The organism is Amycolatopsis sp. cmx-4-54 (assembly GCF_046548895.1).
Taxonomy (GTDB): Bacteria; Actinomycetota; Actinomycetes; order Mycobacteriales; family Pseudonocardiaceae; genus Amycolatopsis.
Genome location: NZ_JAEBEJ010000001.1, coordinates 732,017 through 954,805 on the forward strand (window position 1 = coordinate 732,017; position 222,789 = coordinate 954,805).

The following is a 222,789-nucleotide window of genomic DNA, read 5'->3' on the forward strand; positions in this document are numbered from 1 at the left end:
TCCGGATCGTCGAGCATCCGGCCCACGCTCCCGGTCACGCGGCGCTGCTGATCGAAGAACGCGGGGTGCTCGTCGCCGGTGACATGCTTTCCGACGTCCTGGTCCCGATGTTCGACACCGACGGGGAGCCGATCGACGACTACCTGACGGGACTCCAGGTGCTCGAAGACGTAGCGGGGGACATCGACGTCGTCGTACCCGGCCATGGGGCCGTCGGCGGAGCCGGGGAAGCGCGGGCACGGATAGACCTGGATCGGGCGTACGTACACGCCTTGCGCGACGGCCGGGCGCCGGACGACCCGCGAATCGGCCCGTCGGCGAAACCCGGATGGGAATGGGTGGGCGATCTGCATGCCGGGCAAGCCCAGAGCCTCACCCGGAGACAGCCATCAGCCTCTCGGCATGACACAGAGCTCCCGTGACGCCCCGGAGTTGAAGTCGTAGACGACGGGGTTGCCGTACTCGTAGCCGGGCACGGAGTTGCAGTCCGAGCCGGCCCCGGACGCGAGCTGGGCGATCACCGAGTAGTTGGCGGAGCCGTCCGAGCAGTGGACTCGGACGGCGCTGGCGCTGAACGCGCCGTTGCTGCCGGCGTCCTCGTCCGCCGAGATGCAATCGCCGGCCTGTGCGGAGAACGGGTCGGGGTCGACCTGGGGGACGCTGCCGGCGGACGAGCCGCCACCCGTGGTGATCGCCACGGTCACCGCGATCGCTCCGCCGGTGACGACGACCGCCGCGGCGGCGATCCCGACGATCAGTCCGGTCTTCGGGGTCTTCTTCGGCGTCGCGACGGGGTACTGCTGCCAGATCGGCTGCTGCTGCGGAGGGTGGGTCACGCAACCAGGATCGGCCACGCCGATGAAATTCCGATGACACGGTTCACTTGCGGGCGATGAGCCGTTCCACCAGCCCGAGTTTGAATCGCTCCCGGTGCTCCACGGCCAAACCGAGACCGTCGATCTTGTCGAGCGGGCGGCGGAGGAAGTGCTCGCCCGCCATCGGCACGGTGATCTTCTCGACGATCCATTGCAGACCGCGGACGGCGCGCGACGAGCTCGCTATGTGGTCGAGCAGGATGAGCCTGCCCCCTGGCCGGAGCACCCTGGCCATCTCCCGCAGCGCCTTGCCGTCGTCGGGGATGGCGCAGAGTCCGAGAGTGCAGACCACGGTGTCGAACGAATCGGCGTCGAAAGGCAGGTCATGGGCATCGGCCCGCCGTAACGTCACCGGGTGGCCGAGGCGTTCGGCGCGAGAGCGGGCGATGGCGAGCATGCCGTCACTGAGGTCGATGCCGGTGAGCGTCACACCTGCGGAATAGAGCGGCAGGTTCAGGCCGGTCCCGACGGCGACTTCGAGGACTTCGCCGGTGGCCTGGCCGCAGGCCCACGCACGGGAATCGCCGAAGAGCTTCCGGTCCAGGAACTGCATTTCCCGGTCGTAGTTCTGGGATTTGCCGTCCCAGTACCGGTTCCATCGGGCGGGCCGGGTCATGGCGCTCCTTTCAGCAGCAGTGTTCACCGCGCCAGGCCTCGCGGCCCTCCTTGATCGCGACGGCGGCGATGACGAGCGCGACCAGCGGGTCGGCCCAGTACCAGCCGAACAGGCTGTTGAGCAGCAGCCCGACGAGCAGCACACCGGAAAGATAGGTGCAGAGCAAGGTCTGCTTCGAGTCGGCGACGGCGCTCGCGGAGCCGAGTTCGCGCCCGGTGCGGCGCTGGGCATGGGACAGGAACGGCATCACGAGCAGCGAGACCGCCGCCAGCACGATGCCGACGGGGGAGTGCTCGGCGGGGTCGGTGCCGAACAGGGTGCGGACCGATTCGACGGTGACGTACGCGGCCAGCGCGAAGAAGGACACCGCGATGACCTTGAGCGCGACGCGTTCGCGGGCTTCGGGGTCCTTGCCGGAGAACTGCCAGGCGACCGCCGTGGCCGAGGCGACCTCGATGACCGAGTCCAGGCCGAAGCCGATCAGGGCCGTCGAGGAGGCGATGGTGCCGGCCGAGATGGCGACGACCGCCTCGACGACGTTGTACGTGATCGTCGCGGCGACCAAGAGCCGGACCCGCCGGGAAAGGACGGCACGGCGATCCGGGGCCACGGTGGGCTTCGCGGCGCAGCAGCCGTCCGCGCAGGAATCGCTCTCCAGGCTCACCGGAGCACCTCGTCCACGCAGGGCTCGGCGGTGTCGACGGCCAGGACGACCTGGACGAGTTCCCGCAGGGCGCGGGCGAGATGCGCGTCCGCCAGCGAGTAACGGACCTGCCGGCCTTCGTAGGTGGCCACGACGAGTCCGCAACCTCGCAGGCAGGCGAGATGGTTCGACACGTTCGACCGGCTCAGCCCGAGTTGCCCGGCCAGCAGCCCGGGATAGTTCACGCCATCGAGCAGCGCGACCAGGATCCGGCACCGGTTCGGGTCGGCGAGGGCGCGACCGAGCCGGGCGAGGGCGGCCACTTGGGTCTCACATGTCAGCACAGACAGGACAGTACAGTCGACGCTGACATATCAGCAAGGGCTGAACCATTGACCCGACGGAGTGTCCGGACGCGACCCTCTGTTTCGTCGCGGTCTGTTAAGCCATCGCCGAACGCGGACGCCGGACCGACCCGAAAGAGTCCGTTGTGGCCACTCCATCGGCGGCATCGCGAGTACCAGGGGGAGTCTCGGCACGGCTTCGCGTGACACCTCAGCACAATCGTCTGCCCGATTGCGTGGCCGCATAAAACGTCGAGTGACATTTCCAAAAGGTTTCCGGCGCAGGACAGAATTCGGCATTCGGGTGGCCTTGTCGTATTACCTGAAAGTGCGCTTGTGTGGGAAAAACCCCTTGCTATGTTGATCCTGCGGGCCGCACTTCGAGGCATGACCGGCGCGCCGCGAATGGTGGATCTTGTTTGTTCACATGACTATCGAAGGGTGGACCTTGCTGTGACCGTGACCGAATCGGACACTTCCGCCGAAGGTGTCCAGGGGCCGGAAAATCCGCAGCTGAGCTTGGGCAGGGCCGCCGCGCGCAACCTGGCGACGACCACCAAAACCGTTCCGCAGATGCAGGGAATCTCGTCCCGCTGGCTGCTGAAGTCGCTCGAATGGGTTCAGGTGAACGGTGGTGCCTACCGGGTCAACCGGAGGCTCAATTACGCGGTCGGCGACGGGCGGGTGACGTTCTCGAAGGCAGGCGCCGAAGTGACCGTGATCCCGGCGGAACTCGGCGAACTGAAGCCGCTCAAGGGATATGACGACGAAGAGGTGCTCGACGAACTCGCCCGCCGATTCGAACAGCAGGAAGTGGCGGCGGGCGACGTGCTCGTCGAATTCGGCCACCGGGCCGACCGGGTCTACCTCATCGCACACGGCAAGATCACCAAGACCGGCCCCGGTCATTACGGTGACGAGACCGCGCTCGGCGTGGTCAAGGACGGTGACTACTTCGGCGCGCAGACCCTCGTCACCGACGACGGCATCTGGGAGTTCACCGCCAAGGCGGCCACCGCCTGCACCGTGCTCACCCTGACCCGCCAGGACTTCGAGCGAGTACTGGAACAGTCCGAATCGCTGCAGGCACAGATCGAGCGGGCCGCACAGGACTCCGGGCGCGCCAACGACTTCGGCGAGGCCGAGATCGACATCTCCTCCGGGCACGACGGCGAGCCGCTGCTGCCGGGCACCTTCGTCGACTACGAGACCTCGCCGCGCGAGTACGAACTGAGCGTCGCCCAGACGGTGCTCCGGGTCCACAGCCGGGTGTCCGATCTCTACAACCAGCCGATGGACCAGACCGAGCAGCAGTTGCGGCTGACCATCGAGGCGCTGCGTGAGCGGCAAGAACACGAAATGATCAACAACACAGACTTCGGCCTGCTCCACAACGCCGACTTCACCCAGCGCATCCCGACCCGCACCGGCCCGCCCACCCCGGACGACTTCGACGACCTGCTCGCGCTGGTGTGGAAGGAACCCGGCTTCTTCCTCGCGCATCCGCGCACGATCGCCGCGTTCAGCCGCGAGTGCAGCAAACGCGGGATCTACCCGACCGGCGTCGATCTCGGCGGCCACAAGGTGCCGTCCTGGCGCGGGGTGCCGATCCTGCCCTGCAACAAGATCCCGGTGAGCCAGACCGGCACCAGCTCCGTACTGCTGATGCGCACCGGCGAGAAGAACCAGGGCGTCGTCGGCCTGCGCCAGATCGGCCTGCCGGACGAATACGAGCCCGGTCTGAACGTCCGGTTCATGGGGATCTCGGAGCAGGCGATCATTTCCTACCTCGTCAGCACCTACTACTCCGCGGCCGTACTCGTGCCGGACGCGCTCGCCGTCCTCGAAGCCGCCGAACTCGGCCGCGAAGGATGACCGCCACGACGCCGGAGGCCGACCGGCGGCTCAGTCTCGGCCCCGCCGCCGCGCGCAACCTGGCGACGACCACCAAGACGCGGCCGCAGATGCAGAGCATCACGCCGCGGTGGCTGCTGAAGATGCTGCCCTGGGTCGAGGCGTCGGGCGGTACCTTCCGGGTCAACCGGCGGCTGACCTACGCCATCGGTGACGGGCGGGTGAGCTTCACCAACGTCGGCACCGAGGTCAGGGTCGTCCCGCAGGAACTCGCGGAGTTGGCCCTGCTGCGGGGTTTCGACGACGAGGACACGCTCACCGCGCTCGCCGACCGGTTCGTGCAGCACGAGTACCAGCCCGGCGAGACCATCGTCGGACACGGGACTCCGCTCGACGAGGTCGTGCTGGTCGCACACGGCAAGATCGCCAAGGTGGTGCCGGGCGAGTACGGCGCCGAAGCCTCTGTCGGCAGCATGGCCGACGGAGACCACTTCGGTGACGAAATGCTCGCCGGCATCGACCGGAACTGGCCGTTCACCGCCAAGGCCGTCACCCCGGTGATCGTGCTGACCCTGCGCGCCGAAGACTTCGCCGACCTCAACGGCCGGTCCGAGGCGATGCGCCGCCACGTCCAGGACATGCTGGCGCACAAGGGAAAACCGCAGAACGCCAAGGGCGAGGCCGAGATCGGGATGTCGTCGGGGCACGACGGCGAACCGCCGCTTCCCGGCACGTTCGTCGACTACGAGATCTCGCCGCGCGAGTACGACCTCGCCGTCGCGCAGACGGCGCTGCGGGTGCACACACGGGTGACCGATCTCTACAACGGGCCGATGGACCAGTTCGACGAGCAACTCCGGCTGACCGTGGCGGCGCTGCGGGAGCGGCAGGAGTACGACCTGATCAACAACCGCGAGTTCGGGCTGTTGCACAACGCCGACCTCAAGTCGCGGTTCCAGACCCGGTCAGGGCCGCCGACACCCGACGACATGGACGAACTCGTCAGCCGACGCCGCAAGACGAAGTTCTTCCTCGCCCATCCGAAGGCGATCGCCGCGTTCGGCAGGGAATGCACACGGCGCGGCCTGTATCCGGAGGGCACCACGGTCGACGGCAAGGTGGTCTCCGCGTGGCGTGGCGTGCCACTGCTGCCCTGCGACAAGATCCCGATCACCGACAGCGGCACGTCCGCGATCCTCGCCATGCGGACCGGTGTCGAGGACAACGGCGTGATCGGGCTGCACCAGACCGGCTTGCCCGACGAGTACGAGCCGGGCCTGAACGTGCGCTTCGACGGCATCACCGACCAGGCCGTCGCCACCTACCTGGTCAGCACCTACTACTCGGCCGCCGTGCTCGTTCCGGACGCGCTCGGTGTCCTGGAGAACGTCGAGGTCGCACGGTGACCACAACGAACAACAACGCTCCAGAAAGGACCACCCACGTGACCATCGCCCGTACTCCCGCTCCTGCCAAGGTGTTGCGCACCGAGTACCAGAAGTCGGTGGCGTCGTACTGGAACAAGGAGAAGGATCCGGTCAACCTGCGTCTGGGCGATGTGGACGGGCTCTACCACCACCACTACGGGATCGGCGAGGTCGACTGGTCGGTGCTGGAAGGCCCCGAGAACACTCGCGACGAGCGGATCATCGCCGAGATGCACCGGCTGGAGACCGCTCAGGCGGACGTCCTGCTCGATCACCTCGGTGACGTCAAACCGGACGACCGGCTGCTCGACGCCGGCTGCGGACGCGGCGGATCCAGCATCATGGCCAACGCGCGCTTCGGCTGTCACGTCGACGGGATCTCGATCTCGGAGAAGCAGGTCGAGTTCGCGAATCACCAGGCGGAGATCAGGGGCGTCGCCGACCGGGTGCGCTACCACTTCCGCAACATGCTCGACACCGGCTTCGAAACCGGGTCACGCAAGGCGATCTGGAACAACGAAAGCACGATGTACGTCGACCTCCACGAACTCTTCGCCGAGCACGCGCGGCAGCTGGAGTTCGGCGGGCGGTACGTCACCATCACCGGGTGCTACAACGACGTGACCGGTGGCCGGTCCAAGGCTGTCGCGCAGATCGACCAGCACTACACCTGCAACATCCACCCGCGCAGTGAGTACTTCAAGGCCATGACGGCGAACGGCCTGGTGCCGATCTCGGTGGTGGATCTGACGGCGGACACGATCCCGTACTGGGAGCTGCGGGCGAAATCGTCGGTGGCGACCGGGATCGAAGGACCGTTCCTGGACGCCTATCGCGAGGGCAGCTTCCACTACCTGCTGATCGCCGCCGACCGCGTCTGATCCCGCGAGACCATCGGAGCAAGCGATGACCGAACAGGGTGCGCTCGCCACACTGCTGGCCGGTCCGGGCGGGCTGGGCACGTCAGCCGCCCGGCTGGCGGCCCGGCTGACCGCTGTTCCCGCGGTGGTGGAGGAGGTGCCACCGCCGCAGGAACCCAGCCTCGACCCGGCGTACGCCTACCGGCCGTGGGGCGACGGATCGGCGCCGCCGCTGTATTGCCCCGTCACCGAACGGATCAACGATCCGCTCGCCCAGGAGGTCGACCGGCGGCTCGTCCTGTGGGCGGGGGAGTGCGGGTTCGACGAGGAGGAGTGCGAGCAGATCGGGAAGGCGGGATTCGGCAGGCTCGTCATGCTCGCCCACCCGGACTGCGAGGATCCCGACCGGCTGCTGATCTCCGCGCGGCTCAACGCCGCGTGGTGGGCGGCCGACGACCTCTACGCCGACGACACCTCCCTCGGCGCCGTGCCTGCCGAGCTGCCGCCGAAGCTCGCGCTGGCGATGGCCGCGATGGACCCCGTGCCGTCGTTGGGCGAATTCAGCCGCGATCTTGACGAGACACTGCGGAACGACCGGGTGCTGGTGGCGCTGGGCTCGGCGACGGACTTCCTGCGGCGATCCGGGACCGCCGCGCAGGTCCAGCGGGTCTGCTACTCGACCTTCGCCATGTTCGTGAGCTGGACCGCCTACGCCGCGTGGCGCCACAGCGGGAAATACCCGCCGGCGTGGGAGTATCTCGCGGCACGGCAGCACGACAGCTTCTACACCTCGATGACGTTGATCGACGTCCTTGGTGGCTACGAACTGACTTCGAACCTCTACTACGACCCGCGGGTCCGCGAGGCGGCGATCCAAGCGGGGACGGCGTCCGTGCTCGTCAACGACGTGCACTCGGTCACCAAGGATCTGGAGGACGAGTCGCCGCCCTGCAACGCGGTCCTGCTGATCGCCGATGACCGGAAATGCTCGATCGAAGAGGCCACGGCGATCACCGTCGAACTGCACAACGACGTCGTGCGGGACTTCCAGTCGGCGCACGAAAAGCTGAGCGCGGTCCCTTCCGTCGAGCTGCAGCGGTTCTTGCGCGGATTGCGGGGATGGATGGGCGGCGGTTTCGAATGGCACTCGACGAGCCCTCGGTACCGGACGAGGCCCAGCGTTTAGTCCTCTGAATGCGGAAAGGAGGTCAGACGACACCGGCTCCGATCAACTGCTGCCAGATCACGCCCTGGTCCACGACCTCGACTTCGAGTTTCTCGGCCTTGGTGAGTTTGCTCGCTCCGACGTCGGCACCGGTGATCAGCATGTCCGTGTTCGCCGAGACCGAAGACGCGATGGTCGCGCCCGCCCTTTCGCACAGCCGCTGGAAGGTCGGGCGCGGCACCTTCTCACCGGAGCGGGGGTCGCTGATGGAGCCGGTGACCACGACCGTCTTGCCTTCCAGCGGCGCACCGGCCGCGACGACCGGCGGGAGGTCTTCTTCGCGCACGTCCAGCGAGACTCCGGCTTCCCGAAGCCGCTCGAGTTCGGGACGCAGCCGGGTGAGGTGCTCGATCAGGGACGCGGCGACCTTCGGGCCGATGTCCTCCACGGCGACGAGACCCTCCTCGCCGGCGTCCACGACGGCTTCCAGTGACCCGAACCCTGCCCGGCACAGCTGCGCGGCGGTGCCCTCGGAGGCCATCGGGATCGCGAGCCCGATCAGCGCCCGGCGCAGGCCGACGGCCCGGCTCGCGTCGATCGACTCGATCATGCGGGTGGCGGAGACTTCGCCGATGCGGTCGAACTCCAGCAACTTCTCCTTGGTGAGCCGGTAGAAGTCCGACGGGTGCTCGAGAATCCCGGCCTCGGCGAGCCGCTCGATCCAGACCCCGCCGATCGCGTCGATGTCCGCGGCCGCGCGCGACGCCCAGTGGATCAGCCGCCGGACGGTCTGGGCGGGGCAGGCGACGTTGGTGCAGAACAGTTCCCGGCTGTTGCCCTGTTCGGTCAACGGTTCTTCGCACGACGGGCACACCGAGGGCGGCACGATCTCCCGTTCCTCGCCGGTGCGCTTGGCGGCGTCGAGGACGCCCGCCACGAAGGGGATCACGTCGCCCGCGCGGCGCACCAGCACGGTGTCGCCGATCTTGATACCGCGGGCCTTGATGACCTCCTGGTTGGCCAGCGTCGCCCTGGTGACGGTGGTCCCGCCGACGAACACCGGCTCAAGCCACGCGACGGGCGCGATCTTGCCGGTCTTGCCGACGTCCCAGACTACATCGGCGAGCACGGTGGTCTTCTCCTCGGCGGCGAACTTGAACGCCAGCGCGCCGCGCGGTGAGCTGGACCTGGTTCCGGCGGCGGCGTAGGCGTCGCGATCCGCCAGGCGCAACACGGCGCCGTCGAGGTCGTAGTCGAGTTCGTTGCGCTGCTGCTCGATGGTCGTGATGACCGCCTGGGCCGCCTCGGCGTCCTCGCAGTGGCGCATGTCGGCGGCGGCGAACCCGAGCGTCCGGAGCGCGCCGTCGAGATCGGTTTCCGCGCTTTCGGGCTCGGTGGAGAGATCGAAGGCGAAGAACTGGAGACGCCGTTCGGCGACGGTGGCGGGATCCTTGGCGCGCAGGGTGCCCGCGGCGGCGTTACGCGGGTTGATCAGCGGCTTGTCCGGGTGGACCTTGTTGTAGGCGGCGAAGGTGGAGCGCAACATGACCGCCTCACCGCGGACCTCGACCCGGCCGGGCGCGTCGACCTTGTCCGGGACGCCGTCGGTCAGCGCCCGGACGAGCATGGTCACGTCGTCGCCCGTCGTCCCGTCGCCGCGGGTGACCGCCCTGGCGAGCCGACCGTTCTCGTAGACCAGCGCCAGCGACAGGCCGTCGAGCTTCGGCATCACGACCACCGGCTGCCCAGGGAACCGGGTGAAGAACGCCGCGACCTGCTCGGGCTTGGTCGCCTTCTCCAGCGACAACATCGGGCGCGAGTGCCGGATGGGCGCGTGCAGGATCGCGGGTGCGCCGACCTGGTCGAGCGGGTTCGGATCCGGGGCCAGCTCGGGGTTCGCCTCGATGAGCCCGCGCAATTCGTCTTCGATCGCGTCGTAGTCGGCGTCGGCGACCTTCGGCGAGCCCCGGTAGTAGGCGTCGCGAAGGACGACGATCTGATCGGCGAGTTCTTGGATGCGGTCCCGAGCGTTCACGGGGCAGAGATTACCCGGGACCACCGACAGAACACCGTCCGAAGAGGACTTGTGTCACGGGCTGACGGCCAGCACCAGGAACGCGGCCAGCAGGACGAGGTGCACCCCGCCCTGCAGCCGGGTCGCCCGGCCCGGAACGACGGTGAGCACGCTGACCGCGATCGTCAGCGCCAGCAGCACGATATGCGTGGCACCGAGACCCAGCATCAACGGCCCGTCCAGCCAGATCGACGCGAGCGCGATGGTCGGGATGGTGAGCCCGATGCTCGCGATCGCCGAACCGTAGGCGAGGTTCAGGCTGGTCTGCATCCGGTCGCGCCGCGCGGCCCGGGTCGCGGCCAGGGTCTCCGGCAGCAGCACCAGCATGGCGATCACGACGCCGACGAACGACTGCGGGAAGCCCGCCGCGCGGACGCCCGCTTCGATCGCGGGCGACTCGACCTTCGCCAGGCCGACGACGGCGACCAGTGCGACCACCAGCAGCCCCAGACTGGTCAGCGCGGCCTTGCTGGTCGGCGGTTCGGCGTGGTCCTCCTCCTTGACGGAGCCCTCGCTGTCGACCGGCAGGAAGAAGTCGCGGTGGCGCACGGTCTGCGTGAGCACGAAAAGCCCGTAGAGCAGCAGCGACGCGACCGCGGCGAAGGTGAGCTGTGTGCCGTTGAAGGCCGGGCCGGGGGTGCTCGTGGTGAACGTCGGCAGCACGAGGGTGACGGAAGCGAGTGTCGCCACGGTGGCGAGCGCGCCGCCGCTGCCCTCGGGGTTGAAATGCGTTTCGCCGTAGCGGCGGGCGCCGACGAAGAGCGAGATGCCGGCGATGCCGTTCATCGTGATCATCACCGCGGCGAACACGGTGTCGCGGGCGAGGGTCCCGGCCTCGGGGCCGCCGGACGACATCATCGTCACGATCAGCGCGACTTCGATGACCGTGACCGCGATCGCCAGCACCAGCGAGCCGAAGGGTTCCCCGACGCGGTGCGCGACCACCTCGGCGTGGTGAACCGCGGCCAGCACCGTCCCGCCGAGCGCGAGCGCGACGATGACCACGGGCACCGGGCCCAGGTCGCGCCCCCAGCTCAGCGCCAGCACGACTATGGCGAGGACCGGCATGACGGTGGTCCAGGACACGGGGAATCGTCTGCGCGAAGCGGCCATGCCGTCACCTTCGCACACTCTGCGTGACGTCGCCGGGCTCCGGGGGTCCTGGATGGGAGGGTTCGGCGCCCAGTACGTGGAGCTGAAGACCGTCACGAAAGACGAGCGCCGGGGATTCTGACGGTGATCCGCTCGTCCGAGGCCACGATCCGCTGAAGGCGGAACCGGCAGAGGGTGTAGAACATCTCGCCCAGCTCTTCGGGGTCGATGCGGCCTTCGAGGTCGCGCTTGCTCGCGTTGAGCACCCGGCTGATCACGGCCGAGGGCACTCGGCCCCCGAACTCGCCCATCAGCCAGACACCGATTTCGCCGATCTCGTCCGTGCTCGTGCGCTGCGCGGTCATCGGCCGTACCTCTTCGCGTCGGAGTGTCACGACACTCCGACGGGTGACCGAAACACCCATGACGGGATACCCGCGAGATTGCTCTGGTCGGTCTAACCGCCCGAGCCGGTTGCACCGAACCGTGCAGCGGGCCGGGCCGATCTCCGGGAGAACCCCGATGTGATCGACAGCGGGGGTGTGTCAGCCTCGATGATGACCATTGTGGACAGTCAGGAAGGAGGGCACACGCGTAGTGGCCCCAGCAAGTGATGAAGAGACCACACGATGGATAGCGGAGTTGACGGCGCTCTGCGAGCTTTACCGGTCCGCGGAGATCGCGGGATCGACGGAGGCGGTGTCACACGCGGGGTGGCACACCGGGGCCCGGATCGGGACGAGTACCGCGGACGGGCGGATGTTGGCCTACCACGATTCGGGTGTCGAGGCGGAGTGCGTCTTCCGGGAGGGAGAGCGCACGCTGTTCAACATCATGAGCACCGGGTACGGGAGCGACACCGGCGAGCGCGGATTCGCGGTGTGGAGCAGGCGACCGGGCGTGCTCGGAGCGATCGGCACCGGGGTGACGCGCCTGGAGGTGACCGACGCGGACGGTGACGTCGTCCGGGCCGCGATCGTGGCGCATACCTTCGCGGTGGACGTGGACCTGGGTCCGGTGCCCCAGACGGTCGACGAAGTCTTCGCTCCGTGGAAGCCGCCGGAGCTGACGGTCCGGGTCTACGGCGAGGGCGACTCGCTGCGGTACGAAGGTCCTCTGCTGACCGCGTGAGAGTAGGTGAAGGCCCCTTCATCGCGATAAAGGGGCCTTCACCTACTTGTGAGGTCAGCCGTTCGGAGTCGTGATCACCGCGAACGTGGATCCCTGACTCGCGATCCGCTCGCTGAGATCGGTGGTGATCGTCTCGATCGGCGCGTAGTTGTTCAGTTCACCGGCCTGGCAGGGGCCCGACCGGGACTGCTGGTTGCCGACCAGGATGCCCAGCGCCGCGTGATCGGCTTGGCTGAACAGCGGTCCGCCGCTGTCGCCCGGACGGGCGCAAAGGTCGGTGTTGATGCCGACGTCCGTGGAGAGGACACGTCCGCACCGGGTCCCGACGAGGTAACCGGCGCCCGCGCCGCTGTCGACGGAATCGGGGTAGTTCACCGCGCTCGACGCCGTCCCGGAGGCACAGACGACATACCCGGCCTTGATGTCGGCGAGCTTGCGGGCACTGGTGATGTACTCGTCGACCGAGGTGGCCTGCGCGCCGCACGGGGTGTCGCCGTTGCTGTCCATCCCGCCGTTGCGGCAGTACTTCAGCACGCGGTTACGCCCGGTCTGGCTTTCGAGCCACCGCGTCGACGCCGCGTCGTTCACATACGGCAGGGCCGCGTAGTCGTACGGGTACGAGCTCTTCTCGATGCCGTGCTGCTGCAGGACGTCGTTGCCGTTGTGCTGGGTCGGGGTGTTGTTGGTCTTGGTCCGCATGCAGTGTCCCGCGGTGAGCACCCAGCCCTTGCCGGGGAAACCGCCACCGGTGGACCGCAGGTTGAAGCCGCTGGTGCAGCCGCCCCAGGTGCCGTTGTCGCGCTTCATGTCCAGCCGGATTCCGCCGCGCATCGGCCCGTAGTTCGTGCAGTAGAGCGGATGACAGAACCCCAGATCCACGTTCGCCGTGGACAGCGCGTTCGGGTTCTTCAGCACCCGGGAGACGACCATGCCGGATTCCGCCGCGGCGGCCTGGCCGGCGGCGTTCGTCTCGGCGGCCGCGGCGCGCACGGCCGCCTTCTCCTGTGCCACCCATCCGCGTTCCCAAAGCACGACCCGGTTTTCGGACTCGCTCACCGAAGGCAGGTAGACGGCTTCCGGTCCGGCGCCGACCTTGGCCGCGACGCGTTCTTTCGCGGCCGTGAGCTGCCGCAACGAGTGCTGGACCTGTTGTGTGCGAACAGCGGAACGGACAGGCATCGCCCTCAGGTACGGCTCGGCCGCCGAGGGTTTGGTCATCGCCACGACCAGCTGCCCCTTGTCCTGGTCGAGCCACATGCCGCCGTACTCGGCGCCACGGTCGCGGCGCAGCAGCTCGTCCAGCTTGAGGCTGTCGGTCTGCAGTTCCAGGCGCCGCAACGCCTCCTGCTCGCTCACTCCGTAGTTCTCGACCAGATAGCGCATCGACTCCCGCACCGAAGCGGGGTCGAGCGAGGTGTGGAACGACTGCACGGTGTCGGCCGACGCCGGGCTGCCCAGTGCCGTGGCCGCTGCCAGCACCGAAACGGCCAAGGCCCCCAGTCTTCTAGCTCTCCGCACGAGATCTCCTCACATGTCGGGACTTCGCGATCATTCAACCGGAAGCCACCGCATGGGCGGGGAGATTTTCCGACATTGCCGGGCGCCCCGTGCCCGCGGGTGACGGGCACGGGGCGCGATCGGCTACAGGCTCGGCTCTCGCCGCTGTTTTTCTTGGCGGGACTTGACGATCCAAGCGCCGAAGAGGGTCAGGAGACCGACGGTGGTCCCTGCCGACAGCCCGATCTGCGGAGTGCTGATCCGGACGACGCCGACGATGATTCCGCCACCGATCGTCAGCAGGAGGCACATCCGCAGGGTCGGGGCCCAGCCGGCTAGGACCGCCATCGCCAGGCAGAGCCAGCTGTCGCGCGTGTGCTCTTTGCGGTGGCGTCCCGGTGTCCTCAGGAGCGGCCGTGCCGTGCGGATCATTTCCGCGGGCGTCGCGACTCGCCGAGGCGCCTTTTCGGCGTGTTCGATGACGACTTTGACCCGTTGGGGCGGCTCGTTGTCTGGTGTCTTCGTGTTGTCAGGCTGTAGGGTCACGAGCGTCCTGTCCTTGTTCTAGCGAGCGGGCGAATGGACATCCGCGTGGCCTCCTGTTACAGCAGGGGGCCACGCGTGCGTTACCGGTTCTCGACCGGTGCGGCTGAGGACATCTTGGCGAAAGCAGACTGTGACCGTTCAGTAGTACAGCGTGTGTCGCGCTGAACGGTATGCACGCGTCGCTCAACGGTCTGGGTGACTCCGGAAACTACTGAAAGTAGTGGGTGGGGCCGAATGGACCAGCGCCGCCGAGAGGTCTCCGGGGCCCGGAATCTTGCCCTTCCCGTGTCGAGCCAGGCCATCTTCGGATGTGCGGTGGCGGCGAAGTCCGCAGGTGGGGGCTGATGTCGACGAGTTTGGTCAAACTGTTCTCGTATTGTGCGAAATGCCGATCGCAACTGTCGAGTACGGGCGAACTTCGTCCAAGTCCGACGAGATTCGAGCAGCCGTGCTCACGGTGGGTTCACCCGTTCAGGCGGCCATTCACCCGTAGTCGCCTCGCTCGGCTCACCAACAGCGAGTGACTGCGCTGAACGAGTGGCGCACTCCGAACAATCTCGGCGGTTCAGCCGAGCAGGAGGAGCGCGTAGTAAGCAAGGAAGTGTTCGACCATGTAGGCGCCGCCCGTGGTCTGTGCGAGTGAAGCGTGGGTATGAGCGTGCGTGGCTTCGAGCATCGCGGGGATCCGGTCGTCATCGCCGGGGAGGGCGTCCGCGATGCGATGCCAGCACCACGCCCGATGCAGGTTGAGACCGTGCAGGTGGGCGAGTTGCCCGTCGGAGGTGTCGGTCTCGAGCACCGGGGTGAAAAGGGTCGCGGGTTTCCGTTCCGCGATACCTGGCAGGAAACCGTCCAGCCACCCGGCGAACTCGGCCGCGGGCATCAGGCGGGACATGAGCTCGGCTTCGGCGAGCGCGGGGGACAGGAAATCGGCTCCGGACGGTTCCCAGGACGCCGGGTAGTCGCGGTCCGAGCCGAACCAGCGCCACGCGGTCTCGGTAATGAGACCGCGCAGCCGCGGATCGCCGTGATCGGCGAGGTATCCCGCGTACGGCAGAGCGCGGGACAACCCGAACGCGCCGTTGTCGTGCACCCCGTACCGGATCGGGTAGCCGGCCCGCGGCAGCCAGTCGAGGTAGCGGTTCACGAAGACCGAGCTCAACTCCTGCAGCCCCGCTGACCACCGCGCGGCGTCCGGGTCCACCCAGGTGACGGTTTCGAAGGTGAGTTCCAGCAACGCCGACCAGCCGTACGGACGCTGGGTGGTGCGGTGTTCCTCGGGGGCGAAGTAGGCGGCTTCGCCCGCTAGCGCCTCGACGGTCAGGTGCTCACCGAGGACGTCGCGGATCTCCTCGGCGGGCACCAGTTCGGCGTGATGGCGCAGCAAACGCACGAGCACCCAGAACATCTCGACACAGGAATGCCAATCGAAACTGCCGTAGAAGCACGGGTGCGAGAGCCGAGGGGACAGGATGGGCACGCCGTCGAGCTGCCAGTGACTCTCGTGGTGCGGATATTCGCGCACGACGTTCGCAAGCGCCGTCCTGGCCAGCGTGCCGGCGTTCGACTTCACCAGCGGATCGCGTTCGAAATCCCATTCGGTCATCGCGCCGCCCTCCGTCACTCACGAGGTTACGATGCCGGAGTGGACGAACGACCGATGACCACGGCGCAGCGCAACTTCCGGCGGGTCGCCGAAGAGCTGGAAAGCATGGGGACCCAGGATCGTTTCACCTACATCTTCCGTTCCCGGTTGTGGAGTTCCTCCTCGGTCTCCGGGCCTGGCTCGGAGTCGGTCCAGACACGGGAATTGAGCGACCGGTTGCCCGCTCTCCTCGATCGGTTCGGGGTGCGCACCCTGCTCGACCTGCCGTGCGGTGACTACGGCTGGCTCAGTGAGGTGGACCTCGATCTCGACCGGTACATCGGTGCCGACATCGTTCCCGACCTGATCGAGACGAACGCGGAACGGTTCCGGGACGATCCGGTCCACGAGTTCCGGGTGCTCGATCTGACCAGTGATCCACTGCCGTCGGCCGATCTCGTGCTGTGCCGGGATTGTCTGGTCCATCTGAGTTTCGCCGATATCGGGCGCGCCTTGCGCAACCTGCGGCGGAGCGGTTCCCGGTATCTGCTGACCACGACTTTCACCGAACTGCGGACCAACACCGACATCGTGACCGGTGACTGGCGTCCGGTGAATCTGTGCCGGGAGCCGTTCGGTTTCCCGGAGCCGCTGGCCGTGCTGGTCGAAGGGTGCACCGAGGAAGACGGCGCTTACGCCGACAAGTCCTTGGGCTTGTGGGAGATCTCCGCGATCGTGGACTGATCGCGCCGTCTTCACCGAAGCGGGAAGTCGGCTAGGTGCTCCTCCTTCGGGCGCGGGCCGTGGATGCGCCGCTCGGTCTCGGAAATGGCGACGTCGTTGATGCTCGCCTCGCGGCGGCTCATGAGGCCGTGTTCATCGAACTCCCAGAGTTCGTTGCCATAACTGCGCCACGACTGTCCGGCCGCGTCGTGCCATTCGTACTGGAACCGGACGGCGATCCGGTTCCCGGTGAACGTCCAAAGGTTCTTGCGCAGCGCGTAATCGAGTTCCCGTTCCCACTTCCCGGTCAGGAACGTGACGATCTCCTCGCGGCCCCGGACGAAGGTCTCCCGGTTCCGCCACACCGAGTCCGGCGTGTACGCGGACGCCACCTTGCGGGGATCCCGGGTGTTCCAAGCATTCTCCGCCGCTTGGACTTTCCGCAGTGCCGTCTCGCGGGTGAATGGCGGGCAGGGCGGGCGATCTTCCGTCATCGTCGAACCTCCTCAAGTGGAGAACGTGCGTTCTCTACGTCCGCCGCCTACGATAGGGAACGATCGTTCTCAACGTCAAGGGAGACCCGATGCCGTCCGCCGTCACCGAGGAGCAGAACCGCGTCGATCGCGAGGTCCTGCTCGACGCCGCTGAGAAACTGTTCTACGAGAACGGCATCCAGGCGGTCGGCATGGACAAGGTCCGAACGGCGTCCGGCCTCTCGCTCAAGCGGATCTACCGGTTCTTCGAAGCCAAGGAAGACCTCGTGGTGGCGATGCTCAGACGTCGTGACCAGCGCTGGCGCGGCAGCCTGGCCGCGCACGTCGGCCGGGTCGCGGATCCCCGTGAGCGGGTGCTCGCCGTTTTCGACTGGCTCGCGGAGTGGTTCGCCGAACCGGGTTTCCGCGGCTGCGCCTGGATCAACGCCCACGGTGAACTCGGCGCGTCGTCCGAGGCGGTACTGACCGAGGTGCGAGCACACAAACAGGCGTTCCGCGAGCAGATCGACACCTGGGTGCGGGCCACCGGCTCGCCGGTGACCGAAGCGGTCTACCTGCTCGCCGAAGGGGCAATCGTGACCGCGGGAATCAGCGGTGATCCGGAGCCCGCCGGTCAGGCGCGCGAGGCGGTCGCGGCGTTGCTCGGCGGGCCGAACGCGATCGAGTCGTCCAGGCGTGCCTCGGCTTCGTAGAGCAGGTCCTTCTTGCCGGCGGGAGGGCCCACCGTGCCTGGGCCCTCCCGCCGGTCGATCACGAGCAGAACACGTCGCGCCTTGGCAGTTTCCCCGACAGCAGGAAGTTCGTCGTGGTGTTCAGCGCGCAGGCGTTGTCGCCGAGGACGTACACGCCGTGGCCGCTGCCCTCGACGGTCACCAGCCGCGACCGGTCCCCGAACTTCTCGTCGAGCAGCCGGCCACCCCGCAAAGGCGTCACCGGGTCGCGCCGGTTCTGGACGACCAGCACGTTCTCCGGTCCCTTGTCCTCGACCGCCACCGGTGGTTCGGCCGGCGCGTAAGGCCAGAACGCGCACGGCAGGATGTTCGCTCCGGCGGCGCCGTAGAGCGGGTAGCGCTCACGGTCCTCGGCCACGCCACGCTGGTACGTGCGGATGTCCGAGGGCCACGCGACGTCGTTGCAGGTCACCGCGAGGAACACCGACCACGCGTTGTCCGTCGGCGACGGCGTGGCCGCCAGGGCCAGGCGCTTCGCTTCGGCGGCGACGCGTTCCGCCGCGGCCTTGTCGCCGTCACGGACCGACTGCCACCACTGCGCAGTCTGCCCGTACCTCGTCTTCCCGTAGAGGCCCGCGAACGTGGCCAGCCGGAACAAGCGCCCGTCGAGGCCGTTCACCGCGGTCTTGTCGAGCTTCTCCGCGAGCGCGAAGTACGTCCTGCGCACTTCGGTGACCGTACGGCCGAGGCCGTAGGACTCGTGCCGTGCCGCCACCCACTTCGCGAAATCCGGAAAGGTCTGCTCGGCGCCGAGCCCGAACCTGCGCAGCCCGTCGCGGTCGAGGTGGGTGTCACCGACGTTGCTGTCGAGTACCACCCGGTCGGACTTCTCGGGGAACATCGATGCGTACGCCGCACCGAGCGCGGAACCGTACGAGTAACCCAGAAAACTGGCCTTCTCTTCGCCGAGCGCGGCCCGGATCCGGTCGAGATCCCTCGCCATGTTCGCCGTGGATAGGTGCCGCAGCCTGCCGTCCTTGTCGTTCGCGGCACACTGCGCGGCCACCGTTTTCGCGATCTTCGCCTGCTCGGCGACCGCCGCTTCGTCCACCGCGTACGGCGGGATGTTGCCCAGGTACTCCTGCTCGGCCGTGAATCCGCAGCTCACCGGCGTCGAGTGGCCGATGCCCCTGGTGTCCATGCCGATCACGTCATAGCCGTCCAGGACACTCGCGGGCATGCCGTGCGAGGCCAGATCAGCGGGGAACGACAACCCAGGCCCACCCGGACCTCCCGGGTTCAGCATGAGCACACCTCGCCGCACCGCCGGTTTCGTGCTGGCCAGCCGGGAGATCATGAGCTCGATCTGCTCGCCCGCCGGCGTCCGGTAGTCCAGTGGCACCGGCACGGTGGCGCACTGCAGCACGATGCCCGCGGGCACCTCCACGTCCTCGGGACACGCGGCCCACGCCAGGCCCGGCGCTGGTTCGGCCGCCCCGGCGGGTGCGGTGAACAGCGGCGCCACGAAGCCGAGGAGCACCGCCAGACCCACGACTCGTTTCCGTCTCATCATCTCTCCCCGATCTTGGTGTGATCACCGATGGGCGTATTCGAGACCGTGCCCTCGGGGCATGGTCAAGCCGCTTGACCATGCCCCGAGGGCACGGTGTCCAATGCGGGGGATGTCCTGGAGCACACGGGAGCTGGCGGAACTGGCCGGCACGACGCTGAAGACCGTCCGCTACTACCACCGGATCGGGTTGCTCGACGAGCCGGAACGAGCTCACAACGGATACAAGCGATACCGCGTCGAGCATTTGATCCGGTTGCTGCGGATCCGGCGGCTGGTGGACCTGGGGGTGCCGCTGTCGGAAATCCCGGCGATGGCGGGCTCGGACGAGCACACGGAGCAGACGCTGCGCGCGCTGGACGAGGAACTGCGGGCGAGTATCGAGCGGCAGCAGCGGATGCGCGACGAGCTGGCCCTGATCCTGCGCCGTCGAAGCCTGGTGGACCTGCCACCCGGCTACGACGGCAACGTCGAGGGAATGCCGGAGGAGGAACGCTCGTTGATGATGATCTTTTCGACCGTGCTGGACCCGGCCACGATGGCTTCGCTGCACGCGCTCCAACCGGCGTCCCGGCCTGCCGTCCAGACTGAGTTCGACGAACTGCCCGCGGACGCCGACGACGCGACGCGGCAGCGCGTCGCCGAGGCCCTCGCGCCGATCGCCCGCGACCAGTACGAAGCCCAGCCCGGATTGCTGGACGCGAAGACGTGGAAAGCCCTCACCAAACCGGTCGTCCTCCACGGCGTGGTGGATCTGTACAACCCGGCCCAGCTGGACGTCCTGCAGCGCGTGAACGCCCTCCTCGGCCTCAACCCACCGGAAGAGACGTCCTGACCATGGTCAAGAAGCTCAAACGGCGGTGGCAGCTCTCCAGGGTCAGGTCCGGGGACGGATCCGCGCTGGCCGAGTACCGCCGGTGGCAGCTGTTCTCCCGTTCGCTGTTCTTCCTCGATCTCGAAGCACACGTCTACGCGGTCGACGTCCGGTACCTCGCCGACGCCAAAACCCGGAAGCAGCACGAAGACGCGGCCGGGAGAAGCCCCGCGGCGCTGTACCGGGACGGCGTCCAGCTCTTCCGGTCCAACCTGCCCGCGGCGTTCCCCGTGCCGGGAGGTGTCATCGAGGTCGCGACCAGCGCGGTCGGGCTGAAACGCATGCATTTCGTCCTCGACCACGGCGGCGAGCGCACACTGCGTCCTCACCCGCGTTCGCAGGAAGGGCTGCGGGCGACGTTCGGACGGCGGTTTCCCCGTACCAGTGCCGCGATCGGCGCGGTCTCCCTCGTGATCCTGCTGATCGCGCTCGTCGTGGGCCTGCTCCAGGGCGCGGAGGCCGTCACCAAGATCCCGGCCGTCGCCGAACACGTCGGCACGTTCACGTCGCCGGTATCGCTGCCGCAGTGGGCGAAGATCGCTCTTGGGGTGGCAGGATTCTTCTCCGCTCTCGAACGCGCGCTGAGGCTCCGGTACAACCGGTTGATCGACTCCGTCACCTCTTGAGGTGGAAACGGGATTCGGCGCTTCGGCACGTGGGTACTCGCTGAGATCCACAAGGCACCGAGCGCGAGGAGGATTCCGCATGCGGCGGACGGACCTGGAGACCGTGGACGTGCTGGGTGTCGCCTTCCCCAAACCGTCGCGGACGCTGGGGCGGGTCGCGCGGGGGCTGGGCGGTCTGGCCCTCCTGCCGCTGGAAGGGATCCCGGGACGCGGACCGCGTCGGGCGGTCTGGTCGTGTCCCGGCAGGCTCTACATCGAGACCCACGGCGTGAAAGGACCCGACGGCGCCCGCGTCGCCCGCCGGGTGGAACGAGCCCTTGCGGAGATCGCCGGCGTGCGATGGGCGCAGGTGAACGCGCCGACATCCCGGGTGGTCGTCGCGGTCGAAGAGCCGGGGCCCCGGCGCCTGGAGCTGATCCGCGCGGTCGAACGAGCCGAGGCGGAGCCCGCTTCCGAAGCCGAGCGGGTCGAGGAAGACGAACTGCACCATCCGGCGGACGGCACCACCGCGACCCGGCTGCCGTCCACGCTCGCCGCGGACGCCGCGGGACTGATGTTGTCGGTGGCTTCGAAGATCATGCCGTGGGCTCCGTTGCCGACGGAGGCCGCGGCGCTGGCGTCACTCGTGGACCTGCACCCGCGGTTGCGTGACCTGGCGGACCGGAAACTGCGCGGACGGGAAAGGGCCGATTCGGCCACCTCCATCGGTGCGGCGCTGGTCCACGGCCTCGCGGCCCGCAGCGAGGGAACGCTGCTGGACATCATGGTCCGCGGCACGCAATGGCGGGAAGCCAAGGCCCACCAGCGGGCCTGGTGCGAGGCCGAGTCCAAGCTGGTCGGGCAGCGCGAACACGCCGGCGCCGACTCGGTGGTGAGCGAACGGCCGTGGCCGCTTCCGGAAAGTGCCGCCGATCGTCACGCGCGCCGGTCCATCACCGCCGGGGCCGCGGCCGCCGCGGCGACTCTGCCGTTCGTCGGACCGAGGCGCGCCGCCGCGGTCGCGATCTCGGCGTTGCCTAAGGCGCCGTCCAACGGCGCGGCCGCCTTTTCCGCCCAGCTTGGCCAGGTCCTCGCCAGGCGTGGCGCGCTGGTGATGGACCGGTCGGTGCTGCGCGGGCTCGACCTGCTCGACACGGTCGTCATCGACACCACGGCGCTCGGTGCGGGGGCGAACGTACTCAGTGATCTGGTCCCCTTGCCCGGTGGCGACCCGGTGGACCTGACGACCGCCGCGTTCGCCCTGTTCGACCCGGAGAAACCCGAGGTGGTCCGGCGGGACGGCGAGTGGACGCTCGGCCCGGTCGAAGAACTGGACGGTGGCGAGGGATTCCCCGACCGGCAGCGGATGCTGGACCAGGGTGCCCACCTGGTGCTGGGGCTGGCCCGTGACGGACGACCGGCGGGGTTGCTCGCCGTTTCGCAGGAGGGCTCACCCGACGTGGACGCGTTGGTTTCGGCGGCCGAGGCCGCCGATGCGCGGGTGGTCCAGACCGACGGAGGGGCGGTGCGCGACGCCGTCCGCGAACTTCAGGCCTGCGGACGCGTGGTCATGCTGGTCTCCGACGATCGCCGGGCGCTGGGGGCGTCCGACTGCGGAATCGGCGTGCACGAGGACGGGACCCCGCCACCGTGGGGCGCACATGTACTGATCGGCCGCGACGTGGGCACGGCCGTCCTGCTCGTCGAGGCGATCACCGCCGCCAGGGCGGTCGTCCGTGATTCGACGATGTTCGCGACCGCGGCCAGTGGAATCGGTGGTGTGACGGCGCTCAGCGCCCGGCGCAGGCCCGCCGCGAGCGGCCTTCGCGCGGTGAACGCCGGGGCGCTCATGGCCTTCAGTGACGGGATCTGGCGTGCCCGCACACTCACCGGCGAACGGAAGACCCCGTCCTCGGGCCGCGTCGTGTCGCCGTGGCACCTGATGCCGCCGGACCTCGTGCTCGACCGCCTCGGCTCGGGCGCGCGTGGGCTGGACGAGCGCGAGGTCCGGCGGCGGGCGCCCGCCGGTCGAGCGGGCGGCGAAGGCAACGCCGGCAGGAGTATCGCGAAGGCGTTCATGGCCGAGCTCGCCAACCCGCTGACCCCGGTACTCGCCGGTGGTGCGGCGGTTTCGGCCGCGGTGGGTTCACCGGTCGACGCCGCGCTGGTCGCCGGGATCGTCGGGGTGTCCGCGCTGATCGGCAGCGTGCAGCAGGTGCACACCGACCGCGCGCTGGCCGGGCTGTTCGAACGCTCCGCGACGGTGACCACCGTCCTGCGCGACGGTGCCGAGCGGCAGATCGTCGCCGACGCGCTGGTGCGGGGTGACGTCGTGTCGCTGCGGTCCGGCGACGTCGTACCCGCGGACTGCCGGGTGCTCGAAGCGACCGGTGCGGAACTCGACGAATCCTCGCTGACCGGGGAGTCGTTGCCGGTGCCGAAGGCCGTGGCGCCGGTGGTGGCCGCGGAAATCGCCGAGCGGGCGTCGATGCTGTACGAGGGCACCACGGTCGCCGCGGGCAAGGTGTCCGCCGTCGTCGTGGCGACCGGAGACGAGACGGAGGTCGGCCGAGGATTGGCCGCCGCACGAGGCGCCGCTCCGGAGACCGGCGTGGAAGCACGGCTCGCGTCGCTCACCAAACAGGCCTTGCCGGTTGCGGTCGGCTCGGCCGCCGCCGTCGCGGGCGCCGGGCTCATCCGTGGGGTACCGCTGCGGCAGAGTGTCGGCGCGGCGGTGAACCTCGCGGTCGCGTCGGTACCGGAAGGCCTGCCGTTCCTGGTGAACGCGGCCCAGCTGGCCGCCGCCCGCCGGCTCGCCGAACACGGCGCGCTCGTCCGTAATCCGCGCACCATCGAAGCGCTCGGGCGGGTCGACGTCCTCTGTTTCGACAAGACCGGCACTCTCACCGAGGGCAGGCTCACCGTCAGCCGGATCGACGACGGCCGGACCACCGCCTCGGTGAGCAAGCTGCGGAAGAGCCACGAGGCGGTGCTGGCGGCGGCCGTCCGCGCGACGCCTCGGGCGGAGAACCCCGAAGAACTGCCGCATCACACGGATCAAGCCGTGCTCGAAGGCGGTATCACCGCCGGTGTGGACGCCGGCGGCTGGGAGAAGACGGGCGCCGTCCCGTTCGAGCCGTCACGGGGATTCCACGCCACCAACGGGAAACTCGGCAAGCGGTACCTGATGTGCGTCAAGGGAGCGCCGGAGACCGTCCTTCCCCGGTGCGCCCGGCACGGCGACCGGCCGTTGGGTGCGGGAGCCCGGAGCAGGCTGGAGAAGCGGGTCGGACGACTGGCCGCCGCCGGGCACCGCGTCCTCGCCGTCGCCGAGAAGTCCGTGTCCACAAAGGACCTTTCCGAGGACGACGTCGACGATCTCCGGTTGCTCGGCTTCGTCGCCTTGGCGGATCCGGTGCGGGACAGCGCCGCGCCGGCGGCGGATCGGTTGCGCGAGGCCGGAGTGCGCACGGTGATGATCACCGGCGATCATCCGGCCACCGGCGAGGCCGTCTCCGAGGAGATCACCGGCCGCAACGGCGACACCAAGGTGCTCACCGGCGCGAGGATCGAGGAACTCGACGACGAGAAGCTCGATCGGGAACTCGCCGACGTCGACGTGATCGCCCGGTGCAGCCCGGCGCAGAAGGTCCGGATCATCCAGGCCTACCAGCGTGGCGGCCGGGTCGTCGCGATGACCGGCGACGGTGCCAACGACGCGCCCGCCATCCGGCTCGCGGACGTCGGGATCGCGCTCGGACAGCGGGGCACCGCCGCGGCGAGGGCGGCCGCGGACCTCGTCGTGACCGACGACCGGCTGGAGACGATCGTCGCGGCGTTGGTGGAGGGCCGGGCGATGTGGGCGTCGGTCCGCGAGGCGCTCGGCATCCTGCTCGGCGGGAATCTCGGCGAGATCGCCTTCACCGTGCTCGGCTCGGTTGTCACCGGACGCTCGCCGCTCACCGCCCGCCAACTGCTGCTGATGAACCTTCTCACCGACCTGGCGCCCGCCCTGGCGATCGCGTTGAGCAGGCCGGACGCCGAGTCCGTGCCGGAGTTGCTGCGCGAGGGGCCCAGCGTGTCACTCGGGGACGCCCTCCGGCGCGACATCACCACGCGCGCGGTGACCACGACACTGGGGGCGTCCACCGCGTGGACCCTCGCGAGGCTGACCGGCAGGCAACGGCGCGCGAGCACGATCGCGCTCGTCTCCTTGATCGGTACCCAGCTCGGGCAGACGCTCGCCATCGGCGGCCGGGACGGCACCGTCCTCGCCGCGGGCCTGGGCTCCGCCGCCCTGCTGGCGATCCTGGTCCAGACTCCCGGGGTCAGCCAGTTCTTCGGCTGCACGCCGCTCGGGCCGGTCGGGTGGGGGATCGCGCTCGGCAGCGCCGGAGCGGCGACCGTCGGCGGCCTGCTGCTCGGCGGTCGAGGGGTCGAGGGCCAGCCGTAACTCGCGTGATTGAAGGCGTAACTCGCGTGATTGGAGCCGTAACTCGCTGATCCGGCCCGAGACACGCGAGTTACGGCTCTGCACACGCGTGATCCGCCTTCCGGCACACCTACCGACAAGGCCTGGGCGCAACCTGCCTCGAGTCGTGCGTGTCGTCGTCAAGGCTGTCGTGTTGCCGAGGCTCAAGGTGACGACCGCGTGCCGCGACCACCCTTGACAGCCCTCGACGTCGTTCATACATTCATACAGGCGTTGTCAAACTGTATGAATGACGCTGGGAGTTGGTCGTATGCGACTCGGCAAGACCGCCGTCGTCCTCGGTGGCAGCGCCGCCGGACTCTGCACCGCGGGCGCGCTCGCCCCGTATTTCGACCGCGTGCTGGTGCTCGAACGCGACGAGCTGCCGGCCGAGGCCGAACACCGGCGCGGGGTGCCGCAGAGCAAACATCCGCATTTCCTCCTGAACTCGGGCCGCCGCGCGATCGGGGCGCTGTTTCCTGGATTCGAGGACGACCTCATCGCCGCCGGCGGACTGCATCTCATGCCGTCCATGGACGCCGCCTACCTCGACGGGAAGGGTTGGTCGGCGCGGAAACGCAGCGCGATGACGATGATCTACAGCTCTCGGATCCTCATCGAGCGCGTGCTGCGGGACAAGGTCCGCGGCCTGTCCAACGTCGTGATCCGCGAGGGCGTCGCGGTCAGCGGGCTGACGACCCGGGACGGCGCCGTCACGGGCGTTGGCTTCTCCACCCGCGACGGCGAGGAGCACCTCGACGCCGACTTCGTGGTGGACGCGATGGGCCGCGGTTCCTCGGTCGGCGCCTGGCTGGTGGCGGCAGGCTGGCCGGAACCCGAAGTCCGGACCCTCGACGCCAAGGTCACCTACACCTCACGCTGGTACGACCTGCCCTCGCCCGAGGAACGGCCGCCGTCCTGGTGGTGGCGACATCTGGTGATCATGCCGACGCCCGACAAGGGGCCGCATCCGGACGAGCACGAGTTCCTGGTGAACTTCTTCCCGATCGAAGGCAACCGGGTCATCGCGTGCATGGGCTCGTGGGGTATCGAGATGCCACGCACCACCGAGGCGTTCGTCGAGTCGGCCCGCCGGGTTCGGGCGCCGCTGTTCGCGGCCGCGATGGACCGGTCCACCCCGACCTCCGAGGTGTACCTCACCCGGTCGACCGGCAACAAATGGCGGCGCTACGACCGGCTCCGCACCCCGCCGAAACGGCTGGCGTTCGTCGGCGACTCGATCTGCGCGTTCAACCCGTTCTACGCGCAGGGCATCAGTTCCGCCGCCGGTTCGGCCCTGCTGCTGCGAGAACACCTCGGCCGTGCCGAGCGTCTCGACACCGACTTCTCCGCGCGATTCCTTACGGCCCAGCGAAAGCTGCTCGACGTGCCGTGGAGCCTGGCGATGGCGAGGGACCAGGGCTACGCCTGCGCGGTGGGCACCGAGAAGGCGGGGGAGTGGAAGCGACGCCTGCTCTCGGCGGTGTCAGGACCGGCGTTCAGGCTCATCGTCGGCGCCGCTCGTGAAGACGACGTGGTCGACGAGCATTTCGCGAAGGTGTTCAACCTCGACGAATCGCTGCGCGACATGATGACGAACCCGAGGGTGATCGCGGGCCTCATGCGCTACCGGATCCGGGCGGCGCGGGGGCGGCACCGGATCCCGTTCGACTTCGACGCCCGCGCCGAGCCACCGGTCACGGACTATTCGCCGGAAGGAAGCGCCGCCGAACCCGCGGTCGCCCGATGAGCGCCGTATGCGGGGCGGACGCGGAAGCCGTCACGCGGGATCTCGGTTTCGACTGCCACGACGTGTCCGCCTGGCTCTCGATCCGTCCACCGTGGACGGCGGGACATTGGACGATGCCGTTGCTGGAACTACTTGTCCTCGGCGGTGCCGTGTTCGCGCTGGTGCACGCCGTCCGCCGGTACCGCCAGGGCGACTCGGCCAATTTGGCGCTGTGGTGCGCTTCGCTGGTGTACCTCTTCGTCATCGAACCGCCCCTGTATTTCCCGGAATGGTTCGGCCTCGAGCGGCAGTACGGATTCATCTTCGCCCACAACCGGTTCACCGTGCAGTTCATGTGGGATCGGCTGCCGCTCTACATCGTCGCGTTCTATCCGATGATCAGCCAGCTCGCCTACGAACTCGTCCGGTCGCTGGGGATCTTCCGCGCGCGGGGCGCGTTGGCCGGGTCGGTGGCGGTCGCCTTCGCCTGCCAGGCGTTCTACGAGGTCTTCGACCACCTGGGTCCCCCGCTGAAGTGGTGGGCCTGGAACGGGAACAACCGGATCGTCAATCATCCGGCGCTGGATTCCGTGCCCATGACCAGCATGCTGCTCTTCGCCTCCGTTTCGATGGGCGCCATGACCTATCTCGTGGTGCGGCTCGCCGGCGGTTCGAGACGCGGATGGTCGCTGGTGGCGCGCATCGTGGTGGCCGGAGTCCTCACGCCGTTGAGCATGGCGATCGCCGGGCTCCCGTCGAGCCTCTTCGACGGCAACGTGACCGCGCAAGCTTGGATCCTCGCCGTCGAACTGGCGCTGCTGTGGGTGGCGGGAATCTGGATCTTCGTCCGGTACCGGGCCACCGATGAGCCGCTGGGACCTTTCGCCCGGTCCTACCCCGCCGTCTATCTCGGTGTGATGGCGGTGTTCTGGCTGGGCGCCGTCATCGAAAACCGCATCACGCTGGGGAGTGGTCTGTACGTACTGGCCTGTTTCGTGGCCGCCGGCCTGATGCTCGCCGCACTCCACCGCGTGCGCCGCGCGGCACCTGCCACCGTCTGACATTCTCCGTTCGGGGAAGATGAGGCGTATGGGGCACCACGGATGGCGGGGCAATCCGCCCGGGACCGAGCGCGAGGCACGCCGCCGGATCGTCGAGGCGGCGACCGCCTGCATCGACCGGGTGGGTCTCGCCAAGACCAGCCTCTCCGACGTCGCCGCGGAAGCCGGCGTCACCCGGCAGACCGTCTACCGCTACTTCCCGAGCCTCGCCGACATCCTCGGCGCGGTCGCGCTGGACCGGGTCGAGGAGTTCGCCGGGCGAATGGAGCGGCATCTGGCCACGTTCGGCGACCCCGCCGAGGTCGCGGTGGAATCCGTGGTGTTCGGCATCCGTGCGGTCCCCGACGAGCCGTACCTGGGGCTGCTCCTCAAAGCGGGCGAGGCCGACGTCTTCACCGTGGCGGTCACTTCTTCGCAGTCGTTCGCGCTCGGCGCGCGGATCCTCCGGAACGTGCCGGTCGACTGGGCCGCGGTGGGTGTGACGACCGACGAGGACTTCGAGGGCCTCGCAGAAATGCTGATGCGGCTGTTCCTGTCGTTCCTGCAGTACCCCTCGACCCCGGCGCACACCGACGAGCAGCTGAGGTCTTTGGTCCGCCGGTGGATCGGGCCGGCACTCGGCGGCTGACCGCACGGCCGTGACAATCGAACCCCGTGAAGTATCAACGCGGATGGTAGTTATTCACCGACAATGGCCGGGGTTCTTGTCCGGTCTTCACGATGCTGCCACCCTCGCCGAAGACGATCATCGGCGAAAGGGGAGTGCATGGGCTGGTGGTGGCAGGCATTCCTCGACGCCGCGCCGTGGTCGCTGCTCGCCGCCGCGGCCGGTGCCGTCGTCGCCGAGTTCGTCGCGCGCCTCCGGGGAAACCGACGCCGCCGATCCGCGATCGCGCTGGATTTCGCTTTGCTGGCATCGTTTTTCGCCGTACTTCCGGTCGTGTTCGTACCGGCGCCGATGCCGGGCCGCGATTCGTCGGTGAGTCTGCACCTGCTGGGCGATGTCCTGCCCGTGTTCGACGATCGCCCGTACGTCGCCTTGTTCCAGTTGGCGGGCAACGTTCTGCTGCTGGCGCCGGTCGCCGTGCTGGCGTCGATGCGCTTCGGCTGGGCGAAACCGGTGCCGCGGATCGCCCTGGTGGCGTTCGCGGTGTCGGTGTCGATCGAATGCCTTCAGGTTTGGCTGGGTGCCGGACGGGTGGGTTCGCTCGACGACGTGTTGTGCAACACGTCGGGTGCCGCGCTCGCGGCCTGGTGCGGAAGCCGGTGGCGAGGCCGGGCGACGGGCAGCATTCGTGTGGCACCGCTCGGGAATCGAGGTCCGGCGGTCCGGCGCGGCGAACGCCCGCCGTGGGCAACGGCTGATCGGCCGCGTGACCCTGAGCGATCTCCCGCCGCTGGCGGAAGGGGCGACCCTCGAGATCACCCTGTCCGAATCGGACGGTGGAGCGCTGCTCGTTTCCGCGCAGGCATCGGTGGCGGCATGAACCGCGTGCGTTACCTCGGCCGGACGCTCGCGAGGACGGCGTCCAGGCTGGGAAGCCACCGCTGCCGGGGATCCGGTGCCGAGAGCCATTCCGCGTGGGCCTCGGATCGGCCGGAGTCGGTGGGAAGGGGGAGCAACGTGCCCCAGGCGAGGACTTCGACGTGCTGCGGAAGGGATTCTCGAGAGGGAAGCAGCCCGTCGGTTTCCGCGAGAATGGCCACCCGCGGACCCTGCTGCGTCAGTACCGCCATGGCGGGGCCTCCGCATCCGGTGTCGGCGAGCCTGCCGAGGACCTCGGCGCCGTTGATCTTCGGCAAGGTCACCGCGCAGATCCCGCCTTCCAGCACGAGGAACGGCTGGGGGCCTCGCCATTTGAGCGACCAGCCGAACAGGCGGCCGTAGAAGGCGTCGCCCCGGGGACGGATCGAACGTGACTCGACCGGGAGCACTTGGTGGTCCAGCGACATCGTCGGCGCCTTCCGAACGGGAGATGGGGACTCGGTGCCCCGGGGACTTCATCCAGCCTAACGGCACTCAGTGCCACTAGCAAGTGGCTGCTACCGTCCCGCTATGACCGATTCGCCGCGCCGTGCGCCGGTGACCAGGGCAGGCGCCACCCCCGACGGGAGGCGCCGTCTGCGTCGTGCGCTCGCCGCGGCGGCGGTGGACCTGTTCGTGGCCAAGGGATACGAGGCCACGACGGTGGACGAGATCGCGGCCGCGGCCGGGGTGGGGCGCCGGACGTTCTTCCGGTACTTCGACGCCAAGGACGACGTGCTCTTCGCCAACCACGACGAGATCGTGGCGGAGATGGAGGAGACGTTCGCCGCCGCGGATCCGGAGCGTGACCCCATCGAGGTGGCCTGCGACGCCGTCGGCCTTGTCCTCGACTCCTACGCCGCGGAACTCGACGTGTCGCTCAAACGGTTCACCCTGACGCGGACAGTGCCCTCCTTGCGGGACAAGGAAGTCGCGACCGTCGACCGCTATCAGCGCGTACTCGCCCGCTACCTGCGCGCGCGGTTCACCGAACAGGGTGACGAGACGGCGAGCCTGCGGGCGGCGGTGGCCGCCGCGGCGATCGCGGCCGCCAACAACCACGTGCTCCGGCGCTGGCTGCGCAGTGGCGGGCAGGACGACATCGCCGCCAGCGCGGCGGAGGCCTTCGCGCTGGTGATCGACGCGTTCAAGGTCCAGGACGCCGCGGCCGAAACGACCATGGTGGCGGTGATGACCACGTCGACGCCGCTGCACACCGTCATCGCCAAGGTCAACGCCGCCTTGAGCGAACCCTGACCGTGGCACTGAGTGCCATTTCGTGGGTCCATCCGCAGGTAAGGTGATGCCTGATGATCGACCGACGACGCCTGCGGGTGTGGTGGAATGCCCTGCGCTTCACGGCGTTCGCCGGAACCGACGCCCCGCCGAAGCGCTCGGCGGGGTTGAGTTGGCTGCGCGCGCTCGCGATCATCGGATGTGGACTCTGGGCGGCTTTCGTCACGTTCTCGACCGTTTCGGTGTTGCCGCCCGCGAAGACGTTCAACGTGCTTATCACCGTGCTGCCCTGCCTGCTCGCGGTGCGTTCGCCGCTGTGGGGCTGGCGCACCCTGATCGTCGGCATCGTGACCACCCCGCTGACCCTGCCCGGCATCGCCGATTCCTGGGGCTGGCCATGGGCGCCGGGCTTCGCGTTCACCGCGGCGCTCGTCTTCTATCTGGTGGGGGAGAGCAACGATCAGCCGGAGCTCGCCTGGGCGGGCCTGATCTCGTTCTGCGCCGCCACGCCTTTCCTCGGTGACTGGCGTGATGCGGCGCTGCTCGTGTTGCTGGGCGGAATCGTGTTCTTCCTCGGCAACACCGTGCGCCAGCGCAGGCTCGCCGAGGAGGAACGTGCGGCGCACCAGGAACGCAGGCTCGCCGAAGAGACTCGGGCGGCTCTGCTGGAGGAACGTGCGGGCATCGCCAGGGAACTGCACGACGTGGTCGCGCACCATATGTCCGTGCTCGCGCTGCGCGCCGACTCGGCGCGGTTCCGGTTCGCCGATCAGGACAAGGCCGATCGCGAAGCCGAGATCTGGCGGGAGTTCGCCGACCTCGCCGGAACCGCCCGTGAGGGCCTGACCGAGCTGCGCAGGCTGCTCGGAGTACTTCGGTCGGAAGAGCGTGCTCTGGCGACGGCGCCACAGCCAGGGCTGGGCAAGGTCGTCGAACTCGTCGAAGGGGTCAAGGCCGCCGGCACCACGTGCGAACTCGAGGTGCGCGGCGGCTTCGACCACGTCCCGGTCGGCGTCGCGCTGTCGGTGTTCCGGATCGTGCAGGAAGCGCTCAGCAACGCGATCCAGCACGCTCCCGGATCGGCGGTCTCCGTCGAACTCGAGAGCGGGCCCGATTCGGTCCGGCTGCTCATCGAAAACGGGCCGTCGGCCGGTCCGAAGAGGACGGACCAGGCAGGCGGCGGACACGGCTTGGTGGGGATGCGGGAGCGGGCCGCTATGCTCGCGGCCGATCTCGAGGCAGGGGAGCGGCCGGACGGCGGCTTCCGTGTCGCCCTGACCGTTCCGCTCGATCGTGAGGGGTGTCCGGAACCATGATCTCGGTGGTCATCGCCGACGACCAGACCATGGTCAGGCAGAGCTTCCGTGCCGTGCTCGACGCACAGCACGACATCCAAGTGGTCGGAGAGGCCGCGGACGGGAACGCCGCCGTCGTACTGTGCGCCGAACTCGAACCGGACGTCGTGCTGATGGACGTCCGCATGCCCGAACTCGACGGCCTCGAGGCGACCCGGCGGATTCTGGCGGGTCACCGGGAAGTCCGCGTGCTGATCCTCACCACCTTCGACATCGACGAGTACGTGTTCGGTGGTCTGCGGGCGGGTGCCAGTGGCTTCCTCCTGAAGGACTCGCCGCTGGACGACCTGGTGACCGCCGTCAGGGTGGTGTCCGCGGGTAACGCGTTGTTCGCACCGACGATCACGAGACGGTTGATCGGCGAGTTCACCCGGACACACGCGTCGGTGCACGCGGGCCGAGCCCTCGTCGCCGAACTGACCGCGCGGGAGACCGAAGTGCTCCGGTTGGTCGCGCGCGGCCTCTCGAACGCGGAGATCGCGGAGGCGCTGGTGATTGTGGAGCAGACGGCGAAATCCCATGTCAGCAGGGTTTTCGCCAAGCTCGGCGTGCGTGATCGCGCGCAGGCGGTCATGGTCGCGTACGAGGCGGGTCTCGTCGTGCCGGGGACCACGCCCTGATACCGGGGTAGGGGTACCGGTGGAGGCGCATACCGGGGTAGCGCCGCCAAGACGGCCCTCCGGGGTGACGTCTTCCGGCTGCGTTCCGGAGATCGTTTCCCCATGGATGGGTCAGAAGGGCGGCGCGTCGACCCGGCGCTGATCATCGTCGGCGGAGCGATGACCGTATTCGCTTTGGTGGCGATCGTCTGGTGGCTCTCGGATACGCCGCTCGGGGTGGATTCGGCGGTCTACCGGGCAGGCGGATTCGCCGTCATACACGGGGAAAGCCTGTACTCACCACTGCTCGCGCTCCCCGGATGGGCGCCGGAGCTGCCCTTCACGTATCCGCCGTTCGCCGCGCTGCTGTTCACTTCGCTGACCGTGCTGCCCTCCCAATTGTCGTGGGGACTTCTCGCGCTGGCCGCCGCGCCGTCCCTCTACTGCGCACTCCGGCCGTTCGCCGACCGGGCCCACCTCCCGCTGCTGCTGATCGGCGCGTTCGCCCTGCAACCGGTATGGCAGACGATCGGCCTCGGACAGGTGAATCTCGTTCTCATGGCCGCCGTGGTCGCGGACATCTTCCTCCTGCGTGGCTCGCGCTGGAGCGGGATCACCATCGGCATCGTCGCGGCCGTCAAACTGATCCCGCTGATCTTCATCGCCCACCTCCTGGTGATCAGGCGGACCGCGGACGCCGCCCGGGCGCTCGGTGCCTTTCTCTGCGCTTCGGCGTTCGCTGTGGCCGTCCTGCCGTCGGACTCGGTCCGATACTGGACCTCGGCGATCTTCAACGATCACTTCGCCGAGATGAAAAGCTGGGTGGGAAACCAGTCCTGGCAAGGTTTCGTCGCGCGCACGGTGCCGGAAGGCCGCCCGGCGACGGTGGCGATCGTGGTGTTCGGTGTGGTGTGCTCGGCGCTGGCGATGTGGCTGGTACACCGTCTGCACCGAGCGGGTGACGATCGCGCCGCGCTGCTGGCCACCGCAGGATGCTCCCTGCTGATCAGCCCGATTTCGTGGACCCACCACTGGGTATGGGTGGTGCCCGCGCTCGGCGTCCTCGCGGCCAGGGGACGGCGTGGGGTAGTGGTGGCGGTGGCCGTCCTGTTCACGGGATGGACGGTCGCCGTGGTCCGGGGCGGCAGGGGAGTGGAGCGCAACTGGAACCTCACGGAGGCCATCGTCGGCAACGCCTACCTGATTGTGGCCTTCACCGGAGGTCTCGCCTGCCTTTCCTGGTCGAGATGTATAACGACCTATACGCCCGGGGTTGAGTTCAAAATCCGCGTCCCATGAAGAAAAAACCAACTCAGAGTCGGCTGACGGCTAGACCGAAGAAGAAATCGCGGATGTCTTCGGCGAGCAGGTCCGGCACCTCCATAGCGGCGAAGTGGCCGCCACGTTCGAACTCCGACCAGTGCCTGACGTTGTACAGCCGCTCGGCCAGTGGTCGCACCGACTGGGTGATGTCCCGCGGAAGTACCGCGACGCCGAGCGGTACCCGGCAAGGAGTGTTCCCCCTTCCGGCGTCGTGGTGGAGGCGCGCGGAGGAAGCCGCGGTCGCCGTCAGCCAGTACAGCGAGATGTCGGTGAGCATCCGGTCGTCACTGACCGGCGTGCGCGGGTCCGTCCACTGCGCGAAGCGCTCGGCGATCCAGGCGAGCTGGCCGACCGGCGAGTCGGTCAGCGCATAGCCGATGGTCTGCGGGGTCGCCGCCTGAAGCGCCTGATACGGCGGGCGATTCGCCATCAGCCGCTTGACCTTCTCCAGGCGGGCTTCGTCCTCTTCGGACAGTACGAGGCAGGCGTCCGGATCCGGCCGGGTCGGCAGGTAGTTCACGTGCACCCCGACGACGTGCTCCGGTGCCGCGGCGCCGAGTGCCGTCGAAATCCCCGAGCCGAAGTCGCCGCCCTGCGCGCCGTAGCGCTCGTACCCGAGGCGGCGCATCAGTTCGGCCCAGGCTCGGGCGATCCGGTCGGCGCTCCAGCCTCTTTCGTGGGTCGGTCCGGAGAACCCGTAGCCGGGAATCGAAGGGATCACCAGGTGGAAGTCCTGCGATAGCGGCTCGATCAGGTCGAGGAACTCGAGGAACGATCCGGGCCAGCCGTGGGTGAGGACCAGTGCGAGCGCGTCCGGTTTCGCCGACCGGAAGTGGACGAAGTGGATGTTCTGGCCGTCGATCTTGGTGGTGAAGTGCGGGAGCTTGTTGAGTTCGGTTTCGTGGGCGCGCCAGTCGTACCCGGTTCGCCAGTATTCGGCGAGTTCTTGGAGGCGGGCGAGCGGGAATCCGTAGTCCACGCCCGCGTCGGCGACCTCGTTGGGCCAGCGGGTGCGGGCCAGCCGGTCGGCGAGGTCGTCGAGGTCGGCCTGGGGGATGTCGATGCGGAAGGGCTTGATCGTCATGCGGTCTCCCAAATTGTTGGGTCGCTAAACGTTTGGCGGCTCAACGATACCGGCATCGTTCGGGCGGCCAACGATTCGTTAGACTCGTCACATGGAGAACCTTTCGGAGCAGGCGCGCGGCGGCTGGCGGAAGCTGCCCAGCTGGTTGCTCACGCAGACCGCCAACCACGCGCATCGCCTGGTGACCGACGGGTTCTCCGCCATCGACGCGCGCGGCTACCACTACCGCGTGCTGGCGACGCTGGACGAGTTCGGGCCCGCCAGCCAGGCGATGCTGGGCCGTCGGAGCGGTATCCACGTGAGCGAGATGGTCGCGACGATCAACGAACTCGCCGAGCGTGAGCTGGTCGAGCGTGCCCCGGATCCGGCCGATCGGCGGCGTAACGTCATCTCACTGACCACAGCGGGCGGGCGGCAGCTGCGACGGCTGGAGAAACAGCTGGCCGAACGGCAGGACGAGCTGCTGGCGCCGCTTTCGGCCGACGAGCGGAAGCGGTTCGCCGAGTTACTGTCGAAGCTGCTGGAGCACCACGACCGGGGCGGCGCCTAGAAACCTTGGGCGGACGCGAGAAACGCTTGACGCGCGTCGGAAGTGCTGTGCTGCGGCCAAAGTGCTTGCAGTGGGACGTGTACGGCGGGCCGCAGTTCCCTGACGTGGACGGCGCCGCCTGCCGCCGGCCCGGGTGGCGCGGTCACGAACGCGACCCCTTCGGTGTCGAGGACCGCGGTGACCGGTGGCGTTCCCTGGATGGGGTTGCGGCGGACATGGGGTTCGAATCCCGCGTCGCGGCAGAGGTTGACGAGCAGGTCGGTGTAGCCGGACCGGCCGGGGTGTCCCCAGACGGTGATCTCCTCGCCGTCGAGGTCGGTCAACGCGAGGTACTCGCGGTCGGCGAGCGGGTGTCCGGTGGCGACCGCGACGTTCAGCCGCTGCCGGATCAGGGTGGTCCCGACCAGGCCGTGTGCGAGGCTCAGCGCGCGGCCGAGGCCGAGGTCCAGTTGGCCGCCGAGCAGTTGTGCGACGAGTTCGTCGGGGTAGCGCTGGTTGACGTCGATGATCAGGTCGGGGTCGGTCTGGTGTCTGCGCAGGAGGGCGGTGACCTCGTCGCCGGTGACGGCGGGGGTGTGGCCGACGCGGAGTCGTTCCGGTTCGCTGCGGCCGATGCGCCTGGCGCGCCGGACGGCTGAGTCGGCGATGCCGTGCAGGAGGTGCGCGTCGGCGATCAGCGCCTGTCCGGCGGGGAGCACCGTGACGCCGGTGGCGCTCCGCTCGAGCAGGGGGACGCCCACTTCCCGCTCGAGCGTGCGCACCGAGGTCGACAGCGCCTGCTGGCTCAGGTGCAGCCGGGCCGCCGCGCGGGTGAAGCTGCCTTCTTCGGCGACGGCGATGAGGTGGTTCAGCTTGTACAGGTCGAGGCCCACCCCGGGGCTTCCCTTCGTGTCCGTCTACGGCGTCTCGGCCAGCGTAAGGGTCAGCGGGTGGTGTAGCCGCCGTTGGGGAACATCGTCTGGCCGGTGAACCAGGCGCCGTCGGTGGCCAGGAACCGGATGATCGGCACGATGTCCTCGATCTTCGTGAGTCGTCCGCCCATGGCCTGGGATTTGTGGAATTCGACCCGTTCGGGGGTTTCCTGCGGGTAGAAGAACGGGGTGTCCATGGGGCCGGGTGCGACGACGTTGACCGAGATGCCGCGGTCGGCGAACTCCTTGGCAGCGGCCCTGGTGAAGTGTTCCAGTGGGGCTTTGCCGCCGGCGTAGGTGGAGTAGCCGTCGGTGAAGGCCGCGAGCAGGGAGGTGCCGAGGCTGATGATCTTGCCGTTGTCGGAGAGGCGTCGTCCGGCTTCCTGGATGAAGAAGTAGGCGGCTTTGGCGTTGACCGCGAACATGCGGTCGTAGTCCTCCTCGGTGGTTTCGAGGATCGGCTTGCGCAGCACCATGCCGGTGGTGTTGATCGCGATGTCGGCGCGGCCGAAGGTGTCGACGGCGGTGTCGAAGAGGCGGCGGACGTCGGCGACCTCGGTGAGGTCGCCTTGGACGGCGATGGCTTCGGAGCCGGCTCCGCGGACGGCTTCGACGGTCTTGTCGGCGTCGGCCGCGGAGGCGTCGCCGTGGTAGTGGACGACGATCTTGGCGCCGGCTTCGCCGAGGGTGGCGGAGAGGAGTCCGCCGAGGTTCTTCGCGCCGCCGGCGATGACCGCGACGGTGTCCTTGAGGTTCTGTTCGCTCATGACTTCGAACGTAGGAGCCGGGGGCGTTCGCTGGGAAACACAAGATCGAGGTGGGGCCACAAGCCGGGTTTGTGGCCTTTCCCACCTGCGCGGAGCCGGGAATCTCCGGGATCGAACGGTGAGCTGACTTCGCATTGTGGACACTCTGAGCGTGCTCCGAGAAGTCGACGACCTTGATCAGCCCGCCACCCCCGAGAAGGCGCCCCGGCAGGGGCGTCCGGCGCGTGTGTTCGAGAGAGTCCTCGACAGACTGGCCTGGTCGCCTTATCCGAGGGCGATCCTGTGGTATCTCGTGATCCGGACGGCGAGTGTCCAGTTGCTCGATCTGCTGGCCGCCCGGCGTGGTGCCACGTTGACCGATCGGCTGACGGCGTGGGACGGGCAGTGGTATCTGCGGCTGGCGGTGCACGGGTACGCGGATCTGCCGGGGACGCTGGACGCGGCGCGGCAGCCGTATTCCGACGCTCCGATGGCGTTCTTTCCGTTGTATCCGAAGCTCGTCGCCGCGGTGATGTGGCTCGGGCCGGATGTGGTGACGGCGGCGTTGACGGTGTCGGTGCTGGCCGGTCTGGTGCTGGCGTGCGGGTTGATCCGGATCGGGCGGGCGGTTGCGCCGGAGCGGGGTGACCGGACCGGGTTGTTGCTGGTGGCGTTGTGGGCCGGGGCGCCGATGGCGATCGTGTTCTCGATGGCTTACACGGAAGCGGTGTTCTGCGCGTTCGCGGTGTGGTCGCTGGTGGGTGTGCTGGAGCGGCGCTGGATGCTGGCGGGTCTGTGCGCTTTCGCGGCCGGGTTGTCGAGGTCGACGGCGGTGGTGCTGGTCGCGGTGGTCGTGGTGGCGGCGTTGATCGCGGTCTTCCGGCGTGCCGAGAAGCGCTGGTGGGCATTGGCGGGCGCGGTGGTGGCTCCGCTGGGGGTCTTGGGGTATCTGGGTTTCGTCGCGTACCGGACGGGCAGCTGGACCGGCTGGCAGGACATCGAGTTGCGGGGCTGGAACACCGAGTTCGACTTCGGTGCGGAGACCGCGGCGTCGGTGCTGGCGCGGTTGACCGGGGACGAGTCGGTGTTCAGCACGCTGACGGTGTTGCTGCTTCTGGGTGCGGTCGTGCTGGTGCTGGTGGCGGCGTTGATCCGGGTGCCGTGGCCGTTGACGCTGTACGGGGCCGGGGTGCTGGCGCTGGCGATCGGCACGCGGGGGTTGCCGGATGCGAAGATCCGGTTCATCCTGCCCGCCTTCCCGGTGCTGGTGCCGATCGCGATCGGCTTGTCGAAGCGGCGGACGGTCACGGCGGTGGCGGCCGCGGTGGCGTGGGTGGTGCTGGGTGCGTGGTTCTCGGCGCACGCTCTGACGGCGTGGCGGTACGCGATCTAGTGGCTCTCGGCTTCGGTCGCCGCCCATGACGCCAGGAGCGCCAAATTGTCAGCGGTCGGTGTGCCCGCGGGTGCGGTGTAGACGTTCAGGTGCAGGCTGGGTTCGGCGGCGAGTTCCAAGGGTTCGACGTCCAGGTCGAGGCGGCCCACGATCGGATGTCGCACCCGCTTGCGGCCGGACCGGTGCAGCCGCACGTCCTGAGATGCCCACCGCTGCCGGAATGGCTCGCTGCACGTCGACAGTTCGCCGACCAGGGCGATCAGCTCCTCATCGTGTGGGTCGCGGCCCGCTTCCATGCGCAGCTTCGTGGCCACGGCACTGGCGACCTGGTCGTAGTCGACGAAGAATTCTCGGGCCGCCTCGGGGTTCAGGTAGACGAACCGCGCTGTGTTCGCGGGCCGTCGCGGGTCGGCCAACACCGGTGCATACAGCGCGCGGGCGAGTTGATTCGTGGCGAGCACGTCATAACGGCCGTTACCGATCCAGGCCGGCGCATCGGAGATGGCGTCGAGCACCTGCTGCAGCGTCGAGCGCACCGTCACGGTGGACCTACGCCGGCGTGGGCTGGACCGGCGCGCGAGGTGGAACAGATGCTGGCGCTCCGCCTCGTCGAGTTGCAAGGCGGAGGCCAACGCCTCGAGCACGCCGTCGGAGGCACCGGCGAGGCCGCCGCGCTCCATGCGGACGTAGTAGTCGACCGATACCCCGGCCAGTAGCGCTACTTCTTCGCGGCGCAGGCCTTTGACTCGGCGGTTGGCGCCGTAGGCAGTCAGGCCTGCCTGCTCAGGTGTGATGCGGGCGCGACGCGAGCTGAGGAACTCCCGGATATCGGTGCGTGGATCCATCGTGGCCATTCCCTCACCGTAAGCCCGCCCCCGCAGTGGGAGGGAGGCACTGTGGGTACCCCGGCGCCTAGGTTCCCGATGCGGTCGTCGCGATGCCGCCGTCCACCGGGATGACGGAGCCCGTGAGGTAGGACCCCGCCCGGCTGGCGAGGAACACGGCGACACCCGCCATGTCGTCGTCGCGGCCGAGCCGGCGCAGAGGGGCCTTCGCCGCGATCGTGTCACCGACGGCCTCGAGCGTGGCCGCCATCATGTGGGAAGGGAACGGTCCTGGGGCTACCGCGTTCACTGTGACGTGGTGTGGGCCCAGTTCCCTTGCCAGCACCCTGGTGAGTTGATGGAGTGCCGCTTTGCTGCCGGCGTACGAGTAGTTGGGCGATTCGGCGACGTGGATGGCGGCGATACTGCCGATGTTGATGATCCGTGCGGGATCATCGGCGGTGCCCGCCCGGCGGAGTGCGGGGAGCAGCGCCTGCACCAGCCAGAACGGTGACTTGAGGTTGAGGTCGAGCACCGAGTCCCAGGCCTCGTCCGGGAACGTATCCAGCGGCTCGCGCCACATCGCTCCCGCGTTGTTGACAAGGATGTCGAGGTGGTCCGATTCGGCCTTGACGAGATCAGCGAGGCGCCGGCATTCGTCGTGCCTGGACAGGTCGGCGGGAATCGCTTGAACGTCGCCGAATTCGGCCAGTAGTTGCTGCGCCTCCGCGCACGTGTCCGCCTTGCGTGAGCTGATGACGACGCGGGCGCCCGCCTGGAGAAGACCGCGCGCGATCATCATCCCGATGCCCCTGGTGCCGCCAGTGACAAGGGCGTACTTTCCGCGCAGATCGAATAGTTCTGTGTGAGCGGTGAATTGTTCGTCCGCCATGGGTCTCCGTACCTCTTTTCCTGATTCCGGTCTGAATCAGGTTGACAGGCGTTTTGGGCGTCGGGGAGACCCTGGTGATGCAGGTACTGCGAGGGCCCCTCTAGCTCGCTTGCCGGTTCCGGTGGTCGGCGACGTGGACCCTGGTCGCGCAGCGGGTCGAGCAGAATCGGCGGCGGCCGTTGCGGGAGACGTCGACGTAGACCGTTTCGCAGCCTTCGCGTGAGCAGACGCCGAAGCGGTCGGGGGCGTCGCAGACGAGGTGTGCGAGCCCGCCCGCGGTGTAGGCCCGGACTCGGGATGCGGTGCCTGCTTGTGCGTCGACGTAGTGCAGGTGGGGTGCCTTGCCGTCGTGGGTGGAGATGTAGGGCTTGGACGCGGAATCGTGGAGGAGTGCGTTGACCAGGTCGACGCGGGTGGCCGGGTCGGCTTCGAAGACGTCACGGAGTCTGTTGGTCCAGGCGATGATCTCGGTCGCTTCGTGGTCCTTCACGGCGGCGACGGTCATGCGGTCGCGGAAGATCGCGGTCAGCGTGGCCGGGTTGGCGGAGTCGCCGAGGTTGACCAGGTCGGCGGCGATCTGCGCCGCCGCTCCGCCGTAAGGGTTGAAGTGCATTGACTCATTACAGCACTATCGGGGCATGGAAGCGAACAAGTGCCCGCGGTGTGGGTGGCCGCTGGCCGAACTGCCTGGAAGCGCGACGAGGTCCCAGCGGGTCTCCCAGGGAAGGCTGGAGTACGTCCGGTGTCTGTGCGGGAGCTGGCTCGCACGTGTCGACGGTGTGGTGATCGGGGCGACGAAGTCCCAGTTGGGACAGGCTCAGCTCTGACGGTGCCGCGCGTCGGCGAGCAGTTGCGCGAGCGCGTGCACGGGAGAGGTCTCCAGCTTGTGGCGATGCGCGTCGTAGCGGTCGCGGGTGGTGCGGATGTCGGCGTGCCCCAGGAGGTCCTGGACCTTCTGCACCGGGACGTCGTTGGCCAGCAGGAGGGTGCCGGTGGTGCGCCGCGCGGTGTGCGGGGAGATGGTGTTCGCTTCGGCGAGTCCGGCGGCGCGGGCCTGTGCCCGCAGGAGGAACCAGACATCCCGTTGCGCCAGTGGTTTCCCGCCGGATTTGGTGCTGTCGTAGCGGTGGGGCATGGTCGCGAGCAGCGGGCCGGTCAGCTCGTCGGGGCGGACGCCGGTGCGCGCGGCGCGTAGTTCGAGGTAGCGGCGCAACGGGTGCTGGGCGGCGGGGACGAGCGGGACGAAGTCGCGGTGACCGCCTTTGGCGATGTAGCGCAGGATCGTGTGCCCGGAGTCGGTGTCGAGGTCCTGCACGGTGGCGGTGGTGAGGCCGGAGACGCGCAGGCCGGTGTAGAACAGGATCGCGACGACGGCGGCGTCGCGCCAGGACGGTTCGGTGGCGTTCGCGCGGGCCCGCTTTTCCATGTGGTTCAGCAGTTTCGCCGTCGACTCGCCGCCGAGCGCGGGCAGCGGCGGGGTTTTGCCGGTCTTGGGCCGGTTGACCGCGGAGACCGGGTTGCGGTCGGCGATGTCGTTGGACTGCAGGTACCGGTACCAGCTGGAGATGCCGGCGAGGGTGCGCGCGACGGTGGAGTCCGCGGCGGGCCGGGGCAGGCCGTCCTTGCCGGTGACGGTGAGGGTGTTCTTCCAGGCGTCGACGTCGGCGCGGCGGGCCATGAGCGGGTCGAGCCCGGTGCGGGCGCACCAGCCGAGCCAGGCCGAGAGGTCGGCGTAGTAGGCGCGGCGGGTGTGATCGGTCTTGTCGGTCTCGAGCCAGAGCGTGGTGATGTGCCGGATCGCGTACCGGTCGAGCGGGTCCGCCGGAGGAAGCGCGGGCAGGAGGGCGACGGCTTCGGCGAGGATCTTCCGCCGGTTCTCGGGCCTGGTCTCGGGAAGCCGGGACGGCGGCTCCGGCGCGGTGGGCACGAGTTCGGCGGACATCGTGATCATCCTAGCGACGATGGGCTGCGGTTGATCCCGACCTGTCCGTGGAGGCCTCCTTGAGGGACTCTGGGTCCTCAAGGAGGCATTCACGCGCAGCCAAGTACCTGCCCCAAGTTGGAACCGAGCCCGCCAATTTTCGTGAGGTCGGAGCCGTCAACCGCTCACGAGGTGTAGTAGCCCTCGACGGGCACGCGGGCCTCGTCGTACAGCGCCGGCCCCTCCAACCGAACGGGCGGTGCGGTGGCGGGCGGCTTGAGCGCGGTGACCTGCTCGCCGGAGAGAGCGAACACGACCCGGCCGAGGCCGGAGCGTTCGATGGCGCCCTGGCACATACCGCACGGCTGGCAGCTGGTGTACATGGTGGTCTTCGCGGCGACGGCGGATTCGAGTTCGCGGGCGGCCCACACGGCGAGTTTCAGTTCCGGGTGCAGGCTGATGTCCGATTGCGACACCGTGGTGTTGTGCTCCTCGGCCAGCACCGTGCCGTCGGGGCCGACGAGCAGCGAGCCGAAGGGCGGGTCGCCGTCCGTGCGGGCCTTCGCGGCCAGTTCGATGGCGCGGCGCAGGAATTTCTCGTCTTCTTCGGTCATCGTCGGTCCTGTTCGGTTCGGTAGTGGCCCAGTTCCCAGTGTGCGGCCACGGTCGCCAGTGCCTGCCAGGCGGCTTCCGGGCGGAGGGTCTCGTCAGGGTCGCCGGAGAACGGGTCGAGCACGACCGTCTCGGCGCCGAGGTGCCGGAGGCGGTCGAGGTCGTCGACGATCTGCTCGATCGTGCCTTCCCCGGCGGGGCGATCGGGTCCGGTGACCGGGCGTTCGGTGAGGTTGAGCAGGATCCTCGGGGCGAACGCGGGAGCCGGCCGCTCCTGCGCGTCGGCGATGGTCTTGACCCTGGTGAGCGCTTCGGTGAGCCAAGGGATGGTGGCCCGCAGCGGGTGCCAGGCGTCCCCGATCCGGACGGCGCGGCGGATCCCGGCGTCGCTGTTGCCGCCGACCCAGATCGGGATGTCGCCGGCGCGGTAGTCGGCGTCGTCGGCCCACGCCTTCCGGACGGCGTCGAGGTGGGAGTCGGTCAGCCGTCCTCGTTGCCCGAACGGGACGTCGAGGGCTTCGAACTCCTGCCGGGCCCAGCCTGAGGCGACGCCGAGCACGAGCCGTCCGCCGCTGAGCTGGTTCAGGTTCGCGGCCATGCGGGCGATGAGCAGCGGATGCCGGTACGGGACGATGAGCACGGTGGTGCCCAGCCGGATCCGGTCCGTCACGCCGGCGAGCCACGACAGCGTCGTGAACGGTTCGTAGAACGGCGCCGGGTACTGCTCGGCGACGTCTGGGGTGATGACGACGTGGTCGGACACCATCAGCAGGTCGTAGCCGAGGCCTTCGACCGTGGTGGCCCAGCCGCGGAGGATCCCGGGGTCGGTCCCCGGTCCGAAATTCGGGACATTGACACCTATTCGCACAGGTCAAGGCTATCGGCGAGGCCCGAATCCCGGAAAGGGATCTTTCCCGGCGTATGACCGTTTCCGCCGTGGATCTGCCGGTATTCTCCCGGGATGGCCGAGACTCTCGACGCGACGGACTGGGCGATCCTGGTCGAGCTCCAGAAGGACGGGCGCCTTCCGCTCACCGAGCTGGGGAAGCGGGTCAGCTTGAGCGCGTCGGCGACGACGGACCGGGTCAAGCGGCTGGAGTCGGCCGGGGTGATCACCGGCTATCGCGCCGAGGTGGATCTGGAGAAGGCCGGGTACGTGGTGCTCGCGGTGGTGCGGTTGAAGTACCCGGGCAGCAAGCACGCGCCGTTGCACAAGCTCCTCGCCGAGCGGACCGAGATCCTCGAATGCCTCCGCACGACCGGGGACGACTGCTATTCGCTGAAGATCGCGGCCCCGTCGATGGGACGGCTGGAGGAGATCGTCAACGAGCTCGCGCTATTCGGGAGCACGAACACCAACATCGTCTACAACCAGACGTTGCCGTACCGGGGGCCGCAGGGCCCGTGACCTCACCGGCCACGGGCCCCGGGGTCACGCGGTCTCCCAGACGACGAGGGTCGCGCCGCCCTGCTTCTCGATGACCGCGAGCGTGCCGTCGACGTTGAGCACGATCACCGGGTCCGACGCGGGGCTGAGTCCCTTCGCCGGCATCCCGCCGTTGATGAATCCCGGCTCCGCGGGCATTCCGGTCTCGGCGGTCGGCCCCGAAGCGACGATCGCGTAGTCCATCCCCCGGCATCACGTCGGCCATGGTCATCAACTCCTGTCGTGGCAGCGGATTCGGAACGCCCTCAGCCAATGACCGCCGTCCCCGGCTCGCTAGAAGACTTCGCCCTCTCCGAACCACCGGCGCAAGGCACCGACGAGCTCTTGCCGGTCTTCGCCCGCCCACGCCACGTGACCGTCCGGCCGCAGCAGGACGGCCGGTACGTCCAGGTCCTCGCTGACGTCGACGACGTGATCGACCCGGTCCGACCAGCCCTGAACCGACAGCGCACCGGTCTGGTCGAGCAGCAGACCCCGACCACCGCGGGTCAGTCCGTAGAGGTGTCCCTGTCCGAGATCCAGGTCCCGCATCCGGCGGCCGAGTAGTTCGTGGCCTTCGCCGAAGTCGTAACGGATCGCGGTCGCGGTGATCTTCTCGGTCAGGAACCGGCTCACGTTCTCGAACTCCATGAGTTCCGCCAGTAGCCGCCGGACCGCCTGGGAGCCCGGATCGAGTGACATCAGCTGCATCTGCGCCCGGGTGTTGTCCAGCACCGCGGCGGCCACGGGATGCCGTTCGGTGTGGTAGGTGTCCAGCAGGTCCTCCGGCGCCCAGCCGTCGACCGCGGCGGCGAGTTTCCAGCCGAGGTTGAAGGAGTCCTGGACGCCGAGGTTGAGTCCCTGCCCGCCGACCGGCGGATGGATGTGCGCCGCGTCGCCCGCCAGGAACACGCGTCCGGCCCGGTACCGCTCGGCCAGGCGGGTGGCGTCGCCGAAGCGGGAGAGCCAGCGAGGTGAGTGCACGCCGAAATCGCTGCCCGCGACGGCTTTGAGCCGGCGTTTGACCTCGGAGAAGGTCGGCGGGATCCTTGGGTCGTCGGCCAGGCCTTCGGCGGGCACGCCGACCCGGTAGACCCCGTCGCCGAGGGGGGAGAGGCCGAAGCGCAGCTGGGTCTTGCGGACTTCGGTCATCACGGCGAGCACGGTTTCCCAGTCCTCGGTCAATTCCATCTCGCCCAGCAGGGTTTCGGCGGTGGCGGGTTCTCCGGGGAAGCCGATCCCGAGGAGTTTGCGCACCGTGCTGCGCCCGCCGTCGCAGCCGACGAGGTATCGCGAGCGCAGCTTCGTGCCGTCGGCCAGTTCGACGTCCACCCCGTCGTCGTCCTGGCTCAGTCCCACCAGTTCGTGGCCACGCCGGATCTCGACGCCCACCTCGGCGGCGTGGTCGATCAGCAACCGGTCGGTGACGGTCTGCGGGATGCCCAGGATGTAGGCGTGCGCGCTGTCCAGCGGCGGCGCCGGTTTGACGATACCGGCGAACGAGCCGCCGACCGGGTACTTCGTTCCGTTCTCGAGGAATCGCTCCAGCAGGCCACGCTGGTCCATCACCTCGATGCTGCGCGCGTGCAGGCCCATGGAGCGGACGACCTTGGATTGCTCCAGGTCCTTCTCCACGACGACCACGCGGACGCCGTGCAGCCGCAGTTCGGCGCCCAGCATCATGCCGGTCGGGCCGCCGCCCGCGATGATCACGTCGATCAAGTGTTCCCCCGTTTGTCGAGCCAGTGCCGGTACGGCGGAGGATTCTGCGGCACCACCGGGGTCTTGCCGCAAGCCCCCGGGTGCGCTATATGTTGGAAGTGGCAGGAAGAGTCGATCTTCCTGCCATTGTCATTTTCACGCCTGCCGAACATGTTCGTAACGAACATGTTCGGTACTATGGTCGTATGGCACCTGAGAAGAGCCGCCGGGAACGACCGGCCAAACCCGCGCTGACCCGCGACGGCATCGTCGCCACGGCGGTCGCGATCCTGCGCGAGGAAGGCCTCCGGAAGGTCACGATGCGCCGTCTGGCGCAGGAACTCGACACCGGCGCGGCCTCGCTCTACGTCTACGTCCGCAACACCGCCGAGCTGCACGCGGCGATCCTCGACGAACTCCTCGGCACGATCCCTTCCCCGCCCTCTGACGGCGACTGGCGTGATCGGCTCGAACGGCTGCTCACGGCCTACACCGCGACACTGCTCGAATACCCCGGCCTCGCCCTGTCCGCGCTGGTGGCCCGCCCGAGCGGCGAGAACTATCTCGCGCTGTGCGAAAACCTGCTCGCCCTCCTCGCCGAGGGTGACGTGGCGCCCGAGCGGCGCGCGTGGGGGATCGACATCCTCCTGCAGCACGCGACGGCGACCGCGGCCGAGCATGCCGAGGAGGAGTCGCCGGAGGAGTGGGACGCGCTGGCCCGCGCCGTGCGCGACGCCGACGAAACGACCCACCCCCAGGTCGCCGCCCACGCGGCCGACCTGCTCACCGGAGCACCGGAGCAACGGATGTCGTGGGGACTGCGGGTGCTGATCACCGGAATCACCCACACCGGTCTCCCCGCCGAAAGGAACCTGGCATGACCACACACCACCCCATCGCGATCGTCGGTGCGGGTCTCGGTGGCCTCACGTTGGCCCGAGTCCTGCACGTCAACGGCATCGAGGCCGCGGTCTTCGATCTCGACGCCTCGCCGTCCGCACGCACGCAGGGCGGGATGCTCGACATCCACGTGGACTCCGGACAGGCCGCACTGCGGGCCGCCGGCCTCCACGACGAATTCCGGGCGATCGTGCATCCCGGAGGCGAGGCCCTGCGCATCCTCGACCGGCACGCGGTCGTGCATCACGAGGAGACCGACGAAGGCGACGGCGGACGCCCGGAGGTGGCCCGGGGCGATCTGCGTGACCTGCTGCTCGGTTCCCTGCCCGAAGGCACGGTGCGCTGGGGCGCCAAGGTCACCGGCGCCCACCCGCTCGGCGGCGACAGGCACGAAGTCGTCCTGGCCGACGGCACGAAGTTCACCACGGACCTGCTCATCGGCGCCGACGGTGCGTGGTCCAAGGTCCGGCCTCTGGTGTCCGCCGCCACACCGGCCTACGAGGGCGTCTCCTTCGTCGAAGTGCATCTGCACGACGCCGAGACCCGCCATCCCGCGAGCGCGGCACTCGTCGGCGGCGGCATGCTCTTCGCACTCGGTGCGGGCAAAGGGTTTCTGGCGCATCACGACACCGACGGCAGCCTTCACGTCTACGTCGCGCTGAAGACAGACGAAAACTGGATCGCCACCGTCGACTTCACCGACACCGCCGCCGCGAAAGCGGCCGTCCTGGACCACTTCGACGGGTGGGACGCGGGGCTACGAGCGCTGATCACCGACGCCGACGGCGAGCTGATCCCGCGGCCGATCCACGCGCTGTCGATCGGTCACCGCTGGGACCGTGTCCCCGGTGTCACCCTGCTCGGGGACGCCGCCCACCTGATGTCGCCGTTCGCCGGCGAGGGCGCCAACCTCGCGATGCTCGACGGCGCGGAACTCGGCCTCGCGCTCGCCGCGAACGCCGGCGACGCCGAAACCGCCCTCGGCACTTACGAGGCGGCACTGTTCCCGCGCAGTGAGGCGTCGGCCACCGAATCCGCCCAAAGCCTCATCCTCTGCTTCGCCGAGGACTCCCCGAAACCGTTGCTGGACCTGTTCGCGTCCTACCGCTGACCGACCGGCTGCGCGCGCCTGGCATAGGCGCGGGCGGCACGAGCCCGGTCGCCGCAACGCACGGAACACCACTGGCGCCGCCCATTGCGCAGGAAGAACCTCGTACACGGTGGCGACCCGCAGGCCGCGATCCGCTCCGCGTCCGGCCCGGTCAGCAGGTCCGCGGCGTTGGCGGCGAGCGTCGCCAACGCGTGCTCGACGATCTGGGTGATCGGATGGGACGCGGTGCGGTACAGCCCGCGGGCCGGGTCCCAGCGCAGGAGTTCCGCGGTGGGCGCCTTGCTCAGCGCTTCGTTGACGGCGTCGAGGGCGCTCTGCGGAGCCGGATCCGAGCACGACCTCGACGCGAGCAGCACCCGCACCTGCTCGCGCAACGACCGGACCAGGCCCGCGCACATTTCCCGCAGACCGGCGTCGACCGGGGCGAGCCCCTGTTCGGCGAGCCATTTCGTCGCGGCGGCCGGAGTGCCGAGCAAATCGGTGAACTGGCCGCCGGGCAACGCGATCGTGGTGTTGGCGAGGGCCAGCGCGACGTGCTGCTCGGTGCCCGGGGCCGGGGGAAGGGCAGCGGTGTCGTCCACGTTCACATCGTAGATCCTCACGGAAGTCGTTGCACTCTTCCGTGAGGATTGGCTAGTGTTCTCACGGAAGCAGAAACACCTATCCGTGAGGGAGAACGATGCATCAGCTCGGCGAACAGCTCTCGATCCAGGTCTCCGGCGGCCCGACCGCGGTGATCGACTACGGCGGCCTGCGGTTCGTGACCGACCCGACCTTCGACGAGCCCGGCCACTACGGGCGGCCGGACGGAAGACCCGGCCTCACCAAGACCGCGGCGGCCTCGCTCGACCCCGCGGACCTCGGCCGCATCGACGCCGTCCTGCTCTCCCACGACGAGCACCCCGACAACCTCGACCACTCCGGCCGGAAGCTGCTGGCGGACGTGCCATTGACGCTCACCACGCCCAGCGGCGCAGGCAGGCTGGGCGGCACCGCGAAAGGGCTGGCGACCTGGGAGACGGTCGAGCTCGAACGACCAGGCGGGGGAGTCGTGACCGTGACCGCCGCACCCGCGCTGCACGGGCCGGAAGGCTCGGAGAAGATCACCGGCGAGGTCGTCGGTTTCGTGCTCACGGGTCAGGGTCTGCCGACGGTCTACGTCAGCGGCGACAACGCCTCGCTCGACGTCGTCCGGCAGGTCGCCGACCGGTTCGGCCCGGTCGACACCGCTGTGCTCTTCGCCGGGGCCCCGAGGCTGAAGCCGGTCTTCGACGGCGCCCTGCTCGTCCTCGACAGCGCGCTGGCCGCCGAGGCGACGCGGATTCTCGGCGCCCGCACGGTCGTCCCCGTGCACATCGACAGCTGGGAGCATTTCACCGAAGGCCGCGACGACCTGGTGGCCGCGTTCACCGCGGCCGGACTGGCCGATCGGCTGCGGCTGAGCTGAACGCACGGAGCTTGATCGTCTACGTTCGGAGTCACACCGACGAGACAAGGGAGCATCACCATTCCTGGTACCACGCTGAGCATCCCCACCCCGGACGGCTCGTCCGACGCCTTCGCCGCCTTCCCCGACGGCGGCGGAACGCATCCGGGTGTCCTCCTGTACCCGGACGCGTTCGGGCCCCGCCCCGTCCTCTGGAACATGGCCCGGCAGTTGGCGGGGCACGGCTACTACGTGCTCGTCCCGAACGTCTTCTACCGGCACCGTCCGGCGCCCGTGTTCGACCTGCCCGAACACGTCACCGCCGAAAACCGTCCCGCGCTCTTCGGTCAGATCATGCCGCTCATCGAAGCGCACACCGCCGAACGCGCACTGAGCGACGCCGCCGCGTACCTCGACTTCCTCACCGCCCAGCGCGAGGTCGGCGACGGACCGGTCGCCACCATCGGCTACTGCATGGGCGCGGTCCTCGCGATGCGCACCGCGACCGCCCATCCAGACCGGGTCGCCGCGGTCGCGGGATTCCATCCCGGCGCCCTGGTCACCGACGGGCCCGACAGCCCGCACCGGCAGATCCCGGACCTCACCGCGAAAGTCCACCTCGGACTCGCCGAGAACGACATGACACCCGAGGCGATCACCGAGATCAGCCAGGCGTTCGACGCCGCCGGTGTCGGCTACAGCTGCGAGATCTACCCCGGCACCGTCCACGGCTTCACCATGTCCGACACCGACGCCTTCGACGAGGCCGGATCGCGGCGCCACTGGGAACGACTGCTCGCTCTTCTCGGGAGCACGCTGCGATGACCTGGCCCGAGAAGGGCACCCGCCGAGTCTCGCTTCGGAACGGGCAGTCTTTCCTGTGGCACCTCGATGCCGACTGGGAAACGACGACGCGTGATCCGCGTCAAGGAGGACGGCACCGACGGACAGATTCTCGTCCTCGACCCCTATCACCACGCGTTCCTGCCTACGCAGACGCAGGTCCGCCGTGCCATTCGTGACGCCTTCCGCGCCGGCTGGCAGCCCGCCACGAGACGACCGCCGCTCGAGATGAGCTTCGACGGCGAGCGCTTCGTTCCCTGAGAACCTCAGCGCCCCCCCCCGCGGCCAGCACCGCCGCGAGGCCTTCCCGCAGGTCCTCGACGAAATACCCGGGAACCTCCAGCGACGGGAAGTGACCCCCGGACTCGGGAGATCGCCACCGGACGATCCGCCGGTACCGCTCCCGCGCCCAAGGACGCGGGCATTTCTCGATGTCGCGCGGGTACATGGTGATCGCCGACGGGACGTCGACCCGGAGTCCGGGATCCAGCGAGTCGTGGCTTTCGTAGTAGATGCGGGCCGCCGACGCGCCGGTCCGCGTCAGCCAGTACAGGGTCACGTCGTCGAGAACGCGGTCTCGGGAGATCGTCTCGAACGGACTGTCTTCGGTGTCCGACCACTCGGCGAACTTGTCGAGGATCCAGGCGAGCAGCCCGACCGGTGAGTCGACGAGGGAGTAGCCGATGGTCTGCGGCCGGGTCGCCTGCTGTTTCGCGTACGCCGCGCGACGGCCCCAGAAATCACGGGTCTGCTCGGCCCACTCGCGCTCGGTCGCCGTCAGCCCGTCTGTGGACAACCCGGGCGGGCCCTGCGCGAACGTCGAGTGGATCCCCAGTACGTGCTCCGGGAACCGGCCGCCGAGCACCGTGGTGATATTGCCTCCCCAGTCGCCACCGTGGGCCACGAACTCGCCGTAGCCGAGCCGTCCCATCAGCTCCACCCAGGCGGCCGCGATCTTTTCGGTCCCCCACCCGGTGGTGGCAGGTTTGTCGCTGTAGCCGAATCCCGGCAACGACGGAGCCACGACGTGGAACGCCGGCGCGTCCACGTCCTCCGGATCCGCGAGCACTTCGATCACGTCGACGAACTCGGCGACACTGCCCGGCCAGCCGTGCGTCAAGAGCAGGGGAATGGCATCCGCACGCGCGGACCGGCGATGCAGGAAGTGGATCCCCAGACCGTCGATGATCGTGCGGAACTGGCCGATCCGGTCCAGACGCTCTTCGAACGACCGCCAGTCGTAGCCCGTGCGCCAGTAGTCCACGACCTCGACGAGGTCGGCGAGCGGAACGCCCTGCCCCCAGCGGGGGACCGTCTCGGCTTCCGGTAGCCGCGCCGCGGCCAATCGTGCCCGCAGCTCGTCGAGTTCGGCCTCCGTCGCGCGGCTTTCGAATGCTTGCACCTCGTCGGTCATGGGACCTCCTGACATTGTGGAACCGGCTAAGACGGTTCTAACAGCTCCGGCCGATGGCGCGCAACCGGCTAAGCTGGTTCCATGTCTCCTGAGTTTCCCGACTTCCGCCTCGGTAGCGTGCTGGCGACCAGCTTCACGGCGACTCTGACGGAACGTCATGGCGACGCCGTGGAGCGCATCCCCACGCCGCAACGGCTCGTGGACTGGCTGACCGTGAACGGTCTCGACGTGGACTCCTGTACCACCGCCGAGCTGGACCTCGCCCGTGAGCTGCGGGAAGCGATTCATGCCGCCGCGACAGCGACCGCGCTCCAGGAAGTCCTCCCGGCGCCTGCCGTCCGGGTCATCAACGAGCACAGCACCCGGGGACGGGCTTCGGCCGTCCTGACGCCCGAACGTGAGCGGCGATGGCGGGTTTCCGGCGTGGAAGACGCCCTCGGCGTGATCGCCGCCGACACGATCAGCCTCATCGCGGGCGAACGTGACGGGAGATTCGCCTTGTGCGCGTCACCGACTTGCCGGGCCGCCTTCTTCGACGCCAGCCAAAGCCGCACCCGCAGATGGTGCGACATGAACACGTGCGGGAACCGGCAGAAGAAAGCGCGGTTCAACGCCAGCCACCGCAAGAACCCCGGGTCGGCCCCGTGATGGAGAACGACTACGACGATTTCGCCGAGGCATACGCGGCCGAGAACGAGAACAGCCTGATCAACGCCTACTACACGCGGCCCGCGATTCTGGACCTCGCCGGGGAAGTGACCGGCAGGCGGATCCTCGACGCCGGCTGCGGCGCCGGACCCCTGTTCGAGGCACTGCGGGAGCGGGGCGCCGTCATGACCGGCTTCGACGCCAGCGCCAAGATGCTGGAGCTCGCCCGGAAACGGCTCGGAGACGACGCAGACCTCCAGGTCGCCGACATCGGTGCCCCGCTGCCCTATCCCGACAGCGCCTTCGATGACGTCATCGCCGCTCTCGTCCTGCACTACCTCGAAGACTGGGCCGCGCCGCTGGCCGAGATCCGGCGCGTACTGAAACCCGGCGGCAGGCTGATCATTGCCGTCAATCATCCGCTCCTCTTCAAGCTGGTCCATCCCGGCTCCGACTACTTCAAGACCGCCAAGTGGTCCGACGAGAACACGTTCAACGGCCAGCAGGCCCTGCTGACGTACTGGCATCGGCCGCTGCATGCGATGACCGACGCGTTCACCGCGGCGGGCTTCCGGACCGCCATCATCAGCGAGCCCCCTCCGGCGCCGGGCGCGCACGAGCGCTTCCCCGAGGAACTCGCGGGCAAGACCGCCTTCTTGAGCTTCCTGTTCTTCGTCCTCGGGGCCGTCTAAGGCTGGATGTTCTGACGCCCTCAAGAGCGTCAGTCGGCGTCCTCGCCGTCAAGCGGGGATACGCGGCAGGGTCCGAAGGCGACCGCGTTCCCGAGGACGACTTCGCCACCTACCTGCTCAAGGCACTCGAAGAACTGGGCGCCGCGAGCGCGTCCCTGAGAAGCGACCGGCGGTACCTGCCGGGCGGGGTCTCGTACTGGCGTTTGAACGCCACGGCGAAAGCGAATTCCGACTGGTAGCCGACGGCATCGGCGATGGAGCTGAGCGGCGCGCCGGACTCGCGCAGCAGCCGGGCCGCCGTGGTCATCCGCCACCAGGTCAGGTAGCGCATCGGTGGCCGGCCGACCAATTCGGTGAACCTCTTGGCGAACGGGGCCCTGGACAGACCGGCGAGCGTGGCGAGCGACGCGACCGTCCACGGATGGGCCGGTTTCCGGTGGATGGCGTGCAGCGCGGCCGCGACGCCCGTATCCCGCAACGCCGTCGCCCAACCGGTGCCAGGCCCGGTCCGGGCGCCGTCGAACCAGGCCCGCAGGGCGTAGAGCAGCAGCATGTCCAGGAGCGCGGGAATGGCGGCGTCGCTGGGGGACGCGCTCGACGGTCAAGTCGATGTCGTCCTGAACCTCGTCGGTCTCGACGAGCCGCGGAGCACGGCGTTGGCCGCGCTCGTCCGGCCAGGTGGCCGCATCGTCTCGGTCACCAACGAATTCGAGACGCCGATCGCCGAGCGTGTCGTCGCCCGTAACGACTCCGCTCATCTCGTCGAACTGGTGGCCCTGGTCGACAGCGGCACGATCACCGTCGAGGTCACCGAACGGCACGGGTTCAGCGCGCTCACCTCCCTGCACCGCAGAAGCGAGGCGGGTGGCATCCGCGGCAAGATCATCGTCCAGCCAACGGCCTGACCAGGTAAAACGCTTTCAGATCGCCGCTGAGCGCCTAATCGGGGTCGCCTGGTGCCTTCGCCCCGGGCTTCTCCGGTCTCTCGACGGCACCTTTCGCGCTCTTCTCAGGGGTACTCAGTCATAAGGGGTATTATCACGGTGCACCTCTACCACTTTGGTTTCGCGCTCGAAACGCGCGAAACAAGTTACGCGTATCGCGTTAACGGGCAAAACGGACAGCTTTCTAGAGGTGAGTGAGAAGGTGTGGCCGCGGAGCGTCGATGGGCGCTGGTTCAGGGGAGGACGTCGCCGAGATTCTCCAGCCCCTCGCGGATCCCGTCCTCGATGCGCCGGTACGTGTCCGCGCCCGTGACCAGGCTGTCGGCGATGCCACCGACCGTGTCCACGCTCGCCGTGAGCCGATCGGCGGTGGCGCTGAGGTGCTTAGTCAACGCGTCGCTGAAGGTGGCGGCGGCCGGAACCTCGCCGAGCAGGTGCGACGCCAGTTGCAGCCGCGACGTCGCAGTCGCCGCGGCGCTCAACGTCGACGTCGCGCCGTCCAGGACGCCCGCGGCACCGACCAGCGAATCGGGATCGGTTTCGTACCCGGCCTCGACGGGAGAGAGCGCGCCGTCCGGGTCGAGCCCCAGTTCCTCCAAGGAGATCCTGGTCAGCTCGTGGACCACGGCCCTCTCGCGAGGTGCTCGCCGGGCTGACCAGGGCCCTGCGGTTGCCGGATGTGGAGCGTGATCACCTGCACCACCTCGCCGGCGCGCCGCCGGGACCACCGCCAGGTCCGTCCCAAGAGGTCCGGCCGAGCATTCTCGCGCTGTTGCACCGTCTTCCGCAGGCGGCGGCGATCGTGCTGTCGGCGACCTACGACGTGCTCGCCTGGAACGACCTCGCCGCCGCGTTGATGGAGGACTTCTCCGCCCTGCCCCGGCGGGACCGCAACCTCGTGCGCCGGGCGTTCCTCGGGCCGCGGCCGGACGGGCGGCGGCTCTACGGGGTGTCCGATGTGGACGAGTTCTCCGCGAGCGCGGTCCGCAATCTCCGGGCCACCGCGGGCCGGTATCCCGACGATCCCGAGGTCACCGGGCTGATCCGGGAACTCCTCGACGGCAGCGAGGACTTCGCCCGCTGTGGGCCGCGCACGACGTGTGCGCGGCGCCCACCCTGTGCAAGACATTCCGGCATCCGGTGGTCGGCCCGATCAGCGTGAACTGCGACGTCCTGGACATCTCCGATCGCGACCAGCAGGTCGTGATCTACACCGCCGACCCCGGAACGCCGTCGGAGAACGCGTTACGCCTGCTGTCCGTCGTCGGGACGCAGCGGATGGACGCCCCGCGCTGAGTGTTTTGTAGGTTCCCTCGATACCAGCGGATCGATCCTCAGCGCGATCGCCAGCGCGAATCGCCCTGCCGGATCGTCGATCGTGCCGCCGAAGAGCGTCCGCAGCTGCCGGATCCGGTACCGGACGGTCTGGACGTGGACGTGCAGTTCGACGCCGATCGCCTGCGGCTGGTCCGGCCGGGCGAGCCATGCGGCGAGGGTCGCGGTGAGCCGTCGCCTCGCCGGTTCCGGCAGACCGGCCAACGGCGCGAGGACGTCTTTCGCGAACTCGGCGGCGAGTTCGGGATCGGCGGTCACCAGCAGATCGATGCGGTGGTCGACGGTGTGCACCAGCGGGCTGTCGCCGAGCGCGCCGGTGCGCGTCAGCCGCCACAGCGCGCTCGCCCGGCGGGCGCTGAGCGCGGCCGAGCGAAGCGGCACGACCGGGCCGACTCCGGCCTGGTCTTCGCCGAGCAGGTCCCGCAAGCGGCCGAGGTACCACTCGAGCCGGTCGGCGGGCATGACCACCGCGGTCAGGTCGTGGTGACGGCCGATCAGCACCCGGCCCGGCATCCGGTCGAGCAGCTGTGGTGCGACATCGGCTCTGGTGACGGCGATGACAAGCCTGCCAGGCAGCACCCACGCGGCTTGGCTCGCGGCGTCGTCGAGCTGGTCGCGGGTGGCGGCCGGTTCGCCGAGCAGGAGACCGAGGAGCCGGTCGCGGCGCGCTTGTCCGGCCCGCGCCGCTTGTGATCGCGCTTCGGCGTACCCGTCGGCGGCCGCCGCGGAGAGTTCCGCGATGAAGGCGAACAGCGCTTCACCGAGTTCGACGATCGCCTGGGTCGGCAGATCCACGGCAGGCGCCGCCGAGGTGAGCTGCCGCCAGACACCCAGCGCCGCCGATTGGTAGAAGCCGAGCATCTCCTCGAGGCTGCGGCCGGCGGTGTGCTGGGCCCGGCCCTGCGCCCGGTAGACCTCCCGGTCGGTGGTGATGTCGGGATGACCGATCTCGCTGAAGAACGCGTGCAAGGCGACGTCGAGGGTGACCTGGAGGTTCGCGGCCGTGCGGTCGTCCAGCGGGGTCCGCAGCCCGGCGCGGACCTGGTCCATCGCGGCGGACGCGATCGCGGTGGTGTCCGGCTCCAGCCGGGTCAGCACTGAAGCGTCCAGCCTTCGCCAGGGCTGTGCCGACGCCTTCGTCATAGAGGGAACCTACAAAACCTCGATCAAGAACGCGCGCCTCCGTTCTAGTGGTTTTCCGCTGCTCAGCGGACGCTGATCGCGGCATTCGACGACGCATGCAGGAGGCGGCAGTGACACGTACGCGCTGGGGAAGACTCGCCCGGATCGCCGCGGTGGCGGGCACCGCACTGACCCTCGTCGGAATCGGGACACCGGCCCTCGCGACGGCGGAACGGCAGGTGTACGTCGCGATGGGTGACTCGTTCTCGGCGGGCTCGGTGGTGCTGCCGCAGTCCGATCTGCTCACCTGCGCGCGGTCGGCGATCAACTACGCCGGACTGTTGGCGAAGCAGATCGACGTCGACGAACTGCGCGACGTCACCTGCGGCGCGGCGACCACGTCCCATTTCACCAACCCGCAGAAGGGCATCGTCTCCGGCACCAACCCGCCGCAGTACGACGCGCTCTCGGCCGACACGACACTGGTGACCGTCGGGATCGGCGGTAACGACGTCGGCCTGGTCGGGCTCGCCACGTCGTGCGTGAACCTGCTGCCGGTGGGCGCCTCCTGCAAGGCGGCCAACACCACGGGCGGGGTGGACGAGTACGCTACCAGGATCGACGCCTTCGCCGCGACTTACGGCACGGTCATCGAGCAGATCCGCCAGCGCGCCCCGCGGGCCGAGATCGTCATGGTGGGCTACCCGACCGGCATCAAACCGGGCGGATGCTGGCCACTCGTCCCGGTCCTGCCGCAGGACGCCGACTACATCCAGGCCAACATCGACCGGCTCAACGCGCGGATGGCCGAGCAGTCCGCCGCGCACGGCGCGAAGTACGTCGACATCCGGACGCCGAGCATCGGTCACGACGCCTGCCAGCCGATCGGCGTCAAATGGATCGAGGGACTGATCCCGTCGGTGGTCAACAACAGCTTCGCCCCGCTGCACCCGAACGCCGCCGGGCTCGCGGCCGTGGTGCCGAGCATCCGGAAGGTGCTGTAGCGCACCACCCTTCACGGCGGCTGCGCGGGAAGGGCCCCCTTCCCAGTACATGAAGGCCCCCTTCCTTGCGCCAGGCGCAAGGAAGGGGGCCTTCATGTACTGGGAGACAACTGGTCCGTGAAGGCCTCCTTGAGGGACCCAGAGTCCCTCAAGGAGGCCTTCACGGACCGGACCTGGGCGAGCCGTCAGGCGGTCGGCGCCCAGTACAGGAGCCGGTTCGGCGAGCCGGAGCCCGGGTTGGTCACCTTGCCGGGGGTGGCCGCGTTGATCAGCGCGGTGGCCACCTGCGCGGGCGTGGCGCTCTTGTTGTTCTGCAGGAACCGGGCGGCGACGCCGACCACGTGCGGGGTCGCCATCGACGTGCCGCTGATGGTGTTCGTCGCGGTGTCGCTGGTGTGCCACGACGACGTGATGTTCGTGCCCGGCGCGAAGATGTCCACGACGCTGCCGTAGTTGGAGAAGCTGGAGCGCGCGTCGGTGTTGGTGGACGAGCCGACGGTGATGGCCTGGGTCACGCGGGCGGGGGAGAAGCCCGAGGCGTTCGAGTTGGAATTCCCGGCGGCCACGCCGTAGGTGACGCCCGCGGCGATCGACCGGCGGACGGCGTCGTCGAGCGTGGTGGAGGCGCCGCCGCCGAGGCTCATGTTGGCCGCGGCCGGTTTGACGTGGTTCTTGGTGACCCAGTCGATGCCCGCGATCACGCCGGCGGTGGTGCCGCTGCCGGAGTTGTTGAGCACACGGACGCCGTAGACCGTCGCGCCCTTGGCGATGCCGTATTGCGACCCGGCGATGGTGCCCGCGACATGGGTGCCGTGGCCGTTGCCGTCCTGGGCGACGGCGTCGTTGTCAACGAAGTCGTGGCCGTTACGGGCGCGGCCGCCGAAGGTCTGGTGGCTGATCCGCAAGCCGGTGTCGATCACGTAGACGTTCACGCCCGCGCCAGTGCTGGTGTAACTGTATTTCTGGTCGAGCGGGAGGTTACGCTGGTCGACGCGGTCAAGGCCCCAGGACGGCGGGTTGACCTGCGTCGCGTCGGCGCGCACGACCTGGTTCTGCTCGACCGACGCCACCGACGGGTCGGCGGCGAGCCGCTTGGCCTGCCGTTCCGACAGCGTCGCGGAGAAGCCCTTGAGCGAGCTGCTGTAGACCTGCTCCACCTTCGCGCCGAAGCGGTTCGCCAGCGCGTCGACGACACCGCCGTCCTTCAGGGTGACGATGTAGCTGTTCGGGATCGCTTCGGCGGATCCCGCGGCGAGGATCCGTCCTTCGGCGGCTTGGGCCGGAGCGGCGGTCACGCTGATCGCCACCGCGACCGCGCTCACCATTCCGGCACGCGACAGCCAACGTGCTTGTCTCGTCTCTCGCATGTGTTCGTCCTGTCGTTCGCAGAGGACCGGCCGGTCAAGACCACAGCGGCGGAAAGCGGTCCGGCACGACCGCATGGGACGGCACCTGCCGAATCCCACGAAAATCGAGGCTATTGAGCGGCCGAGATGTCCGATATCGACTGAACGGGGCAGCATCCGACCTTCGTCTGGCGGCCATTGGCGGCGGGTGCCCTGCACGGAAAGTGCTCTCCGTACCCTGGGCTGGAACACCTTGCCGAACATCTGGAGCCCGAACCACCGTGCCAGCCCTTTCCAGCCTGCGAGCCGACTGCGAGAACTGCTTCGGCCTCTGCTGTGTCGTCCCGGCCTTCGCGGCGTCGGCCGATTTCGCGATCACCAAACCGGCCGGTCAGGCGTGCCCGAACCTGCGGGAGGACTCCCGGTGCGGCATCCACGACAAGCTCCGCAAGAAGGGCTTCACCGGCTGCACGGTCTATGACTGCTTCGGCGCGGGCCAGAAGGTTTCCCAGGTCACCTTCGACGGCGAGGACTGGCGGAAGGCACCGAAGACGGCGAAGTCGATGTTCGCCGTCTTCCCGGTCATGCGAGACCTGCAGGAACTGCTCTACTACCTCACCGAGGCGGCCGCGCTGCCGACGTCCGCGCCCATCCGCGACGACCTGGCCGAGATGATCGACCGGACCGAGCGGATGACGCTGGACACGCCCGGCGTGCTGAGGAAGCTGGACGTCCCCACGCATCGGGCGGCGGTGAACGGGCTGCTGGTGCGCGCCAGCGAGTTCGCCCGCGCCGCCGTGCCGGGCAAGAAGAAGGACCGGCGCGGCGCCGACCTCATCGGCGCGAAACTGAAGGGCGCGAATCTGCGCGGTGCGCTGTTGCGCGGGGCGTACCTGATCGGGGCGGACCTGCGGGGAGCCGATCTCCGGCAGGCCGACGTCACCGGGGCGGACCTGCGTGACGCCGACATCCGCGGCGCGGACTTCCGTGACGCGCTCTTCCTCATCCAGTCCCAGCTGGACGCGGCGAAGGGCGACGCGACGACGAAGCTGCCGGAGTCGCTCACCCACCCGGCGCACTGGTAGCCGTTCTATCCGTTGTGGACTATCTCCTGCTGCCAGGCGTCTCGTGGCTCGGTGTGCAGCCGCCAGTAGTGCTCGGCGATGTCGTCGGGGTCGAACGGCGTGCCTTTCGCGACCGGGCCGGCGACGGTCACCGTCGCGACGTGCACTCCCGACGGACCGAACTGCGTGTCCAGCAGGGAAACCAGTGCCCGCACGCCGGCCTTGCCGAGAGAGAGGCTTGTGTACGCGGGCACGGCTTCGGGCATCCCGCCGGTCACGATGATGGTGCCCGAGCCGCGTTCGGCCATCCCCGGCGCGACATGGGCCGCGGTGGTGATCGCTCCGACGACGTTGACCGACCACGCCGCGAGGTGCCGTTCGACGGAAAGCTCTCCGGGGGCGTCGGCCTGGATGATCGCCGCGTTGTAGACCACGACGTCGGGTTCGCCGTGCTCGCGCGCGGCGGTGTCGAGGGCGGCTTTGAGGGACTTCTCGTCGGTGACGTCGGCGGTGAGTGCCAGCGCGGTCCCGAGCTCGGCGGCCAGCGGCTCCAGGGTCGCCGCGCCGCGGGCCATCACGGTGATCGGCAGCCCTTCCCGGGCGAACCGGTGCGCGACCGAGCGGCCGATACCCGGTCCCGCACCGATGATCACTACGCCTGCCATGGGCTTCTCCTTCCGGGTGGGGTGCGGTGACCGTAGGGCCTGACATCGATGTGAAGGTCAAGTCCGCGCCGCAAAGTGTTCACCGGGTGAGCGGTTTGCCTGCGAGACTGGGCGTATGCGTGCCGATCGCCTCGTGGCCACCCTCCTGCTGATGCAGGCCCGTGGCCGCGTCACGGCCGCCGAACTGGCCGGGGAACTCGAGATCTCGGTCGCCACCGCCCGGCGTGACCTGGAGGCGTTGTCCGCCGCGGGGGTGCCGGTGTACCCGCAGGCCGGCCGTGGCGGCGGCTGGTCGCTGGTCGGCGGCGCGCGGACCGACCTCAGTGGACTGTCGGCGTCGGAGGCTCAGGCGTTGTTCCTGCTCGCGGGCCCGGCCGCGTCGATCTCGCCCGAAGTCAAATCCGCGCTGCGGAAGCTGGTCCGGGCCCTGCCCGACACCTTCCGCGCCGACGCGCAGGCCGCCGCGGACGCCGTCGTCATCGACCCGTCGCGGTGGGGCGAGCGGGAGAAGGAACGCCCCGAACTGCTCGCCGTGCTGCAGGCCGGGATCGTCCAGCGCCGCAAAGTCCGCTTCGGCTACGCGAAGAAGGGCGCGGAACCGGTCGAGCGGGTCGTGGATCCGTGGGGACTCGTGGACAAGGACGACATCTGGTACCTCATCGCCGGCACCGAGAAAGGGCAGCGCACCTTCCGGGTCGACCGCATGTCCGACGCCGAGGTCAGCGACCTTCCCGCCGGTCGGCCGGATGACTTCGAGCTTGCGCGGGCCTGGGAGCAGGTCGTCGACCGGGTCGAGGAACGTCGTGCGGGGCTGGACGCGACCGTGCTCATCGCCGAGCGGCATCTGCCGATCCTTCAGGACCATTTCGGACGGCAGGCGCGCGTCGAGGAGACGCTCGACGACGGACGCGTGCGGGTGACGGTGTCCGCGCCGGTGGCGTGGATGATCGCCCAGCAGCTCGCGGGCTGGGGCTCGATGATCGAAGTGCTGGGGCCGCCGTCGGTACAGGCGGAACTCGCGCGGATCGGCGCGGAACTGGTCGAGCGTTACGCGACGCCGGCGCGGTAACGCTGAGGGCTGACGCCGTGTTCGCGTTTGAACGCGGTGCTGAGCGCGAACGAACTGCCGTAGCCGACCTGGCGGGCGACCGCGCCGATCGTGACGTCGGGATGCTGGCGCAGGAGATCCGCGGCGAGCGCGATACGCCAGCTCGCGAGGTACGCCATCGGCGGTTCGCCCACCGCGGTGGTGAACCGGCGGGCGAACGCGGCACGGGAAACTCCGGTGTCGGCCGCGAGGCTGGCCACGGTCCACGGTTCGGAAGGCTTGTGCTGCAACAGTTTCAGCGCTCGCCCGACGATCGGGTCGCTGTGCGCGCGATACCAGGCCGGCGCTTCGGCGCCGGGCCGGTCGAACCAGGTCCGCAGCGCGGCGACCAGAAGCAGGTCGAGCACCCGGTCCAGGACGGCTTCCTGGCCGGGCGTGTCCTTGACGATCTCCCCGGCGAGCAGTGGCACGAGCGGGTTGTCCCACTCCTCGTCCCGCACGACGAGCAGTGACGGCAACGCGTTGAGGAGCCGTTTGCTGATCTCCCCTTCCAGCGGATAGGTGCCGGTGAGCAGGACGACGGGGCCGTCCGGATCGCCGCCCCAGGTGCGGACGCCGAGATCGGACAGCTCGGTGAGGTGCCGTCCGTCCGGGGTCAAACATTCCTGTCCCGGCAGGATCATCGCCTGCGGTGGCGTTGCCGGGTCGTCCGCGACGAGGTACGGGTCCGGACCGCGCGCGATGGCGATGTCGCCGGTGCCGAGGCGGACCGCGTCCCCGTGATCGGGCACGACCCAGGACTCCCCGCGAACCTGCGCCATCACCGTGAGCGGTGCCTCGTCCTCGACGCGCAGCGACCACGGCGGGGTCATGACCGACTTCAGCAGGAACGCGCCGCGGGCGCGAGGTCCGTCGAGCAGACCGGCGAGGGGATCCATATCGGGCAGTGTAGACGATGAAACATGGAAGAGAGCCTTTGAACTATGTTCCGTCTCATTCGGAGACGCTTGACTAAGGACATGACAGAGACGAAGAACAACGAGACGGTCCTGGTCCTCGGCGCTACCGGCAAGACGGGGAGCCGGGTGGCGCAGCGCCTGAGCGAGCAGGGCGTCGAGGTCCGTAAGGCGTCGCGCCCCGGGTTCGACTGGAACGACCGCTCGACCTGGACGGCGGCGGTGACCGGAGTCAGCGCGGCTTACGTGACCTACTACCCCGACCTCGCCTTCCCCGGTGCCGCCGAAGCGATCCGCGACTTCTCGAAGCTGGCCGTCGAACACGGCGTCCGGCGGCTGGTCCTGCTGTCCGGCCGCGGCGAGGAGGAGGCCGTGATCAGCGAACAGGGGGTGCGGGACTCCGGTGCCGAGTGGACGGTCGTGCGGGCCAGTTGGTTCGCGCAGAACTTCAGCGAGCACTTCCTGCTGGAACCGGTGCTCGCCGGGGAGATCGTGCTGCCCGCCGGGCAGGTGACCGAACCGTTCATCGACGTCGAGGACATCGTCGACGTCGTGGTGACCGCGCTGACCACCGACGGGCACGACGGCGAGGTGTACGAACTGACCGGGCCCCGGTTGCTGGGTTTCGCGGACGCGGCGGCCGAAATCGGCAAGGCTTCGGGGCGGGAGATCCAGTACATTCCGGTTTCCGCCGCGGAGTTCGCCGCGGGAGCGGCCGAACAGGGCGTGCCGGAGGAAGAGATCGAGGGCCTGACCGACCTGTTCACCCGAGTCCTCGACGGCCGGAACGAATCCCTCACCGGTGACGTCGAGAAGGTGCTGGGCAGGCCCGCGAGGGACTTCTCCGAGTACGCCGCGAAAGCCGCGGCCACCGGGGTCTGGAATCGATGAAACGAACGGGAATCGGAAGGGAGGCGACAGGAATGGCGACGCTGAGCGAGATCGTCCTGATCGCGGCCGTCATCACGGCGGGGTTGATCGCGGGCTTGTTCTACGCCTACACGTGCTCGGTCATGCCTGGGCTGGGCCGGGCCGACGCCCGGACCTATGTGACCGGGATGCGGGAGATCAACATCGCCATCCTCAACGGCTGGTTCGCGATCAGCTTCGGCGGCGCGCCGTTGCTCGCCGCGGCGGCCGCGGCACTGCACTTCCGGTCGGAACTGCGGCCCGCGCTGCCGTGGATCATCGCGGGGTTCATCCTGCTGCTGGTGATGCTGATCGTGACGATGGCGATCAACGTGCCGTTGAACAACGCGCTCGAAGCCGGTTTCGACGGCGACAAAACCGACTTCGAGGCGCTGCGGGCGAAGTTCGAGGGTGTCTGGGAGCGGTGGAACCTGGTCCGGACCTTGGCCGCGATCGGCGGCTTCGGCGCGCTGGTGGGCGGGCTGATCGTGCACGTCCGCGCCTGACGCGTGTCAGGCGTCGAGAATCTCCCGGATCAGCGGAGCGAACGCGGCGGCCTCGGCGGCGAAACCGCCGTGGTCACCGGGGAAGTAGGTCGGATCCAGCCCGAGGCGGCCGGCGGCGAGCACCGCGGCCTCATGTGCGGGCTGCCCGGCCGATTCCTTGCCCACACCGACGACGATCCGGGTCCCCGACGCCTTCAAGGCCGCGTAGTCCGGGGTGTAGTTCCCGATCATCGCCATCAGGTGGACGATGAAGAACTCGAAGTTCCTCCGCATCTCCGGTGGGAGATCGCCTTCGCCCGCCTCGAAACCGGCGTCGGCCATGAACTTCGCCATCGCCGCCTCGATGCCATGCTCACGGTGGATGCGCAGCAGCTCGTCGGGATCGATGTCGGGCTGCTCGTCCAGCAGGCTCGTCAGCGGCGGTTCGTGCGCGACGAGCGTCTTCACCCGCCCGGGACGGCGGGCAACGAGCTCGAAAGCCTGCATGCAACCACCGCTGGACGCGAAGATCGCCGCGGGTTCCTCGCTCACGCTGTCGAGCAGGCGGAGCGCGTCGTCGGCGTGGGCCTCGATCCGCTGCTGCTCGCCGGGATCATCGAGGGTGCTGCGGGAGATTCCGCGCGGGTCGTAGGTGATCACCGTGTAGTGCTGCGCGAGCAGGCCCGCGATCGGCGCGAACATGCCGGAATCGGCCGCGCCACCGGGGATGCACAGTAGCGCCGGACCGCTGCCGGTGACGGTGTGGTGGAGCCGGGCGCCGGAAACGTCGAGAACGGCCATCGGATGACCCCTTCCTCTTCGGGACTTGTCGTCCCTCCGACGAACGGGGTCACCGGGGACAGACACCCGCGTCAGGAGATTTCGGCGAGTTTCCCCGACAGGTAGGCGCGCTCGGCATCCGTACCGGCGAGCGCGAGCGCCTCGCGGTAGGCGCCGGCGGCCTCATCGAGCCGGCCGAGACGCCGCAGCAGGTCCGCGCGGGTCGCCGGAAGCAGGTGGTAGCCCGGAAGACTGCCGGCGAGCTTGTCGACCAGCACGAGCCCGGCTTCGGGACCCTCGGCCATGGCGACGGCGACGGCGCGGTTCAGCTCGACGACCGGCGAGGGCACGAAACGCAGCAGTTCCCCGTAGAGGGCGGCGATCTGTGCCCAATCGGTCTCGGACGCGTGCGCCGCCGTCGCGTGGCAGGCGGCGATGGCGGCCTGGATCTGGTACTGCCCGGGGACGCCGCGGCGGAGCGCGGACTCCAGCAGCTCGGTGCCTTCGGCGATCTCGGCGGCGTTCCAGCGGCCGCGGTCCTGGTCTTCGAGTGAGACGAGGGTGCCGTCACCGTCGATCCGCGTGGAACGCCGGGCGTCGTGCAGGAGCACCAGGGCCAGCAGCCCGAGGACCTCCGGTTCACCGGGCATCAGGTCCGCGAGGACCCGGGCCAGCCGGATGGCTTCCGCGGACAGGTCGGGCCGGAGCAGATCGGTGCCGGCGCTGGCCGAGTAGCCCTCGTTGAACAACAGGTACAACATTCCCAGCACCGCGGCCGTGCGTTCGGGCAGCAGCTCCGCGGGCGGGACCCGGTACGGGATTCCCGCGGCGCGGATCTTGCGTTTCACCCGGACCAGACGCTGCGACATCGTCGCCTCGGAGACGAGGAAGGCGCGAGCGATCTCGGCGGTGGTGAGCCCGGCCAAGGTCCGCAGCGCGAGCGCGACCTGGCCCTCCAGCGGCAATGCGGGATGGCAGCAGGTGAAGATCAGCCGGAGCCTGTCGTCGTGGACGCCGCTCTCGTCCCCCTCCGGCTCGGCGGGAACGTCCAATCCGGCGGCTTCCCGCAGTTTCGCCGCGCCGACGGCCTCGCGCCGGATCCGGTCGGTGGCCCGGTTGCGTGCCGCCGTGGTCAGCCAGGCGCCGGGTTTCGCCGGGACACCGTCGCGGGGCCAGGTGCGCAACGCGAGCGCGAACGCCTCCTGGACGCATTCCTCGGCGAGATCCCAGTCTCCGGTGACCCGGATCAGCGTGGCGATCACCTGTCCCGACTCCTCACGGAACGCCCGGGTGATCACGGCGTCGAGGTCGGTACTCACCGGAGCAGACCTTCCAGAAGCGGGACGATCTTCTCCGGCGGCGGGTACGCGGTGACCTCGTCGCGCAACCGCGCGGCCGCCTCCAGGTAGGACGGTTCCCGCAGCACTGTGGCCACGGCGTCGCGGATGTCTTCCGGTGTGGCTTCGAGGACGTCGAGGACGATGCCGAGCCCGAGTTCGGTGACCCGGTCGCCGTTGTGGGGCTGGTCGGCGCCCATCGGGAGCAGCACCATCGGCAGCCCGTGGGCGATCGCGCCCAGCAGGCTGCCCGAACCACCGTGGGTGAGGGCCGCGTCGCAGTACGGGAGGACGTCGTCCTGCGGCAGGTACCTCGTGAGATGGACGTGCTCCGGTTGAGGGCCGAACTCGGCGGGGTCGATGAGGTTCCCGACGGTCACCACACACGTCGCGTCGACGTCCTTCAGCCCGGCCAGCGCCCGCGCGAACAGGTCACCGGATTCGGTGTTGAAGATCGTGCCGAGGGTGAAGTAGACCGTCGGGCGGCCCTCGACGTGCCAGTCCGGCGCCGGTCCACGACCGGGAACGGGATCGTGGAACGGCTGTGCTGTCGGCGGCAACGGAAACCGCGGATCGCGGAGACTCATGGGGAACGGCGAGAGCACGAGATGGCGATAGGCCATGTCGAGGTTCCGCTGCGGCGGAAGCCCGTGGGAGGCACGGACCTCGTTGAGCGCGTCGTCCACCAGTCCGGGACGGATGAGGACACCCGCCGCCATGACCAGGACGGTCGCGTGAGGGAGATCGAGCTTTTCGGCCGCGATCATCGCGCCGTGATCGGCTTCGTCGCAGACGAGCAGATCGGGTGTCCAGTCTTCGCAGAGCGCCAAGACGTCTTTCGCGCGCAGGGGTGCGGTGCGGCGGACGAACCCGTCGCGGAGGTCGGCGTCCTCGCGGTCCCTGTCGACAGGCAGCAACGGGCGACGGCGGCCGTCACCGCCGAGGTTGGGCCCCGAGGGGAACGCGGCGAATCCCGTCGCCTCGACGATCGGGACCATGAACGGCTCGCCGGTGAACGCGATCGTGTGGCCCGCGTCGGCGAGCGCGCGGGCGAGGGGGAGCAGGGGCCGGAAGTGACCGTTGCCGCCGGCGAAGGTGAACAGGACACGCATGCGATCGACCCTATCGGCGGTCTTCCCGGCGTTGCCCCGCTTTTCGCACGGGCGGGCAGCGCTACCCTGCTGCGGTGATCGATACGGACGCCGACGAGGTCCGGCTGTGTGCGCTGGAGGGCTGCGAGAATCCCTTGCCCCCGCCGGCGGTGGACGCCGACGGGAAACGCAAGGGCGGCAGGCCTTCGGCTTACTGCGGCAAGACCCACGCCGACGCCGCGTCGCGCGCCCGGCGGGCGGCCGCCGTGGCGAGCGTGGCCGATCCGCTGCTGGAGGTCCGCCGGATCGCCGACGAGTTCACCCCGGCCGCGGCGTCGCTCGTGGAACTGCTGGACGCCATGCGCTCGCGATTCGACAACGCCGCCGAGGCGGCTCTCGGCCGGGTTACCGAAGCCGAAACCGACGCGGCCGCGGCCCGGCGCGAGGCCGAGGACGCGCAGCAGGCGGCGGCGAAGGCCGACACCGCTCGCGCGACCGCGCTGGCGGCGTCCCGCGACGACAAGATGGCCAAGGCCAAAGCGGAACGCGTCGCCGAAGAGGCGCTGAAGGACGCCGAGGAGACCCGCCGGCGTTCGTGGGCCGAAGTCGCCGCGCACGAACGTGGCCGGGGCGCCGCCGAAGCCGCGACCGTGGCGGCCGAACGCGCCCGCGACGCGCTGGTGTCCGACCTCCGGACGCTGCGCGAGGACTTCGCGGCCGTCCGGGAGGAGAAGACCCGGCTTTCGGCGGAACTCGGCGAGCGGGACACGGCTCTGGCCAGGGCGGTCGCGGAACTCGAAGCGCTGCTGGACCGGCTCGACGAGGCGAAGGCCAGGGCGACGGTGTCCGAAAAGGACTGTGCCGCCGCGCGGGCGGAATCGGCCGCGCTGCGTGGAGATCTGGACCGTGTCCGAGCCGAACTCGCTCAGGAGCACACGGCCAGGAGTCTCGCCGAAGCCCGGGCGACGGCCCTGGCCGAAGAACTGGAGCGCGCACAGGCCCGTGCCGTCGCGGATCAGGCGCGATACGACGACGTCGTCCGGCAACTGGCCGAACTCGCCCGTCCTCCGGTCGTCGAAGAATCGCCCAAATCGCCTGTGGAGGCCTCCGAGCTCAAGTAGAGTCCACCGGCTGTGAGCGGGTACGAGGTCCAGATCGGTCAGCTGCGGAACGCGGCCAAGGCGGCGGGATCCGCCGCGGACCAGGCCAGAGCCGTGGAACCGGGCACCGGCGTGGAGGCGATCGCGACGGCGCTGCCCGGTGGTGAGGCCGCGAAGAGCGCGCCGACGCTGGCGTCGACGTTCACCGAGCGGGCGAAGGGGTGGGCCGGCGAGATCGACGGCTGGAGCGACTCGATCACGAAGGCCGCGAACACCTACTCCGAAAACGAGAACTCCGCGAAGGAGGCATTCGGAGGATGACGATCGGCTACGACGACGTCCGCAAATGGGACGCCGAGGCGCTCGACACGACGGCCACCAACCTGAGTGGGCGGCGGGACAAGCTCGTCGGGTTGCAGGACGAACTCGACGACGCCCGGAAACTGCCCGATTGGCGCGGCGCGGCCGGTGAGCGCGCCCGCGGTTCGCTGGGCGACACGCGGAACAAGGCCGAGGTCCTGGTCGCGGAACTGTCCGCCGTCGAAACCGCCCTGCAGAACGCGTCGGACGAGGTGACCGCCCTCAAGAGCAGGGTCGCCAACAACGACTCCCTCGCCCATACCTACCAGTTCCGCATCGCCGCCGACGGCGCGCTCGTGGACGACAAACCCGCCGACCCGCCGCCGAAATCGCGGTTCGAGGCCGAAGAGTACGCCGAGTCCCGACGGCACCGCGAAACCATCAGGACGCAGCTGAAGCAGGAAACCAAGGCGATCCTCACGGCGGCGAACAACATCGACGCCGCCCTCGCCCGGGTGATGCGACTCGCGCAGGACGGCGAGATCAGCGACGACGGAGCGACCACCCTCGCAGGAGCGAAGAAGAGCGGGGAGATCGACGCCAAGGTGATCGAGATGGAGCAGTCCCTGCGCGAGGCGGGGCTGCTGACCGGGCCACCCGCGTCCGGGCACTACCGGCAGTGGCTCGAGAACGCCGTACGCCGGGGCGTGTCGATCGACACCATCAAGAAGATCGCCGACGAACACGACATCACGCCCGAGGACTTCAAGGTCCTCGACGGTATGGAAGAGATCCGCGAGGACGAGGACGGCGACGGGACGTTCAAGTCGTACTTCCTGATGCCGACCGGCATCAGCGGGGACGACGCCGCCAAGGCGGTCCGGATGACCTACATCCTGAACGCGGGCACCGACTACGGCACCGAAGGCGAGAAGACCGACTTCGCGCCGACCCCGTACGGATCCGAGGAGCTGCGGCGGATCACCGACCGGCAACGGGAGAACTCCTGGAGCTACGACGACGACGTGGGCTTCGTGCACGGCAACGGCGGGCGGCTGGTGACCACCCCGAACGGCATGATGATGGGCCTTGGCGGGAACCTCGTCCAGGACCAGTTCAGCCAGCAAGGTGGAACCGCCTGGGGTGACACGTTCATGCTGAACATCGACGACGCGAAGGATCCGGCGCAGCAACTCCGAGAGGTCGTGAAGTCGGGCAACGCCTGGTACGAGGGCGACAACGGCGCGTCCGAGGGTTCGCTCGACTTGGACCGGTTGCTGCACCACGAGGAGCGCCACTCCCAGCAATGGGCGCGCGAAGGCTATGCCGGCTTCCTCGCCTCCTACGCGTGGGAGCAGGTCACCGGCGGCAACGAAACCGAGGAAGACGCGGGACTGACCGATGGCGGATATCACTAGGGGTTCGCGCGTCGCCTGCGCCGCCTTGCTCGTGGTGGCGGTGACCGCGGCGTGCGACACCAGGGCGCAGTTCGCGCCGTCGCTGCCACCGGAGGCCGGATTCCGGGTCGAGGACGGTGTGCTGAAACTGTGGACGGGAACTCCGTGCGAGGGCGTCACCGGTCTGAGGCTGACGTTCGACTCCGGCACCCAGGCGAGCACCGAACAGGTGTGGACCGCGCCGCGGCCGGGGGTACGGGTCGAGCACCTGGACCTGCTCGGGGTGTCCTTTCCGGATACCGGTGGCCCGCTCCAGATACGGACACCGCTGCCCGCGGGGTACGACTGGACCAAGGCAGGGTCGGTCAGTGTCGCCGTCGACGGCCCGAAGGCGAACGGCGCCAAGGCCGACGTCGCCCAGGTGCTGCGTGAGTCGGCCCAGCATCCGTCCGGCAGGTACCTGTTCGGCCGGAGCGGCTGGCTGGACGCGGCGGCCGTGCAGCGCGAGAACCGGAAGTCGTTCCTGACCATCTGCACTCCCGACCCGGAGTGACGGCTCATGGATAGTGCCTCGCGAACGGTGCTGCGGCGCGTCGTGCTGGGCGCGTTCGTCTGCGTCGCCGCGGTGATCGTGCTGCTCATCGGCCGCGCGGTGCTCGGCGCGACCGGCTTGGCCTTCGATCCGCACGGCTATGGGATGTTCGCGGGAATCCTGGTCACTGCGGTCCTGACCCCGGTCGCGCTGGCGCTGTGGCTGCTCTACCGCTCACTGCGACGACGCGGCAAGTGATCTGAGCGGCTCAGTGGCCGACCGTATGCCAGTGTCCACAAGGGACACTTTCACGTTTCGAAATGCCTGGTTGATGCCCATGTGCGCGGTCTTGTGCGGGGGTCGTGAGTGGTAATGGTTGTTCTAACGACCCAAAACACTCACGAGACTGGAGCGACCCCGTACCGCCGCCCTTGCTGTGACTGAAAGGGGCTGGTGGTGTTGCTGCGCCCCGGGTGGCGATCGCGCAGGTCCACTGCCGCCACAATCAGCAGGTATCTGAGACACCCCTGACTCCAACGCCCCTTACCACTTGGTTCTAACTCACCCCCCGAGGAACCGCACAAATCGCTCAACTCGGGCACTGACACCTCGGAAAATATCCCTTATGGACGGCCGAGAAGCTGCCAGGACCCGGCCGACGAAGGCACCTCCACGTGCTCACGAAGGCAGTTCGGCGCCCGAAGTGCCGGAACCACCGTTCACCAGTTGCTCGACCCCGTCCAGAATCCGCGCCAGCCCGAACCGGAAGGTGTGCAGCGGCGCGCTCGCCGCACCGTGTGTCTCCCCGGCGGCCTGCCCGATCCGCGCCGCGAGCGGGAACAGCCCGGCGTCGGCTTCGGGGATCTCCGCGAGCACGGGCGCGCTGGCCGTCCACCACTCCATGTCCGTCAGCCCGGATCGCCGGACGAGACTCGCCGATTCGACCGAACCGCGCGCGATGCCCTGGACGAATCCGTTGACCATCGCGACCACCGCGTCCATTTCCAGGTCGGTAAGCCCGATCGCGTCGACGGCCCTCAGTTCGCGTTCGTGTTTGGCGAAGGTGTGCGGGCCGAGGGGGAGACGTCCGGTGGTGAGCTGGAGCATCCACGGGTGCCGGTGGTACATCTCCCAGGCGTCCTCGGCGAGAATCGTCATCGTGACCCGCCAGTCGTGACTCTCCGGCGGATCGGTCAGTTCGCCGTGGACCCGGTCGATCATCAGGTCGAGCAGTTCGGCGCGGCCGGGGATGTAGGTGTAGATCGTCATGGGGGAGACGCCGAGCTTCTCCGCGCCCCGGCGCACCGACAGCGCGGTGATGCCCTCGGTGTCGGCCAGTTCGATCGAGGCGGTGACGATCTCCTCGACGGTGAGCTTCGGTTTGGGGCCACGGCGGGGTTTCTCGCGCACACCCCAGAGCAGTTCGATGGTCCGCCGTGGATCGCCCGTGCCGGTGTGGTCCGCGTCTGTCATCACGTTCTCTCTACAGTGTACAGAGTTGTGTTATCCTGAACTGTACACCGTACAGAGATTGGGGTTGAGTGGCGTCTCACGACGGTTTCGGCAGTGTCGTTTTCGAACCGAAGAATCCCCCGCGGACCAGCGGATTCGTCTTCTGGAACGCCGGGGGGAACACGCCGGGGACCGGGGAGGTGACAGTCGCTCTCCCCGAGGTCGCCACGGTGCCGTGCGTACGGCTACCGATGGCCGAGGCGCTCCCCGCGCTGCTGCGGCTTCGTGAGAGCGACGATCCCTCCGCGCGTTTCTGGAGCACCGCGGCCGCGGCGGCGTTGAAGCTCGCCGAGGCCGGCAGGCTGCTGCCCGGGCTCACGGAGTCCGATGTGGACGCCTGGCGCGCGGGCCCGCTGGAACCCGCCGACGCCGCGTGGCTGCGCGAGTTGTCCGAAGCGATGCCGGCGCGGGCACGAGCGATTCCGGGCGAGGGAAACCTGCTCCCCGCGCGGTATCCGTTGCTGCGCGCGTTCCTCGACGCCGTGGCCGACACACTTCCCCGCACGCCCGCGGCCGCGCAGGCGGCGGGCGTCAAAGCGTTCGCCGCCGCACCCGCGCATCACCTACCGCAGTTGCGGGACTGGGCGGCCGAGGTTGCGGCAGGGCTGGACTCCGGTGTCCGGGTCTCGGTGCGCGTCGAGGCACCGGGCGACGACTTCACCACCGGGCGCTTCAGCGGGGTCGTCCAGGTGCACAGCCTCGCCGACCCCGGCGTCCTGATCGACGCCGCCGCGCTCTGGGCAGGTGACGACCGGTTCGGCCCGCGAGCGCGGATCGACGTGATGCTGGCCCTTCGCCGGGCCGCGCAACTGTGGCCACCGCTGGAGCCTCTGCTGAGCGCCGCGGTGCCCGATGAGGTCGGGCTCCGCGACACCGACATCACCGAGCTGCTCACCACGGCCGCGCCGCTGCTGGCCACGGCGGGGATCGACGTGCACTGGCCCGCCGATCTCGTCCGCGATCTGAGCGCGAAGGCCGTCGTCGGCGGCGGTGCCGCGCCGCCTGCCGACCTCCCGTCGTTCTTCGCCGGCGGCACGCTGCTGCAGTTCGACTGGCAGCTGGCGCTCGGCGGCGCACCGCTCACCGCGGCCGAGATGGACGCACTGGCCGAGGCGCACCGTCCGGTCGTGCGGTTGCGCGACCAGTGGGTGCTCGTCGATCCGGCGCTGGCGGCGAAGGCGCGGGATCGCGCGCTGAAGCCGCTCACGCCGATCGACGCGCTCGGCGCCGCCCTGAGCGGGACGGCCGAGGTCGACGGTGAACGCGTCGACGTCCTCACCGACGGTTGGCTCGCCGCGTTGCGGGAACGGCTGCTCGCGCCGCCCGAACCGCAGGCACCGCCACGAGGTCTGGCCGCGACCCTGCGCGACTATCAGATGCGCGGCCTGCAGTGGCTCACCGCCATGACGTCGATCGGGCTCGGCGGTTGTCTCGCCGACGACATGGGGCTCGGCAAGACGATCACGCTGATCTCGCTGCACCTGCATCGTGCCGACGGGCCCACGCTGGTCGTCTGCCCGGCATCTTTGCTGGGGAACTGGGAACGCGAGATCACCCGGTTCGCCCCCGGTGTCCCGGTGCGCCGGTTCCACGGTGCCGAACGCTCGCTCGAGGATCTCGACGGCGGCTTCGTGCTGACGACCTACGGCACCCTGCGCGCCGACCCGGAACCGCCGGCGAGTGTCCACTGGGGATTGCTGGTCGCCGATGAGGCGCAGCACGTCAAGAATTACCGCTCCGGCACGGCGAAGGCGTTGCGGACGCTGAAGTCGTCGGCACGGGTGGCACTGACGGGCACCCCGGTGGAGAACAACCTCGCCGAGTTGTGGGCGATCCTGGACTGGACGACACCGGGACTGCTCGGCACCATGGCCGATTTCCGCCGGGTGTGGGCGAAACCGGTCGAGTCCGGAAAGGACCCCGAGGCCGCGGAACGGCTGTCCCGGCTCGTCCGCCCGTTCCTGTTGCGCCGTCGCAAATCGGATCCGGGGATCGCGCCGGAGCTGCCGCCCAAGACGGAGACCGACCGGCCGGTGACGCTCACCGCCGAGCAGGCGGCCCTGTACGAGGCGACAGTGCGCGAGCTGATGGCCGAGATCGCCGGCAGCGAGGGCATCGCGCGCCGGGGCCGGATCGTCAAGCTGCTCACCGGGCTCAAACAGATCTGCAACCATCCCGCGCAGTACCTCAAGGAGCCGTCGGAAGCGGTGCTGGACGGGCGGTCGGGCAAGCTCGAACTGCTCGACGAGCTCCTGGGCACGATCCTCGCCGAGGACGGGTCGGTGCTGGTGTTCACCCAGTACGTCGTCATGGCGCGGCTGCTGGAACGGCACCTCGCGCAGCGCGGGATCGGCACGCAGTTGCTGCACGGCGGAACGCCGGTGCCCAAACGCGAGGAACTCGTGCGCCGGTTCCAGGCCGGTGAGGTGCCGGTGTTCCTGTTGTCGCTCAAGGCGGCGGGGACCGGGCTTAACCTGACCCGCGCCGATCACGTCGTGCACTACGACCGCTGGTGGAACCCCGCGGTGGAGGACCAGGCGACCGACCGCGCGTACCGGATCGGGCAGACCAGGCCGGTGCAGGTGCACCGGCTCATCGCCGAGGGCACGGTCGAGGACCGGATCGCGGCGATGCTGCGGGAGAAGCGTGCCCTCGCCGACGCGGTACTCGCCGGTGGCGAGGCCGCACTGACCGAACTGACCGACGCCGAGCTGGCCGACCTGGTCGAGTTGAGGAGCCGCCGATGAGCACGCCAGACGACCGCGTCCGCGGTTTCCCCGCCTTCGGCGCCCAAGGCGGGCGTGGCCAGTTCGCCCGCTCGTGGTGGGGCCGCGCGTGGATCAGCGCGATGGAGGACACCGCGCTGGATCTGCGCCAGCTCAAACAGGGCCGCAAGTACGCCGCGGCGGGCCGGGTCGGTCCGATCACGGTCAGCCCGGGGCGGATCGCCGCCGTGGTCGACGACCAGGAGGGCCAGTACCGCACCGAGGTCCGTCTCGCGGAGCTGACCGGCGACGAGTGGGACCGGTTCCTGGACCGGGTCGCCTCGAGGGCCGGGCATCTCGCCGCCTTGCTGGACCGGGACATGCCGCACGATCTCGTCGAGGCCGCCGACGACGCCGGGGTGCATCTGCTGCCCGGGATCGGCGACCTCGACCCGGACTGCGACTGCCCAGGCTGGGAGTTGCCGTGCCGTCACGCCGCGGCGCTGTCGTTCCAGGCTTCGTGGCTGCTGGACGCGGATCCCTTCGTGCTGCTGCTGATGCGAGGCAAGGGGGAGCGGGAACTGCTCGACGAACTGCAGCGACGCAACGCGCCTCGGTTCGTGCGCACCGGGGACGACGAAGTCCCGGCCGAGCGCGCGTACGCCGACGAGCCGGGTCCGTTGCCGGATCTCGCCGGATTCGCTCCCACCGGGGGCCCGACCGTGCCCGGGGCGCCCGGCATTCCGGCCGAGACCTTCGCCCTGCTGGTCGCGAACGCCGGACAGATGGCCGGTGCGCTGCTGTCGTCGCAGCCGAAGCCCACCCGCAAACAAGATGCCGTCCGCCTAGCCGCGACTCGTCCGGAGACCGCCGACAGGCTGCGCCCGGCCGAGAGCGGCGACGACTTCGACCGCGCGGTGCTCGCCTGGCGGCACGGCGGCCGGGCCGGTCTCGACGTCCTGGAGACCGCGTGGACCCCGCCGCCGCAGGCGATGGGCCGGGCACGTGCCGCGTTCGCCGAGGTCGTGGACGATCCCGGTCAGGGGCTGGACGTCGAACGCAACCACTGCACCGTCCACGGAACGGGCGTGCAGGTGCGGCTGGGCAAGGACGGGCTCTGGTATCCGTACCGGGATCAGTGGCCCGCGGGGCCGCCCGAAACCGATCCCGGCGCGCTGTTCGCCGCATTACTCGGCTGATCCCACTGCCGTCCTCGCCGCAGCTGATCCAGGTGCGGCGAGGACAGGTGGAGGATCCGGTACCGGGTCTCGTCCGTCTCCGGCGCCTCAGTGGTCCACAGGCTGTAGCGGATGACCTGCCAGGTCCGCGGGTCGACGGCGAGCGCGCCCGAATGCGCGCCGTCCTGGCGGAGGTGCTCGCGAAGTCCGTCGAGAGCTTCGCCGAGGAAAGCGACCGGGTCGGTCTCGTCGGGGATTCGCACGACGTGTTTTCCCGCCGCGGCCGGGGGAGTGCCGAACGCGGGTCCTTCCTCGAAGCCGAGCACGGTCCAGTGCTGCACGGCGGGACGACCGAAGGATTCGACGATGCCGCTGAACGGGCCGCCGAACAGGAACGCGTTCATCCCGGCCTCGTCGTGCCACAGGTAGAAGGGCGAGTACTGGTTCAGCGTCGAGCCGTCGACGCCGCGCTCACGGATCCCGTAGACCTTCAGCCCCAGGCCGCCGAAGTCGTCGAGCAGATGCCCGCGCGTGGCGACGCGTTCGCGGATGATGCCCATGTCGTAGTCGGCGGGCAGGGTGATCTCGTACTGCATCGCATGCATGCCGTACATACTAGTAGGTACAGGGATCACCTTCGACCCAGTCCGGCCTGGTACCGCCCGGGCGTCTCACCGACGACGGCGACGAACGCCTTGATGAAACTGGTGGGATTCGCCCACCCCAGCCGGGCCGAGACGGTGGTCACCGCGTGGCCGTCGCCGAGCAGGACGAGGGAATGCTGCACGCGGAGCATGCTCCGCCACCGCCGGAAGCTCACCCCGAGTTCTCCCTGGAACAGCCGGCTCAACACACGCTCGCTGGCGCCGGTGGCCCGGCCGAGTTCACGCAACGTCGCCGAATTCGCCGGATCGGCATGCAGCAGCGAAGTCACCGCGCGCAGCCTGTCATCGACGGGTTCGGGCAGGTACAGCTCCTGCGGCGGGGCGTCGGTGAGTTCGTCGATGATCAGCCCGCGGAGCCGGTGCCGGGGTCCTGGGCCGCGAGTGCGTCCGTTGCTGAGCGCCAGCAGCGCCTCACGCAGCAACGGTGTCACGGCGAAGACCGACGGCACGGCGGGAAGGAACCGGCAGAGCCGGACGGGCAGTTCGATCCGCCGGATCTCGGTCTCGCCGTAGGCGCGGTGGGAATGCTCGAAGCCCGGCGGCGTCCAGGTGATCCGGTTCGCCGGGGCGAGCCAGGTGCCCCGTTCCGTCGTGGTCGCGAGCGCGCCCGCCGAGGGATAAAGCAGTTGCCCTTGGGTATGGGAGTGCGAGCCCACCACCTGCCCGTGGGCCATGGAGCCCCAGCCGGTGTCGCCCAGCGGTTGGCGGGATTCCAGCATAAGAAGTCACGATACCGGTAGTGCGACACCGTCGCCCCGGGCAAGACTCGAAGCATGCTTACAGGGAAAGAGAACAAACCAGTCCTCATCGTCGGAGCAGGCGTGTCCGGACTCGCGCTCGGCAACTTCCTGCTACGCGAGGGAATCGGCTGCGTCATCTTCGAACGGCGCAGCCGCGAGCACGTCGAGCAACGACAGCGCGCCGGAGTCATCGACACCAGAGCGACCCGCGTCTTCCGGAAACGAGGACTCGAAGACCGCGTCGTCGGCGGGACGCCCGTCGAACCCAGTCTCGGCTTCCGCGTCGACGGACAGCCGAGGCCACTGACGCTCGCCGTGGAAGAACACCGGGAAGGCCGGTTCTGCCCCCAGCAGGTCCTGGTCCGGAACCTCATCGCCGTATTCGAACAGGACGGAGGCGACCTGCGGTTCGACACCGAGGTGTCCGTGGAGGACATCGACGGAGAACGCCCGCGCGTCCGGCTCGGCGACGGATCGATCGTCGAAGGCGACTTCATCGCCGGATGCGACGGCAACCGCGGCGCGTCCCGGGCCGCCCTCGCCGAAGACAGGATCACCCGCCACACCCACGAATACGGCTACGCGTGGCTGGTGGTCCTCGCCGAGGCGGCCGCCACCCAGCAGGCGGTGATGGCGATCCACCGGCGCGGATTCGCCGCCCAGTTCGGCAGAGGACCGCGGGCGAGCAGGTTCTATCTCCAGTGCCCGCTCGACGACACCGCCGAGGATTGGCCGGACGAGCGGATCTGGAGTGAACTCGAGACGCGGTTCGGTGAACCACTCGCCGCAAGGGGCGCGATCGTCGAGAAACAACTGCTGCCGCTGCGCGGCGAGGTGATCAGCCCGATGAGCCACGGCAGGCTCCACCTGCTCGGCGACGCCGCGCACATCGTCCCCCCGATGAGCGCGAAGGGCATGAACCTCGCGCTGCACGACGCCGACGTCTTCGCCGACGCCCTGATCCACTTCTACGAGAACGGTGATCCGGGCCCGCTCGATTCCTGTTCCGAGACGCGCCTGCGCGAGGTGTGGAACTACCAGGCGTTCGCGACGTGGTTCACCGACACCGTGCACGACGCCGGTGACCCGTCCTACCGGGGAGAATTCCGGCGCAAGGTGGCACGCGCCGACTTCGACCGCCTGTACCTCCGCGACGGCGAACCGGCTGCTCAGCGAATTCGTCGCCGGCCTGAACTGATCCGCTATTTCCGGCTGAGCCGGACGATCCCCTCGTCACCCTGTACCGCGACGACGGCGATCACCTGCCGGTTGATCTGGTGGACGGCCCCCGCCGGACCGGACATCGCCCCGCCCATCCCGCCGGAAGCCGGGGCGAGGCCCACCTTCCCCGCCTGGACAGCGACCGCGAGCGGACCGGCGCCGCCGTCGTTGGGGATCTGGTCTCCGGTCCGGACCAGCACCTCGCACTCCCCATCGGCGCAGGCCCTCAGGTTCCGTCCGTCCGCCGACACGAACGGCGCGCCGGACGGGACCGCCGCCTCCATCAACGGCACGCTCTCCGCCGACGGTCTCGAACTCGCCGCGGCGAAGATCGGCGTCGGCTCGGCCGCCGCGCAACCGGCGGCGAACAGCGCCAGGGGAACCAGGACCAGGCATCTTCGGCGATCGACCATGACCGACGAACGTAGCCGACACGCGGGCTCCTGGATGCACCCGAATTCCGCAATCCTGCGGCCGTTCGCAGTGCGCGGCGCCGGTCCGGCCGGGGGAACCGGCCGGACCGGCGCACGACGTGGTCATACGGGCACAGAGCGTTCGGTGACAGGAGATTCCTCGCGTGTCGCATAGCTGCCGGTCTGGGGCTCAGCCAAGAGACCTGGATCTCGACTGTCCAGCAGGACTCGAATGGACGCCGGGTGCCCGATTCAGGCGATTTGTGAGTCTTTGCGCGGGATCGTGAGTGTTTTGGGTCGTTCTAACGCCCTTTGCCACTCACGACCCCGCGCGGAACCGTACATGCATCAATTGGACATCCAGCCGCCAGGAGCGCTCCACCGCCTAAAACTCAGACCTCCGCACGGGCGATGATCGCCCGAGTGTCCACACCGGACGGAAGCGTCCCGAACGCGACACCCCAGTCGCCGCCGAGGCGCGACGCGCAGAACGCGTCGGCCACCGCCGGCGTCCCGTGTCGCACCAGCAGCGAACCCTGCAGCACCAACGCCATCGACTCGACCAGCCGCCGCGCCCGGTACTCGATGTCCGAGAGATCCGACAGCTCCTTGCGTAGCCGTCCCACCGCGTCGTCCAGCCGCGTGTCGGCGCCGGACGCCTGCTCGACCTCCGCGAAATACGCCGCCACCGACTCCGGCTGCTTTGCCATCGCCCGCAACGCGTCCAGGGCCGCGACGTTGCCCGAACCCTCCCAGATCGACATCAGCGGAGCCTCACGATAGAGCCGCGGCATCCCCGACTCCTCGACGTACCCGTTCCCGCCGAGGCATTCCAGCGCTTCCACCGCATGCGACGGACCGCGTTTGCACACCCAGTACTTCGTCACCGCCAGCCCCAGCCGCCGGAACGCCTGCTCCTGCTCGTCCTCCGGCCGGTCGGTGGCCGACGCGAGCCGCATCCCGACCGTCGTCGCCGCCTCGGACTCCACGACGAGGTCCGCCAGCACGTTGCCCATCAGCGGCTGATCCACCAGGTTCGCTCCGAACGCGCGACGATGCCGCGCGTGGTGCACCGCCCGCACGGCGCCGTACCGCATCCCCGACGCGCTCCCGACCGCGCAGTCCAGCCGGGTGTTGTTCACCATCTCGATGATGGTGCGCACCCCGCGGCCTTCCTCGCCGACCAGCCAGCCGATCGCGTCGTCGTACTCGACCTCCGACGACGCGTTGGACCGGTTGCCCAGCTTGTCCTTCAGCCGCTGCAACCGGATCCCGTTGCGGGAACCGTCCGGCAGGACCCGGGGGAGCAGGAAACACGACAGCCCGCCCGGTGCCTGCGCCAGCGTCAGGAACATGTCCGACATCGGCGCCGAGGTGAACCACTTGTGCCCGACGATCACATAACCGCCGTCGCCGACCGGACGCGCCGTGGTGGTGTTCGCCCGGACGTCGGACCCGCCCTGTTTCTCCGTCATCGACATCCCGGCGATGAGCCCGCGCTTCGTACTCGGCTCACGCAACCCGAAGTCGTACTCCGTCGCCGCCAGCAACGGCTCGTACCGCGCGGACAGCTCCGGATTGAACCGCAACGCCGGAATCGCCGCGTACGTCATCGAAATCGGGCACGTGTGTCCCGCGTCGACCTGGCCCCAGACATACATCTTCGCCGCCCGCGCCGCGTGCGCGCCCGGCCGCGAATCCCGCCACGGCGCCGCGTGCAGCCCATACGACACCGCGACATCCATGAGATCGTGCCAATGCGGGTGGAACTCGACCTCGTCGATCCGGTTCCCGACCCGGTCGTGCGTCCGCAGTACCGGCTCGTTCTCGTTGACCAGCCTGCCCCACTCCTGAACGTGCTCACTGCCGGCGAGCCTGCCGAGGGAGTGCACCTCGGCCACCGCCCACCCGGCGCCCGCCCGTTCCAGCCCCTCCAGCAAGGCCGGATCGGCGGCGACGTCGTGCTCCGCCAGCGGCGGAACCTGATTGGTGACCTCATGAGTGCTCGGCATCGGAACCTCCCAAGGAACGCAGGACGAAAGTGCGCAGTCCGGACACCTCGTCCGCACTGCCGGTGGTCAACGGACCGATCAGCACCTCGGCGGCCGCCCCGACGAGCGCCGCCGCGGTGACGTCCGCGTCCTGGGCGGGCAGCGCCCCGGACCGGACGCCGTCGGCCACGTGCTGGGCCACGACGTCACGGAAGGCACGCCGGAACACCAGCCGCTCGGCCTCGATCGGCGCGTCGACGGGCTCGGCCAGCAGCGCGTACGCCATCCGCGGCGTCTTCAGCGCCCGGCTCGCGAAGGTGTCGAAGACCGCCACGACCCGCTCGGCAGGCGTGCCGGGCCGTTCCGACACCTCGCGCACAGCCTCGACCTCACGCGTGACGACCTTGCGGAACAACTCCACGACCAGCGCGGCCTTGGTGGGATAGTGGCGGTACACGCTCCCGACCGCCACGCCCGCCCGCTCGGCGACCGCCGACACCGAACAACCCGCGTACCCGCGCTCGGCCAATTGCTCCATGGCGGCGGCGAGAACGGCGTCACGCTGAGCGTCCAGGCGCTCCTGGACCTTCGGTGTACGGCGATACGGCACCCAAGAAGTGAAGCACTGATTCACACCTTCAGTCAACGCACCCTGGCGAGCCCTTCCACCGCCCTGGCGATGCCCTTCTTGTCATAAGCACTGGTCGGGATGGTCGCCGCATGGGCATGCCGGACCACCCCTTCCCGGTCGATCAGCACACTGCCCGACTGCTGCAGCATCTTCTTCACCAAACCGAACGCCTCATGCGGCGTGCCGTCCCGGCCCGAGACCACCCGAAGCGACAACCCGCGCTTCGCTCGCCACACCTTCGCCTCAGCCCGGCCCTCGGGAACCGCCACCAGCACCCGCACACCAACGGCCGCGAACTCCTCCGACCGCGCCGCGAGGTCCTTCACATGGCCGGTGCACACCGGACACGTGGTCGAGCGCATGAAATAGATCAGCACGCTTGCCGTACCGCGGAACTCCGAAAGCCGCACAACCTGCCCTGTCGTGTCCTCCAGCGCGACGTCAGGGACCGTGGAACCGATTTCGAGCATGAAAACTCCTCAACCGAAGGTCAGGAAGCGGGGCTGTCGAGAAGGGCACGAACCGTCGCCCGCGCGCGATGCAGCCGGGACTTCATCGCGGCCGTGCTCAGCCCGAGCGCGTCCGCGACCACCCGACCCGAACGGCCCTGGATGTCACGCATGATCAAGACGCGACGCTGGTCAGCGGGCAACTCGGCGATCGCCGCGGCCACCCGTCGCGCCTCCAGCCGATCCAACGCGTCTTCCTCGGCCGACACCATCGCGACGGAATCCGCCGGATCCGCACCACGCACCGCCCGGCGCGCCCTGCGAAGGCATTCGTTGCGCACGATCCGGAACATCCACGACGCGAGCGCACCCGTGGCACGCAGCGTGCCGATCTTCCGGTACAGGATGATCAGCGCCTCCTGCGCCGAATCCTCCGCGTCCTCCGGCGAAGCACACAACGACCGCGCGAACCGCTGCACATGCGGATGGGAACCCGAGACCAGGGCGGCGATGGCGGACGTATCCCCACCCTGCGCCGCCACGATCAACGACTCCCTCGGCCACTCGGCCTCCACGACAACCTCCTCCTGCGCCGAGCTTGTCCCGGCCCCTACAAGAGCCGCGACCCTCGCCAAAGGATTCAGCAGCCATCACGTGACCCCGCTCACCCCAGCGGGCACACCACGAACCCCACGTCACCCGATGGCATGATCGCCGCTATGACATGGACCGCCCCGGAGGTGACCCGGCCATCCGGCGACACCGCCGCCGACGAGCCGACCCTCCTGCCCTCCCTGCTGGCCTGGCACCGCGGCACCTTCCTCCACAAACTCGCCGGCCTCACCGGAGAACAACTCGCCACGGCGTCGGTCCCGCCGTCGAACATGACCCTCCTCGGCCTCGTCCGGCACCTCGCCAAGGTCGAACGCTTCTGGTTCCGCCTGCGCTACGCCGCACAGGACATCGACCCCCTCTACAACCCCGCCCTCGGCAAGGACCACGACTTCGAAGTCCTCGACGCAACCAAAGCCGAAGAGGCGTACGACATCCTCCTCGAAGAGATCCGCCTCGCCGACGAAGCCACCGCCGAAGGATCCCTCGACGACACCTTCGACCTCGGCGGAAACCCGTTCTCACTGCGCATGCTCTACCTCCACATGATCGGCGAATACGCCCGCCACAACGGCCACGCCGACCTCATCCGCGAACGCGTCGACGGCCACACGGGAGCCTGACCATGGAATACGGATTCGTCGGCGCGGGCGAGATCACCGCCGCCATCGTCGAAGGCCTCAGCAAGGACATCACCGACCCGCCCTCGATCTTCCTCTCACCCCGCAGCCGCAGCGTCGGCCAAGAACTCTCGGCACGCTTCGCCAACGTCGAAGTCCGCGACAGCAACCAAGCCGTCCTCGACAGCGCCACGACCATCGTGCTCGCCGTCCGCCCGCCGATCGCCGAAGAAGTCCTCCGAGACCTCACCTTCCGACCCGAACACGTCCTGATCAGCGCCCTCGCCGGCGTCCCCCTCGACCGGCTGCGTGACTGGGCCGCCCCCGCCGGCGAAGTCGTCAGAAGCATTCCGCTGCCCCCGGCCGCCCGCCGCCAAAGCCTCACCGCGATGTACCCCGACAACCCCGAAGCCCGAACCCTCTTCGACAGCATCGGCGGCAGCGTCGTCCCCGCCGCGGAGAAGGACCTCGACGTCTTCAGCGGCGCCACGGCCACCTTCGCCGCCCACCTCGACTACCTCGGCACCATCGCCGCCTGGATGACCGACCAAGGCATCGACGACACCACGGCGACCGCCTTCACCAGCCACATCTTCGGCCAGCTCGGACACTCACTCGTCCAGCGAAGCGGCTCCCTCGAAACCCTCACCGGCAAACACATGACCCCCGGCGGGCTCAACGAACAATTCCTCACCGACCTGCGCACCAACGGCGTCCCCGACACCGTCCGCGAGGCCCTCGACGGAATCCTCACCAGACTGCGAGACCAGTGACCGTCATCGACAGGCTCCGGGCAGCCGGATGCGTCTTCGCCGAAGACGAGGCCCGCCTGATCACCGCCGAAGCCCGAACCCCCGACGAACTCGACACCATGATCCAACGCCGCGTCGACGGCGAACCGCTCGAAGTCATCCTCGGCTGGGCGGAATTCCACGGACTGCGCATCACCGTCGAACCCGGCGTCTTCGTGCCACGGCAACGATCCGAACTCCTGGTCCGCCACGCCGCCACCCTCGCGGGACCAGGAGCGGTCGTCCTCGACCTCTGCTGCGGAACCGGCGCACTCGGCGCCGCCATCGCCGCCGAACTCGGCGACATCCGGCTCTACGCGGCCGACATCGAGCCCGCCGCGGTCCGCTGCGCCCGCATCAACGTCGCTCAAGCCGGGGGAGAGGTCTTCGAAGGCGACCTCTACACCCCACTACCCGCGACGCTACGAGGCCGCGTCGACATCCTGGTCGTCAACGCCCCCTACGTCCCCACCGACGCCATCGCGATGATGCCGCCCGAAGCCCGCGACCACGAACCCCGCGTCGCCCTCGACGGCGGACACGACGGAGTCGACGTCCACCGCCGCGTCGCCGCCGAAGCCCCACAATGGCTCGCACCGGGCGGGCACCTGCTGATCGAAACCGGTGAAAGTCAAGCCGCCTGGACCGCGGAAGCCATGGCACACAACGGATTGGCCCCCGAAGTGAGAGCCGACGACGACCTGTACGCGACGATTGTTGTCGGGGCGAGGGGATAGGGTCGCCGCCGTGACCGACTACCTCCAAACGACCCGCACCGCCTACGACACGGTCGCGGCCGACTACGCCGAACTCCTCCGCGGCCACCTCGCCGGATCCACCTGGGACCGCGCCATACTCGGCGCCTACGCCGAGCTCGTCCAGGCCGACGGCGGCGGCCGCGTCGCCGAAATCGGCTGCGGACCCGGCCGCATCACCGAACACCTCCACCGGCTGGGGCTCGACATCCACGGCGTCGACCTCTCGCCGGAAATGGTCGCCGTCGCCCGCAAGTCGTACCCTCACCTCGACTTCCAGGTCGGGGAGATGCCCGGATTGTCCATTGAGGACGGCGCATTGGCCGGCGTCGTCGCGTGGTACTCGATCATCCACACCCCACGCGAGCGGCTGCCGGAGATCTTCGCCGACTTCCACCGCATCCTCGCCCCAGGCGGCCACCTGCTCGTGGCCTTCCAGGTCGGCGACGAAGTACGCCACATCGAGCACGCGTACGGGCACGACATCACCTGCGACGCCTACCGCCTGCCACCCGAGAAGATCACCGAGCAGCTGGGGGAGGCGAAGTTCAGCATGCTCTCCACTCTCGTCCGAGAACCGTCGGAGGAGTTCGAAAACACGCAACAGGCCTACCTGATCGCCCGCAAGCAGTAGCTCAAGGACGCCGGGCCTCGACGAGCCAGGCCGCCGAGCCGTAGAAAACACCTCGGTCGGTCTGGTGCTCGGCGAGATCAGCCCGCAAGGCGTCCACAGCCGCGGCGCGTGTGGCCTCATCCAGGTCGCTCAACCGGCCACCGTGCTGCTCGACGATGAACCCGGCCGCGTCATCCACGTCCTGGCCGAAGTACATCGGCTCGTTCACCGCGGTGCACCGCACGCCGGAGTACCCGGCCGAGACCAGCAACCTCTCGATCTCGGCCGGGTCGCTCAGCGCGAGATCCGACGACGGCACCTCACGACCCGCCGCGAAGACCGTCCGAAACGTGGTGATCCATTCGTTGAGCCGGAACGGTTGCCACGTCAGCAGCACCAGACGGCCACCGGGCCGGGTCGCCCTGGCCAAGTTGGCGAACGCGGCCAGGGGAGTACCGAAGAACATCGACCCGTGCCTGCTGATCACCACGTCGAACCGCGCCTCGGCGAACGGATGGATCTGCGCGTCCACCTGTTCGAAGGAGACGTTGGGAACGTCTTCCTCCGCGGCGAGCCGACGAGCGAGAACCAGCATCTCACCGGAGAGGTCGACACCCAACGCGGAACCGCCGCCGGCGAACCGCGCCGCATCCCGCGTCGTCTGCCCAGCACCGCACCCGACATCGAGGATGTTGTCGGCCGGTCGGATACCGGCCGCGGCGAAGAACGCGTCGCGATAAGCGGCGACACCGTCGTTGAAACGCTGCGCGCGCTTCGCCCAAAGAGCGCCGTCGTCACCGTCCCACGCCTTCAACATCCGCTCGTTCGACGGATCGACACGCACAGCGGCGCTCTCGGACATTTCGGCAACCCCCAGGTTCGCTTCCGGAGGACGACCATAGCGCGAACCCCTCAGCGGAACGCGGCGACGTTCCTCGCTGCCCAATCGGCGAACGACCGCGGCGCACGGCCGAGAACCCGATGCACATCTGGGCTCACACGCACTTCCGCCGGCGTCGGAGAACTGAGAATGTCCAACGTGTCGTCCGCGAGCTCCGCCGGCATGCTCCGGGCCATACCCGCCTTCGCCTCGGCACGGGTGAGCTCGTGAAACCGCACCGGCGAACCGAGCGCGGCAGCCAGGACCTCAGCCTGCTCGCGCGGCGTGATCACCTCCGGACCGGTCAGCTCGTAGACCTCACCAAGGTGTCGCTCGTCCAGCAGACACGCGGCCGCGACCTCCGCGATATCCGCCGGATCGACGATCGGCACCCCGGTGTCACCGAACGGCGCCGCGACCACCTGCCGCGAACGGACCGACTCCGCCCACCACAAGGCATTGGAGGCGAAACCACCCGGCCGCAGGATGGCCCAGTCCAAACCGGACTCCCGCACCACGTCCTCCAGCGCGCGCATCGCGACCCGCGTCGTACCGAACGGTCGCGTCGCCACACCCAACGAGGAGAGCAGCACCACCCGGCCAACCCCGGCGGCCGCAGCCCGGCCGATGATGTCGGCAGGGTTCGCCCCGACAGCATGCAGATCGCCGGAAAGCAGCAGGAACAGCGCCTTCGCTCCCACCAACGCCTGATCCAGCCCGCCGGGCTCGGCCAGATCGGCCACCACATGCCGACCACCGGCCGGTGCCGTCGCGACATGCCGCGACACCGCCGTCACCTGTTCTCCCGCCTCGGCCAGCGCCTCGGTCAACGGCCTGCCGATGTTCCCGGTAGCCCCGGTCACCACGATCATGAACAGCTCCTTCGTTCGATCTTGACGTGGCGACGACGCTAGGGACAGCGGCTAACTTTTCGTAAGTTCATACCCCGAGGTAAGCTCTTCCCATGGCAGGAGGCTCGCAGTTCAAACCGGCCGACGTAGAGCCGCGGTATGAGGTGTTTCACACCGACTGCGCTGCCAGTGACGTGGTCGATCACGTCACCAGTCGATGGGGGATCTGGGTGCTGATCTCGTTGCAGCACAACGATCTCCGCTTCTACGAGCTACGCGAGAGCATCCGGGGGATCAGCGAGAAGATGCTCGCCCAGTCCCTGCGCGCCCTCGTCCAGGACGGCCTGATCTGGCGGCAGGTCGAGCCCACGACACCCCCACAGGTCACCTACGGGCTGACGGAGTTCGGCCGGGACGTGAGCGAGCCACTGGTGGAACTGTTCGACCGGATCACCCGACGCCTGGTTCCTCCGGACGCGAAGTAGCGTTGGTGATGTTGACCATCCAGGTGATCCCGAACCTGTCCACGAGCGCACCGGCCTCGTCGCCCCACACCTGCTTCTCCAGAGGCATGGTCACGGTGCCGCCGACGGACAACTTCTCGAAGTGGCCTCGGAGTTCGCCGTCGCCACCGAGGTAGACCGCGACGTTGTTGCCAGGGGAGTGCGGCACGTCCTCGATCTGGCCGACGACGTCGCAGGCCATCAGCGTGTATCCGTGCGGGGTGTCGAGCTGGGCGTGCATGACCTTGTCGGCGTCGGGGGAGTTCGGCGAACCGAAGTCCGAGATCGTGCCGATCTCCAGCTTGCCGCCGAGCACCCGGTGGTAAAACTCCATCGCCTGTCGTGTGGTGCCGTTGAACCTGATGTACGGATTGAGTCGAGACCCCATGAGATTCGCTTGCCCTTCGTGTATTCGGTGAAGCGCGAGCATTCCACCGAATACCCGACATCCTGTGTCGCGTATTCGCCGCAGGATTCCGCCCAGGAGTCAGTCAAGCGTCCAGCTTCGCCGACACCGAACAGCCCTTCATCAACCAGCGCGCGCAGCCGAACTCGAATTGGGCTATTCCTCGCAACGGTCAACGCGTCAGCAGTTCACCTTCGGTAGGAACCACCAGGGCATGGAACCACGACCCACTTTAGACCGAGGGAGAGCATGCACAGATCTTACTTGACATAATGTACATTATCGGCACTTGGCTGACCTGGTTATCAGGAGGCAAGAGGGGTCCTTGACGCAGCCGCGATGGGGATTTTCGTCGCATGTCACGCAGTGAAAGCGCCCCTCGCCGCAGCGGATGCGGGCACGACGCCCTTCAGCCCGCCCCAGATCTCCCGTGACGCCTCGGGGCGCCCCCGGAGATCTGGGGCGGATGTCCGATCACCCGGCCTCAATACGTCACTGTGACGAATCGATGTGGATCTCGCGGGGTGGTTGATGATCAATGGCGCCGATGGATCTCGTCCAGTCGGCCAGCCTGAGCCCAGCGTCGACCAGGTGGCTCAAGTGTCATGAGCGGGTTTTCGAGAACGAAAACCGTCAGGAACGACCTGTCGCGCAACCTCGGGGGGCGGCGAGCGAAACGAGATCCCCCGCAAGGGGTTTCCGGACCCATCACTCCGTTTCATGCATAATCACTATTATGCATGAAACGGAATATAACCCAGTGTAAGAATGTCGGTGCCATGCGGTACAAGATGTTCATGAGGGTTTCCGAGGCACAGCAAGCCTTTTTCGCCGCACGTCGTCCCCGTAAGGATTCTCCTCACACCACCGACGCCTACCGCCGCGACCTCGCCGGCATCACTGCTCTTCTGCTTCGCGAGTTGGACCGCTCCCCTGACGACCTCACCGTCGAGATGCTCACCGCCCAGGCGCTCCGCAACGCCTTCGGTGCCTTCGCGGACACTCATGCGAAGAGTTCGGTACTCCGCGCGTGGTCGACCTGGAACCAGTTCCTTACTTTCTGCGTGTCCGACGGGTTGCTCGCGGGCAATCCGATGGGCGCGGTCGCGCGGCCGAAGGCGCCTCCGCTGACGCCGAAACCGTTGCGGGGTGAGGAAACTCCGGAGCAGTTGCTCGCGGCCGCCGCCGACGGTTCGCGCCGGACGCGGGATCCGTGGCCCGAGCGGGACGTCCTGGTGATCGCGCTGGGGCTGGTCGCCGGGTTGCGCGCCGCGGAGATGCGGGCGCTGACGTCGCGGTCGCTGGTCGGCCGTCAGGGTGAGATGCGGTTGCACGTCCATGGCAAGGGAAGCCGCGACCGGTCGATCCCGGTACAGCCGATCATGGAGAAGATCATCGAGGGGTATCTGGCCTCCTGCCGTCGTCGGTTCCCCCAGCAGCGGTTCGGTCCCTCCACTCCCCTCCTCCGGGATCGCGCGGGCGAGCCGATCGGCCGCGGCGCGCTGGAGTACCTCGTCAAATCCTGCTACCGGTGGGCCGGGCTGCACGACCGCGTGCCGGTCGGGGCGAACCTCCACGCGTTGCGCCACACGTTTGCGACACGGCTGGCGGAGGACGGCGCGACCGCGTCCGAGATCATGGCTTTGCTGGGGCACGCGAGCCTTGCGACCAGTCAGAACTACATCGAGGCGACCGGGCGTGAGCAGCGTGCGGCGGCCGCGAGCAACCGGACGTACCGGGCCCTGGACGGGATCGTGTAGCTCAGCGGAGTTGTTCGAGGTCCTTGGCGGCTTGGGCGATTTCGCCGGCGAGGCCGCGGAGTTCGGCGGCGGAAGCGCCGTCGTCGGCCGCGGTGACGACGTCTTCGGCGGCGCAGCGGAGTTGGAAGAGCCTGTCCTGCAGGGTGGCGATCTCGGTGTCGGAGAGGACGACGGCGTCGTCGGGGAGGCCGCTGCGCTGGAGGGCGGTGCGGCGTTCGTAGGCGCGCTGGCGGCACGATTGCCCGCAGTAGCGGCGGCGCCTGCCGACGTTGCCGCCTTGTTCGAGCCGTCGGCCGCACCATCCGCAGTGTTTGGGTGCCCCCGCGCGGCGTAGCTCGGACACCTCTTCGGCGGACGTCTTCGGGTGTTCGGCTACTTCCCTCACGGTTCAGACCCTAGCTGGCCACCCGACGATCATGCCGGGGCCACGGCCGAAGTGCACACTAGTGGGGTGTCGACACTGTTTCCGTACCTCGCCGATCCGCTACCGCGTGCCTTCGCCCATCGGGGTTGGCACCTCGGTGACCTGGAAGGGTTGGAGAACTCGTTGCCCGCCTTCCAGCAGGCGGTGACCGAGGGTTATCGCTATCTGGAGACGGATGTGCACGCGACGTCGGATGGTGTGGTGGTCGTTCATCACGACGCGTCGTTGGACCGGACGACGGACGGTGCGGGGTTGATCTCCCGGCAGACGTGGGCTCAGTTGCGGACGGTCAAGGTCGGCGGTCGTGCGCCGTTGTCGCGGCTGGAGGACGTGCTCGAGGAGCTGCCGGAGGCGCGGTTCAACATCGATGTGAAGTCGAACGAGGCGGTGGCGCCGTTCGTACGGGCGATCGAGCGGACCGGCGCGTATGACCGGGTCGCGGCGGCGTCGTTCTCCGACGCGCGGCTGGCGCGGATCCGGAAGCTGGCGGGTCCGAAGCTGGTGACCGCGATGGGGCCGCGTGCGGTGGCGGTGATGTGGGCGAACGGGTTCTTGCCGCTGGTGTCGTTGCGGGCGTTGTCGCGGGGTGCGATGGCGCAGGTGCCGGTGCGGCAGGGGCGGTTGAAGGTGGTGGACCGGGCGTTCCTGCGGCAGGCGACGCGCGGGGGTTTCGAGGTGCACACGTGGACGGTGGATGATCCGGCGGAGATGCGGTTGTTGCTGGATCTTGGGGTGCACGGGATCGTGACGGACCGGCCGGATCTGCTGCGTGAGGTGCTCCGGGAACGCGGCGCTTGGCCTTCCTGATGCTCCGCGTTTCGTCCTCTAAATGCGCTTACACCGCATTTAGAGGACTGAATGCGGGGGTTATCGGGGTGCTTTGCCGTTCCAGGCGGCGTCCCAGGTCTTGGGGCCGAGCCGTCCTGAGTCGTTGATGCCGTTGGCTCGCTGGAGAGCGAGGACGGCTTCGCGGGTTTTGTCGTAGTAGCAGCCTGTGCCGGTGAAGCCGTAGCCGAAGGCGTTCATCCGGAGCTGGAACTGCTTCAGTGGTGCGGCGCAGTCGCCGTAGGCGTAGACGACGCCGGGCCAGGCGGGTTTGGGTCCGCCGGGCGGTGCGGGCGGTGCGGGTTTCGGCTTGGGCGGAGGCGGCGGGGCGGGTTGTCCTCCCCCGCCGATGTAGGCGGAGTCGGCGTAGGACGGGACGCGTTTGCTGCGGCCGTCGCTGTCGTTGCGGAAGCCGAGTTTGCCGGCGCATTCCCAGGGTTGCCAGCCGCGCATGCGGTAGAGGTAGAGGGCCCGGTAGTCCTGCTCGCGGGGGGTGGCCTGGTCGGGTCGTCCCTGGCCGCCGACGCTGCGCCAGGTGGGCAGGTCGAACTGGTAGGCGCCGTAGTAGCCGTTGCCGGTGTTGATGTTGTAGCGCCCGCTCGATTCACACATGCGGAGCTTGGCCCAGTGAGAGCCGTGGGGATCCGCGGCGGCGGATCCGGTGGTGGCGATCTGCAGGCCCGTCACGGCGAGGGCGAGCAGGAGCGTTCTCGCCACTACGCGGTGTGCTGTGCGAAGGCGATGGGTCCTCATGAGCGGAACAGTAAGTACCGGTCCCGTGCTTCACAAGAGTCACACCTCGCACAGCAGCCTCACACGAAACACACGCGGATGGTGGCAGCGACACACCGCCGATGGTCGGGAAGGTGTCGGGGAAGGGTTCGTCCCGCGTCGAAACGAACACGGTCCGGACTCGTGCCGGACAGGTGGGTGTGATCGCCAGTAGTCTCCCGCTGACCTCGACGTTCTCGACTTCAGGAGCAGTGCATGACGGTGGCCGTGACCCGTGAACGCAAGCGGGTGTGGCGGGCTTGGTACCTCTACGACTGGGCCAATTCGCCGTTCTATTCGTCGGTGATCACCGTCTTCGGAGCGCTCTATTTGAGCGAGATCGCGTCGGCGGACGCGAAGGCGAATTTCACCCTTAACGGGGACAGGGCGTGCACCGATTCGAGTGGAGCTTCGAACACCCTTCAGAACTGTGACGTCTCTTTGTTCGGGCTCCAGTTCCCCGCGGGTTCGCTGTGGGGGTATCTGCTGTCGATCGCGACGGTGACGCAGGTGCTGGTGCTGCCGATCGCCGGCGCGATCGCGGACCGGAGCAGGCACAAGCGGCGGATCCTCGGCGGGTTCGCGTTCCTGGGCGCGGTGGCGTCGGCGGCGATGTTCTTCATCGCGGGGACGAACTGGGAGGTCGGGGTCTGGACGTTCATCCTGGCCAACATCGGTTATGGCGGTGCCCTGGTCGTCTACTACTCGTTCCTGGTGGACATCGCGGAGCCCGATGAGCGGGACGCGGTGTCGTCGAAGGGCTGGGCTTTCGGGTATCTCGGTGGCGGTCTGGCGCTGGCGCTGCAGCTCGGGTTCTTCATGGGGCACGACTTCTTCGGGGTGAGCGAAGGTCTGGCGATCCAGATCTGTTTCCTGACTTCGGGGATCTGGTGGGCGGTGTTCACGATCCCGGCGGTGCGTGCGCTCCCCCGGACTCATGTGCCGAAGTCGAGCGCGCGGGGCCTGACGGTGTTGACGGCCGGGTTCAAGGAGCTGAAGCAGACGATCAAGGAGGCGAGGGCCTATCCCCTGACGCTGGCGTTCCTCGGGAGCTATCTGGTCTTCACCGACGGGATCACGACGGTGGTGGCGGTGTCGGCGCAGTACGGCAAGGACGAGCTGAAGTACAGCACCCAGGTGCTCATCGTCACGATCCTGGTGATCCAGTTCCTGGCGTACGCCGGGGCGATGATCCACGGTGCGATCGCGGCGCGGATCGGGGCGAAGAAGACGATTCTGGGCAGTCTGGTGGCCTGGGTGGTCGTGTTGTGTTTCGCGTTCTTCATCGAGGCCGGTCAGCCGTTGCAGTTCTACGCGGTGGCGGTCGGGATCGGGCTGGTGCTGGGCGGAACGAACGCGTTGTCGCGGTCGTTGTTCGGGCAGATGATCCCGGAGGGGAAGGACGCGCAGTACTTCTCGCTGTACGTGGTCGGTGAGCGGGGGACGTCGTGGCTCGGTCCGTTGTTGTTCGCGGCGGTCGGGCAGATCACCGGTTCGTTCCGGTACGCGATCATCGCCCTGGTGATCTTCTTCGTGCTCGGTTTCGTGTTCGTGTGGCTGGTGCCGGTGCGCCGGGCGATCGAGGCGGCGGGCAACCGACCACCGGCGGTGCTGTGAGGGCGGAGGGTGCCGATAGGGTCGGGCGTCGTGACCGTACTGAAGGAGAGTGGCCCGGATCCCACGGACGCGTTGTCGTCGGTGCCGGTGGCGGGTTCACGGCGGGGTGTGCCGGTCGTCGGGAAGCTGAAGTTCTGTTACGGGCCGATGGACTGCGGGAAGTCGACGCTGGCGTTGCAGATCGACCACAACCACGCGCGGCAGGGTCGTCGCGGGATGGTGCTGGTGCGGCACGACCGGTCCGGGGAGCCGCAGATCACGAGCCGCATCGGGTTGACGCGCAAGGCGATCGAGGTGGGGAACGAGACCGATCTGCGGTTGCTGGTGCGTGAGCAGTGGGCGGCCGGGCGGCATGTGGATTACCTGATCGTCGACGAGGCGCAGTTCTTGTCGCCCGATCAGGTGGATCAGCTGGCCGAACTGGCCGATGACGTCCAGATCGACGTGTACTGCTTCGGGATCGCGACGGATTTCCGGAGTGTGCTGTTCCCGGGTGCGGCGCGGTTGTTCGAGCTGGCGGACGAGTTGCAGCCGGTTCAGGTCGAGGTGCTGTGCTGGTGCGGGCAGACGGGGCGGTTCAACGCGCGGGTGTCCGACGGCGAGGTGCTGCGTGCCGGGGACACCGTGGTGGTGGCGGATACCGAGCAGATGGTCGTTGAATCTTCATCGGCATCACGTTCTGAGGGCGAACCGAACACGGTCCGTTATCAGGTATTGTGCCGTCGCCACTTTCGACTGGGCGACCTGGGCCCCACCTCGGCCCAACACGGTCAGTTACGGTTGACGTGACAGGCGTACTACTAGCCCATCTGGGGGATATCCGCACCAAGATGGCCGTATTGACGTCACGCCAGAGCGCGAAACCACTCCTACTAGGAGAAGCTGTTGCCACCGGGTGACACAGCTCATCGTGAGCAAGGACATGCTGTCCAGGGAATCCTCTGGCCCTCATCGTCGTTGCATAGGGTGAGCATCACCCTGGCTCCACCCGGAGCTGACTGAAAGGACCCCCATCATGGCCGACCGTGTTCTCCGTGGAAGCCGGCTGGGAGCGGTCAGCTACGAGACCGACCGCAACCACGACCTCGCTCCTCGGCGCACCGTGCGCTACGCCTGCCCCAAGAACCACGAGTTCGAGGTGCCCTTCTCCGACGACGCCGAGATCCCTTCGGTGTGGGAGTGCAGGCTGCACGGCAGCGAGTCCGAGATCGTGGACGGCGGGCAGCCGGAGCAGAAGAAGGTCAAGCCCCCGAGGACGCACTGGGACATGCTCCTGGAGCGTCGCTCGATCCCGGAGCTCGAGGATCTGCTCAACGAACGTCTCGCCGAGCTGAAGGGACGCAGGACCACCCGGTCCGCCTGACGCACGGCACAAGTAGCTAGCCCCACCACGAATCGGCGAAGCCCCCGCGACCTCCCTCCGCGGGGGCTTCGCCGATTCGCGAGGACTTGACCGCTTCATGTACTCGGCAAGGGGTGAAGGTCGGGTTTCCTCGGCTGAGCCGAGGCAAGGAGGCCTTCACGCGCAACTGGTGCATAGGTGGCGCACACCTCGCGGAGCCGTCGCAGGTGCTCGGGCGGTGATTCGAGCAGCGGGAGCCGGACCGCGGCGTGCGGGATGACGCCGAGATCGGCCAGTGCGACCTTGGCCATGATCGCTCCTTGCGAGGTACGCATGACAGCGTCGGCCAGGGGAAGCAACGCGGCGTTGAGGGTCCGTGCGGTGTCGAGGTCTCCCCCGCGTACGGCGGCGATGAGTTCGGCGTTCCGGTCGGCGAAGGCGTTGCCCACGACGCTGACCAGTCCGGTGGCGCCCGCGGCGAGGTACGGCAGGTTGAGTTCGTCGATGCCGCAGTAGTAGGCCAGCGGGGCGCGTGCCATGACGGACATCGCTTCGAACAAGTCGCCCTTGGCGTCCTTCACGGCTCGGATCCTGGGGTGACGGGCGAGTTCGATCAGGGTCGCCGCCTCCAGAGCCGTTCCGGTGCGGGCCGGGACGTCGTAGAGCATCACGGGCAGTTCGGTGGCATCGGCCACCGCCTGGCAGTGCGCCACGATCCCGGCCTGTGTCGGCCTGGAGTAGTAGGGGCAGACGAGCAGGAGGGCGCCGGCGCCGGCCGCCTCGGCTTCCTTCGCGCGCCGGATGCAGGTGACGGTGTCGTAGGTGCCGACGCCGGCGATCACGCGTGCCCGGTCCCCGGCGCGGGTCGCCACGGTGTGGACGAGCCGGGTGGCTTCGGCGTCGGTCAGGGTGGGGGCTTCGCCGGTGGTCCCGCCGACGACGATGCCGTCGCAGCCGGTGTTCAGCAAGTGGTCGACCAGGCCGATGAGGCCGGGTTCGCTGAGTGCGCCGCCGGGTTCCATCGGGGTGACCATGGCGACGAGGTTGGAGCCGAAGAGGGTCTCGGTCATGCTGTCGATCCTGTCGGCGGCGATACCTGCGGTCCAGCGATGCTTTTTGTTTGGTATTGCGTAGCGTGGCTTCATGATCGAGGTTGGAGCCCTGCGGGCACTGCGGTCGGTGGCCGCTCTGGGAACGTTGGCGCGGGCGGCGGAGGAACTGGGGTTCACGACGTCGGCGGTGTCGCAGCAGATCAAGCGGCTGGAGCGGCAGATCGGGATGCCCGTGCTCGCTCCGGCGGGACGCGGAGTCGTGCTCACTCCGGCAGGTCAGGCCGTGGTCGACTCCTCTCTGGAGGTGTTCCAGGCGCTCGAGCGCTGCGCGGAGGCCGCCCAGTCGGTGGCGGAGGGCGCGCCTCGCGGCGTCCTGCGGGTGGCCGCGTTCTCGACGGGTATCCGCGGACTCCTCGCCCCCGTCCATCCGCGGCTGCTGGAGCGCTACCCCGATCTTCGGCTGCACATCACCGAGCAGGATCCCGACCAGGCGTTGCACAGCGTCGACGCCGGAACCGCGGATCTCGCGCTCCTGCACGACGCCGACGGCCTGCCCGTCCCGCTCTCCCCCGCGCTGTCCCGGCGCCTGGTGCACATCGACCTCGGCGACGTCGTCATGGCCGGGACCCATCCACTGGCGCGAGCCGAGCCGCCGCTGGACGGTGCGGATCTGGCCGGGCACGCGTGGGTCACCAGTCCACCGGGCACGGTCTGCCACCAGTGGTTCCGGCGCCTGTTCGCCGGCTTGCCCGACGAGCCCGACGTCCGGCATCTGGTCGACGACTTCTCCACGCAGTTGTCACTGGTCGCCTCGGGTGAGGTTCTCGCGTTGATCCCGCGGCTGGCGCGCCCACCGTTGGCCGAAGGGCTCGTCGTCCGTCCGCTGCGGCGCCCACCGACGCGCGAAGTGCACGCGGCGTGGCGCCGCAGCGCCGAGGCGAGCCCGGCGATCCGCGCCGTCCTCGCGGAACTCCAGGCGGACGACCTCGGCGAGACGCGGTGACCGTTCGGTCATCCGGGTTGTCCGGGACGCTCACCGCCTCCCCGAAAACGTCACGTCCGCTTGGTACCCCGGGATGTCCTCGACTCGGTGATAGACCACCAGCCCACGAGAGAGCGCGATGGCGACGTCCTGGTCGGCGCCGATGGACTCCCCAGGCAGCCGTAGGACGGCGTCGCAGTGGTGCAGCAGCCGGTCGGCCGTCGGATACATGACCTCCTTGGCGATCGGGTCGGCGACGGTCTTCCCGCCGGCGCCGCGCAGCACCGGGAGCGCGACCCACTCGCCGATCATCGGCACGTGCCCGCTGCGGAAGATCGGCCAGGCCGCCTCTTCGAGCCGGGCGAGATTGCGGGCGAGGAGTTCGGGGTCGTCGCCGGTTCCGGAGCGGAACGGCCCGGCGATGAGGATCATCAGAGGTTTGCTCATGCACCGGAGCATAATGTGCAACAATCGGCAGGAACAAGGAGGAACGTGCACATGTTGGCTGCGCAACGGCGAGACCTGCTGATGGAACGACTCAAGATCGAAGGCCGCATCGTGGCCAAGGACCTCGCCGCCGAGCTCGGCATATCGGAAGACAGTATCCGGCGTGACCTGCGAGAACTCGCGGACGCCGGGCTCTGTCAGCGGGTCTACGGCGGAGCCCTGCCGGTCTCCCCGGCCACGGCGGACTACGCGACGCGCATGGCGGTCAGCGTCGCGGGCAAGGAACGGATCGCGAAACGTGCAGCAGCGTTGATCCGGCTGGGATCGACGGTCATCCTCGACGGCGGCACGACCGCGCTCGCGCTGACGAAGGCGCTCCCCGTCGACCTCGAAGCGACGATCGTCACGCACAGCCCCACGGTCGCGGCCGCACTCGTCACGCATCCGAAGGTCGAGGTGTTCCTCATCGGCGGGCGGCTCTTCAAGCACTCCGCCGTCACCTGCGGGGCAGCCGCGGCCGAGGCGGCCGAGGGCATCAACGCCGACCTGTTCTTCCTCGGCGTCACCGGCGTGCATCCCGAGACCGGGCTCACCACCGGCGACTCCGACGAGGCCGCGATGAAACGCACCCTCGCCAAACGGGCCGCCGACACCTACGTGCTGGCCAGTTCGGAGAAGATCGGCGCGGCCTCGCCGTTCACCGTGCTCCCCCTGTCCGACGTCGCGGGCGTGATCACCGACGCGGCGCCGGACGAGCCGACGGTGCAGGAACTGGGAAAGCTCGGCGTGAGCGTGCTGGGGGTCAGCCCTTCTTGGCCAGCCCGCGCAGCTGCTGCCAGCGACGCTTGAGCCCCCACAGGCCGACCAGGACGATCGCCTCGCGTACGACCGAACCGCTCATCTTCGACTGACCGACCTCGCGTTCGGTGAAGGTGATCGGCACCTCGACCACCTCGAAGCCGGCGAGCGCCGTGCGGAACGCCAGGTCGATCTGGAAGCAGTAGCCGCGCGAGGCGATCTCGTCGAGCGGGAGCTTCTCCAGCACCGTGCGGCGGTACGCGCGGAAACCCGCGGTGATGTCCTTGATCTTCGTGCCGAGCGCGATCCTCGCGTAGAAGTTCGCCACCCAGGACAGCGCCTTGCGCTGGAACGGCCAGTTCACCGTGCTGCCACCGGGAACGTACCGGGAGCCGATGGACAGATCCGCGTCTTCCAGGGCCGCCAGCACCCGCGGCAGATCCTCGGGGGCGTGCGAGCCGTCGGCGTCCATCTCGACGATGGTGGCGTAGTCACGAGCGAGACCCCAGCGGAAACCCGCGACGTACGCGGCGCCCAAACCGGCCTTCTCGGTCCGGTGCATGACGTGGATCCGCTCGTCGGCCTTCGCGAGCTCGTCGGCGACGTCGCCGGTCCCGTCCGGGCTGCCGTCGTCCACGACGAGGGCGTTGACCTCCGGGAGTGCTTCGAGCAGGCGTTCCAGGATCGGGCCGATGTTCTCCCGCTCGTTGTACGTCGGGACCACCACCAGCACCGGGTCGATTCCCTGGGCCCCCCGTGGCGCCTGCGCCATCCGCTTTTCCTCCGTGTTCCGGCGGGTCAGCCCGCCGCTTCCCTCGTTGCCTTGGCGGCGCTCGCGCGCCGGGTGCGGAAACGCAGCACGTACCCGCCGGTAACCCCGGCGATCGCCAGGGCGAGCAGCCCGTACTCCGTCGTTACACCGAGTAGATCCGACAGCGTAGTCTGCTGCCTCAGCGGTACGCGCCCCACCAGGGAGTCTGCGGTGAACAGGCTGGTAGAGGCCGTGATCGAACCGTCCGGCGCGACGATCGCGCTGACTCCGCTGGTGGCGGAAACGATCACCGAACGCCCATGCTCGACCGCCCGCAACCGCGACATCGCCAGCTGCTGATAGCTCATCTCCCCCGGTCCGTACCAGGCGTTGTTGGTGGGTACGACGAGCAGTTCCGCGCCATCGGCGACCGACTCGCGCGCCGGGTAGTCGAAGGCCGTTTCGTAACAGATGAAGACGCCGACCTTGGTGCCCGCGACCGACAGGGCGGCGTTGGCGCCGTCACCCGGTGTCATGTTCGCCACGCTGTCGACGAACGGTGTCACCAGCTTCGCGAGCTCACGGGCCGGGACGTACTCGCCGAACGGGACGAGCTGCTGTTTGGCGTAGCGCTGGCCAGGGCCGGTGACCGGATCCCAGACGAGCGCGGAATTCTGCGCGCTTCCGTCGGGCAGCCGGACCAGCGCGCCGATGATCGCCTGTGCGCCGTAGTCGCGGACCATCTGGTCGACGCCGGCGTCGCCGGTGCGCATGGCCATCGCGGTCTCGGGCCACACGAGCAGATCGACCTTGGTGTTGCTCGCCTTGAGCTTCTCCAGCAGGCGAGCGCTCTCGGCGAGGTGGTTGCTCCGGAGTTCGTCGCGGCGGCCTTCCAGCGCGAGGCCGATGTCCGGCGCATTGCCCTGCACGGTCGCGACGGTGAGTTCGCCGTCCTGCGCCTCCGTGCCGATCGTCGGCCACACCGCGAGCCCCGCCACCACCGGCGCCAAAGTCAGTGCCGCCGTGGCCACCAGGGAACGGCGCGGATCCGCGTCCCTCAGCCGCAGGCACAGTGCCGCGAGCCCGAAACCGGTCAGCACAACGGCGAGACCGACCAGCGGAGCGCCGCCGATCGAGGCCAGCGAGACGAAGGCGCCCTCAGGCTGGCTGAACGCGACGCGACCCCACGGGAAGCCGCCGAAGGGGAACCAGGTGCGCGGTGTCTCCAGCGCGATGATCACCAGCGCCGCCCACAGCGGCCCGAGCGGCAGCCTCCACACCACGGTGGCGAAAGCCCCGCCGAACCCGAGATACACCGACAGCGCCATCGCCAGTCCGAGCCACGGCCACGGCCCGAAGCCCGGGCCGAGGAAATCCAGCAGCCACGTCAGCAGCGGGAGGAAGAACCCCATCCCGAACACGAACGCGTAACCGAACGCGCCCCGGAACCTTCGGCCGTGCACCACGAGGGCGAAGCCGGTGAACGCCAGCGGCGCGAGCCACCACAGCGGACGCGGAGCGAAACTGAGGTACAACGTGAATCCCGACGCCGCGGCGACGAGGAAACGCACGAGCCAGGCACGGGAGAATCGCTTCCCGCGCGCCGCTTCGGGGGCCGGATCGGTCACGGTCGTGGACACTCCTGAACCCTAGGCCGTCCGGGTGAACAGATCGTGGATGACCTGTCCGCCGCGGACCGTGCGCAGACAGCGGGGCAGTGTCGCGCCCTCCGCGAGGTTCGGCAACGGGGGCACACCCGCGCGCGGGTCGGTCGACCAGCGCTGCACGCGCGAGTCCGGTGTCGCGACGACGAGGTCTTCGGCGTCCCAGATCGCGTAGTGCGCGGGCGCACCCGGGACCAGGGTGCCGGTGACGCCGTCGTTGACGCCGGCGGCGCGGTGTCCCGCGCGGGTGTGGGCGGTGAAGGACGCGCGGGCGGACAAGCCCGAGCCCGGCGTGCGGTGGTAGGTCCCGGCACGGACGGTCGCCCACGGGTCGACCGGTGTGACAGGCGCGTCGGAGCCGAAGGCGAGCAAGAGCCCTTCGGCGGCCATGGCGGCGAAGGGATTGAGCTTCGCCGCCCGTTCCGAGCCGAGACGGTCGGTGTACATGCCGTGCGCGCCGCCCCATTCCGCGTCGAACTGAGGCTGGACCGACGCGACCACACCCCAGCCCGCGAGCGCCTTCGCCTGGCCGACGTCGATCATCTCGACGTGTTCGAGCCGGTGGTGGCGGGCGGCCAGCGCTCGGCGGCCGACGGTCTTCTCCGCGAGCCGGAAACCTTCGACGACCTCGGCGACGGCGGCGTCGCCGATGACGTGGAAGCCGGCCTGGAGTTCGGCCTCGGTGCAGGCGCTGATGTGTTCGGCGATGGCGGGGGCGTCGAGGTAGAGCGTCCCGGAGGTGCCGTGTGCGTCGGCGTACGGCTCGTGCAGGGCAGCGGTGCGGGAGCCGAGCGCGCCGTCGACGAACAGATCGCCCGCGACTCCCCTGGCGCCGAGCGGGCGGGCGGTGTCGACACCGCCGCGTTCGCCCCAGTAGCCGACGACCTCAGGCAGTCCCGGTTCGGAGGCGAGCGCGAGCAGATCGGTGAGGTCGTCGGCGCCGGAGATGTCCGGGCCCGCGCATTCGTGGACGCTCACGACTCCGCGCGCGGCGGCTTCGGCGAGGAAAGCGCGCTGGGCTTCGCGGCGCTGCTGCGGCGTGATCGCCTCGCGCATCGCGGCACGCACGAGGTGGTGGGCGTCGCGGGTCAGCGGTCCGTCGGCCGACCAGCCGGGAGCCTCGTGCACGCCGGCGGCGAGCGCGACGAGCGCGCTGGACACGAGCGCCGAGTGGACGTCGACCCGGCTCAGGTACACCGGGGCGCCGTTCGAGGCCTCGTCGATCTCCGCGCGGCTGGGCAGCCTGCCGTCGGCCCAGCGGGATTCGTCCCACCCATGCGCGACGAGCACCTGGCCGGGGCGGACGGCATCGCGGACCGCGGCGAGGAGCTCGCCGGCGCTGCGGATGTTCGCGAGGTTCAGCCCGGTGAGATGCAGGCCGGTCGCGGTGGCGTGGACATGCGCGTCGACGAACGCCGGGGCGACGAAGGCGCCGTCGAGGTCGACCAGCTCGGCGTCGGGATGCAGGGCCCCGGCGGGGCCGTCTTGCCCCACCCAGACGACGGTGCCGTCGGTGATCGCCATGGCGGTGGCGTCGGGAGCCGAGGGGCTGTAGATCCGCCCGCCGAGCAGGAGCGTGGTTCGCGCGTTCGTCACGCTTCCGAGTTTGCAGCGTGCGGACGACCACGTGTCCGGCGGGTCGGTGAGATTTCGACACACCACGCAAGACAGGAATATTTACGTCGTCCGAACGATGTGACAGGATATTTTCACGCGTTTCCGACGACGAGGAGTACAAGTGACTGCGATCCAGGAACCGACCTCGCCGGTGGCCGCCTACGATCAGCCCTACGACTACACCCGAGTCGAGCTGATCGAACCCGACTGGCGCCGCTTCCCCGGCTGGCACGACGTGACCGAGGCAGAGTGGCGTGACGCGCAGTGGCAGCGAGTGCACTGCATCCGCAACGCCAAGCAACTGCGCGCCCTCATGGGCGACCTGCTCGAGGAGCGCTTCTACGAGGACATGCTCGCCGACCAGCGCGAGATGGCCACGATGTCGATGCTGCTGCCCCCGCAGATGATCAACACCATGGCGCCCAACGCCGGCACAGACCCGGCGAAGGTGACCGAGGCCTGGTATGCCGACCCGATCCGCCGCTACATGCTCCCGGTGCGCAGCGACCGCGACACCGAATGGCCGAGCCACCCGCACTCCGAACGGGACTCACTGCACGAGGCCGAGATGTGGGTCGTGGAGGGGCTGACGCACCGCTACCCCACCAAGGTCCTCGCCGAGATGATCTCCACGTGCCCCCAGTACTGCGGGCACTGCACCCGGATGGACCTGGTCGGCAACTCCACCGAACAGATCGAGAAGCACAAGCTCTCGCTCAAACCGGTCGACCGCCAAGACGCGATGATCGAATACCTGAAGAAGACCCCCGGCGTGCGTGACGTCGTGGTCTCCGGCGGCGACGTCGCCAACGTGCCGTGGCCGCAGCTGGAATCGTTCCTCATGCGGCTGATGGACATCGACACCGTCCGCGACATCCGGCTCGCCACCAAGGCGCTCGCCGCGCTGCCGCAGCACTGGATCCAGCCGAAGGTCGTCGAAGGTCTCGAGCGCGTCGCCGGCACCGCGCAGCGCCGCGGCGTCAACCTCGCGATCCACACCCACGTCAACCACGCCCAGTCGGTGACCCCGCTGGTCGCCGAAGCCGCCAGGACCGCGCTCGACGTCGGCGTCCGCGACGTGCGCAACCAGGGCGTGCTGATGAAGGGCGTCAACGCGACCCCGGCCGACCTGCTGGACCTGTGCTTCGCGCTGCAGGGCGAGGCGAATATCCTGCCGTACTACTTCTATATGTGCGACAGCATTCCGAATGCCGAACACTGGCGCGTGGCTGTCTGGGAAGCGCAGGAGCTACAGCACGCGATCATGGGGTATTTGCCGGGCTACGCCACCCCGCGGATCGTCTGCGATGTCCCGTACGTAGGCAAGCGCTGGGTCCATCAGCTCGCCGAATATGACCGTGAGCTGGGGATTTCCTACTGGACGAAGAACTACCGCACCGGGATCGAACACGAGGACCCCGAGGCCTTGCAGCGTCGCTACCCCTACTACGACCCGATCTCCACACTGCCCGAAGCCGGCCAGAAATGGTGGACCAACCAGCACAGCTGACTTCTACATGTGGCTAGATGAAACCGGTGGCCCCGAACGTCGTTTGGGGCCACCGGTAACGGCAGGCCGCAGACGAATCGGACAGCGCCTCGCACGGTGAAACACCGACCGGCTCTTAACCGGAGAAGCCTGGTCTGCAGGTTGGCTGAGTACAACTTGAGACGCATCTCAGGCTAGGCTAAAAGCCACCTGACCAGCGCTGACGTCGCCAGTCTGGGTCGACATTGACCTCCAGCCTGACCCAGAGATCCTGCCTGGCCATGCGCCGGTAGAGCCACCGAGAGACAACGGGCACCTGCGCCCAACTCAGAGCATCCAGCGGGTCGGATCTTCAGTAGCGACCACCCAGGGGCGGACAGGCGCCAGTGCTACCGATCGTGAAACGGCTCAGGAACGGACGAGAAGATCCAGAGTGGACACTCCAAGCCGAACGACGAAAAACTGGGTTGCAGCGCGAATCGACACACTGAAAGCCGTCCAACATTCAAGGTCTTCCACCGCTTAAACGACACATCCTAAACAAAGTCGTCGCGCAGAAGTATTCAGCCTTTGTGGATCTTTTCCCGGCGACTTCATACTTCGTTTCATGAACAGGCAGTACCCTGCTTCTGGTGACTGAGAGCAGTTACTTATAAGGGGTCGTAACAGAATGATCTGGGGTGTGGTTTGATGTCGTGTCTCGGTGATCGTTGTGTGAGGGGTGGGCTGGGTGGGGCAGCGGCGTCCGTGGGAGGTCGATGACGGTCTGTGGGAACGGATTGAGCCGTTGTTGCCGCGGGTGGAGCGTCGGTTTCGGCATCCGGGACGTAAGCGGCTGGATGACCGTAAGGCGTTGTGCGGGATCATGTTCGTGCTCTATACCGCGATCCCCTGGGAGTTCCTGCCGCAAGAGCTGGGGTATGGCTCGGGCATGACGTGCTGGCGCCGGCTGCGGGACTGGACCGAAGCCGGGGTGTGGCAGCAGCTGCACGAGCTACTGCTGGCGGAGCTGCACGCGGCGAATCAGCTGGATTGGTCGCGGGCGGCGGTCGACGGATCGCATGTGCGGGCGTTAAAAGGGGGCCGAAAACCGGCCCCAGCCCGGTAGATCGAGCCCGTACCGGGTCGAAACACCACGTCATCACTGACGGCACCGGCATCCCGCTCGCGGCTACTGTGACCGGCGGGAACCGGCACGATGTCACCCAGCTGATGCCGTTGATCCACGCGATTCCGCCGGTCCGGGGCCGTCGTGGACGGCCCCGCCGTCGACCACAACGGCTCTACGCCGATCGCGCCTACGACCACGACAAGTACCGCAAGCTTGTCCGCGCCGCCGGAATCACGCCTCTCATCGCCCGCCGAGGCCAGGTACACGGCTCCGGTCTCGGCGTTCACCGCTGGGTCGTCGAGGGCGCCTTCGCCTTGCTGCACTGGTTCCGGCGTCTACGCATCCGATGGGAGGTCCGTGACGACATCCACGAAGGCTTCCTCACCCTCGGCTGCGCCATCATCTGCTGGCGCAGACTCAAAGCCCACTCAATCTGTTAGGACCCCTAAGTGGGGCTCTGCTCGGCCACGCTGCGTCCTCATCTCGCCGCTGCGCGCGAGCACCACTGCAACGGTCGCCCCCTTGATTATCAGTGCGGTCGCCTGGCTGGCCTTGAGCCTGAGGCCGCTCCACTACGGGGAACACGCTGTACATGCCTGTCAGCACTAGGAGATCCGCACGGCCTACCCTTCCTCAGCAAGCAAACCCAGACTGGCTTACCCGCCCGATTCGGACCCCTCGTCGTCGTCGGCGGTCTCCCCGCACGAGCAGGTTCGTCATTGCCTTTTTCGAGCTCATCGAACCGGCAGCGTGGGTTCGTACCCCCGACGAGGTACGAGCAGCTTCCACCCAGGCTGACATAGCCCCTGAGCTGCGACTTTCCGCCACCGTCGAGGTGTCACGCCGCGGCCGACGCCGTTCGGGAGGCGCCGCATGAGTGCCGCCTCCCTCCGGATTCAGTGCGCCTGCACCGCTCTGGTCGCCCTCGGCGCCGCCTACGCCTCCTACATCCACGGACGCCAGTTCGCCCTCCGCTTCGGCACCGACACCACGACCGCCTCCATCTGGCCCCTCATCGTCGACGGCCTTCTCACCACGGCGACCGTCGAACTGTGGAAACCGAACCGCGACGGCTCCAGCCGGTGGGCGCCCTGGACCGCTTTCCTCTTCGGTATCTCGCTGTCGCTCTGCGCGAACATCGGCTCGGCACCCGTGTCCAGCATGTTCGGCGTCGCCGTCGCCGCTTGCCCACCCCTTGCCCTGCTACTGGCCGTCGAACTCCTGAACCGCGCCCTCAAAGGTCGCCGCACCGAACTCGCCGAGCAGAGGCCCACTCCCGACAGCGCGCCGGACGAAACAGAGGAACCCGAGAGGTCCGTACATCTCGAGCACCCGGCCAAGCCGGACCAGCAATCCGAGCCGACCGCCGAGCAGCTGATGTGGACCCACTACCTGAACGAGCACGCCCACGGGAGGACACCGTCGGGCGCAGACCTGGACCGCATCGCTGGAACACACAATTACGGCCGACGCATCCTCAGGAAATGGCGCCGAGAGGGAGCCCTCCCCCACGAGTCCTCGGCTGCACCCGATGCAGGCTAGTCAGCCGAAGCACCACGACCCCACCCGACACCTCCACAAGACCAGTGAACTGGCATCGATCTCGCAGAAAAACTCGCCGGATCGACACCGTGAAGCAAATCTGTCGTCACTAAGCGAACGGCACAAGCTGCCTCGCGTACTCTTGATCCGCTTCCACCGGATCCGTTACGACGGTTCCTTCGTAGTCACGGAACGGTTTCCCCGCGCCTCGAAACGACAACCACGGAAAATCAGAGACGGCCCAGACTCCGTCATAGATCAAGGTGTTTTCGCTCAGTTCCTCAGGCCGATGCACTCGCAGCCACTTCCGGTACCGTCCGATCAGCCGTTCCAGTTCCGCATCAATTCCTCTGCCTGTCGCCGCGAGAACAAAGTCGACACGCACTCGCGCTCGCAGTCGCTGTTCCAGCCTGGCGAAGAATTCCGAGTCCACCACCGAAGGCACGGCGAGATCGGTCGCGATGAGGAGCCGGTCTTTCGCCTTTTCCAGAGCAGTCATCAACACGATCTGGTGATCGAAAAGTTGGATGCCACGCACGCCGGGAGAACCGACCTCCAGGGGAGATCCCAAAGCACGGGGCACTTTCTCCTGTTCGAGGTGTGGGGGGAGCGCGATGGCAGGCTCGGCCGATTCGATGCGGAAATCCAAGCTCTCCGCCCCGCCGAGCTTGGCCAGCGCCACGTCGTGGTCTTCGCTGGCATCACCGTCGACGATGACGGCCGTCTCCACGTCACCTCGATTCGGGTCACCGTAGACCAGGACGTCAACGGGCATGTACCGATGCGTGGAAGGCGCGACGTCGATGACGTCCAAGACGTCGATCGACGCGTGACGTCCGGGCGGCCGCAAGATCGAGTTGACCGCAGCGGACGTGATGTCCGCCGTCTTGATCCGTGTGGTGCGCTGCGCCGGCAGGAGCAAGCACCCCTCGGCGAGGGCTGCGCGTTTGTTGAGGAGGTCACGGCTTTCGTAGTCGGCGACCGACCAGGTGAGTCGATCGAAGGCCACCTTGAAACTCCGCTGGATCGGCCTGATCGACTCGAGTTCGTCGGCCAGGCGGCGTCCGCGGGCAGTCAGCGCCAGCTGCCCCGGCCCCGGGCCGAAACTCAGCACGCCTTCGCGGTAGTGGTCGGCAACGGCCGCGTCAACGAGCTTCGGGTCAAGGCCGAGGAAAGCCGCGATCTCGCCCGCCCCGCCGACATCGGCCTTCACCAGCCGGAGGACGAACTCGTCCAGCAACGGTAGCGGTTTGACCTCCTGCGCGAGGACATCGGCGGTGACGACGGTGACGGGCACGGCGGCCTTCTCGATCCCGAGCAGGTCCAAACCCGGGCGCACGCCGCCGAACCTCTTGGCGATGAGCAGGTTCAGGCTAGTCATTGTCGACCCCTTGGATCGCGCAGTCGTCGGGATGATCCGCGATGTAGCGGACGATATCTTGCAGGGCGCCGGTGGCCGTCCGGCAGAACTCCGCGTCCCCCACGATCGTCAAGCCGAATCGAGCACGGGACACCGCGACGTTGATCCGCCGCCAGTGCGCCGGCCCGAGGAAGCCCAGATTCATCTTGGCGTTGCTTCGGGTCACCGAGAACATCGCCACGTCACACTGCCTACCTTGCACGGCATCGACCGAGAGAACGTCGACTTTCAGCCGACTGAAGGGAACAGCGGGAAGCCGACGCTTCAGCTCCGCGACCTGGAGGCGATACGGGGCGATGAGCAGGACTTCGAGTTTGTCACCCGGGACCGGGGTGTCGATCACGCCTCTTTCGATGGCGGCGTTCAGTGTCGTGAGCCGATTGAAGATGAGCCGTGCCTCGGCTCGGTTGGCGTAGCTGATGCCGCCCGGTCCCCGATCTTCCCTTCGCTCGTCGCCGAGCGGGGAGGTATCCAGCCAGAGAACGGGTTTGCCGAGCAACTCGTAGCCGGAGAGCCCGTCGGTCCTCGGCGAGTTGAGCTCCCCGCCGTAGAAGCAGGTTGACACCATGTCACCGATCGGGCGGACCATGCGGTACTGATCGCGGAGGCGAAACTTCGAGTGCGCGGGAAGCCGGTCCGCGAACCACTTGAACAACGTCTCCTGGACCAGTTCCTTGTCGATTCCGTGCTCGGCGAGGATCTCGGTAGACCTGAGCAGTTCCTCCTCCTGCGGCGGGAGCTGGTTGGTGTCCCCGACCAGGATCGCCCGGCGCGAGCGGGAAAGCGGTACCAGCGCCTCGGTCGCGGTGGCCTTGGACGCCTCGTCCAAGATGCAGAGATCGATCTGCAGGTCACGGACCGCAGCCTGGCCGACGAAACCGACACAGGTACCGGCGATCACCTGAGCCGTTCCGAGAAACGCCTCGGCAAGGCGATGGTCAGTGCTCGTCCGCTGGAGCCATTCCGCCTGCAGCCCGACCAGGTCCAGCAGTCTCGTCGCCGACGGCGAGGCCCCGAGCAGCGCGTCCGCCGCGGCCCGCGCGTCGTCCGCGGCCAGGCGCGGTCCGAGGGTGAGATCTCCTGCGAGGTACTCGGCTGCCTCGCGATGAAGCTGATCATAACGAGTCGAGAGTTCGTCCATACGTTCTTGCAGACCGCTGTCGTCCTCGACGGCCCCCAGGGAAGTCGCCAGCATCGAGGTCGCCCCGTTGTCGCGGGCCCGGCGGTCGATCTCCTTCTCGACCGCGTCACAGTCGGCGACCACCTTCGCCAGTTCCTTCAGTGCCAGCGCGGCGCGGAGATGACTCAGGTCGATCCCGTGCCTGTCCGCCACCCTTTCAAGATGGCGCTGCGCGTTGCGCCGGATCCCCTCGGCCCACTTCGCCATCTTCTGGTTGAGCAACATATGATGCACGGACTTGTCCACCCTCGGATCGTCCGGGTTTCCCAACCGGACGATCCGGGAGATCCCGGCACCTTCCAGCCGCGTCAGCGCGTTGTCCACCGCGACATGCGTTTGGCTGACGATAAGGATCCGCGCGTTCGGCCGCTCTTTCAGGGACTGGACGACGATCTCCGCGATCAGATCGGTTTTCCCCGTGCCGGGCGGGCCTTCGACCAGAAGGATGTCCGACAGCCCGAGCGCGGACTCGACGGCGGACTTCTTACCGTCGTCAAGGTTGCCGGTCCAGTCTTCGATCTTGCGGGGAACCGGTACCTCGACCTTCGCCGGATCTTCGATCTTGACCCGCAGGTCGGGCTGCGCGGCCGTGCCGTCCTGAAAGGCCCTGACTGCGTCGCGCTGGCGTTGCAAGGCCTTCTTGCTCGGCCCGAGGAAGGGCCGGATATTGCCGCTCCGCTCCAGCCCGGGCACCCTCGCCTTGCTGCGCAGGGTGACGGCGTCGCCCTCTTGGCCGATAATCTCGCCGTATGCGAGCACTCGCCGAGCGTCCTTGGCAACGATTTCCCAGTCTGTGCCGATGAGGTCTTCCTCGATCGAGTCCCGCAGATCCAGGTCGACCTCTCGGCCGCGGACGACCCGATTCGTGTAGTGGATTGTCCGGTGGGAGCCTCGCGCAAGGTCTTCACGCGCCTGCAAGACCTTGTTCCACTCGAAAAGGATGTCGAGTCCGTCGTAGCCAGTGACGAGGTCTCCGCTGCGTTGAAGATCCTTCTCCTCGTCGAAATCATCGAGCGTGCGAAGCAGGTCGTGCCGCCCGTTTTCCGCCTGGACGCGGTTACGCGGCTCCGAGCAGATCCACGTCGCGAAGGCGGCGACGTTGGTCGCGTCCTTGCGGAAGCGTTCGAGTTCCTCGTAATCCGGCAATCGCGCACCTACCACGACCAACGCCGGCGGGGCGTCCAGCTTGAGCGTGAACTTCCACCGATTTCCCGCTATGTAGATCGTCGAACGATCACTGACGCGCTTTGCGCGGTCGTACCGATAGGCGACATACACATCGTCATTGAGGTCGTCCAGAACCTCCGCTTCCGCGGTCGCGTCCGTCTCGCGTGCCTGTTCCAAAAGAGACTTGCGGGCCGCGTTGGTGAGGCTGAGCCACAAGGTGCTCCGGTGGGACGCGGGAAGGACGGCGCGGCCACTCAACACGTTCTTCAGCTCGTCCGCCAGCACCGCTCCGTTGACGGGCCGCTGCGTGTGATCGGGTTGCACGCACCTTTCGAGCAGCTTCCGGACGTCGGGAGGAACGTTGATCGACTGCAGGGCGGGATCGATGTCCGCGAAGTTTCGCAAGGTGTCCTGGTGCAGGGCCTGGATAAGGAGCACGCCCAGGGAGTACACGTCGCGTACGTTCTTGACGTCCCCATCCTCCTCCGGGGGCGTGTAGGGCCCGGAACGGAAACCGATGACCGTGTGCTCGCTGGGGGCTGCCTGCTTGACCTTCGCGAGCCCGAAGTCCGCCAGCAACGGCTTCCCGGAATCGGCCACGAGAACGTTGCTGGGTTTGATGTCGCGATGTTCAACGCCTTTGAGATGTGCGTACGAGAGCGCCTCGGCCAGCGGTGTGGCCACCTGTTCGGCCAGATCGTCCCAGCTGTAGGGGCCCTGCGCCCTCAGCACCTCAGTGAGCGAGGCCTCGATCCACTCGAGCACGAGATAGTGCGCGTCGCGGTCCTCATCGAGCCCGGAGTCTCGCAACCTGATGATGTTCGGATGGCTGAGCGCACGAAGGCTTTCCAGCTCTCGGGCGACGGCAAGCTCACGATGAGGATTGTCGGAGCGACCCACCAGCTTCACCGCGACCATCTTCTGCGCGGTGGCGTCGAACGCCTTGTGGACACTGGCGAATCCGCCGGTCCGGGGCGGTTCGTTGACCAGCGCATACCTTCCCGCGATGACGTCCACTCCGCTCACGCTCCCCTCAGAAGTTCGCGGAATTCATCGGTGTTCTGTGGACGTGAGGCGGGATCGTTCCGCGTCGCTGCGGCGACGGCCGACCGCCACGGCTCGTCATCGGGCAGAAGCGGAACACCGTTTCTCGGCATCGCTCCCGTTCTCGCCCAGCCGATGACCTGTCCCAAACTATAGAAATCTGCACTGGCTGTGACTTCGTGTGCGTTGATCGCCTGCTCTGGGGCCGCAAAACCCACAGTTCCGTAGAATTCATCGGCGGTGGTCCGCCCGGTGAATGTGGTGTCACCTCGTGGTCGACGGCCGAGACCCCAATCGGCAACCAGCCATTGCCCACCGAGCAACAGAAGGTTGGCCGGCTTCAGATCGCGATGGAGCCAGCCGACCGAATGTGCCGCCTCCAGCGCATCGCACACGGCGAGCACCAGAGCCTTGAGAGCTTCATCGTCTACCAGCGACAAACGGGCTTCCTCCGCATTGAGCTCAGCCAAGGGCATCACGAACCAGTCATGTGCGAGGCCGTGGTCAAGCACCGGCATGATGTGGTCGTTTTCCGGAAGTAGCCCACCGAATTCGATCTCTCGCTTCATCCTGGCAACGGCTTCAACACGCCAGGACGACCTCCGTTTGAGGGCGACTTTCACGCCGGTCGCCTTGTGCTCGCCAGGGAACACTTCGGCTTGCCCGCCCCGGCCCAGCGGCCGAGGCCCCAGGCTATAAGCCCTCCGGTCGTGCCGCGCCTCCCCCAAAAGGTGAGTCAAGCTCACGTAGCCCTCCCCTGCCGAACATCGAGCACGAGCGAAAGACATTACCCAGTGCCTCCGAACCAGCGACAACCACGCCAGGATCAGCTGAAAACCGCCGGTACCGAACACTTTTCTCTTCAAAGAACCAATCGGAGTCGACGCGTGCGCTCACCGTCGCACCACAAATCGCCCTAGTTACGCGGAACCAGCAGCGCTCTACTCATCGCGGTGCCGCCAACTCGGCACGTTCAGGTGACGATCCCGTCAAGCCTGTAACCCCGGCGTCGCCGCTCTCGATCACTCAGCGAAGCACGACGAGATGTCGCCGAACGGCGATGCGACCTGGGAGGTTTCTTGGCAGGGCTCATCGCGGTTCTGGTGATCGCGTTCCTGGGTGTCCTGGCGATCATCGTCTTCCTGACCTGGAAGGCTCTCCAGCCATCGTCCGCCAAAACTGCCCACACCCCATCGGTACCTCCACGACCGGTGCCTCCTGCGCCGATGCCGGGGAATCGGCCGCCTCACAACCACGTCGTACAGTCGCCACTTATCCGCTCGCAGCCTCTGGCACGCCCCCGGTCCGCGCAGCGACCGGTGACCGCACCGTCAGGCGGGAGCCGGTCGATCTCCGCCCCGCAAGCACCGCAACGACAGCTGCCTGGTGGCCATGGCTGGGTCCCGCCTGGTCAAGACGTCACTATCGCGGGCGTGACCGCGCGAGGCGGAATGCTCTATGTGGGTACCGGAATGCCGGACGCGGCCGGTATCGGTACCGAGCCTGCTCTGATCGATCCGACCTTGCCGGTCGACACGCGTGATCCGGACTGGCAGGGCCAGTCGATGGGCTACTGGCCCTGTTACAACGACATCTCGCCGAACGCTCGCGGCGCTTATCTGTCCTGGCTGGCCGGTGGCCGCGCGAATCCGAACGCCTACATCGGCTATGTCTTCCTGTATTTCTACGGGCTGGAGCGTCGGCTCCTCACCGAGATCCCCGAACTCAAGAACAGCGACGCCGAACGTGCGGCGCTGGTTACCGAGGTCCGGCGGTTACTGCAGGTCTACAGCGGAAACCGGTCCTTCAAAGGATATGCCGAAGGGCTGCTCGAAGCAGTCACTCTTCTCAATCCGGCGGTACGCTACGACCGCGCGGCGCCGCCGGTCACCGAGTGGAGCCATGAACTGCCGATCGATCTGAAGATCGGGCTGGCGCAGCTAGCGGTCGAAGGGCGCGCGGTTCCCGCGGATTGGGCATTGTCGTGGTACGCGCACCATCCCGACAACTACCTGCGCACACCTGCCGTTCGATGCCCGAACGAGTTCCTCGAGCTTTTCACGAAACGGTATCGCGCGAAGTTCGGCGACGGCTTGGTCGTGAAACCGAACAAGCCGCGCCTCTCGGTGAGCTACTACGCCGCCAGCATCGGCTTCCACGGACATGTCGACCTGGAGAACACGGCGCTCCCGGACATCAGCCGACTGACCGGCCCGATCACCAACCTCCGCGACATCGTCGAAGCCGTGACCAGCGATCTGGAGGCATACAGCCGCTATCTCGGCCGCCATCCGGATGGCGCGGGATCACCGGCGGCGATCGCTTTGCTTCCCGACGGAGTCACACACAAGCCCAGTCCTGAGACCGATGCGCTGTGGTCATGGGCGGCCCAGTGCATCGGCAGCGATGGCCGAGGCGCCATCTCGGCGCAGGAGCTGATCTCCCGGTGGCCGACGAAGGCCGGAAAACTGACCAAAGCCGATTCCGTCGCCATCGCCCAACTGCTCGAGCATCGCGGTCTCGGCATCGAACCCGACGTCCGGTTCGGAGGAAGCACGCCGACTCCGACCTCGTCGATCGTTCTCTTCCGCCGCGCGGAGCGGCCGGTCAGCGCACCTGGCATCGAGTACGCGGCCGCACTCGCGATCATCAACCTCGGCATGCTCGTCGCCACGGCGGACGGGACGGTCAGCGAGCCCGAGCGTCGCGCTCTGCGCGAGCTGGCGATCGACGAACTCGATCTCAGCGAAGACGAACAACTCCGGCTCGACGCACACGCGGCCCTGGTTCTGACGAGGCCACCTACACCGGCTGTCTTGCGGCGCCGCCTGGAATCCCTGTCGACCTCCCGGAGGGCCACGGTGGGCCGATTGCTCACCACCGTCGCGGCCGCCGACGGCCAGGTCACCCCAGGCGAGATCCGCACGCTCGAGCGCCTCTTCACCACCCTCGGTCTCGATCCAGGCGACGTGTACGGATCACTCCATACGGCCGCGACCACGACAGAAGACCTGGCCCGGGCCGAAATCCCCGGTAGGAAAAAGGCCGGCTTACGCATTCCGCCGTCTCCGGCGAGCCGAAACGACTCGACGACGCTGACTCTGGATCCAGCGCGATTGGCACGTACGCGGGCCGAGTCGGTGCTGGTCGCGGCAGAACTGGCCGAGATCTTCGCCGACGACGAGCCTGTCGCGCCTCCGCCGCTCACCCCTGCCGGCGAAGCCGAGGTCGACGGCCTCGATGACGCGCACACGCGGTTGTTCCACCTCCTCGTCAAACGAGACGCGTGGAGCCGCGCCGAACTCGACGAGATCGCCGCAGAGGTCGGTCTCATGCCCGACGGCGCGTTGGAAGTCCTCAACGACGCGGCGTACGACCGCACCGGAGAGCCTTTGTGTGAAGGCTCCGATCCCCTCGACATCAACCAGGAAATCGTGAAGGACATGCTCGGATGACGACGCCCGCACAAAAACCCGTTCGCCTGCGCCCCCGTGATCGGGACGCGATCATCTCCTCCCTGCGGTCGGGGGTCGTGCCTCGTGCAGGGTTCCAGCACGTCCAGGTAGGACGAGCGGCCGAAGTCTCGGCGATGAGCCAGGCAATCACGCGGATCGCCGACGGTGGCTCCGCGGTCCGGTTCGTGATCGGCGAGTACGGCGCCGGCAAGACGTTCTTTCTCAACTTGGTCCGTTCCATCGCCGCCGAACGCAAGCTCGTCACGACCTCCGCCGATCTCAGTCCCGATCGGCGCCTGCACGCCAGCGGCGGTCAGGCCCGCTCGCTGTACGCCGAGCTGATGCGCAACATCGCCACCCGTTCGACTCCGGACGGCAACGCTCTTCCCAGCATCGTGGAGCGGTTCGTGACCTCGGCGATCCAGGAGGCCGCCAGTGCCGGCGTATCGCCTGCCACCTGCATTGCCGACCGTCTCGAGAAGCTGTCCGAAAGTGTTGGTGGCTACGACTTCGCGCAGGTGATCGGTGCCTATTGGAAAGGCCACGACACCGGCAACGAACAGTTGAAGGCCGACGCGGTCCGCTGGCTACGCGGCGAATTCACCACACGCACGGACGCGCGCGCCGCCCTCGGAGTACGCGGCATCATCGACGACACCAACTTCTACGACAGCCTGAAACTCGTCGCCAGGTTCGTCCGGCTGGCCGGTTTCTCCGGGCTGCTCGTCTGTCTCGACGAGATGGTCAATCTTTACAAGCTCGCGCACACAGGCGCCCGCAAGTCGAACTACGAGCAGGTCCTGCGCATCGTCAACGACTGCCTCCAAGGCAACGTCGAGGGGCTCGGCTTCTGTTTTGGCGGCACACCGGAGATGCTGATGGACACCCGGCGAGGGCTCTACAGCTACGAGGCCCTCCGCAGCCGCCTCGCTGAGAACAACTTCGCCGTCGGCGGACTGGTCGACTACTCCGGTCCGGTCCTTCGGCTGGCGAACCTGACCCCGGAAGACATGCACGTCCTGCTGGAACGTCTGCGCCACGTCTACGCCGCCGGGGATCCCGCCGCGTACCTCGTCCCCGACGAAGCGCTGGGAGCGTTCATGCAACACTGCGCCGCAAGGATCGGCGACGCCTATTTCCGGACTCCCCGGAACACCATCAAGGAGTTCGTGAACCTCCTGGCCGTGCTCGACCAGAACCCGGGCGCTGACTGGCGGCAACTCCTCGGCAATGTCTCGATCGACACCGAGACCAACCCCGATCTGGAGCCGCTCCCCGACGAGCACGGCGCGCAGACTGTGGACGGTACGGATGAACTCACCAGCCTCCGCATCTGAGGCGGTCAACTTCGGTCTGCTGCATCGGAAGGTGCAACGCTGGGTCTGGCAGCAGGGATGGGACGAGCTTCGCGATGTCCAGGACGCCGCCATCCCCGCGATCCTGGCCGGTGACACCGACGTCCTGATCGGAGCCGCGACCGCGGCGGGCAAGACCGAGGCGGCGTTCCTGCCCATCTGCTCGAAACTCGCCGAGTTTGACGGCCCAGGTATCCAAGCGCTGTACGTCGGTCCGCTCAAAGCTCTGATCAATGACCAGTTCCGGCGCACGGAAGAGCTGTGCGAAGCGCTGGAGATCCCGACCCACCGCTGGCACGGCGACGTCGCCGGAACACGCAAGAAAGCATTGCTGGACGCTCCATCCGGAATCCTGCTCATCACTCCGGAATCCCTCGAAGCAATGTTCGTTCTTCGCGGCACACAGGTCCCACGGCTTTTCGCGTCGTTGCAGTACGTCGTAGTCGACGAGTTGCACTCGTTCCTCGGCACCGAACGCGGGGCGCAGCTGCTCTCCCAGCTGAACCGCCTCGAACTCGCCGTCAAGCGACGAATCCCGCGGATCGGACTCTCGGCGACCTTGGGAGACATGTCGCTGGCCGCCGACCAGCTTCGCCCCGATCACGGAGACCAGGTCAAGATCCTCGAATCGGCGATGAGCGGCCAAGAACTACGCCTTCAGTTGCGCAGCTACCTCGACGAGCGGCTGGACACCGAGGAGTCGGATGGCGCGGGCACCGCGGTCCGCGAGATCGCGGACCACCTGTTCACCAACCTGCGTGGCAAGACCAATCTGGTGTTCGCCAACGCACGCTCACGCGTCGAGCTCTACGCGGCCGAACTCGCCGACCGCAGTGCCCGTGCCCGAGTGTCCAACGAGTTTTACGCCCACCACGGAAATCTCTCCAAGGAACTCCGTGAAGACGTCGAAGCGATGCTCAAGGACCCGACAAAGCCGACCACGGCCGTCTGTACGACGACGCTGGAGATGGGGATCGACATCGGCGCCATCGCCCAGGTCGCGCAGATCGGCCCGCCCCCGTCGGTCGCCTCCTTGCGGCAACGACTCGGCCGCTCCGGCCGACGCGACGAAGCCGCGATCCTGCGGGCGTACTGCGCCACTGTGGCCATAGACGCCAACACACCTCTCCTCGACCGTCTCCAGTTGCCGTTGGTGCAGACGATCGCGTCGATCGACCTGCTGCTCGACCGCTGGTGCGAACCACCGGAGGCGTCCCGCCTTCATCTGTCGACCTTGATCCAGCAGCTGTTGTCCTTGATCGCCCAGCACGGTGGCGCACGGCCCGCCGAGGCTTACAAAGTGCTCTGCGGCCGCGGCACCCCGTTCTCGACGGTCACCACGGAACAGTTCGCCGACCTTCTCCGCACCTTGGGTGCCAAAGACGTCCTCATCCAGGCCGGCGATGGCACTCTGTTGCTCGGCGGGCTCGGAGAAGCAGCCGTCAATCATTACACGTTCTACGCCGCTTTCCAGACTCCCGAGGAATACAGGCTCGTCCACAGTGGCCATCAACTCGGCACCATGCCGATCGACTTCCCACTTTATGAAGGCCTGCTGCTCGTCTTCGCCGGCCGACGTTGGCGAGTCAGCGCAGTCCATGAGGACGACAAGGTCGTCCAGCTGGTTCCGGCGGCGGGAGGCAAGCCGCCGCACCTCGGCGATTCCAGCGGCCAGGTGCACCTTGTCGTCCGTGCCAGGATGCGAGACCTCCTGGAAGGCGATCACACTCCCCCGTACCTGGACCGCCGGTCCGGAGAATTGCTGGCGCAAGCTCGCCGGGCTTACGCCTCTCTCGGGCTTGACCGAGTCCCCGTCATCACTGACGGCCAGGACACGCTCGTGCTCCCCTGGGGAGGCGACCGCGAACTGCACACGCTCGCCGCGATCCTCAATGCCACCAGAATGGAGGCAGCTGTCGACAGCGCCGCGCTGCGGCTCGTCGGCACACCTTCCGCCGCTGCCTTGTCCGCGCTGAACAAGATAGCCGCGGGCCAGATACCGGACCCGGAACAGCTGGCCCGCAAAGTCAAAGGAAAGGTGACCGAAAAGTTCGATGGATGGCTGAGCGAAGAACTCCTCTGTGCTCAATTCGCGTCCGCTTCACTGGACTGCGCGGGCGCCGTGGCGATGGCTCGGCGCTTGACCCAAACCGCGGCATCGGCCGACGCGCGGATCACCTGGCATCCGTAGTGGAATAGCGGGATGAATCGTACCTGGGTTCGGTATCCGATCGCCTGCGGCACCGTGATCGCATCGGCCTGCTGCGGTTCCTGCTCGAACCACTCGCGACCTGGATCGGCGGCAGCGATCTCGCCCGGCTGACCCCGAATGAACGCTACCGCGCTCAGCGGGATCAGGACTTTGCTCGGGTCGGTGCTCAGCGCGCTGACGGTCGGAGGCGGCCTCTACTACACCGGCCGCAAGTTCTTCCTCGACCGCGACAAACAGTTCACCGACCGCTTCAACTCCGCGATCGATCACCTCGGCTCGCCGGAGGCGACCGTCCGCGCGGGCGGAGTCCGTACGCTGGACCGCATCCAGCATTACTCCCCCACCGACAGGAATCGCGTGCTGGAGAGCATCAACGGGTTCCTGCGTCACCAGACCTCGCGACCGGTTCAGCGGTCAAGGACACGTCGCCGCGGCACTGGTCCTCCTGCACAACCGCGGGACCGCGAAAAGCGCGCCGTCGCGGACAACCCGTTGGACCTGCGGAAGATCCGGGTCGGCGAAGCCGATCTACGAGGTCTGGTGTCGACCGAGGCCGACCTCAGCGGCGCCGAACTGACCGGAGCCCACTTCGCCGACGCGAGCTTCGATCCCCATTGACTCCTCCAAACTCGCCGAGCGACCCCGAGTGAGGACAGTACATCGCGGGTATGACGATTTTCACGGCCCTCGAGCGGTACAGACGTACCGTTGCTTACGGCGATTTCCAGGTATCGAAGCGTGGCCATCGAGCCAGTTGGTTTTCGACAGGTCCGACCCGATCATCGCGGTGCGACCTATGATCCGATGATCAGGTGCCCTGGATATCACATCACCGGATATCGCATCACTCGGACTGGACGCCGCCGACTCGGCCATGGAGCGCGAACAACCTAAGGATCCAGCATTTTCGGGCATCATATTTTGAAATAATTTTCCACACCCCAGAAAGCCGACAAAAGTTAACCGAAGGCAAATTGTCCTCGCGTTACAGAATTAAGCCAGGTTCACTCGATCCGGCGATTTCTCCCCACATCGTTGGCCAGCGCGAGTCCTTTACCTCAAACTGACACGCCCATCCGACCGAGGCAGATCAAATATTTCGCGCTTTTTTACAGCCCGCACCAACAGTTCGCCTCCGCGGAACGTTGTACCGGTGAGAGCAGGACGAACGACGGAGTCAGAAGTTGACCGATGACAGACCCGATGATGCGGAAGAGGACACTGACCGGGTAGCGCCACCCGAACCGGAACTGGCGCGATGGCTCGTCCGGTTCATGCGGGAGGACCAACGCCGGATGGTCGGTCTCATCTACTACCTTGTCGGCGACAGGAGCGTCGCGGAAGACGTGCTACAAGACAGTATTGAACGGGTTCTCCGCTGGGGCGCGGCCAACCCGGCTCAGGAACCCACTCTCGCGTTGCTTTATCAGATCGCGAAGAATAAGGCGAAAGACCACATGCGCAAGGCGGGCCGCGACTCCAGACTGCTGCACGATCTTTCTCAGGGACGTCCGGACGCGCCGGTCTCGGCGGATCCGGCGACGGGCTATCCTCCCAAAGACGCCTTGTCCAAACTACCTCCTGCTGACGCCGAAGCCTTTCGGCTTTGCGGCATCGCGAAGTACTCGTCACGCGAAGCGGGTGCCCTGCTGCGCCTTCCCGACTCCACGGTGCGATACCTGAAGGCCAAAGCGGTCACTTTCCTTCGCTCGGAGCTGACCGAGAATGACGAACCGGGGCGGGCAGATGGACCTCGATGACTTCTTCTCCATCGAGATCGCCGAGATGTCGACGGAGAACGACGAAGTGACAGCACGACGTCTCGCCGCGCAAGCCCTTGCGAGATACGAGAGCCTTCTACGGGACCCTGGAAGGCTTGCCGAAGTCGACATCGAACTGGAGTCATTGGAAGCCGCCGAAGAAGCCTTCCGGGCAGGGGTCGAAGCCGAACGGCTGGGCGACTACACGACCGCAGCGGACGTTTACACCGTGGCCGCCGAAGCGTCCCTGGGCGACGCCCCGTTGCGGCTCGCCAGATGCCTGGTCGAACTGGGTCGTCATGCGGACGCACTGCCTTGGTGTTCAGTTGCCGAAGAGGAAGGACTCGACGAGGCAGCTGATCTCGCCGTTCGCTGCCACTCCGCTTTGGGTCAAGAACCACCGGTTCGACAGACGGAAGCGAAGAAGTCGCATCCATTCAAAGAGGGATCCGAACCCGCCAGTGGGCCCCCTCGCTCGACGGCCGACAGCGCCGACCCGGGGTTGACGCGCCGGTTGAAAGCCTTGGCCTGCACCGCGCCGCTACACGACCTCGACAATCGCAAGGTCATGTTCGACTGGCTCGACCCCGCCGCCTACCAGATGGCCGAGATCGCCTTGCACGTCATCGATCTGGTGACCATCTCAATGGATTTCGACAAAGGTGCGGGACACGATGAAATCATCGGGCGCGTCGTCCCGTTCGTCGCGAACCAAGCGCCACAACGCAACACGAAGGAGCACGAACGGGTTGCCCGCTGGGTGCTGGAGCGCCTGATCAACGTCGGCACCGTCGACCGCACCTTCTACCAGGTCTACGGCGAGATCGACATCGAAGGACGCTACCGTCGCCAGCCCTTCTATTACAAGATCGTGCAAGAGGTGCCCGGCCCACGTGGATCGCTTTCACTGCGTACCAGCAACGAGGCCATCACAGTACTGATCGGCGCGCTCGACACGGACGTGGAGTCCGCCCAGATCGCCGCCGAGGTCAAGCTCCAGAACCTGATCGAGCGAGGCAAACTCGCCGACGCACGGTCCGCTGCGGAACAGGCGCGGTACCGGACGGTCCAGTACGGCGAAGACCTCCGTAAGCGCTTGGAAGCGACACGCAGGGACCTGCGGCTCGTCGATTGGCAAGAAGAATTGCCCGCCATGCTCGACGGCGCCCTCGGGCACATCGAGGAGCGGATTCGGGTCGAACAGACCATCCACGCGAGCATCACCGAAGCCCGCGATACTACCGATGAACCGGTCCGCAAGTTCCACGCCGCCGAACTGGTCATAGTGGTCGAGGACTGCCTGCACCGGCACGTCCAGTTGCAGGCCCGTCTCCAGGGGGCGCGTTCGGTGTTTCGCCAGGAACAAGACCGGCAGCAGTTCTCGGGCCCGCCCAGGCGCTCCGCGATCAATCTCCACGGACAGTTGCTCGAACCTGTACTGAATCTGTCGGTGAAAGCCGCCGGAGGACCACTGACGGCCTTCTTCCGATGCGCGGTCGGACCCACCGTTCCGGAAGTCACCACCCTTTCCGACCTGATCTCGGCTCTCCTGCGCCCTAGCATCGAACCGCAGCGCACGGCGGGCCCTGTCGTACATCCGGCACCGGCCGATCCGATCGACGACTCCAGGTTCACCGAAGAACATTGGCGCCTCGCCGATGCTTTGCTCGACCTACCCGGGCAGGTGCGGCGGCTGAGCGAACTCGTCGACGACGCCGCGGAACACGACGACGACCTTCCCGTGCTGGTCGCGCTCCGGGCAGGAAATGCCCTCGCGCCGGCCGTCGAAACAGCCCGGACGAAAAGGAAGCACCGAATCCTCATGAGCGTGCCAGCCGACATGACGTTCTCCGGCCCGCGAGCCACGGCCAGCGGCGACGACCTCTTGGTGACTAGCGCTGATCTGAAGGACCCCGCCACGGCAGAGCCCGTTTCCACCGGAGAACCGGCATGAGCGTCACCGACGCCGAACAGGCGGGCAGGTTGCTCGCCTTCGGTCTTCGCCCGCGGCAGGCCGGTGACCGAGACTCGCACCACGAACTCATCCGCCGGTTCACTCATGACGACGTGTTCGCGGACCTCGTCCGGACCTTCGCCTCGGGAATGGGCCTGACCATCCTCGATGTCGGATGGCCTAGTGGAGTCGTGCTCATCGCCGAGCCGGACTCGATCTTCGAGACCAAGCTTGACGACTACGCCAAGTATCTCTCAGCCAGAGAACGCCGCGACACGCAGAAGATGCTGCATGGCATCGCTCACCTCGCCATCGCTGCCCTCGGCTTTCCCCGTGCGGACGACCTGGCCGACGACGGTTACCGCGGCCGGGTGTCGGTGGACCAGGTCGATTCAGTCGTCCGTGAGACGTGCCGTCTGCTCGACGAACGAGCCGCCCGCGCCGAACACGACGACACACCGCTCGCAGAGGACGGCGAGCTCGAACGGGCATGGCGCGCCTACCTGCGTCGACCCGCGATCGCTTCGACCAAGGACCAGCGGGCGAACGCGGCGACCACCCGTCAGATCATCCGACGCGCGCTGAAGTACCTGACCGAACGCGGACTGATGCAGCAGGTGGGCGAAGAGATCGACGAGGTCTATCGCATCAACCACCGGTACCAGATCCAGATCCGCGAAATGGCCTCGCATGCCGCATTCCGCGAACTGCTCGAACTCGGCGTCGTCCCCGACATGACCACCGCGACCTTGACCGGCCCAGGGCCCGGTACGGAAACCGACTGAAGGGCCTCCGGCTTTGTACGAACTGTCTCGAGTCAGGCTCTATTCCGTCGGCCCGCCCGGCGCGCGGTACGAAGACGTCACGATCGACCTGTCATCGGTGGGCAAGCCTGTCCAGCGCTCCCAACCGTCGCTTCTCGACAGGGACGAACCCCGCAGACCATCCCCGGCGACGGTGCTCTTTCTGGAGAACGGCGGCGGAAAGTCCGTCCTGATCAAACTCATCTTTTCGGTCATGTTGCCCGGTAAGCGCCAGATCGTCGGCACCTCGAACACCAGGGTCTTGGAGAAGTTCGTCGGTGACCGCGAAGTGGCCCACGTCGTGCTGGAATGGATGCACACAGAGACCGGGCGACTCCTGGTGACAGGGAAGCTTTCGGAATGGCGGCAGCGCAAGAACTCGACCGACGACGCTCTTTCCGAGACCTGGTACTCTCTTCGGCCCGGCCGGTCCGTGGGGATCATGTCGCTTCCCTTCGCGGAGGGGGACGACAATCTCGCCGCCAAGCCGTTTCGTGACCGACTGGCCGAACTGGACCACGACGACCCGACACTCGAACTGTTCTGGGCCGATAAGCATGCCAGGTGGGCTCAACGGCTCACCTCCCTCGGTATCGATCCCGAACTGTTCGAGTTTCAGCGGCGAATGAATGCGGGTGAGGGTGAGGCCGCTGACGCGTTCACTTTCGGTACGGACGAAGCCCTTGTCGATTTTCTCCTGAAGGCGGTCCTGCCGGACGCGGACACGGACAGCCTCGGCGAGGCTCTCGGAAGGTACTCCGCGACGCTCTCCGAGCGGGATAAGCTGGAACTCGAGCGCGATTTCGTCGCGGCGACCTTGGAACAGCTCGATCCCCTCGCGCAGCAGCACGGAATGGTCGAGGCCGAACGTCAACTCGTGTCGGCTCAGGAAGCCGAACGTAACCGCTTCGCGGCATCCGTGCTCGGACGGATCGAGCAAGAACGGCAACGCGCGTCGACAGCCTCGGAACAGCTGCTGGAGGCGCAGGCAGTCTTCACGGCTGCTGAGCAAGCGGTACTCGCCGCGAGCGACGTCCGCGCCGAACTCATCCGGCGCGCCGCACTGTTCCGAGTGGAAGAGGCGACAGGAGACCTAGGTACCGCCGAGAAACGTCTGTCCGACGCGTCTGTCCTGGTGGACAGTTGGAAGGCCACTGATCCGCTCGCGGACTGGGCCACGAAGACGGCCAGAGTCGACCAGCTGAACGAGGTCCTTCAGGAACTCGAAGACAAGGCTGCGGCGGCCAAGCGTGTCCGTGACGATCGAGCCGGCCATCTTGTCCAACTCCTGCTCGAGGCCGTGGCAGAGGCGGAACGAGACACGAGCGCCAAGGACAGCGAGGCCACTGAACTCGCCAAAAGAGCGGCGGCCGCGCAGACCGCGCACGACGAGGCCGTGGCCGAACAAGCGACTGCCCGCACGAAGGCCGAAAGTCTCGAAGAGGCGGTCGCCCAAGTAGCGGCCGAGGTGGACGAAGCGGTCTCGGACGGTCTCGTCGCAGATCCGCGATCGGTGACCGCTGCCGCGGATAGCCTGGCCACCGCCGCACGCGACGCCGCTGCCGTCGTCACGTCGCAGCAAGAGAAGATCGCCGAACTCGAAGCCAGGTCCGATCACTCCCAGGCCGCGCTGGCCGACGCTCGCCGAGACGAGGGCACGGCGCAAGTCGAACACGATAAGGCCGTAGCCGCCGTCACGGCTGCGAAATCCGCGATGACCGCGCTGGCCGGCAAGGAGCGGCTGATCGAAATGGTCGAGGGCACCGAGCCTGTCCTCGAAACCGACGCGGAGCCGCTCATCGGCAGGCTCACCGAAGCACTGAGTGCCACGGAGCGCCAACGAACGAATCTTCGTGTGGAGGGCGCCGCGGACGACCGCGCCCGGCTCGTCTTGGACAGCGGCGAGGACGCGCTCTACCCGCCCCCGCCGGAGATCGAGCAACTGGTCCGCCTGCTCAGGAACGAGCAAGTGCCGTGTTACGCGGGCTGGGACGTTCTAGCCGACCTGCCCGACGACGAGGTGCGCCGCGAACTGGTCCTCCGGTACCCACACCTCGCCTCCGGAGTCCTGCTCAACAACCCCGGTGACCTCGACCGCGCTCGACAGCTCGTCCAGGCCCGCGGGTACGAGCCCACGTACCTGGTCGCGGTGGCCAGCACCCAGTCGTTCGACCTCGATCCGGAGCAGCGGTTCGATCTAACACCTCAGGGCGACGCAGGCTTCATGGTTCCGCCACTCGCGGCGCTCTACGACCACGACGCGGCGCGTGCCGAGAGCTCGCGGATCAACCGACGGCACGCGGACCGGCACGAACGACTCGCCGAACTGGACAAGCGCCACGCCGACGATCTGGAACTCAGGACTCTCTTGGCGCAATGGCGAATGGAGTACCCTCCCGGCCGATTCGCGGAGCTGTTCGGCAGGCAGACCGCGACAGGAAATACTCTCTCCACAGCACAGACCGTGGTCAGCAGCTGCGTGGAAAACGTCGGCAAGATCAAGGTACTCCGTGACAGTGCGCGGCTGGCTTTGGCCGGGCTGATGGAGACGGCCAGAGTCGCCGGCGAACAGGCCGTCCGGATAGAACGATTGCGCGATCGGGTCATGCTGGCCAGTGGCTGGAATCGGGAAGCCGAGGAGCGCCGCACCTCCGAACGCACCGCCGGTCTCCGTGTGCTGGAGCAGCGCTCCCGACGGGACGAGTTCGCAGTCCAAGCAGTCGAACGGCGACGACTGGCGGATACTCACCGCGCGACCGCGGTGCGCCTCAACGAGGAAATTTCCAGGGTCGGCGGCGCGGAGAAGGCGGATCCTGGCACACCTCGCCCGGGGCACTCGGTCGAGGTCCTCCGCAAAATCTTTCAGGAAGCCGAAGTCACCTACATCAAGGCTCAAGTCGGCTCGAACTTCCTGGCTGATGTGGCCAACGCGGAGCAGGCGGCGAATGATGCCCGAGTCATCCTCGACAAGGTTCCCGAAGCGATTCGCGAGCGCGCCGCGAAGCTGCTGGAGACATCCGAAGGAGCGGATGCCGCAGGCCGGGCAGCGGCTTCGGCGACAGCGGACGCCAAGCGTGCCAAAGCAGCCGGTCTTCGTGATTCCGCCCTGCGGGTGCAAAGCGAATGTCAAACGCGATACAACGCGCTCCCAGCCCCCCGCACTGAAGTCGTGCTACCCGAGCAGCCAGCGGATGTGCGGCACGCGGAGCAGCTCCTTGCCGACGCCGAGAACGCCTGGAAGACCGCCGAAGCGGTCGCGCGAGACAAACAGGCGGAACAGCACACTCTCGAGAAATCCCTCCAGCGGGTCCAAGAAGCCATCGCCGGGTTCGTCAGGGTAACGGACGCGCTGACGATGACCGACGATCTCGCACCAAGCTCCCGGCCCGAGATCACGGCCTCCTTTGCAGGGACACCGGAAGCCGCTTGGGTGCGGAACCTCGAAATGAGAAAGGTCCTTAAAGAGTCCCGCACCCGCCTCCGGGATGCCCGAGCCGGCGTGAGTCGGGCGATCGATGCCCTGCTCACTAAGGTGGCCGAAGCGAAGTACCACCATCTCGTGTCTCATGTCCGGACTCAGATCACCACCGTCCCGCGCGCCGAACTGCCCGCGCACGCCGCGGCTTGGGCCGTCGCGCTGCGGCCGCGGCTGCGATCGCTCATCGACGACCTGGCGCAACTGGAGCGGTTTCGGGCGGTGACCGTCACCCGGCTCCAGGGCATGGTCGAACACGCTCTCGGCACCCTGCGCCACGCGCAGCGGCTCTCGCGGCTACCGCCGGGCCTCGGGGATTGGTCGGGCGAAGAGTTCCTCCGATTCGCTTTCAAACCGGTCGAAGGCGAGGTGCTCACCCAGCATTTGTCCGACGTCGTCGACTCCACCGCACGCGAATCGGTCAAGAGAGACGGCACCAGCATCCTCCTCAGAGGGGTCCGGGCGGCAGCACCCCGCGGTTTCAAGGTGACCATGCTGAAACCTGATGCCGTTCTCCGCACCGAACGAGTCCGAGTCTCCGAGGTTCGCGACGTGTTCTCCGGCGGCCAGCACCTGACGGCCGCCATCATGCTTTACTGCACTCTCGCCGCCCTCCGGTCGAACAACCAGGGCCGGGCGGGACGACGACACTCCGGTGTGCTGTTCCTCGACAACCCGATCGGCAGGGCCTCGGCCGGCTATCTCCTCGACCTCCAGCGTGCCGTCGCGGCGGCGCTCGGGGTCCAACTCGTCTACACCACCGGCCTCTTCGACGCCGAAGCGCTCAGCACGTTCCCCCTGCTCGTGCGGTTGCGCAACGACGCAGACCTCCGGGCAGGGCGCAAATACCTCTCCGTCGACCAGCACATCGACTCAGTGCTAGACACCATTCTCAGGCCGGAGGACGAACCTCGTCTGGCGGCCACCCGTGTCGTGCTGAAAGAGCGAGAACGTGACAATGACTGACCGGGTCTCCAATGACACCTACGAGTTGCTGGTCCGGTATGCCAAGGAGAACGGGTGGCGCGGTACCCGCGCCACCCGTCTCGGCGTTGACGACGTGAGACGGGCTTTTCACGAGGCCACGCGAGGCCGACTCCGTGAAGACCACCCTGAAGAAGCCCTGGCCGCCTGCATCGACGTGCTCTGCTCCCGAGGCGTGCTCCGGCCCATGGCCACGACGAACCGTGAGAAGGTGCCGTTGGCCCGCGGTTTCCACCTTCAGCCGATCGTTCGGAAGCTGAAGCCCGTTGTCACTCCCGCGCCGATCTGGCATCGGGAACTCTTCGACCTCGAGAACCACTGGCAGGACGCGAATCCACTTCGCCGGGCTCGCTATGCGGCCGTCAACAAGTGGCTCAAAAGCGGTGACGACCGTACACCGGTACCGATCCGGGAACGATGCCTCGATGTGTTCGCGACCTATGGCTCACCTGAATGTCACCTCGACGCCGAGAAAACCCTTGACAGCAGGCCAACGGCCGCCTTGTTCGGGGATGAGGAGCGGCTCATGAGAGTGTTGCGCAGCTTTCGCGTCCCACCTCCGCTTCTCAGCGAGAACGTCCTGGAGGAGACCGAGGGCGGTTACCGCAGAGTCGGTTCAGGGGACGTGCTCCTCGTCCTGGAGAACAGCACGACGTGGTGGTCGATAGTCGAAGTGCTGCCCGAAATCACTTCGCATCGTGTGGGACACGTCGCCTGGGGGCTGGGCACGAGCTTCGTACGCTCGGTGCAGTCGATCGCGGAACGGCATCGTATCGCCGAGGTCCGCTACTTCGGCGACTTGGACCTGAGCGGATTGCGGATCCCCTCCCAGGCCGCGAAGACCGCTCGTATCCGCGGGCTGCCACCGGTTGTGCCCGCCGTTCGTCTCTACGACGCTCTCCTACGACTGGGTCGCCCCGCCCCCTCTCGCGAGGTGGCCGCGGCAGAACGGGCCCAGCCTCATTTGGCCTGGTTGGACACTGGTCACCGGACCGCGGTCACTGATGTGCTCTCGTCCGGCAATCGCCTGGCCCAGGAGTGGGTAGGGCTCCGCTACCTGAAGAACGCCGTCGAGTGGCGGAACGACCTGCGCTGAGGTGCCGCTCAGGTGGCGGGGTGGGTCCGGGACGGGACGAAGGTACTGACCAGGTCGTAGGCGTTGAATCGCCGTTCGAACGTCCGGAGGCTGGCAGGCCACGGGTTTCATGACCGGGCCGTCGGCGTGCCGCAAACATGCGACTTCAGCCGCCGACAGGACACGAAACCACGTTCTCATCTGGTTGCGAGCGTGATGGCGGTGACGATCGCCGCAGACACTGGCGGCTCTGTCATGATTTCCGTGTAAGCCACGGAAATCATGACAGAGCCCGGGCGGTTCCTGCACTGGTGTTTCCACGCCGGACTGGTCCGGCAGGCAGGCATCGGCTACCAGTTCCGCCACCGCGAACTCCAGGAGCACCTGGCCCGCCACCCCTAACTGGCACAAGTAAGTGAATAGCGATCGACCCGCGATTTCGCGACGTAGATACCGGACCATCGCCCAGGCGGCCCTGTCTGGCGGCCGAGTCGGGAAACGCCCTACCTCGCCGCTGTGGCACCCACCGAATCCGCAAACTAGGCCCGAACACGAGCACGCCGTCACCCCGCGCACATCCCCGGCCCTGATGGAACACGTCAACCCCTACGGCACCTACGAGTTACCCGGCGAACAGGAGTACGCCCGCCAGGGCCACCGGCCCCTGCCCCACCCGGCGGCACTCCCGGCGAGCCCATCAGGTGACCCACGACCGCCACGGACAGCGGGACCGTAGCGGCGGCATGTCCACCGGTCGGGTGGACTCGTACGGCTGAACGAGCGACCGGTGCGCCACATGACGCGGAACACGGCCGCAGCGGTTGGTAGAACGTGGTTCATCGGCGCACCACGCGCGGTTCTGCCCTTGGAGGGTCGGTATGGCGGGTTCGGGTCGGCACGCGGTCCACCGCACGATGGTCCTGGTCGACGTCGAGCGCTTCAGCGCCCCCGGCCGGACCCTGCACCACCAACTCGACACCCGTGCGGGCCTGTACGCGGTCGTCGCTGAGGCGTTGGCGGCGGCCGGGGTGTCGTGGGAGGACTGCCATCATGAGGACCGTGGCGACGGCCTGTTCCTGCTCGTCCCGCCCGAGTACCCGAAGGCGCCGCTGGTGGAGGTGCTTCCCGAGGCGTTGGTGCGGGCGGTGCGCGGGCACAACAACACCAGCCACGACTCGGCCCGCGTTCGGTTGCGCCTGGCCGTACACGCAGGCGAGGTCGCCCTCGACCGACGGGGCGCCACCCCCACCGCCCTCACCGACGCGTTCCGGCTGTTGGACACCGCCCCGCTCAAGGACGCGCTGGCGAGCTCACCCGGTGTGCTGGCCATGATCGTGTCCCGGCTGGTCTTCGACGATGTCGTGCGGCACTGCGTCACCCTCGATCCGGCCACCTTCCGACCTGTTCAGGCAGCGGTGAAGGAGTTCCAGGACCTGGCCTGGATCGCCTTGCCCGATCACCCCTACCCTGCCGACTCCACCGTCCTCACCCCACGTCCGCCGGACACCCCTGCACCGCAGACCGCGTCGGCCGGCCCTGTGGCGACCGGCCCTGCCGCCAGCCCCGTAACAGACGCTGGGTACGACGGTCCCGGACCGCGCGGGGTACACATCGCCGGCGACGTGCACGGCTCCGGATCCGGCATCACCATCGGCGCGGCCACCGGCGACCACCTCACCATCGGCACACCACCGCCTTCCGCGCAGCAGCCGCACAACCCCCGCTAGCCGACGCGGACCACGGGCACACCGCGTCGGCGCCCGATCCGCCCCACCCCGGCACCACCCCGGACGCCGGCACCGCGGTGACCACGAGCATCCACGGGTGACGTCGTCGCCACCGATCACGGTGCCGCCGTCGGTGTGGTGCACGGCAACCTGAACCTGCACCCGCCACCACCGCGGCCCGCGCCGATCACCCCGCGGCAGCTGCCCGCCGCACCGGGACTGTTCACCGGCCGGACCGCGGAACTGGCCCGCCTGGACCGCGCCCTGACCCACGCCGCCACACCGCAGGGGCAGGGCGCGACGGTGCTGGTCTCGGCGATCGGCGGTGCCGGGGGCATCGGCAAGACCTGGCTCGCTCTGGCCTGGGCATACCGGCATCTGGAGCGGTTTCCCGACGGTCAGCTGTTCGTCGACCTGCACGGCTTCAGCCTCACCGGCGAACCGGTGCAGCCGGCGACGGCGGTGCGCGGGTTCCTCGACGCCCTCGAAGTCGACCCGAACCGCATCCCCGCCGACCTCGACGCCCAGGCCACGCTCTACCGCAGCCTGGTGGCCGGGCGGCGGATGCTCATCGTTGGGCGGTGAGCCGGACTTCGCGTTCCTCGATCCGCGTGCTGTGCTGTTCGAAGTGTTCGGCGTCAGCATCGTCGATCGGGCGCGTGGGTGGCTGGTAGGGCATGCGGAGGTAGGCGCAGAAGACGTTGACGATGGTCTGCCGCTGGGACTCGTTGTCCTGGGCGAGGCGCTCGAGTGCGTAGAGGCCGCTGAGGCGTACGGGGCTTTGTCGGAGCCGAGCAGCTCAGCGGCCTTGAGGTAGAGATCGGTGATCCGGCGTGCGGCGGCGTCGGCGCGGGCGTCCGCAGCTACCTGTTCTGGTGAACTTGGGTGATGGCGGCGACGTCCTGCTGGTGGGCGAGGACTTCGTACTGGTGGACGAGGGCGCGTTCGCGGTTGTCGAGGTCGGCCTCGGTGGAATGCTGTCGGCGCCAGGCAAGGTAGAGCGCGACCACTCCCCCGCTACCGATACCGATACTCAGCCCGACCTTCAACGCGTCCAGCCGGGCTTTGACCAGGTCGGCCCCGATGAGTCCGGCGGTCGCCGGCCACCACAACGCCACCACCGCCGCCGCGGTCAGCACAGCGATCACCAGCGCGGTGATCCACATCGTGGCCCGGGTCAGCTCCGGCAACCGCCGCACCGACGACGCCGTCGTCAGGTTCGGCCGCGGGCTGGGGGCGGCCGTGGGCCGCAGGTCGTCGGTCATAACCTTCAACGTCGCGAACGATCGAAGGAACGTTTCGGACGCCTGTCCGAATGGCACAGGTGAGTGATCAGCGCCCCGCTAGTACGGTCCATCGATCGAGTACCTGATCCGGCCGGGGTAGCTGTCGATGACCAGGTACCAGTACTCGTCGTGAGGGATTTCCAGGGTGAGAGGGCTTGATTCCCAGAAGCCGCCGTACATCATGTACTCGTCGCCGTCGAGGTAGGCCTGATAGTTGTCGGCGTCCATCAGGCAGACCCTGGCGGCTGAGCCACGCAGCTCCAACTCGAACTGAGCACCGCCCGCACACGACCCGATCTCGTACCAGAGGTGTTCCACACCTCTGGTGTAGCGGAGATCGACCAGCTACGGAACACCGACGTAGCAGCTGGGCTGATTTCTCTGGCCACTCTGCGGGCCCGAGGTCCTTGATACCCGTCACCGAGAGCCAGGCGGTCGCAGTCGACTGGGTTGTTGCGAAGTAATCGAAGCTGCCAGCGCGTGGTCTCGGTTCGGTGTCTCCGTATCAGTCCCAAGGGCCTGCTGAGATTCACGCAGGCTCGACATGAGCAATCGGCAGATCAGTCTGCAGAAGCGGATCGCCAGCGGTCACCAGGTGCGGCATGTAACAACTTCGATCTTGTACTCGTCTGTCACGACATGACTGTTCGCGACGCGTCGCCGATGAAGTACTCGGTGATCAACCGTGGTCTGCGACCCGCCCGGGTAGCGATCGTGTTCGACGGGGGCGACAACTGGTCCTACTGGGCCCGTCGCGCCCTCTTCCTCGCCGGAAAGATCTGGGGCGGAGCTGGTTTCGCCCTTGTTCCACACCGAGCCGGCTTTGTCGACCCGATCTTGCTGCGAGCGTGCCGCGCCTACGACCCGGACTACATCGTCGCCTTCAGTCACACCGTCGGCGAATATTGTCACTTCGCGTCAGGGAGCTTCATTGTCAACGACGACTCCGGAAACCCACTAACCGGCGAAGCACGCGCCGCGAAGGTCGCTGAACACTTCGACGAAGAGCTTGAGCCTGGTCCCGGCGCTATGGAAGCGCGGGAGGCCGTCGCACGAGCTTGCTCGCCGTACCGGTTGACGGGTGGGGATGAGTCACCAGAAGTAAGCCACTTTCTGGAAGCCTCATCGGCGGAGTTCCCGGCGGCCGAGGCGATACCAGGCGCGTATGCCGGTCACGTGCTGCATTGTCCTCCCTCGTGGGGTGACCTGGCGGGAGCGGCGGTCGCCTCACACGCGGGCGTCGCATCACCACCCGACTTGACGGCTGTCGAACCAGAGCTTGACAAGGCCACGCTGTGGCACCTGCTCTACTGGCTGTTCGATCGACGTGAGCCGAGCCTTCCTCGAGACCTGTTGTGGTTCCCGAACGGAGTGGCCACCGGCGTCCTCACCGAGCAGAGTCCGCTCGCCCACGACCGCACGACCACCGGTCTCGTGGCCGTCCAGTCATCAGCCCTCGATGCATGGCCTGCTGTCGCGGTCCTTGGCGATTCCGCTGAGGACTTCGCGCTCGCGAGGCTGATACGCCTCACCTACGGTCGGTGCGTGTGGCTGCCCACCGTGTTCGGGATCGACGAGGAGAAACTCAGCCATCCGCTGAGCAGTGGGCTGTTCGATCTCGCCACGAAGGCCGCTGCAGGCCAGCCTCGGTCTCTGTTCCTAACGTCGGTGTCTCGGCCAGTGGACAACGTTCTCGACTTCGAGCGCCGGCTGCGCGACAATGAGAACATCAGGATCAGTGGCAGGCTCCTCGCCAACGATGGTCCTTGGGCCAAAGCGCCACTCGACATCGAGTGGACACGTACTGGTACCGGGCACTTCGCGGTCCAGGAACAGTTCGACGACATCCTGTCCATACCGACAGTCATCGACGAGTCAGGCGCACGCGAAATGGTCGCGGCGCTGCCGGCACCAGTTATCGACAACTAGGCCTTGGCCACCCACCCTGGCCTCGCCTGGCACATCGACCTCGCATGGCCCCAGGAGCATCACGTCCGCGGCCGCGGACTACACGGGCCGCACCCGTTCGCGCCGGGAACGAGTCCCCAACCCACTCTCGCCCGCAACAGCCGTACCGGCATTTCGTATCGCGCAGACCGGTTCGACTTCGTGGTCGCCGGGATCCAAAGCGTCAACCGGCTAGCGAGGCCCACTCTTCGCCACCTGAGCCTCCGTGCTTTCATCGACGCCAAAGCACACGAGCATCGAATGACGGTACGTACCAGCGACGCCGGTCAGCGCACCGCACAGCTGACCCGCATGCTCGGCGGACGCACGCAGTTCGCCGAGATGTTCGGCGGCCCCCTGCTCCCCGCACTCAAAATGATGGGACATGCGGGAAACAGCATCGACAAATCTTTTCCGGACGGGGACGGCGTCGCACTTCGAGACGGCGGCGTTCTTAGCTTTCCCGGCATTTGCAGCCGCTCCGAGTGCGACGACAACAGTGACGTGCGGGCACGGGTCGACGCGGCCCTTCGCGCCGGGGTTCTTCGCCGTGGTCTCGTCTTGCGCTGTCAGACCTGCCAGACCAAACAGTTGCAGACGATCGACGCGCTGGGCCAGCGGTGGAGCTGTGAACGCTGCAACGACAACAACGACCTCGATCACACCACCTGGCACCACTCGACCGAGGAGCCGACCTGGTTCTACGGCCTCCATCCCGTCGCTCAGCAGCTGCTCGCCGACCATGGAGACGTTCCCGCCCTGCTCGCCAGGCACCTGGCCAACGCGCCCAGCCGACGTCCGGTCCAATATCAAGACGTCATGGAAATCGAGCTACTCGAGGACAACGCTCCGAAGGTGGAAACCGATCTGATCGCCTACCGCGACGACACACTCATCGTCGCCGAATGCAAAAGCTCAGCAGTCCTCGGCGGAACGAAAAGAGCAACGCGAGGCGCGGAAGTCCACAAGAAATGCCAGGTCGCCGCGTGGTTACGAGCAGACGTCCTCATGTTCGCGACTACCGCCAGCGAGTGGCGATCAGGCGTCGCGGAACTCATCAAAGGCTACTTCCAGAACTACGACGGTTGGCCTGAGCACGACGTCCCTGAGCTTCACCTCGTCACAGGCTTGGGCGCAGCAACACCGAACATCGAAGTTGTCAAAAGGTTCCCGAAGTAGCGAAGAGCTTGGTGAAGGCGCTTACCAGCACTGTAGGCCGGGCCGGCTCGCGCCGCCGGTACCTAGCAGGGCGAGGACGCTGCAGGAAAGGGGCGTGCCCGGACCCTGCGCGGATCCGCCTACTTTGCTCGTGCGGTACTCCCTGCCGGCGGTCTGGAAGCGCGTGGACTGTGAGATTCTGCCGCCCTTAACATGCGATCGAGAGGATCTTTATGGGCAACAGGTGGCCGTTTTGGTCTTTCCGATCGTGGACGAATGCTCACCGGTGGTCGATCATAGGTGGGGTCTCAGTGGTAGTGGTCGCTGTAGCGTCGGCGTTGTTGCTGGATGACAAGGATGCCTGGGGCGCGATGGGTCAGTGGGCTGGCGCGTTCGGCACCGTCGTTGCGGTGTCGGTCGCCTTGCGTATTTCGCAGCGGGAGGCGGACAGCGAAGCCGAACGCCGGCAGGCCGAGAAGGCGGATCGTGCACTTGAGCAGGCTCGTCTCGTCATCGGCGTCATGAAATACCCGACTGCTGAGGAGGAGAGCTACTCCAACAACATGTTCGGCGCATCACCGCTGGAAGCAGTCCGGATCACTAATTTCAGTGCTCAGCCGGTGTATCACCCGCGGGTGGAAGGATTCGTACACCAGAACGGTGGCGACGTTACGTGGGATATTGAGGGCGAGCCTCCGCTCGGTGGCTATGACGCCGCACCGACGGTCCTGGCAACGAGCCAACACGATGTGATCCCTTTGTCGTTGACGTTCAATCCACCAGTCACTTCGGACATGTATCCGATGCGGACCAAGGTGATCATCGGGTACACCGACGCCGAGGGCCACCGTTGGCGGCGAACCGGCGAAGGGACGCCCAAGCTCGTCCATGCTGGTGACTCCTTCGATGTAGGTGGCCCGGACTGGTACCGTGCCGAGCGTTGAGCCGGACGGGCATGAATACGGGACCGGGCCGGCGTCCTCATAGCCACTGCGCGTGCCCTCAGTTTGTCTCTCGGTCCGACAGGTTTGCCCTGGCGGTGTGTGCCCGCCTGACTCAGAGCAGCTTGCCGCCCGCACCGGACGCTGCGACGTCGTGGGCCGAGGCCCGGTCTGAGAAGACCGGGCCTCACGTGCTGTGCCACATATAGGCCTGAGAGTGCCCCTGTCTCCCTGAGTCCATTGGACCCATCTCATCTAGAGAACAGCTTGGACAAAGGTGGCCTGCTCACGGCAGGGATCCGGTTCCGATCGAGCTCGTTCCGCCGCGCCAGCCCTCGTTCTCGAACACCAGCGGAAACCTGGAAGGCAGTAAGAAGCCCTTCAACCTCCTGCCAGGTCGTAGCGGCATCGCCTTGTCGAGCAGGAACATCCGGGTTCAGAGGACTCGGCTTCCCGGTATCAGCCCAGAGCTTCAACAAACCGAGCGGGAAGGCCTCCGTGTGACGTCTGAGCTGCACGCGCATTGGTTGTCCTTCCCGGCACGCGGTGCGACCGGGTCGCTCACCATGCCGGCGCCGGCCAGCCGGGTGACGGCAGGCGGCGGCCGGTCGTCGCGGCCCAGGTGATCCCGGCCGCGATCACGGCGAGACCGGAGAACAGACTCAGGATCTCCCCTGCGGGTTGTCCGGTGAGCAGCAGCACCGCGCCGAGGGCCATCACCGTGACGGTGAGGAGCGTGGCGGCCGCGAGCCGGAAGCTCTGCGGGAGCGCGTCACAGGTGCATGGTGCGGGCGACGAATGCACCCATCGTTTGAGGGGCATGGTCATGTCCTTGTCCGATCTGTTGGTCCGGTTAGGGGCCCCGGACGGTCTCTGTCTCTCGGCTGCGGGCATCCAGACGTGGTAGTTGGGCTCTACCGTGTGTGTCCAGAGCCCCGTGCCGGGAACCGGTGCTTCGAGCGTGCCCATCGACAGAAGGGCACGGCGGGGGTGGGAAGTCCCAATGAGCACCACTTCTGCGTGTTGCTCGTCAGGTGCGCGGCAGTTGGGTTGCTGATTACCGGACACTATTGAGCAGCGTAAATCCGCTCAGTCGCTGGTCTCGGTGTCTTGCGCAGCGGCCCACAGCCTGTTGTGACTCTGCAAATCTCTGCACGCTGGCAGACCGGTGTCGCGCCGTGAACGGCGCCGACCGCATCCGATCTTCTCCGAGTTAGGCCCCGGGACGATCGGCAGGCCCACGCACGGAGGACCTGGGTTGGCTCCGGCTCTCCCCGCAGGCCGACATCATTGCCCCCGACAACCATCACACGGGCATCTCTCCTTCCACGGGACTCGTCTCGCCGACGCCACTGCCACTGGCTTCGTTTTGTTCGTCTTGCAGTTCACCCGCGTCGCTCCGGGCCGATGCAGGTACCTGACGGGCAAGGAGGGGCCGTCGTGCCGGATCGGTGACTGATCCGGCACGACGGAAACAAAGCTGACCGCGAGGGCTAGAACTCGTCCTGCTTGACCATCGTCCGCAGGCGGGCCAGTGCGCGGTGCTGCGTCACGCGCACGTTGCCGGCGGAAATCCCGAGTGCCTCGGCGGTTTCGGCGGCGGAAAGGCCGACGGCGATGCGAAGGGCGAGAATCTCCTGCTGCACCCGCGGAAGGTTGGAGAGCAGGCGGCTGAGCCGGGCACCGAGGTCAAGGTGCAGGGCGTGCGTTTCGGGTTCGTTGTCACCGATGGGCCGTTCCGGCAGCTCGGGCACCGGCTCCGACCGGTCACAGGAGACGGCGCGGTAGGCATCGGAAACCTTGTTAGCCGCGATCGCATGTACCAGGTACAAGAACGAACCACCGCGATCCTGATAACCAGGAAGCGCCTTGAGAATGGCCATGCACACCTCCTGCGCGACGTCGTCCGCCGAGAGATAGGACAGATCTCGGCCACCCATCCGGGCCCGACAGTAGCGCACCACGACGGGCCCAATCATCCGCAGCAGCGACTGGATCGCGGCGGGATTCCCGTCACCCGCGTCCTTAACGAGGGGATCGAGATCCTCCTTCGTCAGCCGCCCGCCCGGTCGAGGCAGGTTCTCCGGCGCCGTGTACTTCGGAGAGCCTGGGGACACTCCTGTTCCCGAGGCCGCGGGAGCCGACGCAATTGCCGGATCGCCGACACGATCGAGCACTGCGGCAACGGTGTCCGGGTTCGCGCGGGCCGCGAGCTTGCGGGCACCTCGGGTACCGACCGAGGACCGGTTGACCAAACGCTCAGCGGTCTTCGACGACATGACAGCGGCGGGACTCATACTCGGCCTCCCTCGATCTGTTCCTTGGCCTGCTTGCGGTAGCTGCTGAGCATCTTGCGGACCGCGCTCGCGCTGTAGCGGGTGGTCTCGCTGCTGATCAGGTCCGAGATCTCGCTCGAGGCGTAGCCCAGCACCGAATACGACACGACCAGGTTCACCACATCGGTCGGGTACTGCGCGGTGGTCTTGTTCTTCGCCTTGGTTTTGGGAGCAAGGATGGTGCCGAGACCGAGCCTGGCCAGCGCGACCCGTTCAGCCGAGGGCGCCGCTGCATCCCAGGCGAAGTCCGGGATGAACACGTCCTGGTCGCTCAACGCCCGCTGGGCCAGCTGGCGACGGCACTGATTGGCGAAACACAACACGCAGGCCCCGATGAAATACGTCGACAAACGCGCGCCTCGTAGCGGATCCCAGTCCTTCCCGACGAGGCCTTTCTTGAGGAACAGCTCGATGCCCATGGTGACCGCGTCGGAGGCGATCGCGACCCGTTCGTCCCGCGTCAGCGGAGGTGACGGCGGCTTGACCGGTCTGCCCTTTTCGGTGGCGCGCTGGTAGATCTCACCCGAGACGATCCAGGCACCGATCACGCCGAGCCCGTAGCCGGCGAGGCGATGCGAGAGCTCAGACCAGACGAATCCGCTGAACTCTTCCTCGCGCAAGGCGACAAGCAGTTCGTGATCGTGCTGTACCAGCGGCAGCGTCTCTCCTTGGCCTGATACCAGCTCGCCAGGCGGGAGCCCCCCATCGGGCAGCACTTTCGAGAACAGGTCGTGCAGCTCAAGCCGCCGGCGTTTCGCATCGCCTGACGCGGCCAGGACCTCGCTGGGAACCGGTTCTCGCGCCCCACGTCGCGCGGGGCGGGCGCCGCTGGTCTCATCAGGCTTCATCGACAGTTCCTTCACGGAGGGCCACATGCTTCGGTCGGGAAGGACATCGTGCCCCTCGGCGAACCCGGACGAAGCCTTATAGGTGCGGCCTGCGCCGAACTGCACCAACTTTCCGAGAATTCGGCTTCGCTGTCGGGCCCGGCACGGCTCGACCACTGGTTTCCCAGTCAAATCGTGCCGATCAGCAGAGGGCCCGACAAGGGACATCCGCCTCCGTCTCGAAGCTCGCCCTCGGCAGGGTCGCGCAGAGTAGACAATAGTCTGCGAAGAGCGATCCCTGCCCTGAGGAGCCGCGAGGATGATCGATCGCAAGGCGACGCTGACCACGACCCAACTCGAAGTGCTCACCTGGGTGAGCCATGGCTGTAGCCAGGGTGTCTATGAGGGGTGGTCCCACCGGTTGGTCGCCCGCGCTCTCCACAACCGCGGCCTGATCACCGTGAAGGGGCACGGACCGTCCTGGTCGGCCTCGATCACCGACGAGGGCATCTACTACCTCGAGCATCGCAGCTACCCGCCTCGCGACAGCGAACGGCCCGTCGCCGCGGCGACAACCGATTCGAGCCCGCGCGCGCCGACGCGAACCGTCACGACATCTTCCAGGAAGCCGCCGACGCAAAAACGAGGTGCGACCGACCGGCTCATGCAGTCACTCAAGGAGACTGCCGGTAACCGCATCCTGGTACGACACGGTGAGGCCCCGCGCTACCGCGGTCTCGCCAATTCGGCGAAGCGGCTCGGACGGATCCCGGAGGGGATGCGGCTGTCCTTCGAACATGTCCGGCTGGACACAGGCGACCATGTCGCGATCACGCTGACACCTCTCCCCGAGTGGCTGACCGCCGTCCTGACTCCTTTGCCTGTGTCGAAAGCGTTGTCAGATGCCACTGATGTCGTCCAGACGCTCGTGAGCAGCGAGACCTTCCCCGTTAGCGGAGAACAACGTGATCGCGCATTTCTCTTGCTCGATGCCTTGGTCAGAGGAGCGCGGCAATTCGGTGTGGCGGTCTCGATCCAGGCCGAGCGCGCTGCGCACCGCAGACTCTCGGCGAGGACCTCCCATGAAGGCGAGGTCTTGTTCAAGATCGACGAGGACGCGTTCGGGCTTCGCTTCACTCAAGCAACGCTCAAACGTCCCCACCAGCCGACCGAACGTGAACTGGCCCGGGCGCGGCAGGGCTACCTGTTCCCGGACTTCGACGAGGTCCCGGATGACCATCTTGGCTTGGTCCTCGAAGGTGGAGGCGGACGGTTCTGGGCTGATAGCTGGAAGGACACCGACGACCATCGGCTGGAGGATGATCTCGCCCAGATTCTGGAGGAGATGAGGCTTCAGCATGGGCATCTGGCTAGTCAGCGCGCGGCGGAGATCGAATATCGACGCCAAGCCCAACGCGACAGGGCAGAACGAGAGACGCAGCTGGCCGCCGCGAGGGAACGTGCCAAGGTCGCGTATCGGGAATATCTGATCGATAAAGCGGCACGTAGTCAGGCACGACGCTGGACCGAAGCAGGGCAGTTGCGAGCCTACGCGGCAGAGGTACGCCGGCACGCGTCATCGCTCGCTCCACAAGACAGACCGGAGGCATTGTCGTGGGCTGACCGGATCGCGACGGTCGCGGACGTGACCGACCCGTTGCCTGACCAAGCCGTCCGGCCTTCCATTTTCGCTGAGCCGACTCCGAGCGATCTTCAAGCCTTCCTGAAACCTTGAATCATCAGCGACGATATCCCCAACGTCGCGGAGCCGTCTCATATCTGACAGGGATCTCAGATGGCTTCAACGGGCGGTCGACGACGGGGCGATAGTTCGCCGGCGTGATCCGTTCTTCGTCGTGTACGCGTTCCATTACTTCGGCAAAAGTGCTGTACTCCTGAGTCTTCATCTGGTCGATGAGGCGCGTGATGAGTACGTCCAGGCGTTGTACCTCCGCCTCGGCCGCGGCCAGCCGCTCCTGCTGGGTGACCGCCCGATGGCCGCACCAGGCGCGCAGCAACTCGTGCACCGGACGACCGTGTTCGAGGTACCACTGATACTCCCACTCGGGACTCGTCGTCTGCCGGTGCCCATCGCTGGTCACGAACGGTTCGCCGCGCTTCGTCTTCTCCCGGTACTTGCGTTCGTCCTCGATCACGCTGTCCAAGACCGGCATCGGGTTCACGCGGCAGGCGAACTCGGCGATCAGGAGTGTGCCCTGTGCCGAGACCACATCCTTGCCGCCGACCGCGAACGAGTCGACCTGACCGACAAGCTCCTTGACGGGGAGACCGATGGTCTGTTCGAGCGCTTCCGGTCGATGAATCGTCGTGACCCAGCGGACCGGGGACCAATCCCATTCCGCCACTTCCTCGGGAATCAGCTCTCCGAACGCCGGTCCCGACGGCCGATTCCTCCGCGTCGGTGAGTTTGAACGCAGAGAGCCGTTCCCAGTTCGCCATGAGTTCGTCGAAGGCATGCACGCCGGACCAAGGTCCGCGGAGCCGTTTCGCGGGCACGTTCTCGTGCTTCCCCGCGTTCTCGCCATCGAGGAACTCGACGTCGTGGCGGAAGCTCTTCTTCTTCTGGTCGATCGCGACGACACGCACACGCTGCGACGGGTCGTAGTCCCGAAAGCGGTAGATCTGTTCGTCACCGATTTGGATCATCCGTGTTCCTCCCAGATCCGGTCAGACGAGCTTAACCGCGCGAAGGTGCCGGCTCGAGCACTGTCCGCTTCTGTTCAGCGGGGGCGCAGAGTGCGAACGGACCAGGCGCTCGAGGCGCCCGTCCCAAGGGGTAAATAGATGCTGTCCACGAGCGTCAGCTGGCGCTGAGCCGGGCTCGAGCATGTCCCGCGGCGAGCTGAATTGCACGCCAGTCGAACTGGTCAGCGAAAGTTTGGCCCGTTCAGTGTGGATTGGGTTTGTTGGTAATCGCCCAGTGCCGTATGGCGATGTGCAGCTGCTGGTCGTGGCTGAGCGCGAGTGGTTCGTGGTGCTGCTCGGCACCGGGATCGTCGGTGGGCCAGAGCTGCACGATGAATCGATCGCTGCGGTGGATGAGCGCGCTCGGGTTGGCGTCGAAAACCTGGTTGACGTCCTCGGCACCCCAGCGGTGGACACGGACACGGTACTGGCCGCGAGCGGCGAGCCGGAGAACACCGGTGTCGGGAGCTGTCGCCATCACGCCCTGTGCTGTGATTTCCGGAACCGTGAACATGACTGTCTGGGTTTCGGCGTCACTGTTCGGCGGCGCGGCGGTCGCGGGTTCGTCATCCCAGGCTTCGAGATGAACGACTGCGTAGGCGGTGGGGTCGCCCGCGACGAAGACCGCGAGGACGTCCCGCATTGGCGATATCAGGTCGTGTGGTCGGTCGAACGGGAATCGCGGGGGGCTCGGTGAGCCCCCCGCGATGTGATGGTGAAGTGCTTGTACTCGATACCGACCAGGCCGTGGACTGGCTGGGTCAGGAGTGTCGCCATGGCTCGTGAATGTAGCGGCTTAACCAGCCGTCACCCAGTACTCATCAAGGACCCCGTCGGCGACGGGGTCCTTGCCGTAGAGGATCCGGTCCCAGCGCAGATAGGTTTGCAGGGCGTTGCCCGCAAACCCGTTCTGAGCACCGTTGAGATACTTGACGGAAAAGTTGCCGTCGCCCCGGCCCGCACGAGGTCGCAGCCGCGTCCCGGGCGCTGCCCAACGAACGTTTCGAGCCCGAAACCTCACCGCACGGACCAGCGGCTGTACGCCCTTACGAGCAGTCCGACTTCACACTCAGACGGGCCTTCGGCGTTTCATGCCTTCGAGCCCAGCACGCGCGGCTATGGTGCGGTGTCGAGGCAACTTCACACGAGCAACCGATGTTCCGGGCTGCGCAGACAGGCGGAGAGGATCCTTGTGGCGAACGACTACCACCTGGAGGAACTCGGTCCGCGTGCCTTCGAGCAACTCGCTGTGGCCCTGGCTGTCGCGGCGTTCGGCCCAGGTGTCGAAGTGTATGGCTCTGGCAAGGACGGTGGCCGAGAGGCAACCATCGATGGGCGCATCGAGTGGGACGCCGGCGAGACGGCATGGGACGGCTACACCGTTATCCAGGCCAAGCAGTGTGAACATCCCAGATCGCCCGCCGACAACCTGCTGTGGCTCCAAGGGCAGATCCGTGGCGAACTCAATGCCTGGATGGACACCAAATCGAAGCGTGAACGGTTCCCGAATTACATCCTATTTATCTCGAATGTGCGACTATCAGCCTCGCAGGGTGGCGGCGTCGACCAGATCCGCGACTACGTCGAGCGCGAAATCAAACGCAATCACGCGCTGGGCAAGTCTGACGTTCCTCGCTCGCGCGGCCTACGCAAGATCAAGGTGTGGCACCGTGACACGCTGAACGCACTGATATCAGGCAACCAGGGCATACGCGCAGCCTTTCCCGCACTCCTCACAGTCGGAGACCTGCTCACTCGACTACGGACACTGCCCGGGATCGTCGACCCCGACACGCTGACGCCTGTCTTGCGCGACCACGCCGTAAGCACGCTGCGTAACGATAGGTGGATCCGATTCGGCGAGGCCGGCGGCTTGCAGGCACGACAGTCGGTTGACCGCGTGGTCGTCGATCTCCCAGTACAGGCGGGTGACGGCTCGCCGAAGCGAGCGCTCGGCACAAGTCTTGACCTTGGTAACGCAATACTCCGCCGGTCGGTCTGGCCGACGGATCAGCCCCGACACCTCGTAATTACCGGCGCCGCAGGCAACGGGAAAAGCACCATCGCGAGATACCTCACCCAGGTCTACCGTGCACGGTTCCTCGACGGCGACACCGTGACTCCCGCCGCTGACGTGATCATTACCGAGACGGGCACATCACTGGAACGGCTCCACCTGTCCACCCCTAGCAGTCGACGGTGGCCGCTGAACGTGTCACTTCCGACGATGGCCAAAGACATGGGTCCGGATGGAGGCCCGTCGATGATCCGATGGCTAAGCCAACAGGTGACGAACCGGGCGTCAATCGAAATTCTGCCCGCCACGCTCGAGAAATGGCTGCAGGCATGGCCAAGCGTCCTGTTCCTAGACGGGTTTGACGAAGTTACCGCTCCGTCGCTAAGGCAACGAGTGGTCGACGAGATTGCTGAACTCGTCGACCATGCCGACAACCTCGACGCGGACCTGTTCATCGTCGTCACCACACGACCAACCGGGTACACCGAGCGGATCCTGCCCGCCGAGTTCGCACAAATCGACCTGGACTACTTCACAATAAGCGAAGCCGTGACCTACGGACGGCACGTGACCACCCAGCGCCTTCATGACGACGTGTCAATGCAGGAGCAGGTACTCGAGCGCTTCGATCGAGCGGCGTCCGCGCCCGCAACCGAACGACTCATCAAGACACCGCTTCAGGTCTTGATCCTGACTTTCATCTTGGAGAACTTGGGAGATCTGCCGGCGACACGGTACGAGTTGTTCTGGTCGTACTATGACACTGTTTACAAACGTGAGCAGGAAAAACCCACAGCTCACCGCAGCTTCCTCCGTGGACATCGCGACGATATCACCGAGTTGCACGAGCGCGTAGGACTGTTGTTGCACACCCACAGCGAAAACACTGACGAACCCCAAGCGCGCCTTCTTCTGACCAGCTTGAGGCAGCTGGCTCACGATCGGATGATCGAGGTCGGGCATGACGACATCGATGAGGCAGATGATCTCGCCGATCGGATCGTCGACATCGCAACCACTCGCCTGGTACTCCTGGCCGCAGACCAGGACGAGACCGTATCTTTCGAGGTCCGCAGCCTTTAGGAACTCATGGCTGCCCGCGCTCTCGTCAACGGCGACGACGACACCATCCGTAAGAACCTTATTGCCACGGCACCAAGCCCGCATTGGCGCAACACATGGCTCTTCGCAGCAGGCAAGCTCTTTACCGAGAGTGATCACCGGCGCACTCTCGTGTTGGACATCGTCAACGGCTTCGACCACAGCAGTAATGATTGGCCGGGGTGGCTCTACCCTGTTGGCCCCGAACTCGCCGCGCACCTGCTCGACGACGGCATGGCCGAAAGCAAGCCGACTGCATTGAAAGCGCTGGTCACTATTGCACTCCGGTGCCTCCACGGTCCGATGCCAAAGGAATTCGTCGCCGTAGCTGCCGGCTTGTCGTACGCCGCGAAGCACAAGGCACTTCATGCGCTCATCCGGAACGAATTGCGTGCGGCATTCGCCGGCAGTCCCACCACCGCTGGCGTCGCCAGCATGCTGATGCTTGAATCATCCGGAATCACGATGGTCCCAGGGCAACCTAGTGCGAGCGCCATGAAACGCATCGCCCAGATTTGGCAATATACCCCGCCGAAAGGGCCAACAACGAAAATTGGCAAACTGCTGCGCAAGCCGCTTTCCAACCTTCAAGATCAGCCAGGCGCTGCGCTTCTAGAATCGGTACTCGACGAGTGCGACAAACTGGCCCTCTTCAAGATGCCCGACGGCAGCTTATGGCCAGCCGCCGTTCCTGCATCCTTTGACGGCCGACGACTCAACACCGTCCTCGATGACCCCGACGCATTCAGTCTCCTTGACCTGTGTCTCGGAGATCTCGACCCTCTCCATTGGACCGCACGTTCTCTTCTAGCGCAAGCCGTCTCGTCGGCACGGTCACGTCGCCCCGTCAACGGAGAACTAGTGGTGAAGTACCTGCACTGAACTACATACGTGAGCGTAGATCTGCGCGCCTAACTCGACCTCGCCCGTTGGGTCATGAGTGCGCGCTCGTAACAGCTTGAGCGTTCCCAGCTCGCGTTGTGGCAGTTTCTTCTGCGAGTAGCGAACGGACAGCGACAGTTCTAGTTGGCGACGTAACTGCAGTTCTCTTTGCCTTCAACCAGGACCAGGCGGTCGGTCTCATCGGTGACAGTGCACCGGATAAGCACACCATTCGCAGTTTCAGACCAGGTGATAGCTACAGTAGAGCCCTTCGGCACGACGATCTTCTTAGAGAACGGTGTGCGCGAATTCGGCAGGGCCTCCGATCCGACTCCGCCAGATACTGAGGGGTCGGTGTATGACACGTGCTCTCCGCCGAACCCTCCGACGTTGCGTGTCACCGTCACCGTTATCGGCGCAGCGCTTGATGCAGATGAGACGGGTCTGCCGTGCTCTTATCCGAGCAGCCAGCCAGCAGTACCGCGACTCCTGCTAGAACGCACGCCTTCATAAGGGTTCGAGTCGCACGTCAACCCGACGCTGTTACGCGTTGGCGGGCGCATCGCCCTTCAACACTGCATGCACAAGGAGAGTCCAGCTCACTGGCGATCCAGTCGAGCGCCTGGCACGTAGCGGAGCAACCCCGTCTCCGCGCGGAGCACTGCCGCGGGGTGAGCCGGGCCTTGACGAGATTGGGACGACCGTGGCTGGCTGCCCACAGCACGATCACAGCGCCCGCGGTCAAGACGGCGACCACGGCTACGACGTTCCACATCATGGCGCGGGTCAGCCCCGGCGAGCAGGAGAGCCTGCTTAGACCCGGTCTTGGCCTGACAACGCCGACCGTCAGGCCAACGGCCAGCTGTGGTCGTTATCGGGGTCGTCGAGCCAGATGAACTGTTTGCCGGGGACGTTCAGCGCGGTGACACCGAGCCGGGTGGCGTCCGGTTTGTCGAGGGTGTCGAACATGGCGACGGCGTGCTCCACTGTGTCCCACAGCCGGTAGGGCCCGGACTGTCGGACCGCCCACGTGCCTTCAGCCAGGGGCGCCAGGTCGACTTCGGCGCGGGCGGGACCGCGCTCGGCGACGACGACGCCGTGTTCGACGCTGCCGCCGAGCCGAAGGCCAGGGGCGTGCAGCCAGAGAAACAACGCCAGATCGGGCGATTCCAGGAGCACAGCGGGGTCCACAGCGGTGGTGCCGTAGTGCGGCATCCCGGCCGCGGCCGCCGACGGGCTCTGGCCGGGGGCGAACGGGCTGGTGACGTCGGTACGCATCGGCATGAACAGCACGGGGAACGGGTCGATGCGGCCGCTGACTTCGTCGTCGGCGGTCTTGTCGAGCACGAGCAGCGGCCCAGCGGCACCAGCGTCGAGGGGGGCGATGATCCGGCCGCCGTCGGTAAGCTGGTTGATCCAGGCCGGCGGGATCGCGGTGACCGCGCAGGTCGCGATGATCCGGTCGAACGTCATCTCGCCCGGCCAGCCCGCGAGCCCGTCGCCTGCGGCCAGGCGCGGGCGGTAGCCGGCTGCAGTGAGGTGTTCTTGGGCGGTGTCGACCAGCTTGGGGTCGAGGTCGAGGGAGTAGACGTTGTCCGCGCCGAGGCGATGCGACAACAGGGCGGCGTTGTAGCCGGTGCCGGTGCCGATCTCCAGCACCTGGTGTCCAGGTTCGGCGGCGAGCCGCTCCAGCATCACGGCCATGACCGTCGGCTTGCTCGAGGACGAGCTGGCGATCTCCCGCCCGGTCGTGCCGTCGCTGGCGGGTCGTGTCTGGGTGGCCAGGGATTCGTTGGTGTAGACCGCGTCCAGCCAGCCTGGATCACCGGCGCTCAGCGAGGCGGGACCGTTAAGGATGTGCGGGACGAACAGGTGCCGGGGCGTCGCGGCGAAGGCGTCGCGCCACGCCGGGTCGGCTAGGACACCGTCGGCAGTCAGCTCGGCGGCGAGGGCGGCCGCCCGGGTTTCCCAGGTGGCGGTGTCCAGGGCGTCCACGGTCTACTCCTCGATCAAGGCGTCGGCGATCGCCGCGGCGATCGGCAAGTCGCATTCTTCGGCCAACCAGCCCCAGGCAGCAACCGCGTTCGCTTCGAGGCAGGTCCACGTCCTGTCCGGTCCGACGACGAAGTCGAATGCGCTGAACGCCAGCCCCGCTGTGTCCAGGTACCGGATGATCCCCGCCCGGACGTGGTCAGGGGCGTCGATCGCCTCATACGTCAAGGCGTCGTAGTCCGAGCGCCAATCTACCAGCGCCTTCTCGCTGCTGGCGTGGATCGCCACCGGGAAGAGCCGGTCACCGACCGCGGTCACGCGGGCCTCGAACCACTTCGGCTGCCACTGCTGAACGAGGTGCGCCGTCACCTCGATGCCGTCTAGTGAGCTGAGTTCGTTGCGGCCAAGACGGCGGGTGTAGACCAGGGCTTCGCCGCCGGACTCGTAGACCACCGGCTCGGCCAGCGGCTTGACTACCAGCTCCCCGAACCTCTCCGCGAACTCGCGGACGGCGTCAGCGTTGTTGGTGATCAGCGTCGGCGGCACGGTCAGGCCGGCCTGCTTCAGCGTGGCCAGCTGCCGCGGCTTGTACGCGGCGTCGGCCAGCGCCGAGGGGTGCGAGACCCAGCGCACCGGCAGGCTCGTCAGCACGCCGCCGAGCCCGACCCGGGCCTGTGCCCGGGAGAACTTCAACTCGGGGCCGGACATCCCGGCCGGCATCACCGGTTCGGTCGGCTTGCCGTAGTAGACCGCGGTGACTTCGTGCAGCGGGACGTCATGCTCGGCAGTGAGCAGGGAGCCGCGCCAGCCCTCGGCGTCCGGGGTCAGCTCGGCGCCGAGGGAGAGGTTGAGCGGGAAGTCGCCGACGTTGACCGCGTGTCGGCGAACGCCGCGGGCGTCGAGTTCCCGGCCGACTGCGGCGGCCGCCCAGTCCTCCCGGATACTGACGACCAGGACCAGCGGATCGCGATGCTCAGTCATCCGGGGTGGTGTAGGAGTCGTCGATCATCTTGCCGTCTTCATTGCACTGGCGGGGATGCAGTGTGTCGTGAGCTGTGGTGCGATGCTTGGCTTCCGGCCGTACCGTGATCCGGCGTGCGTGCACACCTCGCAGGATGAACGGGCGGACGGTGCTGGGATTTTCATCGCTGAGCGGCCGGGCGCCCGCGTTGACCGGGAACCGCTGGACCGTCGGCATCAGCGGATCACCGGCGCCTACGGATGCGGTGTCGAACTGGGACATGCTGATATCGACCTCTCGACTCGGGGTGTGCGGTGTGCGGTGGCATTGGCCGTTGTCAACCCTGCTCAGGCCCAGGCATCTGGGCAAGATCCGTCCGAGCGAACCTCCTGGTCACGTCGGCGCGGCCGCAGCCAAGGCCGGCGTGCCACCACCCAGGTTCCCGGTGCCGAACCGGTCGGCTTCGATTGGTACGACTCCGCCACCCACCTCGCCGCCCTCGACGGGGTCGACCGCCTCTACCTCGTTCCGCCGATCGGTGATCCCGATCCGGGAGCGGTCATGCTGCCCTTCCTCCGGCTGGCTCGTGCCGCCGGCGTGCTCCGCGCGGTACTTCTCAGCACTTCGGCCATTCCCGCGGGCGGGCCGGGGGTGGGTCAGGTCCATCAAGCCCTGCCCGGCTTGTTCGGACAATGGGCGGTGCTGCGCCCTTCCTGGTTCATGCAGAACTTCCTCGCGGCCCACCTGCACGCCGACAGCATCCGCGAGGAGGGCACCATCTGGACCGCCACCGGCCACGGCCGAGTCGGTTTCGTCGACGCCGAGGACATCGCGGCCGTCGCCGCCCACGTACTGAGCAGCGACCGCGCCCCCAACGCCGATCTCGTCCTCACCGGGCCGGAGGCGCTGAGCCACGGGGACGTCGCCGCGATCATCACCGAGGTCACCGGCCGGACCGTGGTGCACCGTCAGCTGTCGTCCGAGCAGCTGCGCGATCGCCTCGCCACGGTGGTACCGGCGGAGTACGCGACCATGCTGACCGACATGGACCTGGCGATCGCCGACGGCGCCGAGGACCGCACCACCGACACCGTGCAACGCATCACCGGCCGGAGCCCACGCGCCTTCCGCGCCCTCATGGAGAAGGAAAGCCGGTTCAGTCCCAGTGGAACGTTCGGACCGTGAGTCCTTAATGGACGGTCAGTCGGCGCCGCCTGACTTGCGGGCGGTTTCCGGGGAGCGCGGGCCGCGCGACAACCGGCAAGGACGCTCGCGCCACATGCACGCGGGCGGCCCGCGGCCCGGTTCCGGCCTCGGTCAGCGGCCGGGCGGTTCGCAACGGCATGGGACGGCCTCCCGCCTGGTCACTCAATGGTGGCATCCGTCTGAGTGCCGCGTCAGTACCCAGGCGGGCAGCCATCCGTGCGCGAGTACGGGGCCCTTCGGGCAGCGTCGCGTGGTATCGGGAGTTGGATGAGCAGTATCAGGTCGTATCAAACGGATTTAGCCGCTCGTCACGACGCCGGTTTGTCCGCCAGCTGCTCGAGGCGGGCCATCTCCACGTCGAGGGCGGTTTGAGCCCGGCTCAACGTCTCCGAGCTGTATCCGCCGCCCGACCGGGCTCGCTGAAGGCGTTCGGACTGTTCGGTGAGGACACGCAGGCGCAGTCGCAGATATTGCTGGACGTCAAAAGCCGAGCGGCCGACTGGCGCCTTGCCCGGGACGCGCACGTCCGAGCGCACCCGGTCCAGGACCGCCTGGCTGAACGGCTCATCGCCCGGGTCGTCCAAAACGGACTTCGCCGCGTCGGCGAGCTCGGTCATGAGCTTGACGTACTCCTGGCGCCCCCGGTCCGGATCCTCTGCGGGCACACGCGCCGCACGGATGACCGCCGGGAGTGTCATTCCTTGGACCAGCAGCGTCGTGGTCGCCACCACGTAGGCGATCAGGACCAGCAGGGCGCGGTCCGGCGTGTCCTGCGGCAGGGTCTGCGCCGCCGCGAGGGTGATCGCGCCGCGCATCCCCGCCCAGCCGAGCACCACACCGCCGCGCCAGCCCAGGGTCTCGGTGAGCCGGAACTCGACGTCGGCGGCGGCGCGATCGAGCCGTTTCCGAAAATGCGCCACCCGTCTCGGTGACGCTTTGTCCAGTCGCTCGGTGACGGCGGGATTCGACGCGTCACCGCGCAGCACCGCCTGTGTCGTTTCCAGCCGCGGTTTGAACCGCGCGGCTTTGCGTTGCTCGCGGTAAAGGCCTGCGACCAGCGGTCCGACGAAGACTACGCGCGCGACGATGACGAGCGCCGACGCGGCCAGGCCGATGACGAGCGCGCGCCAGACGCTCGAACCGTCCTCGTGCGCCTCGTCGATGAGGGTCTTCACGCTGAGTCCCATGAGCAGGAACATCCCGCTCTCCAGCAGGAAAGCCGCGGTGCGCCAGTTGACGGTCTCAGCGAGGCGGTCCGTCGCGCGCAGGTGCCGCGGGGCGAGATGACCGGTCACCAGTCCGGCGACGACGACGGCGAGGATGCCCGAGGCGCCGGCCTCTTCCGCGGGCAGGAAGGCGATGAACGGGACCACGAACGAGATGGCGGTGTTGAGCACGGCGTTGCCCAGCAAGGCGCGCACCCGGACGTTGACGATCCCGACCAGGATCCCGATCCCGACCGCCACGACGACCGAGAAGGCGAACTCACCCACGACGCCCCAGACGGACACCGACCCGGCGACCGCGGCGACGGCGGACCGCAACAGCACGAGCGCCGAGGCGTCGTTGACCAGCCCTTCGCCTTCGAGCACGGTCAACAGCCGCGGTGGCAGGCCGAGCCGCCGTCCCACGGACGTCGCCGCGACGGCGTCGGTGGGGCTGATGACCGCGCCGAGCGCGAACGCGGCCGGCCACCCGATCCCCGGCACCAGCCAATGGAACAGCCACCCCGCGCCCAAGGTCGTCCCCACCACGAGCAGGACCGCGAGGCCGGTGATCGGCCGGATGTTTCGCCGGAAATCGACCATCGGCATGTTCACCGCCGCCGAATACAGCAGCGGAGGGAGCACCCCGGCGAGGATCAGCTCGGGTTCGATCTCCGGATGCGGCACGCCCGGCAGAAAGCTCAGCCCGATACCGGCGACCACGAGGCTCAGCGGAGCGGCCAGGTTCAGCCGCTCGGAGAACGCGGCCACCACCACGATGATGACGACGCCGAGCACGGCGACGAGAGTCAGGTTCACCGGCACGTGTCCATTGGTGACACGACGGCGCCGCACCCGCAAGTCGGAGCGGCAGGCTCCCGCTTGGCCGGTGCTCGCGGCGCAGGCGATGTTGGTTTGGCCGCTTCCAGGGCGAAGAGAAAAGACCGCGAGTGGGATGAAGCGCATCCCTGTCAGTGACGGCAGGTGCGGGACCCGCACGTTTCGCACCCCCCGACGGCTTGATCCGGCTGCTCCTCACCAGGGCATTCCCGCCCGGTGCGGACCTGATCTAGGGCGTTCGTGCGCGTTGCGAAAGCGCGGTGCCGTCGACAACCGACCAGGACGACGAACCTGAGTTGCTCCGCCGCGCCGAAGACTCGCGTGATTGAAGGCGTAACTCGCGTGTCTCCGGCCGGATGACACACGAGGTGCGAGTTACGCCTCCAATCACGCTCGCGCTGACCCTGCTGGTCGGCGTGGCGAACTCGGCGGTCGCCTACGTGTTCATGGTCTTCACCCTGTCCTACGGAACCCAGAACCTCCACTACGACCGGCAGTTCCTGATCCTGTCGGAGACGGGCTCAGCGGTGCTGTAGTTCGCCACCATCCCGATCTGGACCCGGATCGCCGACCGTCACGGCAGGCGCACCATGTTCGTCGCCGGATCGGCCGCGCTCCTGCTGTGGTGCCTGGCGTTCTTCCCGTTGCTGAACACCGGGAAGAACGGGGCTCGCGATGCTCGCACTGGCGGGTATGGGCCTGGTCGTCCCGATCACCCATTGCGTACAGGGCGCGATCATCACGGACACGTTCCGGTCAACGTCCGGTTCTCCGGTATGTCGCTGCTGCTGTAGGGCGGCGCGGTGCTCAACGCCACCGGTTCGACCACCGGCATCATCTGGTACCTTGCCGCGATCTGCGGTGTCGGCATGATCAGCGCGATGGCCTTGTTCCGGCTGATCCCTTCCGGGGCGGCGGAATCCACAGTGGACGGAGCTCGCGACCGCGACGCCGTTCCGCTGTCCGTGAACACCCGCCCGGCCGGGCTCGACGATCATTAGAGTCCGGTTCATGCCGGTCACCACACGCACGGTCGAGTACCCCGCCGACGGACTGACGATGGTCGGGCACCTCGCGCTCCCTGCCGGTGCCGGCCGTCGTCCCGCGGTCCTGATCGGGCCGGAAGGGCCGGGACTGAACGATTTCCAGCGTCGCCGGGCCGACGCCCTCGCCGAGTTGGGGTACGTGGCGCTGGCCTTCGACATCAACGGCGGGCGCTGGTTCTCGGACCCCGAAGAGATGCTGGCGTATGTGATGCCCCTGCTCGCCGACCCGGGCCGGATGCGGGAGATCGGTCACGCGGCCCTCGACGTGCTCCGGTCGGAGCAGCGGACAGACCCGGGCCGGATCGCCGCCATCGGCTACGGCACCGGCGGCGCGATCGCGCTGGAACTCGGCAGGGACGGCGTCGACCTGCGCGCGATCGGAACGATCAACGCGCTGACCACAGGCCGCCCGGGCGAAGCGGCGCGCATCCGCTGCCCGGTCTGGGCCGGAGTCGGGTCCGAGGACCCGATCATGCCACCCGCGCAACGAGAGGCGTTCACCGCCGAAATGCAGGATGCGGGCGTCGACTGGCGACTCGTGGTCTATGGCGGCGCCCAGCACGCGTTCCACCACCCCACGGTCGACCACACCGTGCTCCCTGGCGTCGCTTACCACGCGCGCCACGCCGAACGGGCGTGGCACGACGTCGTCGACCTGCTGGCCGAATGCCTGCCCGTCGTCAGCCCAGCTTGAGCCACCCCAGCGCCACTGCGACGACGAACCCGCTCACCAAGATGACCAGAACCCCGATGAGAATCAGCCAGGCGACAGGCATCGCCTTGGAAGGCATCGGCTGCGGGTGCGAGAGCCCGGAGGTCTGAGCCGAGTCGGGCGGCGTGTCACCCGGCGAGACACCGCCCCCTGGTTCGCGGCGGGTTTTCTCGGGTTCCGGGTCGGGTGGCTGGGCTGTCATCGCCGGTACTCCTTCGGTCGTTCTCACCGTGCGGGTACCCGAACACGAGCGACGAAACCCTGTCAGCCGAGCTGGGGTACGTCGTTCGGGAATCCGATGGGCAGCTGGTACATCCCGCGAGCGGTGCGGCCACCCTCGAGCCAGCCGTGGAAGTGGATCCGGCCGTCGACGACGTCGGCCCCACCCGGTGCGTCGACCTTGCGGCCGAGCAGATCGGTGGACAGGAGCGGGGTACCGGCTTTCACGAACGGCCCGCTCAACGCGGGCGCGGAGGCATATCCCGTGTGATAGCCGGAACTCTGGTACGTGTCGGCGGAGTAGAACAGCAAGTACCGGCTCGGCGTCTTCACCACCGCCGGCGCCTCGACGACCGCGTTCTCCGACGCGAGATCGGCGCGCAGGAGCTCGATCCGAGGGCCGGTCGGTGTCCGCCCGTCGGCGAGCAGTTTCTGCGACCAGATCGCGGCCGGAGGACCGATCGCCGCGCCGTCGCTCTTGTAGAGCAGGTACCGCGAGCCGTCGGAGTCCACAAAGGTCTGCGGGTCGATGTCGCCGCTGTCGCCGGGTTCGCAGATCAGGGGGCCGTCTCCGACAGGCGTGTACGGCCCTTCGGCCTTCGCGGCGGTCGCGACGCCGATGCACATCTCCCCTGCGGGCGCCACCGCCGCCGAAAAGTAGAGCAGGAACGTGCCGTCGGGAAGCCGGGTCACGTCGGGGGCCCAGAATCCGCCGTCCGGCTTCGCCCATTTCGGCGCGGCCGCGAGAGCGTCGCCGATCACGCGCCACGGACCATCGGGCGCCGGAGCGTGCGCGTAGGGCACTTTCACCGCGCCGGTGCTCGTCGAGAAGGCCAAGTAGCCGGAGTCGGTCTTGACGATGTCGGGATCCGGGAAGTCCTGTCCGATGAGCAGTCTCGGCGTACCGATGGCGGAAGCCGGCGGTGAGGTGACGAGTGTCGTGGCCATGACCACGGCCAGGGTCAAGAGGCGGCACGTGAACTTCATGACCGATTCTGTCGACGGGGTAGCACCGTCGGCAGCGTCACCGGGACTCTGCCACCGGGAAGCGTGTAATTGCTGTTCACCCGGTCCCGCGTGATTCATCCGCGCGCTGCGGGGTACTCGGCAGGATCCGCAATCATAAGCATGTGCGTATGATACGCGCTGACGCTAGGAGCGGACATGATCAAAAGCAAGTGGATCCCCGGCCAGGACGCGGACTTCTTTGGAGACGTGCTGGTCAGCGTCACCGCGTTGACACTGGACGGCTTCCGGAGCACGTCGGGGGCCTACCGGGCGGGTTACCTGCTCAGCCGCGAGTGGCCGGAGCTGCCCGGTGCGGTCGGCCAATGGCTGTGGGCCGAACCCCTGCGCCGGCGACTGGGCTCGGTCTCCGTGTGGCGCGACCGCGACGGCTTGCGCGGTTTCGTCGGGTTGCCGACCCACGTCGCGATCATGCGTGAGTACCGCGAACTCGGCACCACCCGCGCTACCACCTGGCACACCTCCGGCGTCGATCCGCGACTCATCTGGCAACGGGCCGACCGCTGGTTGAGCGCTGTTCAGCCTCGACAGGGTGGACGCCTCAGCCCTTGTGGTGGCGGACCATGGCGACGGGACAGGGCGCGTGGTGGACCATGGCGCGGCTGACCGAGCCCAGCGGCCGTGGCCCGGGAACTGGCGCGGCATCCGTCGGCGCGGTACGTGTCGATCGTCGCCGGCACCGCTTCGGTCATCCACCAGGGCGTGTTCCGGAACGAGGACGAGATGGCCGACTTCCTCACCCGCGACCTCGCCCCCTTGCCGGGGATCACCGCGCTGCAGGTCTCCGTGGTGTTGCGCATGCTGCGCAGGTACTAGTTGTACCGGGAGGACGGGAGATTCGCCGTCATCGACGAGCCGTCGTGACCGACGGCGACGACGCCAGAGGCACCAGCAGGCGCGGCGATCCGGTGCCGTCGGCGGGCACGGACCAGATGTCGCTTTCCTTTCCGTCCGCACGCGGCAGGCCGTAGGCGATCGTGTCGTTGTCGAGCCAGACCACCTGGTCGTCGATGCTGCGCGCCTCCGCGAGCGGGGTCTCCCGCATCGTGGTCAGGTCCAGCACATGCTCCCGCCAAGGCCGGACGTCGCCGTCGGCCACGCGTTTCTTGAACGCGAGTTTCGTGCCGTCCGGTGACAACGACGGGCACTCCGCGTTCTCCCGCAGGGTGCGCGCCTTCCACGCCTCGTTGTCGCCCTCCACGAGATAGGTCCGCCCGCCGGTGGCGACCGTGGCGAAGAACGTCCGCTCGTCGGTGGCGAACGTGACGCCCCAGTAGTTGACGTCCTCGCCCCGGTGGACCGCGTCCCCGATCCGCAGCGGGATCCCCTCGATATTGCTCGAGAGCTCGTTCCGTTCACGATCGATGATGGCCGTACGCGTCGAGAAGGTGCCGGGCGTCGAGTACGAGTCACCGGCGACGAAGGTGGTCCAGCTCCCCATCCGTCCGCCGGGTGAGAGCTTCGCACGGTTGGGGATGCCGGGAACGTCGACGCGTTTGACCTCGCCGAGCGCGGAGTCGACGAATTTGGCGACCGCGCCCGGCAGCGGCGTGGGTTCTTTCGCCAGGCACAATCCGCCGTCCACTGCCGCGTAGAACCGTTCGCACCCGAGCGAACTGATCCGCCGCGGACCCCCGGGTTCGAAAACGGGGACCGAAGCGACGTTCCCGTACCCCTGCCCCGGCGCACCGTTGCGGAACACCAGCCGTCCCGGCTCCCCCAGCGCGACCGGCGCCGAGGAATCCACCGCGACCGCCGTGTCGGCCGTCCGCCGCTCGGGGCTGTTAGCCTTGGCCTGCACCACGTACACCACCGAGGCGGCGGCGAGCGCGGCGACACCCGCCAGCGCCACGACGAACTTCATCGGGAGCTTCACCCGTCCCCTTTCCTTGTCACCGGCAGGTGTACGGACCCGCTTTGTCGAGCAGTTCCCCGTTGGTGCCGATGATCTCCCAGGAATACGTCTTCCCCTTGAGTACCAGCTTCATGACCCCGTGCTTGCCCAGGATCTTTTCGACGCCTTCACGGGCCTTGTAATCGAGATAGAGACTGTCGCCGCCGATACCGGCGATGACCGAGCGCACGCCGTTGGTCTCGTCGACATGCCCGTTGACGTCCAACGGCTTCGTCCGCTCGTAATGGTGGTCGTGGCCGGCGAACACGACGTCCGCCTTCGCCCTGGCCAGCTCGTTCCACAACGGCGCAATACTCTTCGCGTCGCCGGAGTTCCCCGAGTTGAAGCGCGGGTGGTGCCAGTACCCGGCGATACAGGACTTCTTCGTTTTCGCGAGATCCTTCCGCAGCCAGGCCACCTGCTCGGCGCCGCCGCCGTTGTACACCGGGTCCGAATCGAGCGCGACGAAATGGAAGGCGCCGACGTCGAAGCTGTAGTAGGGCTTTCCCCTCGGCGTCGCGATCTTCCCGAAGTACTGCTTGTATCCCGCCAGCTCGTTGTTCCACTCGTGGTTGCCCGGCGTGGGTTTGGTGATCTTCTTGAACTTGCCCCAGGTCTTGTCGTAGTAGGTCCGGAACTCCTCGATGGTGCCGTCGACGTATTGGTTGTCGCCGACCGTCAGCACGTACCGGGGGTTGATCTTGCGTACCAGTTCCGCCGTCCGCTGGTGCTCGGACGGCAGCTCCGCCTTGGCGATGTCGCCGGCGAGCGCGATGACGATGCCGTCGGACGCCGTCGGCCGGGTGGACGCCTTCACCGGCACGGTCGATCCGGACAGGTTCCCCGCCGCGTCCCGTGCCCGCACCGCGTACTGGAAGTCGAAGCCTGACGCCAGCGACGTGTCGGTGTAGGAAGGCGTCGCGGACCGGCCGATGACGTTGCCGTTGCGCAGGACTTCGTACTCCGTGACCCCGACGTTGTCGGTGGACGCGGTCCAGCCGAGCGTGATGCTGTCGGTGGTGGACGACGCCTGCCGGAGTCCGGTCGGCACCGACGGCGGCTGGATGTCGCCGTCACCGGTCCGGACGCCGTAGACCTCCAGCTCCCACAGCGAGTACCCGTAGACGGTCGCCCGTGCCTTGCCGAAGATCCGGACGTGCCTGGCGGAGGTGTTCAGCCCGGTGAACTCGTCGAGGCCGCCGTCGCTGCCCACGACGGTTTTCACGTCGCGCCAGTTCTGGCCGTCGTCGGACGCTTGGACCTGGTAGTCCTTCGCGTGGGCCGATTCCCAGAGGACCTTGATCCGGCTGATCTCTGCCGGACCGCCGAGGTCTACCGCGATCCATTGTGGATCGCCCTCCAGACTGGCCCAGCGGGTCGTCGAATCACCGTCGACGGCGAGCGCGCCACTGAAACCCTCGCTCTCCACGGTGGAGGTCGTGGTCCGCTTGTTGACCGACAGCAGGGATTCCGCCGTGGCACCGGAAGCGGTCACGGGCTGCGCGAGCAGGACGATCGCCGCGATCGCGGCGGTGCCCGGCTTCACCATTCGATTCACCTGTACTCCTGGATGGGCCTGAGGCGTGTTTTACAGCGAGAGAGGGGTAAGCAAGGGGTCATGTCTTGATTGGGTGCGCGGGGGTCGTGAGTGGTAATGGTCGTTCTAACGCTCTTTATCACTCACGACCCCCCATCGAAAACCGCAGGCGCGTACGGCACCGCACCACGGCCGTCAGCGGCAGGTGTACGGTCCCGCCTTGTCGAGCACATTCCCGTTGGTGTCGTGGATTTCCCAGGAGTAGGACTTCCCGTTCAGCATCAGCTTCATCACCCCGTGCTTGGCGAGGATCTTCTCCACCCCTTCACGTGCCTTGTAGTCCGTGTAGAGGTAGTCGCCGCCGATACCGGCGATGACCGAGCGCACGCCGTTGGTCTCGTCGACATGCCCGTTGACGTCCAACGGCTTCGTCCGCTCGTAGTGGTGGTCGTGACCGGTGATCACCATGTCCGCCTTGGCCCTGGCCAGCTCGTTCCACAGCGGTGCCATCTGCTTCTTGTCCCCGGAGTTCCCCGAGTTGAAGCGCGGGTGGTGCCAGTACCCGATGACGCAGGACTTCGTGTTCTTCGCCAGGTCGTTGCGCAGCCAGCTCACCTGGTCGGAACCACCGCCGGTGTAGATCGGATTGGAGTCCATCGCGACGAAGTGGAAGTCACCGATGTCGTAGCTGTAGTACGGCAGACCCTGCGGATACGCGATCGAGCCGAAGTACTCCTTGTAGCCCCTGAGCTGGTCGTCCCATTCGTGATTGCCGGTCGTGGGTTTGGTGATGCTCTTGAACTTGCCCCACGTCTTGTCGTAGTGCGAGCGGTATTCGGAGATGGTGCCCTTGTGGTACTGGTTGTCGCCCACGGTCAGCACGTACTTGGGGTTGATCCTGGCGACCTGGTTCGCGGTCCCCTGGTGCGTGGAGAACAGCTCCGGGTTGGCGATGTCACCCGCGAGCGCGAGGGTGACGGGGCCGGTGCCACCGGGCTGGGTCGCGGCCCTGATCACCGGACTCGCCGCGGAGACGTTTCCTGCCGCGTCTCGTGCCCGCACGGCGTAGCCGAACTCCACTCCGGACGCCAGGCCCCGGTCGGTGTAGGTGGTCGTCGCCGTGGTCCCGACGACGTTCCCGTCGCGGAGCACCTCGTACTCGGTGACCCCGACGTTGTCGGTGGACGCGGTCCAGCCGAGGGTGACACTGTCCGTCGTGGTGGCGCTTGCGGCGAGACCGGTGGGCGCCGTCGGCGCTTGAGTGTCCCCGCCGCCGACGCGGTCACCGTAGATTTCCAGCTCCCACAACGAGTAGCCGTAGGTCGTGCCGCGAGCCGTGCCGTGGACGCGGATGTGGCGTGCGGTGGCGTTGAGGCCGATGTGCTCGTCGATGCCTCCGTCGCCACCGACGACGGACTTGATGTCGGTCCAGGTCCGGCCGTCGGCCGAGCCCTGGATCTTGTAGGTCTTGGCGTAGGCGACTTCCCAGTTCAGTTTCACCTTGGTGACGGTCGAGGTGGCGCCGAGGTCGACGGCGATCCATTGCGGGTCGACCATCTCCTCGCTCGCCCACCGGGTCAAGGCGTTGCCGTCGACGGCGTTGGCGCCGCCGAACCCGGCACCCTCCACCGACGAGGTCGTGGTCGGTTTGCCCCCGGACAGCAGTGCTTCCGCTTGCGCGGCGGTACCCGAAGAGATCAAGGTCTGCCCCAGCAGGGCCAGCGTCGCCACCGCGACACCGGCCAGGGGTGTTCTCCGTTTCATGCGAACTCCTCGACGTTGCGGAGTCGGCGAGTACCGGCGGTGGGCGGCGACTTGTCAGCCGGGTCGCTTTAGTTAAGTAAGTTTCCTAACGATTGCAGTGTAAAAGGTCCTTGAACTCACAGTCAACGGTGAACGCGTCGTGCCCGGCATCATTTGATGGCAGGGTCGCGGCCATGGTGACGCTGGATCGGCTCGTGAACGTCCTGGGTGGATACGGGGCACGGCTGTGGTGCTGCCCGGTGTCGCGCGAGGTGGCCTTGCGCGACGTCGTGATGCACGACGCCGCCGACCCCCGGGACCTGCGCGGCGACGTCTTCCTCGCCGTCGGGACGGACTCGATCGCGACGGCCGTCGACCTGGCCGTCGCGGCACACGCCTCGGTCGTCCTGGTCCGCGGATCGGCGCCGGACGAGCGCGCCGAGAGCGGCGCCGTCGCCGTGCTGCTGGTGGACCCGGACGTGTCCTGGGGCCAGCTCGCCGGCGTGGTCTACGGGCTGGTCCTGGAAGGCCGCGAGACCGAGTCGGGCCGCGGTCCGACCGACCTGTTCGCGCTGGCCGACAGCCTCGCGGACGCGCTTGGCAACGCGGTCACCATCGAGGACCGGCTCTCCCGGGTACTGGCGTACTCCAGCAGGCAGCACCTGGCCGACCGGGCGCGGCTGGAGACGATCCTCGGCAGGCGCGTCCCGGAGCCGGTCCGCGATCTGTTCGAGCGGCGGGGCGTGTTCGGGCATCTCGCGGAATCCGACGAGCCGCTGTTCGTCGAAGCCGATTCCGAACACGGGCTCACCGGGCGCATGGTCGTAGCCGTTCGCGCGGGCCGGGAACTGCTGGGCTCGATCTGGGTGGAATGCGACCGGCCGCTGACCGACGCCCGTCGTGTGGTCCTGCGGGACAGTTCGCGCACGGTCGGCCTGCACCTCCTGCGCTCCCGGGCCAGCGCGGACCTGGAGCGGCAGGTCGAATCCGACCTCGTCATCCGGCTGGTGGAGGGCACGCCGGACGCGGCGGCCGTGCTCAGCAGGCTCGGCCTGCCTCCCGGCCGGTTCCGGGTGATCGCGCTCCAGGCCCATATCGGCGACGAGCGCCACGCCGCGCTCCTGCTCGCGTTCGAGCGTGCGACGACCGGTTTCGGCTGGTCACGGCCGGGCCGCAGCACGCTGTTCAGCAATACCGTCTACACCGTCCTGCCCGGGGACGACGTCGAGGCGGCCAGGGCATGGGTGCGTTCGATCCGCGAAGCGCTGCCCCGGCAGGTGACGATGCTGGCCGGGATCGGCGCGGGCGCGGCGTCGGCGGAACTGCCTGCCAGCAGGCTGGAAGCCGACGAATGTCTCGCGTTGCACGCCGTGCGGTCGGGCACGAAATCCGCGATCGCCTACGACGAGGCCTGGGACGACATCCTCGTGCAACGGCTGCGGGCCGCCGCGGCGTCCGGCAGGGCACCGGCGCGCGGGCCGATCACCGAGTTGCGGCGGCACGACAGCGCCAACGCCACCAGCTACGTCGCGACGCTGCGCGCCTGGCTCGAAGCGCAGGGGGATCTCGCCGAGGCCGCCGAGCGGCTCGAAGTGCACCCCAACACGATCCGCTACCGGCTCCGGAAGATGGCGGAAGTGACCGAACTCCGCCTCGACCAGCCCGCCAAACGGTTGGCGATGATCATCGAACTGGCCGTGTCCGACCCAGCCCCTTGACCGTTCCGGCCAAACCAGCCCGCCCGGATTGTCGGATCCGGACAATCTCCGCCGCCCGGATCCGAGCCATCCTGACCGCGACAGCACCACTCGGGCGCGGAGGAATTCATGGGCGAGCTCGACCGGATCGACGGCGGCCCGCGTTCGGCGATCGTGATCGGAGCCGGCGTGGTCGGCCTGTCGACCGCGTGGTTCCTGCAGGAACGCGGTGTCGGCGTCACGGTGCTGGACCGCGCAGGCATCGCGGCGGGAGCGTCGTGGGGCAACGCCGGCTGGCTCTCCCCCGGCCTCGCGATCCCGCTCAACGAACCCGGCGTCCTGCGCTACGGACTGCGGACTCTGCTGGACCCGCAGGCACCGTTGCACGTTCCACCGTCCCCCGATCCGCGGCTGTGGTCATTTCTCGCCCGCTTCGCCGTGAACTGCACCGGACGCTCGTGGACCCGCGCGGTCGTAGCGAACTCGCCGCTGAACGAAGAGTGCCTGGAAGCCTTCGACGTCCTCACCGCGAACGGGGTGGACGCGCCGACCATCGAAGCGCCGATCACCGCGGCGTTCGAGACCACGGACCAGGCCGCGGCGCTGATCTCCGAACTGCGGCGCATCGGGGAAACCGGGCAGGACATCTCCTGGACACGGCTCACCGCCGCCGATCTCGCCGAGCGCTTTCCCCAGGCCACGGCTCGGCTCGGCGCCGCCGTGCGGATCGACGGGCAGCGCTACGTGGACCCGGGCCGGTTCGTCGAATCGCTGGCCCGGGCGGTGGTCGGCCGGGGCGGCACCATCCGCCACAAATTCGAGGTCGCTTCACTGCGCGCGTACCGTCACGCGCTGAGCGTGCGCTCGACGACCGGCCAGACGGTGAACGCCAACGCGGTCGTGCTCGCGACCGGGGCCTGGCTGGGTGACCTGGGCCGGAAGTGGGGAGTCAAGGTGCCCGTCCGCGCCGGAGGCGGCTACTCCTTCACCGTGCCGACCGACCGTCCGGTGCCTGGCCCGCTGTACCTGCCGGACATCCGCGTGGCGTGCACGCCGTACCGAGGAGGCCTCCGCGTGGCCGGGACGATGGAGTTCCGGAAACCGGACGCACCACTGGATCCGGCCCGGATCGCCTCGATCATCGCGTCGGCACGGCCCTTTCTCACCGGGCTGGACTGGGAGGGGCGCACCGACGAATGGGTCGGCTCCCGCCCGGTCACCACCGACGGGCGGCACGTGATCGGCGCGACGAGCACACCCGGGCTCTACGTCGCGGGCGGCCACGGGATGTGGGGACTGACCCACGGCCCGATCACCGGACGGCTCCTGGCCGAGCACATCACCACCGGCAAGCAGCCGGAGGCCCTGCGCCCGTTCGATCCGCTTCGCCGATGACCCGGGACAACGAAACCCCCTTCGACGAACAGTCCGAAGTGGACCGTCTTCGCGCCGAGAACGCCCTGCTGCGCGCCGAGAAGGACCTTCTGCTGAAGGCCGCGATCGGGTTCGCCACCGACGCGGGCGTCTTCCAGCGGCGGTCCCGTGAACCAGAGGCCCGCTGACCGACGCGGGACTCACCGAAGGTCTGCGCCCCCCATAGACGGGGCATGGCCGCATAGTGCCCGAATCGAACCAGTGAACTTCACCGCGTCCAGCGGCGCTCAGCGGTCTTGGCGACCTTCACGTTCGCGGAGTACGCGGGCCTCCCGGCGGCGCAGGTCGGCTCGTTCCGTCCAGCCGTCGATCAGGTCGTACCCCGCGATGCCCAGCCCGAGCAGGCCCAGGATGCCGGTGATCACCGCGGCGGGGATCAGGTCGAGCATGGAGCACAGCACGGCCGTACCCATCAGGACCGCGCCGATGCCGAGGTTCCACTTGCCGAAGCCGCTCATGCCGGAATGATGCCGTACGGCAGGCGCGATCGTGGAGATCCGGGACGTCCTGTGTCCCGAATCTCCACGATCCCCTATGACTCCTCGAGGAGGTCCTCGATCAGGATGGGAATGTGCCGGACCCGGATGCCGGTGGCGTTGTGGACGGCGTTCGCGACGGCCGCCGCCATTCCGACGATGCCGATCTCGCCCAGCCCCTTCGCGCCGACCGAGTTGTGCAGGGTGTCCGGGTACTCGAGGAAGTGGACGTCGACGTCGGGGATGTCCGCGTTCACCGGGATCAGGTAGCCCGCGAAGTCACCGTTGGCGAAGCTCCCGTTCTCCTCGACCTCCAATCCCTCGTGCAGGGCGGCCGAAACACCCCAGATCATGCCTCCGAGGATCTGGCTGCGCGCCGCCACGGGGTTGATGATCCGGCCGGCGTCGAACACCCCGAGCATGCGGGACACCCGGATCTCGCGGGTCCACTTGTGCACGCGGACTTCGCAGAACTGCGCGCCGAACGAGCTGAACGAATGTTTCGTCAGCTCCTCGCCGGGCGCCGAGGAACCGGTCACGGACAACGAGGGGCGGTCCAGTGCCCGCAACAGTTCCCCGAAGGACATCGTCCGGTCTCCGGCCAGCACTCGGCCGTCCGCATAGGAGACGTCCATGCCGTCGAACGGCGCACCCGGTGACGACGCCAGTGCGAGCAGCTCGTCGATCGCCTTGGCCGCGGCGATCATGATGGCCGTGCCCGCGCTCGCGGTCGCCGTGGACCCGCCGGACATGCCTCCGGGCGGGAGGGTCGAGTCACCGAGTTGCGGCACCACGCGATCCGACGAAATGTCCAGTGATTCCCCGCCCACCAGGGAAAGCACGGTCAGCAGGCCCGTTCCGGGGTCCGCCCCGCTGGTCGCGACGACGGCCGTGTCGTCGGGCAGCAGGGTGACTCCGACCGTGGCCGGGAACCGCAGTGCGGGGAACATCGCGGTGGCCGTGCCCATGCCTACGAGCCAGTTGCCGTCCGTGCGTCCTCGGGGTGCGCGATCCGCCCAGCCGAATCGCGCCGCGCCGACGCGGAAGCATTCGTCGAGGTGTTTGCTCGACCACTGCAGATCCTTGCCGGGCGGAGCGGTCGAATTGTTCCGCTGCCGCAGCTCGATCGGGTCCATGCCCAGCGCGATCGCGAGTTCGTCGATCGCGCTCTCCAGCGCGAAGGATCCCGGTGCTTCGCCCGGAGCCCGCATGAAGGTGGACGGCGGGATGGTGAGCGGCACCATCTTCTGGCTGATGGCCAGGTTCCGGGTGGCGTACCACTCGCGCGACGTGCCGTGTGACGTCGGCTCGACGAACGACCGGTCCATGGGCGTGCTGCACCACGAATCGTGCCGCAGGGCGTTCAGCGTGCCGTCGTGCTCCGCACCGAGCGCGATCTTCTGCACCGTCGCGGCACGGCCCGCGGTCGCGGTGAAGACCTGCTCCCGGCTGAGCACGGCTTTCACCGGCCTGTCCAGCACCCTGGCCGCCGCCGCGGCGAGGAACGCCGGGGTGGACGTGCGGCCCTTGCCCCCGAACGCACCGCCGACGAAGGGATTCACCGCGTGCACCTCGGACGGCTTCGCGTCCAGCGCCATCGCCAGCTCCGCCGCCTGGAGGTCGGATCCCTGGTTGCCGCTGTAGATCGTCAGGCCGTCGGGCCCCCACACCGCGACCGCGGAATGCGGTTCCATCGGGGCGTGATGCTGAGACGCGGTGGTGTACGTGGCCTCGACGACCACCGGGCTCTCCGCGAGCGCGTCCTCGATGGACTCGACGCCCTCCGCGAGGACGGCGAAGGCCGACGGCACACCCCGCGATTCCGGCGCGTCCTCGGCCGACGCGAGGCCCTCCTGGAGCGAAGTCAGCGCGGGCCGGGTCAGGTACGAGACCTCGACCAGCATCGCCGCGTCACGCGCCTGTTCGTAGGTCTCGGCGACCACGAATCCGATCGGCTGGCCGTAGTACGTGACTTCCTTGTCCTGCAACGGAACCCAGGTCTCGCCCATGAACTGCGTGGTCGGAGTGCGCAGCTCCAGCGGATCGAAGGGCGTGTACACGCCGATCACACCGGGCGCGCCCTTCGCCGCCGCGACGTCCATCGTGTCGATCTCACCGTGGGCGATCGTGCTGAGCACGACGTAACCGTGGACCAGTCCGGGGAACGTGTGGTCCGCCCCGTACTCGGCCCTGCCGGTGACCTTCAGCGGCCCTTCCACCCGGCCGGTCATGAGCGGCTCCCCTCGGTCAGCTCGAGCAGCGCGCGGACGATGGTCCGCCGCAGCAACGACGTCTTGAATCCGTTCGCCGCCAGCGGGCGCGCTCCCTCGGCGGCGAGTGCCGCGGCGTCTTCGAAGGCGGCGACCGTCGCGGGCGCACCCCGCAAGGCCTCCTCGACCGCGGGCAACCGCCACGGCACGGTGGCCACGCCGCCGGCCGCGACCCGGGCGTCGACGACGCGCGAGCCTTCCACCCGCAGCGCGACCGCCGCGGAGCACAGCGCGAACTCGTAAGACTGCCTGTCCCGCACCTTGACGTAGGTGGAGTTCGACGCCCAGTCCAGCCGCGGGACCTCGACCTCGGCGATCAGTTCGCCGGGTCGCAGGTCGTTCTCGACCTCGGGAGTGTCGCCGGGCAGGCGGTAGAAGGAGCCCAGCTCGACGGTGCGGCTCCCGGTCTCGCTGATCAGGCGGAGCCGCGCGTCGAGGGCGACCAGGGCGACGGCGACGTCGCTGGCGTGGGTCGCCACGCACGAATCGCTCGTACCCAGCACCGCGTGCATCCGGTTCGCGCCGGAGATCGCCGGGCAGCCACTGCCGGGGACTCGCCGGTTGCACGGCATGGCGACGTCACGGAAGTACGAGCAGCGCGTGCGCTGCATGAGGTTTCCGCCGATGCTGGCCATGTTCCGGATCTGCTGGGAGGCGCTGAGCAGCAGCGCACGGGAGATCGCCGGGTACACCCCTGGATGTCCGGCGATGTCCGCCATCCGCTCCAGCGCGCCGAACCGGAGCCCGTCGGCGGTGTCGATGCCGCGCAGCGGTACCGCGTTGATGTCGAGTACCTGCGGCGGGGTCAGGACATTGAGTTTCATCAGGTCGACGAGTGTGGTGCCGCCGGCCAGGAACGTGCCGGGCGAGCCGACCGCGTCTTCGACGGTCTCGGGTGCGAGCAGCTCAAAGGGACGCATCGGCCCTCCTCGCCTGCTCGACCGCGGCGACGATGTTCGGGTACGCCGCGCATCGGCAGAGATTGCCGGACATGAACTCGCGGACGTCCTCGACGCCTTGCTCGACGGCGGCGACCGCCGACATGATCTGCCCGGAGGTGCAGAATCCGCACTGCAGGGCGTCCTGATCGACGAACGCCTGCTGAACCGGATGCCAACCGTCCTCTGTGGACAGTGCTTCGACCGTGGTCACCGGCTGCTTCACGGTGGCGGCCAGGGTCAAGCAAGAAAGCACCGGCCGTCCGCCGACGTGCACCGTGCAGGCGCCGCACTGCCCTCTGTCACAACCCTTCTTCGGACCGGTGACGGCGAGCCGCTCCCGCAGCGCGTCCAGCAGGGTCACCCCGGGATCGACACCGAGATGTTCCGTCCTGCCATTGACTTCGAGTGAGATGTCCACTGAATCTCTTTCCGCAGATCGTCCGGGCCGGGGGCCCGACGGCGTAGGTTGAGGTGGTGGGGAGTCTGTTCGCGAGACGAAACGGATATTCATCCGCTTCGATTTTCAAGTTAGCGGAATACAATCCGCTCGGCAAGGTCGATGCTTCCCCTGGAGTCGCTCCAGGTCCGACGGGTTCCTCGGCTACATTCACCGGAGAACGGGTCGGCGGACAGGAGGGTCCATGACGACGGGATCGGTCAATCCCCGGCGCGCGGACACCCGCCGCAACCACGAGCGCATCCTCGCCACCGCGGCGAAGTCGCTGGCATGTTCCGGCGAAGTCTCCTTCAATGCCATCGCGAAGCAGGCCGAGGTCGGCGTCGGCACGGTGTACCGGCACTTCCCCACGCCGGAGGCCCTCATCCTGGCGGTGTACCGGCGCGAGGTGCGCCAGCTCGTCGAGATCGTGCCGAGCCTGCTCGAGAAGTACCCGCCGGAGCAGGCGTTCCGCGTGTGGACCACCGACCACCTGGTGCACTACATGATGACCAAACGCGGCTTGGCCGAAGCTCTGCGCGCCGCGACCGCCTCACGCGGCGAGCTGCCCGCGGGCGCCTACCAGGACATGGTCGGCGCGGTTTCCACCTTGCTGCAGGCCAACATCGAAGCCGGCACCGTCCGCGCGGACCTGAAGCCCGAGACCGTCCTACGTGGACTGGGCGGGCTGCTCTACCTCGACTCGAAAGGCGAATGGCGGCGCGACGTCGCGAGCCTGCTCGACCTGCTGTGGCACGGGATGGGCACCGGCCGGGCCTGACGCGTGCCCTGCCCCCGGTGCCGCGAAAGCGTCACGGCCGGGGGATGTTCCGGAGATTCGCCCGGGCGAGGTCGATCATCCGGCCGACCCCGCCTTCGAGGACGACCTTGCTCGCGGCCAAGGCGAACCCACCGAGCTGGCCGGCGGTGATATGCGGCGGGACGGACAGCGCGTTCGGGTCGGTCACGACGTCCACGAGCGCCGGGCCGTCGTGACTCAGCGCTTCCTTGAGGGCCGCGCGCAGCCGGGTCGGATCGGTCACCCGCTCGGCGCGCAGACCCGCACCACTGGCGATGGCGGCGAAATCGACCGGGCGGTGGTCGGTCTGGTAGTCGGGCAGACCGTCCACCAGCATCTCCAGCTTCACCATGCCCAGCGAAGAATTGTTGAACGTCACGATCTTGACCGGGAGGTCGTGCAGGGCCACGGTGAGCAGTTCTCCGAGCAGCATGCCCAGCCCTCCGTCGCCAGACATCGACACGACCTGGCGTCCCGGATAGGCGAACTGAGCGCCGATGGCGTGCGGCAGGGCGTTGGCCATCGTGCCGTGCAGGAACGACCCGATGACGCGGCGGCGCCCGTTGGGCGTGAGATACCTGGCCGCCCACACGTTGCACATACCGGTGTCGACGGTGAAGATCGCGTCGTCCGCGGCGAGCTCGTCGAGGAGATCCGCGGCGAACTCCGGATGGATGGGCACGTGCCGCTCGACGTTGCGGGTGTAGGCGTCGACGACCTGTTCCAGCGTTTTGCAGTGATCACGCAGCATGCGGTCCAGGAACGTCCGGTCGGTCTTGCGCCGCAGGAGCGGCTGCACGGCCCGCAGGGTCTCCCGCACGTCGCCGTGTACCGCCAGTTCGAGCGGGGTGCGTCGGCCGAGGCGTGTCGCGTCATGGTCCACCTGCACGGTCCGCGCCTGCGGAAGGAAGGAGTCGTAAGGGAAATCGGTGCCCAGCAAGACCAGCAGATCCGCGTCGTGCATCGCCCGGTAGCAGGCGCCGTAGCCGAGCAACCCGCTCATCCCGACGTCGTAGGGGTTGTCGTACTGGATCCATTCCTTGCCGCGCAGGCTGTGGCCGACCGGTGCCTGCAGGGTCCCGGCCAGCTCCATCACCTCCGCGTGCGCGCCGCGCACCCCGGCGCCGGCGAACAAGGTGACGGTCTCGGCGTCGTTGATCAACTCCGCGAGCCGCGCCACCTGGGGCTCGGGAGGCACGATCGTCCCGTGTTCGGTGACCGGCGCGCCCGATCCGGTGGGCGCGACAGCGTCGAGGTGCGCGACGTCGCCGGGCAGCACCAGCACCGAAACCTCGCCCCGGGACACGGCGTGCTGCATGGCGATCCGCAACACCCTGGGCATCTGAGCGGGCCCGCTGATCTGTTCGCAATACCCACTGCAGTCGACGAACAGCCGCTCGGGATGGGTCTCCTGGAAGAACCCGGTCCCGATCTGGCCGGACGGGATGTGCGAAGCGAGCGCGAGTACCGGTGCGCCGGTGCGGTGCGCGTCGTAAAGCCCTTGCACCAGATGGGTGTTGCCGGGGCCGCAGCTACCCGCGCATACCGCGAGCCGCCCGGTCAACTGGGCCTCGGCGGCCGCGGCGAAGGCACCTGCCTCCTCGTTGCGGACATGGACCCATTCGATCCCCGGGGTGCGGCGGATCGCGTCGACGACGGGGTTCAGGCTGTCCCCGACCACACCGTAGATCCGTTCCACCCCGGCCTGGACCAGGACTTGGACGAACTGCTCGGCGATGTTGGGCTTGGCCATCACGACCCCTTCGATACTTCGGTGGCGGACACCCTCATGATCCACGCGCGAGCCCAACCCCGCAGGTCCTATCTCGCTGCAGTTGAGGCAGGCTCCGGTCCGTGAAGGCCTCCTTGAGGGACCCAGAGTCCCTCAAGGAGGCCTTCACGGACTTGGGCGAGCCCCCACGCGCACCAGTAGTCACAGCGGCTGCGCTAGCCGAGTTCGGCCGAGGAACCGACGACGACGGCATAGAGGTCGCCGATCGTGGCGAGCGCCGCGCGGTGCTGGTCCGCGGCGGTCACCGGACCGGCGACGGAAGGAAGCGCACGCGTGGCGCAGGCCGCGGCCACCACGGTCGGGGTGTTCCCGCGCAGGAACGCGCCCTCGGCGGTGAAGGTGACGCACATATGGGTCATGAACCCGGCCACGACGACGTTCTGGTGCCCGGCGGCATCGACCAGCTCCCCCAGCCGGGTCCCGACGAACGAGTTCGGCGCGGTCTTCACCACGACCTCCTCACCCGGGCCGGGGGCGACCCGCTCGTGGATCCGGCCGATGTCCTGGCCGAGGTCGTACGGGCTGCCCTCGCCACCGTCGTGCATGACGTGGATGACCGTTGCGCCCTCGGCGCGAGCGCGCGCCAGCAAGGTGGCCGCTTCATCGAGCGCCGCTTCCCAGCCATCGAGTTCCATCACGCCGCGCGTGTAAGTGTTCTGGTAGTCGACGAGGATCACGGTCGCGTCCGAGAGCGTCGCGGGGGCCGTCGGCAAGGCGCTGATCTCGCGGAGGGTGGTGCTGGTCATCGTGTGTTCCTTCGCTTTCCGGTCGGTACGGTTACCATGATCGCTGACCCGATCCGATAGTGAGATACGGTTTCGGGTCAGCTGTGGTCGAGATCGGCCGACATCCGAGGGAAGGGTTCGATGAGCGCTCCGAGTGTGGCCGTCCTGGCGTTCGACGGGATCAGCCCGTTCCATCTCGCCGTGCCGTCCCTGGTGTGGGGGCCTGAATCCCCGGCGGGCGACATGGAGCCGTGGCCGATCACGGTCGCCGCCGTCGCCCCGGGCAGGCTCACCACAAGTGCCGGCTATTCGATCGACGTCCCCGCCGGGCTCGGCGCGCTCGCGGAGGCCGACATCGTCGTCGTACCGTGGTGGTCCGACCCGGAATCCCCGACGCCCTCGCCCGTGGCCGCCGCACTTCGAGCCGCGCACGAGCGCGGAGCACTCGTCGTCGGACTCTGCCTGGGGGTCTTCGCCCTCGCGGACGCCGGCATCCTCGACGGGCGCGCCGCGACCACCCACTGGAAATGGGTCGAAACCTTCCGGAGGCGCTTCCCTTCGGTGGAGTTGCGTCCCGAAGAGCTGTACCTCGACGAAGGCGACATCGTGACCGGCGCGGGCGCCACCGCCGGGATCGACACCTGCCTTCATCTGCTCGCCCGCACGGCCGGGCAGGTCGTCGCCAACCGCGTCGCCCGCCGGATCGTCGCCGCGCCGCACCGTCCCGGCGGCCAGGCCCAGTTCATCGAGCTTCCCGTGCCGTCCGCGGACGAGGACCCGCTCACCGCCGTGATGAGCTGGGCGCGGTCCCATCCGGACGCGCCGCACAGCATCGACGACCTCGCCGCCCGGGCGCATATGAGCCGGAGCACCTTCACCCGCTCGTTCCGCGCCCGCACCGGGACCACCGTCCACAGCTGGCTTGTCGCGCAACGCCTCGCGCGGGCACGTCACCTTCTCGAGACGACCGAGCTCGGTATCGACGCGGTCGCCGCGCAGTCGGGGTTCGGCACGCCTGCCCGTCTTCGCGAGCACTTCGCCACCGCGCTGGGCACGACGCCGACGCGCTACCGCGTCGAGTTCTCCGCAGGGAAATCCTTTTCCCGCAACTGACGGGAAGTGGAATCATTATTTCCACACCGGCGGGGACTGAGTACGGACACGAAAAGAGCCACGCCCTGCACTCGCCTTTTACCTCGGCGAATAGCTCACCCCGAAGGGTGAGTTTTACCGAGCATTGCCCTGCGGAACTGGATCGCAGAAGCCTCACCCTGGTCGCCACCCCGTCCGAACAGGGCGAAAGCGAACCGGCGACCCCGGACGCCCGGCCTACGACCGGCAGCCCCCGCGATGGACCCTCGACGGTCTGACCTGCGCCCGTCGCACGGCCGCGGAGCTCCGTGCCCAGGCGGGCGCGCCGCCCGAATGATTCCCGGCGGGAAGCTACGCCGAGGTCGCGAGACCGGCTTCGCGGTCGAAGTCGTGCTCGTCCTCGGCCTGCGTGCGCGCCACCATCTTCGCGACCAGGTCGAAGATCGGCGTGGCTTCCTGCGGAAAGGTCACGCTCTGCTGGTTCGTACTCTCGGCGATCATGAACCGCTACTCCTCACGGGTGATGACTACAGCGACCGTTCACTCTAACGGTCGCGTCGGCGGTGACGGGCCGTATTCGGAGTTTTCGGTCGAAGCTCACCCCTGGTGACCGGTACGGAGGGCCGCGCGGTCCTCCGTACCGGTCACCAAGAGGTCGTCACCAGATGCGAACCTCGTAGACCCGGACGGTTCCGGCGAAGCCGACATTCCGCCGGTATCCCAGGGTCGTCGACTCGTACCGCCCGTTACGTTCGTAGTTGACCGTCACCTTGTTGTCGCCGGCGGAGATGTTGTAGACACCGCCGATGTCCGTGCCGGTGACGCCGTCGTTCGCGAAGCAGCGGTTGGTCCCCATCCCGTTGCCGAACGAGATGTCCAGCTTCACGAAATCGTCCCGGTTGCCGCAGGCGACGGTGTTGATGGCGAAGGCCGGGCTCGCCGGAACCGCGACGAGCAGGCCGAGGGCGGCCGCACCGACGACCGAAAACCTCTTGAGACTCTTCCGCATGTGGCTGGATTTCCTTCCTCGCGGGATGATCGCCCGGACGCGAGCGAGCCTATTCACGACGGCGGCGTGGGAGAACGAAATCTCCGTGACGCTGCCTGCCACGCACACCGACGCTGTCCGAACAGGCAAACGGGCTCAGGAATCCTTTGTGGACATACGGACGGCGGCCATCTCGTGCTCGCGCCTGGTGAGCACCAGTGGGGCGCCTTCGGTGATGGCCACCGTGTGCTCGGAATGGGCCGTGCGCGAGCCGTCGGCCGAGCGGATGGTCCAGCCGTCGTCGTCGAAGACGATCCGGTCGGTCGTCCGGGCGAACCAGGGTTCGAGCGCGACGGTGAGTCCGGGCTGGAGCTTCACGCCGCGGCCGGCCTTGCCCTTGTTGGGAATGTGGAGTTCCTCGTGCATGGTGCGGCCGATGCCGTGGCCGCCGAACTCGGTGTTCACCGGATAACCGTGGGCTCGGGCCACCGCCCAGATGGCCGCGGAGATGTCGCCGAGGCGGTTGCCCGGACGCGCGGCCTCGATCGCGGCTTCCAGCGCCTCCTCGGTGGCGCGGACGATCCGCAGGTCCTCCTCGGCGGGCGTCCCGACGATGACCGTGCGCGCCGAGTCGGCCGCCCAGCCGTCGATCTTCACCGCGAGGTCCGCGGTGAGCACGTCTCCGTCGCGCAGCGTGTAGTCGTGGGGCAGGCCGTGCAGGACGGCGTCGTTGACCGCCAGGCAGATCACGTTGCGGAACGGGCCCTGACCGAAGGACGGCGCGTAGTCCCAGTAGCACGACTCCGCGCCACGCCGTTCGATCATGCCGCGTACGTGGTGTTCCAGGTCCATCAGGTTGACGCCCACGTCCGCGAGGTCGCCGACCTCGGTGAGCACTTCGGCGACGAAACGTCCGGTCACGTGCATGCGCTCGATCTCGGCGGGCGTCTTCAGTTCGATCATCGGATCCTCGTGTCCCAGGGTTGGTATTATTATACCGGCACCCTAGCAGGTTGCGGTATAATAATACCAACCCTGGGGAGTCCTACTGTAGCGGGCGACAGCGGTCGATCGCGTCAAACAGGATCCCGCACGCGAGCTCGACCTCCTCGGCGGTCACGGTGAGCGGTGGCATCAGCCGGATCACGCTGTCGTCGCGGCCGCCGAGTTCGACGATCAGCCCATGCCGCAGCGCGTCGGCCTGCACGGCGCGGGCGTATCCGCCCGCCGGGCGGCCATCGCGCGGATCGGCCAGCTCGATCCCCCACATCAGGCCGAGGCCACGGACCTCACGGACCCAGACGTGATCGTGCAGGACGCCGAGCCGTTTCGCGACCTGTCGCCCGCGTTGCCGGACATTGCCCAGCACGTCGTCGCGCCGGACGACGTGGACCGCCGCCGCACCGGCGGCGAACGCGGCCTGGTTGCCCCGGAACGTGCCGCTGTGCGCACCGGGCGCCCAGCCGTCGAGCCGCTGGTCGTAGAAGATCACCGCCACCGGAAGTCCCATCCCGCTCAAGGCCTTGGAAGCGACGATCACGTCGGGCTCGATGTCGTAGTGCTCGAACGCGAACCAGGTTCCGGTACGACCGCAGCCCGTCTGCACCTCGTCGACGATGAGCGGGATGTCCAGTTCCGCGGTCAGCGCGCGGACGCGCCGCACGAAATCGCGGTCCGCCGGAATGATCCCGCCTTCGCCCTGCACCATTTCCAGGATCACCGCGGCGGGAAGGGGGATGCCGCCGTTGGGATCGCGCAGCGATCGTTCCAGCAGGCCGACGCAGTTGGTCTCGCACGTGTCGGGCGAAAGGCCCACCGGGCACCGAGTGCAGTAAGAATACGGGAAGAAGTGCACTCCGGGCACCCCGTTGGCGATCGGCCGTTTCTGGGCGACGAGACCGGTCAACGCCATCGCGGCGTGACTCGAGCCGTGGAACCCGCCCTGGAAGGACACCAGGTCACCACGGCCGGTCGCGGTCTTGCAGAGTTTGATCGCGGCGTCCACCGCGTTGGCCCCGCCGGGACCGCAGAAGTGCATCCGCGTCCGCGCGCGCAGGCCGGGAGGCAGCATGGACAGCTGAGCGTCGACGAAGTCGCGTTTCGCCGGCGTCGGGAAGTCCAGGCCGTGGGTGAGCACGTGCAGTTGTTCGGCGGCCGCCCGGACCAGTTCGGGATGGTTGTGGCCGAGGGAGAGCACACCCGCGCCCGTCAGGAAGTCGAGGAAGACGTTCCCGTCCATGTCCCACAGGTAGCTTCCCGCCGCACCCGCGATCGCGATCGGCAGGTGGCGCGGATAGGCCCGCGCACTGGATTCCCACTGGCGCTGGTGTTCGAGGTACTCCGCCGAGCGCGGTCCCGGCAGTGCGCCCTCGACGCGAGGCGCCAATGCCTGCTTCGTCGTGGGGGTGTGGGTCATGGCAGCCTCCTTGCCGCGGCGATCTCCTCGGCCGCGTCGAGTTCGACCGCCGGGTTGGCGTGCCAGCGGGTTCGCGCCGGGGCCACGGTGCCCTTCATCAGGAACGCGTCGGCCTCGGCGATCGCTCCTTGCGCCATCGTCACTCCATAGTGGACGAAGGCGCCGACGCCGAGGGTGCATCCCGCGCCGATGGCGATGTGGTCGGACTTGAACGTCCCGTCTTCGAGCGAATGTCCTTGTACGACGGTGTGCAGGTTGAGCACACAGTCGTCGCCGATGCTCACCAGGGATCGTTCCGGGATCGCGCATCCGTCGTCGAAGACCCGGCGGCCGATCCGGACGCCGAGGCGGCGCAAGAGGAACGGTTTGACCGGTGTCCCGTCGAACAACGCGAGGTAGCGGGCGGGGCTGAGCTTCCAGAACCGTTCGTGCCGCCAGAACGCCGGGTCGTAGATCGAGCAGAACAGTGGCCGCAGCGCCCGGAATCCCTGTACGGCCAGTTCCGCCAGCATGAGGAACCCGACCGAGAACACCAGCGTCGCCACGATGCCACCGCCGACGGCCAGTGGGCCGAACCGGCCGTGCAGAGCACCGGCCGCCGCGCCGATCAGCAGGACTCCGAACAGATGCAGCCAGTGCACGAGCAGGTGGACGCCGATGGTGACGGTGTTGTGCCGGTTCTTCGCCTTCAGGCCCCGGCGCAGCGCGTCTCCGGTTCCGAGGTGCTCGAACCCGGTGTCACGGCGGACCGTGCGGGGGATCTCGAACGCGGGCGAACCCAGCAGGCCGACGTTCTCCCGGATCGGCCCGTCCAGGGGAACGAGCACCTTGGTGGCCAGCAGGCAGTTCCGGCCGATCCTCGCTCCCGGAGGGAAGGCGATTTCGTTGCCGAGGAACGCCTGCGGCGCGACGGACGTCCTGCGCAGCCGGAACGACGAGGCGGAGAAGTCGGCGTTGAGCAGCGAAAGACCGTCCGACACCATCGTCCCGGTGCCGACCGTGCTGAGGAACGGCGTCTCGTGTTTGACCTCGACCCCGAAGTTCGATCCGGTCTGCTGAACCTTCGACAGGTCGTATCCCAGCGCGCGCAGGTAGTACACGATGTAGCTGCTGTCGCCGAACAGGTACGTGTACGCGCGCAGGTTGGTCAGCCGTGCGATCAGCCGCTGGATCGCGAAATGCCTGCCGTAGAGCGGGTAGACGCGGTCCGGCCGGAGGAACAGGCCGAGCAGGCGCGGGAGCACGAGGACGACCGCCAGCCCGGCGAGCAGCGCACCGAAGTACACCAGCGCCGAGTCGGCGATCCGGCCGAGGTAGAAGGCCCAGCTCGTGAAGTCCACCGTCGTCGTGAACCACTGCTCGACGAGCACACCGCCACCGCCCAGCGTGAGGGGAAGGGTGCCGAGCAGCAGGAGCAGCAGGCTGGACGCGCAGAAGACGATCGGCCTCAGCCTGCCGCGCGCGACCGTGTCCAGCGCCCGGTAGTCCACTGTGGACAGGCGAGCGGGTGACCCGTGCCAGCGCTCGCCGTCGGGGACGGACTGCCCGGAGTTCAAGGAAGACGAGTGGCCGAGCTGCGCGTCGTCACCGAGCGCCGTGCCGATGTCGAGCACGGTCATCTCACCGACGAAGGCGTTGGCGCCGAGGGTGACCGTGCCGGTCTGGATCCGGCCCGCCCTGGCGCGGTAGCACGAGAAGTAGGCGTCCTTCCGGATGACCGCGCCGGCACCGACGCTGAGCAGATCGGTGCAGACCGGCGGGTTCCGGGACAGGATCAGGGCGCCCTTGCCGATGTCCGCACCGAGTGCCCGCAGGTACCACGAGTACAGCGGAGTGCCGACGAACAGCATCAGCGGGCTGAACCTGACCAGGGTCTTGACCGTCCAGAAGCGCAGGTAGCCGACGCTCCACAGCGGGATCTCCCCCGGTTTCCACCGGCCGACGACCATCCACTTCGCCAAGACCGGCACCACGGAGAGAACGACGAACACGACAAGCCCGAGCCCGACGGCGCGCGCGTAACTCTCGAACAAGCCCGTCGCGGCGTCGATCCAGGCGAATCCAGTGTCCAGGAGCCAGCCCGAACCGGCGGCGTAGGCGAGGAAGGCCAGGATCTGGAACACTCCACAGAGGACATACGATGTGGTGGACGCCCGGCGCGGCTCCTCGGCACGAGCGACCGTGACCTCGGCCGCGGAGGCGGCCGACTCGGCGAGACCGCGAATGGTGGGATTGAGGTACACGTCCCTGGCCGACAGCGGCGCGACCTCGCCACGTTCCCGGACCACGGCACAGAACTTGGCCAGCAGCAGGGAATCGGCGCCGTAGTCGTCGAAGAAGTGCCCGGTCACCGAGATCAGCTCGATCCCGAGGACACCGCTCAGGGCCTCCGCCAAGCGAAGTTCCGTCTTCGTCGTGGGCGCCACGTAGTCGACGTCGTTTCCCGCTCTTCGTGGGCTGGTGGGTGCCGGGAGATGTTTGCGGTCGGCTTTCCCCGCCGGTGTCAGCGGGATGTGGTCGAGCCGTTCGAGGTAGGCGGGCACCATGTAACCCGGCAGCAGTTCCGCCAGCCGGCGGCGTAGTTCTCCGGGATCGACGTCCTCGTTGTCACGCCGCAGGCTGTAGTAGGCGACCAGTTCGGTGGTGCCCGCTTCCGGATGGTGGGTTTCGACCACCGCCTGTGCGATTCCGGGTATCCGCAGGAGAACCGACTCGATCTCGGTGAGCTCGACGCGGTAGCCGCGGATCTTCACCTGGGTATCGGCGCGGCCGTGGTATTCGATCTCCCCGTCCGGGGTGATCCGGCCGAGGTCGCCGGTGCGGTAGATCCGGCGGGACGGGTTGTGCCCGATGCCGAGGAAGTCCGGGATGAACGCGCGTTCGGTCAGGTCGGGGCGGTTCAGGTAGCCGCCGGCGAGTCCGATCCCCGCGATGCCGATCTCCCCCAGTTCGCCCGCGGCCAGCGCCCTCGGCTCGTCCGGATCGAGGATGACGACCGAATAGGTGGGCAGGGGCACCCCGATGGTCACCGGCCGATCGGGTCGCAGCACCGACCAGGTCGCGGTGACCGTGGCCTCGGTCGGACCGTAGACGTTGAGGAATCGCCTGTCCGCTCGGTACCAGCGGCGCACGAGGTCTTCGGGACACGCTTCGCCGGAAACCAGAAGGAACCGCAGCAGCGGCAGGTCCTCGTCGAGGCTGGCCAGCAGGGTCGGGACACAGCACAACGCGGTGACCCGGTTGTCCCGCAGGAATTCGAGGAGGTCGTGCCCGACGAGGGCGGCACCGCCGGGTTTCGGCACGAGTGTCGCGCCGCTCAGCAACGGCACCCAGATCTCCTCGACCGAGAAGTCGAACGCGATCGTCATGCCCTGGTAGATCCGGTCGGTGTCCTGGATGCCGTAGACGTCGGCGGCGACCAGGACGAAGTTGCAGATCGAGGCGTGGTCGATCGTGACGCCTTTCGGCCGTCCGGTCGACCCGGAGGTGTAGACGACGTAACAGAGTTCGTCGGCCGGAGTGCCCTTCTCGGCCGTGCCGAGCCGGGTTCCCGGCAGCGCGGCGATCCGGTCCGAGTCGTCGTCGAGGCAGACCAGCCCGACACTGCCCGGCTCGAACCGATCGCGGAGCCCGGAGGTCGAGATCACGAGCCGGACGCCGGCGTCCTGGACGATGTAGGCCAGGCGATCGTCCGGAAAGCCCACGTCCAGCGGCACATACGCCGCGTTGACCTTGAGCACGGCGAGCATCGCGACGTAGGGATGCACCGGTTCGGCGAACAGCAGCCCGACCCGGTCATCGGGCCGCACCCCTCGCGCCAGCAGATGCCGGGCAAGCCGATTGGCCCGTTCGTCCAGCCCGTCGAACGTGACCTTCGTGCCTCCCGCGTCCACTGCCAGGCGGTCACCGAGCCCGTCGGCGCGCAACCGGTCGCAGAGCCGCTCGTACAGCAGCTCCAGCCGGTCACCGGTCCTCGATCGAACCCGCTGTTCGTGGCCGTCGCAGGTCAGTACCAGGCCGTCGGTGGTGAACTGTCCTGACGGCTGTCCGTACGGGCTCATGTCCTGTCCTCGGCCAAGCCGAAGGAGTCGTGCAGGGCTCGGACGGTCGTGTCGACGACGTCGGCGGGGATCACGGCGGTGAGGCGTGATGGCGACGTCGTCATCGCCGGCACCGTGACCCGGTGCCGGGCGAGGATCCGCAGCAACTCGGTCAGGAAACCGGGCGGATCGAGCAGCGCCGTGCCGACCACGGAGACCGAGCCGAGTTCCCCGAACACCGTGGTGCGGGCGTCCAGTTCCATCGCGAGCCGGGTGATCGGCGGACCGAGCGGTTGCGTGCCCCGGACGGTGAACCTGAGTTCGCCGGGATCGGGCCAGCTCAGGTTGTCCGGTCTCACTCCGCAGCCCGCCAGCATCGCGAGTACGCGTGCGTAGCGATCGGGGTCCGCGGCCGAAACCTCGACCCGGACCAGTCGCACGTCGCGTTCGTGGGCGATACCGACGACACGGGGAGCGCCTTCCAGCGGCTCTTCCCCCGCCGTGACGACGGTGGACGGGCCGGGATCCGACGAGTGCTTCACCCGCACCGCCACCCCGTGACGGCGCGCGAGCTCGACGGATCTGGGATGCAGCACGCGGGCGCCGAGCCCGGCGAGCTCGACCATGGCTTCGTAGGAGATCACCGGGACCGGTCGGGTGTCCCGCACGATCCGGGGGTCGGCCGTGCGAACGCCGTGGACGTCGGTGCGGATCTCGCATTCGGAACCACCGAGCGCGGCCGCCAGTGCCACGGCGGTGGTGTCGGAGCCGCCTCTGCCGAGCGTCAGCAGTTCACCGTCGGCGTTCCGTCCCTGGAACCCGGCGACTACGACGACCCGCGCGTCCCGCAGCCGCGCCCCGATCTTGCCGGGATCGACGCGCACGATGGTGCCCGCTCCCGGTTCGCCCGTGACCTCGATCCCCGCCTGGTCGCCCGACAGCGAGACGGCTTCGACCCCGCGCTCGGCCAGCGCCATGGCGAGCACCGCCGCGGAGACCTGTTCGCCGGTCGCCATCAGCTGGTCGAGTTCGCGGGGAGCGGGCGGTTCGGCGAACTCGCCGGCCAAGGCGATCAGCCGGTCGGTGCTGTCCCCCATCGCCGACACGACGAGGACCACCCGATTTCCCGCTTCGGCGATCACCGCCACCTCGGCGGCCACCTGGTTCACCATTTCCGGGGTGGCCAGCGACGAGCCACCGTATTTTCGTATGACCAGTCCTTCGCGTCGCGTATCACGTAAAGGCGTGTCCGGGCCGACATCGAGTTCCGGGGAAGAATTCACCATTTTCCTTCAGGGGGTCGCCGCGAATGGCCGCATTCGCGGCTTGGCATACGACAGGGTTCGGGAGTCCCTGCCGGACAAGACGACTCGGCAGGGATGACAGGTTTGGAAAGTAGTGCGGGACGCATTCCACGGGTACCTCCATAAGTACGAAAGACCGACCGCACGTTTCTCGCAGGCCATAACCCGGCGACAGCGCGCAATGTTATGACGGCAAACAGCCGAGTTCGATGGAATTAGAGCAGAGGAATGACATGTTCGCAGTGTCTTCGAAATTCGGGAGACCGACGGCGTGACAAAACGGAACGAATTTCCCGGCTCGCCGGGTATTACGAGATCCTTTTACCCGTCCGACAGCGGGAGGAAAACGTCAAAATGACCGTGCCGCGCCCAATGGCCGAAACCCGGGCATTCTTCCCATTGATCGAGAATCCGCGGTGTCGGTCCTTTGTGGAGAGTCGTCAGCCGACCGGCGATGGGCTGCCCAGCCGTCCGTCGTGAACCTCGGCGATCCGGTCCACCGCGGCGAGATGGACGCGGTCGTGGGTGACCAGCACGGTGGCGGTGGCCCGCTCGCGCGTCAAACCGGTGATCAAGTCGACGACCGCCGCGCCGCGCTCGTGATCGAGAGCGCTCGTCGGTTCGTCGATCAGCAGCACGGTGGGTTCGTTCATCAACGCGCGCGCGATGTTCACCCGCTGCCGTTGGCCGCCGGAGAGCTGGTGCGGGCGACGTCCCGCCTGTGCCGCGAGCCCGACGGCGTCCAGCAGGTCCATGGCCACGGCCCGTGCCCCGGCCGGGGATCGGCCGTCGATCCGGGCCATCACTTGAAGCTGTTCGACGGCCGTGAGGGCGGGCAGCAGATTCGGCTGCTGGAAGACGATCCCGATCTTGCGGCGGCGAAGCCCGGCGAGTTCGCCGCGGGTCAGGCCGGTGGTCGTGGTGCCGTCGACGGTGACGGTCCCCCGGTCCGGGGTGATGAGGGTGGCCGCGACGGCGAGCAGGCTGGACTTGCCGGAGCCGGAGGGGCCGGCGACCGCGGTGAGCGTGCCCGGCGGGACGTCCAACGTGACGTCGTCGAGTGCGGTGAGGCGAGTGTCGCCGTCGGGATAGGTCAGGGTGACACCGGTCAGGTTCAGGCTCATCGGGCACTCCCCAGTGCGGTCAGCGGGTCGACGGAAGTGATGCGGCGGACGGAGAGCGCCGCGCCCAGCGCGCCGAGCAGGATCATCACGGCGGACGGCACGAGCACGGTGGCCGGAGTCAGCAGGAAGGGCACGGCGGAGCCGGCGACCACCGTGCCGAGCCCGACGGCCAAGCCGGTTCCGATGGCGGTGCCGCCGACGAGCAGGACGACGGCCTGGCCGAGCGCGTCCCTCAGCAGGAAGGCGGTACTCGCCCCCAACGCCTTCAGGACGGCGATGTCACCGCTGCGCTGGATGGTCCAGACGGTGAAGAAGGCGCCGATCACCAGGGCGGAGATGGCGAAAAGGAAGCCGCGCATCAGTTGCAGCGAACCGTTTTCCGAGCTGTAGGAGCCGATCGCGGACAGCGAGTCGCTCGTCGAGACCGTCGTCGTGCCGGCGGCGAGGTCAGTGGACGTGAGATCGGCATCGGCCGTGGTGGCCAGCGCGAGGACTGTCGCGCTCGGCTCACCGTCGATGGGCGGCGCCGTCTTCGCCCAGACGTCGAGGCCTGCCCAGATCACCGGCGTGTGGCTGAACCAGGCGTCCCCCGTCACCGCGACGACCGTCAGCGGACGCCCGGCCACGGCGATGGTGTCCCCGCTCCGGACGCCCAGTTCGTCGGCGGCGGACGTCGACAGCACCACCGCGTCGCCGATGATCTTGTCGGCGTCCGGGGCGAGCGCCGAACCGGTCCGGACACCGAAGACGGAGATCCCGGCGCTGCGGTCGCCCGCGGTGGCCTTGGTGGTGGCGATGCCCAGTGGTTCGGCCACGGTGACGCCCGGGGTCGCGGCCCACTGGCGCCGCTGTGTGTCGGTGACGGCGGAATTGGCGTAGGAGAGGTTTTGCCCGGGACCGGGTGCGGCGAAGACGATCTTGTCCGCGGGCAGACCGGTGATCGCGGAGATGTTCTGTTCACCCAGGCCCGCGGTGAGTCCGGACAACAGGCCGACCAGCAGGGTGATCAGGACGACGACGGCACCCATCAGGGCGAATCGTCCTTTGGCGAATCTCAGATCTCTCCAGGCGACGAACACGGCTCGGGTCTGTCCTCTCCGGCGAGTGGGCTGGGTACCTCTCCACGATCGCCGCCGGTGACCGCGCCGGCATCCGGCCGGAGATGGCACTTCGCCCGCCGGAAGACGGCACGCCGCCTCTACCTTTGGATAGAGGCGCCCGCCGATCCCGCTCCGTAATCTGGACGCACTGTGACCGCCGCGCCCGCATTGACCCCGACCAGCCGGGTGCTGACCTGGTGTCTGCACCTGCTGCTCATCGCCCTGCTCGCGCTGGCCGCCGTACGGGCGGTGGCGGACGGCTCACCCGGAGCGGGAGCGATCGTCGCGACGGCGGTGACGTGCGCCGTGGTGTACGCGGCAGGCCCGCTGCTGCCGCGGGTCAGGACGTCCCGGCGGGCGGCCCTGTGGTGGCTGATCGCGGTGGGCCTCGGGTGGCTGGCCCTGCTGGTGCTGACCGCCGACGGTGTCTGGGTCGCCTTTCCGCTGTACTTCCTGCAGCTGCACCTGCTGCCGCGCCGCCAAGGTCTGGTCGCGGTGATCGCGACCGCGCTGGCGGCGATCACCGCGTTCGCCGCCCACCAGGGTTCCTTCGCCCCGGCCGCGGCGATCGGCCCGGCACTCGGCGCCGCCGTCGCGGTCGCCGTCGTCTGGGGCTACCAGGCGCTGTACCGCGAAAGCGAGGGGCGCCGGAACCTGATCGAGGAGCTCACCGCCACCCGCGCCGACCTCGCCGAGGCACAGCACGAGGCGGGAGTGCTCGCCGAACGGGAGCGACTGGCCCACGAGATCCACGACACCCTCGCTCAGGGCCTGTCGAGTATTCAACTCCTGTTGCGTGCCGCGGAAAGGACACTGCCCGATACCGCGGGGAACGCCGCACGCTACGTCGAACAGGCTCGTCAAGCCGCCGCGGACAACCTCGCCGAGGCCCGCCGGTTCGTCGTCGCCCTGTCGCCTCCGGCGCTGGACGACACGACACTGGCCGACGCGCTGGCACGGCTGTGCGCCACCACCAGCTCCCGGCACCGGATCGCCGCGCGCTTCCACCTCGACGGCGACCCTGTTCCGCTGCCGACCGCGCATGAGGTCGCGTTGCTGCGCATCGGTCAGGCGGCTCTGGCGAACACCGTCCGGCACGCCGCCGCGTCCGCCGCCGAAGTGACGTTGAGCTACCTCGGCGAGCAGGTCACCCTCGACGTCGTCGACGACGGTGTCGGTTTCGACCCGGACCACAGCGGCTTCGGGCTCACCGCGATGCGCACCCGGACCGAAGCGCTGGACGGGATCCTCACCGTCGAGTCCTCCCCCGGCCACGGCACCACCGTGTCCGTGCGGCTGCCCAAGGAATGCTCGTGACCGAACCTCCGATCCGGCTCCTGCTGGCCGACGACCACCCCATCGTCCGGGCGGGACTGCGTGCCGTACTGGAAACCGAGCCCGGTCTCGTCGTCTCGGCCGAAGCCGCGACCGCGGAAGGAGCGGTGGCCCGGGCCGCCGAAGGCGACATCGACGTCGTGCTGATGGACCTGCGTTTCGGCTCCGGCATGACCGGTGCCGAGGCCACCGCCGCGATCACGGCGCGTCCGGACGCGCCCCGCGTTCTGATCGTCACCACCTACGACACCGACGCCGACACCTTGCCCGCCATCGAAGCGGGCGCCACCGGCTATCTCCTCAAGGACGCCCCTCCCGAGGATCTGGCCGCCGCGGTGCGCACCGCCGCCGCCGGCCGCACCACGCTCGCCCCGACCGTCGCCGACCGGCTGATGAGCCGGATGCGGATGCCCGCCACCGCGCTGACACGGCGCGAGATCGAAGTCCTGGTCCTGGTCGCCGACGGCCTGTCCAACCGGGCCATCGCGGATCGGCTCCACCTGACCGAGGGCACGGTGAAATCCCATCTTGCCCGCAGCTACACCAAACTCGGCGTCGATTCGCGCACCGCCGCCGTCGCCACCGCTACCGACCTCGGCCTGATCCGGCGCTGAACGGCGAGTCCCCGGCCGGTTCGGTCCCGATGCTCTTTTGCCTGTGCGAGTACATGAAGGCCCCCTTCCTGTACTTGGCTGCGCGTGAAGGCCCCCTTCCCTCGGCTGAGCCGAGGGAAGGGGTCCTTTACGCGCAGCCGCTGGTGCAGGTGGGGCGTGTGTGGCGATTATCGAGTCCGTGAAGGCCTCCTTGAGGGACTCTGGGTCCCTCAAGGAGGCCTTCACGGACCGGAGCCTGGGCACCAACCGCAGCCCGGCCAGCGCCCGTCGCGTGTCGTCCGTCTAGTCACGCGAAACCGTGCACCGGCAGGTGCACCCAGCCAGCGTGGCGGTTCCAGAGGTAGTGAAGGCCTCCCTACCCTCGAGGTAGGCAAGGAGGCCTTCACGTACTTTCGCCACGCCGAGCGCCCGGTTGCAGGTGCGCCGAGTGGATCAGTGGCCGAGCACGCCGCTGACCTCGTTCGGCGTCCCCGGGATCGTCCCGGTCGCGGTCTTCGTGCCGGACGCGAGGTCCACCGAGTGGATCTCCTTCTTGCCGGGATCGGTGACGTAGGCGGTTCCGCCCCGGACGAAGATCGCCGGGCGCGGCTGCTGCCACTCGATCGGTTCCTGCCAGGTACCCAGGACGGCGATCTTCCGCGTCACCGCACCGCTCACCGGGTCGATCACGTGGATCTGACCGTCGGTGCCCAGAACGAGGGCCTCACCCTGAGGTCCTCGTGCCAGCGACCGGAAGGTGTAGCTGGTCCCGATGTCGACGTGCTTGAGCGTGGCCTTCTCGGTGTCGATCAGGGAGATCCGCGTCGGCCGTTCGAGTTCGGCCGCTTCGTCGACCTTGTAGTCGCCCAAGGTGATCGGGGAGACGTCCGAGCCCGCCTGGTTGCCGATGCGCCCGTAGGGATCCGGGCTGGTCACCTTGGTGATGACGCCGTCGCGGTAGATCAGCACGCCGGTCTGGCAGCCGACGACGACCGCTTCGCCGCGCGCGGCGGCTTCACCGTGCACGCCGGGGCATTGCTCGTTGCGCGCGATCTCCTTCTTGTCCTTGTCCAGCACCACGATCCCGGACCGCTTGTCCTCGTTGCCGACGGTGGTGAGCAGTTCACCGTTCGCGAGTTCGACGGCCACGCCGTGATGCGCCTCGGGCGTCTTGTGCTTCGGCGCGGGGATCGCCGCGGTGCCGATCGTCTTCGGGTCGAAGACGGTCACTTCGCCGGTCCCGTCGGCGAACAGCACGGTCTTGCCGGCGTGCCGGACGACGTGCCCCGGCTTGGCCGCCTTCACCTCGTTGTCCGTGAGCACGGCACCGACGGCGTCGAGGACCCGGAATCCGGTGGAGGTCGAGACCAGGAGGTGCCGGTCGTTCCCGGCGGGGTTGAGCCGGTTGAAGCCTTCCAGCGGAAGGTTCTTCGCCTCCTTCAAGGTCTTGCCGTCGAGCAGGACGATTCCGCCGTCATAGGTGACGGCCACCGGTTCGGCGACGACCGGTGCCGGAGCCGCGTCCTTGCCGGGCTGCGCCGTCGGCTGTTCGGTCCCGCAGGCGGTGAGCGCGAGCGTGCTCGCCGTCGTCGCCATCAGCGCGAGATATCGGGCTTTCCGTGCCATTTTCCTGTGCCTTTCGTCTGTTCCGGTCAGGAACGGGTCAAACCGGTGGTGATCGATTCGGTGTTGGCGCGCATCATTTCCAGATAGGTGGCCGCGCCCTGGCCTGGTTCACTGAGCGATTCCGAGAACAACGGGGCCACCTGGACGTGCAGCCCGGCCTGTTCGGCCAAGACCCGCGCGAGCCGGTCCGGTTGCGAGGAATCGGCGAAGATCACCGGCACTCCGGCCGCGCGAACGGTGTCGGCGAGTGCTTTCAGATCCGAGGAGCTGGGTGACGCGAGCGTGGTCCCGCCGGGGATCACCGCGCCGACGACCTGGAAGCCGAACCGCTGGGCCAGGTAGCCGAACACGTGGTGATTCGTGACCAGCTTCCGGCGCTCGGGCGGTATCCCGCCGAACTTCTCGGTCATCATCTTGTCGAGCGCCTCGATCTCCCCGCGATAGCGTTCGGCGTTGGCGCGGATGACCGCTTCGTCGACCCCGTCGACATGGGCGACGACCTCGTCGGCGATCGTCGTCACCGCGTCACGCACCCGCGCCGGATCCGTCCAGAAGTGGGGATCGGGTTTGCTGTCGGCGTAACTGATCGGGTTCACCCGCTCCCCGGCGGGCAGCGCCGGTACGCCGCTTTCCTCGGCCGTGCGGACGGTGCGCAGGATCCCCTCTTCCAGCCCGAGTCCGTTGTAGACGATCAGACCGGCGCGCTCGACCTGCGCCGCCTGCTGCGCGGAGATTCCGAAGGAATGCGGGTCCGCGTTCGGCTTCATCAGCACCGTGACCTCGGCCTGATCGCCGACGACGGCGCGGGTGATGTCGCCGAGGATGTTCGTCGTGACGACGACCGACTTACCGCCTCCGCCGGTCCCGGAGCAGCCGGCCGCCGCCAGCAGCGCCACCACGGCCAGGGCGAGTACGCGGCGCCTCATCGGCCGGTCTCCACGATGTGGCCCGCCTTGCCGCCGACCTTCAGCGTCCTGGCACGCCGGAGGTTGTCGTTGTAGTCGATTTCGTACACCTCGGAGGAAAGCGGGTTGTTGAGGTAGGCGCGGGTCGAATCGACCTGGATCGACGGAACGCCGGCGGCGGTCGCTTCCGGCGTCAGGAGCGGGACGGCCGTCTGTTCCTTTCCGGTGCCGTCGAAGGAGCGCAGCTTTCCGTCCCGGGTGAGGACCAGCAGCGGGCCACCCTCTCCGACGGCGTTCACCGCAGCGATCGGGCCGGTCTCGACGTGCTGCCAGCTGCGGCGGCCGACGTCCAGTGACCACACCGCGGACTCCCCCGCCCGCGCCGCGAGCGTGGAGCCGCCGGGCCGGTGGGAGAAGGCGGTGGCCCGTTCCTGCGCGCCGACATCGCGCGGGTACGGGATCTTGACCCCGGCGAACTTGCCGTCCTTTTCGGTCACCAGCAGGGCGCCGTCCGCGCAGCCGAAGACGGCTCCGCGCCTGGTCACGGCCTGGCCCTGCAAGTCCGGGCACGGCTGGTCGATCTCCGCGACGACCTTGCCTTGACGGTCGTGGACGCGCACTCCGCGGCCGAGCGGCTTTCCGGCGTCCGCCACCGAGGCGATGACGTGCTCGCGGTAAGGGATCGCGACACCCGCGTGCGGCTCGCGGGTGATCTTCCCCAGTTCGGTCACGGTGCCCTTGTCGAGCGCGGCTCGGTCCAGCAACGTCGTCGTACCGTCCGAATAGGACAGTACGGAGACCACGGGATCGCTGTAGGCCGCCGAAAGCCGTTTGCCCGGCGCCACGCCGACATCCCGGACCTTCGCCCGGTAGTAGTGGACGTGGTCACCGTGGTCGACCATCCACGAGCCGCTGTCGATCACCCGGATCGTGCCGTCGCGGGCGGTCAGGTAGCCGAAGCGGCCGTCGCCCGTCACGGCTCGGACTCCGTCGACTCGCCCGACCTCGTGCACCTCCTCGGTGATCAGATCGACGACGCGTACGGCGCCGGTGTCCGTGTCGGCGACGATGAGCCGTGACTGGGCCTCGGCCGCCTCCTCGGCGCCTTCGACGTAGCCGTGCGGGACCTCCGCGGTCACCTCCTTCGGCTGTTCCGAGCCGCACGCCGCCAGGGTCAGCGCCGCGACGACCGCCGTCACTGCTTTCAGTTTCATCGTGAGCTCTCGATCTCCGGTGTCAGGGAACGGAATCGCTGTCGTACGAAGGACAGGAACGCGGAAAGGAAGAACAGGAGGACCGCGCCGGCGGCGATGGTCGCGCCCGCCGCGGTGCCCCAGTGCCAGGACACGAGCAGGCCGCCGACCGTGGCGGCGACGCCGAGCAACGCCGCGATGAGCATGATCGTGGTGATCCGCCGCGACCAGAAGAGCGCCGCCGCGGCGGGGGCGATGAGCAGGCCGAACACCAGCAACGTCCCCACGACGCGGAACGACGCGACGATCGTCAGCGTGACCAGCCCGAGCAGCACCGCGTTCGCCAGGCGTGGACGAAGCCCCAGTGTGTGCGCCTTGCGGACGTCGAAGGTGAGCGCGGTGAACGACCGATGTCCCGCCAGCGCCACCGCCCCCACGACGAGCAGGGTGATCGCGAGGCCCACCAGGTCACCCGAACCGACGGCGAGCACGTCGCCGAACAGGAAGCCGGTGAGATCGACCGCGAACGACCGCGAGTGGGACACGATGATCACACCGCTCGCGAGCATGCCGACGAAGAGCAGCCCGATCGTGGTGTCCTCGGACAGCCGCCGCGAACGGCCGAGCGCGGTCACGCCGAGCGCCATCACCCCGGCGCTGATCGCCGCGCCGATCAGCAGGTTCACACCGGTCAGCGAGGCGATCGCCACGCCGGGCAACATGCCGTGCGACATCGCGTCGCCGATGAAGGCCATGCCGCGCAACACCACCCAGGTGCCCACGACGGCGCACACCGCCGAAACCAGCACTCCCGCCACCAGCGCACGCTGCACGAACGACACCTCGAAGGGGATCAGCAACCACTCCACCCGTCACACTATAGTGGTAATGATTGTCATTATCTGAAAGAGGTGTGATGACCCCGGACACAGCGGCGCTCACGATCGACCGCGCACACGCCCACTACGGCTCCCGCGAGGTGCTGCGCGGGATCACCGCCCAGGTACCGTCGGCGCGGCTGACCGCGATCGCCGGTGCGAACGGCGCGGGGAAGTCGTCACTGCTGAACCTCGTCGCGGGCGTGCTCCCGCCGAGCACCGGTTCGGTGGTCCGGCGGGACCGGGGACGTGTCGCCTACGTGACCCAGCAGAGCGAGGTGTCGCGGTCGCTGCCGATCACCGTCCGTGCCACCGTCACGATGGGGCGCTGGGCGCACCGCGGACACTGGCGCCGACTGTCCAAGATGGACCGGACGATCGTCGGGGAATGCCTGGAGCTACTGGAGATCACGTCGATCGCGGACCGGTTGATCGGCACGCTGTCCGGCGGGCAACGTCAGCGGGCACTGGTGGCGCAGGGGCTGGCTCAGCAAGCCGGGTTACTGCTGCTCGACGAGCCATCGGCCGGACTCGACCTGCACGCCCGCGGCCTGATCGACGAAGCCCTGCGCGCCACACTCGCCGAGGGCACGACGATCCTGCGCGTCACGCACGATCTCGAGGTGGCGGGCCGGGCCGATCACTGTCTGCTGCTCCAGGACGGCCGGTTGGTCGGCGAAGGCGCGCCGGCGTCGGTGCTGACCCCGGCGCGCGTGGCGGAGGCCTGGGGCCTGCCGGTGATCGACTGATCCGGCCAGTTCAGTAACATCCCCGGTATGCCATCACCATTCGAGAGGGCAGCCTCATGTCTTCCGCGATAAGCAAGCGCTTAGTCACCCTTGGTGATTCCTTCACCGAGGGTGTCGGCGACGAGGACCTGTCGTCGCCCAACGGCGTCCGCGGCTGGGCCGACCGCGTCGCGGGCACGCTCGCGGCCAACCACCAGGACTTCCGCTACGCCAACCTCGCGATCCGCGGCAAACTCCTGGGGCAGGTCCTCGCCGAGCAGCTCGGCCCGGCGCTCGCGCTGAACCCGGATCTCGTGACGCTCTACGCCGGCGGCAACGATCTGATGCGGCCGAAGGTCGACATCGACGCACTCATCGACGACTACGACGCCGCTGTCGGCGAGGTCGTGGCCACGGGCGCGCGGGTCGTCCTCTTCACCGGTGTCGACGGGGTCGAAGACGCGCTGTTCCGCCGGATCCGGGGCCGTGTGGCGATCTACAACGAGCACGTCCGCGGGATCGCCGCGCGGCACGGGGCGCTGCTGGTGGACATGTGGGCGATGCGGCAACTGCGGGACAGGCGGCTGTGGGCTCCGGACCGGCTGCACCTGAATTCGCTGGGACACAACGAGATCGCCATTGCCGTGCTCGACGCGCTCGGCGAACCGCACAAGCTGACGCCTGTCGAACTCGGACCGCGACCGCTGCCGAGCCCGCAGGCGCGGCGCACGGAGAACCTCCAGTGGGGCAAGGAGCACGCCGTGCCGTGGATCAGGCGCAGGCTGCGTGGCGAATCGTCGGGCGACGAACTCGCGCCGAAGCGGCCGACTATGGATCCCTACGCCTGACGCGGCCGGAGCCCGTCGAAGAGGATGCAGATCGTCCGGGCCCGGAACTCGGGTCCGGCATGCTCCGCGGCCTTCGCCGTTCCTATGATCACCGGGATCAGTTCGTCGACGCCGAGATCCTTGCGGACGTCGCCGGTGCCCTGTGCCCTGCTGAGCAGAACGCCGAGCGCGTCCTTCAGGCGGACACCGATGACCGATCCGGCGGAGGGAACGCTGACTCCGGCCGCCGACAGGGCTTCGAAGTAGGCGTTCTTGGCGCCCGACATCTCGATCCAGCCGGTCAGGAACCCGAAGAACGCGGCGCCCGGGTCGGGTGAGTCGGCGGCCACCGTGGCCTCCGCCTCGTCGGCGAAGCGGTGGAGGCGCGCGAAGAGCACCGCCTCCAGAAGCGCCTCTTTCGTGGGAAAGTGCCGGAACACGGTGCCGACTCCGACGCCTGCTTCGCGGGCGACTTCTTCGGTCGGCGCGCTGGTGCCTTTGGCCGTGAAGACGCGCTCCGCGGCCTCCAACACCCGTGTGCGGTTACGGCGGGCATCGGCTCGGAGCGGTTTCTCGTCCGTCACAGCGGGGATCCTAGACCCGCTGTCGAGAGCTTGTCCGGCGGCTCACCTACGCCCTCTGGTCCGGCATCTCGTCCAGGACGCGCGCCAGTGCCTTCGGAACGCCGGTGCGCCAGCCGCCGCCCATGATCCGGCGCGACATCCGCTGGAACTCGTCGTCGGGATCGAAGCCCTCGTGGCTGAGGAACAGCCTGGTCCCCCGGCCCTCCGGCACGAGCCGCCAGGTGACTGTCCACTCAGGACCCCAGCTGATGCTCAGCAACCGTTCCGGCTCGACGGCCAGCACCTCGCAGGCGACCGGTCCGCCTTCGAATCCGGCGGCGGGGACGGGATCGGCGAGCAGTTCGAATCGGTGCCCCACAACGGGTTTGATGTCGTTCGGCATCCGGAGCCAGCGTTCCAGCAGCTGTGCTTCGGTCAGCGCGCGCCACACCTTGCGGGGTGGATGCGCCAGGAACTGATCGACGTGAACGGCCGTCGGGTCTTCGTCGTTCAGAACTCCTCCTCGTCCAGCAGGTCGCGCAGGTTGCCCAGCTTGCCGCGCCAGTAGCGCTCGTACGGGGAGAGCCAGTCCGAGACCTCCTGCAGCAGCGCGGCCTCGAGGAAGTAGACGCGATTGCGGCCCTGCCGCTCTTCCCGGACGAGCCCGGCCTCGCGCAGCACCCGAAGATGTTCCGACAGGCTGGGCCGCCGCATGTCGAAGCGTTCGGCGATCTCCCCCGCCGCCCGCGGGCCGTCGAGAAGGATGCCCAGCACCTCGCGGCGGGCCGGGTTGGCGAGCGCGGCGAAGACGTCGTCGTTGACCGGCACTAGCGCGGCCAGTTGCCGTAGCCGGACGGTTCGAGCAATCCCATCGCGTTGCCGTCGGGATCCTTCAGCGAGGCCACGCGACCCCACGGCATCTCCTCCGCGTCGGCGACCTCGATGCCTTGGGCGCGAAGCTCCGCAATGTCGGCATCGACGTCGGCGGTGCGCAGCTGGAAATGCACACGCGTCCCGTGGTCGAGCCCGCCGACGGCGCGGTCGACCAGGACGATGCCGGTCTCCGCGCCCTTGGGGCCGACCATGACGAACGGGCCATGCGGACCGCTGACGTCCACGAGCAGGTCGAAGCCGAGCTTGCCGACGTAGAAGTCCCGCGCCTTGGCCTGATCGGCAACCGGCACGGTGAGGAACTGGACGCGGTCGATGTTCATGCCCGCAACCATACGTAGGAGTTTTCCTACATGTCAATGTTCGACGGACAGGAACATCTGCGCTCCAACGGCGAGGTCGTCCATGACCGAAGCTTGCCACAACACCTGCCCCTACAACCTCTACTTAAATTGAGGTCCAGCGATCGTGACCAGGGCCGCAAGAGCTTGAGTTCGCCTATGGACGAGCTTTTAGCGTCTTCGGCATGACCACAGAAAACACCACCCGGCCCCCTCTTCGCCTCGCCGTCATCATCGGCAGTGTCCGGCACGAACGCTTCGCCGACGCCATCACGGGCTGGCTGCTGACCGAACTCGCCGCGATCGACGGGCTGGAGGTCGATCCCATCGACCTCGCCGACATCGATCTGCCCTTGCAGGGAACGCAGCCCGGCGGCACCGAGACGGTGATCAGCGACAGGCTGCGCGCGGCCGACGCCTACCTCGTCGTCACCCCGGAGTACAACCACAGTTTCCCGGCGGCGTTGAAGAACGCGATCGACTGGCACTTCACCGAGTGGGCGTACAAACCCGTCGGGTTCGTCGGCTACGGCGCCGGCTCCGGCGGTATCCGCGCGATCGAGCAGCTGCGGCTGATCTTCCCCGAACTGCGGGCCACCACGATCCGTGACGCGGTGCTGCTGAACGCTCCGTGGACCCGCCTGGGCCCGAACGGGTACGAGGGCACCGAAGGCGAGCGCGGCGCCCTGGCCGCGACGATGACCGAACTGGGCTGGTGGGCCCGCACCCTGCGCGCCGGACGCGTCATGGCTCAGGCGAGTGCGGCATGAACCGCCTGACCGGACAAGAACTGCGCATCGCCTCGGTGATCGCGCTCGGCGGGCTGATGGCCGTACTCGACACCACGATCGTCGCCGTCGCGCTGCCGCGGTTCATGACGACCTTCTCCGCGTCGCTCACCACGATCCAGTGGATCGCGACCGCCTACGCGCTCGGCATGGTCGCGGCGATGCCGCTCGCGGCGACCTTCGCACAACGCTGGGGAGCGCGGCGGGTGTACCTGGCCGCGCTGCTCGTGTTCGCGGTGACCTCCGCGGCCGCCGGCGCCGCCGGTGATCTGGGCTGGCTGATCGCCGCGCGGGCGGTGCAGGGCCTCGCCGGTGGCCTCATCAATCCACTGGGGATGACCATCGGTTTCGGCGCGGTGGCCCCGGAACGCCGCAGCCGGATGACCACGATCACCGGTCTGCCCTTGCTGATCGGGCCGATCCTCGGCCCGATGCTCGGCGGGCTCCTGCTGGACAGCCTCTCGTGGCGCGCGCTGTTCTTCATCACCGTTCCGCCCGCCCTGCTCGCCGTCGCGGGTGTGCTGCGCTGGGTGCCTGCCGATACGCCGTCGGCGCAACGCGCTCCGATCGATTTCGCCGGCGGACTGCTGCTCGTCCCCGGTGTGGTCGCGGTGGCGTACGGATTCAGCGAAGAAACGGTCGGTATGGACGTCCGGGCGGCGATCGTCGCCGCCGGACTGGCGCTCATGGCCGTGTTCATCCGAAGGTCGTGGCGTCATCACGCGCCGCTGCTGAACGTCCGGCTCCTGCGCGATCGCACGTTCGGGCGCAACGCCGCGGTCCTCGTCCTGTACGCCGGGCCGTACTTCGGCTCGATGCTGCTGATGCCCGCCTACATTCAGGTGATGCGCGGCGATTCGGCCATGGTCAGCGCGTTGATGATGGTGCCGGGCACGATCGGAATGGGCCTCACGATCCAGTTCGCCGCCCGTGTGCTGGAACGCTTCGGCCCGCGGATCGTCGTCGGGACCGGGTTGAGCCTCGCGATCATCTCGACCGCTCTGACCATCCTCGTCCTCACACCGGACACCCCCTACGCGGTGCTGGCGATCTTGGGAGTGCTCCAGGGGGCGGGCACGGGGGCGATAATGATGCCCACCATCGTGAGCGCGGGCCGGAACCTGCACGGCCCGGACCTCGCGTCCGGCTCCGCGATCCTTCCCTTGTCCAGCACCATCGCGAGCGCGGTCGGCACGGCGGTGGTGAGCGCGGTGTTCACCGGCCTGATCGCGGCCGCCACCGCGGGGCAGGGCCTCGCCGCGCTGAGCGATCCGTCGGCGGGCTCGACGCTCACCGGGGAAATCGTGGACGCGTATCGTCTGACTCTCGTCGGAGTCCTCGCGGTCATGGTGCTCGCCCTGGTGGTCAGGCTGCGGACTCCGTCAGCGGAACCCGTCACGGCAGGGAGCGCGACATGACGACGTCGACACGATCCCCGCTCGACGCCCGGCTGACCGTCAGCGAGGTCGCGAGCGAGGCCGGGGTCTCGGCGAACGCCGTCCGGTACTACGAGCGCTACCGCGTCATCACCGCGGAGCGGACGGCGGGCAACGCACGCCGGTTCACGATCGACGCCATCTGCCGGATCCGGCTCGCGGTCGCCGCCCAGCGGGTCGGGCTCAGCCTCGCCGAAAGCGCGGAGATCCTGGCCGAGATCCCGCCGATGTCGCCCGATCTCGACCAGTGGGCACGCGCGGGGCGACGGCTCATCGACGCCGGGCAGGCTCGTATCGCCGAGCTCGCCGCGGTGGTCGACGAGTACCGGACGCTCGAGTTCCTCAGGAGCTGAACGGTCCTTCCGCCGCGTTCGTCCAGCGGAACACGGGACGGTTCTCGAGACCGGGGTAGGCCACGGCCATACCCCGGTCGGGGGACATCGACCACAGCCGCGCGTCAGGCGACGCGGCGTGCTGCGCCCATTCCTCCGACCACGTGGGGATGTAGCGCTCGTAGATGCGACGGATCCGGGAGACGTCCTTGACTTCCAGTCTCGCCGGGCCGGTCATCCTGATCTGGCGGACGTCATCGGGCGGGTCGAAGGTCGCGACCATGACCGCGACCTCGCGATTGTCGCGGGCGGCGGCCAGGAACGGCGACGGCCGTCCGTCGGACACCGGGGTGTGGAACCACAGCCGGCTCTCCTCGGCCACGAACCACATCATCGCCAACGCCGGATTCCCCCGGCCGGTGGTGGTGGCGACGCTGGCAGGCAGGCGGGGCTCGTCGAGGAAATCCTGTATCGCGAGTATCGATCGGTCCATGACCTCCACCCTGCGACCTCGACCGCGGTCGAGGTCCAGTGAAGCCGGGGAACGATTCGCGGGTCGGGCAAATGTGACGTGTTGCGAAAGCCACTTTCGCAACGTTGAAGGTTGGGAAAGTGGCTTTCGCAACGAGGTGGCCTGCCGGACACGTTTGCCTCACCCCTCAATATCGGGCGACCCCGAAAGTGTCCTCTGTGGACAGTCGAGAAGTGGCGGGCCACCACCCACTTGACCTGCGGATGGATAAGCGAGGGAAGCCGTCGCTTGAAACAAAGCGAAGAGGGCCGCCCCGAACGGGACGGCCCTCTTCGTTCGACTGACTCAGCGCTGCGGCGGCGGACCACCCTGCGGACCACCGAACGGGCCCTGCTGCGGGAACGGGCCACCGCCCGGCCCCTGCGACGGCGGACCCTGGTACGGGCCACCCTGCGGACCGGCTGGCGGCTGCGCCTGCGGCAACCGGGTGGGCGGCGGGGCCTGCGGCGGCTCCGGAGCGGCCTCCGGCTCGGGAGCGGGAGCGGCCTTCGGGACCTGACGCGGAGCGGGCGGCTCCTGCCGCGGCGTCGCGACACCCAGCGCCGGAACCTCCTTGCGCGCCACGGCTTCCGCGGCCGCCACGGCCTCGGCGACCTTCGGGTCACTGGAGGTGTCGAACCAGCCCTGGACCTCTTCGTCCTCCAGGTCCGGCTTTTCGACCGGGTCCTCCTTCGGCGGCTCGTAGCGGAACACGCCGTCGTCACCGGGGGCGCCGAGCGCGCGGGCGAAGCCCTCCAGGGCCTTGCCGTAGTCGCTCGGGATCATCCAGACCTTGTTCGCGTCGCCCTGCGCCAGCTGCGGCAGGGTCTGCAGGTACTGGTACGCCAGGACCTCGGGCGTGGGACGCCCGGCCTTGATCGCCGCGAAGACCTTCTCGATGGCCTTCGCCTGACCCTGCGCCTGCAGGTAGCGCGCGGCACGTTCACCCTGCGCGCGCAGGATGCGCGACTGCCGCTCGGCCTCCGCGCTCAGGATCGCGGCCTGCTTGGCACCTTCGGCCGCGAGGATCTGGCTCTGCTTCTGACCTTCCGCGGTCTTGATCGCCGATTCACGCTGACCTTCGGCGGTCAGGATCATCGCGCGCTTCTCACGGTCGGCGCGCATCTGCTTCTCCATCGAGTCCTGGATGGAGGGCGGCGGGTCGATCGCCTTCAGCTCGACCCGGGCGACGCGGATGCCCCAGCGGCCGGTGGCCTCGTCGAGCACACCACGCAGCTGGCTGTTGATCGAGTCGCGCGAGGTCAGCGTCTGCTCGAGGCTCATGCCACCGACGACGTTACGCAGGGTCGTCGTGGTCAGCTGCTCGACACCGACGATGTAGTTCGAGATCTCGTAGACCGCGGCCCGCGAGTCGGTGACCTGGAAGTACACGACCGTGTCGATGGACACCGTCAGGTTGTCCTCGGTGATCACGGGCTGCGGCGGGAATGACACGACCTGCTCGCGGAGGTCGATCCGCGCCCGGACCTTGTCCAGGAAGGGCACCAGAAACGTCAGGCCGGGAGAAGCCACCGTCCGGAACCGGCCCAGCCGTTCGATCACAGCGGACTGCGCCTGCGGCACCACCATGATCGCCTTGACCACGACGACGACCACGAACAACGCGAGCAGTCCGACGACGATGAACACCACTGTCTCTGACAACTACCTTCCCCTTACGTAGAAACCTGTTGCGGTGCGGCCGTCCGGCTCACAACTCGGCCGAGACGACCGCCGTGGCGCCCGAGATCTCGACGACCGTCACCGATGTCCCCGGGGCGATCGATTCCCCGCCGGTCATGCTTCGTGCCGACCAGACGTCACCGGCCAGCTTCACCTGACCGGTATCGCCGTCCACTGTGGACACTACTACCGCCCGTGCGCCGATCAGCGCGTCGGTGTTGGTCTTGATGCCCGGCCCCGCGAGGAACCGGCGTTTGAGGGTCGGCCGGACGAGGACGAGCATCCCGACCGAGACGACGGCGAACACCGCGACGTCGATGAACGGGTTCCCGGTCAAGGCGGCCGAGCCCGCCCCGAACAGGGCTCCGACCCCGACCATGAGCAGGAACAGATCACCCGAGAGCAGCTCGGCGATGATCAAGAGGATGCCGGCGATCAGCCAGATGAGCGCGCCTGTCATGCGTTCATGCTCCCAGATCGCGCCGATTCATACCGAAGAAGCGAAACCGACGTGACCGACGCGTGACCTTGAGTGATCTCACGCAAACCGGGCATTCAGGACTCTTCGCCCGGGTCCGAGACGAAGTCGATGAGCCGTTCCACCGCTCCGATCAGCGGTGTTTCCAGATCCCGGTAGCTGCCGACCGCCGCCAGGACCCGCTGCCAGCCCTCCCACGGCTCGCCCCAGCCGAGCGCGTCACAGACGCCCTGTTTCCACTCCGTGCCACGCGGGATCTTCGGCCAGGCACGGATGCCGACGACCGACGGCTTCACGGCCTCCCAGACGTCGATGTACGGATGCCCGGTGATCAGCACGTTCTCGTCGCGGATCGCGTCGACGATCCGGGACTCCTTGCTGCCCGCGACCAGGTGATCGACCAGCACCCCGAGGCGGCGACCGGCACCGGTACCGAACTCGTCGATGCGGTCGGACAGCACATCCACCCCATCGAGTGGTTCCACCACCACGCCTTCGACCCGCAGGTCATGGCCCCAGACCCGTTCGACGAGTTCGGCGTCGTGCTTGCCCTCCACCCAGATGCGCGAATCGCGGGCGACCCGCGCCTTCAGACCCTGCACCTGGACCGACCCGGACGCGGAGATCCGCCGCGCCGGGGCTTTCGGGGCGGCCTTCGACGGCACCAGCGTGACCGGCTTGCCTTCGAGCAGGAAACCCGCGGGATTCAACGGGAAGACCCGGTGCTTGCCGTGCCGGTCTTCGAGGACGACATTGCCGTACTCGATCTTCACCACGGCACCGCAGTAGCCGCTGGCCGGGTCTTCGACCACGAGCCCCGGCTCCGCGGGCACCTCGGGGATCTTCCGCTTACGCGGGCCGGACAGCACGTCGTCGTACGAATGGGAGCGCACGGCGGACGACGCTATCGGTGCCCGGGGCCGTCGTCTCCCCGCCACGCCGGTCAGGCGGTCATCCGCCGCCCTGCCGACGTCGATCGCGGACTCGGGTTCACCGACAGAATGACAGCATCGCGTCGACGAACGGGGTCCGCTCGCCCCGCTCGAGCGGGCGCATCACGAACAGCGGCGCGAGGGCGACACACCACGCGCGCACTCGTCCGGCGTCGAAACCCGGCAGATGCGGCGCGATCAGGTCGAAACCGTCCTCGAGCGTTCCGCCGTCGCGCATCGGCAACGTGACCCAGTCGGCCAGATCGAAGGACGGGTCACCGACGCTCGGACGCGGATCGATCGCGACCGCTCCCCGCCCGGGGCCGCCGTCGAGGACATTGCCCGGATGCAGGTCGCCGTGCACGATCGCGTTCCCTCCCCCGCCGGTCGCGAGCGCGAGCGCCCGCAGCCGCGCGCGATCGAGGGTCTCCAGCGAGAGCGTGGCCTCGGCCACCGAGCCGCGCAGCCCGCGCTCGGCGAGCCGGTACATGAACACGACACGGTCTTCCAGCGGCGGGAAGTCCGACGGCGGGGTCACCGAATGGATCTGGGTCAGCAGGTCGCCGACCTCGGCCCACGGGACGTTCGCCCCCACCTCAAGCAACTGCGTGCCAGGGTCGATGCCCTCCAGCAGGATCGCCCCGGCGGCGAGTTCGGTGTCGAGCACCTGAACCACCCGCGAGCAGCCCTCCCACGCCCGCAACGCGGCGGCTTCCGATGCGGCGATCGTGTGATCCGGGGTCAGCTTGAGGACCTTCGTCAGGCCGTCGTCCCCGCGACAGATCAGAGTCCGGCCCGTGTTACCCGGTTTCGCGTCGACGACGGTGAGGCCCCACCGAGCGGCCAGCCGCTCCACGAGAGCGGGCAGCTCGTCACACCACGCCGCGACGTCCTCGCCGAACCGCGCGACCAGACGCGCCCGCGCCTCGTCATCGATCAGAACAGCGGCCACGGAATGGCCCGCCAGTCGTCACCGGGCTCAGGGAAGACCCCTTCCGCCAAAAGCAGATCGGTCCGTTCGGCCAGCGCGCGGATCTCGAAACCGGTGAGATGCTCGCCGAGCGCGTCCCCGAGCTCCCCGTCCAGCTTCTCGCGAAGGCCGCGGAGCTTGCCGACCTCGGCATCGGTCAGCTGCTCACCGATCCAGCCCCAGAGCACCGTCCGCAGCTTCGGGTCGGTGTGCAGACAGATCCCGTGATCCACGCCATAGATCCGGCCGTCGGCGCCGGCGAGCACATGGCCGCCCTTGCGGTCGGTGTTGTTGACCACGATGTCGAGCACGGCCAGCTCCCGCATGTCCTGCCGGTCCGCGTGCGCGAGCACCGCGGGTTCGCCGTCACGGTCGTGCGCGTGCAGCACGACACGCCAGTCTTCCGGCAGGCCCTCCGGTGACCGGACGTCGACGAGTTCCTCGTCGGCGGTCTCGATCCACAGCTGCACCATGCCGGGCCCGAACGGCCCGTCGCGCAGCACCGTGGGCGGGATCGCGCCCAACCCGGAGGCTTCGGCGACCATGGCCGTCGCGACCTCACGGCCCGCGAGCGTCCCGTCCGGGAAGTCCCACAGCGGCCGCTCACCGGAAACCGGCTTGTACACGACGTTCCCGGTGACGCCGTCGAGCTCGATCGCGCAGAAGAGCGTGACGTTGGAGGCATCGACGAGCCTGCCTTCGACGTCGATCTTGCCGCGCGTCACCAGCTCCCGCGAAGACCCCTCCACCGCGTCAATCCTCTAGGACGTCGACGTCGCGCCGGTACCCGTTCTGACGCGGGCAGATGTGACCCGCCGGGTCGAGCGGTTCCGCGCACAGCGGGCACGGCCTGCGGCCGGCGTTGACCACCCGGTCCGCGCGTTCCGCGAACGCGCGCGCCGCGCCAGGACTCAGGAAGACGCGCACGGCGTCCGGCCCCTCTTCGGTGTCGTCCAGAACGACCGTTTCGTCCACCTCGCCCTCCGTCATCGCCAGCAGCTCGATGACGACGGCCTTGCTCTCGGCGTCCCAGCCGAGACCCATCGTGCCGACGCGGAACTCCTCCTCGACCGGAACGGTCAGAGGGTCGACGTCGACGAGCTCTTCGGGCGCGTCGTCCGGTACGTCCGCGCCGAACCGGCTGACGACCTCTTCCAGCAGCGAGCCCAGCCTCTCGGCCAAGACCACCACCTGCTGTTTTTCGATCGTCACACTGATCGTGCGGACGTCCTCGGACGCCTGGAGATAGAACGTGCGGTCGCCGGGCTCACCGACGGTTCCTGCGACGAACCGGTCGGGCTGGCGGAAGACGTGGATTACGCGAGACATGGCACCTTTGACACTAGGCCACGACCCCATGATCGGCATCCGCCGCCCCAAGGTTCAGCCAAGGGCGAAACCGCCACGCCCCGGGCCGTCATGGGCAAAGGGCCGAACCTAGTCTTCAACCGTGGTTGAGATCGCCCCTTACGGCACCTGGACGTCTCCCCTGTCGGCCGCCGCTGTCGCGGCCTCGGGAGTCAGCGCGCAATGGCTCGATACCGTGGAAAACGAGGTCTGGTGGGCCGAAGCGAGAACCGGTGAAGGCGGCCGCGTGACCCTCGTGCGGTCCCGCGCCGACGGCACGGTCGAAGACGTCCTCCCCGCTCCGTGGAGCGCCCGGAACCGCGTCCACGAATACGGCGGCCGACCCTGGCTCGTCCTCGGTGACGTCCTGGTCTTCACCCACTGGTCGGATCAGCGCGTCTACCGCCGCGACCTCACCACCGGCGAGACGACACCACTGACCCCGGAACCGGCGACCCGGCACCAGATCCGCTACAGCGACCTACGCCCCGGCCGCACCGGCGAAGTATGGCTGGTCCGCGAGCGCAGCACCGGCTCCCGGCGCGTCGACATCGCCCGCGATCTCATCGCGGTCCCCCTCGACGGCGGCCCGGAACGCGTCCTGACGGCGAGCCATCATTTCCTCACCGCCCCACAGCTTTCGCCCGACGGCACGCGCGCGGCGTGGATCGGCTGGAACCATCCCGCGATGCCTTGGGACGGAACCGAACTGTGCGTTGCCGAACTCGACGAGGACGGGACGTTCGGGCCACACCGCGTGCTCGCCGGCGCGGCCGACATCTCCGTCTGCCAGATCGAATGGGAGTCGGCGGACAGCCTGCTGGCGTTGCTCGACCCGGACGGCTGGTGGAACCTGCACCGCGTCGGACTCGACGGCGGCATCGAGAACCTGGCCCCGGCCGAACAGGAGATCGGCGGCGCACAGTGGAAACTCGGCGCGCGCTGGTTCACCCCGCTCGGCGACGGCAGGTTCGCCGTCATCGCGTCGGGCAGGCTCGCCGTCCTCGACGAAACGACGCGGGAAGTGACCCCGACAGCGGCCGCCGCCGACCTGACCGCGTGGTCCACCAACGGTTTCGCCGTCCACGACGGCGGTATCGTCGGCGTCGCGGCGGGACCGAAGCGCGAAGGCGCCGTCGTGAAAGTAAGTCTCGACGGCGGGACGGTGACCGAACTCGCCGCGACACCTGAACCGCCGTCACCCGCCTACCTGTCGACGCCCGTGGAACGGATCTTCAAAACCGGCGACGGCGACCGGATCCCCGCCTTCCTCTATCTTCCCGCGAACACCGACTTCGCCGCGCCGGACGGCGAACTCCCGCCGTTGCTCGTGTACCCGCACGGCGGGCCGACCGGCCGGGACAGCGCGGTGCTCGACTACGAGATCGCCTACTTCACCAGCCGCGGCATCGCCGTCGTCACGGTGAACTACGGCGGCTCCACCGGCTACGGCCGCGCCTATCGCGAACGGCTGCGGGAACAGTGGGGCGTCGTCGACGTCGCCGACTGTGTCACCGTCGCCGAAGGCCTCGCCGCCGAAGGCACCGTCGACGGCGACAGACTCGCCATCCGCGGCGGCAGCGCGGGCGGATACACCTCCGCCGCCTCGCTGACCACCACCACGACCTACCGCGCGGGCACCGTGATGTACCCGATCCTCGACCTCACGCAGTGGACCGGCGACGGCGGCGAGACGCACGACTTCGAGTCCCGCTACCTCGACGGGCTGATCGGACCGCTCCCCGACACCGAGCAGCGCTACCGGGACCGATCGCCGATCAACAACGCCGGCACCCTCGCCGGCCCGCTGCTGTTCCTGCAGGGACTGGAGGACGAGATCTGCCCGCCCGAGCAGGCGGATCGGTTCGTGGCCGGGCTGGAAGGACGCGGCATCCAGCACGCCTACCTGAGGTTCGAGGGCGAACAGCACGGTTTCCGGAAAGCCGAGACGATCGTGGCCGCGCTCGAAGCCGAGTTGTCGTTCTACGGCCAGGTCTTCGGCTTCGAGACACCCGACGTGCCGAAGCTCCGGCTGAGCCGGTGAGGCCACCGAAAACGCGGCCGGGCGACACGATCGCCTTGGTCGCCCCGGCGGGGCCGGTCCCGCCGGATCTCGTCGAGAAGGCGCTGCCGGTGCTCCGCGGCTGGGGCGTCGAAGTCCACGTCGGTGACTGCGTCCGCGCGACCTCCACGGGTTATCTGTCCGCCTCCGACGAGGCACGGGCCGCCGAATTCACCCGCGCTTGGCTGGACCCGGGGGTCACCTGCGTCCTCGCCGCCCGGGGCGGCTACGGCTCGCAGCGGATGCTCGACCTGCTCGACTGGACGGCACTGAAGGCGGCCGGGCCCAAGACGTTCGGCGGATCGAGCGACGTCACCGCGCTGCACCGGGCGGTGAACGTCCACTTGGGACTGGACACCCTGTTCTCCCCCATGCCCGCGACCACCCTGTTCGACGCGGTGGCCGCCGAACACCTGCGGCTGTCGTTGTTCGAGCCGGAGAGCGTGCGGCTGATCGCCTCACCGACGGCGTCCCCACTGGTGCCGGGAACCGCGACCGGAACGCTCATCGGCGGCAACCTCGCCCTCCTGACGGCGGGCCTCGGCGCACCGGAGCAGGGCTCGGCGCGTGACGCGCTCGTGCTGCTGGAGGACGTCACCGAGAGCGCATACCGGATCGACCGCATGCTGACCCAGCTACTGCGTTCCGGCTGGCTCGACGGCGTTCGAGGCTTCGTACTGGGTTCGTGGAGGTCCTGCGGCGATCCGGAGGCGATCCGAGCCCTGATGCTCGACCGCCTCGGCCCGCTCGGCGTGCCGATCGCCTGGGACTTCGGCGTCGGGCATGTCCCGGCGTCGCCGACCATCCCCCTCGGCGCGCGGGCCACCCTCGACGCCGACACGGGAACCCTCCAGGTTTTGCCGTAACAGCAACAGGACTTGCGGAACCGGCCGAGGCGGAGGCATCTTGCGGTCATGGATTCCACACAGCAGTTCTGGGAAGACTTCTACCGGGACAAGGATCAGGTCTGGAGCGGGAAGGCGAACCCGATCCTGGTGAACGAGGTCGCCGCGCTCACGCCGGGGACGGCGCTCGACCTCGGCTGTGGCGAGGGCGGCGACGCCATCTGGCTCACCCAGCAGGGCTGGCGGGTCACCGCCGTCGACATCTCGGACGTCGCCCTCAAGCGTGCCGCCGGGCACGCGGCCGAGGCCGGGGTGGAGGGCATCGTCTGGGAGCGCCACGATCTGGCGAAGTCGTTCCCGGAAGGACGCTTCGACCTCGTCTCCGCACAGTTCTTCCACTCCCCCGTCGCGGAGGACGGCGAGCGGGACAAGGCACTCCGCCGCGCCGCGGAAGCCGTCGCGCCGGGCGGCACACTGGTGGTGGCCGGCCACGCCGGCTGGCCGACGTGGATGGAAGAGCCGCCGCACAAGGACGTCCACTTCCCGACGCCGGACGAGGTCCTCGAAACGCTGGCGCTGGCCGACGGTGAGTGGACCGTGGAGCGGCAGGATCTGATCACCCGCGATTTCCCGGGGCCGGAAGGACAGCAGGGAACTCGTTCGGACAACGTGCTCCGCGTGCGCCGCGCTTAGGTACCGTCACGGCATGCGGATGACGCCTGCCGAAGCCCGGTCACGGTTCGAAGGCGAGCGGATAGCGAGGCTGGCGACGGCGGGTTCGGACGGCGTGCCCCATCTGGTGCCGGTGACGTTCGTACTCGAAGGCGACTCGGTGGCGTTCGCGATCGACCACAAGCCCAAGAGCACGACGGCGTTGCGGCGGCTGAAGAACATCGCAGAGAACCCGGTGGTCAGTTTCCTGACCGACCACTACGACGAGGACTGGACCGGACTGTGGTGGGCTCGGGCCGACGGTGTCGCCCGGGTGCTGACCGATCCCGACGAGCAGTCGCTACCGGTGCGGCTGCTGCGGGAGAAGTATCCGCAGTACGAGGCGCAGCCTCCCCCGCATGCCGTGGTGACCACGCTCGTTTACTCCTGGAGCGGGTGGCGTGCCTCTTAAGCTTTTTTTGGCGTTGTTGCTATTTTATGGCAACAAACCCACACCATGGCGTATAGGTCGTTATACACTTTGGTGGGATCCCGTGAAGGCCTCCTTGAGGGACTCTGGGTCCGTGAAGGGCCCCTTCACGGACCGCTTGGTCGCCTCAGGAGTCACAACCTTCACTCCAGCCGCGTGAAGGCCCTTCGCGATCGCGCGGCCTCCCCAGAGGGTCCGTGAAGGCCTCCTTCACTACCTCCCAGCCAAGCACCTCCCCGCAGTACATGAAGGCCCCCTTCCTTCCGTCTAGCGCAAAGAAGGGGGCCTTCATGTACTGAAACTCAGGACGAGCGAGGAGCCTCCGCGGGCAGGAACTGCTCCACCGGCTTCCCCCGCCAAGCGGCGATGATCCCTAGCGGATCCGGCCGCAGCAGCGAAGCGGCCGCGTACACGCTCGCCGCGACGACGCCGGCCATGAACCACCAGTCGTACAGCGCCTGCTCCCCCGTCGGGTAGTAGACCAGCGTCACGAACACCGACACCGCGACGACGACCGCGAGGTTCCGGCGGCGCCATTCGAAGGCAGAGAGAACAACGAAACCCCAGGTCAGGTACCACGGCAACGAGGGCGGCGGGACGATCGCACCGGCCAGCAGCACGATCGCCATCCGGTGGATCGCCGGGTAGCCGCCGCCACGGGCGAGCCACCACTGCCAGCCGATGAAGACGGCAAGGCCGACCCACGCGATTGCCCGGAACACGGTGACGAACGGCGAGACCTCGACGTCGACCACCAGGTTCACCAGCGTGTAGAAGATCTCGCCGATCCCGGTCGGGAAGTTCATCCAGTTCGCGATCAGAGTCGGCGCCTTGAGACCGGTCAGCCAGCCGAGGTTGACCGAACCGAGGGACAGCCAGGTGCCCGCGACGAACACCGGCAGGAAGATCCCGACCGACGCGGCGCCCGCACGGAAGAAACTGGCCACCTTCCGGTCGCCGGGCAGGTGGTTCGCCCACACCCAGACCAAGAACGGCAGTGCCAGGGCCGCGGTGGGCTTGATCAGCATCCCGATGGTGACGAGGACGATCGCGACGACGTGCTTGCGCTCCAGCGCGGCCAGCACGCCCACAGTCAGGAAACCCAGCATCAGCAGGTCGTTGTGCGGGCCACCGACGAGGTGGATCACCGTCATCGGGCTGGCGATGGCGAGCCACAGCGTGATCGGGAGCTTGCCGCCGAGATGCTTGACCAGCCGCGGCAGCGACCACAGCATCCCCACCAGGCCGATCATCAGGACCAGCCGGGTCGCGATGACACCGGCGATCATGTCGTTGCCGGTGACCCCGACGATCCCCTTCGCGAACAGAAGGAACAGCGGGCCGTACGGCGCGGGCGTGGTCTGCCACAGCGGATGGACGTTCTGCACGACGTCCGGCAGCACGGACAGCTCGGCCGGGCCGTTGGCGTACGGGTCCAGTCCGTTGAGCAGCTGCGCGCCCTGCGCGAGGTAGGAGAAGACGTCGCGGGTGAACAGCGGCGGCGAGACCAGCAGCGGCGCCATCCAGCAGGCGGCGGCGATGACGATCGGACGGCTGCCGATCCGGCCCGCGAGCGCGTAGCGGCCCAGCCGGACCCACGCCCAGATGATCAGCGCGAAGCCCGTGTAGAGCACCACGTTGGCGAGGATGCGGCCGTGGCCGTAGCGGATCCACGACAACGGTCCGTGCCCCAGGATCGGGTCACGGACGAGAGTGCCACCGGCGCCGAGCGCCGCCAGCATCAGCAGCGTGCTGCCTATGGTTCCCATCGCGATGGTGCGGTACGGGAACCGGGAAGGCACCCGGAGCCGCTCGCCGAGGGAACCGGCCGAGGGCGTCTGCTGGGGGTCTGTAGTGGTCGCCATTTCGAGATTGGAGGTTACACACCGCGCCTGTGCGAGTGCGCGGCAATGGGTGTTTCCCGGGCCGTTCCACCGGGCAACGCGGCGAGCAGCGACTTCGTGTAGTCGTGCTTCGGGTCCTGCAGGACCTCCTCCACGGTACCCACTTCCACCAGCTCCCCGCGATACATCACGGCGACCCGGTCGGCGATGTTCCAGGCCAGGCCGAGGTCGTGGGTGATCACCAGCCCGGCGAGGCCCAGTTCACGCCGCAGGCGCAGCAACAGCGCGAGGATCTCCCCGCGCACCGACGCGTCGAGCGAGGCCACCGGTTCGTCGGCGACGATCACGCCGGGATCCAGCGCGAGCGCGCCCGCGATGACTACCCGCTGCCGCTGGCCGCCGGACAGCTCGTGCGGAAGCCGGTCGAGGTACTTCTCCGCGGGCCGTAGTTCGGCCGCTTCGAGGGCCTTCGTGACGATCTCGTGCTCGTTCGCGCCCATTCCGTGGATGCGGGGGCCTTCCGCGACGGCCTCGTAAACCGTGTGGTTCGGGTTCAGCGCACTCGTCGGGTCCTGCAGCACCAGCTGGACCTGCCGCCGGTACGCCTTGAGGCCGGCGCCGCCGAGCGGAACCGGTTTACCGTCGTACCGCACCGCGCCGGAATCGGGTTTCTGCAGGCCCAGCAGCGTCCGGGCGAGCGTCGTCTTGCCAGAGCCGGACTGGCCGACGAGCGCGACGATCTCGTCCTTGCGGACCTGGAGATTCACTCCGGCGACGGCGTTGATCCGCTTGCCGGTGCGATCGCGGAAACTGACACGCAGATCCTCGGCTTCCAGCAGCGCCGGCTGGTCGCCACCGCGTTCGGGTTCCGGTGGCAATGGCGTGCTGGTCGCCGGCGCGAAGCGGGACACCGGGTCGCCGACGGTCGGGAACGCGGCCGCGAGCGCCTTGCTGTGCTCGTGCCGCGGCGCGCTCATCAGCTCGGCGCTCGGCCGCTCCTCGACGATTTCGCCGTCGTACATCACCGCGATCCGGCGGCAGGTGGCGGCGAGCACCGACAGGTCGTGGCTGATCATGATCAGCCCGATCCCCTGTTCGGCGACCAGCCTGCCCAGCAGGTCGAGCACCTGCGCCTGGACGACGACGTCGAGCGCGGTGGTCGGCTCGTCCGCGATGATCAACCGCGGCGAGCAGGCCAGCGCCATCGCGATCATGACGCGTTGCTTCTGGCCACCGGACAGCTCGTGCGGATACGCGCCGGCGCGACCGGGCGGAAGGTCGACCTGTTCGAGCAGTTCCTTGACCTTGGCCTGGACGTCCGCGTCCGACAGCGCCTTGCCCCCGGGCGGGTGCAGACGGATCGGCTCGGCGATCTGCTCCCCGATCCGGCGGACCGGGTTGAGCGCGTGCATCGCGCCCTGGAACACGACCGAGGCCTCGGCCCAGCGCACCGCGCGCAGCCTGCCCCATTTCATGGCCGTGACGTCTTCGCCGTCCAGCAGGATCTCCCCGCTGACCTTCGCCGACCGCGGGAGCAGCCGCAGCACACTCATCGCGACCGTCGACTTCCCCGACCCCGACTCCCCCGCCACCCCGAGGGTGTCGCCGGGTTCGAGGACCAGGTCGACCCCGCGGACGGCGGCGACCTCACCGCTGCCGGTGGCGTACGTGACGCCGAGGCTCTTCAGTTCCAGCAAGGGGCTCATGAGTGCTGTCCCTTCAGGCGCGGGTTCAGCACGGTCTCCAGCGCGCGTCCGACGAGGGTGAAGGCGAGGACGACCACGACGATCGCGACACCCGGCGGCAGCAGGTTCCACCAGGCGCCCTTGCTGATCGCGCCGTTGTTCAAGGCGGTCTGCAGCATGGCTCCCCACGAGACGGTGTTCGGATTGCCGACGCCGAGGAACGCCAGCGTCGCGTCCGCGATGACCGCGTTGCCCACGACGAGCGTGGTGTTGGCCAGCACGAGCGGCATCACGCCGGGAAGGACGTGCTTGCCGACGATGTGCAGGTGACCGCCGCCGAGCGCCTTCGCGCGCTCGATGTACGGGCGACCCTCGATCGTGAGGGTCTGCGCGCGGACCAGGCGCGCGGTGCTCGGCCAGGCGGTGACACCGATGGCGATGATCACCGTCATCGTGCCCTGATCCAGCACGGAGGCGAGTGCCACGGCGAGGACGAGCGACGGCAGCACCAGGAAGAAGTCCGTGAATCGCAGCAGGAGCCCGGACAGCCAGCCGCCGAAATGCGCGGCCGCGATCCCGATGACGGTGCCGATCAGCACCGAGAGGAACGCCGCCGAGAAGCCGGTGAGCAGCGAGATCCGGGCCCCCCAGAACGTCATCAGCAGCACCGAACGGCCGTCGATGTCGGTGCCCAGCCAGAACTCCCCGCTGGGTGGGTCCAGGGAAGTGCCTTCGGCCTTGGTGACGTCGAGGCCGGACTCGTCCGAGATCACCGGCGCGAGGATGGCCAGCAGCGTGATGACACCGAGGAAGGCCAGCCCGAAGACGCCCGCCTTGTTCGTGGTGAACTCGTGCCAGCGCTTCGCCACGGCCTCGCGGCGGCGGCGCCAGACGATCGAACCGGGTTTTTCCGCTGTGGTCATGCCGTCCGCACCCTGGGGTCGAGCACGCGGTAGAGCAACTCCGCGAGCAGGTTCATCAGCACCACCGCACCCGCGAGGGTGACGAAGACTCCTTGCAGGACAGGCAGATCAGGCCCGCGGAGCGCTTCGTAGAGCAGCTGCCCGAGCCCCGGCCAGCTGAACACGGCCTCGACCGACACCGCGCCCGAGACCACCATCCCGAACTGCATGAAGACCAGCGTCACCGTCGGGAGCAGGGCGTTGGGCACGGCGTGCCGCTTGCGGACGAGATCGTCGCGCAGCCCCTTGGCCCGCGCGGTGGTGAGGTAGTCCGAGTTCATCTCGCCGATCAGCGACGAACGCATGACCAGCATGTACTGCGCGTAGAACACCACCAGCAGGGTCACGCACGGCAGCACCAGATGGTGGAGCACGTCGAGACCTTCGCTGAAGAAGCCCGGCGCGACGTCCGGGGAATGCATGCCCCGGCTGGGAAAGAGGCCGTTGGTGGCCACCAGCAGCATGAGCCCGAGCCAGAACTGCGGAACCGACCACAGGGTCAGCGCGATCCCGGTCTGGACCTTGTCGAACCTGCTCCCCCGGCGCCAGCCCGCGCGGATACCGAGCCACAGGCCGAGCGCGACCGCGAGCACCGTCGCGCTGCCGACGAGCAGGATCGTCGGCCACAACCGCTCGCCGACCATGTCGAAGACCGGGCGCCGCTGCAGGTACGAGACCCCCATGTCGCCCTGGAGGAGGCCCGTGAGGTAGTCCCAGAACTGCTGCAGCAGCGGCTTGTCCACGCCCATCTGCGCCCGGAGCTCCGCCATCATCTTCGGATCGGTCGGCCGGTCGCGGACCATGAACCGCACGGGGTCGCCGGGCAGCGTCCGGAACAGGAAGAACCCCAGCACGACGACGAGCGCGAGGCTCGCCAGCGCGCCACCGATCTTGGAGAGCACGAACCGGGCGGTGCCGGTCCCGCCCCGGCGCTCGTCGGGATCGCCGAGCGCCGGGGTCTTTTCGAGGGAAGTGAGTGCTTCGGTCAACGCGGTCCTTCGAATTCTGTCGGTGAACCCGCGAGCGCGTCGTCAGCAGTGTTCACGCGTCATGTCCCTTTCTCGGAGTAAATCTCAACTCCGCCGACACGTCCTTACTCCCGGTCGTCGGCCGACTTGCCGCGCCGCCCGAGCAGCACGCCGCCGCCGACGAGCACCACGAGCACGACCGCGCCGATGCCGATCCACAATCCGGTGTTGCTGCTCTCCTGCGCTCCCGCCGCGGCCGCGTCCGCCGGAGTGGCACCGTAGACGCCCCAGTAGCCGGACTGCTCGAGGATCGCGCCGTCGGGCTGCGGCTGCTTGGTGAACGAGGAGAACTTGTCCGACCGGTAGGCCTCGAGCACGTTGTCGTAGTCGAGCACGACGTCGACGTACTCCCCCGCCAGCACGGCCTGCGCCTGCTTGACGAGCTCGGCGCGCTTCGCCGGATCGAACTCGGTCAGCTGCTTCTTGTACAGGTCTTCGTAGCGCGGGTCGCAGAAGAACGTCGCCGAACTGCCGCCGTTGCCCTCCGCGTTCGGGCGGCCGGCGCAGGTGTTCAGGCTGAGGGCGTAGTCCGGGTCGGGCGAAGTGCCGTAGCCGGAGATCGCGAGGTCGTAGTTGCCCGCGGTGGTGCGGTCGTCCAGTTCGTCGTCGGAGACGAGTTCCTGCTTGACGCCGATGCCGGCGTCCTTGAGCCAGCCGCTGACGAACTGCGAGACACGCTGGTCGAACGGCCGGTTCGCGTGACCGGCGAGCCGGAACTCCAGCTTCGCGCCGCCGGGCGCCACGCGGATGCCGTCCGCGCCCTTGGCGTAACCCGCCTGGTCGAGGGTGGCGTTCGCGGCCGCGATGTCGAACTTGGCCTTCTCGGCGTCCGACGGGGTCCAGGTGTAGGCCTTGTAGATGGCAGGCACGACCCCGGTACCGGGCTGGCCGTAGCCGTTCATCACCTTGTCCACGATGGTCTTGGTGTCGACGGCCTGCGCGATCGCCTTGCGGACGCGGATGTCCTTCAGGATCGGATTGCCGTCACCGATCGGCTGGTCGAGGACGTTCTTGACGCCGAAGTTGATGATGAGCTCGTTGTACCGGCGGCCCGGCGCCTTGTTCGTGGTGATGTTCTTCTCGCCCTTGAGCGCGTCGAACTGCGTGGGCGTGAGCCGGTTGATGACGTCGACTTCGCCCTGCTTCAGCGCGTTGACCGCGGCCTCGGCGTCCTTGAACTGCAGAAGCTGCAGCTCGTCGACCTTGGGCGCCCCGCGCCAGTAGTCCTTGTTCGCCTTGAACTTCACGAACTCGTTCTTCTTGTACTCGGTCAGCAGATACGGTCCGCTGCCGACGCCGACCACGGCCATGTCGTCGGTCGAAGGATCGTTGAGATCCTTGATCGGCTCCCAGATGTGCTTGGGCACGATCGGGACGTCGAGCGAGGTCATGCTCGACTGCGGGGCCTTGGTCTTGATGACCAGCGTCTTGTCGTCCGTCGCCGACACCGAAGCGAAGTTGGTGACGTAGCTGCCGTTCGCGGTGCGGGCGTTCTCGTCGTCGAGCATCCGCTGGAAGGTGTACGCGGGGTCCTGCGCGGTGATCGGCTTGCCGTCGGACCACTTCATCCCCTGGCGGATGGTGAAGGTCCAGGTGAGCTTGTCGTCCGAGGTCTTCCACGACTCCGCGATCCCGCCCGTGGGCTGGGTGTCCTCGGCCGAGGGCAGGGTCAGGAACTCGTAGTTGAACCGGCCGACCTGCGTCGACGCCGCCAGCTGGGCGGTGAAGGGGTTGAGGTGGTCGATGCCGGTCGTGAGCGCCACCCGGAGGACCTTGCCCTGCTGCTGCGCCGCCGCGGCGGGCACGAAAGGCACCGTCGCGACCGCCGAAGCGGCAAGCACCGCGACCACGCGAAGACCGCGCCGTCGCCTGGGAAAACGCTCTGTGTGCACGAAGACCACCCCATCGAAACTCGCTGTGACCCAACCCCCGAGGCGGAAAAGTAACCACATGTCGCGGTAACCGCGCAATGACTCGCCAATACCGATCGTGCACGGCGGATGCCGACGCGTGGTCGACAGCTACTATACGTCTCGCTGACATTGCCCTGTGTCACCGATTCGGCGCGCGAACCGGCACCACGTGCAGCGTCCTGGGTATTCAAGGGAAGCGGGCTTGCAAAAGCCTTGCGCGCGATGATGCCCAATCGATACGTGCGACGAAGTGAGAGCAAAGCGTTTCGTCCTCTGCATGCGGTAGTTGCACACGCAAGTACCGCATCCAGAGGACGAAACGCGGGGGAAGTCAGCCGACCGAGACCTCACGCCGCCGCGCGGTGGCCGCGGCCGCGTAGAGCCACGCGAACAGAGCCCACATACCGGCGAAGATGAGCCCGACGGTCACGTACGCGACCGTCCACAGCACGGCGGGCGTCTCCGACTTCCGCTCCCGCTGGAGGAACTCGATCTCCGACATGAACGGGCGCGTGCCGGACGTCGCGTCGATCGACGGCGCGTTCGCGGCCGAGTCGGCGGGCGCGTAGATCGGAGCGAGCCCCATCACCCGGTTCGGGACGTGCACGCGGATCCCGGTCTTCCACTGGCCGAACACCGGCAACGGCTGGGCGGTGCGGTACACCCCGTCGCCGATCTTCTCCAGCGGCGCGGTGAAGAAATCGCCGCCCTGCCAAGCGAAACCGTTGAGCCACACGGCGTCGTCGGCCAGGTCCGGCCGCGAGATCGTGACGGTCGCGTCGACCCAGCGGGGGGTGCCGCCGCCGTGCGGATTCGAGATCGGCAGCCCGGTCGCGGCCTCGGTCAGCCGGACGTCGGCGGTCAACCCCGGTTCCGGATCCTGCGGGACGGCGACCGAGGACATCAAGGCGACCGCGCCCAGCGCGCCGACGAGCCCGACCACGTGCCGGGGTCCCGCCGCGGGAACCCGCGTCGCCGTCTCCTCCACTCGCTGGTTCTGCCAGACACCGATGAACGCGCCCGCGAGGGCCGCGCCGGTCCCGAACAGGACGAACAGCGGCAGATGGGCGGCGGGCCACGGGTTCGGCATCAGCCATCGGGTGAACGCCGCCTCGGCGAGCATTCCGGCCGTCCCCACGAGCAGACCGGCGACGGCGGCGAACGTGTAGCCCTTCCGGCTGCGCATCGCGAGGGCGACGACCTCGATTATCACCGCTTCGGCGACGTACGGCAGCAGCGAGGCCACGTGCAGGTCGGCGAACATCGGGATCACGGCGAACGACGCACGGGACGCGAGGAAGACCGCGAGCACGATCAGCGCGCCGCCCGGCCCCCAGGACAGCCGCCCGTAGGTCAGCGTCCAGGCGCCGATCAGGCCGACGAGCACGACCTGCGACAGCATCGGGAACTGCGGGACGCCGAGGTCGAACTCCATGAGGAACGCCGAAGCACCCATCATCCAGGCACCGGCGAGAACCGGGCCGAGCAGGCGAACGACCGGCCCGGTCGCGCCGACCTGGCGGGCCTCGCCGAGCAGCAACTGCAGCCCCAGCACGACGCAGACGCCGCCACCGATCATCAGCACATGTGTCGGTCCCCATTCGGTGACGTCCTGGCCGAACAGGCGGTGCCATACGTCGTCGAGCGGGAACCCGGCGATACCGACCAGACCGGTCGCCATCATCTGGATGGACCCCATCGGCGCCCGCCAGTGCGGGCCGATCTTGAACGTGCGCTTGGGCAGGTCCTTCGTCGCGAGGGTCGCGCTGAGCACGCCGCTGGCGAAGATCCCCATCAGTCCGAAGTAGATCGGGTAGTGCGACGGGTTCGCGAGCGGACCTTCGTCGCGGCCGAGCTCCATGTGGATCGGCACGTCCCAGTAGACGCCGATCAACGCCGACATCCCGGAGAGGAAGGCGACGAACATCGGCAGCGCCGCCCAGCGCGGCAGACCGCTGAAATCACCCATCCAGTCTGCGACGCGGCCGAAGACCGTCCGCTTCCCCGCGCGCTCGCGGAGCACGAAAAGCGCCAAGGGCAGGAAGACCGCGGTGAACATCAGGCCCGCGATGAGGATCTGCCCGAATTGCGCGCCGCCGGCAGGCGGGCTCTCCTGAGCCATGAACACCGTTCTCGCCTTCCTGCTAACCTGAGTAACTGTTACCTTGGGGTAACACGATAGGCGCAAGGTCCCGGCCGGGCAAGCCGGGGCGTACGACTTGGAGGCACCTCGATGCGGAGGATCGGCGGAATCTGCGGGATCACCGTGGCCGCACTGCTGGCTGTGACCGGCTGTTCGGGATCGACCGGTTCCGAACAGGCGCCGGGCACCGGCACCCGGACCGTCAAGTTCTCGATCACCGAGGGCAAGCGCACGACGGGGCCGGAGGAGGTCGTGGTGCGCACCGGCGAGAGCGTCGCCCTCGAAGTCACCTCGGACCAGCCGGACGAACTGCACGTCCACGGCTACGACAAGGCCGCCCAGCTGGCGCCAGGGGTTCCGGGGACGGTCGCCTTCACCGCGAACATCGACGGGATCTTCGAGGTGGAACTGCACAAGAGCGGCGCGGCGGTGACCAAGCTCCGGGTGAGCGGATGATCCTGGCGCACGGTCTCGGCGGCCGGTCCGATCTGCCGGTCCCGTTATGGCTCGCGCTCTACGCGGGAGCGGCCGCGGTCGTTGTCTCCTTCTTCGCACTCACCGTGCTTTGGAAGGAGCCGAAACTCCGCGGTACCGACGCCGGCCGCCCCCTCCCCCTCGCCCTGCAACGGTTCGTCGACGGCGGGTTCTCGCGAATCGCGATGCGCGTGCTCGGCGTGGCGCTGCTCGCGGGCTTTCTCGCGATGGCGTGGGCAGGTCCCGACAACTCGGCCGACAATCCCGCTCCGGCATGGTTCTACGTCTGGTTCTGGGTCGGGCTGGTCCCGCTCTCACTTCTGTTCGGCCCGGTCTGGACGCGATTGAATCCACTGAGGACGGTCGCGGCACTGATCCCCGCACGACATCGCGAACTCCCGGACCGGCTGGGCTACCTGCCCGCCATCGCCGGCCTCTTGGCTTTCCTTTGGCTGGAACTGGTGTTCCCGCACTCGGACTCACCACGAGCGATCGCTCTGTTCGCCACCGTATATCCCGTTATACACATCGCTCTCGGTGCGGTGTTCGGTCCGCGCTGGTTCGACCGCGGTGACGCCTTCGAGGTCTACGCGCGCCTGATCGCCGCCCTCTCCCCCTTCGGCAGGCGGGCGGATGGGCGCCTGGTGATCCGGAATCCGCTGGACGGCCTGCTCACCATCTCCCCCGCTCCTTGGCTGACCGCGCTGGTGCTGGTGGTGCTCGGCTCGACGGCGTTCGACGGCCTCACCCGGCTTCCGTTCTGGACGTCGCTGGACGCCGGTGTCCTCGGTGGGACGGCCGGGCTCGCGGCCTGCATCGCGCTCACCTACGGCGCCTACGCCGGCGCCATCAGCCTCACCAGGCCGTATCTGCGCCGAGGGTTCGATCCGTATCCCGCGTTCGCGCCGTCGTTGATTCCGATCATGGTCGGCTACACGGTCGCGCATTACTTCTCGTTCGCCGTGTTCTCCGGACAGCAGGGATTCGGCCGCGCGATCGACTACACGGTCGTCTCGGCAGGCGTGATCGCGCTGGTGCAGATCGCCGGGATCGTCGCCGGGCACGTGCTGGCCGTGACCTCGGCGCATGACCGGTCCGTCGGCGTGCTGCGCGCGAACTACGTCAAGGTGGGCCAGTACCCCATGTTGGCGCTGATGATCGGCTACACCGCGCTCGGGATCGCGCTGGTCTCCGGCTCATGACCATCGCGGCGCGGGTGCTGATGATGCACCAGGGCGGCTGGGACGAGATCCTGATCTTCGTCGGCCCCGTGGTGATCATCGGGCTGCTCATCTACGTCGCGCGCAAGCAGGTCCCCACTACGCCTGAGGATGAGGACGACTGAGGGGGACGTGGTCACCACCGGCCAGCGCAGCGGCGAGATCAGGGTACGTGGACGCGCTTCCTGCGAAGCGACCTTGGACGACCCGGATGTAAGCGTTGCCCAAGGGGAAGACGAGCACGAACTTCTCTCCGTCATTCCCCTGCAGGACGGCTCCCTTCCTCAGGTTGTCCAGGAACTGGATGATGTCCCGCTCGATCTCCTCCGCGAACTCGCGCTGCCTGGGCTGCGAGAGGTCGTAGAGATCGGTGTCGATGTCGTAGGTGGCGCACTTGCCGGTCACGGGGTCCACCGCCTCGAACGCCAGCCCGAGCCATCGGCGCGGCTCGACGTCCACGACCGCCTGCCAGATCGATCCGTCGAGCTGCCACCTCGATTCCGCGATCCGCACCGCCTCAAGCTCACGAAGGAAGGCCAGGAGCCGGTCGCCCGCCTCAGCCGCCATGACCGGGCCCGCCGCCGAGAAGGAGTGCTCCGGCCAGCTCGGTGACCTCTTCCCGGGTACGGCCACCGTGGTCGGCGGCCATGAAGTGCTTGCCGATCAGGAGCGAGAACGCGAGCAGGCAGCGGGCTTCGACCTCGTCCTCGTCGGCGAAGATCTCGCGCATGAGGGAACGCAGGTAGTCCATTCGCTGGTTGTCGACCCGGCGCAGCCGCTCGGCCACCTCCGGGTCGCGCCGGGCCCAATCCCGGATGGCGAGGTCGATCGGCAGCAGACGCTCACCGGCGAGGAGACCCGCGCGCCGGATCTTCGCCCTGGCGTCACCGCCTTCACTCTCGACACTCTCGAAGAGCAGGTCGGTGCTCATCCGCTCCCAGGTGGAGAGCATTCCCTCCAGCAGCGCGCCCCGGTCGGCGAAATGACCGTAGAACCCGCCTTTGGTGACACCCAAGGCTTTCGCGAGCGCCTCGACACGCACGGCGTCGGGACCTCCGGCGGCGAGGGCATGCAGTCCCGCGTCGATCCAGGCGCTCGGCGGGGTCCGGGTTTCTGCGGCCATGAGATCACCGTATCTCCCGTCACTCCGGCACCACGAGGACGATATATACGCTACCGTATAGATGGCGGAAGTTCACTGGGAGGAACAACGACGATGACTGTCGGATTCGTGGCCACGCATTACCCGCACACCGATCATCACGACGAATTCGTCTCGCGCGTCCGGCGAGTCGCCGACGTCTTGCGCTCCACTCCGGGCTGCCTCGCCGCCGAATGCTGGGTCACCGCCGCGGGCGACGCCGTGGTGTCGATCGTGCGATGGGAATCCGAGGCGGCACAGGCGGCCTCGATGCGGGCTCTGGACTCGGCGGACGTGGACGTCGCCTTCGACGACCGCGAAGTCCGTCCGCGCGAGATCGTCCAGCTGGTGTCGGCATGAAACTCGCGAACACGGCCCACACCACCCGCTCGTGGCGGATCCACGAAATCGCCGGGGACTTCGACCTCGAAGACGTCTGGGCACTCGGGACACCCGGCGGACCGGACGATTTCGGCAAGCTGGTGAAGCAGTTCTCGTCGGGGAATTTCCCGGACGGGGCACCACTCCCCGTCCGGGCGCTGTGGGCCCTGCGCTGGAAGCTCGGCGCCCTGCTGGGGCTGGACAAACGGAATTCCGGCCTCGACACCCGGGTGGGAGCCCTCCGCAGCAGGCTGCCGGAAGACCTGCGCGACACACCCACCGGCCCGGATGAGGACTGGCTGCCGTTCACCCCGCTCTACCGGCTCGACGACGAATTCGCCGCCGAAATGGCGAACCGGACCATGCACGGCGTCCTGCACATCGCCTGGGTCGAGGACGGGCAAGGCGGGTATCGCGGTCAGATGGCGGTGCTGGTCAAACCCAACGGGCTGTTCGGCCGGATGTACATGGGCGTCATCAAACCGTTCCGGTACCTGATCATCTATCCGGCGCTGATGCGGATGATCGCCCGGGAATGGGCTGCCCGCGCTTAGCGGCTGTCCGTGAAGGCCTCCTTGAGGGACTCTGGGTCCCTCAAGGAGGCCTTCACGGACTCGATGATCGCCCCCGCACCAACAGTCACACCCTGCCCAGTACATGAAGGCCCCCATCCTTGCGCCTAGGTACAGGATGGGGGCCTTCATGTACTGGGCAGGCGAAGACCACCGGCACCGAACACTCACGGTGACGTGGCGCGCCTGCTGCTCCGCACCAGCGTCATGTCTTTCTCGCGCACCGGTTCGTGGCAGTGCGCGCATACGGTCTCCGGCGCGAGGACCTCGCCGCACGAATGCCGCCACACCGTCGGCGGCGGCCCCTCCGTGACGTACGCGTCGCCCCACGCCATGAGGTTCAGCAGCACGTGGTTGAGCGCGTGCCCGGCCTCGGTGAGCACGTACTCGTAGCGCGGCGGATGCTCCTCGTAGAGCCGTTTTTCGAGGATTCCCGTCTCGACGAGCTTCCGCAGCCGCGCGGTCAGGATGTCCCGGCTCGCCCCCGTGTTGCGGACGATCTGGTCGAACCGCCGCGCACCGAAGAACACTTCGCGCAGCGCGAGCAGGCTCCAGCGCTCCCCGATCACCTCCATCGCATTGGCGATCGAGCAGTCCCTCGGTCCTTCGGTCATGCGACCAGCGTAAACCCAGTGAGTCTTGATTTCCAACCCACTCGGTGTCACAGTGAGTTGGAGATACCAACTCACTACTGGAGGCAGCCGTGCACGACGCGGTCATCGTCGACGCCGTCCGTACCCCGATCGGCAAGGGCAAACCCGGTGGCGCCCTGCACGGGGTCCATCCGGTCCAGCTGCTCGCCCATACGTTGCAGGCTCTCGTCCGACGCAACGGCCTCGACCCGGAGCTGATCGACGACGTGATCGGCGGCGCGGTCGACCAGGTCGGCGAACAGGCCCAGAACGTCACCCGGTGGGCGGCCCTCGCGGCCGGGCTGCCGGAAACCGTGCCGGCGACCACCGTCGACAGACAGTGCGGAAGCAGTCAGCAGGCCGTGCACTTCGCCGCGCAGGGCGTGATGGCCGGCGCGTACGACGTCGTCATCGCCTGCGGCGTCGAGTCCATGAGCCGCGTGCCGATGTGGTCGAACGTGCTGCCGGGCACCGATCCGCTCGGCCCCGGCGTCGCCGCCCGCTACCCGGAAGGCCTGGTACCCCAAGGAATCAGCGCGGAACTCATCGCCGCGAAATGGTCGCTCAGCCGCCCGGCGATGGACGAGTTCGCGATGTCCTCGCACCGGAAGGCGACCCGGGCGCACGAGCTCGGGCGGTTCGCGAGCCAGATCGTGCCGATCGAGACACCGGCCGGCCGGATCTCCACCGACGAGTCCGTCCGGCCCGGCACCGACCTCGAAACGCTCGCCAAGCTGCGCCCGGCGTTCCAGGATCCGGCCGTCGCCGCGCGCTTCCCGCAGATCGACTGGTCGGTGACCGCGGGCAACAGCAGCCCGATCAACGACGGCGCCTCCGCCCTGCTCATCACCTCCAGCGAAACCGCCGCCCGGCTGGGCCTGCGCCCCCGCGCCCGCCTGCACAGTTTCGCCGTCACCGGATCCGACCCGCTGCTCATGCTCACCGGCGTCATCCCGGCGACGGAGAAGGTGCTGCGACGTGCGGGGTTGAGCCTCGCGGACATCGACCTCTTCGAGATCAACGAGGCGTTCGCCAGTGTCGTGCTGGCGTGGCAGCAGGAAACCGGGGCCGACCCGGCCAAGGTCAACGTCCACGGCGGCGCGATCGCGCTCGGCCATCCGCTCGGCGCGAGCGGGACCCGGCTGATGGGCACGCTCGTCAACGCCCTGCATCACCACGGCGCCCGCTACGGCCTGCAGGCGATGTGCGAAGGCGGCGGCCAGGCCAACGCGACCATCCTGGAGGCGTTGTGACCGGCAGGCTCCCCAAGAAACTGGCGGCCCATCCGTCGGTGCGGGCGGTGCTCGCCAGACCGCGCGACAAGCCGTCCCCGGTGATCGACGCGGCCTGGCTCAAGGAGATCTGCCTCGCCGCCGGCGCCGACGACGCGGCCGCCGTCTCGCTCGACCATCCGGATCTGGCGGGCGAACGCGAGCACGTCGAGCGCGCACTGCCCGGCACCAAGACCCTCGTCTCGCTCGTGGTGCGGATGAACCGTGACGACGTCCGCTCCCCCGCCCGCAGCGTCGCCAACCAGGAGTTCCACCGCACCGGCGAGATCATCAACGAAGCCGGGCACACGATCGTCCGGACTCTGCAGGACGCCGGATACCGCGCGATCAACCCGTCCGCGACGTTTCCGATGGAGATGGAGCACTATCCCGGCCGGATCTGGGTCGTCGCGCACAAGACGGTCGCCGTCGCGGCCGGGCTCGGCGCCATGGGACTGCATCGCAACGTCATCCACCCGAAATTCGGCAACTTCGTGCTCCTCGCGACGTTGCTCGTCGACGCCGAGGTGTCCACCTACGGCGAGGCGCTTGACTACAACCCTTGCCTGGAGTGCAAGCTGTGCGTCGCCGCCTGCCCCATCGGAGCGATTTCGAAAACCGGCGAATTCGACTTCCTCGCCTGCTCGACGCACAACTACCGTGAGTTCATGAGCGGCTTCACCGACTGGGCGCAGACCGTGGCCGACAGCGAGGACGCCGCCGACTTCCGCTCCAGGGTGACCGACTCGGAGAACGTGTCGATGTGGCAGAGCCTCGCGTTCAAGCCGAACTACAAGGCCGCGTACTGCATGGCGGTCTGCCCGGCGGGCGAAGACGTGCTCGGTCCGTACCTCGAAGACCGTCGTGGCTTTCTCGGAACCATCGTGAAACCGTTGCAGGACAAGGTGGAGACACTGTACGTGCAAGAAGGTTCGGCGGCGAAGGCCTACGCCGAACGCCGCTTCCCCCACAAACCTGTGAAGGAGGTCGACGGCGGCTATCCGCGAATGAACGCAGACCCAGCCTGACTGACGATGTCATGAGGACAGAGGACCCGAACGATGAACACGAGCAGAGCAGTGTCCTGGGAAGGTTTCTTCAACACCAGAGACCTCGGCGGACTGCCGACCAGGTCCGGCGCCACGACCGGCTTTGGAGTTTTCTTCAGGGCAGCGGACCTTCGTTTCGTCACCGAAACAGGTTGGGCACAAGCGCGCGAGTCCGGCGTCCGCACGGTCATCGACCTCCGCAACGCGGACGAGATCCGGCCTGCCGAAACCTCGTTGACGACCCTGGCGGGCTCGGCACAATTCGCTGCCGGCCCAGAAGGTCCCACCACACCGGCTTCCTTCGACCGTCTCGAAGTCCCGCTCGACGATATCGACGACATCGACTTCTGGCAGCACGTCAATCGTCAGCGGCTCAACGGCACCCCGCTCTATTATCCCGTCTTCCTCCAGCGGAAGGCCCAGCGTTGCGCCGCCGTCATCAGGGCGATCGCCCATACCGATCCCGGCGGAGTCCTGTTCCACTGTGGCGGCGGCCGAGATCGAACCGGGCTGATCGCGCTTCTGCTGCTCGCGCTGGCCGACGTCGAACCCCGGGCGATCGCCGCGGACTACGCCATGTCCGCCGAAGCCCTCAAGGATCTGTACGCCGCGATGGGAACCGCCGACCAACAACCGTTCATCCAGGCTGTCCTCGCGGACCGGGGCACCACGACCGAACAAGCCGTCATCGCGACCCTCAACGGCTTCGATGTCGAGCAGTACTTGCTCGACGCAGGTGTCACCGGCGGCGAACTCCACAGCGTTCGCAGCAGGCTCTTGGGTCTCCGCCTTCACTGAGCCTGTCACATCTTCGATCCCCCACGCGTCAGGGTTACGACTGATCGATGAAGGATGGGGACCGTGGACGAACACGACTGGCTGGCTCGGCGCTTCGAAGGGCACCGGACGCATCTGAGGGCGGTGGCGTACCGGATGCTCGGTTCGCTGAGCGAAGCGGACGACGCCGTGCAGGAGGCCTGGTTGCGGCTGAGCCGGTCGGATTCCGGCGACGTGGACAACCTCGGCGGGTGGCTGACCACCGTCGTCGGCCGGATCTGCCTCGACATGCTGCGCTCCCGCAAGTCGCGGCCGGAGGAGCCGGTCGGCGCGCAGCTCCCCGACCCGATCATCGGCCGTGAGGGCGGGATCGACCCGGAACACCAAGCACTGCTGGCGGATTCGGTGGGGCTGGCGCTCCTGGTCGTGCTCGACACCCTGGACCCCGCCGAGCGGCTGGCGTTCGTCCTGCACGACATGTTCGCCCTGCCGTTCGACGAGATCGCGCCGATCGTGGGCCGGTCCTCCGCGGCGACCCGGCAACTCGCCAGCCGCGCGCGCCGCCGTCTGCAGGGGTCACCGACGGTCCCCGACGCGGACCTGAGCCGTCAGCGGGAAGTCGTCGACGCGTTCTTCGCCGCCGCCCGGGGCGGTGACTTCGACGCGCTGGTTTCGGTGCTCGACCCGGACGTCATCCTGCGTGCCGAGGGCGGCCCGGCCCCGGCGGGGACTTCGCGGTTCGTGCGCGGGGCGGCCACGATCGCGAGCCAGGCGCTCATGTTCCGGACGGCGGGCGAGGGCGGGGAGCTGCGGCCCGCGCTGGTCAACGGCGCGGCCGGGATGGTGGTCACCAAGGACGGCGTCCCGACGACGGTTTTCGCGTTCACCGTCGTGGGCGGGAAGATCGCGGCGATCGACATCCTCGCCGACCCGGACCGGCTCGCCGCGCTGGACTTCGAACCTCTGGGCTGAAGGGTCGGGAAGGGGTCGTTCGTCTTGAACGACCCCTTCCCGACATACGCGCTGCCGGGATCAGGAGGTCGGGAAGTTGTCCGCGGTGCGGATGCGGTCCCGGATCCAGACACCGGCGGGCTTCAGCGGAGCCGTGCCGGTGAACGAGCTGCCCGAGCAGGTGCCCGGCTTGAACACCGCGCCCGAACGGCTGTCGTCGGAGAAGTTCCAGTTGGTCCAGCTGATCTTCTTCGACGCGAGGAAGTCGAGGTACTTCTGCGAGTTGGTGAAGTCGTTCCCGCCGTCACCGCTGGCGGTCTGGGTGCCGAACT

At 68.0% G+C, this 222,789-nt stretch carries 214 protein-coding genes and 3 pseudogenes (2 of these 217 only partly in view); 106 read left to right on the forward strand and 111 right to left on the reverse strand.

The features are described 5' to 3' along the window. Positions 1-422, forward strand: the 3' portion of a protein-coding gene (locus ACLJQ7_RS03580) for an MBL fold metallo-hydrolase (RefSeq protein WP_410646689.1). It extends 418 nt beyond the left edge of the window; only the last 422 of its 840 coding nucleotides appear in the window; its start codon lies off the left edge, out of view; its stop codon occupies positions 420-422. On the opposite strand, the gene ACLJQ7_RS03585 is transcribed toward ACLJQ7_RS03580, so the two are convergent. Genes ACLJQ7_RS03585 through ACLJQ7_RS03600 form a run of 4 tightly spaced genes read right to left on the reverse strand, consistent with a single transcriptional unit; the run spans position 390 to position 2,478 of the window. Continuing rightward, on the reverse strand, positions 390-836 hold the full coding sequence (locus ACLJQ7_RS03585; protein WP_410646690.1) for a hypothetical protein: 447 nt from the start codon (positions 834-836) through the stop codon (positions 390-392). The two genes, ACLJQ7_RS03580 and ACLJQ7_RS03585, sit on opposite strands and share 33 nt — an antisense overlap. A gap of 43 nt (positions 837-879) precedes the next feature. Beyond that, complete coding sequence (locus ACLJQ7_RS03590; protein ID WP_410646691.1) at positions 880-1,491, reverse strand: class I SAM-dependent methyltransferase; 612 nt, start codon at positions 1,489-1,491, stop codon at positions 880-882. A gap of 10 nt (positions 1,492-1,501) precedes the next feature. Continuing rightward, positions 1,502-2,155, reverse strand: a complete 654-nt coding sequence (locus tag ACLJQ7_RS03595; protein ID WP_410646692.1) for a cation transporter — start codon at positions 2,153-2,155, stop codon at positions 1,502-1,504. After that, a complete protein-coding gene (locus tag ACLJQ7_RS03600) occupies positions 2,152-2,478 on the reverse strand; it encodes an ArsR/SmtB family transcription factor (protein WP_410646693.1) in 327 nt (108 codons plus the stop codon). Before ACLJQ7_RS03600 ends, ACLJQ7_RS03595 begins: the two co-directional genes overlap by 4 nt. A gap of 453 nt (positions 2,479-2,931) precedes the next feature. Here ACLJQ7_RS03600 and ACLJQ7_RS03605 point away from each other — a divergent pair, with 453 nt between their 5' ends. The 4 genes from ACLJQ7_RS03605 to ACLJQ7_RS03620 are packed head-to-tail and all read left to right on the forward strand — an operon-like array spanning position 2,932 to position 7,805. Then, on the forward strand, positions 2,932-4,353 hold the full coding sequence (locus tag ACLJQ7_RS03605; RefSeq protein ID WP_410646694.1) for a family 2B encapsulin nanocompartment shell protein: 1,422 nt from the start codon (positions 2,932-2,934) through the stop codon (positions 4,351-4,353). Further along, entirely contained in the window at positions 4,350-5,738 is a 1,389-nt protein-coding gene (locus tag ACLJQ7_RS03610) for a family 2B encapsulin nanocompartment shell protein (RefSeq protein ID WP_410646695.1), read from the forward strand. Before ACLJQ7_RS03605 ends, ACLJQ7_RS03610 begins: the two co-directional genes overlap by 4 nt. 38 nt (positions 5,739-5,776) lie before the next feature. Then, a complete protein-coding gene (locus ACLJQ7_RS03615) occupies positions 5,777-6,640 on the forward strand; it encodes a geranyl diphosphate 2-C-methyltransferase (RefSeq protein WP_410646696.1) in 864 nt (287 codons plus the stop codon). Between the two features lie 25 nt (positions 6,641-6,665). Beyond that, a complete protein-coding gene (locus tag ACLJQ7_RS03620; RefSeq protein ID WP_410646697.1) occupies positions 6,666-7,805 on the forward strand; it encodes a family 2 encapsulin nanocompartment cargo protein terpene cyclase in 1,140 nt (379 codons plus the stop codon). Positions 7,806-7,827: 22 nt separating this feature from the next. Here the strand turns inward: ACLJQ7_RS03620 and ligA are convergent, their stop codons facing one another. The 3 genes from ligA to ACLJQ7_RS03635 all read right to left on the reverse strand — a co-directional run bounded on the left by ligA (position 7,828) and on the right by ACLJQ7_RS03635 (position 11,315). Continuing rightward, positions 7,828-9,819, reverse strand: coding sequence for an NAD-dependent DNA ligase LigA (gene ligA / locus ACLJQ7_RS03625; protein WP_410646698.1), 1,992 nt, complete (start codon positions 9,817-9,819; stop codon positions 7,828-7,830). Between the two features lie 54 nt (positions 9,820-9,873). Next, positions 9,874-10,971, reverse strand: a complete 1,098-nt coding sequence (locus ACLJQ7_RS03630; protein WP_410646699.1) for a calcium:proton antiporter — start codon at positions 10,969-10,971, stop codon at positions 9,874-9,876. A gap of 92 nt (positions 10,972-11,063) precedes the next feature. After that, a complete protein-coding gene (locus ACLJQ7_RS03635; RefSeq protein ID WP_410646700.1) occupies positions 11,064-11,315 on the reverse strand; it encodes a hypothetical protein in 252 nt (83 codons plus the stop codon). A gap of 277 nt (positions 11,316-11,592) precedes the next feature. On the opposite strand from ACLJQ7_RS03635, the gene ACLJQ7_RS03640 reads away from it, so the two are divergent. After that, positions 11,593-12,081, forward strand: a complete 489-nt coding sequence (locus ACLJQ7_RS03640) for a hypothetical protein (protein ID WP_410646701.1) — start codon at positions 11,593-11,595, stop codon at positions 12,079-12,081. Positions 12,082-12,135: 54 nt separating this feature from the next. Here the strand turns inward: ACLJQ7_RS03640 and ACLJQ7_RS03645 are convergent, their stop codons facing one another. From ACLJQ7_RS03645 to ACLJQ7_RS03655, 3 genes are all read right to left on the reverse strand, one after another. Further along, a complete protein-coding gene (locus ACLJQ7_RS03645; protein WP_410646702.1) occupies positions 12,136-13,599 on the reverse strand; it encodes a trypsin-like serine protease in 1,464 nt (487 codons plus the stop codon). A gap of 123 nt (positions 13,600-13,722) precedes the next feature. Beyond that, entirely contained in the window at positions 13,723-14,124 is a 402-nt protein-coding gene (locus ACLJQ7_RS03650; protein WP_410646703.1) for a hypothetical protein, read from the reverse strand. Positions 14,125-14,689: 565 nt separating this feature from the next. After that, entirely contained in the window at positions 14,690-15,730 is a 1,041-nt protein-coding gene (locus ACLJQ7_RS03655) for a DUF2891 domain-containing protein (protein WP_410646704.1), read from the reverse strand. A gap of 39 nt (positions 15,731-15,769) precedes the next feature. On the opposite strand from ACLJQ7_RS03655, the gene ACLJQ7_RS03660 reads away from it, so the two are divergent. Then, positions 15,770-16,453, forward strand: coding sequence for a class I SAM-dependent methyltransferase (locus tag ACLJQ7_RS03660; protein WP_410646705.1), 684 nt, complete (start codon positions 15,770-15,772; stop codon positions 16,451-16,453). Between the two features lie 11 nt (positions 16,454-16,464). Here the strand turns inward: ACLJQ7_RS03660 and ACLJQ7_RS03665 are convergent, their stop codons facing one another. After that, positions 16,465-16,926 carry a nuclear transport factor 2 family protein gene (locus ACLJQ7_RS03665; RefSeq protein WP_410646706.1) on the reverse strand — a complete coding sequence of 154 codons (462 nt, stop codon included), beginning with the start codon at positions 16,924-16,926 and terminating at the stop codon, positions 16,465-16,467. 89 nt (positions 16,927-17,015) lie between these two features. Between ACLJQ7_RS03665 and ACLJQ7_RS03670 the strand changes: the two genes are divergently transcribed. After that, a complete protein-coding gene (locus ACLJQ7_RS03670; protein ID WP_410646707.1) occupies positions 17,016-17,618 on the forward strand; it encodes a TetR/AcrR family transcriptional regulator in 603 nt (200 codons plus the stop codon). 58 nt (positions 17,619-17,676) lie between these two features. Here the strand turns inward: ACLJQ7_RS03670 and ACLJQ7_RS03675 are convergent, their stop codons facing one another. Continuing rightward, positions 17,677-19,167 (reverse strand): alpha/beta hydrolase, encoded by a 1,491-nt coding sequence (locus ACLJQ7_RS03675; RefSeq protein ID WP_410646708.1) that lies wholly within the window; start codon positions 19,165-19,167, stop codon positions 17,677-17,679. 112 nt (positions 19,168-19,279) lie between these two features. Between ACLJQ7_RS03675 and ACLJQ7_RS03680 the strand changes: the two genes are divergently transcribed. The 8 genes and pseudogenes from ACLJQ7_RS03680 (at position 19,280) to ACLJQ7_RS03715 (ending at position 29,394) form a co-directional block, all read left to right on the forward strand. Beyond that, positions 19,280-20,002 (forward strand): MerR family transcriptional regulator, encoded by a 723-nt coding sequence (locus ACLJQ7_RS03680; RefSeq protein ID WP_410646709.1) that lies wholly within the window; start codon positions 19,280-19,282, stop codon positions 20,000-20,002. 2 nt (positions 20,003-20,004) lie between these two features. Continuing rightward, entirely contained in the window at positions 20,005-20,667 is a 663-nt protein-coding gene (locus ACLJQ7_RS03685; protein ID WP_410646710.1) for a hypothetical protein, read from the forward strand. 79 nt (positions 20,668-20,746) lie between these two features. Continuing rightward, entirely contained in the window at positions 20,747-25,099 is a 4,353-nt protein-coding gene (locus ACLJQ7_RS03690) for an HAD-IC family P-type ATPase (RefSeq protein ID WP_410646711.1), read from the forward strand. A gap of 289 nt (positions 25,100-25,388) precedes the next feature. Beyond that, the gene (locus tag ACLJQ7_RS03695) at positions 25,389-26,867 is read left to right on the forward strand and encodes an FAD-dependent oxidoreductase (protein WP_410647001.1); all 1,479 of its coding nucleotides are present in this window, start codon (positions 25,389-25,391) and stop codon (positions 26,865-26,867) included. Further along, positions 26,864-27,907, forward strand: a complete 1,044-nt coding sequence (locus tag ACLJQ7_RS03700; protein WP_410646712.1) for a hypothetical protein — start codon at positions 26,864-26,866, stop codon at positions 27,905-27,907. The genes ACLJQ7_RS03695 and ACLJQ7_RS03700 overlap by 4 nt, the downstream gene beginning before the upstream one ends. A gap of 28 nt (positions 27,908-27,935) precedes the next feature. Further along, the gene (locus ACLJQ7_RS03705) at positions 27,936-28,535 is read left to right on the forward strand and encodes a TetR/AcrR family transcriptional regulator (protein WP_410646713.1); all 600 of its coding nucleotides are present in this window, start codon (positions 27,936-27,938) and stop codon (positions 28,533-28,535) included. Between the two features lie 330 nt (positions 28,536-28,865). Beyond that, positions 28,866-29,105: pseudogene (locus ACLJQ7_RS03710) on the forward strand (VanZ family protein); the annotation flags it as partial. A gap of 97 nt (positions 29,106-29,202) precedes the next feature. Continuing rightward, complete coding sequence (locus ACLJQ7_RS03715; RefSeq protein WP_410646714.1) at positions 29,203-29,394, forward strand: hypothetical protein; 192 nt, start codon at positions 29,203-29,205, stop codon at positions 29,392-29,394. A 10-nt stretch (positions 29,395-29,404) separates the two neighbouring features. On the opposite strand, the gene ACLJQ7_RS03720 is transcribed toward ACLJQ7_RS03715, so the two are convergent. Continuing rightward, complete coding sequence (locus tag ACLJQ7_RS03720; protein WP_410646715.1) at positions 29,405-29,860, reverse strand: glycogen operon protein GlgX; 456 nt, start codon at positions 29,858-29,860, stop codon at positions 29,405-29,407. A 103-nt stretch (positions 29,861-29,963) separates the two neighbouring features. On the opposite strand from ACLJQ7_RS03720, the gene ACLJQ7_RS03725 reads away from it, so the two are divergent. From ACLJQ7_RS03725 to ACLJQ7_RS03740, 4 genes are all read left to right on the forward strand, one after another. Beyond that, positions 29,964-30,689: a TetR family transcriptional regulator gene (locus ACLJQ7_RS03725; protein ID WP_410646716.1), complete on the forward strand. Its 726-nt coding sequence runs from the start codon at positions 29,964-29,966 to the stop codon at positions 30,687-30,689. Positions 30,690-30,742: 53 nt separating this feature from the next. After that, entirely contained in the window at positions 30,743-31,984 is a 1,242-nt protein-coding gene (locus ACLJQ7_RS03730) for a histidine kinase (protein WP_410646717.1), read from the forward strand. Beyond that, the gene (locus ACLJQ7_RS03735) at positions 31,981-32,643 is read left to right on the forward strand and encodes a response regulator (protein ID WP_410646718.1); all 663 of its coding nucleotides are present in this window, start codon (positions 31,981-31,983) and stop codon (positions 32,641-32,643) included. Before ACLJQ7_RS03730 ends, ACLJQ7_RS03735 begins: the two co-directional genes overlap by 4 nt. A 102-nt stretch (positions 32,644-32,745) precedes the next feature. Further along, positions 32,746-33,921 carry a glycosyltransferase 87 family protein gene (locus tag ACLJQ7_RS03740; RefSeq protein WP_410646719.1) on the forward strand — a complete coding sequence of 392 codons (1,176 nt, stop codon included), beginning with the start codon at positions 32,746-32,748 and terminating at the stop codon, positions 33,919-33,921. A 13-nt stretch (positions 33,922-33,934) separates the two neighbouring features. On the opposite strand, the gene ACLJQ7_RS03745 is transcribed toward ACLJQ7_RS03740, so the two are convergent. Next, positions 33,935-35,029 carry an epoxide hydrolase family protein gene (locus ACLJQ7_RS03745; RefSeq protein WP_410646720.1) on the reverse strand — a complete coding sequence of 365 codons (1,095 nt, stop codon included), beginning with the start codon at positions 35,027-35,029 and terminating at the stop codon, positions 33,935-33,937. A gap of 91 nt (positions 35,030-35,120) precedes the next feature. Here ACLJQ7_RS03745 and ACLJQ7_RS03750 point away from each other — a divergent pair, with 91 nt between their 5' ends. Next, a complete protein-coding gene (locus ACLJQ7_RS03750) occupies positions 35,121-35,579 on the forward strand; it encodes a MarR family winged helix-turn-helix transcriptional regulator (protein WP_410646721.1) in 459 nt (152 codons plus the stop codon). Here the strand turns inward: ACLJQ7_RS03750 and ACLJQ7_RS03755 are convergent. After that, positions 35,576-36,451 carry a LysR family transcriptional regulator gene (locus tag ACLJQ7_RS03755; protein ID WP_410646722.1) on the reverse strand — a complete coding sequence of 292 codons (876 nt, stop codon included), beginning with the start codon at positions 36,449-36,451 and terminating at the stop codon, positions 35,576-35,578. The two genes, ACLJQ7_RS03750 and ACLJQ7_RS03755, sit on opposite strands and share 4 nt — an antisense overlap. A 50-nt stretch (positions 36,452-36,501) precedes the next feature. Continuing rightward, the gene (locus ACLJQ7_RS03760; protein ID WP_410646723.1) at positions 36,502-37,257 is read right to left on the reverse strand and encodes an SDR family oxidoreductase; all 756 of its coding nucleotides are present in this window, start codon (positions 37,255-37,257) and stop codon (positions 36,502-36,504) included. A 151-nt stretch (positions 37,258-37,408) separates the two neighbouring features. Here ACLJQ7_RS03760 and ACLJQ7_RS03765 point away from each other — a divergent pair, with 151 nt between their 5' ends. Next, the gene (locus tag ACLJQ7_RS03765) at positions 37,409-38,629 is read left to right on the forward strand and encodes a hypothetical protein (RefSeq protein ID WP_410646724.1); all 1,221 of its coding nucleotides are present in this window, start codon (positions 37,409-37,411) and stop codon (positions 38,627-38,629) included. Here the strand turns inward: ACLJQ7_RS03765 and ACLJQ7_RS03770 are convergent. From ACLJQ7_RS03770 to ACLJQ7_RS03795, 6 genes are all read right to left on the reverse strand, one after another. Further along, positions 38,626-39,483 (reverse strand): helix-turn-helix transcriptional regulator, encoded by an 858-nt coding sequence (locus tag ACLJQ7_RS03770; protein ID WP_410646725.1) that lies wholly within the window; start codon positions 39,481-39,483, stop codon positions 38,626-38,628. The two genes, ACLJQ7_RS03765 and ACLJQ7_RS03770, sit on opposite strands and share 4 nt — an antisense overlap. 58 nt (positions 39,484-39,541) lie before the next feature. Next, on the reverse strand, positions 39,542-40,345 hold the full coding sequence (locus tag ACLJQ7_RS03775; protein WP_410646726.1) for an SDR family oxidoreductase: 804 nt from the start codon (positions 40,343-40,345) through the stop codon (positions 39,542-39,544). A 100-nt stretch (positions 40,346-40,445) separates the two neighbouring features. Beyond that, entirely contained in the window at positions 40,446-40,958 is a 513-nt protein-coding gene (locus ACLJQ7_RS03780) for a CGNR zinc finger domain-containing protein (RefSeq protein ID WP_410646727.1), read from the reverse strand. Positions 40,959-41,162: 204 nt separating this feature from the next. After that, positions 41,163-42,287, reverse strand: coding sequence for a tyrosine-type recombinase/integrase (locus ACLJQ7_RS03785; RefSeq protein ID WP_410646728.1), 1,125 nt, complete (start codon positions 42,285-42,287; stop codon positions 41,163-41,165). Positions 42,288-42,451: 164 nt separating this feature from the next. Next, positions 42,452-42,880: a nucleoside deaminase gene (locus ACLJQ7_RS03790; protein ID WP_410646729.1), complete on the reverse strand. Its 429-nt coding sequence runs from the start codon at positions 42,878-42,880 to the stop codon at positions 42,452-42,454. Next, positions 42,877-43,746, reverse strand: coding sequence for an LLM class flavin-dependent oxidoreductase (locus ACLJQ7_RS03795; RefSeq protein WP_410646730.1), 870 nt, complete (start codon positions 43,744-43,746; stop codon positions 42,877-42,879). The genes ACLJQ7_RS03790 and ACLJQ7_RS03795 overlap by 4 nt, the downstream gene beginning before the upstream one ends. Positions 43,747-43,839: 93 nt before the next feature. On the opposite strand from ACLJQ7_RS03795, the gene ACLJQ7_RS03800 reads away from it, so the two are divergent. Further along, on the forward strand, positions 43,840-44,286 hold the full coding sequence (locus ACLJQ7_RS03800) for an Lrp/AsnC family transcriptional regulator (protein WP_240598604.1): 447 nt from the start codon (positions 43,840-43,842) through the stop codon (positions 44,284-44,286). Positions 44,287-44,310: 24 nt separating this feature from the next. Here the strand turns inward: ACLJQ7_RS03800 and ACLJQ7_RS03805 are convergent, their stop codons facing one another. Next, complete coding sequence (locus tag ACLJQ7_RS03805; protein ID WP_410646731.1) at positions 44,311-44,508, reverse strand: hypothetical protein; 198 nt, start codon at positions 44,506-44,508, stop codon at positions 44,311-44,313. A gap of 90 nt (positions 44,509-44,598) precedes the next feature. Next, positions 44,599-46,026 carry a rifampin monooxygenase gene (rox, locus tag ACLJQ7_RS03810; RefSeq protein ID WP_410646732.1) on the reverse strand — a complete coding sequence of 476 codons (1,428 nt, stop codon included), beginning with the start codon at positions 46,024-46,026 and terminating at the stop codon, positions 44,599-44,601. Positions 46,027-46,211: 185 nt separating this feature from the next. Between rox and ACLJQ7_RS03815 the strand changes: the two genes are divergently transcribed. Together ACLJQ7_RS03815 and ACLJQ7_RS03820 are read left to right on the forward strand one after the other, a co-directional pair. Then, the gene (locus tag ACLJQ7_RS03815; protein ID WP_410646733.1) at positions 46,212-46,886 is read left to right on the forward strand and encodes a TetR/AcrR family transcriptional regulator; all 675 of its coding nucleotides are present in this window, start codon (positions 46,212-46,214) and stop codon (positions 46,884-46,886) included. After that, complete coding sequence (locus ACLJQ7_RS03820; protein WP_410646734.1) at positions 46,883-48,016, forward strand: FAD-dependent oxidoreductase; 1,134 nt, start codon at positions 46,883-46,885, stop codon at positions 48,014-48,016. Before ACLJQ7_RS03815 ends, ACLJQ7_RS03820 begins: the two co-directional genes overlap by 4 nt. Here the strand turns inward: ACLJQ7_RS03820 and ACLJQ7_RS03825 are convergent. Continuing rightward, a complete protein-coding gene (locus ACLJQ7_RS03825; RefSeq protein ID WP_410646735.1) occupies positions 48,007-48,597 on the reverse strand; it encodes a CGNR zinc finger domain-containing protein in 591 nt (196 codons plus the stop codon). The genes ACLJQ7_RS03820 and ACLJQ7_RS03825 overlap by 10 nt on opposite strands. 98 nt (positions 48,598-48,695) lie before the next feature. Here ACLJQ7_RS03825 and ACLJQ7_RS03830 point away from each other — a divergent pair, with 98 nt between their 5' ends. After that, positions 48,696-49,463: an MBL fold metallo-hydrolase gene (locus tag ACLJQ7_RS03830; protein WP_410646736.1), complete on the forward strand. Its 768-nt coding sequence runs from the start codon at positions 48,696-48,698 to the stop codon at positions 49,461-49,463. A gap of 60 nt (positions 49,464-49,523) precedes the next feature. Beyond that, positions 49,524-50,267 carry a dienelactone hydrolase family protein gene (locus ACLJQ7_RS03835; RefSeq protein WP_410647002.1) on the forward strand — a complete coding sequence of 248 codons (744 nt, stop codon included), beginning with the start codon at positions 49,524-49,526 and terminating at the stop codon, positions 50,265-50,267. 298 nt (positions 50,268-50,565) lie between these two features. On the opposite strand, the pseudogene ACLJQ7_RS03840 reads toward ACLJQ7_RS03835, so the two are convergent. Further along, positions 50,566-51,699, reverse strand: a pseudogene (locus ACLJQ7_RS03840) (epoxide hydrolase family protein); the annotation flags it as partial. 81 nt (positions 51,700-51,780) lie between these two features. Between ACLJQ7_RS03840 and ACLJQ7_RS03845 the strand changes: the two are divergent. Both ACLJQ7_RS03845 and ACLJQ7_RS03850 read left to right on the forward strand, forming a co-directional pair. After that, a complete protein-coding gene (locus ACLJQ7_RS03845; RefSeq protein ID WP_410646737.1) occupies positions 51,781-52,347 on the forward strand; it encodes a CGNR zinc finger domain-containing protein in 567 nt (188 codons plus the stop codon). After that, on the forward strand, positions 52,347-53,039 hold the full coding sequence (locus ACLJQ7_RS03850) for a methyltransferase domain-containing protein (protein WP_410647003.1): 693 nt from the start codon (positions 52,347-52,349) through the stop codon (positions 53,037-53,039). Before ACLJQ7_RS03845 ends, ACLJQ7_RS03850 begins: the two co-directional genes overlap by 1 nt. 109 nt (positions 53,040-53,148) lie before the next feature. On the opposite strand, the gene ACLJQ7_RS03855 is transcribed toward ACLJQ7_RS03850, so the two are convergent. Further along, positions 53,149-53,592 carry a helix-turn-helix transcriptional regulator gene (locus ACLJQ7_RS03855; RefSeq protein ID WP_410646738.1) on the reverse strand — a complete coding sequence of 148 codons (444 nt, stop codon included), beginning with the start codon at positions 53,590-53,592 and terminating at the stop codon, positions 53,149-53,151. Here ACLJQ7_RS03855 and ACLJQ7_RS03860 point away from each other — a divergent pair. After that, positions 53,591-53,944, forward strand: coding sequence for a zinc-binding dehydrogenase (locus tag ACLJQ7_RS03860; RefSeq protein ID WP_410646739.1), 354 nt, complete (start codon positions 53,591-53,593; stop codon positions 53,942-53,944). The two genes, ACLJQ7_RS03855 and ACLJQ7_RS03860, sit on opposite strands and share 2 nt — an antisense overlap. A gap of 272 nt (positions 53,945-54,216) precedes the next feature. Here ACLJQ7_RS03860 and ACLJQ7_RS03865 read toward each other — a convergent pair whose 3' ends face one another. After that, positions 54,217-54,609: a hypothetical protein gene (locus tag ACLJQ7_RS03865; protein WP_410646740.1), complete on the reverse strand. Its 393-nt coding sequence runs from the start codon at positions 54,607-54,609 to the stop codon at positions 54,217-54,219. A gap of 176 nt (positions 54,610-54,785) precedes the next feature. Here ACLJQ7_RS03865 and ACLJQ7_RS03870 point away from each other — a divergent pair. Beyond that, positions 54,786-55,279, forward strand: a pseudogene (locus ACLJQ7_RS03870) (hypothetical protein). On the opposite strand, the gene ACLJQ7_RS03875 reads toward ACLJQ7_RS03870, so the two are convergent. Beyond that, positions 55,229-56,461 (reverse strand): helix-turn-helix domain-containing protein, encoded by a 1,233-nt coding sequence (locus ACLJQ7_RS03875; protein WP_410646741.1) that lies wholly within the window; start codon positions 56,459-56,461, stop codon positions 55,229-55,231. The pseudogene ACLJQ7_RS03870 and the gene ACLJQ7_RS03875 overlap by 51 nt on opposite strands. Positions 56,462-56,571: 110 nt before the next feature. Here ACLJQ7_RS03875 and ACLJQ7_RS03880 point away from each other — a divergent pair, with 110 nt between their 5' ends. Continuing rightward, positions 56,572-57,444, forward strand: coding sequence for an SGNH/GDSL hydrolase family protein (locus tag ACLJQ7_RS03880; RefSeq protein WP_410646742.1), 873 nt, complete (start codon positions 56,572-56,574; stop codon positions 57,442-57,444). 185 nt (positions 57,445-57,629) lie between these two features. On the opposite strand, the gene ACLJQ7_RS03885 is transcribed toward ACLJQ7_RS03880, so the two are convergent. Further along, positions 57,630-58,811, reverse strand: coding sequence for a S8 family peptidase (locus ACLJQ7_RS03885; protein WP_410646743.1), 1,182 nt, complete (start codon positions 58,809-58,811; stop codon positions 57,630-57,632). Positions 58,812-59,071: 260 nt separating this feature from the next. On the opposite strand from ACLJQ7_RS03885, the gene ACLJQ7_RS03890 reads away from it, so the two are divergent. Further along, positions 59,072-59,875 carry a pentapeptide repeat-containing protein gene (locus ACLJQ7_RS03890; RefSeq protein ID WP_410646744.1) on the forward strand — a complete coding sequence of 268 codons (804 nt, stop codon included), beginning with the start codon at positions 59,072-59,074 and terminating at the stop codon, positions 59,873-59,875. Positions 59,876-59,880: 5 nt separating this feature from the next. Here the strand turns inward: ACLJQ7_RS03890 and ACLJQ7_RS03895 are convergent, their stop codons facing one another. Then, a complete protein-coding gene (locus tag ACLJQ7_RS03895; protein WP_410646745.1) occupies positions 59,881-60,519 on the reverse strand; it encodes an SDR family NAD(P)-dependent oxidoreductase in 639 nt (212 codons plus the stop codon). 115 nt (positions 60,520-60,634) lie between these two features. Here ACLJQ7_RS03895 and ACLJQ7_RS03900 point away from each other — a divergent pair, with 115 nt between their 5' ends. Further along, positions 60,635-61,588 carry a helix-turn-helix transcriptional regulator gene (locus ACLJQ7_RS03900; RefSeq protein ID WP_410646746.1) on the forward strand — a complete coding sequence of 318 codons (954 nt, stop codon included), beginning with the start codon at positions 60,635-60,637 and terminating at the stop codon, positions 61,586-61,588. Here ACLJQ7_RS03900 and ACLJQ7_RS03905 read toward each other — a convergent pair. Beyond that, complete coding sequence (locus tag ACLJQ7_RS03905) at positions 61,567-62,505, reverse strand: AraC family transcriptional regulator (RefSeq protein ID WP_410646747.1); 939 nt, start codon at positions 62,503-62,505, stop codon at positions 61,567-61,569. The genes ACLJQ7_RS03900 and ACLJQ7_RS03905 overlap by 22 nt on opposite strands. An 81-nt stretch (positions 62,506-62,586) precedes the next feature. On the opposite strand from ACLJQ7_RS03905, the gene ACLJQ7_RS03910 reads away from it, so the two are divergent. Both ACLJQ7_RS03910 and ACLJQ7_RS03915 read left to right on the forward strand, forming a co-directional pair. Next, positions 62,587-63,414 carry an NmrA family transcriptional regulator gene (locus tag ACLJQ7_RS03910; RefSeq protein WP_410646748.1) on the forward strand — a complete coding sequence of 276 codons (828 nt, stop codon included), beginning with the start codon at positions 62,587-62,589 and terminating at the stop codon, positions 63,412-63,414. Positions 63,415-63,446: 32 nt separating this feature from the next. After that, on the forward strand, positions 63,447-63,938 hold the full coding sequence (locus ACLJQ7_RS03915) for a DUF1772 domain-containing protein (protein WP_410646749.1): 492 nt from the start codon (positions 63,447-63,449) through the stop codon (positions 63,936-63,938). Between the two features lie 6 nt (positions 63,939-63,944). Here the strand turns inward: ACLJQ7_RS03915 and ACLJQ7_RS03920 are convergent, their stop codons facing one another. The 3 genes from ACLJQ7_RS03920 to ACLJQ7_RS03930 all read right to left on the reverse strand — a co-directional run bounded on the left by ACLJQ7_RS03920 (position 63,945) and on the right by ACLJQ7_RS03930 (position 67,146). Then, a complete protein-coding gene (locus tag ACLJQ7_RS03920) occupies positions 63,945-64,718 on the reverse strand; it encodes an alpha/beta fold hydrolase (protein WP_410646750.1) in 774 nt (257 codons plus the stop codon). A gap of 71 nt (positions 64,719-64,789) precedes the next feature. Further along, positions 64,790-66,016 (reverse strand): RNA polymerase sigma factor, encoded by a 1,227-nt coding sequence (locus ACLJQ7_RS03925; protein ID WP_410646751.1) that lies wholly within the window; start codon positions 66,014-66,016, stop codon positions 64,790-64,792. After that, positions 66,013-67,146, reverse strand: a complete 1,134-nt coding sequence (locus ACLJQ7_RS03930; RefSeq protein ID WP_410646752.1) for a glycosyltransferase — start codon at positions 67,144-67,146, stop codon at positions 66,013-66,015. Before ACLJQ7_RS03930 ends, ACLJQ7_RS03925 begins: the two co-directional genes overlap by 4 nt. A 74-nt stretch (positions 67,147-67,220) precedes the next feature. Here ACLJQ7_RS03930 and ACLJQ7_RS03935 point away from each other — a divergent pair, with 74 nt between their 5' ends. The 5 genes from ACLJQ7_RS03935 to ACLJQ7_RS03955 are packed head-to-tail and all read left to right on the forward strand — an operon-like array spanning position 67,221 to position 70,712. Beyond that, on the forward strand, positions 67,221-68,246 hold the full coding sequence (locus ACLJQ7_RS03935; RefSeq protein WP_410646753.1) for a hypothetical protein: 1,026 nt from the start codon (positions 67,221-67,223) through the stop codon (positions 68,244-68,246). Between the two features lie 12 nt (positions 68,247-68,258). Further along, positions 68,259-68,546 (forward strand): hypothetical protein, encoded by a 288-nt coding sequence (locus ACLJQ7_RS03940; RefSeq protein WP_410646754.1) that lies wholly within the window; start codon positions 68,259-68,261, stop codon positions 68,544-68,546. Next, positions 68,543-69,943 (forward strand): WXG100 family type VII secretion target, encoded by a 1,401-nt coding sequence (locus ACLJQ7_RS03945; RefSeq protein WP_410646755.1) that lies wholly within the window; start codon positions 68,543-68,545, stop codon positions 69,941-69,943. Before ACLJQ7_RS03940 ends, ACLJQ7_RS03945 begins: the two co-directional genes overlap by 4 nt. Continuing rightward, positions 69,927-70,475 (forward strand): hypothetical protein, encoded by a 549-nt coding sequence (locus ACLJQ7_RS03950; RefSeq protein ID WP_410646756.1) that lies wholly within the window; start codon positions 69,927-69,929, stop codon positions 70,473-70,475. Before ACLJQ7_RS03945 ends, ACLJQ7_RS03950 begins: the two co-directional genes overlap by 17 nt. Positions 70,476-70,481: 6 nt before the next feature. Continuing rightward, positions 70,482-70,712, forward strand: coding sequence for a hypothetical protein (locus tag ACLJQ7_RS03955; protein ID WP_410646757.1), 231 nt, complete (start codon positions 70,482-70,484; stop codon positions 70,710-70,712). 420 nt (positions 70,713-71,132) lie between these two features. Here ACLJQ7_RS03955 and ACLJQ7_RS03960 read toward each other — a convergent pair whose 3' ends face one another. After that, positions 71,133-71,927, reverse strand: a complete 795-nt coding sequence (locus tag ACLJQ7_RS03960) for a TetR/AcrR family transcriptional regulator (RefSeq protein ID WP_410646758.1) — start codon at positions 71,925-71,927, stop codon at positions 71,133-71,135. Between the two features lie 68 nt (positions 71,928-71,995). Between ACLJQ7_RS03960 and ACLJQ7_RS03965 the strand changes: the two genes are divergently transcribed. Together ACLJQ7_RS03965 and ACLJQ7_RS03970 are read left to right on the forward strand one after the other, a co-directional pair. Then, positions 71,996-74,713 carry a DEAD/DEAH box helicase gene (locus ACLJQ7_RS03965; protein ID WP_410646759.1) on the forward strand — a complete coding sequence of 906 codons (2,718 nt, stop codon included), beginning with the start codon at positions 71,996-71,998 and terminating at the stop codon, positions 74,711-74,713. Next, positions 74,710-75,870 carry an SWIM zinc finger family protein gene (locus tag ACLJQ7_RS03970; RefSeq protein WP_410646760.1) on the forward strand — a complete coding sequence of 387 codons (1,161 nt, stop codon included), beginning with the start codon at positions 74,710-74,712 and terminating at the stop codon, positions 75,868-75,870. Before ACLJQ7_RS03965 ends, ACLJQ7_RS03970 begins: the two co-directional genes overlap by 4 nt. Here the strand turns inward: ACLJQ7_RS03970 and ACLJQ7_RS03975 are convergent. Beyond that, positions 75,807-76,454, reverse strand: a complete 648-nt coding sequence (locus ACLJQ7_RS03975; protein ID WP_410646761.1) for a DUF4865 family protein — start codon at positions 76,452-76,454, stop codon at positions 75,807-75,809. The two genes, ACLJQ7_RS03970 and ACLJQ7_RS03975, sit on opposite strands and share 64 nt — an antisense overlap. Positions 76,455-76,480: 26 nt before the next feature. Next, a complete protein-coding gene (locus ACLJQ7_RS03980) occupies positions 76,481-77,233 on the reverse strand; it encodes an AraC family transcriptional regulator (RefSeq protein ID WP_410646762.1) in 753 nt (250 codons plus the stop codon). Between the two features lie 54 nt (positions 77,234-77,287). Here ACLJQ7_RS03980 and ACLJQ7_RS03985 point away from each other — a divergent pair, with 54 nt between their 5' ends. Beyond that, positions 77,288-79,063 (forward strand): 4-hydroxybenzoate 3-monooxygenase, encoded by a 1,776-nt coding sequence (locus ACLJQ7_RS03985; protein WP_410646763.1) that lies wholly within the window; start codon positions 77,288-77,290, stop codon positions 79,061-79,063. 217 nt (positions 79,064-79,280) lie between these two features. Here the strand turns inward: ACLJQ7_RS03985 and ACLJQ7_RS03990 are convergent, their stop codons facing one another. The 4 genes from ACLJQ7_RS03990 to ACLJQ7_RS04005 are packed head-to-tail and all read right to left on the reverse strand — an operon-like array spanning position 79,281 to position 82,534. Next, positions 79,281-80,900, reverse strand: a complete 1,620-nt coding sequence (locus tag ACLJQ7_RS03990; RefSeq protein WP_410646764.1) for an acyl-CoA dehydrogenase family protein — start codon at positions 80,898-80,900, stop codon at positions 79,281-79,283. Continuing rightward, on the reverse strand, positions 80,884-81,489 hold the full coding sequence (locus ACLJQ7_RS03995; protein WP_410646765.1) for a TetR/AcrR family transcriptional regulator: 606 nt from the start codon (positions 81,487-81,489) through the stop codon (positions 80,884-80,886). Before ACLJQ7_RS03995 ends, ACLJQ7_RS03990 begins: the two co-directional genes overlap by 17 nt. Positions 81,490-81,521: 32 nt before the next feature. Continuing rightward, complete coding sequence (locus ACLJQ7_RS04000; protein ID WP_410646766.1) at positions 81,522-81,980, reverse strand: peroxiredoxin family protein; 459 nt, start codon at positions 81,978-81,980, stop codon at positions 81,522-81,524. A 20-nt stretch (positions 81,981-82,000) separates the two neighbouring features. After that, the gene (locus tag ACLJQ7_RS04005; RefSeq protein ID WP_410646767.1) at positions 82,001-82,534 is read right to left on the reverse strand and encodes an RNA polymerase sigma factor; all 534 of its coding nucleotides are present in this window, start codon (positions 82,532-82,534) and stop codon (positions 82,001-82,003) included. A gap of 144 nt (positions 82,535-82,678) precedes the next feature. Here ACLJQ7_RS04005 and ACLJQ7_RS04010 point away from each other — a divergent pair, with 144 nt between their 5' ends. The 4 genes from ACLJQ7_RS04010 to ACLJQ7_RS04025 are packed head-to-tail and all read left to right on the forward strand — an operon-like array spanning position 82,679 to position 85,371. Further along, complete coding sequence (locus ACLJQ7_RS04010) at positions 82,679-83,194, forward strand: DinB family protein (protein WP_410646768.1); 516 nt, start codon at positions 82,679-82,681, stop codon at positions 83,192-83,194. Between the two features lie 2 nt (positions 83,195-83,196). Then, positions 83,197-83,964: an NAD(P)-binding domain-containing protein gene (locus ACLJQ7_RS04015; protein ID WP_410646769.1), complete on the forward strand. Its 768-nt coding sequence runs from the start codon at positions 83,197-83,199 to the stop codon at positions 83,962-83,964. Next, the gene (locus tag ACLJQ7_RS04020) at positions 83,961-84,719 is read left to right on the forward strand and encodes a putative protein N(5)-glutamine methyltransferase (protein WP_410646770.1); all 759 of its coding nucleotides are present in this window, start codon (positions 83,961-83,963) and stop codon (positions 84,717-84,719) included. The genes ACLJQ7_RS04015 and ACLJQ7_RS04020 overlap by 4 nt, the downstream gene beginning before the upstream one ends. A gap of 10 nt (positions 84,720-84,729) precedes the next feature. Further along, positions 84,730-85,371: a class I SAM-dependent DNA methyltransferase gene (locus tag ACLJQ7_RS04025; RefSeq protein ID WP_410646771.1), complete on the forward strand. Its 642-nt coding sequence runs from the start codon at positions 84,730-84,732 to the stop codon at positions 85,369-85,371. A gap of 1 nt (position 85,372) precedes the next feature. Here the strand turns inward: ACLJQ7_RS04025 and ACLJQ7_RS04030 are convergent, their stop codons facing one another. Together ACLJQ7_RS04030 and ACLJQ7_RS04035 are read right to left on the reverse strand one after the other, a co-directional pair. After that, positions 85,373-86,212, reverse strand: a complete 840-nt coding sequence (locus tag ACLJQ7_RS04030; protein ID WP_410646772.1) for a class I SAM-dependent methyltransferase — start codon at positions 86,210-86,212, stop codon at positions 85,373-85,375. Between the two features lie 50 nt (positions 86,213-86,262). Further along, positions 86,263-87,102 (reverse strand): SDR family oxidoreductase, encoded by an 840-nt coding sequence (locus ACLJQ7_RS04035; protein WP_410646773.1) that lies wholly within the window; start codon positions 87,100-87,102, stop codon positions 86,263-86,265. Positions 87,103-87,194: 92 nt separating this feature from the next. Between ACLJQ7_RS04035 and ACLJQ7_RS04040 the strand changes: the two genes are divergently transcribed. Then, positions 87,195-87,566, forward strand: a complete 372-nt coding sequence (locus ACLJQ7_RS04040; RefSeq protein WP_410646774.1) for a winged helix-turn-helix transcriptional regulator — start codon at positions 87,195-87,197, stop codon at positions 87,564-87,566. Here the strand turns inward: ACLJQ7_RS04040 and ACLJQ7_RS04045 are convergent. Then, positions 87,532-87,972, reverse strand: coding sequence for a VOC family protein (locus ACLJQ7_RS04045; protein ID WP_410646775.1), 441 nt, complete (start codon positions 87,970-87,972; stop codon positions 87,532-87,534). The genes ACLJQ7_RS04040 and ACLJQ7_RS04045 overlap by 35 nt on opposite strands. Positions 87,973-88,769: 797 nt before the next feature. Here ACLJQ7_RS04045 and ACLJQ7_RS04050 point away from each other — a divergent pair. Continuing rightward, positions 88,770-89,750: a tyrosine-type recombinase/integrase gene (locus ACLJQ7_RS04050; protein WP_410646776.1), complete on the forward strand. Its 981-nt coding sequence runs from the start codon at positions 88,770-88,772 to the stop codon at positions 89,748-89,750. Between the two features lies 1 nt (position 89,751). Here the strand turns inward: ACLJQ7_RS04050 and ACLJQ7_RS04055 are convergent, their stop codons facing one another. Next, positions 89,752-90,135, reverse strand: a complete 384-nt coding sequence (locus ACLJQ7_RS04055) for a hypothetical protein (protein ID WP_410646777.1) — start codon at positions 90,133-90,135, stop codon at positions 89,752-89,754. Positions 90,136-90,201: 66 nt separating this feature from the next. On the opposite strand from ACLJQ7_RS04055, the gene ACLJQ7_RS04060 reads away from it, so the two are divergent. Then, the gene (locus ACLJQ7_RS04060; RefSeq protein ID WP_410646778.1) at positions 90,202-90,981 is read left to right on the forward strand and encodes a glycerophosphodiester phosphodiesterase; all 780 of its coding nucleotides are present in this window, start codon (positions 90,202-90,204) and stop codon (positions 90,979-90,981) included. 60 nt (positions 90,982-91,041) lie between these two features. Here the strand turns inward: ACLJQ7_RS04060 and ACLJQ7_RS04065 are convergent, their stop codons facing one another. Then, on the reverse strand, positions 91,042-91,716 hold the full coding sequence (locus ACLJQ7_RS04065) for a transglycosylase family protein (RefSeq protein ID WP_410646779.1): 675 nt from the start codon (positions 91,714-91,716) through the stop codon (positions 91,042-91,044). 270 nt (positions 91,717-91,986) lie between these two features. Here ACLJQ7_RS04065 and ACLJQ7_RS04070 point away from each other — a divergent pair, with 270 nt between their 5' ends. From ACLJQ7_RS04070 to ACLJQ7_RS04080, 3 genes are all read left to right on the forward strand, one after another. After that, on the forward strand, positions 91,987-93,387 hold the full coding sequence (locus ACLJQ7_RS04070; RefSeq protein ID WP_410646780.1) for an MFS transporter: 1,401 nt from the start codon (positions 91,987-91,989) through the stop codon (positions 93,385-93,387). A gap of 30 nt (positions 93,388-93,417) precedes the next feature. Beyond that, a complete protein-coding gene (locus ACLJQ7_RS04075; RefSeq protein WP_034320681.1) occupies positions 93,418-94,176 on the forward strand; it encodes a thymidine kinase in 759 nt (252 codons plus the stop codon). A gap of 226 nt (positions 94,177-94,402) precedes the next feature. Then, positions 94,403-94,750, forward strand: a complete 348-nt coding sequence (locus tag ACLJQ7_RS04080; RefSeq protein WP_005151365.1) for an RNA polymerase-binding protein RbpA — start codon at positions 94,403-94,405, stop codon at positions 94,748-94,750. A 95-nt stretch (positions 94,751-94,845) separates the two neighbouring features. Here ACLJQ7_RS04080 and dapA read toward each other — a convergent pair whose 3' ends face one another. Further along, complete coding sequence (gene dapA, locus ACLJQ7_RS04085; protein WP_410646781.1) at positions 94,846-95,799, reverse strand: 4-hydroxy-tetrahydrodipicolinate synthase; 954 nt, start codon at positions 95,797-95,799, stop codon at positions 94,846-94,848. A gap of 73 nt (positions 95,800-95,872) precedes the next feature. On the opposite strand from dapA, the gene ACLJQ7_RS04090 reads away from it, so the two are divergent. Next, positions 95,873-96,784 carry a LysR family transcriptional regulator gene (locus ACLJQ7_RS04090; protein WP_410646782.1) on the forward strand — a complete coding sequence of 304 codons (912 nt, stop codon included), beginning with the start codon at positions 95,873-95,875 and terminating at the stop codon, positions 96,782-96,784. 30 nt (positions 96,785-96,814) lie between these two features. Here ACLJQ7_RS04090 and ACLJQ7_RS04095 read toward each other — a convergent pair whose 3' ends face one another. Continuing rightward, positions 96,815-97,210 (reverse strand): DUF4406 domain-containing protein, encoded by a 396-nt coding sequence (locus ACLJQ7_RS04095; RefSeq protein ID WP_410646783.1) that lies wholly within the window; start codon positions 97,208-97,210, stop codon positions 96,815-96,817. A gap of 51 nt (positions 97,211-97,261) precedes the next feature. Here ACLJQ7_RS04095 and ACLJQ7_RS04100 point away from each other — a divergent pair, with 51 nt between their 5' ends. Continuing rightward, the gene (locus ACLJQ7_RS04100) at positions 97,262-98,059 is read left to right on the forward strand and encodes a DeoR/GlpR family DNA-binding transcription regulator (RefSeq protein WP_410647004.1); all 798 of its coding nucleotides are present in this window, start codon (positions 97,262-97,264) and stop codon (positions 98,057-98,059) included. On the opposite strand, the gene ACLJQ7_RS04105 is transcribed toward ACLJQ7_RS04100, so the two are convergent. Genes ACLJQ7_RS04105 through ACLJQ7_RS04115 form a run of 3 tightly spaced genes read right to left on the reverse strand, consistent with a single transcriptional unit; the run spans position 98,013 to position 102,019 of the window. After that, a complete protein-coding gene (locus ACLJQ7_RS04105) occupies positions 98,013-98,780 on the reverse strand; it encodes a polyprenol monophosphomannose synthase (RefSeq protein WP_410646784.1) in 768 nt (255 codons plus the stop codon). The genes ACLJQ7_RS04100 and ACLJQ7_RS04105 overlap by 47 nt on opposite strands. Positions 98,781-98,806: 26 nt before the next feature. Continuing rightward, positions 98,807-100,399: an apolipoprotein N-acyltransferase gene (lnt, locus tag ACLJQ7_RS04110; RefSeq protein ID WP_410646785.1), complete on the reverse strand. Its 1,593-nt coding sequence runs from the start codon at positions 100,397-100,399 to the stop codon at positions 98,807-98,809. 9 nt (positions 100,400-100,408) lie between these two features. After that, entirely contained in the window at positions 100,409-102,019 is a 1,611-nt protein-coding gene (locus tag ACLJQ7_RS04115) for an amidohydrolase (protein ID WP_410646786.1), read from the reverse strand. Between the two features lie 142 nt (positions 102,020-102,161). On the opposite strand from ACLJQ7_RS04115, the gene ACLJQ7_RS04120 reads away from it, so the two are divergent. From ACLJQ7_RS04120 to ACLJQ7_RS04130, 3 genes are all read left to right on the forward strand, one after another. After that, positions 102,162-103,550 (forward strand): KamA family radical SAM protein, encoded by a 1,389-nt coding sequence (locus ACLJQ7_RS04120; RefSeq protein ID WP_410646787.1) that lies wholly within the window; start codon positions 102,162-102,164, stop codon positions 103,548-103,550. Positions 103,551-104,259: 709 nt separating this feature from the next. Further along, positions 104,260-105,080, forward strand: a protein-coding gene (locus tag ACLJQ7_RS04125) for an IS5 family transposase (RefSeq protein ID WP_410647005.1) whose coding sequence is annotated in 2 segments (ribosomal slippage) — positions 104,260-104,614 and positions 104,614-105,080 — 822 coding nt in all. Because the reading frame shifts where the segments join, the coding sequence is not laid out codon by codon here. Between the two features lie 433 nt (positions 105,081-105,513). After that, entirely contained in the window at positions 105,514-106,182 is a 669-nt protein-coding gene (locus ACLJQ7_RS04130) for a DUF2637 domain-containing protein (protein ID WP_410646788.1), read from the forward strand. Positions 106,183-106,291: 109 nt separating this feature from the next. Here ACLJQ7_RS04130 and ACLJQ7_RS04135 read toward each other — a convergent pair whose 3' ends face one another. The 3 genes from ACLJQ7_RS04135 to ACLJQ7_RS04145 are packed head-to-tail and all read right to left on the reverse strand — an operon-like array spanning position 106,292 to position 111,781. Then, positions 106,292-107,521 carry a hypothetical protein gene (locus ACLJQ7_RS04135; RefSeq protein ID WP_410646789.1) on the reverse strand — a complete coding sequence of 410 codons (1,230 nt, stop codon included), beginning with the start codon at positions 107,519-107,521 and terminating at the stop codon, positions 106,292-106,294. A 34-nt stretch (positions 107,522-107,555) separates the two neighbouring features. Further along, complete coding sequence (locus tag ACLJQ7_RS04140; RefSeq protein WP_410646790.1) at positions 107,556-110,975, reverse strand: AAA domain-containing protein; 3,420 nt, start codon at positions 110,973-110,975, stop codon at positions 107,556-107,558. Further along, entirely contained in the window at positions 110,972-111,781 is an 810-nt protein-coding gene (locus ACLJQ7_RS04145) for a serine/threonine-protein kinase (RefSeq protein ID WP_410647006.1), read from the reverse strand. Before ACLJQ7_RS04145 ends, ACLJQ7_RS04140 begins: the two co-directional genes overlap by 4 nt. A gap of 315 nt (positions 111,782-112,096) precedes the next feature. Between ACLJQ7_RS04145 and ACLJQ7_RS04150 the strand changes: the two genes are divergently transcribed. From ACLJQ7_RS04150 to ACLJQ7_RS04200, 11 genes are all read left to right on the forward strand, one after another. After that, positions 112,097-114,448, forward strand: coding sequence for a TerB N-terminal domain-containing protein (locus ACLJQ7_RS04150; RefSeq protein WP_410646791.1), 2,352 nt, complete (start codon positions 112,097-112,099; stop codon positions 114,446-114,448). Further along, complete coding sequence (locus ACLJQ7_RS04155) at positions 114,445-115,785, forward strand: ATP-binding protein (RefSeq protein WP_410646792.1); 1,341 nt, start codon at positions 114,445-114,447, stop codon at positions 115,783-115,785. Before ACLJQ7_RS04150 ends, ACLJQ7_RS04155 begins: the two co-directional genes overlap by 4 nt. Further along, positions 115,760-117,994 carry a DEAD/DEAH box helicase gene (locus tag ACLJQ7_RS04160; protein WP_410646793.1) on the forward strand — a complete coding sequence of 745 codons (2,235 nt, stop codon included), beginning with the start codon at positions 115,760-115,762 and terminating at the stop codon, positions 117,992-117,994. The genes ACLJQ7_RS04155 and ACLJQ7_RS04160 overlap by 26 nt, the downstream gene beginning before the upstream one ends. A 138-nt stretch (positions 117,995-118,132) precedes the next feature. After that, a complete protein-coding gene (locus tag ACLJQ7_RS04165) occupies positions 118,133-118,633 on the forward strand; it encodes a hypothetical protein (RefSeq protein WP_410646794.1) in 501 nt (166 codons plus the stop codon). 566 nt (positions 118,634-119,199) lie between these two features. Further along, the gene (locus ACLJQ7_RS04170) at positions 119,200-119,775 is read left to right on the forward strand and encodes an RNA polymerase sigma factor (RefSeq protein ID WP_410646795.1); all 576 of its coding nucleotides are present in this window, start codon (positions 119,200-119,202) and stop codon (positions 119,773-119,775) included. Beyond that, the gene (locus tag ACLJQ7_RS04175) at positions 119,762-121,729 is read left to right on the forward strand and encodes a hypothetical protein (RefSeq protein WP_410646796.1); all 1,968 of its coding nucleotides are present in this window, start codon (positions 119,762-119,764) and stop codon (positions 121,727-121,729) included. Before ACLJQ7_RS04170 ends, ACLJQ7_RS04175 begins: the two co-directional genes overlap by 14 nt. Then, on the forward strand, positions 121,726-122,514 hold the full coding sequence (locus ACLJQ7_RS04180; protein WP_410646797.1) for a hypothetical protein: 789 nt from the start codon (positions 121,726-121,728) through the stop codon (positions 122,512-122,514). The genes ACLJQ7_RS04175 and ACLJQ7_RS04180 overlap by 4 nt, the downstream gene beginning before the upstream one ends. Positions 122,515-122,527: 13 nt before the next feature. After that, on the forward strand, positions 122,528-126,973 hold the full coding sequence (locus ACLJQ7_RS04185) for a hypothetical protein (RefSeq protein ID WP_410646798.1): 4,446 nt from the start codon (positions 122,528-122,530) through the stop codon (positions 126,971-126,973). Beyond that, on the forward strand, positions 126,966-128,087 hold the full coding sequence (locus tag ACLJQ7_RS04190; RefSeq protein WP_410646799.1) for a Wadjet anti-phage system protein JetD domain-containing protein: 1,122 nt from the start codon (positions 126,966-126,968) through the stop codon (positions 128,085-128,087). The genes ACLJQ7_RS04185 and ACLJQ7_RS04190 overlap by 8 nt, the downstream gene beginning before the upstream one ends. Before the next feature lie 857 nt (positions 128,088-128,944). Continuing rightward, positions 128,945-129,793 (forward strand): hypothetical protein, encoded by an 849-nt coding sequence (locus tag ACLJQ7_RS04195; RefSeq protein ID WP_410646800.1) that lies wholly within the window; start codon positions 128,945-128,947, stop codon positions 129,791-129,793. A gap of 135 nt (positions 129,794-129,928) precedes the next feature. Continuing rightward, the gene (locus ACLJQ7_RS04200) at positions 129,929-130,378 is read left to right on the forward strand and encodes a hypothetical protein (protein WP_410646801.1); all 450 of its coding nucleotides are present in this window, start codon (positions 129,929-129,931) and stop codon (positions 130,376-130,378) included. Between the two features lie 278 nt (positions 130,379-130,656). Here the strand turns inward: ACLJQ7_RS04200 and ACLJQ7_RS04205 are convergent, their stop codons facing one another. Further along, positions 130,657-131,058, reverse strand: a complete 402-nt coding sequence (locus ACLJQ7_RS04205) for a hypothetical protein (protein WP_410646802.1) — start codon at positions 131,056-131,058, stop codon at positions 130,657-130,659. 78 nt (positions 131,059-131,136) lie between these two features. Continuing rightward, positions 131,137-131,397 carry a DUF1883 domain-containing protein gene (locus ACLJQ7_RS04210; RefSeq protein ID WP_410646803.1) on the reverse strand — a complete coding sequence of 87 codons (261 nt, stop codon included), beginning with the start codon at positions 131,395-131,397 and terminating at the stop codon, positions 131,137-131,139. A 321-nt stretch (positions 131,398-131,718) separates the two neighbouring features. On the opposite strand from ACLJQ7_RS04210, the gene ACLJQ7_RS04215 reads away from it, so the two are divergent. The 3 genes from ACLJQ7_RS04215 to ACLJQ7_RS04225 all read left to right on the forward strand — a co-directional run bounded on the left by ACLJQ7_RS04215 (position 131,719) and on the right by ACLJQ7_RS04225 (position 135,128). Next, positions 131,719-133,008, forward strand: coding sequence for a hypothetical protein (locus ACLJQ7_RS04215; protein WP_410646804.1), 1,290 nt, complete (start codon positions 131,719-131,721; stop codon positions 133,006-133,008). 279 nt (positions 133,009-133,287) lie between these two features. Next, positions 133,288-134,205, forward strand: a complete 918-nt coding sequence (locus ACLJQ7_RS04220) for a hypothetical protein (RefSeq protein WP_410646805.1) — start codon at positions 133,288-133,290, stop codon at positions 134,203-134,205. A 320-nt stretch (positions 134,206-134,525) separates the two neighbouring features. After that, the gene (locus ACLJQ7_RS04225; protein WP_410646806.1) at positions 134,526-135,128 is read left to right on the forward strand and encodes a hypothetical protein; all 603 of its coding nucleotides are present in this window, start codon (positions 134,526-134,528) and stop codon (positions 135,126-135,128) included. Positions 135,129-135,686: 558 nt separating this feature from the next. Here the strand turns inward: ACLJQ7_RS04225 and ACLJQ7_RS04230 are convergent. The 3 genes from ACLJQ7_RS04230 to ACLJQ7_RS04240 form a co-directional block, all read right to left on the reverse strand. After that, on the reverse strand, positions 135,687-135,947 hold the full coding sequence (locus tag ACLJQ7_RS04230; RefSeq protein ID WP_410646807.1) for a hypothetical protein: 261 nt from the start codon (positions 135,945-135,947) through the stop codon (positions 135,687-135,689). A 671-nt stretch (positions 135,948-136,618) separates the two neighbouring features. Further along, a complete protein-coding gene (gene shbA / locus ACLJQ7_RS04235; RefSeq protein ID WP_410646808.1) occupies positions 136,619-137,404 on the reverse strand; it encodes an RNA polymerase sigma factor ShbA in 786 nt (261 codons plus the stop codon). Positions 137,405-137,418: 14 nt separating this feature from the next. Further along, a complete protein-coding gene (locus ACLJQ7_RS04240; protein WP_410646809.1) occupies positions 137,419-138,516 on the reverse strand; it encodes a hypothetical protein in 1,098 nt (365 codons plus the stop codon). 91 nt (positions 138,517-138,607) lie between these two features. Here ACLJQ7_RS04240 and ACLJQ7_RS04245 point away from each other — a divergent pair, with 91 nt between their 5' ends. Then, positions 138,608-140,023: a hypothetical protein gene (locus ACLJQ7_RS04245; protein WP_410646810.1), complete on the forward strand. Its 1,416-nt coding sequence runs from the start codon at positions 138,608-138,610 to the stop codon at positions 140,021-140,023. Positions 140,024-140,027: 4 nt separating this feature from the next. On the opposite strand, the gene ACLJQ7_RS04250 is transcribed toward ACLJQ7_RS04245, so the two are convergent. Next, positions 140,028-140,654 carry a hypothetical protein gene (locus ACLJQ7_RS04250; RefSeq protein ID WP_410646811.1) on the reverse strand — a complete coding sequence of 209 codons (627 nt, stop codon included), beginning with the start codon at positions 140,652-140,654 and terminating at the stop codon, positions 140,028-140,030. Positions 140,655-141,196: 542 nt separating this feature from the next. Continuing rightward, positions 141,197-141,637 carry a hypothetical protein gene (locus ACLJQ7_RS04255; RefSeq protein ID WP_410646812.1) on the reverse strand — a complete coding sequence of 147 codons (441 nt, stop codon included), beginning with the start codon at positions 141,635-141,637 and terminating at the stop codon, positions 141,197-141,199. A 549-nt stretch (positions 141,638-142,186) separates the two neighbouring features. On the opposite strand from ACLJQ7_RS04255, the gene ACLJQ7_RS04260 reads away from it, so the two are divergent. Both ACLJQ7_RS04260 and ACLJQ7_RS04265 read left to right on the forward strand, forming a co-directional pair. Continuing rightward, on the forward strand, positions 142,187-144,094 hold the full coding sequence (locus ACLJQ7_RS04260) for an NACHT domain-containing protein (RefSeq protein ID WP_410646813.1): 1,908 nt from the start codon (positions 142,187-142,189) through the stop codon (positions 144,092-144,094). Positions 144,095-144,100: 6 nt separating this feature from the next. Next, complete coding sequence (locus ACLJQ7_RS04265) at positions 144,101-144,994, forward strand: hypothetical protein (RefSeq protein ID WP_410646814.1); 894 nt, start codon at positions 144,101-144,103, stop codon at positions 144,992-144,994. 846 nt (positions 144,995-145,840) lie between these two features. Here the strand turns inward: ACLJQ7_RS04265 and ACLJQ7_RS04270 are convergent. Genes ACLJQ7_RS04270 through ACLJQ7_RS04280 form a run of 3 tightly spaced genes read right to left on the reverse strand, consistent with a single transcriptional unit; the run spans position 145,841 to position 148,229 of the window. Continuing rightward, the gene (locus ACLJQ7_RS04270) at positions 145,841-146,989 is read right to left on the reverse strand and encodes a methyltransferase domain-containing protein (protein WP_410646815.1); all 1,149 of its coding nucleotides are present in this window, start codon (positions 146,987-146,989) and stop codon (positions 145,841-145,843) included. A 3-nt stretch (positions 146,990-146,992) separates the two neighbouring features. After that, positions 146,993-147,967, reverse strand: coding sequence for a hypothetical protein (locus ACLJQ7_RS04275; RefSeq protein WP_410646816.1), 975 nt, complete (start codon positions 147,965-147,967; stop codon positions 146,993-146,995). Next, the gene (locus ACLJQ7_RS04280) at positions 147,960-148,229 is read right to left on the reverse strand and encodes a hypothetical protein (protein WP_044853401.1); all 270 of its coding nucleotides are present in this window, start codon (positions 148,227-148,229) and stop codon (positions 147,960-147,962) included. Before ACLJQ7_RS04280 ends, ACLJQ7_RS04275 begins: the two co-directional genes overlap by 8 nt. Before the next feature lie 39 nt (positions 148,230-148,268). Here ACLJQ7_RS04280 and ACLJQ7_RS04285 point away from each other — a divergent pair, with 39 nt between their 5' ends. Next, positions 148,269-149,132: an NmrA family NAD(P)-binding protein gene (locus ACLJQ7_RS04285; protein ID WP_410646817.1), complete on the forward strand. Its 864-nt coding sequence runs from the start codon at positions 148,269-148,271 to the stop codon at positions 149,130-149,132. 329 nt (positions 149,133-149,461) lie between these two features. Here the strand turns inward: ACLJQ7_RS04285 and ACLJQ7_RS04290 are convergent, their stop codons facing one another. Continuing rightward, positions 149,462-151,177, reverse strand: a complete 1,716-nt coding sequence (locus tag ACLJQ7_RS04290; RefSeq protein ID WP_410646818.1) for a cation:proton antiporter — start codon at positions 151,175-151,177, stop codon at positions 149,462-149,464. Positions 151,178-151,566: 389 nt separating this feature from the next. Between ACLJQ7_RS04290 and ACLJQ7_RS04295 the strand changes: the two genes are divergently transcribed. The 3 genes from ACLJQ7_RS04295 (at position 151,567) to ACLJQ7_RS04305 (ending at position 152,938) form a co-directional block, all read left to right on the forward strand. Further along, positions 151,567-151,734 (forward strand): hypothetical protein, encoded by a 168-nt coding sequence (locus ACLJQ7_RS04295; RefSeq protein ID WP_410646819.1) that lies wholly within the window; start codon positions 151,567-151,569, stop codon positions 151,732-151,734. Positions 151,735-152,001: 267 nt separating this feature from the next. Then, positions 152,002-152,199, forward strand: coding sequence for a hypothetical protein (locus tag ACLJQ7_RS04300; RefSeq protein WP_410646820.1), 198 nt, complete (start codon positions 152,002-152,004; stop codon positions 152,197-152,199). A 10-nt stretch (positions 152,200-152,209) separates the two neighbouring features. Beyond that, positions 152,210-152,938 (forward strand): dienelactone hydrolase family protein, encoded by a 729-nt coding sequence (locus ACLJQ7_RS04305; protein ID WP_410646821.1) that lies wholly within the window; start codon positions 152,210-152,212, stop codon positions 152,936-152,938. Here the strand turns inward: ACLJQ7_RS04305 and ACLJQ7_RS04310 are convergent. From ACLJQ7_RS04310 to ACLJQ7_RS04320, 3 genes are all read right to left on the reverse strand, one after another. Continuing rightward, entirely contained in the window at positions 152,925-153,158 is a 234-nt protein-coding gene (locus tag ACLJQ7_RS04310) for a DUF6480 family protein (RefSeq protein ID WP_410646822.1), read from the reverse strand. The two genes, ACLJQ7_RS04305 and ACLJQ7_RS04310, sit on opposite strands and share 14 nt — an antisense overlap. A gap of 62 nt (positions 153,159-153,220) precedes the next feature. Next, positions 153,221-154,162, reverse strand: a complete 942-nt coding sequence (locus ACLJQ7_RS04315; protein ID WP_410646823.1) for a glycoside hydrolase family 43 protein — start codon at positions 154,160-154,162, stop codon at positions 153,221-153,223. Positions 154,163-154,742: 580 nt separating this feature from the next. Beyond that, positions 154,743-154,796, reverse strand: coding sequence for a hypothetical protein (locus ACLJQ7_RS04320; RefSeq protein ID WP_410647007.1), 54 nt, complete (start codon positions 154,794-154,796; stop codon positions 154,743-154,745). 26 nt (positions 154,797-154,822) lie between these two features. Between ACLJQ7_RS04320 and ACLJQ7_RS04325 the strand changes: the two genes are divergently transcribed. Next, positions 154,823-155,017: an Lrp/AsnC ligand binding domain-containing protein gene (locus tag ACLJQ7_RS04325; RefSeq protein WP_410646824.1), complete on the forward strand. Its 195-nt coding sequence runs from the start codon at positions 154,823-154,825 to the stop codon at positions 155,015-155,017. Positions 155,018-155,045: 28 nt separating this feature from the next. On the opposite strand, the gene ACLJQ7_RS04330 is transcribed toward ACLJQ7_RS04325, so the two are convergent. From ACLJQ7_RS04330 to ACLJQ7_RS04340, 3 genes are all read right to left on the reverse strand, one after another. Further along, positions 155,046-156,077: a hypothetical protein gene (locus ACLJQ7_RS04330; RefSeq protein WP_410646825.1), complete on the reverse strand. Its 1,032-nt coding sequence runs from the start codon at positions 156,075-156,077 to the stop codon at positions 155,046-155,048. A 16-nt stretch (positions 156,078-156,093) separates the two neighbouring features. Beyond that, on the reverse strand, positions 156,094-157,644 hold the full coding sequence (locus tag ACLJQ7_RS04335) for a discoidin domain-containing protein (RefSeq protein WP_410647008.1): 1,551 nt from the start codon (positions 157,642-157,644) through the stop codon (positions 156,094-156,096). Positions 157,645-157,827: 183 nt separating this feature from the next. Then, on the reverse strand, positions 157,828-159,396 hold the full coding sequence (locus tag ACLJQ7_RS04340) for a discoidin domain-containing protein (protein WP_410646826.1): 1,569 nt from the start codon (positions 159,394-159,396) through the stop codon (positions 157,828-157,830). A 173-nt stretch (positions 159,397-159,569) separates the two neighbouring features. On the opposite strand from ACLJQ7_RS04340, the gene ACLJQ7_RS04345 reads away from it, so the two are divergent. The 3 genes from ACLJQ7_RS04345 to ACLJQ7_RS04355 all read left to right on the forward strand — a co-directional run bounded on the left by ACLJQ7_RS04345 (position 159,570) and on the right by ACLJQ7_RS04355 (position 162,634). Next, positions 159,570-161,093, forward strand: a complete 1,524-nt coding sequence (locus ACLJQ7_RS04345; RefSeq protein ID WP_410646827.1) for a PucR family transcriptional regulator — start codon at positions 159,570-159,572, stop codon at positions 161,091-161,093. 108 nt (positions 161,094-161,201) lie between these two features. Continuing rightward, on the forward strand, positions 161,202-162,467 hold the full coding sequence (locus tag ACLJQ7_RS04350) for an NAD(P)/FAD-dependent oxidoreductase (protein ID WP_410646828.1): 1,266 nt from the start codon (positions 161,202-161,204) through the stop codon (positions 162,465-162,467). Continuing rightward, entirely contained in the window at positions 162,464-162,634 is a 171-nt protein-coding gene (locus tag ACLJQ7_RS04355) for a hypothetical protein (protein WP_410646829.1), read from the forward strand. Before ACLJQ7_RS04350 ends, ACLJQ7_RS04355 begins: the two co-directional genes overlap by 4 nt. 99 nt (positions 162,635-162,733) lie before the next feature. Here ACLJQ7_RS04355 and ACLJQ7_RS04360 read toward each other — a convergent pair whose 3' ends face one another. The 4 genes from ACLJQ7_RS04360 to ACLJQ7_RS04375 all read right to left on the reverse strand — a co-directional run bounded on the left by ACLJQ7_RS04360 (position 162,734) and on the right by ACLJQ7_RS04375 (position 166,611). Further along, positions 162,734-162,964: a hypothetical protein gene (locus ACLJQ7_RS04360; RefSeq protein ID WP_410646830.1), complete on the reverse strand. Its 231-nt coding sequence runs from the start codon at positions 162,962-162,964 to the stop codon at positions 162,734-162,736. A 74-nt stretch (positions 162,965-163,038) separates the two neighbouring features. Next, complete coding sequence (locus ACLJQ7_RS04365) at positions 163,039-165,213, reverse strand: xanthine dehydrogenase family protein molybdopterin-binding subunit (protein WP_410646831.1); 2,175 nt, start codon at positions 165,211-165,213, stop codon at positions 163,039-163,041. Beyond that, positions 165,210-166,172 carry an FAD binding domain-containing protein gene (locus ACLJQ7_RS04370; RefSeq protein WP_410646832.1) on the reverse strand — a complete coding sequence of 321 codons (963 nt, stop codon included), beginning with the start codon at positions 166,170-166,172 and terminating at the stop codon, positions 165,210-165,212. The genes ACLJQ7_RS04365 and ACLJQ7_RS04370 overlap by 4 nt, the downstream gene beginning before the upstream one ends. After that, the gene (locus ACLJQ7_RS04375; protein WP_410646833.1) at positions 166,159-166,611 is read right to left on the reverse strand and encodes a (2Fe-2S)-binding protein; all 453 of its coding nucleotides are present in this window, start codon (positions 166,609-166,611) and stop codon (positions 166,159-166,161) included. Before ACLJQ7_RS04375 ends, ACLJQ7_RS04370 begins: the two co-directional genes overlap by 14 nt. Before the next feature lie 223 nt (positions 166,612-166,834). Between ACLJQ7_RS04375 and ACLJQ7_RS04380 the strand changes: the two genes are divergently transcribed. Beyond that, the gene (locus ACLJQ7_RS04380; protein ID WP_410646834.1) at positions 166,835-167,410 is read left to right on the forward strand and encodes a TetR/AcrR family transcriptional regulator; all 576 of its coding nucleotides are present in this window, start codon (positions 166,835-166,837) and stop codon (positions 167,408-167,410) included. 31 nt (positions 167,411-167,441) lie between these two features. On the opposite strand, the gene ACLJQ7_RS04385 is transcribed toward ACLJQ7_RS04380, so the two are convergent. Together ACLJQ7_RS04385 and ACLJQ7_RS04390 are read right to left on the reverse strand one after the other, a co-directional pair. After that, complete coding sequence (locus ACLJQ7_RS04385) at positions 167,442-169,181, reverse strand: pyruvate dehydrogenase (RefSeq protein WP_410646835.1); 1,740 nt, start codon at positions 169,179-169,181, stop codon at positions 167,442-167,444. Positions 169,182-169,375: 194 nt separating this feature from the next. After that, complete coding sequence (locus tag ACLJQ7_RS04390; RefSeq protein ID WP_410646836.1) at positions 169,376-169,966, reverse strand: isochorismatase family protein; 591 nt, start codon at positions 169,964-169,966, stop codon at positions 169,376-169,378. 120 nt (positions 169,967-170,086) lie between these two features. Between ACLJQ7_RS04390 and ACLJQ7_RS04395 the strand changes: the two genes are divergently transcribed. Then, complete coding sequence (locus tag ACLJQ7_RS04395) at positions 170,087-171,058, forward strand: helix-turn-helix domain-containing protein (protein WP_410646837.1); 972 nt, start codon at positions 170,087-170,089, stop codon at positions 171,056-171,058. Positions 171,059-171,388: 330 nt separating this feature from the next. On the opposite strand, the gene ACLJQ7_RS04400 is transcribed toward ACLJQ7_RS04395, so the two are convergent. From ACLJQ7_RS04400 to ACLJQ7_RS04435, 8 genes are all read right to left on the reverse strand, one after another. After that, on the reverse strand, positions 171,389-171,538 hold the full coding sequence (locus ACLJQ7_RS04400; RefSeq protein ID WP_410646838.1) for a hypothetical protein: 150 nt from the start codon (positions 171,536-171,538) through the stop codon (positions 171,389-171,391). Positions 171,539-171,695: 157 nt separating this feature from the next. Further along, the gene (locus ACLJQ7_RS04405; protein ID WP_410646839.1) at positions 171,696-172,046 is read right to left on the reverse strand and encodes a beta/gamma crystallin domain-containing protein; all 351 of its coding nucleotides are present in this window, start codon (positions 172,044-172,046) and stop codon (positions 171,696-171,698) included. Positions 172,047-172,181: 135 nt separating this feature from the next. Then, positions 172,182-172,988 carry a type I methionyl aminopeptidase gene (gene map / locus ACLJQ7_RS04410; protein WP_410646840.1) on the reverse strand — a complete coding sequence of 269 codons (807 nt, stop codon included), beginning with the start codon at positions 172,986-172,988 and terminating at the stop codon, positions 172,182-172,184. 82 nt (positions 172,989-173,070) lie between these two features. Beyond that, positions 173,071-174,441: an aspartate aminotransferase family protein gene (locus ACLJQ7_RS04415; RefSeq protein ID WP_410646841.1), complete on the reverse strand. Its 1,371-nt coding sequence runs from the start codon at positions 174,439-174,441 to the stop codon at positions 173,071-173,073. Further along, complete coding sequence (locus ACLJQ7_RS04420) at positions 174,438-178,502, reverse strand: Pls/PosA family non-ribosomal peptide synthetase (protein WP_410646842.1); 4,065 nt, start codon at positions 178,500-178,502, stop codon at positions 174,438-174,440. Before ACLJQ7_RS04420 ends, ACLJQ7_RS04415 begins: the two co-directional genes overlap by 4 nt. Then, positions 178,499-179,767 carry an aspartate kinase gene (locus ACLJQ7_RS04425; protein WP_410646843.1) on the reverse strand — a complete coding sequence of 423 codons (1,269 nt, stop codon included), beginning with the start codon at positions 179,765-179,767 and terminating at the stop codon, positions 178,499-178,501. Before ACLJQ7_RS04425 ends, ACLJQ7_RS04420 begins: the two co-directional genes overlap by 4 nt. 458 nt (positions 179,768-180,225) lie before the next feature. Beyond that, positions 180,226-180,909 (reverse strand): ABC transporter ATP-binding protein, encoded by a 684-nt coding sequence (locus tag ACLJQ7_RS04430; protein ID WP_410646844.1) that lies wholly within the window; start codon positions 180,907-180,909, stop codon positions 180,226-180,228. Continuing rightward, the gene (locus ACLJQ7_RS04435) at positions 180,906-181,988 is read right to left on the reverse strand and encodes an ABC transporter permease (protein ID WP_410646845.1); all 1,083 of its coding nucleotides are present in this window, start codon (positions 181,986-181,988) and stop codon (positions 180,906-180,908) included. The genes ACLJQ7_RS04430 and ACLJQ7_RS04435 overlap by 4 nt, the downstream gene beginning before the upstream one ends. A 171-nt stretch (positions 181,989-182,159) precedes the next feature. Between ACLJQ7_RS04435 and ACLJQ7_RS04440 the strand changes: the two genes are divergently transcribed. Together ACLJQ7_RS04440 and ACLJQ7_RS04445 are read left to right on the forward strand one after the other, a co-directional pair. Continuing rightward, a complete protein-coding gene (locus tag ACLJQ7_RS04440) occupies positions 182,160-183,326 on the forward strand; it encodes a sensor histidine kinase (protein WP_410646846.1) in 1,167 nt (388 codons plus the stop codon). After that, positions 183,323-183,958, forward strand: coding sequence for a response regulator (locus ACLJQ7_RS04445; RefSeq protein WP_410646847.1), 636 nt, complete (start codon positions 183,323-183,325; stop codon positions 183,956-183,958). Before ACLJQ7_RS04440 ends, ACLJQ7_RS04445 begins: the two co-directional genes overlap by 4 nt. Positions 183,959-184,390: 432 nt before the next feature. Here ACLJQ7_RS04445 and aztD read toward each other — a convergent pair whose 3' ends face one another. The 4 genes from aztD to aztB are packed head-to-tail and all read right to left on the reverse strand — an operon-like array spanning position 184,391 to position 188,530. Then, positions 184,391-185,563 carry a zinc metallochaperone AztD gene (gene aztD, locus ACLJQ7_RS04450; RefSeq protein WP_410646848.1) on the reverse strand — a complete coding sequence of 391 codons (1,173 nt, stop codon included), beginning with the start codon at positions 185,561-185,563 and terminating at the stop codon, positions 184,391-184,393. A 26-nt stretch (positions 185,564-185,589) separates the two neighbouring features. After that, positions 185,590-186,489: a zinc ABC transporter substrate-binding protein AztC gene (gene aztC, locus ACLJQ7_RS04455; RefSeq protein WP_410646849.1), complete on the reverse strand. Its 900-nt coding sequence runs from the start codon at positions 186,487-186,489 to the stop codon at positions 185,590-185,592. Continuing rightward, positions 186,486-187,682, reverse strand: coding sequence for a hypothetical protein (locus ACLJQ7_RS04460; protein WP_410646850.1), 1,197 nt, complete (start codon positions 187,680-187,682; stop codon positions 186,486-186,488). The genes aztC and ACLJQ7_RS04460 overlap by 4 nt, the downstream gene beginning before the upstream one ends. Then, the gene (aztB, locus tag ACLJQ7_RS04465; protein WP_410646851.1) at positions 187,679-188,530 is read right to left on the reverse strand and encodes a zinc ABC transporter permease AztB; all 852 of its coding nucleotides are present in this window, start codon (positions 188,528-188,530) and stop codon (positions 187,679-187,681) included. Before aztB ends, ACLJQ7_RS04460 begins: the two co-directional genes overlap by 4 nt. Positions 188,531-188,577: 47 nt before the next feature. On the opposite strand from aztB, the gene aztA reads away from it, so the two are divergent. Both aztA and ACLJQ7_RS04475 read left to right on the forward strand, forming a co-directional pair. Next, positions 188,578-189,288 (forward strand): zinc ABC transporter ATP-binding protein AztA, encoded by a 711-nt coding sequence (aztA, locus tag ACLJQ7_RS04470; RefSeq protein ID WP_410646852.1) that lies wholly within the window; start codon positions 188,578-188,580, stop codon positions 189,286-189,288. A 56-nt stretch (positions 189,289-189,344) separates the two neighbouring features. Further along, complete coding sequence (locus ACLJQ7_RS04475) at positions 189,345-190,115, forward strand: SGNH/GDSL hydrolase family protein (protein ID WP_410646853.1); 771 nt, start codon at positions 189,345-189,347, stop codon at positions 190,113-190,115. Here ACLJQ7_RS04475 and ACLJQ7_RS04480 read toward each other — a convergent pair. From ACLJQ7_RS04480 to ACLJQ7_RS04495, 4 genes are read right to left on the reverse strand one after another with little or no spacing between them, the layout of a single operon-like run. Then, positions 190,106-190,678: a TetR/AcrR family transcriptional regulator gene (locus tag ACLJQ7_RS04480; RefSeq protein WP_410646854.1), complete on the reverse strand. Its 573-nt coding sequence runs from the start codon at positions 190,676-190,678 to the stop codon at positions 190,106-190,108. The genes ACLJQ7_RS04475 and ACLJQ7_RS04480 overlap by 10 nt on opposite strands. A 46-nt stretch (positions 190,679-190,724) precedes the next feature. Next, positions 190,725-191,222, reverse strand: coding sequence for an SRPBCC family protein (locus ACLJQ7_RS04485; RefSeq protein ID WP_410647009.1), 498 nt, complete (start codon positions 191,220-191,222; stop codon positions 190,725-190,727). Then, positions 191,168-191,485, reverse strand: a complete 318-nt coding sequence (locus tag ACLJQ7_RS04490; RefSeq protein WP_410646855.1) for a metalloregulator ArsR/SmtB family transcription factor — start codon at positions 191,483-191,485, stop codon at positions 191,168-191,170. Before ACLJQ7_RS04490 ends, ACLJQ7_RS04485 begins: the two co-directional genes overlap by 55 nt. After that, the gene (locus ACLJQ7_RS04495) at positions 191,485-191,871 is read right to left on the reverse strand and encodes a VOC family protein (RefSeq protein WP_410646856.1); all 387 of its coding nucleotides are present in this window, start codon (positions 191,869-191,871) and stop codon (positions 191,485-191,487) included. Before ACLJQ7_RS04495 ends, ACLJQ7_RS04490 begins: the two co-directional genes overlap by 1 nt. A 203-nt stretch (positions 191,872-192,074) precedes the next feature. Between ACLJQ7_RS04495 and ACLJQ7_RS04500 the strand changes: the two genes are divergently transcribed. Genes ACLJQ7_RS04500 through ACLJQ7_RS04510 form a run of 3 tightly spaced genes read left to right on the forward strand, consistent with a single transcriptional unit; the run spans position 192,075 to position 194,466 of the window. Next, positions 192,075-192,659 (forward strand): NADPH-dependent FMN reductase, encoded by a 585-nt coding sequence (locus tag ACLJQ7_RS04500; protein WP_410646857.1) that lies wholly within the window; start codon positions 192,075-192,077, stop codon positions 192,657-192,659. Further along, positions 192,656-194,095 (forward strand): DHA2 family efflux MFS transporter permease subunit, encoded by a 1,440-nt coding sequence (locus ACLJQ7_RS04505; RefSeq protein WP_410646858.1) that lies wholly within the window; start codon positions 192,656-192,658, stop codon positions 194,093-194,095. The genes ACLJQ7_RS04500 and ACLJQ7_RS04505 overlap by 4 nt, the downstream gene beginning before the upstream one ends. After that, positions 194,092-194,466, forward strand: a complete 375-nt coding sequence (locus tag ACLJQ7_RS04510) for a MerR family transcriptional regulator (RefSeq protein ID WP_410646859.1) — start codon at positions 194,092-194,094, stop codon at positions 194,464-194,466. The genes ACLJQ7_RS04505 and ACLJQ7_RS04510 overlap by 4 nt, the downstream gene beginning before the upstream one ends. Here the strand turns inward: ACLJQ7_RS04510 and ACLJQ7_RS04515 are convergent. The 7 genes from ACLJQ7_RS04515 to ACLJQ7_RS04545 form a co-directional block, all read right to left on the reverse strand. After that, the gene (locus ACLJQ7_RS04515; RefSeq protein WP_410646860.1) at positions 194,456-194,938 is read right to left on the reverse strand and encodes a pyridoxamine 5'-phosphate oxidase family protein; all 483 of its coding nucleotides are present in this window, start codon (positions 194,936-194,938) and stop codon (positions 194,456-194,458) included. The genes ACLJQ7_RS04510 and ACLJQ7_RS04515 overlap by 11 nt on opposite strands. 324 nt (positions 194,939-195,262) lie before the next feature. Then, a complete protein-coding gene (locus tag ACLJQ7_RS04520; protein WP_410647010.1) occupies positions 195,263-196,609 on the reverse strand; it encodes an SPFH domain-containing protein in 1,347 nt (448 codons plus the stop codon). Positions 196,610-196,667: 58 nt separating this feature from the next. Next, entirely contained in the window at positions 196,668-197,099 is a 432-nt protein-coding gene (locus ACLJQ7_RS04525; RefSeq protein ID WP_410646861.1) for an NfeD family protein, read from the reverse strand. 95 nt (positions 197,100-197,194) lie between these two features. Continuing rightward, positions 197,195-198,010, reverse strand: a complete 816-nt coding sequence (locus tag ACLJQ7_RS04530) for a DUF3097 domain-containing protein (RefSeq protein WP_410646862.1) — start codon at positions 198,008-198,010, stop codon at positions 197,195-197,197. Positions 198,011-198,107: 97 nt separating this feature from the next. Continuing rightward, a complete protein-coding gene (locus ACLJQ7_RS04535) occupies positions 198,108-199,001 on the reverse strand; it encodes an aminoglycoside phosphotransferase family protein (RefSeq protein ID WP_410646863.1) in 894 nt (297 codons plus the stop codon). Continuing rightward, on the reverse strand, positions 198,986-199,768 hold the full coding sequence (locus ACLJQ7_RS04540; RefSeq protein ID WP_410646864.1) for an SCO1664 family protein: 783 nt from the start codon (positions 199,766-199,768) through the stop codon (positions 198,986-198,988). The genes ACLJQ7_RS04535 and ACLJQ7_RS04540 overlap by 16 nt, the downstream gene beginning before the upstream one ends. A 4-nt stretch (positions 199,769-199,772) precedes the next feature. Then, the gene (locus ACLJQ7_RS04545) at positions 199,773-200,348 is read right to left on the reverse strand and encodes a DUF3090 domain-containing protein (protein WP_410646865.1); all 576 of its coding nucleotides are present in this window, start codon (positions 200,346-200,348) and stop codon (positions 199,773-199,775) included. 121 nt (positions 200,349-200,469) lie between these two features. Between ACLJQ7_RS04545 and ACLJQ7_RS04550 the strand changes: the two genes are divergently transcribed. From ACLJQ7_RS04550 to ACLJQ7_RS04565, 4 genes are read left to right on the forward strand one after another with little or no spacing between them, the layout of a single operon-like run. Next, a complete protein-coding gene (locus ACLJQ7_RS04550) occupies positions 200,470-202,410 on the forward strand; it encodes a S9 family peptidase (RefSeq protein WP_410646866.1) in 1,941 nt (646 codons plus the stop codon). Then, on the forward strand, positions 202,407-203,294 hold the full coding sequence (locus tag ACLJQ7_RS04555) for an LD-carboxypeptidase (RefSeq protein ID WP_410646867.1): 888 nt from the start codon (positions 202,407-202,409) through the stop codon (positions 203,292-203,294). The genes ACLJQ7_RS04550 and ACLJQ7_RS04555 overlap by 4 nt, the downstream gene beginning before the upstream one ends. A gap of 48 nt (positions 203,295-203,342) precedes the next feature. Beyond that, the gene (locus ACLJQ7_RS04560; protein WP_410646868.1) at positions 203,343-203,966 is read left to right on the forward strand and encodes a class I SAM-dependent methyltransferase; all 624 of its coding nucleotides are present in this window, start codon (positions 203,343-203,345) and stop codon (positions 203,964-203,966) included. A gap of 13 nt (positions 203,967-203,979) precedes the next feature. Next, positions 203,980-204,396, forward strand: coding sequence for a TIGR03668 family PPOX class F420-dependent oxidoreductase (locus tag ACLJQ7_RS04565; protein ID WP_410646869.1), 417 nt, complete (start codon positions 203,980-203,982; stop codon positions 204,394-204,396). Positions 204,397-204,716: 320 nt separating this feature from the next. Here the strand turns inward: ACLJQ7_RS04565 and mptB are convergent, their stop codons facing one another. The 6 genes from mptB to ACLJQ7_RS04595 all read right to left on the reverse strand — a co-directional run bounded on the left by mptB (position 204,717) and on the right by ACLJQ7_RS04595 (position 213,968). Next, on the reverse strand, positions 204,717-206,279 hold the full coding sequence (gene mptB / locus ACLJQ7_RS04570) for a polyprenol phosphomannose-dependent alpha 1,6 mannosyltransferase MptB (RefSeq protein WP_410646870.1): 1,563 nt from the start codon (positions 206,277-206,279) through the stop codon (positions 204,717-204,719). Between the two features lie 14 nt (positions 206,280-206,293). Then, positions 206,294-207,964, reverse strand: coding sequence for a nickel ABC transporter ATP-binding protein NikE (gene nikE / locus ACLJQ7_RS04575; RefSeq protein WP_410646871.1), 1,671 nt, complete (start codon positions 207,962-207,964; stop codon positions 206,294-206,296). Continuing rightward, positions 207,961-208,866 (reverse strand): ABC transporter permease, encoded by a 906-nt coding sequence (locus ACLJQ7_RS04580; RefSeq protein ID WP_410646872.1) that lies wholly within the window; start codon positions 208,864-208,866, stop codon positions 207,961-207,963. The genes nikE and ACLJQ7_RS04580 overlap by 4 nt, the downstream gene beginning before the upstream one ends. Beyond that, positions 208,863-209,894 (reverse strand): ABC transporter permease, encoded by a 1,032-nt coding sequence (locus ACLJQ7_RS04585; RefSeq protein WP_410646873.1) that lies wholly within the window; start codon positions 209,892-209,894, stop codon positions 208,863-208,865. Before ACLJQ7_RS04585 ends, ACLJQ7_RS04580 begins: the two co-directional genes overlap by 4 nt. Before the next feature lie 104 nt (positions 209,895-209,998). Next, positions 209,999-211,783, reverse strand: coding sequence for an ABC transporter substrate-binding protein (locus ACLJQ7_RS04590; RefSeq protein ID WP_410647011.1), 1,785 nt, complete (start codon positions 211,781-211,783; stop codon positions 209,999-210,001). 394 nt (positions 211,784-212,177) lie between these two features. Beyond that, positions 212,178-213,968 carry a hypothetical protein gene (locus ACLJQ7_RS04595; RefSeq protein ID WP_410646874.1) on the reverse strand — a complete coding sequence of 597 codons (1,791 nt, stop codon included), beginning with the start codon at positions 213,966-213,968 and terminating at the stop codon, positions 212,178-212,180. Positions 213,969-214,079: 111 nt separating this feature from the next. Here ACLJQ7_RS04595 and ACLJQ7_RS04600 point away from each other — a divergent pair, with 111 nt between their 5' ends. From ACLJQ7_RS04600 to ACLJQ7_RS04610, 3 genes are read left to right on the forward strand one after another with little or no spacing between them, the layout of a single operon-like run. Continuing rightward, positions 214,080-214,445 carry a hypothetical protein gene (locus ACLJQ7_RS04600; RefSeq protein WP_410646875.1) on the forward strand — a complete coding sequence of 122 codons (366 nt, stop codon included), beginning with the start codon at positions 214,080-214,082 and terminating at the stop codon, positions 214,443-214,445. Next, entirely contained in the window at positions 214,442-215,665 is a 1,224-nt protein-coding gene (locus tag ACLJQ7_RS04605; protein ID WP_410646876.1) for a hypothetical protein, read from the forward strand. The genes ACLJQ7_RS04600 and ACLJQ7_RS04605 overlap by 4 nt, the downstream gene beginning before the upstream one ends. Next, positions 215,662-215,808, forward strand: a complete 147-nt coding sequence (locus ACLJQ7_RS04610) for a hypothetical protein (protein ID WP_410646877.1) — start codon at positions 215,662-215,664, stop codon at positions 215,806-215,808. Before ACLJQ7_RS04605 ends, ACLJQ7_RS04610 begins: the two co-directional genes overlap by 4 nt. Here ACLJQ7_RS04610 and ACLJQ7_RS04615 read toward each other — a convergent pair. Together ACLJQ7_RS04615 and ACLJQ7_RS04620 are read right to left on the reverse strand one after the other, a co-directional pair. After that, on the reverse strand, positions 215,783-216,250 hold the full coding sequence (locus ACLJQ7_RS04615) for a hypothetical protein (protein ID WP_410646878.1): 468 nt from the start codon (positions 216,248-216,250) through the stop codon (positions 215,783-215,785). The two genes, ACLJQ7_RS04610 and ACLJQ7_RS04615, sit on opposite strands and share 26 nt — an antisense overlap. Then, complete coding sequence (locus tag ACLJQ7_RS04620; RefSeq protein WP_410646879.1) at positions 216,240-216,806, reverse strand: TetR/AcrR family transcriptional regulator; 567 nt, start codon at positions 216,804-216,806, stop codon at positions 216,240-216,242. Before ACLJQ7_RS04620 ends, ACLJQ7_RS04615 begins: the two co-directional genes overlap by 11 nt. Before the next feature lie 93 nt (positions 216,807-216,899). Here ACLJQ7_RS04620 and ACLJQ7_RS04625 point away from each other — a divergent pair, with 93 nt between their 5' ends. Next, positions 216,900-217,184, forward strand: coding sequence for an antibiotic biosynthesis monooxygenase family protein (locus ACLJQ7_RS04625; RefSeq protein ID WP_410646880.1), 285 nt, complete (start codon positions 216,900-216,902; stop codon positions 217,182-217,184). Beyond that, complete coding sequence (locus ACLJQ7_RS04630; protein ID WP_410646881.1) at positions 217,181-217,759, forward strand: DUF2867 domain-containing protein; 579 nt, start codon at positions 217,181-217,183, stop codon at positions 217,757-217,759. The genes ACLJQ7_RS04625 and ACLJQ7_RS04630 overlap by 4 nt, the downstream gene beginning before the upstream one ends. Positions 217,760-217,944: 185 nt before the next feature. Here the strand turns inward: ACLJQ7_RS04630 and ACLJQ7_RS04635 are convergent, their stop codons facing one another. Continuing rightward, positions 217,945-218,391, reverse strand: coding sequence for a winged helix-turn-helix transcriptional regulator (locus ACLJQ7_RS04635; protein ID WP_410646882.1), 447 nt, complete (start codon positions 218,389-218,391; stop codon positions 217,945-217,947). An 89-nt stretch (positions 218,392-218,480) separates the two neighbouring features. Between ACLJQ7_RS04635 and ACLJQ7_RS04640 the strand changes: the two genes are divergently transcribed. From ACLJQ7_RS04640 to sigJ, 4 genes are all read left to right on the forward strand, one after another. Beyond that, a complete protein-coding gene (locus ACLJQ7_RS04640; RefSeq protein WP_410646883.1) occupies positions 218,481-219,662 on the forward strand; it encodes a thiolase family protein in 1,182 nt (393 codons plus the stop codon). After that, positions 219,659-220,708, forward strand: a complete 1,050-nt coding sequence (locus ACLJQ7_RS04645; RefSeq protein ID WP_410646884.1) for a (4Fe-4S)-binding protein — start codon at positions 219,659-219,661, stop codon at positions 220,706-220,708. The genes ACLJQ7_RS04640 and ACLJQ7_RS04645 overlap by 4 nt, the downstream gene beginning before the upstream one ends. A gap of 33 nt (positions 220,709-220,741) precedes the next feature. Then, entirely contained in the window at positions 220,742-221,527 is a 786-nt protein-coding gene (locus ACLJQ7_RS04650) for a tyrosine-protein phosphatase (protein WP_410646885.1), read from the forward strand. Positions 221,528-221,590: 63 nt separating this feature from the next. Next, positions 221,591-222,478, forward strand: coding sequence for an RNA polymerase sigma factor SigJ (sigJ, locus tag ACLJQ7_RS04655; protein ID WP_410646886.1), 888 nt, complete (start codon positions 221,591-221,593; stop codon positions 222,476-222,478). A gap of 60 nt (positions 222,479-222,538) precedes the next feature. Here the strand turns inward: sigJ and ACLJQ7_RS04660 are convergent, their stop codons facing one another. Beyond that, positions 222,539-222,789, reverse strand: the end of a protein-coding gene (locus ACLJQ7_RS04660) for a glycoside hydrolase family 5 protein (RefSeq protein WP_410646887.1). 829 nt of this gene lie beyond the right edge of the window; only the last 251 of its 1,080 coding nucleotides appear in the window; the start codon falls outside the window, past its right edge; its stop codon occupies positions 222,539-222,541.

What these genes read in the sequence shown, in the direction of transcription:
- ACLJQ7_RS03675 (WP_410646708.1), bottom strand. Translation starts at nt 19,167, where the DNA reads ATGAGACGGAAACGAGTCGTGGGTCTGGCGGTGCTCCTCGGCTTCGTG.
- ACLJQ7_RS03695 (WP_410647001.1), top strand. Translation starts at nt 25,389, where the DNA reads ATGCGACTCGGCAAGACCGCCGTCGTCCTCGGTGGCAGCGCCGCCGGA.
- ACLJQ7_RS03945 (WP_410646755.1), top strand. Translation starts at nt 68,543, where the DNA reads ATGACGATCGGCTACGACGACGTCCGCAAATGGGACGCCGAGGCGCTC.
- ACLJQ7_RS04425 (WP_410646843.1), bottom strand. Translation starts at nt 179,767, where the DNA reads ATGGTGAATTCTTCCCCGGAACTCGATGTCGGCCCGGACACGCCTTTA.
- shbA (WP_410646808.1), bottom strand. Translation starts at nt 137,404, where the DNA reads ATGTCGTCGAAGACCGCTGAGCGTTTGGTCAACCGGTCCTCGGTCGGT.
- ACLJQ7_RS03750 (WP_410646721.1), top strand. Translation starts at nt 35,121, where the DNA reads ATGGAGAACCTTTCGGAGCAGGCGCGCGGCGGCTGGCGGAAGCTGCCC.
- ACLJQ7_RS04345 (WP_410646827.1), top strand. Translation starts at nt 159,570, where the DNA reads ATGGTGACGCTGGATCGGCTCGTGAACGTCCTGGGTGGATACGGGGCA.
- ACLJQ7_RS03885 (WP_410646743.1), bottom strand. Translation starts at nt 58,811, where the DNA reads ATGCGAGAGACGAGACAAGCACGTTGGCTGTCGCGTGCCGGAATGGTG.
- ACLJQ7_RS04355 (WP_410646829.1), top strand. Translation starts at nt 162,464, where the DNA reads ATGACCCGGGACAACGAAACCCCCTTCGACGAACAGTCCGAAGTGGAC.
- ACLJQ7_RS04265 (WP_410646814.1), top strand. Translation starts at nt 144,101, where the DNA reads ATGGCTGCCCGCGCTCTCGTCAACGGCGACGACGACACCATCCGTAAG.
- ACLJQ7_RS03910 (WP_410646748.1), top strand. Translation starts at nt 62,587, where the DNA reads ATGACAGAGACGAAGAACAACGAGACGGTCCTGGTCCTCGGCGCTACC.
- ACLJQ7_RS04240 (WP_410646809.1), bottom strand. Translation starts at nt 138,516, where the DNA reads ATGTCCCTTGTCGGGCCCTCTGCTGATCGGCACGATTTGACTGGGAAA.
- ACLJQ7_RS03850 (WP_410647003.1), top strand. Translation starts at nt 52,347, where the DNA reads ATGGAGAACGACTACGACGATTTCGCCGAGGCATACGCGGCCGAGAAC.
- ACLJQ7_RS03950 (WP_410646756.1), top strand. Translation starts at nt 69,927, where the DNA reads ATGGCGGATATCACTAGGGGTTCGCGCGTCGCCTGCGCCGCCTTGCTC.
- ACLJQ7_RS04510 (WP_410646859.1), top strand. Translation starts at nt 194,092, where the DNA reads ATGACGACGTCGACACGATCCCCGCTCGACGCCCGGCTGACCGTCAGC.
- ACLJQ7_RS04460 (WP_410646850.1), bottom strand. Translation starts at nt 187,682, where the DNA reads ATGAAACTGAAAGCAGTGACGGCGGTCGTCGCGGCGCTGACCCTGGCG.
- ACLJQ7_RS03725 (WP_410646716.1), top strand. Translation starts at nt 29,964, where the DNA reads ATGACCGATTCGCCGCGCCGTGCGCCGGTGACCAGGGCAGGCGCCACC.
- map (WP_410646840.1), bottom strand. Translation starts at nt 172,988, where the DNA reads ATGATCGAACTGAAGACGCCCGCCGAGATCGAGCGCATGCACGTGACC.
- ACLJQ7_RS04180 (WP_410646797.1), top strand. Translation starts at nt 121,726, where the DNA reads ATGAGCGTCACCGACGCCGAACAGGCGGGCAGGTTGCTCGCCTTCGGT.
- ACLJQ7_RS03915 (WP_410646749.1), top strand. Translation starts at nt 63,447, where the DNA reads ATGGCGACGCTGAGCGAGATCGTCCTGATCGCGGCCGTCATCACGGCG.
- ACLJQ7_RS03920 (WP_410646750.1), bottom strand. Translation starts at nt 64,718, where the DNA reads ATGGCCGTTCTCGACGTTTCCGGCGCCCGGCTCCACCACACCGTCACC.
- ACLJQ7_RS04080 (WP_005151365.1), top strand. Translation starts at nt 94,403, where the DNA reads ATGGCCGACCGTGTTCTCCGTGGAAGCCGGCTGGGAGCGGTCAGCTAC.
- ACLJQ7_RS04500 (WP_410646857.1), top strand. Translation starts at nt 192,075, where the DNA reads ATGACCACAGAAAACACCACCCGGCCCCCTCTTCGCCTCGCCGTCATC.
- ACLJQ7_RS04370 (WP_410646832.1), bottom strand. Translation starts at nt 166,172, where the DNA reads ATGCGTCCCTTTGAGCTGCTCGCACCCGAGACCGTCGAAGACGCGGTC.
- ACLJQ7_RS03975 (WP_410646761.1), bottom strand. Translation starts at nt 76,454, where the DNA reads ATGCATGCGATGCAGTACGAGATCACCCTGCCCGCCGACTACGACATG.
- ACLJQ7_RS04015 (WP_410646769.1), top strand. Translation starts at nt 83,197, where the DNA reads ATGGAATACGGATTCGTCGGCGCGGGCGAGATCACCGCCGCCATCGTC.
- ACLJQ7_RS03805 (WP_410646731.1), bottom strand. Translation starts at nt 44,508, where the DNA reads ATGGACTACGCGATCGTCGCTTCGGGGCCGACCGCCGAGACCGGAATG.
- ACLJQ7_RS04365 (WP_410646831.1), bottom strand. Translation starts at nt 165,213, where the DNA reads ATGACCGGCCGGGTGGAAGGGCCGCTGAAGGTCACCGGCAGGGCCGAG.
- ACLJQ7_RS04090 (WP_410646782.1), top strand. Translation starts at nt 95,873, where the DNA reads ATGATCGAGGTTGGAGCCCTGCGGGCACTGCGGTCGGTGGCCGCTCTG.
- ACLJQ7_RS04580 (WP_410646872.1), bottom strand. Translation starts at nt 208,866, where the DNA reads ATGACCACAGCGGAAAAACCCGGTTCGATCGTCTGGCGCCGCCGCCGC.
- ACLJQ7_RS03855 (WP_410646738.1), bottom strand. Translation starts at nt 53,592, where the DNA reads ATGCTGCTGCTCTACGCCCTGCGGGCCTGGTTCGACGGCGCCCGGACC.
- ACLJQ7_RS04545 (WP_410646865.1), bottom strand. Translation starts at nt 200,348, where the DNA reads ATGTCTCGCGTAATCCACGTCTTCCGCCAGCCCGACCGGTTCGTCGCA.
- ACLJQ7_RS03820 (WP_410646734.1), top strand. Translation starts at nt 46,883, where the DNA reads ATGACCACACACCACCCCATCGCGATCGTCGGTGCGGGTCTCGGTGGC.
- ACLJQ7_RS04380 (WP_410646834.1), top strand. Translation starts at nt 166,835, where the DNA reads ATGACGACGGGATCGGTCAATCCCCGGCGCGCGGACACCCGCCGCAAC.
- ACLJQ7_RS03590 (WP_410646691.1), bottom strand. Translation starts at nt 1,491, where the DNA reads ATGACCCGGCCCGCCCGATGGAACCGGTACTGGGACGGCAAATCCCAG.
- ACLJQ7_RS04595 (WP_410646874.1), bottom strand. Translation starts at nt 213,968, where the DNA reads ATGGCTCAGGAGAGCCCGCCTGCCGGCGGCGCGCAATTCGGGCAGATC.
- ACLJQ7_RS04315 (WP_410646823.1), bottom strand. Translation starts at nt 154,162, where the DNA reads ATGAAGTTCACGTGCCGCCTCTTGACCCTGGCCGTGGTCATGGCCACG.
- ACLJQ7_RS04525 (WP_410646861.1), bottom strand. Translation starts at nt 197,099, where the DNA reads ATGACAGGCGCGCTCATCTGGCTGATCGCCGGCATCCTCTTGATCATC.
- ACLJQ7_RS04070 (WP_410646780.1), top strand. Translation starts at nt 91,987, where the DNA reads ATGACGGTGGCCGTGACCCGTGAACGCAAGCGGGTGTGGCGGGCTTGG.
- ACLJQ7_RS04165 (WP_410646794.1), top strand. Translation starts at nt 118,133, where the DNA reads ATGAACGCTACCGCGCTCAGCGGGATCAGGACTTTGCTCGGGTCGGTG.
- ACLJQ7_RS04415 (WP_410646841.1), bottom strand. Translation starts at nt 174,441, where the DNA reads ATGACCCACACCCCCACGACGAAGCAGGCATTGGCGCCTCGCGTCGAG.
- ACLJQ7_RS04205 (WP_410646802.1), bottom strand. Translation starts at nt 131,058, where the DNA reads ATGACCGACGACCTGCGGCCCACGGCCGCCCCCAGCCCGCGGCCGAAC.
- ACLJQ7_RS04095 (WP_410646783.1), bottom strand. Translation starts at nt 97,210, where the DNA reads ATGAGCAAACCTCTGATGATCCTCATCGCCGGGCCGTTCCGCTCCGGA.
- ACLJQ7_RS03785 (WP_410646728.1), bottom strand. Translation starts at nt 42,287, where the DNA reads ATGTCCGCCGAACTCGTGCCCACCGCGCCGGAGCCGCCGTCCCGGCTT.
- aztA (WP_410646852.1), top strand. Translation starts at nt 188,578, where the DNA reads ATGACCCCGGACACAGCGGCGCTCACGATCGACCGCGCACACGCCCAC.
- ACLJQ7_RS04130 (WP_410646788.1), top strand. Translation starts at nt 105,514, where the DNA reads ATGAGTGCCGCCTCCCTCCGGATTCAGTGCGCCTGCACCGCTCTGGTC.
- ACLJQ7_RS04215 (WP_410646804.1), top strand. Translation starts at nt 131,719, where the DNA reads ATGACTGTTCGCGACGCGTCGCCGATGAAGTACTCGGTGATCAACCGT.
- ACLJQ7_RS03665 (WP_410646706.1), bottom strand. Translation starts at nt 16,926, where the DNA reads ATGACGGAAGATCGCCCGCCCTGCCCGCCATTCACCCGCGAGACGGCA.
- ACLJQ7_RS04635 (WP_410646882.1), bottom strand. Translation starts at nt 218,391, where the DNA reads ATGACCGAAGGACCGAGGGACTGCTCGATCGCCAATGCGATGGAGGTG.
- ACLJQ7_RS04420 (WP_410646842.1), bottom strand. Translation starts at nt 178,502, where the DNA reads ATGAGCCCGTACGGACAGCCGTCAGGACAGTTCACCACCGACGGCCTG.
- ACLJQ7_RS03985 (WP_410646763.1), top strand. Translation starts at nt 77,288, where the DNA reads ATGCTTACAGGGAAAGAGAACAAACCAGTCCTCATCGTCGGAGCAGGC.
- ACLJQ7_RS04505 (WP_410646858.1), top strand. Translation starts at nt 192,656, where the DNA reads ATGAACCGCCTGACCGGACAAGAACTGCGCATCGCCTCGGTGATCGCG.
- ACLJQ7_RS04190 (WP_410646799.1), top strand. Translation starts at nt 126,966, where the DNA reads ATGACTGACCGGGTCTCCAATGACACCTACGAGTTGCTGGTCCGGTAT.
- ACLJQ7_RS03875 (WP_410646741.1), bottom strand. Translation starts at nt 56,461, where the DNA reads ATGACGAAGGCGTCGGCACAGCCCTGGCGAAGGCTGGACGCTTCAGTG.
- ACLJQ7_RS04650 (WP_410646885.1), top strand. Translation starts at nt 220,742, where the DNA reads ATGAACACGAGCAGAGCAGTGTCCTGGGAAGGTTTCTTCAACACCAGA.
- ACLJQ7_RS03775 (WP_410646726.1), bottom strand. Translation starts at nt 40,345, where the DNA reads ATGGCGGACGAACAATTCACCGCTCACACAGAACTATTCGATCTGCGC.
- ACLJQ7_RS04615 (WP_410646878.1), bottom strand. Translation starts at nt 216,250, where the DNA reads ATGGCGGCTGAGGCGGGCGACCGGCTCCTGGCCTTCCTTCGTGAGCTT.
- ACLJQ7_RS04195 (WP_410646800.1), top strand. Translation starts at nt 128,945, where the DNA reads ATGGCGGGTTCGGGTCGGCACGCGGTCCACCGCACGATGGTCCTGGTC.
- ACLJQ7_RS04255 (WP_410646812.1), bottom strand. Translation starts at nt 141,637, where the DNA reads ATGCGGGACGTCCTCGCGGTCTTCGTCGCGGGCGACCCCACCGCCTAC.
- ACLJQ7_RS04175 (WP_410646796.1), top strand. Translation starts at nt 119,762, where the DNA reads ATGGACCTCGATGACTTCTTCTCCATCGAGATCGCCGAGATGTCGACG.
- ACLJQ7_RS04280 (WP_044853401.1), bottom strand. Translation starts at nt 148,229, where the DNA reads ATGTCCCAGTTCGACACCGCATCCGTAGGCGCCGGTGATCCGCTGATG.
- ACLJQ7_RS03635 (WP_410646700.1), bottom strand. Translation starts at nt 11,315, where the DNA reads ATGACCGCGCAGCGCACGAGCACGGACGAGATCGGCGAAATCGGTGTC.
- ACLJQ7_RS03800 (WP_240598604.1), top strand. Translation starts at nt 43,840, where the DNA reads ATGGCCGAGACTCTCGACGCGACGGACTGGGCGATCCTGGTCGAGCTC.
- ACLJQ7_RS04605 (WP_410646876.1), top strand. Translation starts at nt 214,442, where the DNA reads ATGATCCTGGCGCACGGTCTCGGCGGCCGGTCCGATCTGCCGGTCCCG.
- ACLJQ7_RS03745 (WP_410646720.1), bottom strand. Translation starts at nt 35,029, where the DNA reads ATGACGATCAAGCCCTTCCGCATCGACATCCCCCAGGCCGACCTCGAC.
- ACLJQ7_RS04565 (WP_410646869.1), top strand. Translation starts at nt 203,980, where the DNA reads ATGCGGATGACGCCTGCCGAAGCCCGGTCACGGTTCGAAGGCGAGCGG.
- aztD (WP_410646848.1), bottom strand. Translation starts at nt 185,563, where the DNA reads ATGGCACGGAAAGCCCGATATCTCGCGCTGATGGCGACGACGGCGAGC.
- ACLJQ7_RS03930 (WP_410646752.1), bottom strand. Translation starts at nt 67,146, where the DNA reads ATGCGTGTCCTGTTCACCTTCGCCGGCGGCAACGGTCACTTCCGGCCC.
- ACLJQ7_RS04105 (WP_410646784.1), bottom strand. Translation starts at nt 98,780, where the DNA reads ATGGCGCAGGCGCCACGGGGGGCCCAGGGAATCGACCCGGTGCTGGTG.
- ACLJQ7_RS03815 (WP_410646733.1), top strand. Translation starts at nt 46,212, where the DNA reads ATGGCACCTGAGAAGAGCCGCCGGGAACGACCGGCCAAACCCGCGCTG.
- ACLJQ7_RS04275 (WP_410646816.1), bottom strand. Translation starts at nt 147,967, where the DNA reads ATGACTGAGCATCGCGATCCGCTGGTCCTGGTCGTCAGTATCCGGGAG.
- ACLJQ7_RS04335 (WP_410647008.1), bottom strand. Translation starts at nt 157,644, where the DNA reads ATGGTGAAGCCGGGCACCGCCGCGATCGCGGCGATCGTCCTGCTCGCG.
- ACLJQ7_RS04610 (WP_410646877.1), top strand. Translation starts at nt 215,662, where the DNA reads ATGACCATCGCGGCGCGGGTGCTGATGATGCACCAGGGCGGCTGGGAC.
- ACLJQ7_RS03655 (WP_410646704.1), bottom strand. Translation starts at nt 15,730, where the DNA reads ATGACCGAATGGGATTTCGAACGCGATCCGCTGGTGAAGTCGAACGCC.
- ACLJQ7_RS03735 (WP_410646718.1), top strand. Translation starts at nt 31,981, where the DNA reads ATGATCTCGGTGGTCATCGCCGACGACCAGACCATGGTCAGGCAGAGC.
- ACLJQ7_RS04350 (WP_410646828.1), top strand. Translation starts at nt 161,202, where the DNA reads ATGGGCGAGCTCGACCGGATCGACGGCGGCCCGCGTTCGGCGATCGTG.
- ACLJQ7_RS04385 (WP_410646835.1), bottom strand. Translation starts at nt 169,181, where the DNA reads ATGGCCAAGCCCAACATCGCCGAGCAGTTCGTCCAAGTCCTGGTCCAG.
- ACLJQ7_RS04620 (WP_410646879.1), bottom strand. Translation starts at nt 216,806, where the DNA reads ATGGCCGCAGAAACCCGGACCCCGCCGAGCGCCTGGATCGACGCGGGA.
- ACLJQ7_RS03770 (WP_410646725.1), bottom strand. Translation starts at nt 39,483, where the DNA reads ATGGCCACGATGGATCCACGCACCGATATCCGGGAGTTCCTCAGCTCG.
- ACLJQ7_RS03740 (WP_410646719.1), top strand. Translation starts at nt 32,746, where the DNA reads ATGGATGGGTCAGAAGGGCGGCGCGTCGACCCGGCGCTGATCATCGTC.
- ACLJQ7_RS04040 (WP_410646774.1), top strand. Translation starts at nt 87,195, where the DNA reads ATGGCAGGAGGCTCGCAGTTCAAACCGGCCGACGTAGAGCCGCGGTAT.
- nikE (WP_410646871.1), bottom strand. Translation starts at nt 207,964, where the DNA reads ATGAGCCCCTTGCTGGAACTGAAGAGCCTCGGCGTCACGTACGCCACC.
- ACLJQ7_RS03955 (WP_410646757.1), top strand. Translation starts at nt 70,482, where the DNA reads ATGGATAGTGCCTCGCGAACGGTGCTGCGGCGCGTCGTGCTGGGCGCG.
- mptB (WP_410646870.1), bottom strand. Translation starts at nt 206,279, where the DNA reads ATGGCGACCACTACAGACCCCCAGCAGACGCCCTCGGCCGGTTCCCTC.
- ACLJQ7_RS04495 (WP_410646856.1), bottom strand. Translation starts at nt 191,871, where the DNA reads ATGAACATCGACCGCGTCCAGTTCCTCACCGTGCCGGTTGCCGATCAG.
- ACLJQ7_RS03720 (WP_410646715.1), bottom strand. Translation starts at nt 29,860, where the DNA reads ATGTCGCTGGACCACCAAGTGCTCCCGGTCGAGTCACGTTCGATCCGT.
- ACLJQ7_RS04395 (WP_410646837.1), top strand. Translation starts at nt 170,087, where the DNA reads ATGAGCGCTCCGAGTGTGGCCGTCCTGGCGTTCGACGGGATCAGCCCG.
- ACLJQ7_RS04405 (WP_410646839.1), bottom strand. Translation starts at nt 172,046, where the DNA reads ATGCGGAAGAGTCTCAAGAGGTTTTCGGTCGTCGGTGCGGCCGCCCTC.
- ACLJQ7_RS04220 (WP_410646805.1), top strand. Translation starts at nt 133,288, where the DNA reads ATGACGGTACGTACCAGCGACGCCGGTCAGCGCACCGCACAGCTGACC.
- ACLJQ7_RS04630 (WP_410646881.1), top strand. Translation starts at nt 217,181, where the DNA reads ATGAAACTCGCGAACACGGCCCACACCACCCGCTCGTGGCGGATCCAC.
- ACLJQ7_RS04245 (WP_410646810.1), top strand. Translation starts at nt 138,608, where the DNA reads ATGATCGATCGCAAGGCGACGCTGACCACGACCCAACTCGAAGTGCTC.
- ACLJQ7_RS04310 (WP_410646822.1), bottom strand. Translation starts at nt 153,158, where the DNA reads ATGACAGCCCAGCCACCCGACCCGGAACCCGAGAAAACCCGCCGCGAA.
- ACLJQ7_RS04045 (WP_410646775.1), bottom strand. Translation starts at nt 87,972, where the DNA reads ATGGGGTCTCGACTCAATCCGTACATCAGGTTCAACGGCACCACACGA.
- ACLJQ7_RS03830 (WP_410646736.1), top strand. Translation starts at nt 48,696, where the DNA reads ATGCATCAGCTCGGCGAACAGCTCTCGATCCAGGTCTCCGGCGGCCCG.
- ACLJQ7_RS03705 (WP_410646713.1), top strand. Translation starts at nt 27,936, where the DNA reads ATGGGGCACCACGGATGGCGGGGCAATCCGCCCGGGACCGAGCGCGAG.
- ACLJQ7_RS03610 (WP_410646695.1), top strand. Translation starts at nt 4,350, where the DNA reads ATGACCGCCACGACGCCGGAGGCCGACCGGCGGCTCAGTCTCGGCCCC.
- ACLJQ7_RS04515 (WP_410646860.1), bottom strand. Translation starts at nt 194,938, where the DNA reads ATGGACCGATCGATACTCGCGATACAGGATTTCCTCGACGAGCCCCGC.
- ACLJQ7_RS03780 (WP_410646727.1), bottom strand. Translation starts at nt 40,958, where the DNA reads ATGCACTTCAACCCTTACGGCGGAGCGGCGGCGCAGATCGCCGCCGAC.
- ACLJQ7_RS03860 (WP_410646739.1), top strand. Translation starts at nt 53,591, where the DNA reads ATGTCCAGGAGCGCGGGAATGGCGGCGTCGCTGGGGGACGCGCTCGAC.
- ACLJQ7_RS04155 (WP_410646792.1), top strand. Translation starts at nt 114,445, where the DNA reads ATGACGACGCCCGCACAAAAACCCGTTCGCCTGCGCCCCCGTGATCGG.
- ACLJQ7_RS04030 (WP_410646772.1), bottom strand. Translation starts at nt 86,212, where the DNA reads ATGTCCGAGAGCGCCGCTGTGCGTGTCGATCCGTCGAACGAGCGGATG.
- ACLJQ7_RS03620 (WP_410646697.1), top strand. Translation starts at nt 6,666, where the DNA reads ATGACCGAACAGGGTGCGCTCGCCACACTGCTGGCCGGTCCGGGCGGG.
- ACLJQ7_RS04050 (WP_410646776.1), top strand. Translation starts at nt 88,770, where the DNA reads ATGCGGTACAAGATGTTCATGAGGGTTTCCGAGGCACAGCAAGCCTTT.
- ACLJQ7_RS04160 (WP_410646793.1), top strand. Translation starts at nt 115,760, where the DNA reads ATGAACTCACCAGCCTCCGCATCTGAGGCGGTCAACTTCGGTCTGCTG.
- ACLJQ7_RS03680 (WP_410646709.1), top strand. Translation starts at nt 19,280, where the DNA reads ATGTCCTGGAGCACACGGGAGCTGGCGGAACTGGCCGGCACGACGCTG.
- aztC (WP_410646849.1), bottom strand. Translation starts at nt 186,489, where the DNA reads ATGAGGCGCCGCGTACTCGCCCTGGCCGTGGTGGCGCTGCTGGCGGCG.
- ACLJQ7_RS03700 (WP_410646712.1), top strand. Translation starts at nt 26,864, where the DNA reads ATGAGCGCCGTATGCGGGGCGGACGCGGAAGCCGTCACGCGGGATCTC.
- ACLJQ7_RS03960 (WP_410646758.1), bottom strand. Translation starts at nt 71,927, where the DNA reads ATGACAGACGCGGACCACACCGGCACGGGCGATCCACGGCGGACCATC.
- ACLJQ7_RS03970 (WP_410646760.1), top strand. Translation starts at nt 74,710, where the DNA reads ATGAGCACGCCAGACGACCGCGTCCGCGGTTTCCCCGCCTTCGGCGCC.
- ACLJQ7_RS04390 (WP_410646836.1), bottom strand. Translation starts at nt 169,966, where the DNA reads ATGACCAGCACCACCCTCCGCGAGATCAGCGCCTTGCCGACGGCCCCC.
- ACLJQ7_RS03895 (WP_410646745.1), bottom strand. Translation starts at nt 60,519, where the DNA reads ATGGCAGGCGTAGTGATCATCGGTGCGGGACCGGGTATCGGCCGCTCG.
- ACLJQ7_RS03790 (WP_410646729.1), bottom strand. Translation starts at nt 42,880, where the DNA reads ATGACCGAAGAAGACGAGAAATTCCTGCGCCGCGCCATCGAACTGGCC.
- ACLJQ7_RS04625 (WP_410646880.1), top strand. Translation starts at nt 216,900, where the DNA reads ATGACTGTCGGATTCGTGGCCACGCATTACCCGCACACCGATCATCAC.
- ACLJQ7_RS04400 (WP_410646838.1), bottom strand. Translation starts at nt 171,538, where the DNA reads ATGATCGCCGAGAGTACGAACCAGCAGAGCGTGACCTTTCCGCAGGAA.
- ACLJQ7_RS04475 (WP_410646853.1), top strand. Translation starts at nt 189,345, where the DNA reads ATGTCTTCCGCGATAAGCAAGCGCTTAGTCACCCTTGGTGATTCCTTC.
- ACLJQ7_RS03990 (WP_410646764.1), bottom strand. Translation starts at nt 80,900, where the DNA reads ATGCCGAGCACTCATGAGGTCACCAATCAGGTTCCGCCGCTGGCGGAG.
- ACLJQ7_RS03670 (WP_410646707.1), top strand. Translation starts at nt 17,016, where the DNA reads ATGCCGTCCGCCGTCACCGAGGAGCAGAACCGCGTCGATCGCGAGGTC.
- ACLJQ7_RS03900 (WP_410646746.1), top strand. Translation starts at nt 60,635, where the DNA reads ATGCGTGCCGATCGCCTCGTGGCCACCCTCCTGCTGATGCAGGCCCGT.
- ACLJQ7_RS03905 (WP_410646747.1), bottom strand. Translation starts at nt 62,505, where the DNA reads ATGGATCCCCTCGCCGGTCTGCTCGACGGACCTCGCGCCCGCGGCGCG.
- ACLJQ7_RS04000 (WP_410646766.1), bottom strand. Translation starts at nt 81,980, where the DNA reads ATGCTCGAAATCGGTTCCACGGTCCCTGACGTCGCGCTGGAGGACACG.
- ACLJQ7_RS03690 (WP_410646711.1), top strand. Translation starts at nt 20,747, where the DNA reads ATGCGGCGGACGGACCTGGAGACCGTGGACGTGCTGGGTGTCGCCTTC.
- ACLJQ7_RS04035 (WP_410646773.1), bottom strand. Translation starts at nt 87,102, where the DNA reads ATGATCGTGGTGACCGGGGCTACCGGGAACATCGGCAGGCCGTTGACC.
- ACLJQ7_RS03630 (WP_410646699.1), bottom strand. Translation starts at nt 10,971, where the DNA reads ATGGCCGCTTCGCGCAGACGATTCCCCGTGTCCTGGACCACCGTCATG.
- ACLJQ7_RS04145 (WP_410647006.1), bottom strand. Translation starts at nt 111,781, where the DNA reads ATGTCTTTCGCTCGTGCTCGATGTTCGGCAGGGGAGGGCTACGTGAGC.
- ACLJQ7_RS04100 (WP_410647004.1), top strand. Translation starts at nt 97,262, where the DNA reads ATGTTGGCTGCGCAACGGCGAGACCTGCTGATGGAACGACTCAAGATC.
- ACLJQ7_RS03845 (WP_410646737.1), top strand. Translation starts at nt 51,781, where the DNA reads ATGTCTCCTGAGTTTCCCGACTTCCGCCTCGGTAGCGTGCTGGCGACC.
- ACLJQ7_RS04430 (WP_410646844.1), bottom strand. Translation starts at nt 180,909, where the DNA reads ATGAGCCTGAACCTGACCGGTGTCACCCTGACCTATCCCGACGGCGAC.
- ACLJQ7_RS04010 (WP_410646768.1), top strand. Translation starts at nt 82,679, where the DNA reads ATGACATGGACCGCCCCGGAGGTGACCCGGCCATCCGGCGACACCGCC.
- dapA (WP_410646781.1), bottom strand. Translation starts at nt 95,799, where the DNA reads ATGACCGAGACCCTCTTCGGCTCCAACCTCGTCGCCATGGTCACCCCG.
- ACLJQ7_RS04340 (WP_410646826.1), bottom strand. Translation starts at nt 159,396, where the DNA reads ATGAAACGGAGAACACCCCTGGCCGGTGTCGCGGTGGCGACGCTGGCC.
- ACLJQ7_RS04230 (WP_410646807.1), bottom strand. Translation starts at nt 135,947, where the DNA reads ATGCCCCTCAAACGATGGGTGCATTCGTCGCCCGCACCATGCACCTGT.
- ACLJQ7_RS04360 (WP_410646830.1), bottom strand. Translation starts at nt 162,964, where the DNA reads ATGAGCGGCTTCGGCAAGTGGAACCTCGGCATCGGCGCGGTCCTGATG.
- ACLJQ7_RS04600 (WP_410646875.1), top strand. Translation starts at nt 214,080, where the DNA reads ATGCGGAGGATCGGCGGAATCTGCGGGATCACCGTGGCCGCACTGCTG.
- ACLJQ7_RS03760 (WP_410646723.1), bottom strand. Translation starts at nt 37,257, where the DNA reads ATGAGCGAACAGAACCTCAAGGACACCGTCGCGGTCATCGCCGGCGGC.
- ACLJQ7_RS03730 (WP_410646717.1), top strand. Translation starts at nt 30,743, where the DNA reads ATGATCGACCGACGACGCCTGCGGGTGTGGTGGAATGCCCTGCGCTTC.
- ACLJQ7_RS03685 (WP_410646710.1), top strand. Translation starts at nt 20,005, where the DNA reads ATGGTCAAGAAGCTCAAACGGCGGTGGCAGCTCTCCAGGGTCAGGTCC.
- ACLJQ7_RS04560 (WP_410646868.1), top strand. Translation starts at nt 203,343, where the DNA reads ATGGATTCCACACAGCAGTTCTGGGAAGACTTCTACCGGGACAAGGAT.
- ACLJQ7_RS03980 (WP_410646762.1), bottom strand. Translation starts at nt 77,233, where the DNA reads ATGCTGGAATCCCGCCAACCGCTGGGCGACACCGGCTGGGGCTCCATG.
- ACLJQ7_RS04305 (WP_410646821.1), top strand. Translation starts at nt 152,210, where the DNA reads ATGCCGGTCACCACACGCACGGTCGAGTACCCCGCCGACGGACTGACG.